General features: G+C 64.3%; 223 protein-coding genes, 3 tRNA genes and 4 pseudogenes (2 of these 230 cut by a window edge). 111 read left to right on the plus strand and 119 right to left on the minus strand.

The window, feature by feature from the left end; genetic code table 11:
* From HAP47_RS00545 to HAP47_RS00560, 4 genes are all read right to left on the minus strand, one after another.
* A protein-coding gene (locus tag HAP47_RS00545; protein WP_173639887.1) for a PQQ-dependent sugar dehydrogenase crosses the window boundary here: on the minus strand, nt 1–519 show its beginning. 759 nt of this gene lie to the left of the window's left edge; the window shows 519 of its 1,278 coding nt (coding positions 1–519); its start codon is at nt 517–519; its stop codon lies beyond the left edge, outside the window.
* Between the two features lie 269 nt (nt 520–788).
* A complete protein-coding gene (locus tag HAP47_RS00550; RefSeq protein ID WP_231168700.1) occupies nt 789–1,256 on the minus strand; it encodes a DUF2865 domain-containing protein in 468 nt (155 codons plus the stop codon).
* Nucleotides 1,257–1,286: 30 nt separating this feature from the next.
* Nucleotides 1,287–1,361, minus strand: a tRNA-Gly gene (locus HAP47_RS00555).
* 160 nt (nt 1,362–1,521) lie between these two features.
* Nucleotides 1,522–1,977, minus strand: coding sequence for an SRPBCC family protein (locus HAP47_RS00560; protein WP_173639886.1), 456 nt, complete (start codon nt 1,975–1,977; stop codon nt 1,522–1,524).
* 239 nt (nt 1,978–2,216) lie between these two features.
* Between HAP47_RS00560 and trxA (HAP47_RS00565) the strand changes: the two genes are divergently transcribed.
* A complete protein-coding gene (gene trxA, locus HAP47_RS00565) occupies nt 2,217–3,137 on the plus strand; it encodes a thioredoxin (RefSeq protein WP_173639885.1) in 921 nt (306 codons plus the stop codon).
* A gap of 30 nt (nt 3,138–3,167) precedes the next feature.
* Nucleotides 3,168–3,842 carry an LON peptidase substrate-binding domain-containing protein gene (locus HAP47_RS00570; protein ID WP_092121146.1) on the plus strand — a complete coding sequence of 225 codons (675 nt, stop codon included), beginning with the start codon at nt 3,168–3,170 and terminating at the stop codon, nt 3,840–3,842.
* 16 nt (nt 3,843–3,858) lie between these two features.
* On the opposite strand, the gene HAP47_RS00575 is transcribed toward HAP47_RS00570, so the two are convergent.
* The 4 genes from HAP47_RS00575 to HAP47_RS00590 all read right to left on the minus strand — a co-directional run bounded on the left by HAP47_RS00575 (nt 3,859) and on the right by HAP47_RS00590 (nt 5,607).
* Nucleotides 3,859–4,413, minus strand: coding sequence for a cytochrome b/b6 domain-containing protein (locus tag HAP47_RS00575; protein ID WP_173639884.1), 555 nt, complete (start codon nt 4,411–4,413; stop codon nt 3,859–3,861).
* Between the two features lie 10 nt (nt 4,414–4,423).
* Nucleotides 4,424–4,702 (minus strand): PepSY domain-containing protein, encoded by a 279-nt coding sequence (locus tag HAP47_RS00580; protein WP_173639883.1) that lies wholly within the window; start codon nt 4,700–4,702, stop codon nt 4,424–4,426.
* 192 nt (nt 4,703–4,894) lie between these two features.
* Nucleotides 4,895–5,245 carry an enoyl-CoA hydratase-related protein gene (locus HAP47_RS00585; RefSeq protein WP_231168702.1) on the minus strand — a complete coding sequence of 117 codons (351 nt, stop codon included), beginning with the start codon at nt 5,243–5,245 and terminating at the stop codon, nt 4,895–4,897.
* Nucleotides 5,246–5,256: 11 nt separating this feature from the next.
* Nucleotides 5,257–5,607 (minus strand): hypothetical protein, encoded by a 351-nt coding sequence (locus HAP47_RS00590; RefSeq protein WP_173639882.1) that lies wholly within the window; start codon nt 5,605–5,607, stop codon nt 5,257–5,259.
* Nucleotides 5,608–5,700: 93 nt separating this feature from the next.
* Here HAP47_RS00590 and HAP47_RS00595 point away from each other — a divergent pair, with 93 nt between their 5' ends.
* The 3 genes from HAP47_RS00595 to HAP47_RS00605 all read left to right on the plus strand — a co-directional run bounded on the left by HAP47_RS00595 (nt 5,701) and on the right by HAP47_RS00605 (nt 7,541).
* Nucleotides 5,701–6,237 carry a TetR/AcrR family transcriptional regulator gene (locus tag HAP47_RS00595; RefSeq protein ID WP_173639881.1) on the plus strand — a complete coding sequence of 179 codons (537 nt, stop codon included), beginning with the start codon at nt 5,701–5,703 and terminating at the stop codon, nt 6,235–6,237.
* Nucleotides 6,238–6,343: 106 nt separating this feature from the next.
* On the plus strand, nt 6,344–6,541 hold the full coding sequence (locus HAP47_RS00600; protein ID WP_018269337.1) for a Trm112 family protein: 198 nt from the start codon (nt 6,344–6,346) through the stop codon (nt 6,539–6,541).
* A gap of 85 nt (nt 6,542–6,626) precedes the next feature.
* Complete coding sequence (locus HAP47_RS00605; protein ID WP_173639880.1) at nt 6,627–7,541, plus strand: alpha/beta hydrolase family protein; 915 nt, start codon at nt 6,627–6,629, stop codon at nt 7,539–7,541.
* 68 nt (nt 7,542–7,609) lie between these two features.
* On the opposite strand, the gene HAP47_RS00610 is transcribed toward HAP47_RS00605, so the two are convergent.
* Entirely contained in the window at nt 7,610–8,830 is a 1,221-nt protein-coding gene (locus HAP47_RS00610) for a ubiquinone biosynthesis hydroxylase (protein ID WP_173639879.1), read from the minus strand.
* Between the two features lie 232 nt (nt 8,831–9,062).
* On the opposite strand from HAP47_RS00610, the gene tesB reads away from it, so the two are divergent.
* Nucleotides 9,063–9,923 carry an acyl-CoA thioesterase II gene (gene tesB / locus HAP47_RS00615; protein WP_173639878.1) on the plus strand — a complete coding sequence of 287 codons (861 nt, stop codon included), beginning with the start codon at nt 9,063–9,065 and terminating at the stop codon, nt 9,921–9,923.
* A gap of 3 nt (nt 9,924–9,926) precedes the next feature.
* On the opposite strand, the gene HAP47_RS00620 is transcribed toward tesB, so the two are convergent.
* Nucleotides 9,927–10,817 carry a DUF4339 domain-containing protein gene (locus tag HAP47_RS00620; protein WP_173639877.1) on the minus strand — a complete coding sequence of 297 codons (891 nt, stop codon included), beginning with the start codon at nt 10,815–10,817 and terminating at the stop codon, nt 9,927–9,929.
* 307 nt (nt 10,818–11,124) lie between these two features.
* Between HAP47_RS00620 and HAP47_RS00625 the strand changes: the two genes are divergently transcribed.
* The 8 genes from HAP47_RS00625 to HAP47_RS00660 all read left to right on the plus strand — a co-directional run bounded on the left by HAP47_RS00625 (nt 11,125) and on the right by HAP47_RS00660 (nt 17,145).
* Nucleotides 11,125–11,463: a P-II family nitrogen regulator gene (locus HAP47_RS00625; protein ID WP_092121117.1), complete on the plus strand. Its 339-nt coding sequence runs from the start codon at nt 11,125–11,127 to the stop codon at nt 11,461–11,463.
* Nucleotides 11,464–11,618: 155 nt separating this feature from the next.
* The gene (locus tag HAP47_RS00630; RefSeq protein WP_176396246.1) at nt 11,619–12,935 is read left to right on the plus strand and encodes an ammonium transporter; all 1,317 of its coding nucleotides are present in this window, start codon (nt 11,619–11,621) and stop codon (nt 12,933–12,935) included.
* A 141-nt stretch (nt 12,936–13,076) separates the two neighbouring features.
* On the plus strand, nt 13,077–13,391 hold the full coding sequence (locus HAP47_RS00635; RefSeq protein ID WP_092121114.1) for an ArsR/SmtB family transcription factor: 315 nt from the start codon (nt 13,077–13,079) through the stop codon (nt 13,389–13,391).
* Nucleotides 13,388–13,741: an SRPBCC family protein gene (locus HAP47_RS00640; protein WP_173639876.1), complete on the plus strand. Its 354-nt coding sequence runs from the start codon at nt 13,388–13,390 to the stop codon at nt 13,739–13,741. Before HAP47_RS00635 ends, HAP47_RS00640 begins: the two co-directional genes overlap by 4 nt.
* 55 nt (nt 13,742–13,796) lie before the next feature.
* Nucleotides 13,797–14,399 (plus strand): ATP-dependent Clp protease proteolytic subunit, encoded by a 603-nt coding sequence (locus HAP47_RS00645; RefSeq protein ID WP_173639875.1) that lies wholly within the window; start codon nt 13,797–13,799, stop codon nt 14,397–14,399.
* Nucleotides 14,400–14,715: 316 nt separating this feature from the next.
* The gene (locus HAP47_RS00650; protein WP_029080945.1) at nt 14,716–15,054 is read left to right on the plus strand and encodes a P-II family nitrogen regulator; all 339 of its coding nucleotides are present in this window, start codon (nt 14,716–14,718) and stop codon (nt 15,052–15,054) included.
* A 39-nt stretch (nt 15,055–15,093) separates the two neighbouring features.
* Nucleotides 15,094–16,542: an ammonium transporter gene (locus HAP47_RS00655; protein ID WP_173639874.1), complete on the plus strand. Its 1,449-nt coding sequence runs from the start codon at nt 15,094–15,096 to the stop codon at nt 16,540–16,542.
* Nucleotides 16,543–16,740: 198 nt separating this feature from the next.
* A complete protein-coding gene (locus HAP47_RS00660; RefSeq protein WP_173639873.1) occupies nt 16,741–17,145 on the plus strand; it encodes a GFA family protein in 405 nt (134 codons plus the stop codon).
* 197 nt (nt 17,146–17,342) lie between these two features.
* Here the strand turns inward: HAP47_RS00660 and HAP47_RS00665 are convergent, their stop codons facing one another.
* Both HAP47_RS00665 and HAP47_RS00670 read right to left on the minus strand, forming a co-directional pair.
* Nucleotides 17,343–18,116 carry a GGDEF domain-containing protein gene (locus tag HAP47_RS00665; protein WP_173639872.1) on the minus strand — a complete coding sequence of 258 codons (774 nt, stop codon included), beginning with the start codon at nt 18,114–18,116 and terminating at the stop codon, nt 17,343–17,345.
* Between the two features lie 149 nt (nt 18,117–18,265).
* Nucleotides 18,266–18,739, minus strand: coding sequence for an NUDIX hydrolase (locus tag HAP47_RS00670; RefSeq protein WP_173639871.1), 474 nt, complete (start codon nt 18,737–18,739; stop codon nt 18,266–18,268).
* Nucleotides 18,740–18,932: 193 nt separating this feature from the next.
* Between HAP47_RS00670 and HAP47_RS00675 the strand changes: the two genes are divergently transcribed.
* The 4 genes from HAP47_RS00675 (at nt 18,933) to HAP47_RS00690 (ending at nt 24,539) form a co-directional block, all read left to right on the plus strand.
* Entirely contained in the window at nt 18,933–20,159 is a 1,227-nt protein-coding gene (locus HAP47_RS00675; protein WP_173639870.1) for an aminotransferase class I/II-fold pyridoxal phosphate-dependent enzyme, read from the plus strand.
* Between the two features lie 16 nt (nt 20,160–20,175).
* Nucleotides 20,176–22,659, plus strand: a complete 2,484-nt coding sequence (locus tag HAP47_RS00680; RefSeq protein WP_173639869.1) for a DNA translocase FtsK — start codon at nt 20,176–20,178, stop codon at nt 22,657–22,659.
* A gap of 100 nt (nt 22,660–22,759) precedes the next feature.
* The gene (locus HAP47_RS00685) at nt 22,760–23,572 is read left to right on the plus strand and encodes an outer membrane lipoprotein carrier protein LolA (RefSeq protein ID WP_173639868.1); all 813 of its coding nucleotides are present in this window, start codon (nt 22,760–22,762) and stop codon (nt 23,570–23,572) included.
* A gap of 151 nt (nt 23,573–23,723) precedes the next feature.
* Nucleotides 23,724–24,539: an exodeoxyribonuclease III gene (locus HAP47_RS00690; RefSeq protein ID WP_173639867.1), complete on the plus strand. Its 816-nt coding sequence runs from the start codon at nt 23,724–23,726 to the stop codon at nt 24,537–24,539.
* A 168-nt stretch (nt 24,540–24,707) separates the two neighbouring features.
* Here the strand turns inward: HAP47_RS00690 and HAP47_RS00695 are convergent, their stop codons facing one another.
* Complete coding sequence (locus HAP47_RS00695; protein WP_173639866.1) at nt 24,708–25,148, minus strand: cyclic nucleotide-binding domain-containing protein; 441 nt, start codon at nt 25,146–25,148, stop codon at nt 24,708–24,710.
* 57 nt (nt 25,149–25,205) lie between these two features.
* Nucleotides 25,206–25,892: a response regulator transcription factor gene (locus HAP47_RS00700; protein ID WP_016841446.1), complete on the minus strand. Its 687-nt coding sequence runs from the start codon at nt 25,890–25,892 to the stop codon at nt 25,206–25,208.
* Between the two features lie 242 nt (nt 25,893–26,134).
* On the opposite strand from HAP47_RS00700, the gene HAP47_RS00705 reads away from it, so the two are divergent.
* Together HAP47_RS00705 and HAP47_RS00710 are read left to right on the plus strand one after the other, a co-directional pair.
* Complete coding sequence (locus HAP47_RS00705; protein ID WP_173639865.1) at nt 26,135–26,674, plus strand: L,D-transpeptidase family protein; 540 nt, start codon at nt 26,135–26,137, stop codon at nt 26,672–26,674.
* Between the two features lie 117 nt (nt 26,675–26,791).
* Complete coding sequence (locus tag HAP47_RS00710; RefSeq protein ID WP_173639864.1) at nt 26,792–27,577, plus strand: 2-keto-4-pentenoate hydratase; 786 nt, start codon at nt 26,792–26,794, stop codon at nt 27,575–27,577.
* Nucleotides 27,578–27,767: 190 nt separating this feature from the next.
* On the opposite strand, the gene HAP47_RS00715 is transcribed toward HAP47_RS00710, so the two are convergent.
* Together HAP47_RS00715 and HAP47_RS00720 are read right to left on the minus strand one after the other, a co-directional pair.
* Nucleotides 27,768–28,085, minus strand: coding sequence for a hypothetical protein (locus tag HAP47_RS00715; RefSeq protein ID WP_173639863.1), 318 nt, complete (start codon nt 28,083–28,085; stop codon nt 27,768–27,770).
* 36 nt (nt 28,086–28,121) lie between these two features.
* Nucleotides 28,122–28,838, minus strand: coding sequence for a YggS family pyridoxal phosphate-dependent enzyme (locus HAP47_RS00720; protein ID WP_173639862.1), 717 nt, complete (start codon nt 28,836–28,838; stop codon nt 28,122–28,124).
* Nucleotides 28,839–28,948: 110 nt separating this feature from the next.
* Here HAP47_RS00720 and HAP47_RS00725 point away from each other — a divergent pair, with 110 nt between their 5' ends.
* The 4 genes from HAP47_RS00725 (at nt 28,949) to holA (ending at nt 35,177) form a co-directional block, all read left to right on the plus strand.
* On the plus strand, nt 28,949–30,640 hold the full coding sequence (locus HAP47_RS00725; protein ID WP_173639861.1) for a diguanylate cyclase domain-containing protein: 1,692 nt from the start codon (nt 28,949–28,951) through the stop codon (nt 30,638–30,640).
* 328 nt (nt 30,641–30,968) lie between these two features.
* Nucleotides 30,969–33,593 carry a leucine--tRNA ligase gene (gene leuS, locus HAP47_RS00730; protein ID WP_173639860.1) on the plus strand — a complete coding sequence of 875 codons (2,625 nt, stop codon included), beginning with the start codon at nt 30,969–30,971 and terminating at the stop codon, nt 33,591–33,593.
* Nucleotides 33,580–34,137, plus strand: coding sequence for an LPS assembly lipoprotein LptE (lptE, locus tag HAP47_RS00735; protein WP_173639859.1), 558 nt, complete (start codon nt 33,580–33,582; stop codon nt 34,135–34,137). The genes leuS and lptE overlap by 14 nt, the downstream gene beginning before the upstream one ends.
* Nucleotides 34,138–34,145: 8 nt before the next feature.
* A complete protein-coding gene (holA, locus tag HAP47_RS00740) occupies nt 34,146–35,177 on the plus strand; it encodes a DNA polymerase III subunit delta (protein ID WP_173639858.1) in 1,032 nt (343 codons plus the stop codon).
* Nucleotides 35,178–35,298: 121 nt separating this feature from the next.
* On the opposite strand, the gene HAP47_RS00745 is transcribed toward holA, so the two are convergent.
* The 5 genes from HAP47_RS00745 to mnmE form a co-directional block, all read right to left on the minus strand.
* Complete coding sequence (locus HAP47_RS00745) at nt 35,299–36,189, minus strand: ParB/RepB/Spo0J family partition protein (protein ID WP_173639857.1); 891 nt, start codon at nt 36,187–36,189, stop codon at nt 35,299–35,301.
* A 141-nt stretch (nt 36,190–36,330) separates the two neighbouring features.
* Nucleotides 36,331–37,182, minus strand: a complete 852-nt coding sequence (locus HAP47_RS00750; protein WP_173639856.1) for a ParA family protein — start codon at nt 37,180–37,182, stop codon at nt 36,331–36,333.
* A 31-nt stretch (nt 37,183–37,213) separates the two neighbouring features.
* On the minus strand, nt 37,214–37,879 hold the full coding sequence (gene rsmG, locus HAP47_RS00755; RefSeq protein WP_173639855.1) for a 16S rRNA (guanine(527)-N(7))-methyltransferase RsmG: 666 nt from the start codon (nt 37,877–37,879) through the stop codon (nt 37,214–37,216).
* A 120-nt stretch (nt 37,880–37,999) separates the two neighbouring features.
* Nucleotides 38,000–39,883, minus strand: a complete 1,884-nt coding sequence (gene mnmG / locus HAP47_RS00760) for a tRNA uridine-5-carboxymethylaminomethyl(34) synthesis enzyme MnmG (RefSeq protein WP_173639854.1) — start codon at nt 39,881–39,883, stop codon at nt 38,000–38,002.
* A gap of 266 nt (nt 39,884–40,149) precedes the next feature.
* Nucleotides 40,150–41,475 carry a tRNA uridine-5-carboxymethylaminomethyl(34) synthesis GTPase MnmE gene (mnmE, locus tag HAP47_RS00765; RefSeq protein WP_173639853.1) on the minus strand — a complete coding sequence of 442 codons (1,326 nt, stop codon included), beginning with the start codon at nt 41,473–41,475 and terminating at the stop codon, nt 40,150–40,152.
* Here mnmE and HAP47_RS00770 point away from each other — a divergent pair.
* Nucleotides 41,411–41,560 carry a hypothetical protein gene (locus HAP47_RS00770; RefSeq protein ID WP_173637097.1) on the plus strand — a complete coding sequence of 50 codons (150 nt, stop codon included), beginning with the start codon at nt 41,411–41,413 and terminating at the stop codon, nt 41,558–41,560. The genes mnmE and HAP47_RS00770 overlap by 65 nt on opposite strands.
* A 217-nt stretch (nt 41,561–41,777) precedes the next feature.
* Here HAP47_RS00770 and rho read toward each other — a convergent pair whose 3' ends face one another.
* Both rho and hemJ read right to left on the minus strand, forming a co-directional pair.
* Entirely contained in the window at nt 41,778–43,043 is a 1,266-nt protein-coding gene (gene rho, locus HAP47_RS00775; protein ID WP_028341998.1) for a transcription termination factor Rho, read from the minus strand.
* A gap of 252 nt (nt 43,044–43,295) precedes the next feature.
* On the minus strand, nt 43,296–43,718 hold the full coding sequence (hemJ, locus tag HAP47_RS00780) for a protoporphyrinogen oxidase HemJ (RefSeq protein WP_173640726.1): 423 nt from the start codon (nt 43,716–43,718) through the stop codon (nt 43,296–43,298).
* Between the two features lie 449 nt (nt 43,719–44,167).
* On the opposite strand from hemJ, the gene HAP47_RS00785 reads away from it, so the two are divergent.
* Genes HAP47_RS00785 through dnaQ form a run of 4 tightly spaced genes read left to right on the plus strand, consistent with a single transcriptional unit; the run spans nt 44,168 to nt 47,038 of the window.
* A complete protein-coding gene (locus HAP47_RS00785; protein ID WP_173639852.1) occupies nt 44,168–45,004 on the plus strand; it encodes a pyruvate, water dikinase regulatory protein in 837 nt (278 codons plus the stop codon).
* Between the two features lie 24 nt (nt 45,005–45,028).
* Nucleotides 45,029–45,637 carry a Maf family protein gene (locus HAP47_RS00790; RefSeq protein WP_173639851.1) on the plus strand — a complete coding sequence of 203 codons (609 nt, stop codon included), beginning with the start codon at nt 45,029–45,031 and terminating at the stop codon, nt 45,635–45,637.
* 47 nt (nt 45,638–45,684) lie between these two features.
* Nucleotides 45,685–46,284 (plus strand): dephospho-CoA kinase, encoded by a 600-nt coding sequence (coaE, locus tag HAP47_RS00795; protein ID WP_173639850.1) that lies wholly within the window; start codon nt 45,685–45,687, stop codon nt 46,282–46,284.
* A 31-nt stretch (nt 46,285–46,315) separates the two neighbouring features.
* On the plus strand, nt 46,316–47,038 hold the full coding sequence (dnaQ, locus tag HAP47_RS00800; RefSeq protein ID WP_173639849.1) for a DNA polymerase III subunit epsilon: 723 nt from the start codon (nt 46,316–46,318) through the stop codon (nt 47,036–47,038).
* Nucleotides 47,039–47,140: 102 nt separating this feature from the next.
* On the opposite strand, the gene secB is transcribed toward dnaQ, so the two are convergent.
* Nucleotides 47,141–47,629, minus strand: a complete 489-nt coding sequence (secB, locus tag HAP47_RS00805; protein ID WP_092121028.1) for a protein-export chaperone SecB — start codon at nt 47,627–47,629, stop codon at nt 47,141–47,143.
* 419 nt (nt 47,630–48,048) lie between these two features.
* Here secB and HAP47_RS00810 point away from each other — a divergent pair, with 419 nt between their 5' ends.
* From HAP47_RS00810 to HAP47_RS00820, 3 genes are read left to right on the plus strand one after another with little or no spacing between them, the layout of a single operon-like run.
* The gene (locus HAP47_RS00810) at nt 48,049–48,753 is read left to right on the plus strand and encodes a Tim44/TimA family putative adaptor protein (protein ID WP_173639848.1); all 705 of its coding nucleotides are present in this window, start codon (nt 48,049–48,051) and stop codon (nt 48,751–48,753) included.
* Entirely contained in the window at nt 48,731–50,347 is a 1,617-nt protein-coding gene (locus tag HAP47_RS00815) for an MltA domain-containing protein (protein WP_231168704.1), read from the plus strand. The genes HAP47_RS00810 and HAP47_RS00815 overlap by 23 nt, the downstream gene beginning before the upstream one ends.
* A complete protein-coding gene (locus HAP47_RS00820; RefSeq protein ID WP_173639847.1) occupies nt 50,344–50,934 on the plus strand; it encodes a Smr/MutS family protein in 591 nt (196 codons plus the stop codon). Before HAP47_RS00815 ends, HAP47_RS00820 begins: the two co-directional genes overlap by 4 nt.
* A gap of 75 nt (nt 50,935–51,009) precedes the next feature.
* Here the strand turns inward: HAP47_RS00820 and HAP47_RS00825 are convergent, their stop codons facing one another.
* From HAP47_RS00825 to hslV, 4 genes are all read right to left on the minus strand, one after another.
* Entirely contained in the window at nt 51,010–52,140 is a 1,131-nt protein-coding gene (locus HAP47_RS00825; RefSeq protein ID WP_173639846.1) for a hypothetical protein, read from the minus strand.
* Between the two features lie 148 nt (nt 52,141–52,288).
* Nucleotides 52,289–53,593, minus strand: a complete 1,305-nt coding sequence (gene hslU / locus HAP47_RS00830; RefSeq protein WP_173639845.1) for an ATP-dependent protease ATPase subunit HslU — start codon at nt 53,591–53,593, stop codon at nt 52,289–52,291.
* Between the two features lie 61 nt (nt 53,594–53,654).
* Nucleotides 53,655–54,140: a GNAT family N-acetyltransferase gene (locus HAP47_RS00835; RefSeq protein WP_173639844.1), complete on the minus strand. Its 486-nt coding sequence runs from the start codon at nt 54,138–54,140 to the stop codon at nt 53,655–53,657.
* Between the two features lie 2 nt (nt 54,141–54,142).
* Entirely contained in the window at nt 54,143–54,700 is a 558-nt protein-coding gene (gene hslV / locus HAP47_RS00840; protein ID WP_173639843.1) for an ATP-dependent protease subunit HslV, read from the minus strand.
* Nucleotides 54,701–54,882: 182 nt separating this feature from the next.
* Here hslV and hisB point away from each other — a divergent pair, with 182 nt between their 5' ends.
* The 7 genes from hisB to coaA all read left to right on the plus strand — a co-directional run bounded on the left by hisB (nt 54,883) and on the right by coaA (nt 59,740).
* Complete coding sequence (gene hisB / locus HAP47_RS00845) at nt 54,883–55,476, plus strand: imidazoleglycerol-phosphate dehydratase HisB (RefSeq protein ID WP_173639842.1); 594 nt, start codon at nt 54,883–54,885, stop codon at nt 55,474–55,476.
* A gap of 86 nt (nt 55,477–55,562) precedes the next feature.
* Nucleotides 55,563–56,093, plus strand: a complete 531-nt coding sequence (locus tag HAP47_RS00850) for a DUF2628 domain-containing protein (protein WP_173639841.1) — start codon at nt 55,563–55,565, stop codon at nt 56,091–56,093.
* Nucleotides 56,090–56,740 (plus strand): imidazole glycerol phosphate synthase subunit HisH, encoded by a 651-nt coding sequence (gene hisH / locus HAP47_RS00855; RefSeq protein ID WP_050401279.1) that lies wholly within the window; start codon nt 56,090–56,092, stop codon nt 56,738–56,740. Before HAP47_RS00850 ends, hisH begins: the two co-directional genes overlap by 4 nt.
* Entirely contained in the window at nt 56,737–57,468 is a 732-nt protein-coding gene (gene hisA, locus HAP47_RS00860) for a 1-(5-phosphoribosyl)-5-[(5-phosphoribosylamino)methylideneamino]imidazole-4-carboxamide isomerase (RefSeq protein ID WP_173639840.1), read from the plus strand. The genes hisH and hisA overlap by 4 nt, the downstream gene beginning before the upstream one ends.
* A gap of 11 nt (nt 57,469–57,479) precedes the next feature.
* The gene (gene hisF, locus HAP47_RS00865) at nt 57,480–58,256 is read left to right on the plus strand and encodes an imidazole glycerol phosphate synthase subunit HisF (RefSeq protein ID WP_092121002.1); all 777 of its coding nucleotides are present in this window, start codon (nt 57,480–57,482) and stop codon (nt 58,254–58,256) included.
* A gap of 168 nt (nt 58,257–58,424) precedes the next feature.
* Nucleotides 58,425–58,748: a phosphoribosyl-ATP diphosphatase gene (locus tag HAP47_RS00870; RefSeq protein WP_173639839.1), complete on the plus strand. Its 324-nt coding sequence runs from the start codon at nt 58,425–58,427 to the stop codon at nt 58,746–58,748.
* 35 nt (nt 58,749–58,783) lie between these two features.
* A complete protein-coding gene (gene coaA, locus HAP47_RS00875; RefSeq protein WP_173640724.1) occupies nt 58,784–59,740 on the plus strand; it encodes a type I pantothenate kinase in 957 nt (318 codons plus the stop codon).
* A gap of 84 nt (nt 59,741–59,824) precedes the next feature.
* Here the strand turns inward: coaA and HAP47_RS00880 are convergent, their stop codons facing one another.
* From HAP47_RS00880 to HAP47_RS00890, 3 genes and pseudogenes are all read right to left on the minus strand, one after another.
* The gene (locus HAP47_RS00880) at nt 59,825–62,086 is read right to left on the minus strand and encodes a PAS domain-containing hybrid sensor histidine kinase/response regulator (protein WP_173639838.1); all 2,262 of its coding nucleotides are present in this window, start codon (nt 62,084–62,086) and stop codon (nt 59,825–59,827) included.
* 103 nt (nt 62,087–62,189) lie between these two features.
* A complete protein-coding gene (locus HAP47_RS00885) occupies nt 62,190–62,708 on the minus strand; it encodes a hypothetical protein (RefSeq protein WP_176396245.1) in 519 nt (172 codons plus the stop codon).
* Nucleotides 62,709–62,827: 119 nt separating this feature from the next.
* A pseudogene (locus tag HAP47_RS00890) lies at nt 62,828–63,646 on the minus strand (ATP-binding protein); the annotation flags it as partial.
* 91 nt (nt 63,647–63,737) lie between these two features.
* On the opposite strand from HAP47_RS00890, the gene HAP47_RS00895 reads away from it, so the two are divergent.
* Nucleotides 63,738–64,172 carry a hypothetical protein gene (locus HAP47_RS00895; RefSeq protein WP_173639836.1) on the plus strand — a complete coding sequence of 145 codons (435 nt, stop codon included), beginning with the start codon at nt 63,738–63,740 and terminating at the stop codon, nt 64,170–64,172.
* A gap of 102 nt (nt 64,173–64,274) precedes the next feature.
* On the plus strand, nt 64,275–64,880 hold the full coding sequence (locus tag HAP47_RS00900; protein WP_173639835.1) for a Panacea domain-containing protein: 606 nt from the start codon (nt 64,275–64,277) through the stop codon (nt 64,878–64,880).
* A 197-nt stretch (nt 64,881–65,077) separates the two neighbouring features.
* On the opposite strand, the gene HAP47_RS00905 is transcribed toward HAP47_RS00900, so the two are convergent.
* Nucleotides 65,078–66,064 carry an IS1595 family transposase gene (locus HAP47_RS00905; RefSeq protein ID WP_173639834.1) on the minus strand — a complete coding sequence of 329 codons (987 nt, stop codon included), beginning with the start codon at nt 66,062–66,064 and terminating at the stop codon, nt 65,078–65,080.
* 78 nt (nt 66,065–66,142) lie between these two features.
* Between HAP47_RS00905 and HAP47_RS00910 the strand changes: the two genes are divergently transcribed.
* Nucleotides 66,143–66,385 carry a helix-turn-helix domain-containing protein gene (locus HAP47_RS00910; RefSeq protein WP_173639833.1) on the plus strand — a complete coding sequence of 81 codons (243 nt, stop codon included), beginning with the start codon at nt 66,143–66,145 and terminating at the stop codon, nt 66,383–66,385.
* A 228-nt stretch (nt 66,386–66,613) separates the two neighbouring features.
* On the opposite strand, the gene HAP47_RS00915 is transcribed toward HAP47_RS00910, so the two are convergent.
* Complete coding sequence (locus HAP47_RS00915) at nt 66,614–67,177, minus strand: hypothetical protein (RefSeq protein WP_173639832.1); 564 nt, start codon at nt 67,175–67,177, stop codon at nt 66,614–66,616.
* 162 nt (nt 67,178–67,339) lie between these two features.
* Here HAP47_RS00915 and HAP47_RS00920 point away from each other — a divergent pair, with 162 nt between their 5' ends.
* Nucleotides 67,340–67,492 (plus strand): hypothetical protein, encoded by a 153-nt coding sequence (locus tag HAP47_RS00920; RefSeq protein ID WP_173639831.1) that lies wholly within the window; start codon nt 67,340–67,342, stop codon nt 67,490–67,492.
* Here HAP47_RS00920 and HAP47_RS00925 read toward each other — a convergent pair whose 3' ends face one another.
* From HAP47_RS00925 to rsmI, 6 genes and pseudogenes are all read right to left on the minus strand, one after another.
* On the minus strand, nt 67,493–67,777 hold the full coding sequence (locus HAP47_RS00925; protein WP_173639830.1) for a hypothetical protein: 285 nt from the start codon (nt 67,775–67,777) through the stop codon (nt 67,493–67,495).
* Nucleotides 67,778–67,804: 27 nt separating this feature from the next.
* A pseudogene (locus HAP47_RS00930) lies at nt 67,805–68,539 on the minus strand (magnesium chelatase domain-containing protein); the annotation flags it as partial.
* Between the two features lie 106 nt (nt 68,540–68,645).
* On the minus strand, nt 68,646–69,617 hold the full coding sequence (locus tag HAP47_RS00935; protein WP_173639829.1) for an MBL fold metallo-hydrolase: 972 nt from the start codon (nt 69,615–69,617) through the stop codon (nt 68,646–68,648).
* Between the two features lie 189 nt (nt 69,618–69,806).
* A complete protein-coding gene (gene gshB, locus HAP47_RS00940; protein WP_173639828.1) occupies nt 69,807–70,754 on the minus strand; it encodes a glutathione synthase in 948 nt (315 codons plus the stop codon).
* Between the two features lie 30 nt (nt 70,755–70,784).
* On the minus strand, nt 70,785–71,168 hold the full coding sequence (locus HAP47_RS00945) for a YraN family protein (protein ID WP_173639827.1): 384 nt from the start codon (nt 71,166–71,168) through the stop codon (nt 70,785–70,787).
* Nucleotides 71,155–72,108, minus strand: coding sequence for a 16S rRNA (cytidine(1402)-2'-O)-methyltransferase (rsmI, locus tag HAP47_RS00950; RefSeq protein ID WP_173639826.1), 954 nt, complete (start codon nt 72,106–72,108; stop codon nt 71,155–71,157). The genes HAP47_RS00945 and rsmI overlap by 14 nt, the downstream gene beginning before the upstream one ends.
* Before the next feature lie 315 nt (nt 72,109–72,423).
* Here rsmI and HAP47_RS00955 point away from each other — a divergent pair, with 315 nt between their 5' ends.
* Nucleotides 72,424–73,626, plus strand: a complete 1,203-nt coding sequence (locus tag HAP47_RS00955; RefSeq protein ID WP_173639825.1) for a penicillin-binding protein activator — start codon at nt 72,424–72,426, stop codon at nt 73,624–73,626.
* Nucleotides 73,627–73,932: 306 nt separating this feature from the next.
* Here HAP47_RS00955 and HAP47_RS00960 read toward each other — a convergent pair.
* The 4 genes from HAP47_RS00960 to rph all read right to left on the minus strand — a co-directional run bounded on the left by HAP47_RS00960 (nt 73,933) and on the right by rph (nt 77,476).
* A protein-coding gene (locus tag HAP47_RS00960; protein ID WP_173637148.1) for an IS630 family transposase occupies nt 73,933–74,881 on the minus strand; the annotation gives its coding sequence in 2 pieces (ribosomal slippage) (nt 73,933–74,544 and nt 74,546–74,881; 948 coding nt in all).
* Between the two features lie 90 nt (nt 74,882–74,971).
* Nucleotides 74,972–76,129, minus strand: a complete 1,158-nt coding sequence (gene hemW / locus HAP47_RS00965) for a radical SAM family heme chaperone HemW (RefSeq protein ID WP_173639824.1) — start codon at nt 76,127–76,129, stop codon at nt 74,972–74,974.
* Nucleotides 76,116–76,751 carry an RdgB/HAM1 family non-canonical purine NTP pyrophosphatase gene (gene rdgB, locus HAP47_RS00970; protein WP_173639823.1) on the minus strand — a complete coding sequence of 212 codons (636 nt, stop codon included), beginning with the start codon at nt 76,749–76,751 and terminating at the stop codon, nt 76,116–76,118. The genes hemW and rdgB overlap by 14 nt, the downstream gene beginning before the upstream one ends.
* 11 nt (nt 76,752–76,762) lie before the next feature.
* Complete coding sequence (gene rph / locus HAP47_RS00975) at nt 76,763–77,476, minus strand: ribonuclease PH (RefSeq protein ID WP_173639822.1); 714 nt, start codon at nt 77,474–77,476, stop codon at nt 76,763–76,765.
* Nucleotides 77,477–77,649: 173 nt separating this feature from the next.
* Here rph and hrcA point away from each other — a divergent pair, with 173 nt between their 5' ends.
* Nucleotides 77,650–78,738: a heat-inducible transcriptional repressor HrcA gene (gene hrcA, locus HAP47_RS00980; protein ID WP_173639821.1), complete on the plus strand. Its 1,089-nt coding sequence runs from the start codon at nt 77,650–77,652 to the stop codon at nt 78,736–78,738.
* A gap of 164 nt (nt 78,739–78,902) precedes the next feature.
* Nucleotides 78,903–79,508, plus strand: coding sequence for a nucleotide exchange factor GrpE (grpE, locus tag HAP47_RS00985; RefSeq protein WP_176396244.1), 606 nt, complete (start codon nt 78,903–78,905; stop codon nt 79,506–79,508).
* Nucleotides 79,509–79,762: 254 nt separating this feature from the next.
* On the opposite strand, the gene pncA is transcribed toward grpE, so the two are convergent.
* Both pncA and HAP47_RS00995 read right to left on the minus strand, forming a co-directional pair.
* A complete protein-coding gene (pncA, locus tag HAP47_RS00990) occupies nt 79,763–80,473 on the minus strand; it encodes a bifunctional nicotinamidase/pyrazinamidase (protein ID WP_173639820.1) in 711 nt (236 codons plus the stop codon).
* Nucleotides 80,474–80,569: 96 nt separating this feature from the next.
* On the minus strand, nt 80,570–81,505 hold the full coding sequence (locus HAP47_RS00995) for a hypothetical protein (RefSeq protein WP_173639819.1): 936 nt from the start codon (nt 81,503–81,505) through the stop codon (nt 80,570–80,572).
* Between the two features lie 574 nt (nt 81,506–82,079).
* On the opposite strand from HAP47_RS00995, the gene dnaK reads away from it, so the two are divergent.
* From dnaK to HAP47_RS01035, 8 genes are all read left to right on the plus strand, one after another.
* A complete protein-coding gene (gene dnaK / locus HAP47_RS01000) occupies nt 82,080–83,981 on the plus strand; it encodes a molecular chaperone DnaK (protein ID WP_173639818.1) in 1,902 nt (633 codons plus the stop codon).
* A gap of 170 nt (nt 83,982–84,151) precedes the next feature.
* Nucleotides 84,152–85,282: a molecular chaperone DnaJ gene (gene dnaJ / locus HAP47_RS01005; RefSeq protein WP_173639817.1), complete on the plus strand. Its 1,131-nt coding sequence runs from the start codon at nt 84,152–84,154 to the stop codon at nt 85,280–85,282.
* 100 nt (nt 85,283–85,382) lie between these two features.
* Nucleotides 85,383–85,985 (plus strand): class I SAM-dependent methyltransferase, encoded by a 603-nt coding sequence (locus HAP47_RS01010; protein ID WP_173639816.1) that lies wholly within the window; start codon nt 85,383–85,385, stop codon nt 85,983–85,985.
* 131 nt (nt 85,986–86,116) lie between these two features.
* On the plus strand, nt 86,117–86,695 hold the full coding sequence (locus HAP47_RS01015) for an NADPH-dependent FMN reductase (protein ID WP_173639815.1): 579 nt from the start codon (nt 86,117–86,119) through the stop codon (nt 86,693–86,695).
* A gap of 6 nt (nt 86,696–86,701) precedes the next feature.
* Nucleotides 86,702–87,412 carry an orotidine-5'-phosphate decarboxylase gene (gene pyrF / locus HAP47_RS01020; RefSeq protein WP_173639814.1) on the plus strand — a complete coding sequence of 237 codons (711 nt, stop codon included), beginning with the start codon at nt 86,702–86,704 and terminating at the stop codon, nt 87,410–87,412.
* Between the two features lie 23 nt (nt 87,413–87,435).
* Entirely contained in the window at nt 87,436–87,738 is a 303-nt protein-coding gene (locus HAP47_RS01025) for a DUF1330 domain-containing protein (RefSeq protein WP_173639813.1), read from the plus strand.
* 127 nt (nt 87,739–87,865) lie between these two features.
* Nucleotides 87,866–88,678, plus strand: a complete 813-nt coding sequence (gene dapB, locus HAP47_RS01030; RefSeq protein WP_173639812.1) for a 4-hydroxy-tetrahydrodipicolinate reductase — start codon at nt 87,866–87,868, stop codon at nt 88,676–88,678.
* Between the two features lie 47 nt (nt 88,679–88,725).
* Entirely contained in the window at nt 88,726–89,349 is a 624-nt protein-coding gene (locus HAP47_RS01035; protein WP_173639811.1) for a 2,3-bisphosphoglycerate-dependent phosphoglycerate mutase, read from the plus strand.
* A gap of 143 nt (nt 89,350–89,492) precedes the next feature.
* Here the strand turns inward: HAP47_RS01035 and HAP47_RS01040 are convergent, their stop codons facing one another.
* Nucleotides 89,493–90,389 (minus strand): methylated-DNA--[protein]-cysteine S-methyltransferase, encoded by an 897-nt coding sequence (locus HAP47_RS01040; RefSeq protein WP_097671370.1) that lies wholly within the window; start codon nt 90,387–90,389, stop codon nt 89,493–89,495.
* A 112-nt stretch (nt 90,390–90,501) separates the two neighbouring features.
* Nucleotides 90,502–91,062: a DUF2244 domain-containing protein gene (locus HAP47_RS01045; protein ID WP_231168705.1), complete on the minus strand. Its 561-nt coding sequence runs from the start codon at nt 91,060–91,062 to the stop codon at nt 90,502–90,504.
* Between the two features lie 22 nt (nt 91,063–91,084).
* Between HAP47_RS01045 and nth the strand changes: the two genes are divergently transcribed.
* The 9 genes from nth to HAP47_RS01090 all read left to right on the plus strand — a co-directional run bounded on the left by nth (nt 91,085) and on the right by HAP47_RS01090 (nt 100,094).
* Complete coding sequence (nth, locus tag HAP47_RS01050) at nt 91,085–91,870, plus strand: endonuclease III (protein ID WP_173639810.1); 786 nt, start codon at nt 91,085–91,087, stop codon at nt 91,868–91,870.
* A gap of 66 nt (nt 91,871–91,936) precedes the next feature.
* Entirely contained in the window at nt 91,937–93,088 is a 1,152-nt protein-coding gene (locus HAP47_RS01055) for an HlyD family secretion protein (RefSeq protein ID WP_371821725.1), read from the plus strand.
* Nucleotides 93,075–94,703, plus strand: coding sequence for an MFS transporter (locus HAP47_RS01060; RefSeq protein ID WP_173639809.1), 1,629 nt, complete (start codon nt 93,075–93,077; stop codon nt 94,701–94,703). The genes HAP47_RS01055 and HAP47_RS01060 overlap by 14 nt, the downstream gene beginning before the upstream one ends.
* A 155-nt stretch (nt 94,704–94,858) precedes the next feature.
* Nucleotides 94,859–95,911: a type III polyketide synthase gene (locus HAP47_RS01065; protein ID WP_173640720.1), complete on the plus strand. Its 1,053-nt coding sequence runs from the start codon at nt 94,859–94,861 to the stop codon at nt 95,909–95,911.
* Nucleotides 95,908–96,420, plus strand: a complete 513-nt coding sequence (locus HAP47_RS01070; RefSeq protein ID WP_173639808.1) for an isoprenylcysteine carboxyl methyltransferase family protein — start codon at nt 95,908–95,910, stop codon at nt 96,418–96,420. Before HAP47_RS01065 ends, HAP47_RS01070 begins: the two co-directional genes overlap by 4 nt.
* Nucleotides 96,417–97,985, plus strand: a complete 1,569-nt coding sequence (locus HAP47_RS01075; protein ID WP_210285282.1) for a DHA2 family efflux MFS transporter permease subunit — start codon at nt 96,417–96,419, stop codon at nt 97,983–97,985. Before HAP47_RS01070 ends, HAP47_RS01075 begins: the two co-directional genes overlap by 4 nt.
* Nucleotides 97,986–98,158: 173 nt before the next feature.
* A complete protein-coding gene (locus HAP47_RS01080; protein ID WP_173639807.1) occupies nt 98,159–98,488 on the plus strand; it encodes a PadR family transcriptional regulator in 330 nt (109 codons plus the stop codon).
* Nucleotides 98,485–98,835: a DUF1048 domain-containing protein gene (locus HAP47_RS01085; RefSeq protein ID WP_173639806.1), complete on the plus strand. Its 351-nt coding sequence runs from the start codon at nt 98,485–98,487 to the stop codon at nt 98,833–98,835. The genes HAP47_RS01080 and HAP47_RS01085 overlap by 4 nt, the downstream gene beginning before the upstream one ends.
* Before the next feature lie 35 nt (nt 98,836–98,870).
* The gene (locus tag HAP47_RS01090) at nt 98,871–100,094 is read left to right on the plus strand and encodes a serine hydrolase domain-containing protein (RefSeq protein WP_173639805.1); all 1,224 of its coding nucleotides are present in this window, start codon (nt 98,871–98,873) and stop codon (nt 100,092–100,094) included.
* 98 nt (nt 100,095–100,192) lie between these two features.
* Here the strand turns inward: HAP47_RS01090 and HAP47_RS01095 are convergent, their stop codons facing one another.
* The 3 genes from HAP47_RS01095 to HAP47_RS01105 form a co-directional block, all read right to left on the minus strand.
* Nucleotides 100,193–100,945 carry a sulfate transporter family protein gene (locus HAP47_RS01095; protein WP_173639804.1) on the minus strand — a complete coding sequence of 251 codons (753 nt, stop codon included), beginning with the start codon at nt 100,943–100,945 and terminating at the stop codon, nt 100,193–100,195.
* A 146-nt stretch (nt 100,946–101,091) separates the two neighbouring features.
* The gene (locus tag HAP47_RS01100; RefSeq protein ID WP_173639803.1) at nt 101,092–102,504 is read right to left on the minus strand and encodes an MFS transporter; all 1,413 of its coding nucleotides are present in this window, start codon (nt 102,502–102,504) and stop codon (nt 101,092–101,094) included.
* A 145-nt stretch (nt 102,505–102,649) separates the two neighbouring features.
* On the minus strand, nt 102,650–103,573 hold the full coding sequence (locus HAP47_RS01105; RefSeq protein WP_173639802.1) for a LysR family transcriptional regulator: 924 nt from the start codon (nt 103,571–103,573) through the stop codon (nt 102,650–102,652).
* Between the two features lie 121 nt (nt 103,574–103,694).
* Between HAP47_RS01105 and HAP47_RS01110 the strand changes: the two genes are divergently transcribed.
* Entirely contained in the window at nt 103,695–104,864 is a 1,170-nt protein-coding gene (locus HAP47_RS01110; protein ID WP_173639801.1) for a CaiB/BaiF CoA transferase family protein, read from the plus strand.
* A gap of 7 nt (nt 104,865–104,871) precedes the next feature.
* Entirely contained in the window at nt 104,872–105,819 is a 948-nt protein-coding gene (locus tag HAP47_RS01115; protein WP_173639800.1) for a hydroxymethylglutaryl-CoA lyase, read from the plus strand.
* 176 nt (nt 105,820–105,995) lie between these two features.
* Here HAP47_RS01115 and nikR read toward each other — a convergent pair whose 3' ends face one another.
* The gene (gene nikR, locus HAP47_RS01120; protein ID WP_173639799.1) at nt 105,996–106,439 is read right to left on the minus strand and encodes a nickel-responsive transcriptional regulator NikR; all 444 of its coding nucleotides are present in this window, start codon (nt 106,437–106,439) and stop codon (nt 105,996–105,998) included.
* A gap of 147 nt (nt 106,440–106,586) precedes the next feature.
* Between nikR and HAP47_RS01125 the strand changes: the two genes are divergently transcribed.
* Nucleotides 106,587–108,791, plus strand: a complete 2,205-nt coding sequence (locus tag HAP47_RS01125; RefSeq protein ID WP_231168706.1) for a TonB-dependent receptor — start codon at nt 106,587–106,589, stop codon at nt 108,789–108,791.
* Here the strand turns inward: HAP47_RS01125 and HAP47_RS01130 are convergent, their stop codons facing one another.
* Nucleotides 108,792–110,390, minus strand: coding sequence for a glycosyltransferase family 39 protein (locus tag HAP47_RS01130; protein WP_173640717.1), 1,599 nt, complete (start codon nt 110,388–110,390; stop codon nt 108,792–108,794).
* Nucleotides 110,391–110,577: 187 nt separating this feature from the next.
* Entirely contained in the window at nt 110,578–111,459 is an 882-nt protein-coding gene (locus HAP47_RS01135; RefSeq protein ID WP_231168707.1) for a YiiX/YebB-like N1pC/P60 family cysteine hydrolase, read from the minus strand.
* 198 nt (nt 111,460–111,657) lie between these two features.
* Here HAP47_RS01135 and HAP47_RS01140 point away from each other — a divergent pair, with 198 nt between their 5' ends.
* Entirely contained in the window at nt 111,658–113,067 is a 1,410-nt protein-coding gene (locus HAP47_RS01140; RefSeq protein WP_173639798.1) for a flavin monoamine oxidase family protein, read from the plus strand.
* A gap of 328 nt (nt 113,068–113,395) precedes the next feature.
* Here HAP47_RS01140 and HAP47_RS01145 read toward each other — a convergent pair whose 3' ends face one another.
* The 4 genes from HAP47_RS01145 to pheS form a co-directional block, all read right to left on the minus strand.
* On the minus strand, nt 113,396–114,340 hold the full coding sequence (locus HAP47_RS01145; protein WP_173639797.1) for an MBL fold metallo-hydrolase: 945 nt from the start codon (nt 114,338–114,340) through the stop codon (nt 113,396–113,398).
* A 34-nt stretch (nt 114,341–114,374) separates the two neighbouring features.
* Nucleotides 114,375–115,151 (minus strand): sulfite exporter TauE/SafE family protein, encoded by a 777-nt coding sequence (locus tag HAP47_RS01150; RefSeq protein ID WP_173639796.1) that lies wholly within the window; start codon nt 115,149–115,151, stop codon nt 114,375–114,377.
* Nucleotides 115,152–115,363: 212 nt separating this feature from the next.
* Nucleotides 115,364–117,772 carry a phenylalanine--tRNA ligase subunit beta gene (pheT, locus tag HAP47_RS01155; RefSeq protein WP_173639795.1) on the minus strand — a complete coding sequence of 803 codons (2,409 nt, stop codon included), beginning with the start codon at nt 117,770–117,772 and terminating at the stop codon, nt 115,364–115,366.
* An 81-nt stretch (nt 117,773–117,853) separates the two neighbouring features.
* Nucleotides 117,854–118,936: a phenylalanine--tRNA ligase subunit alpha gene (gene pheS / locus HAP47_RS01160; RefSeq protein ID WP_173639794.1), complete on the minus strand. Its 1,083-nt coding sequence runs from the start codon at nt 118,934–118,936 to the stop codon at nt 117,854–117,856.
* 195 nt (nt 118,937–119,131) lie between these two features.
* Between pheS and HAP47_RS01165 the strand changes: the two genes are divergently transcribed.
* Nucleotides 119,132–119,542, plus strand: coding sequence for a hypothetical protein (locus HAP47_RS01165; RefSeq protein ID WP_173639793.1), 411 nt, complete (start codon nt 119,132–119,134; stop codon nt 119,540–119,542).
* Nucleotides 119,543–119,605: 63 nt separating this feature from the next.
* Here the strand turns inward: HAP47_RS01165 and rplT are convergent, their stop codons facing one another.
* From rplT to infC, 3 genes are all read right to left on the minus strand, one after another.
* On the minus strand, nt 119,606–119,965 hold the full coding sequence (gene rplT, locus HAP47_RS01170) for a 50S ribosomal protein L20 (RefSeq protein ID WP_029081033.1): 360 nt from the start codon (nt 119,963–119,965) through the stop codon (nt 119,606–119,608).
* Between the two features lie 77 nt (nt 119,966–120,042).
* Nucleotides 120,043–120,243 (minus strand): 50S ribosomal protein L35, encoded by a 201-nt coding sequence (gene rpmI / locus HAP47_RS01175; RefSeq protein WP_008539890.1) that lies wholly within the window; start codon nt 120,241–120,243, stop codon nt 120,043–120,045.
* Between the two features lie 446 nt (nt 120,244–120,689).
* Nucleotides 120,690–121,229: a translation initiation factor IF-3 gene (infC, locus tag HAP47_RS01180; protein ID WP_092126381.1), complete on the minus strand. Its 540-nt coding sequence runs from the start codon at nt 121,227–121,229 to the stop codon at nt 120,690–120,692.
* 228 nt (nt 121,230–121,457) lie between these two features.
* Between infC and HAP47_RS01185 the strand changes: the two genes are divergently transcribed.
* Nucleotides 121,458–122,258, plus strand: coding sequence for an alpha/beta hydrolase (locus tag HAP47_RS01185; protein ID WP_173639792.1), 801 nt, complete (start codon nt 121,458–121,460; stop codon nt 122,256–122,258).
* Nucleotides 122,259–122,317: 59 nt separating this feature from the next.
* Nucleotides 122,318–122,785, plus strand: coding sequence for a nuclear transport factor 2 family protein (locus tag HAP47_RS01190; RefSeq protein ID WP_173639791.1), 468 nt, complete (start codon nt 122,318–122,320; stop codon nt 122,783–122,785).
* Between the two features lie 122 nt (nt 122,786–122,907).
* Here the strand turns inward: HAP47_RS01190 and HAP47_RS01195 are convergent, their stop codons facing one another.
* From HAP47_RS01195 to HAP47_RS01205, 3 genes are read right to left on the minus strand one after another with little or no spacing between them, the layout of a single operon-like run.
* The gene (locus HAP47_RS01195; protein ID WP_173639790.1) at nt 122,908–123,705 is read right to left on the minus strand and encodes an acyl-CoA thioesterase domain-containing protein; all 798 of its coding nucleotides are present in this window, start codon (nt 123,703–123,705) and stop codon (nt 122,908–122,910) included.
* 34 nt (nt 123,706–123,739) lie between these two features.
* Nucleotides 123,740–124,930: a tRNA epoxyqueuosine(34) reductase QueG gene (gene queG / locus HAP47_RS01200; protein ID WP_173639789.1), complete on the minus strand. Its 1,191-nt coding sequence runs from the start codon at nt 124,928–124,930 to the stop codon at nt 123,740–123,742.
* Nucleotides 124,879–125,571 (minus strand): glutathione S-transferase family protein, encoded by a 693-nt coding sequence (locus HAP47_RS01205; RefSeq protein ID WP_173639788.1) that lies wholly within the window; start codon nt 125,569–125,571, stop codon nt 124,879–124,881. Before HAP47_RS01205 ends, queG begins: the two co-directional genes overlap by 52 nt.
* Before the next feature lie 263 nt (nt 125,572–125,834).
* On the opposite strand from HAP47_RS01205, the gene HAP47_RS01210 reads away from it, so the two are divergent.
* Nucleotides 125,835–126,641, plus strand: coding sequence for an undecaprenyl-diphosphate phosphatase (locus HAP47_RS01210; RefSeq protein ID WP_173639787.1), 807 nt, complete (start codon nt 125,835–125,837; stop codon nt 126,639–126,641).
* Between the two features lie 34 nt (nt 126,642–126,675).
* Here the strand turns inward: HAP47_RS01210 and HAP47_RS01215 are convergent, their stop codons facing one another.
* Nucleotides 126,676–127,644: a complex I NDUFA9 subunit family protein gene (locus HAP47_RS01215; protein ID WP_173639786.1), complete on the minus strand. Its 969-nt coding sequence runs from the start codon at nt 127,642–127,644 to the stop codon at nt 126,676–126,678.
* Nucleotides 127,645–127,792: 148 nt separating this feature from the next.
* On the opposite strand from HAP47_RS01215, the gene HAP47_RS01220 reads away from it, so the two are divergent.
* Nucleotides 127,793–127,879 (plus strand) — tRNA-Leu (locus HAP47_RS01220).
* A 253-nt stretch (nt 127,880–128,132) separates the two neighbouring features.
* Here the strand turns inward: HAP47_RS01220 and HAP47_RS01225 are convergent.
* Entirely contained in the window at nt 128,133–129,398 is a 1,266-nt protein-coding gene (locus HAP47_RS01225; protein ID WP_173639785.1) for an MFS transporter, read from the minus strand.
* A 363-nt stretch (nt 129,399–129,761) separates the two neighbouring features.
* On the opposite strand from HAP47_RS01225, the gene HAP47_RS01230 reads away from it, so the two are divergent.
* The 7 genes from HAP47_RS01230 to ptsN all read left to right on the plus strand — a co-directional run bounded on the left by HAP47_RS01230 (nt 129,762) and on the right by ptsN (nt 136,599).
* Nucleotides 129,762–130,376: a ribonuclease H-like domain-containing protein gene (locus tag HAP47_RS01230; RefSeq protein ID WP_173639784.1), complete on the plus strand. Its 615-nt coding sequence runs from the start codon at nt 129,762–129,764 to the stop codon at nt 130,374–130,376.
* Between the two features lie 182 nt (nt 130,377–130,558).
* Nucleotides 130,559–131,296 carry an LPS export ABC transporter periplasmic protein LptC gene (lptC, locus tag HAP47_RS01235; protein WP_173639783.1) on the plus strand — a complete coding sequence of 246 codons (738 nt, stop codon included), beginning with the start codon at nt 130,559–130,561 and terminating at the stop codon, nt 131,294–131,296.
* Nucleotides 131,293–132,033 (plus strand): LptA/OstA family protein, encoded by a 741-nt coding sequence (locus HAP47_RS01240; protein ID WP_371821726.1) that lies wholly within the window; start codon nt 131,293–131,295, stop codon nt 132,031–132,033. Before lptC ends, HAP47_RS01240 begins: the two co-directional genes overlap by 4 nt.
* Nucleotides 132,034–132,391: 358 nt before the next feature.
* Nucleotides 132,392–133,375, plus strand: a complete 984-nt coding sequence (lptB, locus tag HAP47_RS01245; RefSeq protein ID WP_173639781.1) for an LPS export ABC transporter ATP-binding protein — start codon at nt 132,392–132,394, stop codon at nt 133,373–133,375.
* 90 nt (nt 133,376–133,465) lie between these two features.
* Nucleotides 133,466–135,121 carry an RNA polymerase factor sigma-54 gene (gene rpoN / locus HAP47_RS01250; RefSeq protein WP_173639780.1) on the plus strand — a complete coding sequence of 552 codons (1,656 nt, stop codon included), beginning with the start codon at nt 133,466–133,468 and terminating at the stop codon, nt 135,119–135,121.
* 185 nt (nt 135,122–135,306) lie between these two features.
* The gene (gene hpf, locus HAP47_RS01255) at nt 135,307–135,906 is read left to right on the plus strand and encodes a ribosome hibernation-promoting factor, HPF/YfiA family (protein WP_173639779.1); all 600 of its coding nucleotides are present in this window, start codon (nt 135,307–135,309) and stop codon (nt 135,904–135,906) included.
* A gap of 231 nt (nt 135,907–136,137) precedes the next feature.
* Nucleotides 136,138–136,599, plus strand: a complete 462-nt coding sequence (gene ptsN, locus HAP47_RS01260; protein ID WP_016843543.1) for a PTS IIA-like nitrogen regulatory protein PtsN — start codon at nt 136,138–136,140, stop codon at nt 136,597–136,599.
* Nucleotides 136,600–136,783: 184 nt separating this feature from the next.
* Here the strand turns inward: ptsN and HAP47_RS01265 are convergent, their stop codons facing one another.
* Nucleotides 136,784–137,422, minus strand: coding sequence for a TetR/AcrR family transcriptional regulator (locus HAP47_RS01265; protein WP_173639778.1), 639 nt, complete (start codon nt 137,420–137,422; stop codon nt 136,784–136,786).
* 423 nt (nt 137,423–137,845) lie between these two features.
* Here HAP47_RS01265 and HAP47_RS01270 point away from each other — a divergent pair, with 423 nt between their 5' ends.
* The 5 genes from HAP47_RS01270 to HAP47_RS01290 all read left to right on the plus strand — a co-directional run bounded on the left by HAP47_RS01270 (nt 137,846) and on the right by HAP47_RS01290 (nt 142,870).
* Entirely contained in the window at nt 137,846–138,649 is an 804-nt protein-coding gene (locus HAP47_RS01270; RefSeq protein WP_173639777.1) for an SDR family NAD(P)-dependent oxidoreductase, read from the plus strand.
* Between the two features lie 36 nt (nt 138,650–138,685).
* The gene (locus HAP47_RS01275; protein ID WP_173639776.1) at nt 138,686–139,816 is read left to right on the plus strand and encodes a DUF5938 domain-containing protein; all 1,131 of its coding nucleotides are present in this window, start codon (nt 138,686–138,688) and stop codon (nt 139,814–139,816) included.
* A gap of 142 nt (nt 139,817–139,958) precedes the next feature.
* Nucleotides 139,959–141,497: an AMP-binding protein gene (locus HAP47_RS01280; protein ID WP_173639775.1), complete on the plus strand. Its 1,539-nt coding sequence runs from the start codon at nt 139,959–139,961 to the stop codon at nt 141,495–141,497.
* A gap of 887 nt (nt 141,498–142,384) precedes the next feature.
* Entirely contained in the window at nt 142,385–142,627 is a 243-nt protein-coding gene (locus HAP47_RS01285; protein WP_173639774.1) for a hypothetical protein, read from the plus strand.
* Between the two features lie 42 nt (nt 142,628–142,669).
* Nucleotides 142,670–142,870 carry a hypothetical protein gene (locus HAP47_RS01290; protein WP_173639773.1) on the plus strand — a complete coding sequence of 67 codons (201 nt, stop codon included), beginning with the start codon at nt 142,670–142,672 and terminating at the stop codon, nt 142,868–142,870.
* Between the two features lie 50 nt (nt 142,871–142,920).
* On the opposite strand, the gene HAP47_RS01295 is transcribed toward HAP47_RS01290, so the two are convergent.
* A complete protein-coding gene (locus HAP47_RS01295) occupies nt 142,921–143,478 on the minus strand; it encodes a cytochrome P460 family protein (protein ID WP_173640715.1) in 558 nt (185 codons plus the stop codon).
* Nucleotides 143,479–143,740: 262 nt separating this feature from the next.
* Between HAP47_RS01295 and HAP47_RS01300 the strand changes: the two genes are divergently transcribed.
* The gene (locus HAP47_RS01300) at nt 143,741–144,088 is read left to right on the plus strand and encodes a DUF6665 family protein (protein ID WP_173639772.1); all 348 of its coding nucleotides are present in this window, start codon (nt 143,741–143,743) and stop codon (nt 144,086–144,088) included.
* 180 nt (nt 144,089–144,268) lie between these two features.
* On the opposite strand, the gene HAP47_RS01305 is transcribed toward HAP47_RS01300, so the two are convergent.
* The 9 genes from HAP47_RS01305 to HAP47_RS01345 all read right to left on the minus strand — a co-directional run bounded on the left by HAP47_RS01305 (nt 144,269) and on the right by HAP47_RS01345 (nt 151,578).
* Nucleotides 144,269–144,535: a DUF1150 family protein gene (locus HAP47_RS01305; protein ID WP_173639771.1), complete on the minus strand. Its 267-nt coding sequence runs from the start codon at nt 144,533–144,535 to the stop codon at nt 144,269–144,271.
* A 50-nt stretch (nt 144,536–144,585) separates the two neighbouring features.
* A complete protein-coding gene (locus HAP47_RS01310) occupies nt 144,586–145,011 on the minus strand; it encodes an Hsp20 family protein (protein WP_092120814.1) in 426 nt (141 codons plus the stop codon).
* A 75-nt stretch (nt 145,012–145,086) separates the two neighbouring features.
* Nucleotides 145,087–145,263, minus strand: coding sequence for a hypothetical protein (locus tag HAP47_RS01315; RefSeq protein WP_173639770.1), 177 nt, complete (start codon nt 145,261–145,263; stop codon nt 145,087–145,089).
* Between the two features lie 22 nt (nt 145,264–145,285).
* Nucleotides 145,286–146,368, minus strand: a complete 1,083-nt coding sequence (locus HAP47_RS01320; protein WP_173639769.1) for a sn-glycerol-3-phosphate import ATP-binding protein UgpC — start codon at nt 146,366–146,368, stop codon at nt 145,286–145,288.
* Complete coding sequence (gene ugpE / locus HAP47_RS01325; protein WP_092120808.1) at nt 146,368–147,216, minus strand: sn-glycerol-3-phosphate ABC transporter permease UgpE; 849 nt, start codon at nt 147,214–147,216, stop codon at nt 146,368–146,370. Before ugpE ends, HAP47_RS01320 begins: the two co-directional genes overlap by 1 nt.
* Nucleotides 147,216–148,097 (minus strand): sn-glycerol-3-phosphate ABC transporter permease UgpA, encoded by an 882-nt coding sequence (ugpA, locus tag HAP47_RS01330; RefSeq protein WP_173639768.1) that lies wholly within the window; start codon nt 148,095–148,097, stop codon nt 147,216–147,218. The genes ugpE and ugpA overlap by 1 nt, the downstream gene beginning before the upstream one ends.
* A 62-nt stretch (nt 148,098–148,159) precedes the next feature.
* A complete protein-coding gene (gene ugpB / locus HAP47_RS01335) occupies nt 148,160–149,476 on the minus strand; it encodes a sn-glycerol-3-phosphate ABC transporter substrate-binding protein UgpB (RefSeq protein WP_173639767.1) in 1,317 nt (438 codons plus the stop codon).
* 262 nt (nt 149,477–149,738) lie between these two features.
* Entirely contained in the window at nt 149,739–150,944 is a 1,206-nt protein-coding gene (locus tag HAP47_RS01340; protein ID WP_231168708.1) for a CaiB/BaiF CoA transferase family protein, read from the minus strand.
* Nucleotides 150,945–151,152: 208 nt separating this feature from the next.
* The gene (locus tag HAP47_RS01345) at nt 151,153–151,578 is read right to left on the minus strand and encodes an organic hydroperoxide resistance protein (RefSeq protein ID WP_173639766.1); all 426 of its coding nucleotides are present in this window, start codon (nt 151,576–151,578) and stop codon (nt 151,153–151,155) included.
* A 171-nt stretch (nt 151,579–151,749) separates the two neighbouring features.
* Here HAP47_RS01345 and HAP47_RS01350 point away from each other — a divergent pair, with 171 nt between their 5' ends.
* Nucleotides 151,750–152,211, plus strand: a complete 462-nt coding sequence (locus HAP47_RS01350) for a MarR family winged helix-turn-helix transcriptional regulator (protein WP_173640713.1) — start codon at nt 151,750–151,752, stop codon at nt 152,209–152,211.
* Nucleotides 152,212–152,582: 371 nt separating this feature from the next.
* On the opposite strand, the pseudogene HAP47_RS01355 reads toward HAP47_RS01350, so the two are convergent.
* The 3 genes and pseudogenes from HAP47_RS01355 to HAP47_RS01365 all read right to left on the minus strand — a co-directional run.
* Nucleotides 152,583–152,817 (minus strand): annotated as a pseudogene (locus tag HAP47_RS01355) (GIY-YIG nuclease family protein); the annotation flags it as partial.
* A gap of 158 nt (nt 152,818–152,975) precedes the next feature.
* A tRNA-Ala gene (locus tag HAP47_RS01360) sits at nt 152,976–153,051 on the minus strand.
* Nucleotides 153,052–153,146: 95 nt separating this feature from the next.
* A complete protein-coding gene (locus tag HAP47_RS01365) occupies nt 153,147–153,554 on the minus strand; it encodes a TIGR02300 family protein (RefSeq protein ID WP_173640712.1) in 408 nt (135 codons plus the stop codon).
* Nucleotides 153,555–153,700: 146 nt separating this feature from the next.
* On the opposite strand from HAP47_RS01365, the gene aroA reads away from it, so the two are divergent.
* The 14 genes from aroA (at nt 153,701) to HAP47_RS01435 (ending at nt 167,482) form a co-directional block, all read left to right on the plus strand.
* The gene (gene aroA, locus HAP47_RS01370; RefSeq protein ID WP_173639765.1) at nt 153,701–155,038 is read left to right on the plus strand and encodes a 3-phosphoshikimate 1-carboxyvinyltransferase; all 1,338 of its coding nucleotides are present in this window, start codon (nt 153,701–153,703) and stop codon (nt 155,036–155,038) included.
* Nucleotides 155,035–155,664, plus strand: coding sequence for a (d)CMP kinase (cmk, locus tag HAP47_RS01375; protein WP_173639764.1), 630 nt, complete (start codon nt 155,035–155,037; stop codon nt 155,662–155,664). Before aroA ends, cmk begins: the two co-directional genes overlap by 4 nt.
* Before the next feature lie 377 nt (nt 155,665–156,041).
* Nucleotides 156,042–157,751, plus strand: a complete 1,710-nt coding sequence (rpsA, locus tag HAP47_RS01380) for a 30S ribosomal protein S1 (RefSeq protein WP_173639763.1) — start codon at nt 156,042–156,044, stop codon at nt 157,749–157,751.
* A gap of 337 nt (nt 157,752–158,088) precedes the next feature.
* Nucleotides 158,089–159,066, plus strand: a complete 978-nt coding sequence (gene sppA / locus HAP47_RS01385; protein ID WP_173639762.1) for a signal peptide peptidase SppA — start codon at nt 158,089–158,091, stop codon at nt 159,064–159,066.
* 173 nt (nt 159,067–159,239) lie between these two features.
* Nucleotides 159,240–159,569 (plus strand): integration host factor subunit beta, encoded by a 330-nt coding sequence (locus HAP47_RS01390; protein WP_050426527.1) that lies wholly within the window; start codon nt 159,240–159,242, stop codon nt 159,567–159,569.
* Between the two features lie 83 nt (nt 159,570–159,652).
* Nucleotides 159,653–160,039 (plus strand): lipopolysaccharide assembly protein LapA domain-containing protein, encoded by a 387-nt coding sequence (locus HAP47_RS01395; protein WP_173639761.1) that lies wholly within the window; start codon nt 159,653–159,655, stop codon nt 160,037–160,039.
* Nucleotides 160,040–160,114: 75 nt separating this feature from the next.
* Nucleotides 160,115–160,774 carry a phosphoribosylanthranilate isomerase gene (locus tag HAP47_RS01400; RefSeq protein ID WP_173639760.1) on the plus strand — a complete coding sequence of 220 codons (660 nt, stop codon included), beginning with the start codon at nt 160,115–160,117 and terminating at the stop codon, nt 160,772–160,774.
* The gene (trpB, locus tag HAP47_RS01405; protein ID WP_173639759.1) at nt 160,771–161,988 is read left to right on the plus strand and encodes a tryptophan synthase subunit beta; all 1,218 of its coding nucleotides are present in this window, start codon (nt 160,771–160,773) and stop codon (nt 161,986–161,988) included. Before HAP47_RS01400 ends, trpB begins: the two co-directional genes overlap by 4 nt.
* Nucleotides 161,985–162,821, plus strand: coding sequence for a tryptophan synthase subunit alpha (trpA, locus tag HAP47_RS01410; protein ID WP_173639758.1), 837 nt, complete (start codon nt 161,985–161,987; stop codon nt 162,819–162,821). The genes trpB and trpA overlap by 4 nt, the downstream gene beginning before the upstream one ends.
* Nucleotides 162,822–162,925: 104 nt before the next feature.
* Nucleotides 162,926–163,867 (plus strand): acetyl-CoA carboxylase, carboxyltransferase subunit beta, encoded by a 942-nt coding sequence (gene accD, locus HAP47_RS01415; protein ID WP_173639757.1) that lies wholly within the window; start codon nt 162,926–162,928, stop codon nt 163,865–163,867.
* 95 nt (nt 163,868–163,962) lie between these two features.
* Nucleotides 163,963–165,207 carry a bifunctional folylpolyglutamate synthase/dihydrofolate synthase gene (locus HAP47_RS01420; RefSeq protein WP_371821846.1) on the plus strand — a complete coding sequence of 415 codons (1,245 nt, stop codon included), beginning with the start codon at nt 163,963–163,965 and terminating at the stop codon, nt 165,205–165,207.
* A gap of 76 nt (nt 165,208–165,283) precedes the next feature.
* A complete protein-coding gene (locus tag HAP47_RS01425; protein WP_173639755.1) occupies nt 165,284–166,024 on the plus strand; it encodes a metallophosphoesterase family protein in 741 nt (246 codons plus the stop codon).
* A 237-nt stretch (nt 166,025–166,261) separates the two neighbouring features.
* Nucleotides 166,262–166,999: an OB-fold nucleic acid binding domain-containing protein gene (locus HAP47_RS01430; RefSeq protein ID WP_173639754.1), complete on the plus strand. Its 738-nt coding sequence runs from the start codon at nt 166,262–166,264 to the stop codon at nt 166,997–166,999.
* A gap of 321 nt (nt 167,000–167,320) precedes the next feature.
* On the plus strand, nt 167,321–167,482 hold the full coding sequence (locus HAP47_RS01435; protein ID WP_173639753.1) for a hypothetical protein: 162 nt from the start codon (nt 167,321–167,323) through the stop codon (nt 167,480–167,482).
* On the opposite strand, the gene HAP47_RS01440 is transcribed toward HAP47_RS01435, so the two are convergent.
* From HAP47_RS01440 to HAP47_RS01525, 18 genes are all read right to left on the minus strand, one after another.
* Nucleotides 167,451–167,711, minus strand: coding sequence for a hypothetical protein (locus HAP47_RS01440; RefSeq protein WP_231168709.1), 261 nt, complete (start codon nt 167,709–167,711; stop codon nt 167,451–167,453). The genes HAP47_RS01435 and HAP47_RS01440 overlap by 32 nt on opposite strands.
* A 663-nt stretch (nt 167,712–168,374) precedes the next feature.
* Nucleotides 168,375–168,671 carry a hypothetical protein gene (locus tag HAP47_RS01445; protein WP_173639752.1) on the minus strand — a complete coding sequence of 99 codons (297 nt, stop codon included), beginning with the start codon at nt 168,669–168,671 and terminating at the stop codon, nt 168,375–168,377.
* Nucleotides 168,668–169,039, minus strand: a complete 372-nt coding sequence (locus HAP47_RS01450; RefSeq protein WP_231168710.1) for a P27 family phage terminase small subunit — start codon at nt 169,037–169,039, stop codon at nt 168,668–168,670. Before HAP47_RS01450 ends, HAP47_RS01445 begins: the two co-directional genes overlap by 4 nt.
* A gap of 264 nt (nt 169,040–169,303) precedes the next feature.
* Nucleotides 169,304–169,609 carry a hypothetical protein gene (locus tag HAP47_RS01455; RefSeq protein WP_173639751.1) on the minus strand — a complete coding sequence of 102 codons (306 nt, stop codon included), beginning with the start codon at nt 169,607–169,609 and terminating at the stop codon, nt 169,304–169,306.
* Between the two features lie 2 nt (nt 169,610–169,611).
* Nucleotides 169,612–170,565: a hypothetical protein gene (locus tag HAP47_RS01460; RefSeq protein WP_173639750.1), complete on the minus strand. Its 954-nt coding sequence runs from the start codon at nt 170,563–170,565 to the stop codon at nt 169,612–169,614.
* Nucleotides 170,562–170,702, minus strand: coding sequence for a hypothetical protein (locus HAP47_RS01465; RefSeq protein ID WP_173639749.1), 141 nt, complete (start codon nt 170,700–170,702; stop codon nt 170,562–170,564). The genes HAP47_RS01460 and HAP47_RS01465 overlap by 4 nt, the downstream gene beginning before the upstream one ends.
* A 1,391-nt stretch (nt 170,703–172,093) precedes the next feature.
* Nucleotides 172,094–172,393, minus strand: a complete 300-nt coding sequence (locus tag HAP47_RS01470) for a hypothetical protein (protein ID WP_173639748.1) — start codon at nt 172,391–172,393, stop codon at nt 172,094–172,096.
* A complete protein-coding gene (locus tag HAP47_RS01475; protein WP_173639747.1) occupies nt 172,371–174,158 on the minus strand; it encodes a DNA polymerase in 1,788 nt (595 codons plus the stop codon). Before HAP47_RS01475 ends, HAP47_RS01470 begins: the two co-directional genes overlap by 23 nt.
* Nucleotides 174,148–174,819 carry a hypothetical protein gene (locus tag HAP47_RS01480; protein ID WP_173639746.1) on the minus strand — a complete coding sequence of 224 codons (672 nt, stop codon included), beginning with the start codon at nt 174,817–174,819 and terminating at the stop codon, nt 174,148–174,150. Before HAP47_RS01480 ends, HAP47_RS01475 begins: the two co-directional genes overlap by 11 nt.
* Before the next feature lie 14 nt (nt 174,820–174,833).
* A complete protein-coding gene (locus HAP47_RS01485; protein ID WP_173639745.1) occupies nt 174,834–175,145 on the minus strand; it encodes a hypothetical protein in 312 nt (103 codons plus the stop codon).
* 86 nt (nt 175,146–175,231) lie between these two features.
* Nucleotides 175,232–175,492: a hypothetical protein gene (locus HAP47_RS01490; RefSeq protein WP_173639744.1), complete on the minus strand. Its 261-nt coding sequence runs from the start codon at nt 175,490–175,492 to the stop codon at nt 175,232–175,234.
* A gap of 732 nt (nt 175,493–176,224) precedes the next feature.
* On the minus strand, nt 176,225–176,461 hold the full coding sequence (locus HAP47_RS01495; RefSeq protein WP_173639743.1) for a hypothetical protein: 237 nt from the start codon (nt 176,459–176,461) through the stop codon (nt 176,225–176,227).
* A gap of 114 nt (nt 176,462–176,575) precedes the next feature.
* Nucleotides 176,576–176,752 carry a hypothetical protein gene (locus tag HAP47_RS01500; protein WP_173639742.1) on the minus strand — a complete coding sequence of 59 codons (177 nt, stop codon included), beginning with the start codon at nt 176,750–176,752 and terminating at the stop codon, nt 176,576–176,578.
* Nucleotides 176,753–177,101: 349 nt separating this feature from the next.
* Entirely contained in the window at nt 177,102–178,310 is a 1,209-nt protein-coding gene (locus HAP47_RS01505) for a hypothetical protein (protein ID WP_173639741.1), read from the minus strand.
* A gap of 355 nt (nt 178,311–178,665) precedes the next feature.
* On the minus strand, nt 178,666–178,986 hold the full coding sequence (trxA, locus tag HAP47_RS01510; RefSeq protein ID WP_016847387.1) for a thioredoxin: 321 nt from the start codon (nt 178,984–178,986) through the stop codon (nt 178,666–178,668).
* Nucleotides 178,987–179,100: 114 nt separating this feature from the next.
* Nucleotides 179,101–182,577, minus strand: coding sequence for a double-strand break repair helicase AddA (gene addA, locus HAP47_RS01515; RefSeq protein ID WP_173639740.1), 3,477 nt, complete (start codon nt 182,575–182,577; stop codon nt 179,101–179,103).
* Nucleotides 182,571–185,717 carry a double-strand break repair protein AddB gene (addB, locus tag HAP47_RS01520; protein WP_173639739.1) on the minus strand — a complete coding sequence of 1,049 codons (3,147 nt, stop codon included), beginning with the start codon at nt 185,715–185,717 and terminating at the stop codon, nt 182,571–182,573. Before addB ends, addA begins: the two co-directional genes overlap by 7 nt.
* Nucleotides 185,718–185,800: 83 nt before the next feature.
* Complete coding sequence (locus HAP47_RS01525; RefSeq protein ID WP_231168711.1) at nt 185,801–186,877, minus strand: LysR family transcriptional regulator; 1,077 nt, start codon at nt 186,875–186,877, stop codon at nt 185,801–185,803.
* On the opposite strand from HAP47_RS01525, the gene HAP47_RS01530 reads away from it, so the two are divergent.
* Nucleotides 186,849–187,748, plus strand: a complete 900-nt coding sequence (locus tag HAP47_RS01530; RefSeq protein WP_173639738.1) for a hypothetical protein — start codon at nt 186,849–186,851, stop codon at nt 187,746–187,748. The two genes, HAP47_RS01525 and HAP47_RS01530, sit on opposite strands and share 29 nt — an antisense overlap.
* Nucleotides 187,745–188,758 (plus strand): DUF2891 domain-containing protein, encoded by a 1,014-nt coding sequence (locus HAP47_RS01535; protein ID WP_173639737.1) that lies wholly within the window; start codon nt 187,745–187,747, stop codon nt 188,756–188,758. Before HAP47_RS01530 ends, HAP47_RS01535 begins: the two co-directional genes overlap by 4 nt.
* A gap of 12 nt (nt 188,759–188,770) precedes the next feature.
* Here HAP47_RS01535 and HAP47_RS01540 read toward each other — a convergent pair whose 3' ends face one another.
* The 9 genes from HAP47_RS01540 to ubiE all read right to left on the minus strand — a co-directional run bounded on the left by HAP47_RS01540 (nt 188,771) and on the right by ubiE (nt 199,605).
* Entirely contained in the window at nt 188,771–189,493 is a 723-nt protein-coding gene (locus HAP47_RS01540; protein WP_173640708.1) for a nucleotidyltransferase family protein, read from the minus strand.
* 116 nt (nt 189,494–189,609) lie between these two features.
* Nucleotides 189,610–189,930: a PilZ domain-containing protein gene (locus HAP47_RS01545; RefSeq protein WP_163156892.1), complete on the minus strand. Its 321-nt coding sequence runs from the start codon at nt 189,928–189,930 to the stop codon at nt 189,610–189,612.
* A gap of 87 nt (nt 189,931–190,017) precedes the next feature.
* Nucleotides 190,018–191,541, minus strand: a complete 1,524-nt coding sequence (tsaE, locus tag HAP47_RS01550; protein ID WP_173639736.1) for a tRNA (adenosine(37)-N6)-threonylcarbamoyltransferase complex ATPase subunit type 1 TsaE — start codon at nt 191,539–191,541, stop codon at nt 190,018–190,020.
* Nucleotides 191,538–194,048 carry a sensor histidine kinase gene (locus tag HAP47_RS01555; protein WP_173639735.1) on the minus strand — a complete coding sequence of 837 codons (2,511 nt, stop codon included), beginning with the start codon at nt 194,046–194,048 and terminating at the stop codon, nt 191,538–191,540. The genes tsaE and HAP47_RS01555 overlap by 4 nt, the downstream gene beginning before the upstream one ends.
* 344 nt (nt 194,049–194,392) lie before the next feature.
* Nucleotides 194,393–195,156 (minus strand): IS5 family transposase gene (locus HAP47_RS01560; protein ID WP_173637509.1). Its coding sequence is split into 2 segments (ribosomal slippage): nt 194,393–194,818 and nt 194,821–195,156, totalling 762 coding nucleotides; the frame shifts between segments, so codons are not numbered across the junction.
* Between the two features lie 171 nt (nt 195,157–195,327).
* Nucleotides 195,328–195,786: a dUTP diphosphatase gene (dut, locus tag HAP47_RS01565; protein WP_173639734.1), complete on the minus strand. Its 459-nt coding sequence runs from the start codon at nt 195,784–195,786 to the stop codon at nt 195,328–195,330.
* Complete coding sequence (coaBC, locus tag HAP47_RS01570; protein ID WP_173639733.1) at nt 195,783–197,207, minus strand: bifunctional phosphopantothenoylcysteine decarboxylase/phosphopantothenate--cysteine ligase CoaBC; 1,425 nt, start codon at nt 197,205–197,207, stop codon at nt 195,783–195,785. Before coaBC ends, dut begins: the two co-directional genes overlap by 4 nt.
* A gap of 65 nt (nt 197,208–197,272) precedes the next feature.
* Nucleotides 197,273–198,847: a 2-polyprenylphenol 6-hydroxylase gene (gene ubiB, locus HAP47_RS01575; RefSeq protein WP_173639732.1), complete on the minus strand. Its 1,575-nt coding sequence runs from the start codon at nt 198,845–198,847 to the stop codon at nt 197,273–197,275.
* Entirely contained in the window at nt 198,844–199,605 is a 762-nt protein-coding gene (gene ubiE / locus HAP47_RS01580; protein ID WP_173639731.1) for a bifunctional demethylmenaquinone methyltransferase/2-methoxy-6-polyprenyl-1,4-benzoquinol methylase UbiE, read from the minus strand. The genes ubiB and ubiE overlap by 4 nt, the downstream gene beginning before the upstream one ends.
* A 139-nt stretch (nt 199,606–199,744) precedes the next feature.
* Here ubiE and mutM point away from each other — a divergent pair, with 139 nt between their 5' ends.
* The 3 genes from mutM (at nt 199,745) to ggt (ending at nt 202,980) form a co-directional block, all read left to right on the plus strand.
* Nucleotides 199,745–200,626: a bifunctional DNA-formamidopyrimidine glycosylase/DNA-(apurinic or apyrimidinic site) lyase gene (mutM, locus tag HAP47_RS01585; protein ID WP_173639730.1), complete on the plus strand. Its 882-nt coding sequence runs from the start codon at nt 199,745–199,747 to the stop codon at nt 200,624–200,626.
* 1 nt (nt 200,627) lies between these two features.
* Entirely contained in the window at nt 200,628–201,191 is a 564-nt protein-coding gene (locus HAP47_RS01590) for a GNAT family N-acetyltransferase (protein ID WP_173639729.1), read from the plus strand.
* Between the two features lie 109 nt (nt 201,192–201,300).
* Nucleotides 201,301–202,980 (plus strand): gamma-glutamyltransferase, encoded by a 1,680-nt coding sequence (ggt, locus tag HAP47_RS01595; protein WP_173640707.1) that lies wholly within the window; start codon nt 201,301–201,303, stop codon nt 202,978–202,980.
* A 150-nt stretch (nt 202,981–203,130) separates the two neighbouring features.
* On the opposite strand, the gene HAP47_RS01600 is transcribed toward ggt, so the two are convergent.
* Nucleotides 203,131–204,504 carry a serine protease gene (locus tag HAP47_RS01600; RefSeq protein ID WP_173639728.1) on the minus strand — a complete coding sequence of 458 codons (1,374 nt, stop codon included), beginning with the start codon at nt 204,502–204,504 and terminating at the stop codon, nt 203,131–203,133.
* 110 nt (nt 204,505–204,614) lie between these two features.
* Between HAP47_RS01600 and HAP47_RS01605 the strand changes: the two genes are divergently transcribed.
* On the plus strand, nt 204,615–205,415 hold the full coding sequence (locus HAP47_RS01605; RefSeq protein WP_173639727.1) for a HesA/MoeB/ThiF family protein: 801 nt from the start codon (nt 204,615–204,617) through the stop codon (nt 205,413–205,415).
* A gap of 105 nt (nt 205,416–205,520) precedes the next feature.
* Here HAP47_RS01605 and HAP47_RS01610 read toward each other — a convergent pair.
* Nucleotides 205,521–206,518: pseudogene (locus tag HAP47_RS01610) on the minus strand (aldo/keto reductase).
* A gap of 121 nt (nt 206,519–206,639) precedes the next feature.
* Between HAP47_RS01610 and HAP47_RS01615 the strand changes: the two are divergent.
* A complete protein-coding gene (locus HAP47_RS01615; protein ID WP_173640706.1) occupies nt 206,640–207,560 on the plus strand; it encodes a LysR family transcriptional regulator in 921 nt (306 codons plus the stop codon).
* Between the two features lie 516 nt (nt 207,561–208,076).
* On the opposite strand, the gene HAP47_RS01620 is transcribed toward HAP47_RS01615, so the two are convergent.
* Nucleotides 208,077–209,081: a 2-hydroxyacid dehydrogenase gene (locus tag HAP47_RS01620; protein ID WP_173639726.1), complete on the minus strand. Its 1,005-nt coding sequence runs from the start codon at nt 209,079–209,081 to the stop codon at nt 208,077–208,079.
* 363 nt (nt 209,082–209,444) lie between these two features.
* Here HAP47_RS01620 and HAP47_RS01625 point away from each other — a divergent pair, with 363 nt between their 5' ends.
* Nucleotides 209,445–209,969, plus strand: coding sequence for an SH3 domain-containing protein (locus tag HAP47_RS01625; RefSeq protein WP_173639725.1), 525 nt, complete (start codon nt 209,445–209,447; stop codon nt 209,967–209,969).
* A 159-nt stretch (nt 209,970–210,128) separates the two neighbouring features.
* On the opposite strand, the gene irrA is transcribed toward HAP47_RS01625, so the two are convergent.
* Complete coding sequence (gene irrA / locus HAP47_RS01630; RefSeq protein ID WP_173639724.1) at nt 210,129–210,620, minus strand: iron response transcriptional regulator IrrA; 492 nt, start codon at nt 210,618–210,620, stop codon at nt 210,129–210,131.
* A 328-nt stretch (nt 210,621–210,948) separates the two neighbouring features.
* Here irrA and fabA point away from each other — a divergent pair, with 328 nt between their 5' ends.
* The 3 genes from fabA to fabV all read left to right on the plus strand — a co-directional run bounded on the left by fabA (nt 210,949) and on the right by fabV (nt 213,988).
* Complete coding sequence (gene fabA / locus HAP47_RS01635) at nt 210,949–211,470, plus strand: 3-hydroxyacyl-[acyl-carrier-protein] dehydratase FabA (RefSeq protein ID WP_076863629.1); 522 nt, start codon at nt 210,949–210,951, stop codon at nt 211,468–211,470.
* Nucleotides 211,471–211,513: 43 nt separating this feature from the next.
* Nucleotides 211,514–212,737 carry a beta-ketoacyl-ACP synthase I gene (fabB, locus tag HAP47_RS01640; RefSeq protein WP_173639723.1) on the plus strand — a complete coding sequence of 408 codons (1,224 nt, stop codon included), beginning with the start codon at nt 211,514–211,516 and terminating at the stop codon, nt 212,735–212,737.
* Nucleotides 212,738–212,815: 78 nt separating this feature from the next.
* Nucleotides 212,816–213,988: an enoyl-ACP reductase FabV gene (gene fabV, locus HAP47_RS01645; RefSeq protein WP_173639722.1), complete on the plus strand. Its 1,173-nt coding sequence runs from the start codon at nt 212,816–212,818 to the stop codon at nt 213,986–213,988.
* 222 nt (nt 213,989–214,210) lie between these two features.
* Here the strand turns inward: fabV and HAP47_RS01650 are convergent, their stop codons facing one another.
* The 9 genes from HAP47_RS01650 to nusA all read right to left on the minus strand — a co-directional run.
* A complete protein-coding gene (locus tag HAP47_RS01650) occupies nt 214,211–214,807 on the minus strand; it encodes a glutathione S-transferase family protein (protein ID WP_173639721.1) in 597 nt (198 codons plus the stop codon).
* 248 nt (nt 214,808–215,055) lie between these two features.
* Nucleotides 215,056–215,517 (minus strand): GNAT family N-acetyltransferase, encoded by a 462-nt coding sequence (locus HAP47_RS01655; protein WP_173640705.1) that lies wholly within the window; start codon nt 215,515–215,517, stop codon nt 215,056–215,058.
* A gap of 263 nt (nt 215,518–215,780) precedes the next feature.
* Nucleotides 215,781–217,943 (minus strand): polyribonucleotide nucleotidyltransferase, encoded by a 2,163-nt coding sequence (gene pnp, locus HAP47_RS01660; protein ID WP_173639720.1) that lies wholly within the window; start codon nt 217,941–217,943, stop codon nt 215,781–215,783.
* Nucleotides 217,944–218,259: 316 nt separating this feature from the next.
* Entirely contained in the window at nt 218,260–218,529 is a 270-nt protein-coding gene (gene rpsO / locus HAP47_RS01665) for a 30S ribosomal protein S15 (protein ID WP_016844725.1), read from the minus strand.
* Nucleotides 218,530–218,531: 2 nt separating this feature from the next.
* Nucleotides 218,532–219,641: a tRNA pseudouridine(55) synthase TruB gene (gene truB, locus HAP47_RS01670; RefSeq protein ID WP_173639719.1), complete on the minus strand. Its 1,110-nt coding sequence runs from the start codon at nt 219,639–219,641 to the stop codon at nt 218,532–218,534.
* A complete protein-coding gene (rbfA, locus tag HAP47_RS01675; protein WP_173639718.1) occupies nt 219,641–220,051 on the minus strand; it encodes a 30S ribosome-binding factor RbfA in 411 nt (136 codons plus the stop codon). Before rbfA ends, truB begins: the two co-directional genes overlap by 1 nt.
* Nucleotides 220,052–220,225: 174 nt before the next feature.
* Nucleotides 220,226–222,928 carry a translation initiation factor IF-2 gene (infB, locus tag HAP47_RS01680; protein ID WP_176396243.1) on the minus strand — a complete coding sequence of 901 codons (2,703 nt, stop codon included), beginning with the start codon at nt 222,926–222,928 and terminating at the stop codon, nt 220,226–220,228.
* A gap of 107 nt (nt 222,929–223,035) precedes the next feature.
* Nucleotides 223,036–223,722, minus strand: a complete 687-nt coding sequence (locus HAP47_RS01685) for an RNA-binding protein (protein ID WP_173639717.1) — start codon at nt 223,720–223,722, stop codon at nt 223,036–223,038.
* A gap of 15 nt (nt 223,723–223,737) precedes the next feature.
* Nucleotides 223,738–224,136, minus strand: partial view of a transcription termination factor NusA gene (gene nusA, locus HAP47_RS01690; RefSeq protein WP_173639716.1) — the final stretch only. It continues 1,215 nt past the right edge of the window; the window shows 399 of its 1,614 coding nt (coding positions 1,216–1,614); its start codon lies beyond the right edge, outside the window — the gene reads right to left on this strand; its stop codon occupies nt 223,738–223,740.

A 224,136-nucleotide genomic window follows, 5' to 3' on the forward strand; every position in this document is an offset into this window, starting at 1 on the left:
GGCATTGTCGTACTTGATCAGCTTGTCGACCGCGATGACATAGAGCGCGCCGTCGCGGAACGCGAGGCCGGTCGGCATGTTGAGGCCCTTCAGGATGGTCTTGACCTCCTTTTTGCCGTTGTTGTCCTTGATCGCATAGACATTGCCGAGCCCGAACGAGCCGACAAACAGCGTGCCCTTGTCGCCCCAGGCCATCTGCCGGGCCGCGAGCACGTTCGAGGCATAGACCTCGATCTTGAAGCCCGGCGGCAGCTTGATCTTCTTCATCATGGTGGCGAGTTCGGCGTCGGAAGCGCCGGTCGGCGGACCGGACGGCGGGGCAAGGCCCTTCTGCGCTTCGGTCTCGTCGCCGAGGAACCAGTCATCCGGCGGATGGGTCCAGAATTCCTTGGTGCCGGACTCGTACTTCTTCAGCGCCCGGTTCTTGTCGGTTTGTTGCTGCGCATTGGCGAAGGTTGTCCCCGCCAGCAGCGCAATCGCCGCGATCGCAAGTATGGATCGATTGAAAGCCGATTTCATCGCGTCACTCCCCTACGCAAGCCGTTGCAGCTTGCCTGTTATTGATTTTGAACGCCCTGAGAGATGATGGTGGCGGTCTGTGAGGTAGATCAGACGGCAAAATGGTAGCACATCCAACGACGCTGAAAAGCGCGTGCAGTGGTGTGCGCTGCGTCAAAACGAGTTGAGACGATATTTGAGACGAAATTTTCCTGCGCGAGCCTGCCTGATAACAAGGCATTCTGCACCGCAGTGTAATATTCGAGCGAAGCTAACGCTCGCGATCGCGTCTAGCGCAACGAGAGGTGCGGTCGCCCGAGTGTCTGCGCCTTGGCCCTCGACAGCGGCCTGAACAACAGGCTGCACTTCTGCCCACTGGTGATCACCGCGATCTTGAAGCCGTCACGGCCGCGACGACGTCGCCGGTCCGAAGCGCCGTGTCGTCCTCGATCGCAATTGGCGAACGTCCGGTGGACGCGCCCGCGCTGCACGCACGCACAGCGCGGCACAACCTCGCGCCGGAATCGGAATGCATTTGCGAGTGCCTTGTAGCTCTCGCCCGCTTCGGTTCTGGCGCTGGCGATATCGGAGCCGGAATGCAGCTTCACCTCGGCGGCGGGGCAGACCGCCTTGCAGGTCCCGCCGCACTCACGCGCGGCAGTGGGAAGAGGCGGCCATCCCGGGCCGCGGCATCTTGACCGCGAGATCACGGCGCTGCCGAACAGCAAAAAAGCCCGCACCAATGGGCGGGCCTTCATCAGACTGTCAGCTCGGTCAGCGAGATATTTTGGAGCGGGCGAAGGGGCTCGAACCCTCGACCCCGACCTTGGCAAGGTCGTGCTCTACCACTGAGCTACACCCGCATCCGAAATGGCGGCGATCGCTCGCCGGCAACGGCAGACCTATGCCAAATGCTGTCTGTGAATGCAACACAAGAGCGCGGTCCGAACTTCACGAAATCGCACGGTTTCCTTAAAAATTGACCCCGAATCGGCCGAAACCGGTCATCGCGACGATTTCTTTTTATGTTTCGGCCGGAACCGGCCTCAGGGCCATCTCATCCCGGAGCGATTCGAGCCAGGTCTCGAACCCGCCGGCGAGCGTCTGCGCCAGTTCGACGCGGCGGTCCGCGTCGCAATCGAACACTGCCCACCATTCGATAAAGGCCCGGTCGCCATCGACCACCGGGGTCACCCGGAGGGTCGCGCTGAAGTCCGTCATCGGCAGGGTCGGCGGACCGGCAAATTCATAGGTCTGGAAGCGCTCGACGTCGGACTGTGCGATCAGCCGCTGCCGGATCCGCCGTTCCCGGTACAAGACGTTGCGCACGGCGCCGATGGTGTCGCCGGACTTGCCGTCCTCGATCTCGCTGGTGCCCGCACCGTGGACCCAAACCGGGTAATTGTTGAAATCGCGGATGATTTTCCAGACCTCGCCGGCTGGCTGCTCGAACACGGTGCTGTAATAGGCCTTTGCCATGGGCGATCCCCTGTTGCCATGAAGGAGCGCCATCGTCGGCCGTTCCGGACCTCAAACCCACCCGATCTCCGATGGAACAGGCCGGGCGGCAAGCGATTGAATTTTGCCGGCCGACCGCCATTTACTGAGCATGTTCCGGGAGCATGCTCTAGGCTGACAGAACGGCTGAACGCGCCGTCCGGAGCGTGCTAGAACGCCCCCGTATTTTTCCGACCTCAGAAGACCAAGGCGAGGACAACGTGACGATAATGGAGCAGGGCGGCCCCACGCCCGAGGCAGCGCCCGATCTGATCAAGGAGACGACGACCCAGACCTTCGTCAAGGACGTCATCGAGGAATCGCGCCGCCAGCCGGTCATGATCGACTTCTGGGCGCCGTGGTGCGGTCCGTGCCGCCAGCTCACCCCAATGCTGGAAAAGGCGGTTCGCAACGCCAAGGGCCGGGTCAAGCTGGTCAAGATGAACATCGACGAGCATCCGCAGATTCCGGGCCAGATGGGCATCCAGTCGATCCCGGCCGTGATCGCCTTCGTGGGCGGCCAGCCCGCCGATGGCTTCATGGGCGCGGTGCCGGAGAGCCAGATCAACGCCTTCATCGAGAAGATCACCAAGGGTGTGCCCGCCGCCGGCGAGCCCAATCTTGCGGAGATCCTGGCCGAGGCCGACGCCGTGCTTGCCGAGGGCGATGTCGAGGGTGCGGCGCAGATCTATGCCGAGGTCCTGGCGCACGACGCCACCAACATCGCGGCGCTGGCCGGCCTCGCCAAGTGCTACGTCACGTCGGGTGCGGTCGAGCAGGCCAAGCAGACGCTCGCGATGGTGCCGGAATCCAAGCGCAATGACGCCGCGGTGAAGGCGGTGCAGGCGGCGATCGATCTTGCCGAACAGGCCCAGTCGGTCGGCCCGATCGCCGAGCTGGAACAGAAAGTCGCCGCAAACCCGCTCGACCATCAGGCCCGATTCGATCTCGCGACCGCGCTCAATGCCATGAACAAGCGCGCTGAAGCGACCGAGCAGCTGCTCGCGATCGTCAAGCGTGACCGCAAGTGGAACGACGACGGCGCGCGCAAGCAGCTGGTGCAGTTCTTCGAGGCGTGGGGCGGCACCGATGAGGCAACCGTCGAGGGGCGCAGGCGGTTGTCGACGATTCTATTCTCGTAACGCACGCCCATCACAGCACCGGGACCGCAGATGCCTATCAATGCCGAATATCGCGGACCCGGCGAGCTCCCCGAGGTGATCCCGGTGTTCCCACTGCCTGGCGCGCTGCTGTTGCCGCGCGGCCAGATGCCGCTCAACATCTTCGAGCCGCGTTATCTCGCGATGATCGACGACGCGCTGCGCGACGGTCACCGCCTGATCGGCATGATCCAGCCCGACGTGGCGCATTCGCAGAAGGAGGCGAAGCCGGCGCTGTTCCGCGTCGGCTGCGTCGGCCGCATCACCCAGCTCGCCGAATCCGGCGACGGCCGCTACATCCTCGAACTGACCGGCGTCGCGCGCTTCAAGGTTGTCGAGGAGCTGACCGTGCAAACGCCGTACCGGCAGTGCAAGGTCGACTTCTTCTCCTTCGCCGGCGACTTCACCGCGCGCAAGGGCGAGGACGCCGTCGATCGCAAGGCGCTGCTAGAGGTGCTGGCGGATTTCCTGGAAGCCAACAATCTGAAGGTCGACTGGGAAGGCATCGAATCCGCGCCGAACGAGGCGCTGGTCAATGCGCTGGCGATGATGTCGCCCTATGGTCCGGCCGAGAAGCAGGCGATGCTCGAGGCGCCCGACCTGAAGACCCGCGCAGAGATCCTGATCGCGGTCACCGAGATGGACCTCGCCAAGAAGCGCACCTCCGGCGACCCGCCGGTGCAATGAGGCGCGGCGAGACAGATTAACGATTGCGAAGCTGCTTGCGCCCGGTGAACATCGCGCGCACCAGGTTCTGACGCTGCAGCAATCCCACCACGATGACGCCGAGCACGTGCAGCCCGACCAGGATGATGACCGCATCCGAGGCATAGGCGTGGGTGTCCTCGACCCACCAGACGCCGAAGAAGGGGACGGTGACCTCCATTGCACCCGTAATCGCGGAGACCGCGAGCGTGAGCAGCAGTGCCACCAGCATCACGGTGCCCGCGGGATTGAGCCCGATATAGCGACCGGTGATGCCGCGGCGGAGATTCCAGATATAGCCCGGCGCGGCGCGCAGACGAATGCCGAGCCTGCCGAAACGCGCATAGCGCGTGCCGGCAAAGCCCCAGATCAGCCGGAACGCCAATAGCCCGATCACGGCATAACCCGCCAGCCGGTGCAGCCGGTCATAGACGTTGGGCGTCACCCAGGCGACCAGGACGAGGATGGCGAGCGCCCAGTGCCAGAACCGCAGCGGCAGGTCCCAGACCTGCACGGTGGTGGCGCTGCGGGCGCCGGGCGCCGCCTTCGTCATCGCGTCTGCTTCACTTCGCGATCGTGTGCTTCAGGCTGAGATCTTCCGGGCTGTAGAACAGCTCGTAGAGCTTGCCTTCCTTGACGCCGTACACTTCGTAGCAGGAGCCCTCGACCTTCGAGCGGCGCACCTCGTAGCCCGCCGCCTTGGCCTTGGCTTCGGCATCGCTTGCCGGCTTCCACGACGTCTTGTCGAGCTTGGTGCAAGTCTTGTAGCCATCGGCGAACGCCGCCGATCCCAAAAGCCCCAGAACGCACGCTGCAAGCGCAGCGCTGAAAATCACTCTCACGCGTATCTCCCCTCCGCTGACGATCGTGCCCACAACGCGATCGCGCTGAGCACATGCGTGAACAATGCCGAGGTGATTGCCAAGTCAAGGAAGCGCGGACGCGGCACGCTTTAGAGAAATTCTAACGGTCGCTAAAACCGCTTTGCGCTCCACGCGCAATTTGGTCTTGACCGCTTGCTGCGGCCTTACGCCTCATGCGAGTCCGCGCGCCCCGAACGCCGTCGCTTGCGACGAACCGATGGCAAGACGCGTGGCTGGCGCGAGATATCTGATGTCGGCACCGAGCATCAGCTGAAAGCCGCCGCCGAACGCTGAGCCCTCCGTCGTTGCAACCAGGCGCTCCATGTCGAGGCCGGTGCAGAAGGCCTGCCCTTCGCCCAACAACACAACGGCGCGAACCTTTGGGTTGTCTGCGAGTTGTGCGCCCGCGTCAGCGATCGCGGTGAACATCGCTGGATCGAGCGCATTGAGCTTGTCCGGACGGTTGAGCCGGACGTCAGCGACGCCGTTGGCTATGCTCAGGCCGATGCGATCGGTCGTCATGATCGCGCCCGCTAGTAGCCCGCGGCGGCGAGCGCCACGACGGCGCTCATCGCCATCCAGCCGAAATGCCGGCCGCGGGTCGCGACTGCATTGGCGAGCGCGGCGCTGCCGAACACGATGGCGAGCGTTGCCACGATCCAGTGCCGCGCGGCATCGGAGGCCATCGCCGGCGCGGCGACCAGCAGCACACCGCCGCCGACCCAGGCGACCGTGCCGGCCTGATAGACCAGGCGAAGCAAGAGACGCAGCCGCGGTGGTTCGACGGTGGCGCGTGCGAACACTTTGGTCTCGCCGAGAACGCCATGGATCAGGCTGACCAGGATGGCGATGATTCCAGCGCTTTGCAGCAGAAGATCACGCATCGCGATGCCTCCATACAGTACTGTATGGATAGGATACCGGCCGCTGGCTCCTGTCAATACACTTGTGTATGTTCGGGACGCGGACGGGGAACCATGACGGAACAACTCTCGGTCAAGGACTGGCTCGATCAGGGCCTGAAGACGCTGGCGAAGCACGGCTTCACGGCGCTCAAGGCCGAGCCGCTGGCCAAGGCCATGGGGGTCTCTCGCGGCAGCTTCTACTGGCATTTCGCCGACATCGGCGCCTACCGCACCGCGATCCTCAACCATTGGCGCGAGGTTGCCGCCGAGCAGGTGATCGCCGAGCTCGAGACCGTTGCGGAAAGCGGCGACGCGCTGGCGCTCCTGCTGCGCCGGACCTTCTCGGCGCGGCTGGCGCTGGAACGCGCGGTGCGCAGCTGGGCCACCGCCGATGCCGCGGCGCGCGCCGCCGTGCTCGAAGTCGACCAGCGCCGCATCGGCTATATCGAAACCCTGCTCCGGCATGCCGGATTCCCCGACGGCGTGGCGCGCGGCCGGGCGCAGATCTTCTATTGGGCGTTCATCGGCTACGCGCTGTCAGAGCGGACGCTGCCGAAGCCGCGTCAGCAGGCCGCAATCGACGAGCTGTTGCGGATGACCAAGCGCTGACAGCTGACACGAGAATGTGCTACACGACGGCCAGTTCACCCTAACGCGTTTTCTTCACGCGAACCGGTGCCCACTTCGCTCGAAAACGCTCCAGTCGGAGACATCCATGAATTCGACGACCGACCACCTCGAGAGCACCGCCGACCCGAAACTGCTCGAAATCCTGGTGTGCCCGATCACCAAGGGACCATTGGAGTTCGACGCCGCGCGGCAGGAGCTGATCTCGCGCTCCGCAAAGCTTGCCTATCCGATCCGCGACGGCATCCCGATCATGTTGCCGGAAGAGGCGCGCAAGATCGACTAGAGCATGATCCGGAAAAGTGTGCAGCGGTTTTCCCGCGACAAACGCAAGCGTTTGCGCTGAGATCGTGCTCCAATAAGAGGCCCATATGCGCGCCCTCGTCACATGGCTGCTGCTGCTCGTCTCGGTGGCGAGCGCGGCGGCCGACGAGAGCAGGCTGCGCATCGGCGCCATTGACGCGGTGCTGACGGTGCCGCCCGACATCGCAAAACCGCCGGTGGCGCTGCTGATCGCCGGCTCCGGCTCGACCGATCATGACGGCAACGGGCCCCAGCTCAAGCCGGCGACATTGAAGAAACTCTCCGAGCAGCTGGTCGCACGCGGTATCGCGACGCTGCGCTACGACAAGCGCGGCGCCGGCGAGTGGAAGAAGGAGTTCGGCCGTCCGGAGGACTTTCGCTTCAAGGACTATGTCGGCGATGCGGCGGCACTGATCGAGTATCTGCGCGGCAGCGGCAAGTTCGCTCATGTTGCGGTGGTCGGGCACAGCGAGGGCGGCCTGGTCGCGATCCTGGCCGCACAGCGCGTGCCGGTCGACCGGCTGGTGCTGCTGGCAACCGCGGCGCGCAAGCAGGGCGACCTGTTGAAGGTGCAGCTCGAAAAGCAGCTGCCGCCGGACAAATTCGCGCCGATCGGAAAGGCCATCGACGACATCATGGCCGGGCAGATCGTCAACCCGCCGCCGGCGGGGCTGGCGATCGCGCCTGCGATGCAGCCCGCCATCGCGTCTGCCTTTACCGAGGATCCGATCGATCCGATGAAGAAGATCACAGGGCCAACGCTCATCGTCGCGGGCGGCCGCGACCATCAGCTGGCGCGGATCGACTTCCTCGCGCTCACCACCGCCGACTTTGCGGCCAAATCACTGTGGCTGCCGGAGATGAACCACCTGCTGGTCGACGTCACCGACGCGGCGGACGACATGGCAAGCTACAACGAGCCGGAGCGGCCACTCGACCCCGACCTGATCGACGCGGTGGCTGGCTTCATCGGGCAGCACTAGGCGAATAGTGAGTGGCGAATAGCGAATAGATTTCCCCCATTCGCTACTCCCCGTTCGCCGTTCGCGACCTACAGCGCCTCGCCCTTCAGCAGCCGCGGCACTTCGCCCGACAATCCCGCCGCCTGGCGGATGAACATGCCCTTCAACGGCGGCGCGCGATCGACGAGGCCCAAGCCGATGTCGCGCACGGTGCGCAGCAGCGTCGATTCGTTGGAGAACAGGAAGTTCAGCGAGTTGGTGGCAACGCCCATCGCCATCGTATCGAAGCGCCGCCAGCGCTGATAGCGCTCCAGCACGTCGGCCTGTCCGAGGTCCATGCCGAGCCGCGCCGCATCGACGACCACCTCGGCAAGCGCCGCGACATCCTTCAGGCCCATGTTGAGCCCTTGTCCTGCGATCGGATGGATCACATGCGCGGCGTCGCCGATCAGCGCCAGCCGTTCGGCGATGAACGAGCGCGCGACGAAATAGCCGAGCGGGAACGCGCGCGGCTTGTCGAGCGCCTTGATCTCACCGAGGTGCAAACCAAAACGCTGCTCGAGCTCCGCGTGGAACTCGTCCTCGCTCAGCGCCGTGATGCGCGCGGCGTCCTTGCGTGTCTCGGTCCACACCAGCGATGAGCGATTGCCGGTCAGCGGCAGGATCGCGAACGGACCGGCGGGCAGGAAATGCTCCTCGGCGCGGCCGTGATGTTCGCGCTCATGCCCGACGGTGACCACGATGCCGGATTGGTCATAGTCCCAGCCATGGGTCGCAATCCCGGCGCGCTCGCGTAGCTTCGATCGCGCGCCGTCGGCGGCGACCAGCAGGCTCGCATCGATCTCGGTGCCGTCGGCCAGCCGCACGCTGACGCCGTCGGGCCGCGAGTCGAAACTCGACACCGCCGTGGCGCGCAACTCGACGCCCTCGGCCTCGGCGCGGGTTGCGAGCGCATCGATCAGATAGCGGTTCTCGACCATATGGGCGAACGGCTCGCCGGGCTCGACATTGCCGGCGAAGGTCAGGAACACCGGACGCGTGGCGTCCTCCAGCTTGGAATCGGTCACGACCATGTCGGTGATCGGCTGCGCCGTCGGCGCCACCTGCCCCCAGACGCCGAGGGTCTCGAACAGCCGCCGGCAGGCCGCCACGATCGCGGTCGCGCGCGGATCGCGGCTCGGGCGCTGGCTCAGCGCCGGATCGGCCACGATGACCGGAATGTCCGGCCCCAGCCCCTGGCGCAACGCCACGGCCAGCGCCAGACCCGCAAAAGCGCCCCCGCAGATGACAATACTTCGCTGTGCCGGCATGCCGTTCCTTTACGCGCCCTGCGCTCTCAGACTGTACTTGCTACCTGATAATAGCTGGGCGAAACAGGGGACAGAAACAAGAGCGGCTAATCAGCCCCGTCGTCATTCCGGGGCGCGCAACGCGCGAACCCGGAATCCATCAGGCCGCATCTTCCGTGGATGAATGGATTCCGGGCTCTCGCTTCGCGAGCCCCGGAATGACGGCATTTAACCCATTCAGGACGCACCCCTCATGTCCAAGAGCCTGATCGACCTGTTGTCCATCCTCGATCTCGAGCAGCTCGAGGTGAATTTGTTCCGCGGCAACAGCCCGAAGACCAGCTGGCAGCGCGTGTTCGGCGGCCAGGTGATCGGCCAGGCGATGGTCGCGGCCTGCCGCACCGTCGAGGGCCGGCTGCCGCATTCGATCCATTGCTATTTCATCCTGCCGGGCGATCCGCAGATCCCGATCATCTACCAGGTCGAGCGGCTGCGCGACGGCAAGAGCTACACCACCCGCCGCGTCACCGCGATCCAGCACGGCAACGCGATCTTCTCCATCATGGTCTCGTTCCACGCCGAGGAAGAGAGCAACTTCAATCATCAGGAGAAGATACCCGACGTGCCGCCGCCGGAGAAGCTGACCGCGGAGGAAGTGTCGAAGCAGCCGATGTTCAAGGAAATGCCGGTGTTCATCCGCCGCTACTATGAGAGCGACCGGCCGATCGAGCTGCGTCCGGTCGAGCTCGGTCGCTATTTCGGTCAGCAGATCGAGGATGGCCGCATCCATGTCTGGATCCGCACCGCGGCGAAATTGCCCGACGATCCGGCGCTGCATCTGTGCGCGCTCGCCTATGCGTCGGATTTCTCGCTGCTCGATGCGGTGATGGCACGTTACGGCCGCACGCTGTTCGACCGGCGCATGATGCCGGCGAGCCTCGATCACGCGATGTGGTTTCACCGCCCGTTCCGCGCCGACGAATGGCTGCTCTACGCGCAGGATTCGCCGAGCGCGCAGTCAGGCCGCGGCCTGACCCGCGGCCAGATCTTCAAGCCCGACGGCACGCTGGTGGCGTCCGTCGCGCAAGAAGGTTCGGTGCGCGAACGCAAGTAATCCTTAGCTGCCCGCGTAGGCGCCGCGCTCGGTCAGCGCGAATTGCGAGATGAACCAGTTGGCGTACCAGCGCAGCACCCACGGAATCGGGATCAGAAAAGCGCAGCCGACCGAGAACACGATGGTTCGCCACAGCACCTCGAGGCCCGAGGCGTTGAAGGTGACCTCGCGGCGCGTGCCTTCGACGTTGCGGCAGATCCAGCGCAACCACGCCGTCATCACCCAGGCCCAGCCGATGATGGTGATGGCCGCGATCACCATCAGCACGTACCAGCCGACATAGACCGCCGGGCTGCCGTTGAACGAGATCGGCAGCTCCTGGCCGCTCGAGCTGAGGCGGCTGAAGATCCAGCGAACGATCATCCAGCTCAGGAAGCCCTGCAGCAGCAGCGAGAGCAGCGTGACGATGTTGCTGTTGGCCGCTCCGGCATAGGTCAGGAGACCGAGCACGATGAAGACGTACCAGATGTCGAGCGGCTGCCCGGTGAAGCCGAGATGCGGCCGGCCCGGTACGCGGATATAGGGAATCGCGAAGCGGTACAGGCCGGTCGCGGTCCACGGCGCGGGGATGACGAAGATCTGGCCGATGAACATCAGCAAGCTGCGTCCGAACAGGCCCCAGATCGGGAAGTCGGCGGACAGCGCGCCGCCGCTATAGCTTGCCGACGCGGCCACCGGCGGCGGTCCGCCGGCCTGCGGAAACGCCGGCGGCGCGCCCGCGCTCGGAACAAGGCCTGGAATCTCCCCCGCCTTCTGCCAGCCGGCCATGCCCTCGGTCCACACCAGGGTATCGGCGCCCACCATGCCACGGGTGATCAGGTCGCGGAGCTGAGCTTCAGGCAGGGGGCCCTTTTGCTGGCCTTCAGATGCATAAAACCAGTTTCGATTCGACATTTTATTGTTCCTCGGGGCGCGGGTGCACGCGCTGTGGCGAGAATGAGCCAGCGGGAGCGCTGGCCGGGGCGGGAAAGCCATATTCTGGCCGACGGTTGTCGTCCCGTACAGTGACGGAGTTCACGCGCTGCGCACGTTTTCCCCTTCAACCTGCAACTTTTTTATGCCATTTGCCCAGAAAGCTGCCAGATTTGGCGGACGGCAAATCGTCGCTCCGGTGGCGGGACATGCAGGCTCGGAGATGGCAAGTGCCGCGCTCCGGGGATGGGCGCACACGGAAAACCTCAAGGAAATGAAGGCCTGAACCATGAAACTCGTCGTCGCGATCATCAAACCGTTCAAGCTCGATGAGGTACGCCAGGCCCTGACCGCGATCGGCGTTCACGGCATGACAGTGACCGAGGTGAAGGGCTATGGCCGCCAGAAGGGCCACACCGAGATCTATCGCGGCGCCGAATATGTCGTGAATTTCCTGCCCAAGCTCAGGATCGAGATCGCCGTCGACACCGCGCTCGCCGACAAGGCGGTCAGCGTCATCACCGAGCACGCCCGCACCGGCCAGATCGGCGACGGCAAGATCTTCGTGACGCCGATCGACCACGCGCTGCGCATCCGCACCGGCGAGACCGACAACGACGCGCTTTGAGACTTGAAGCATGAGTCCTGGAGCTTGACCCGGAAAAGTGGAAGCCGGTTTTCCGGAAAAATCATGCGCAAGAAAAGTTCGAGATCATCGCCGGCAACGACGCCGGTGCACGCCGAAATCCACACCAAGAAACCACGACACGCCGGGGAATGATGATGGGGGCACGAGCTCTTCGTGCAGCGATATCAGCTGCGCCGAACACTGCTGCAATCCTGCTCTCGTGGAGTACGCCGGCCTTCGCGCAAGACTCCAGCGCCTCCGGCATCAACGCCGCCGACACCGCCTGGATGATGATCGCCACCGCGCTGGTGCTGATGATGACGATACCGGGGCTCGCGCTGTTCTACTCCGGCATGGTGCGGAAGAAGAATGTACTGGCGACGATGGCGCAGAGCCTCACGGCCGTTGCGCTGATCTCGATCCTCTGGGTCACCTTCGGCTATTCGCTGACCTTTGTCGGCAACGGTCCATGGCTCGGCTCGCTCGACAGCTGGTTCCTCGCAGGCATCACGATGGACAGCGTCAATCCGGCGGCAAAGACCATCCCGGAAGCGCTGTTCATGCTGTACCAGATGACGTTTGCGATCATCACGGTGGCGCTGGTTGCCGGCTCGGTCGCCGACCGCATGCGGTTCTCCGCCTATGTGCTGTTCTCGATCGGCTGGTTCATCTTCGCCTATGTGCCGCTGGCGCATTGGGTGTGGGGCGGCGGCTTCCTCGCCTCGATGGGCGTGATGGACTTCGCCGGCGGCCTCGTCGTGCATCTGTCCGCCGGCATCAGCGGCCTGGTCGCGGCCAAGGTGATGGGCAACCGGCACGGCTACGGCAGCGAGAATTTGTCGCCGTTCGACCTGTCGCTCGCCGTGGTCGGCACCGGCCTGCTCTGGGTCGGCTGGTTCGGCTTCAACGGCGGCTCGGCGCTGGCGGCCAATTCGCGCGCAGTGATGGCGATCACCGCCACCCATCTTGCCGCCTGCGCCGGCGCGCTGACCTGGGGCGCGATCGAATGGGCAACGCGCCGCAAGCCGTCGGTGCTCGGCATGATCTCGGGCGCGGTCGCAGGGCTCGGCACCATCACCCCGGCATCCGGTTTCGTCGCGCCGTGGCACGGCATCATCATCGGCATCATTGCCGGCCTGGTCTGCTTCTGGGCTTGTACCTGGCTGAAGCATCGCTTCCAGTACGACGACTCGCTCGACGTGTTCGGCGTGCACGGCATCGGCGGCTTGACCGGCACGCTGCTCGCGGGCGTTTTCGCCACCGCAGCAATCGGCGGCACCTCCGGCCTGTTCGAAGGCAATCCGCAGCAGCTGCTGATCCAGCTCTACGGCGTCGTCGTTACGGCGCTCTGGTGCGGCGGCGTCACCTTCGTGCTGCTCAAGCTGGTCTCGGCCTTCGTCCCCTTGCGGGTCTCGATGCAGCAAGAGCTGGAGGGCCTCGACATATCGCAGCACGGCGAGGCGCTGCAGTAGCGGCCGAGGTCATGGGGGCGCCGCGAGGGCAAACTCGCAAAACAACCCCATGCAAAGGAACCGGGCGCCGCGATCTCACGCCGCACGGCGCGCGTAGAGTTCACGCTTGCACGACACATAAGTGTATGCTTATGTGTTGGCATGGTCGATACCGATATCTTCAAGGCGCTGGCCGATCCGACCCGCCGCAGGGTCTTCGAGAAACTGGCCGGCGGCAGCCTGAACGCCAGTGCCTTGCGCGACGGGCTTGAGATCAGCCAGCCGGCGATGTCGCAGCATCTGGCCGTGCTGCGCGCGGCTGGACTGGTGCGCGAGCAGCGGCAGGGCCGTTTCGTCAATTACGAAGTCGACCCGGACGGGATCGCCAGCATCGGGACCTGGCTCGCCCGCTACCGTGCCTATTGGCCGAAGCGCATCGAAGCGCTCTCCGACCTCTTGAAGGACATGGATCAATGAGCGACACGGTTGAGCCTGACGCCGACGCAGCCTTGGTGATCGAATACGATCTCGACGCACCGCCTGACAAAGTATGGCGCGCCGTTACCATTCCAGCCTTGCGCGAACGCTGGCTTCCGGATTGCGATCTCGCCGGCGCTGCGCCGGAATCATCGATCGCGGGCGAAGAGGTGCGTTACCGGCTCCGCGATTCCGAGCCGCCGTTTCGCGAGAGTCATGTCACCTTCCGGATCGAGCCGAATGAGGCCGGCGGCACCCGGTTTCGCATCATCCAGGAAGCCTGCGACGAGCGCGCAAACCAGCCGCAAGCGGCCAACAGCAACAGCCGCATGCTGATGCGCGCGGCCTGATCCCGCACGTTATCACCCGCTAAGTCTCAATCACCTGCAGACATGGAGGTCGCCGATGCGCGACATGATGCAACTCGTCCCGATGGTCGTCGAGCAGTCGTCCCGCGGCGAGCGGTCCTTCGATATCTATTCCAGGCTGCTGCGCGAACGCATCATTTTCCTCAACGGCGAGGTCAATGATGCGATGTCCGGACTGGTCTGCGCGCAGCTTCTGTTCCTCGAGGCTGACAACCCGAACAAGCCGATCAACCTCTACATCAATTCCTATGGCGGCGTGATCACCAGCGGGCTTGCGATGTACGACACCATGCAGTTCATCAAGGCGCCGGTGCACACGCTGTGCATGGGCACCGCGCGCTCCATGGGGTCGTTCCTGCTCATGGCCGGCGAGCCCGGTCATCGCGCCGCGCTCCCGAATGCCAGCCTCCATGTGCATCAGCCGCTGGGCGGCTTCCAGGGCCAGGCGTCCGACATCCAGATCCATGCCGCCGAGATGCAGGCGACCAAGCGGCGCATCATCCGGCTTTATGCGCAGCATTGCCGGCGCACCGAGGCGGACGTGGAACGGACCCTGGACCGCGATCACTTCATGTCGGCGGAGCAGGCGCTCGAATGGGGACTGATCGACAGGGTTTTTGCAGCGCGCGACGCCGCCTAATGGCCCGGCACTGCTTTACCCAAATACCGGCGCCTGCACCGCGACTGAGCAGAATTGTGTCCAGACCCTGGCTTGCTCATGAATTAGGCCAATCTGATTAGATTTTAGGCGCGACGGAATAGCGCAGCAGCAGCCGGCTCCCGCAATGCGGGAAAAGGTCCGGATTCATAATCCATTAGCGAACCCGAGCCGTTTGGCACGGCATTTGATTCTAAGGGTCCCGGCTGTGCCCGCGTAGTGGATGTCTTCCGCGTGGTGAACCTCAGTCGAAACTCCCGGTGTTCGTTCGCACCGGGCCCAAGCGGGGATAGGACTCATGAAAATTGTTATGGCGATCATTAAGCCATTCAAGCTGGAAGAGGTCCGTGACGCCCTGACCGCCATTGGCGTTCACGGTCTCACGGTGACGGAAGTCAAGGGGTACGGCCGCCAGAAGGGCCATACGGAAATCTATCGCGGCGCCGAATATGCGGTGAGCTTCCTGCCCAAGATCAAGATCGAGGTCGCAGTCGCCTCCGATCAGGTCGACAAGACCATCGACGCCATCACCTCCGCCGCCAAGACCGGACAGATTGGCGACGGCAAGATCTTCGTCATCAGCCTCGAGCACGCCGTGCGCATCCGCACCGGCGAGGCCGATGCCGCGGCCCTCTGATTTCGCGCTCAACCTTTAAGACCTCAGGAGTGAAATAACATGACGTTCAAGCGTCCCTATGGCGCGGGATTGGCGGCCCTCGCAGTCGGCCTCTTTGCCGCAACCGCCGCCTACGCCGAGCCAACCGTCAACAAGGGCGACAACGCCTGGATGCTGACATCGACGGTGCTGGTGCTGTTGATGACCATCCCGGGCCTCGCGCTGTTCTATGGCGGTCTCGTCCGCTCCAAGAACATGCTCTCGGTGCTGGCACAGGTGTTCTACACCGTCTGCATCGTCACCGTGCTCTGGGCCCTCTACGGCTACAGCCTCGCCTTCACCGGCGGCTCCGACTTCATCGGCGGCTTCTCCAAGGCCTTCCTGATGGGCGTCACGCCGGACTCCAAGGCTGCGACCTTCTCGGTCGACGCCAACATCTCGGAGCTCGTCTATATGTGCTTCCAGATGACCTTCGCGGCGATCACGCCAGCCCTCATCGTCGGCGCCTTTGCCGAGCGCATGAAGTTCGCGGCGATCGCGCTGTTCATCCCGATCTGGGTCACCGTGATCTACTTCCCGATCGCGCACATGGTCTGGTACTGGCCGGGCCCGGACGCGATCCAGGATGCCGCCAAGGCGCTCGCCGCTGCGGCTGACGGTGCAGCAAAGACCGCGGCGCAGGCCAAGCTCGACGAGATCAACGCCGATGCCGGCTGGATCTTCAAGAAGGGTGCGATCGACTTCGCCGGCGGCACCGTCGTGCACATCAACGCGGGCATCGCCGGCCTCGTCGGCGCGCTCCTGATCGGCAAGCGCACCGGCTACGGCAAGGAGCTGATGGCTCCGCACTCGCTGACCATGACCATGATCGGCGCCTCGCTGCTCTGGGTCGGCTGGTTCGGCTTCAACGCTGGTTCGAACCTCGAAGCCAATGGCGGCGCTGCGCTCGCCATGACCAACTCCTTCGTGGCCACGGCCGCGGCGGCGCTGGCCTGGATGTTCGCGGAATGGATCATCAAGGGCCATCCCTCGCTGCTCGGCGCGCTCTCGGGCGCGGTCGCGGGCCTCGTCGCGGTGACGCCTGCGGCCGGTTACGCCGGTCCGATGGGTGCCATCGTGCTCGGCCTCGTGGTTGGCGTGGTCTGCCTGTTCTTCTGCACGGTCGTGAAGAACGCGCTCGGCTATGACGACTCGCTCGATGTGTTCGGCGTCCACTGCGTCGGCGGCATCATCGGTGCGCTCGGCACCGGCATCCTGGTCAACCCGGCGCTCGGCGGTGCCGGCATCATCGACTACACCGCGATCCCGCCGAAGGTTGCCGATTACGACTTCGTGGCGCAGATGACCTCGCAGGTCTGGGGCGTCTGCACCACGCTGGTGTGGTCGGGCATCGGCTCTGCGATCCTCTACAAGATCGTGGACGTGATCGTCGGCCTGCGTGCCAACGTCGAGACCGAGCGTGAAGGCCTCGACATCACCGAGCACACGGAGCGCGCCTACAACATGTGAGTTCTCCCGGGGCGCGACCTCCCCAAGCGGTCGTTCCCAGAACTACGGTCCGGGCACATACCCGGCAATGTCCGGACCGTTGAGGGGCTCCAGCGCAAGTTGGAGCCCCTTTCTTTTTCCTGCAGCTCGAGAAAATATTGCCGGAATTGCCTGCTATCGTGGAATAACAGGCGACAGACAAGAAAACGGGAGGACGTCATGAAGGTGCAGGGCAGGTGCTATTGCGGCAGCGTGCGCTATGAGGCCGAAGGCGAACCAATGATGGCGGCGCAATGCCTGTGCCGCGAATGCCAGTACATCACGGGCGGCGGACCGAACATGTTCATGGCGATGCCGACCACCGGCTTCAAATACACCGCCAGCCAACCCAAGCAGTTCACCCGGAAGGACCTCGAACGCGCCGTGACGCGCGAATTCTGCCCGGAATGCGGCACCCATCTGGTGACCAAGGTGCCGGGCCTGCCCGCCACGATCCTGAAGGTCGGCACGTTCGACGACCCCAGCGTGTTCACCCCGCAGATGACGATCTACACCTGCGACAAACAGACCTTCCACCATGTCCCCGACGGCAAGCCGTCGTTCGAGAAGCTGCCGGCGCGGTAGACTTCATACCGTGCGGCTCAAACCTCCCCTTGAAAAGGGGAGGTCGCTTTGCTCGTCAGAGCAAAGCGGGTAGGGATCTGCTCGCTCCGCACGCACCGTTGCCTGCGGTTGACCCCCATCCCGAACTTCCCCCTTTCAGCGGGAAGGAGAGGATAAAGACCGCAGTTCGCCGGCGCGCCGCGCATACGCCGACAAGCTCACGCCGCGTCGCGCGCGTGCTCGACGCGGTCGCGGCCATGGCGCTTGGCGGCGTAGAGCGCCTGGTCGGCGGTTCGCATCAAATTGCCGAGATCGAAGCCGGAGTCCTTCAAGGTGAAACCGATGCTGATCGTCACCGGCAGCTGGGTCGCGCCGTCGAGGATCGTGCGCGCCGCGCAATCGCGGCGGATTTCCTCGGCGCCGTGCGCCGTCTGCTCGTGGCTCAGGCCGGTCACCACAACTGCGAATTCCTCGCCGCCGTAGCGGGCGACCAGCGCGCCGTGCCGGATCTCGAACTGGCGCAACACGTCGGCGATCTCGACCAGCACTCTGTCGCCGATCTCATGTCCGTAGCGGTCGTTGATCGACTTGAAATGATCGATGTCGCACATCAGGACCGCCACCGACGCGCCGTCCGCCTGCGCCTGGTCGAGCGCGGCGGCGGCCTCAGTGTCGAAGCCACGGCGGTTCAACAGACCGGTCAGCTGGTCGGTCTGCGAGATCTGGGCGAGCTCGCGGCGGGTATGCGCGAGCTCCAGCATCAACAGGCCCGCGCGATAGGACATCGCGCCGCTGAGCGCGATTGAGATAAGGACGCCTGCGGTGAGCCCGAACAACTGCATCTGACCGACCGTGATCGGCGCGGCCAGATCGCGGCCGAACACCAGCATGCCGATGGTGAAGGACATCACCGCGGTCATGCCGGCGGCAATCACCATCACCTTGCCGGTGCGGCGCAGAACATCGCCGTGTGTCTCGATCCTGATGGCCATGTCCGTCTGCAAATCCTCGCAATGCACGGGATCATTCGGTCGTGCTGTGTTGCGAATTGCTGAAGGGATTCGTGTTGCGGGACACTGGCGTTAATGGCGGGTAAAGCGGATCACTCGAATGCCTGACAGCGTGCGTGCGCCAGGCCCTTTCAGTCGATCAGGACTTCCTCGTCCGGCAGTTCGCTCGGCGCGCCGTCGCGCAGATAGCTCTCAAGGATGCCTGCCAGCGACAGCGGCGTGAGGCGCTCCTCCGCGCGGGATAGATCGGCGATCGGCCACCAGCGGAAGCAATCGAGCACCTTCGCCTCGGCCTTGTCGGCCATCACCGGCGCGAAGCGATCCGTGTGGACGATCCGGTATTCTTCCTTCTGGGAGATCCGCCGGCCGCCCCAGTTGAAGATGTGATGACGCCGCCAGACGGCGGGACCGGGCTCGAAATCGACCAACCCCAATTCCTCGGCCAATTCCCGCTTCAGCGTCGCTTCCGGCGTCTCGCCGTCCTCGACACCGCCGCCGGGCGCGATCCAGAAACAGTCGCCGCCGTGTAGCGGGCGAATCCGCATCAGCAGGACGTCGCGTTCCCTCGTGATGATGAGCGCCCTGACGGCGCGGCGATGGATCATGTCTCGGTGCAATTTTGCTGCGGTCTTTCAGTGCGGTCTTCTCAGGGGAGCGCTGATATCACGCGCCGGCCGATCATGCCGCGCCGCCGATGGTTAATCGCGTCTTAACCTCGCCCTATCTATGGTGATTTGATCGGTTTACGGTCGGCTCCCCCTCACCTCCGACCGCAGTGAAAGTGCTGGCATTTCAACCATGGCAATGACCGCCTCATCCGGCTTGGCGCAGGGCGCCGGCGATGTCGCATCCGCCGGCCAGGCCGAGCGTTCCCCGTTCTTGCGTACAACCGAGCTGCTGGCGCCCTATCAGCCAGCCAAGCCCTTGATTACGCTGTCGTTAGGCGAACCGCAGCACCCGGTGCCCGATTTCGTCGGGCCGGTGCTGGCAAAGCACACCGCCGAGTTTGGCCGTTACCCGATAGCCAAGGGCATCGAGCCGTTTCGCCGCGCGGTCGCGACCTGGCTATCGAGCCGGTTCCAATTGCCGCGGCCGGTCGATCCGGAGAGCGAGGTGATGGTGTTGAACGGCAGCCGCGAGGGGCTGTTCTTTGCCGCCATCACTGCATCGCGCTATGTCGCCGCGCGCAAGGGCCGGCCGGCGATCCTGATGCCGAATCCGTTCTATCCGGCCTACGGCGCCGGTGCCCGCGCGGCCGGCTGCGAGCAGATCTATCTGCCGACCACGCTCGCCAACGGCTTTCTGCCCGATCTCGATGCGATCGACGAGGCGACGCTGGCGCGCACCGTGGCGTTCTTCATCGCCTCGCCCGCCAATCCGCAAGGCTCGGTCGCCTCGCGCGCTTATTTTGCGCGGCTGAAAGAGCTCGCCGATCGCTTCGGCTTCATCATCCTGAGCGACGAGTGCTATTCGGAGATCTACACCCGCGAGGCGCCGGGCAGCATTCTCGAATGCGCCGGTCCCGACTTCAGCAATGTCGTCGCGTTCCAGTCGCTGTCGAAGCGCTCCAACCTGCCGGGCATGCGGGTCGGCTTCGCCGCGGGCGACAGAAAATTCCTCGCTGCATTCCACGAGCTGCGCAATGTCGCCGCACCGCAGGTGCCGGTGCCGCTGCAGCATGTCGCGGTCGCCGCCTATAGCGACGAGGCGCACGTCGAGGAAAATCGCAGGCTCTATCGCATCAAGTTCGATTTCGCCGACCAGATCCTCGGCAACCGCTACGGCTACAAGCGTCCCGCCGGCGGCTTCTGCGTCTGGCTCGACGTCTCCGACCGCGGCGGCGACGAGGCCGCGGCGGTCAGGCTCTATCGCGACGCCGGCGTTCGCGTGATTCCCGGCAGCTATTTGGCGCGCGAGCAGAACGACGGTTCCAATCCGGGCGCGGGCTATATCCGTCTTGCTCTGGTCTCCGACAGTGAATCGACGGCCGAGGCGATGCATCGCCTGGTCGAAACCCTGGGTTAATCGCGAAGCGCGAAGATTGAGTATGCCAGCGATCGAACGTGTCATCCCCCTGGTCGGCCACCTGCCGCTCTCGTTGCGCGAGGCGCTGGCGCGGCGGCTGCGCGAACTCACCGGGCTCGGCCTGATCGCGCTGTCGGGTGCCGTCACTGCCGCACTGATGACCTGGTCGGTGCAGGATCCGTCGCTGAGCCACGCCACCTCGCGCGCGATCCGCAACGTGCTCGGCTATCCCGGCGCAATCGGCGCCGACCTGCTGATGCAGATTCTCGGGCTCGGCGCCATCATGCTGCTGCTGCCGGTCGCGGTCTGGGGCTGGCGGATGCTGACGCATCGTCCGTTCGACCGCGAGGCGCTGCGGCTCGGCTGCTGGATCCTGTGCACGGTGATCGCAGCGGGCTTCGCCAGCTGCTGGCCGCACAATACGTCATGGCCGCTGCCGACCGGGCTCGGCGGCGTGGTCGGCGACGCGCTGCTGCGCACGCCGGCCGTCGTGTTCGGGCCGCCCGGCTTCATCTATCGCGTCGTGCTTGGCCTGATCCTGTTTGTCGCGATGGCCGCGAGCTTCCTGTTCGCCTGCGGTTGGGGCGCCAGGGAGCAGGACGAGGAGCTGACGCCGATCTCTGACGACGACGAGCCGTTCGTCGAGGACGAAGACAACGACCGCAGCTCGGTCTCGCTGGGCTGGCTGTTCCACGCGCTGATGAGCGCGAAAGCGCGGCTCGGCTGGCTGTTCTCGACCGCCTACAAATCGCTGGTGTCGAGCGGATCGCAAGGCCGCAGCGCTGCGTTCGAGCGTCAGGAACCCAATATCGGCGGCGGCCGATCGGCGCCATCGATCGCGCCCGCGGCTGACGACCATGATGAGGACGAAGACGAGGCCGAGGCTTTCGACGACGAGGAAGCAGAGGATGACGAGGAGGAAGCTCCCGTCGCCCGCGCCCCGCGCAAGAAGGCCGAGCCGAAGCCGAAGAAGAAGAACTCCGACAAGTTCGAGCTGCCGTCGGTCTCGGTGCTCAGCGCGCCGAAGGCGAGCGATCGCCAGCCGCTGAGCAAGGCCGAGCTCGAAGCCAATTCGCGCGCGCTCGAAGGCGTGCTGCAGGATTTCGGCGTGCGTGGCGAGATCGTCAAGGCCAACCCGGGCCCGGTGGTCACGCTGTACGAGCTGGAGCCCGCGCCCGGCATCAAATCGTCGCGCGTGATCGGATTGTCCGACGACATCGCGCGTTCGATGAGCGCGCTGTCGGCCCGCGTCGCCGTGGTCGCCGGCCGCAATGCGATCGGCATCGAACTGCCGAACGCGCATCGCGAAAAGGTCTACCTGCGCGAGCTGCTGGTCGCGAAGGAAAGCGTCGATTCGGTTGCGAAGCTGCCGCTGTGCCTCGGCAAGACGATCGGCGGCGATCCTGTGATCATCGACCTCGCGCGCACGCCGCACATGCTGATCGCCGGCACCACCGGCTCCGGCAAATCGGTCGCGATCAACACCATGATCCTGAGCCTGGTCTACCGGTTGCGTCCGGATCAGTGCCGCCTGATCATGGTCGACCCGAAGATGCTCGAGCTCTCCGTCTATGACGGCATCCCGCATCTCTTGACGCCCGTCGTCACCGATCCGAAGAAGGCGGTGGTCGCGCTGAAATGGGCGGTGCGCGAGATGGAAGAACGCTACAAGCGGATGGCCAAGCTCGGCGTGCGCAACATCGACGGCTACAATGCGCGCCTCGTCGAAGCCAAGGCCAAGGGCGAAGAGCTGACGCGCACCGTGCACACCGGTTTCGACAAGGAGAGCGGCAAGGCGATCTACGAGGAAGAGAAGCTCGACCTCGAGCCGCTGCCCTACATCGTCATCATCGTCGACGAAATGGCCGACCTGATGATGGTCGCCGGCAAGGACATCGAAGGCGCGGTGCAGCGCCTCGCGCAGATGGCGCGCGCCGCCGGCCTGCACGTGATCCTCGCCACGCAGCGTCCGTCGGTCGACGTCATCACCGGCACGATCAAGGCGAACTTCCCGACCCGCATCGCCTTCCAGGTGACGTCGAAGATCGACAGCCGCACCATCCTCGGCGAGATGGGCGCCGAGCAGCTGCTCGGCCAGGGCGACATGCTCTACATGGCTGGCGGCGGCCGCATCAGCCGCGTGCACGGCCCGTTCGCATCGGACGAGGAAGTCGAGAAGGTGGTGCGCCACCTGAAGACGCAAGGCCAGCCGGAATATCTCGAAGCCGTCACCGCGGAGGAGCCGACCGACGAGGACGGCGCCGTGTTCGATGCCACCGGCATGGGTGGCGACGGCGGCGGCGATCTGTTCACGCAGGCGGTTGCGATCGTCAAGCGCGACCGCAAGGCGTCGACCTCCTACATCCAGCGCCGGCTGCAGATCGGCTACAACCGCGCCGCCTCGCTGATGGAGCGGATGGAACTTGAGGGCATCGTCGGCCCGGCGAATCACGCCGGAAAGCGTGAAATCCTGGTCGGGGAGGAAGAAGGCCAGTTCTGATCGGGGACGATCATCACGGAAAAACCATATCTCCCTCGGAAGAGGCGGGATAAAATCCGGCGAAGCGGGACGAGCGTCGAACAGAGACCTGACATATCTGATGGCAAAACATCTCATTGACCGCGGCACGCGCACTGCGCTGGCTCTTCTCGTCACCGCCGCGATCGCCGGCGGCGCGACTGCGCAGAATGCGCCGGCGACGCCGAAGCCCGCGCCCAAGTCTGCGCCGAAGGCCAGGGACGCCGGCGCGCAGAGCAATGCGGACAAGGGCCCGGCCACCACGGGCGCCACCCAGGCACCGCCGGACCCGGTGATTCCCGATCCGCGCCGCAACGTGCCCGCCAACATCTTCCAGACCTTCGACGCCAACCAGAAGGCGCAGGCCGCCAAGGTCTCGGCCTATCTGTCGTCGCTGCAGACGCTGGTCGGGAACTTCGTCCAGGTCGGTCCCGACGGCACCAAGACCAAGGGCGATTTCTACATCCAGAAGCCCGGCAAGCTGCGCTTCGAATACGACAACCCGAGCACCATCGAGGTGATCGCCGACGGCTCGTCGGTCGCGGTGCGCGACCGCAGGCTCGCCACCCAGGACATCTATCCGCTGTCGCAGACCCCGCTGCGCTATCTGCTGTCGGACCGCATCGACCTGATGAAGGACACCAACGTCGTCAGCGTCACCGCCGACGACGTTTTCGTCAGCATCACGATCGAGGAGAAGCAGGCGCTGGTCGGCACCAGCCGCTTCCTGCTGATGATCGGCGCCAAGGACGGCAAGCTCAAGCAGTGGACCGTCACCGATCCGCAGGGCTACGACACGACAGTTGCGGTCTACAATCTCGACGCGACGCAGAAGCCCGATCCGGGGCTGTTCAAGATCGACTTCACGACGTATCCGGGTTCATCGCCGGGCTAGCCATCTTGCGTAGGGTAGAGCGCAGCGAAACCCATCACCTTCGTGCCGCGAATTGAGATGATGGGTTTCGCTGCGCTCTACCCATCCTACGGCGCTTGGTTGTGGACAAAGCACCGACGCGCGCCGAGAACCGTGCTAAGACGCACCTCTCATGCGGTTCTCCGTCACCACCTGGAACATCAATTCGGTGCGCCTGCGCATCGACATCGTCGCCAAATTCCTGAAGAGCGCGCGGCCGGACGTGCTGTGCCTGCAGGAGACCAAATGCATCGACGATGCGTTTCCGCTGAAGCGCTTCAAGCGGCTCGGCTATGAGCACGTCGCGCTGAACGGGCAGAAGGGCTATCACGGCGTCGCCATCGTCTCGCGCCTGCCGTTCGAGACGACCGACATCCGGACGTTCTGCGACAAGATCGACTCGCGGCACATCTCGGTGTCCTTTGGCGAGAAGGCGCAGCTCTCAAAGCCGCTGGTGCTGCATAATTTCTACGTGCCGGCCGGCGGCGACATTCCCGATCCCGCGCTCAATCCGAAGTTCGAGCACAAGCTGCAATTCCTCGACGAGATGAAGGCGTGCGAGCCGCTGCATCCGCGCGGCGACGACCACCACATCCTGGTCGGCGACCTCAACGTCGCACCGCATGAGAACGACGTGTGGTCGCACAAGCAGCTGTTGAAGGTGGTCTCGCATACGCCTGTTGAAACGGAGAAGCTGCTCGCGGCGCAGGCCCATGGCGAATGGTTCGACATCGCGCGCGAGCGGATCCCGATGTCGGAAAAGGCCTACACCTGGTGGAGCTATCGCGCCGCGGACTGGACCGTCGGCGATCGCGGCCGCAGGCTCGACCACATCTGGGTCTCGCGTGCGCTGAAGGATCAGGTCAGCGACTTCAAGATCACCCGCGACGCCCGCGGCTGGGAGCGGCCGTCGGATCATGTGCCTGTCACGGCGGTGATGGAGGTTTAGTCTCGCCGTCGTCCCTGCCTGGTGCGCAATTGCGCACGGGGAGCAGCGACCCATAGCCACAGGGCTCCGAAATCGGCAAAGCCATCGACCCTTGTTCCCAAAGATGGGCCGCGGCGCATGGGTCCCGGATCGCGTTCGCGATGCTCGCTTGTCCGGGACGACGAGGAATTACGTACTCAACTTCCCGCCCGCGATCAAAATATCGCTCGCGAGCTGGCTGGTGCGCAGCGCGAGTTCGTCGCGTAGCCGGCGGGCCGCGGCCGGATCGCTTTCCAGCACACGCTGGAACAGGCTACGCGCGACGCGGATCACCGAGCCGCGCTCCAGCGCGGTCGCGGTCGCGGGCCGTTTCATCGCGACGATCAATGCCAGCTCGCCGATCAGCGCGCCGGGACCGGCGATGATCTCGGCGTCGCCTTCCTCGACACGGAACGTGCCGCGCTGCACGACATAGCCGGCATCGGCCGTGTCGCCGGTCTTGAACAGCACTTCGCCTGCGTTGAAATCGCGTTGCTCGGAGCCGATCGCCAGCATGCGCAAGGAGCTATCGCCCAACAGACGCATCGTCGGGACCTGCTCAAGCAGGGCTACGTCATCATCGATCGACATTCAGGGCCGGTAACCGCGGTGCGCCTCGATTTCACGAATCGTTGAGCGCGAAGCGTATCACGGCACCAGCTTGTAGCCACCGGCTTCCGTCACCAGGATTTCCGGATTGGCTGCGTCCTTCTCGATCTTCTGGCGGAGGCGGTAGATGTGGGTTTCCAGCGTGTGGGTGGTGACGCCGGAATTGTAGCCCCAGACTTCCTGGAGCAGGGTCTCGCGCGACACCGGCATCTGGCCGGCACGGTAGAGGAAGCGCAGGATCGCGGTTTCCTTCTCGGTCAGCCGCACCTTGCGGGCATTGGCGCCGGTGAGCATCTTTGAGCCGGGCCGGAACGAGTAGGGGCCGACCGAGAACACCGCGTCCTCGCTGGCCTCGTGCTGGCGCAGCTGCGCCCGAATCCGGGCCAGCAGCACCGCGAAACGGAACGGCTTGGCCACATAGTCGTTGGCGCCGCTTTCCAGGCCAAGGATGGTGTCGGAATCGGTGTCGTGGCCGGTCAGCATGATGATCGGAGCCTTGAAGCCGCCCTTGCGCAGGCTGCGCACCACTTCACGGCCGTCGGTGTCGGGCAGGCCGACATCCATCAGGACCAGATCGGGAGAATTGGCTTTGGCGGCAGTGGCGCCCTTGGCGCCGGTGTCGACTGCGGAGGCTTCGAATTCCTCGTGCAGGGACAGCTGCTCGACCAGCGTATCGCGCAGATCGGTATCGTCATCCACGATCAAGATCTTGCGGGCATTGGCCATAGGTACAATCCTTCGGGGGCGGGGCGGCCAGAAGCGAGGGGCGCTTATGGCCGTAGCATCGGCTAGATACGTGCTCAGGTAGGCCGTCGTTACCGATTCACAAGCCAATACAGTCTACCTCAAATCCGGCTGGGCAGGACGTGAATGTCCTGTAACGCCGGGAGATAGAATGACCGAACCGTCCAAGGCAAGTTCAGTTTTGAACGATTCTTAAGGGAACACCAGCTATTTCAATCACTTATATGACAGCGAAACGTGATCGCCCGCTCTCCGCCATCGAGGTCCGAAGCGCCGCCGGCGACCCGCGCCGGGGCTGGCTGACGGCCGATGGCTGGACCGTTCCCGTGGCACTCGGACGCGGCGGAATCCTCGCCAACAAGCGCGAGGGCGACGGCGGCACGCCGCGCGGCATCTTCCATCCGCGGCAACTCTGGTGGCGCGCCGACCGGCACCGGCGCCCCGTGACCTTCCTGCCGGCGCGGCCGATCCGCCGCGAGGACGCCTGGTGCGAGGACCCCGCCGATCGCCATTACAACCAGCCTGTCAGGCTCGACCGCGAGCAGGGCGGCGACCGCCTGACGCGCGAGGACCACCTCTACGACTTCATTGTCGAGATCGACCACAACGCCGCGCCGCGCATCGCCGGCCGCGGCAGCGCCGTGTTCCTGCATCTGGCGCGACCGAATTTCGCCCCGACCGCGGGCTGCGTCTCGATGACGAAGGCGTCGATGCTGCGGCTGCTGCGGCGGATGTCGCCGCAGACCAGAATCATCATCGGGTAAAATTCTCGAATAGCTGAGCATCGGTTTTCCCACGCGACAAGCGCGACGCGTTTGTGCTGAGATTGCTCGCCGCAGAAAAACATTCCCAAGAATGATTAACGGGGGAAGCGAAAAACCATGCTCGACAACAACCAGATCGCCGCCGCTGCAAAAGTCCTGCACGATCACTGGCACGCCGGAACGAAACTCGGCGCGCTCGAAGGCGCCATGCGGCCGCGCGACCGCGTCGAGGGTTACGCGGTGCAGGCTCAGCTGGAAAAGACGTCGCGCGAAAAACTGTTCGGCTGGAAGATCGCCGCGACCAGCGAGGCCGGCCAGAAGCATATCAATGTCGCAGGGCCGCTTGCCGGGCGCATCCTCGCCGAAACATTGATCGCTGATGGCGGCACCGCATCGATGAAGGGCAACGAGATGCGCGTCGGCGAGCCGGAATATGCCTTCCGCATGGCGCGCGATCTCGCGCCGCGCACCACACCGTACAGTGTAAGGGAAGTACTCGACGCGGTCGGCACGCTGCATCCTGCGATCGAGATTCCGGATTCGCGCTTCGCCGATTTCGCGTCGGCCGGCGAGGCGCAGCTGATCGCCGACAATGCCTGCGCGCATCTGTTCGTGCTCGGACCTGCAACGTCGGCCGACTGGCGCGCGATCGATCTGATCGAACAACGCCCGACCATCACGCTGCGCGGCGAACGCTACATCGGCCACGGCAAGAATGTGCTCGGCGATCCCTGTGTGGCACTCGCCTGGTGCGCCAACGAGCTGCGCGCGCTTGGCCTGACGTTGCGGGCAGGAGAGGTCGTCACCACAGGCACCTGCCATCCGCCGCTGCCGATTCAGGCCGGCGATGTATTCGCAGCGGACTTCGGCGCGATCGGAAAAGTATCGGTGAAGTTCGCGTAGGCGGCGCGCGCTCACCGAACACACAGCCGTCGTCCCTGCGACAGCAGGGACCCATAACCACCGAAGTCAGTTGTTGTGCGCGGATCGAACCGCGTGCCCTTTGCGATGGCCGCGGCGTATGGGTCCCTGCTGTCGCGGGAACGACGCCTCATTTGTGGCAGCTGTCGGCGTTAGAAAGGTACGTGGGCTCTCAGTGGTCGCTCGCGCCTGCGTGCTCGCCAACATGGCCGTCGCCACTGTGGTGAGCAGCACCGCCTCCAGCGTCCGCATCGGAACCAAAGAAGCCCCAGCGATGCGCGTCGATCATCATCGAGGTGTAGAGCGCCCTGACGGCGTTGTATTCGGGATCGGTCGGCTCGAGCTCGTCGAGCTTCCTCCTCAGATAGGCGATGTCCCTCAGTCTCGCCTGCTTGTTGACGAGCCAATAGAGGCCAATGCCAAACACAAGCAGGCTGGCGACGCCGAGCGCGACGATCCAGACGGATGCGAAATTGGCGACGACGTTCATCGTTGCTATCTTATCACGGCCAACGCCGGGCCGGTACTACGCGTGCGCCACCGTCCGTGTCCCGAAGATCGCCGAGCCCACCCGCACATGGGTCGCGCCCATCTGGATCGCTACCGCGAAATCCGCGCTCATGCCCATCGACAGATTCTTCAGCCCATTGCGCGCGGCGATCTTGGCGCAGAGTGCGAAATGCGGCGCCGGGGCCTGGTCGACCGGCGGAATGCACATCAATCCTGAAATCTTCAGACCATATTTGTCGCGGCATGCCGCGATGAAGGTATCCGCGTCCTGCGGCGCGACGCCGGCCTTCTGCGGCTCCTCGCCGGTATTGATCTGGACGAACAGCTCCGGATGCTTCACTTGATTTTTGATTTCCTTGGCTAACGCTTCGCAAATGCTGGCGCGGTCGACCGAATGGATCGCATCGAACAGCGCGACCGCTTCCTTGGCCTTGTTCGACTGCAACGGCCCGATCAGATGCAGCTGCAGTCCCGGATGAGCCTGGATCAATTCCGGCCACTTGCCCTTGGCCTCCTGCACGCGGTTTTCGCCAAATACGCGCTGTCCGGCGCCGATAATCGGCAAAATTGCGTCGGCCGCGAATGTCTTCGACACCGCGATCAAGGTCACCGAGGCGCGGTCGCGCCGCGCTTCCTTGCAGGCATGCGCGATCTCCTGCTCCACGGCGGCGAGGCCAAAGGAAGGGTCATGTGGTGAATCAGCCGATAACGGCGCGGTCGGGCTTTGTGTCATGCTTGTGCCGTTCTCTGACAGGCGCGGGGGGGTTGGCTCGAATTTTACCAAATTCGGGAAAGGCTTTTTGAAGCCCTTCACTCTACCCTGCGCCCGGGCAAGGGAACAGAATGTCGGGCGTCACTTTCAACCGCAACCGGGTCAGACTCAAGAAGGTTCTGGGAATTCGTGCCCGGCTCGCCTTGCTTGCGGTGATGCTGGTCGCGCCCTTGATGCTCGATCGCGTCCGCACGCTGGAGAATTTCCGCTCAACGCAGATCGCGCAGGCCGCGGCAGGCTATGCCAGCCTCACCGCGCACGCCGCCGAGACCCAGCGCGAAGTGGTCTCCTCGGTCGAGACCATGCTGAAATCGGCCGCCTATATCCGCGCCTCCGGCGGCATCGGGCAGAGCTGCGAAGTATTGCGCGCCAGTCTGCCGACGATCCTGCCTTGGATCCGCAGCATCATGTTCGTCTCCAGGGACGGGCTGGTACAGTGTTCGACGCTCAACAGCCAGGTCGGACTCAATCTCGGCGACCGCGAATATTTCAAGAAGGCGCAGGACAACCGCGGCTTCGTGTTCAGCGACTATCTGCGCGGCAGGACCAATGGCCGCCCGATGATGATGGCCGCCTATCCGGTGGCCGCGATCAATCCGGAGCTCGACTCCATCGTCGTCGCCGGCATCAATATCGACTGGCTGTCGCAGATCATGGCCAATCTCGGCGGCCAGCCCGGCATGTCGGCCGTGCTGGTCGACTCGACCGGCGTCGTGGTCGCAGCCCCCGCGGATCATGCGAGCCTGATCGGCCGCTCGCTCGACACCATCCCCTTGATGTCGGCGATCGCCGAGAAGGCGCTGAGCTACGACGAACCGTCAGGCTCGGTGTCGTTCACGGCGTCCGACGGCGCGCAGCGCACGGTGAGCTTCGCCCGCATCGCCGGAACGCAATCGCGGCTGATCGTGAGCATGGATGAGGCCAAGGTGACGGCGGCGATCAGCCGCGAGATCCGCACCGCCTATCTGCAGCTCGGCTTCGTCTGTCTCTTCGTTTTGTTGGGTGCCCTCGTCGGCGCGGAGCGGCTGGTCATCCATCCGATCGAGCTGATGACCAGCATGGCGCGACGCTTCGGCGAGGGCGACTGGTCGGCGCGCGTCGCCAAGCACAGACTGCCGTCGGAATTCGTGCCGCTGGCGCGCGCCTTCAACGCGATGGCGGCACAGCTCAGCCAGCGCGAGCGAGAGCTCGTCGCGTCCAACGACCGTCTCACAGTGATGGCCTCGATCGATGCGCTGTCCGGCCTTGCCAACCGCCGCGGCTTCCAGAGCCGGCTCGATTTCGAGTGGATGCGGGCGCAGCAGTATGAATACGAGCTGTCGCTGATGATGATCGATGTCGATCACTTCAAGCTCTACAACGACACCTACGGCCATCCCGAAGGCGACGTCTGCCTGACCCGGATCGGCGAGACGCTGGCCGGGATCGCCGCCGACACGATGGGCTTCGCCGGCCGCTATGGCGGCGAGGAGTTCTGCCTGCTGCTGCCCAACACCGATGCCGCGCATGCGCTCGCGATCGGCGAGACCGTGCGCACCGCAGTGCTCGGCCTCGCCGTGCCGCACGCGCCCTCGAGCCATTGCGTCGTCACCGTCAGCGTCGGCGTCGCAACGACAAAGCCGAACGAGACCCAGCGCCCCGGCGACCTGATCGAAGCCGCCGACGCCGCCCTCTACGCGGCGAAGCGCCGCGGCAGGAATGCCGTGATCGAGCACGGCTTCTTGCAGACGCTGGATGAAGCGGGGATGGCGCTGGCGAGCTGAGCGGCGTCGCGAGAATACGGAACCATGACACCGGCGACGCCACACACTGTCGTCTTGGCTAAGGCCAGGACCCATTTCCCCCGCTGGTCATGATTGCACGAAGCTGCGGCCGCGGTCCGTTATCCCAACAGGGCTGGCTTTCGCCAGGACGACGGGGGAGGCTCGAGGCGGCCGACGCCCCCTGCGACGGCGCAGGGCGGCTGCGCGACGGGATGGGGCGTTTGGCGACCCCAAGCCGTTGACCCCATGGGCGATTTTATGGCCTAGTCCGCCGTCCCCGGATGGGACCCGAAAATCACCCAAAGCCACCCAGAATCCCTGCGATTTCATGACCGCCGAACGCTACAACGCCCGTGAATCCGAACCCCGCTGGCAAGCCACCTGGGACGAAAAGGCGATCTTCGCCTCCAAGAACGACGATCCGCGGCCGAAATACTACGTGCTCGAGATGTTCCCCTACCCGTCGGGGCGCATCCATATCGGCCATGTCCGCAACTACACGCTCGGCGACGTGCTGGCCCGCTTCATGCGCGCCAAGGGCTTCAACGTGCTGCATCCGATGGGCTGGGACGCGTTCGGCCTCCCCGCCGAAAACGCCGCGATCGAGCGCAAGGTGGCGCCGAAGGCCTGGACCTACGACAACATCGCCGCGATGAAGAAGCAGCTCAAGTCGATCGGGCTGTCGCTCGACTGGAGCCGGGAGTTCGCGACCTGCGATCCCAGCTACTACAAGCATCAGCAGAAGATGTTTCTGGACATGCTGCGCGCCGGCCTCGCCGAGCGCGAGAAGCGCAAGCTGAACTGGGATCCGGTCGACATGACCGTGCTCGCCAACGAGCAGGTGATCGACGGCCGCGGCTGGCGTTCCGGCGCTGTTGTCGAGCAGCGCGAGATGAGCCAGTGGGTCTTCAAGATCACGAAGTACGCGCAGGAGCTGCTGGAGGCGCTGGACGGTCTGGACCGCTGGCCCGACAAGGTGCGGCTGATGCAGCGCAACTGGATCGGCCGCTCCGAGGGCCTGTTGATCCGCTTCGCGCTGGATCCGGCGACGACGCCGGCCGGCGAGAACGAGCTGAAGATCTTCACCACGCGGCCGGACACGCTGTTCGGCGCAAAATTCATGGCGATCTCGGCGGATCATCCGCTGGCGCAGGCGGCCGCGGCAAAGAATCCGAAGCTTGCCGAGTTCATCGCCGACATCAAGAAGATCGGCACCGCGCAGTCGATCATCGACACCGCCGAGAAGCAGGGCTTCGACACCGGCATCAAGGCAGTGCATCCGTTCGATCCGGCCTGGAAGCTGCCGGTCTATGTCGCGAACTTCGTGCTGATGGAATACGGCACCGGCGCGATCTTCGGCTGCCCGGCGCACGACCAGCGCGACCTCGACTTCGTCAACAAATACGGCCTCGGCAACGTGCCGGTGGTCTGTCCCGAGGGCCAGGACCCCAAGACGTTTTTTATCACCGATGTCGCCTATGACGGCGACGGCCGCATGATCAATTCGCGCTTCCTCGACGGCATGACGATCGATGAGGCCAAGGAAGAGGTTGCCAAGCGACTGGAGAGCGAGCTGCGCGGCAATGCGCCGGTCGGCGAGCGGCAGGTGAATTTCCGGCTGCGCGACTGGGGCATTTCGCGCCAGCGCTATTGGGGTTGCCCGATCCCGGTGATCCACTGTCCCAAGTGCGACGTGGTGCCGGTGCCCGACGACCAGCTGCCGGTGACGCTGCCTGAGGATGTCAGCTTCGACAGACCGGGCAACGCGCTCGACCATCACCCGACCTGGAAGCACGTCAGCTGCCCGAAGTGCGGCGGCAAGGCGGTGCGCGAGACCGACACGATGGACACCTTCGTGGACTCGTCGTGGTACTTCGCGCGCTTCACCGATCCCTGGAACGAGACCGCGCCGACCACGCCCGCGGTCGCCAACCGGATGATGCCGGTCGACCAGTATATCGGCGGCGTCGAGCACGCGATCCTGCATCTGCTCTACAGCCGCTTCTTCACCCGCGCGATGAAGGCCACCGGCCACATCGACATGAGTGAGCCGTTCGCCGGCATGTTCACCCAGGGCATGGTGGTGCACGAGACCTATCAGAAGGCCGACGGCAGCTGGGTCACGCCGGCCGAGGTGAAGATCGAGGTCGGCGGCAACGGCCGCCGCGCGGTGCTGATGGCGACCGGCGAGGACATCGCAATCGGCCCGATCGAGAAGATGTCGAAGTCGAAGAAGAACACCGTCGACCCCGACGACATCATCGCAAGCTACGGCGCCGACGTGGCGCGCTGGTTCATGCTGTCCGACTCGCCGCCGGATCGCGACGTGATCTGGAGCGACGAACGCGTACAGGGCGCCTCGCGTTTCGTGCAGCGGCTGTGGCGGCTGGTGAACGAATCGGCCGAGATCGCCAAGGCGGCCCCGGCGGGCCGGCCAGGCACCTTCGGGCCCGAGGCGCTGGCGTTGCGCAAGGCCGCCCACGGCGCGCTCGACAAGGTGTCGTCCGGGATCGAGCGGCTGCATTTCAACGTCTGCCTCGCCCATATCCGCGAATTCGCCAATGCCCTGTCCGAGGTGCTGGCGAAAGGCGACAAGCCGGCGCCGGATGTGGCCTGGGCGGTCAAGGAAGCCGCGACTATCCTGGTCCAGTTGTTCTCGCCGATGATGCCGCATCTGGCCGAGGAGTGCTGGGTGGTTCTGGGCCAGTCCGGGCTGGTTTCCGAGGCCGATTGGCCGCAAATCGAACGCGATTTGCTGGTCGAAGACAGCGTGACCCTGGTCGTCCAGGTCAACGGTAAAAAACGAGGTGATGTTACCGTGCCACGGGCGGCGCAAAATGCGGATATAGAGGCTGCCGTTTTGGCGCTCGATGCGGTAAAAGCTGCACTGGGCGGCAAACCCGTCCGCAAGGTGATCGTGGTGCCCATGAGGATCGTCAATGTTGTCGGCTAGGATCAGGATCGCCGCCCGGCTCGTGGCCGTGGCAGCCTTGGCCGCGCTGACGGCCGGTTGCTTCCAGCCGATGTATGCCGAGCGCACGCTCGACGGTCAGTCGTCCGCCTTGCGCGAAAAGCTGTTGGGCGTCGAGGTTCCGCCGGTCGACAAGGCGAACGCGTCCCGCGAGGCCCGGGTCGGCGTCGAGGTCCGCAACGCGCTGGCCTTCAAGCTCTACGGCACCGCTACGGGCGCGCCGCCGACGCACCGGCTGGTGCTGCGCTTCACCACCAGCCGCTCCTCGCTGATGATCGATCCGACCACCGCGCTGCCGACCAGCGAGAACTACGGCATCGACGCCCAGTTCAACCTGGTCGAGATCGCCTCGAACAAGTCGGTCATGACCGGCACCACGTTCTCGCGCGTGTCCTATGACATGCCGGGCTCCTACCAGCGCTTCGCCCGTACCCGCGCCCTTCGCGACGCCGAGGACCGCGCCGCGCAGGAGATCGCCGACAACATCCAGACCCGCCTCGCCTCGTTCTTCTCAGCCGGGACCTGATCGCCGCATTGGTCGCGCTTCGCGGAAAAGAGATCGACAGCTTCCTCGCCCGGCCTGACGCGGGCCGTCCGATCATCCTGCTTTACGGGCCGGATCTCGGCCTGGTGCGCGAGCGCGCCGACGCGCTGATGGCCTCCGCCGTCGACGATCCCAACGATCCGTTCTCGCTGGTGCGGCTCGATGGCGACGAGCTCGCCGCTGAGCCGTCGCGGCTGGTCGATGAAGCCATGACGGTGCCGTTGTTCGGCGGCCGCCGCGCCATCCGCGTCCGCGCCGGCTCGCGCAATTTCTCGAGCGGCGTCGAGACGCTGACCGAGACCACCGCCCTCAAGGATTGCCGCATCGTGATCGAGGCCGGCGAGCTCAGGCCGGAATCGCCGCTGCGCAAGATTTGCGAACGCGCCAAGAATGCGGTCGCCATCGGCTGCTATCCCGACACCGAACGCGACCTGACCAAGCTGATCGAGGATGAGCTGCGCGTGTCCAACCTGCGGCTTGCGCAGGACGCTCGTGCGGTGCTGATGTCGCTGCTCGGCGGCGACCGCATGGCCTCGCGCAACGAGCTGCGCAAGCTCACGCTGTTCGCGCATGGCAAGGAAGAGATCACGCTCGACGACGTGATGACCGTGGTCTCCGACGCCTCCGAGCTGAAGCTCGATCCGATCGTCGACGGCGCGTTCGCCGGCAACGCCGCGCTGGTGGAAAGCGAGTTCACCAAGGCAATGGTCGCCGGCACCTATCCCGGCGTGATCATCTCGGCCGCGCAGCGCCAGGCGGCGTGGCTGCATAAATCGGCGCTCGCGATCGCGGACGGCACGCCGGCGTCAACCGTGCTCGAAGGCGGATTCCCGCGGCTGCATTTCTCACGCAAACCGGCGGTCGAGATCGCGCTGCGCAATTTAACGCCGCCGCGGCTGGTGAACGTGATCGACCAGCTCGCGACCGCGGCGCTCGACATGCGCAAGCAGGCCGCGCTCGCCGCCGTCATCGCGCAGCGCGCGCTGCTGTCGATCGCGGCGAATGCGAAGCGGCGGGGGTAGACGAAACTTTGAAACAACCGTCATTGCGAGCGAAGCGAAGCAATCCATCGCTCCGCACGCGCGCAAGAATGAATGCTTCGTCGCTGTCGCTCCTCGCAATGACGGAGGCAGACCCGCGGGGTTAGCCGCCCTCCAGCCGCCGCACCACCTCGTCGAGCTGCTCGAGGTTGCGGTAGCTGATCTGGACGGTGCCGCCGGGATCGCGATGGCTCACGGTGACGGCAAGGCCGAGCGCATCGCTTACGCGCTTCTCCAGCGCCAGCGTGTCGGCGTCCTTGTCGACCTTGGCCGCGGCGCTGCTGCGCGGCTTCTGCGGCTTGCGTTCCGGCACGCCCTCCTCGTGCGCCAGCGCCTCGGCCTGGCGGACGTTGAGGCCCTCGGCGACGATGCGCTTCGCGGCGGTGAGCGGATCGGGCACGCCGATCAGCGCGCGGGCGTGGCCGGCGGAGAGATCGCCCTTCGAGATCAGCGCCTGCACCTCGGCGGGAAGCTTGGTCAGCCGCATCATGTTGGCGACATGGCTGCGGCTCTTGCCGACGATCTTGGCGATGTCTTCCTGGCTGCGTTTGAACTCGTCGGCGAGCGCGTGATAGCCCAGCGCTTCTTCCATCGCGTTGAGGTCTTCGCGCTGGACGTTCTCGATGATCATGATCTCAAGCGCGTCTGCATCGCTGACCTCGACTGGCACGATCGGCACTTCGTGCAGGCCGGCGAGTTGCGAGGCGCGCCAGCGGCGTTCGCCGGCGATGATCTCGTAGCGGTCCTGCACGCCCTTGATCGCGCGCACCACGATCGGCTGGATCACGCCGCGCGCCTTGATCGAATCGGCGAGCTCGCCGAGCTCGGTGTCGGCGAAGCTGCGCCGCGGATTGCGCGGGTTGGCCTTGAGGAATTCGATCGGTACCTTGCGCTGCGTGCGCGGCCGCTCGACATGCGCGGCCGCCTCGCCGCCGACATCTCCGATCAGGCTTGCCAGCCCGCGCCCCAGTCGCGAACGCGCTTCATCGGCCATTGTTGCGAGCTCCTTTGGATTCACACGCAGTACTCCAGACTTGAATTTCAGAATCGTCGAACGGGCCGCGCGCAGCGAAACCCGTCGCTCTCGTTGCGTGCCAGGATGGGGTTCGCTTCACTGCGCCCATCATCGGCATCGTCAGTGCGTGCGCAGCTCGCGCTCGCGCTGGATCACTTCGGTGGCGAGCTTGAGATACGCATCGCTGCCGGCGCATTTGAGGTCGTAGACCAGCACCGGCTTGCCGTAGGACGGCGCTTCCGAGATGCGCACGTTGCGGGGGATCATGGTGTCGTAGACCTTGTTGCCCATGAACTGGCGCACGTCGGCAACCACCTGGTTGGAGAGGTTGTTGCGCGAGTCGAACATGGTCAGCACGATGCCGTGGATCGACAGGGTCGGATTGAGCGTCGAGCGCACCTGCTCCACGGTCTGCAGCAATTGCGACAGACCTTCGAGCGCGAAGAACTCGCACTGCAGCGGCACCAGGATCGCGTCCGATGCCGCCATCGCATTGACGGTAAGCAGGTTGAGCGAGGGCGGGCAGTCGATCAGCACGTACGTGTAATCGGAGTCGGGCGAGACGTTGTTGTTCAGCCCGGCGATCGCATCGCGCAGCCGGAACGCACGGCCCGGCGTGGTGCCGAGCTCGAGTTCGAGGCCGGAGAGATCCATGGTGGACGCGGCGATGTGGAGCCGCGGCACCGCGGTCGCCACCACGGCATCGCGCAGCGGCGCTTCGCCGATCAGCACGTCGTAGGTCGAGCAGCTGCGGTTACGGCGATCGATGCCGAGACCGGTCGAGGCGTTGCCCTGCGGATCGAGATCGACGATCAGGACACGCTCGCCAATCGCAGCGAGTGCGGTGCCGAGATTGATCGCTGTGGTGGTCTTGCCGACGCCGCCCTTCTGATTGGCGAGCGACAGGATACGCGGATGGCCAGGCGGCTGGGACGCCTTATCCTCTTGATAAACCTCGTCCATCACAGTCATACCAAAATACCATTTGTTCTTGCGGAGTCCCCTAGCGCCGCTCGATTGACCCGAGTTCGACGATCCAGCCCTGTCCGCCGGTCCGGCTGGAGTGTAGCTTTGGCTCAATATTCCAATATTTAGTGGCCTCGGTCAATTCGGCCTCTACATCTTGACCCTTCAAAAACAGCGCTTTGGCGTCCTTTTTGACCCACGGCTCCGCAAAGCCGATGAGTTGATGTAACGGAGCCAGCGCCCGCGCGGTGACGCAATCGATCGGACCTGCGATTCTATCCACAGTATCCCCGATATCAGCCAGATGCACCGTTCCCGGTGACGCCGTGACCCGTATCGCCTCGCGCAGGAATGCAGCCTTCTTGGCGATTCGCTCAACCAGATGGATCCGTGCGCCAGGTGTCTCGGCCAACGCACACGCGAGCACGACACCGGGAAAGCCGCCGCCGCTGCCGAGATCGACCCAGGATTTTGCCGAGGGTGCGAGGCTCAGAAGCTGCAGCGAATCGGAGACATGTCGCGTCCAGAGATTCGCCAGCGTGGAGGGCGCGACGAGATTGGTCTTGGCCTGCCACTCCAGAAGGAGGGCGACGTAGCGGTCGAGCCGCGCCTCTGTTTCACGTGAAACAGGCGTGAGCGCGAGTGCCGCGGCCTTGTCCTTGGCGGAGACGCTGAGTTCGGCGGATTGCGGGGCTGGAGCCATTCTTGGTGCAGGCCGTTTGTCTGACGTGGTGAAAGCCGGTGGCGAGGCCGGCGAGCGGCACGTCGGCCGATTCGCCTTCACAAAAGATAGGCGCTCACCCCTCGTGTTTCACGTGAAACGTCAGGCGGTGGCCTTGGCCGATTTCCGTCGTGCCTCGCGCCGCAGATAGGCCGCCAGGATACCCAGCGCTGCCGGCGTCATGCCGTCGATCCGGCCCGCCTGCCCGACCGTCCGCGGCTGCGCCTTCTGCAGCTTGGCGCGCGCTTCGTTCGAGAGACCCGGCACGTCGGCATAGTCGACATCGGTCAGGACCAAGCCCTCGTCACGCCGAAAGGCGTCAACATCGGCGGTCTGGCGCTTCAGATACACATCGTATTTGGCATCGATCTCGAGATGCACCGCGATCGCAGGGTCAATGGCCGACAGCTCCGGCCAGATCGCCTGAACTGCGGGCCACTCGATCTCCGGATAGGCCAGCAGCTCGAAGGCGGACCGACGATGACCGTCGCGATTGAGCGCCAGCCCATGCTTGGCGGCCTCATTCGGCGTGATCGCAAGCGACTTCGCCAAGGTCTTGGCCGCGTCCAGCGCCGCCATCTTGACCCGGTGACGCTCTGCGCGCGCCGTCCCGACGCATCCGAGCGCAATACCCTTGTCGGTCAGCCGCTGGTCGGCATTGTCGGCCCGCAGCGTCAGCCGGTATTCGGCACGCGAGGTGAACATCCGATAGGGCTCCGTGATCCCGCGGGTCACGAGGTCATCGATCATCACCCCGAGATAGCCGTCTGCGCGGTCGAACACGATCGGATCGGTCCCGCTGGCCGCCAGCGCCGCATTGAGCCCGGCAACGATGCCCTGCCCCGCCGCTTCTTCATATCCCGTGGTGCCATTGATCTGGCCGGCCAGGAAAAGCCCGCGCAGGCGCTTGGTCTGCAAGGTCGGATCGAGCTCGCGGGGATCCACGTGGTCGTATTCGATGGCATAGCCCGGACGGACCATCTTCACCTGCTCGAGGCCGGGGATGCTGGCGAGGATCGCGAGCTGAACCTCTTCTGGCAGCGAAGTCGAGATGCCGTTGGGATAGACCGTGCTGTCGTCGAGCCCTTCCGGCTCCAGGAAGATCTGATGGCCGTCACGATCGCCAAAACGGACGATCTTGTCCTCGATCGAGGGGCAATAGCGGGGCCCGGAGCTCTTGATCTGGCCGGAATACATCGGCGACCGATGTACATTGGCCCGGATCACCTCATGGGTCGCCGGCGTGGTGCGGGTGATGCCGCACTGGATCTGTGGGGTCGTAATCCGGTCCGTCATGACCGAGAACGGCTCCGGAGGCTCGTCTCCGGGCTGCATTTCGACCGCGGACCAGTCGATCGTAGTGCCGTCGAGACGCGGAGGTGTCCCGGTCTTGAGTCTGCCGAGCACGAAACCTGCCCGTTCGAACGAGGCAGACAGACCCATCGCCGGCGCCTCGCCAACCCGGCCAGCCGGCCAATTCTTCTCGCCGAGATGAATCAGACCACGCAAGAAGGTGCCGGTCGTGATGACAACCGCCCCCGCTGAAAGCTGACGGCCATCACCCAGGCGAATGCCGGTCACGCGCTTGTCAACGACAATCAGCTCATCCGCCTCGCCTTCGATGACGGTCAGGTTCGCAGTCTCAACGATCGCCGCCTGCATCGCGGCGGCATAGAGCTTACGGTCGGCCTGAGCCCGGGGCCCGCGCACCGCCGGACCCTTCCGGCGATTGAGCATACGGAACTGGATGCCGCCGGCGTCGGCGACCCGGCCCATCAAACCGTCCAGCGCGTCGACTTCGCGGACCAGATGGCCCTTGCCGAGGCCCCCGATGGCGGGATTGCAGGACATCGCGCCGATGGTCGCGAAACGATGAGTCACCAGGGCTGTCTTCGCACCCATCCGGGCAGCCGCACTGGCGGCCTCGCAGCCGGCATGGCCGCCGCCGATGACGATGAGGTCAAATCTGTCTGCCCTGGAAGTCATGGCGGACTTCTATCGTGGAGTGATGAAAGCCGGAAGAACGAATTTGGGTCGCGGGTCCGAGAACCGATCCTCCGTTGAGATATGGATTGATTCCGCCATCGCCTAGCCTTCGGCGGACAAGCCGACTCGCTCGCAATAACGGGTGGAACCGTTTCACGTGAAACAAGTCCGGTCATGCCACGACATTTGTTTCACGTGAAACGGGAGGAAGGAAGTGTCCTTAACCAGATCTAAACCATGTTTCACGTGAAACAGACGGGCGCCCGCTACTTCCCGACGCAGAACTCGCGGAAGATGACGTCCAGGATGTCCTCGACATCCACCCGACCGAGCAGACGACCGAGCGAATAAGCCGCCCTGCGAAGCTCCTCGGCGGCGAGTTCCTCGCCCTGCCCGACCACATCGATGCTGCGCCGAAGAGATTCGACGGTCTCCTCAAGCATTCCGCGCTGCCGCGTTCGGCTGATCAGACCGCCTTCACTGGTTCCGAAATAGTCGTGAGCGAAGCCGACCAATGCGGCGATCAGCTCCGACACGCCGTCGCCGCGGGCAGCCGAGATCCGGAACTCCGGGTAACTGCCGCCCTCACCCGACGAGGGCCTGACGAGGTCGATCTTGTTTCGCACAAGCCAGGTCGGGGTCGAGCCACCATGTCCTGCCTCCGCGCCGCGGCTGTCGGCCAGCCAGAGCACGAGATCGGCTTCCGCGGCGCGGGCCCGGGCGCGGCGGACACCCTCCTGCTCCACCGGGTCGTCGGTCTCGCGGATCCCGGCGGTGTCGATGACCGTGACGGGATAGCCGTCGAGATCGAGCTGCACTTCGATCACGTCGCGGGTCGTGCCGGCATGCGGCGAGACGATAGCGACCTCGCGCTTGGCCAGCTGATTGATCAGGGTCGATTTGCCGACATTCGGCGGACCTGCGATCGCGACCACCAGGCCGTCGCGCAGCCGCTCGCTTTGCCCCTGCCCGGCAAGGACTTGCTTGATCTCATCATGCAGCGCCCGGATATTCTCGATCGCCGGCGCGATCAGCTCCGCCGGGACATCGCCTTCATCGGAGAAATCGATGCCGGCTTCGATCAGCGCCGACGCCGCGATGATCCGCTCGCGCCAGTCGCGCGCGCGATCGCCGAGCAACCCTTTCAGCTGGCGCAGCGCCTGGCGCCGTTGGCGATCGGTATCGGCATGGATCAGATCGTCGAGGCCTTCGGCCTCGGTCAGGTCGAGCTTGCCGTTCTCGAACGCCCGCCGGGTAAACTCGCCGGGCTCGGCCGGCCGCACATTCTCGAACGCCGCGATGGCATCGAACAGCGTCGCCAACACCGCGCGTCCGCCGTGGACATGAAATTCGGCCACGTCCTCGCCGGTCGCACTGGCCGGTCCCGGGAACCACAACGCGACTGCATCATCGATCGGCTGATGATTCGAATCACGGAGCAACGCGCGGGTCGCCATTCGCGGCACCGGCGTCTTGCCCGCCAGTCCTGCAATGACCGACTCTGCCATTGGGCCAGACAGCCTGACAATGGCGATCGCGCTCGGCGGTCGCCCGGAGGACAATGCGAAGATGGTCTGGTCGCGCGGATGCATCGCCTATTTCTTCCAGCAAATCGGCAAAGGCAATGCCGCTTCCATTTCGCGCGCCATGCTGCAAGTATACTGCACTGCAGCATAGCCCATCTCGTTGCGACAAGCGCGCAACAATTTTTGCTGCACTACCGCTGACCAGACCATCGTCTATACGGCGGAAATATAAATTATATCAGATATTTATCTGAATATTCGGTGAGCCCAACCAGCCCAAACCATGCTCCGCCCTGCTGCAGCAAATCCGCAGCATGAAAAAGGCGCCCCGTTTGTGCGGAGCGCCCTATTCGGTTTGGCCATGGGCCTCAGGTGTTCATGGAATCGAAGAATTCCGAGTTGCTCTTCGTATTCCGGAGCTTGTCGAGCAGGAAGTCTATCGCGTCCATGGTGCCCATCGGATTGAGGATGCGGCGCAGGACGTACATCTTCTTCAGCACCTGCGGATCGGTGATGAGCTCCTCCTTGCGGGTGCCGGAGCGGGCAATATCGATCGCCGGGAAGGTCCGCTTGTCCGAGACCTTGCGGTCGAGGATCAGTTCGGAGTTACCCGTGCCCTTGAACTCTTCGAAGATGACTTCGTCCATACGGCTGCCGGTATCGACCAGCGCGGTCGCGATGATGGTCAGCGAACCGCCCTCCTCGATGTTGCGCGCGGCACCGAAGAAGCGCTTCGGGCGCTGCAGGGCGTTGGCGTCGACACCGCCGGTCAGCACCTTGCCGGATGACGGCACCACGGTATTGTAGGCGCGGCCCAGACGAGTGATCGAGTCGAGCAGGATCACGACATCGCGGCCGTGTTCGACGAGACGCTTGGCCTTCTCGATCACCATCTCGGCGACCTGGACGTGACGCACGGCGGGTTCGTCGAAGGTCGAAGACACCACCTCGCCCTTCACCGAGCGCTGCATGTCCGTGACTTCTTCCGGACGCTCATCGATCAGAAGCACGATCAGATAGCAGTCGGGATGATTGGCGGTGATGGAGTGCGCGATGTTCTGCATCAGCACCGTCTTGCCGGTGCGCGGCGGCGCCACGATCAGCGCGCGCTGGCCCTTGCCGATCGGCGCGACGATGTCGATCACGCGGGCTGAGAGATCCTTCTTGGTGGAATCCTCAAGCTCCATGCGGAAACGCTGATTGGGAAACAGCGGCGTGAGGTTGTCGAAATTGACCTTGTGCTTGGCCTTCTCGGGATCCTCGAAATTGAGCGTATTGACCTTCAGCAGCGCGAAGTAGCGTTCGCCTTCCTTCGGGCTGCGGATGTGCCCTTCGATGGTATCGCCGGTGCGCAGGCCGAAGCGGCGGATTTGCGAGGGCGAGACGTAGATGTCGTCGGGACCAGGCAGGTAGTTCGCGTCGGGCGAACGAAGGAAGCCGAATCCGTCGGACAACACCTCCACGACGCCCTCGCCAACAATGTCGGTCTCGGCGGCGGCGAGGTTTTTGAGAATGGCGAACATCAGCTCCTGCTTGCGCATGGTGCTGGCATTCTCGACCCCATTCTCTTCCGCAAACGAGACGAGCTCGGCCGGCGTTTTCGATTTGAGGTCCTGGAGTTTGATTTCCCGCATTGGGGTCGTCCTGTGAGGAATTAAGTAGGGAAGGGGTGCGAGGTGGCTTTGGAAAAAGCGGACGCCAAAGGAAGGTCCGCAGGTCTCAGCCAGGAAAGTGCCGTTTGGGCTTTCAAACCTGATGCGGCGCCGGTCCGAAAAGAACCGGAACGCGACCACATCCGCCTGCGTGGGGTGGGATCAGACCTATATAGAAAATCGATTCGTTCTTCGCAAGAAGGACTGAAGCATGCGTCCGGAGCATCGCGCTGTCTAGAACGGCTTCACGACCACCATGATCACGATCAGGATCATCAGAAGGGTCGGCACCTCGTTGATAATGCGATAGAATTTCGGGGTTCGCTGATTCCGGTCGGCGGCGAAATCCTTCACGCAGCGGGACAAAAAGCCGTGGATACCCGACATGATGAGGACCAGCGTAAATTTGACGTGAAACCAGCCCGATAGGTACCAGTGTCCGGCCCAGACCAGATAAAGCCCGGCGAGCCAGGTCACGATCATCGCGGGGTTGATGATCGCCTTCAAAAGCCGCCGCTCCATGACCTTGAAGGTCTCGGACTGCTTCGAGCCTGTCTCGGCCTCGCAATGATAGACGAACAGCCGCGGCAGATAGAGCATGCCCGCCATCCAGGAGATCACGGCAACGATGTGCAGGGCCTTGATCCAGTCATACAACATCGCGGCGATGCCTTTCAGGGAACAGCTCGGGTGGTCTCAGCGTTGCGAGCCAAGCTCTGCTTGCGAGGGACCGATACATATCCGCTCACACGGCTCTCCTAAACTTAATTAAGTTTAGAATCTAAGGTTTGAGTCTAAGTGACGGTGAATTGGACTCATGCAAAACAATCCAGCCGTTCTTGCGGGCTTGTTCACATTCCTCAACATTTCGGCCGGCGGGACCGGACATCCGGAATCTGTCGCTCGACTCAATCGGTTGCGTACCTCGGTGGCCAGCTTATGAAGAGACAAATCCACACCGGTTCACTATCATCTGTCCGATGACGTCGACTTATCCTTTTCGGCAGTGCTGTGAAGAAGGGGACGAGATATACAGGGACCTGGCGGCGGACCCGGATTGTTCTCCTCGACCTCCACAGGGATTCACAGGATAGACAGGGGCCCCGGTGCCGACGACCTCCAACTATTTCCACCTGCATCTGGTGTCTGATTCGACCGGCGAGACGCTGATCACCGTGGCGCGCGCGGTCGCCGCGCAGTACGCCAACGTGACCGCGGTCGAGCATGTCTATCCTTTGGTGCGCAGCCAGAAGCAGCTCGATCGCGTGCTCGACGAGATCGAGGAATCGCCGGGCATTGTCCTGTTCACGCTGCTTGAGAAGGATCTGGTCGGCCGGCTCGAGGGCAAGTGCAAGCAGATCAACGTGCCGAGCCTGTCGATCATCGGGCCGGTGATGCAGTTGTTCGAGGCGTATCTGGGTGCCGCGACGACCGGACGCGTCGGTGCGCAGCATGTGCTGAACGCGGAATATTTCAGCCGAATCGACGCGCTGAATTACACGATGATCCATGACGACGGTCAGCATGTCGAAGGCCTCGAGGAGGCCGACGTCGTCCTGGTCGGCGTGTCCCGCACATCGAAAACCCCGACCTCGATCTATCTCGCCAACCGCGGCATCCGCACCGCGAATGTGCCGCTGGTGCCGGGCATCCCGCTGCCGCACCAGCTCGAGACCCTGAAGAAGCCGTTGGTGGTCAGCCTGCATGCGACGCCGGAGCGCTTGATCCAGGTCCGGCAGAACCGCCTGCTCACGATGGGCGACCGCGACAACGACACCTATATCGACAAGCAGGCGGTGGCCGACGAAGTCGCATTTGCGCGGCGCCTGAGCGCGAAATTCAACTGGGCATTGCTCGACGTGACGCGTCGCTCGATCGAGGAGACGGCGGCTGCGATCATGAAGCTCTATAACGACCGCCAGCGCGCGCGGCCGTCGGAGTAACCGCCAAATCATGAGCATCTGGCCATGAGCATCTGGCGCGGCCCGCAGAAGCTGATCCTCGCGTCGCAAAGCCGTGCGCGACGGATGTTGCTCGAGAACGCCGGCCTCGAGTTCGAGGTGCTGCCGGCCGATATCGATGAACGCGCGGTGCAGAAGAAGTCCGGCCTTTCGGCGCCGGTCGAGATCGCCTCGCTCTTGGCGCGCGAGAAGGCGCTGTTCGTATCGAGGCAGAAGCCGGGTCAATATGTCGTCGGCGCCGACCAGACCCTGGCGCTGGGGCAGCGGATGTTCAGCAAGACTGCCGGCCGTGCCCCGGCTGCCGAGCAGCTCGGCCTGCTCGCCGGACAGATGCACGCACTGCACTCAGCCGTCTCGGTCGCGCGCGATGGGAAAGTCCTGTTCGATGATGTGAGCGTGGCCCGGATGACGATGCGGCGGCTTGCTGCCGACGAGATCGAAGCCTATCTCGACCAGGCCGGGGAGGCGGTGACGACCAGCGTCGGCGCCTACCAGCTCGAGGGCCTCGGCGTGCATCTGTTCGAGCGGATCGAAGGCGACCATTTCACCATCCTCGGCCTGCCGCTATTGTCGCTGCTCGCATTCCTGCGCCGCGAAAAGCTGCTTGCGGTGTGAGGTGCGGAGGCATGGCGACGGAGAGATGCTGAACCGATGTTGATGCAATGCTGATTCTTGGACTGACCGGCTCGATCGGGATGGGAAAATCCACCACGGCCAAACTCTTCATGGAGGCTGGCGTGCCGGTGTACGACGCCGATGCGGCCGTGCATCAGCTCTACGAAGGCGAAGCCGCACCTGCGATCGAGGCAGCCTTTCCCGGCACCACTGAGAACGGCAAGGTCGACCGCGCAAAACTCTCGGCACGCGTGGTGCACGACCCTGCGGCGATGCGGCAGCTCGAGCAGATCGTGCATCCGATGCTTGGCGCCTCGCGCCAGAAGTTCTTTGCCGATGCGGAAGCCGCCCGCGCGCCGATCGTCGTCGTCGACGTGCCGCTGCTGTATGAGACCGGCGGCGAGAAACGCGTCGATGCTGTCGTCGTCGTCACCACCACGCCGGAACTGCAGCGCGAGCGCGTGCTGGCGCGGGGCACCATGGATGCCGCCAAGCTCGACGCCATCATCGCCAAGCAGATGCCAGATGCTGAGAAGCGCAAGCGCGCGGATTTCATCGTGGATACCTCGCACGGACTTGATCCGGTGCGGGCGCGCATCCGCGACATTCTGGCCGAGGTTGTTAAGATGCCGGAGCGGCGAACCTGATTCGCCGCCCTTTTCCGGATTCCCTCAGGTCATGCGCGAAATCGTTCTCGATACCGAAACCACTGGCCTCGATCCGCTGCGCGGCGACCGGCTGGTCGAGATCGGCTGCGTCGAGATCTTCAACCGCATGCCGACGGGGCAGACCTACCACGTCTACATCAATCCCGAACGCGACATGCCGGCGGAAGCGTTTGCCGTGCATGGGCTGTCGACCGAATTCCTGGCCTCCAAGCCGCTGTTCAACGAGGTGGTCGACGAGTTCCTGGCCTTCATCGGCGATACGCCGCTGGTGATCCACAACGCGTCATTCGACGTCAGCTTCATCAACACCGAGCTCGACCGCATCAAGCGGAAGGCCATTCCGAAAGACCGGCTGGTCGATACGCTGCTATTGGCGCGACGCAAGCATCCCGGTGTGTCGAACCGGCTCGACGATCTCTGCTCGCGCTATCAGATCGACAACTCCCGCCGCACCAAGCACGGCGCCTTGCTCGACGCCGAGCTGCTGGCCGAGGTCTATATCGACCTGATCGGAGCGCGGCAGTCGCAGCTCATCCTGGCGTCGGAAAATTCGAATGCGCGCAGCGGAAGCTATGGCGATACGCCGCGGCGACAGCGCGAGACGGCGCTGGTTGCGCGGGTCAGCGACGCGGATCGCGAGGCCCACCGGGCGTTCGTCGCGACGCTCGGCGACAAGCCGATCTGGAACGATTACTTGCCGCCGCCAGCGCCCGCTGCAGCACCGGCGGCTTGATCTTTCGGTTCCGTCATGCCCGCACAAAGGCTTCGCCTTTGTCGCTGGAGACGCCCGCAAGAGCGGGCCGCTCAGGATGAGGGGTAATTCAGTTCAGCCAGCTTAGCTCGGCTTGACGCCGGAGGCGGCCTGGGCGGCGGCCTGCCGCTCCATGTTCTGGCGGTAGAGGCCGACGAAATCGACGGGGTCGAGCAGCAGGGGCGGGAAGCCGCCGTCGCGGACCGAGGTCGCGACGATCTCGCGCGCGAACGGGAACAGCAGCCGCGGGCACTCGATCATGACCAGCGGGTGCAAATTCTCCTTCGGCACGTTCACGATCCGGAAGACGCCGGCATAGGCGAGGTCGAAGCTGAACATCACCTTGCCGGCCGACTCGGCCTTGCCCTCGATCGAGAGGATCACCTCATACTCGTTCTCCGACAGGTTGTTGGCGGAGACGTTGATCTGGATGTTGATCGCCGGCTGCTGTTGCTGCTGGCCGAGCGAGGTCGGCGCATTCGGGTTCTCGAACGACAGGTCCTTGGTGTACTGCGCCAGGACGTTGAGCTGGGGAGCGGGCTGTTCGACGGGGGCGCCGTTGCCATTGGTCATGAAAATGTCTCCTGAAGCGGCGCTCGGGACTGGATGTCCGACGGCACGCGTTGAGGTTTGGGAATGCCGATGCCGGCGAGTGGCTATCATAGGCCCGGCTCGGTCCACAAGGACGACGAGCGCGTGCGGGCCGGCAGCGCTGCGGCCAAATCGCCGGCATCGGGATGGTGAACGCAACTCCGCCCAATCCCTTAACGGCTTCCTAAATTATTGAAGATACGCGATTTCCGGGAAGGAACGGGTTTCCCCCCGGGGTCAAAACGCGCTACACTTGCCCGTGCCAAAAAGCGCCATTGGCCGGGCATAGTTTCGTGCCTACATGCTGCGGACTCAATCGGTGATGTAATCTCTGCCGTTCCCGACCGGGAACGCTTTGATGCCCGGCCCGTTGCCGGCAGAGACCAGAAAGCGAATTCGACGTGGATATCTACACCATCATCTTCCTGGCGCTGGCCGTATTTATCTTCCTGCGCCTGCGCAGCGTTCTCGGCCAGCGCACGGGAAGCGAGCGGCCGCCGTATGATCGTGCAGCACCCAACGTCCTGCAGCGCGGCCAGGATAACAACGTCGTGCCGATCCCGGGATCGGTGATCGATCAGCCGGCCCCGGCCGCGCCCGCCGAACCGGTCGAGCCCACGGAACGCTGGAAGGGTATCGCCGAGCCCGGCACGCCGCTGGCGCAGGGTCTCGACGCGGTCGTCGCCCAGGATTCCTCGTTCGATCCTCGGCATTTCCTCTCGGGCGCCCGCTCGGCCTATGAAATGATCGTGCTGGCCTTCGCCAATGGCGATCGCCGCGCGCTGCGCGACCTGCTGTCGGTCGAGGTTTATGAAAGCTTCGAGGCCGCGATCAAGGATCGCGAGAAGCACGAGCAGAAGACCGAGACGCGGTTCGTGTCGATCGACAAGGCCGAGATCGTCAGCGCGGAGACGCGCGATCGCTCGACCCAGCTGACCGTCCGCTTTGTGTCGCAGATGATCTCGGTCACGCGCGACAAGGCGGGAACGATTGTCGACGGCAGCCCGGACAAGGTCGCTGACATCACCGACATCTGGACATTCGCCCGCGACTCGACTTCCCGCGATCCGAATTGGAAGCTGGTTGGCACTGGAAGCGCTCACTAAACATCTCAGCTACGGGCGCCTCGCGATCGCGTGCTGCGCGCTCGCGGTTGTGTGCTCCACCGCGGCGATCGCCGCGCGCTACAGGTCGAGCCGGCACGCTGCGCCGCGACACGAGCATAGCCACCCGATCCCCTATCCCAATCTGGAATTGCCGCTGCAGGTCAGCGGCAGCCAGTACGAGCCGCTCGCCTGGGCCAATGTCTCCGGCTGGAGCGACGACGATCATCTCGCGGCCTACAAGGCGTTTCGCACCAGCTGCAAGCCGATCGCGGCCCAGCAGGGCGCGCCCTCGGATTCGAAGGCCCTCGGCAGCTCGCTGCGCGATCCCTGCGGGATCGCCAAGGGACTCGATCTCGCCAGCGGCGCGAAAGCGAAGGAATTCTTCGAGCAGAATTTTGTCCCGCTGCGCATTTCGCGGCTCGGCGAGGATGCCGGCTTCGTCACCGGCTATTACGAGCCGGTGCTCGATGGTTCGCGGACCCAGACCGACGTCTACAATGTTCCGGTCTATCGCCGGCCGTCCAACCTGTTCGTGCGCGGCAAGACGCAGGCTTCTGTCGGCTTGCCCAACGGCGGTCCGGTGTATCGCAAGATCGGCCGGCGCAAGCTCGTGCCCTATTACGACCGCGGCCAGATCGAGGACGGCGCGATCGCCGGCCGTGGGCTCGAGATCGCCTGGCTGAAGAGCCAGACCGATCTCTTGTTCGCGCAGATCCAGGGCTCGGCGCGGATCAAGTTCGAGGACGGCACCACCCTGCGCATCAATTACGACGCGCATAATGGCTATCCCTATACGCCGGTCGGACGCGTCCTGATCGACCGCGGCATCATCCCGAAGGACCAGATGTCGATGCAGAAGATCAGGGAGTGGATGGAGCAGAATCCCGACGGCGCCAAGGAGTTGCGGCGGCAGAACCGCGCCTACGTGTTCTTCCGCGAGGTGCCGCTGTCCGACAAGGACGAGGCGGTCGGCGCGCAGGGCGTGCCGCTGACGCCCGGCCGCTCGATCGCCGTCGACAAGGCGCTGCATGTCTACGGCACGCCGTTCTTCATTGCCGGCGAGCTGCCGATCGAATCCGAGCAATCCAAGACGCCGTTCCACCGGCTGATGATCGCGCAGGATACTGGATCGGCGATCGTCGGCCCGGCGCGCGCCGATCTCTATTTCGGCGCCGGTGCGGACGCCGGAAAGGTCTCGGGCCGGCTGCGGCACAATATGCAGTTCGTGATGCTGGTGCCGAAGGGGCTCGATCCCGTCGCGCGCGGCCACAAGCTGCCGATCCCTGACGAGCGGCCATCGGCCAGGATCGCAAAACTGTTTCCACAGACCGATCCGCAGAAGGACAAGCCGGCGGCGAACGCTGCGGATGTACCGACTGCGACCGTCGCCAAGGCTGGGAGCAAGGACGCGGCCAATGGCGCCGCCAAGGGCCCGGCCGCGAAGGATGTCGCGCCCGCAGCACCGGCTGCAATAACCTCTGTTGCGCAGTCGGCGCCTGTGGCAGAACCGGTGCCGTTGCCGGTCGCCCGGCCCGACGTTCCGCAACCGGAGAAGCGGCGCACTCGGCGCTATCGCCATCACCGCGATCAATGAAACGACCCGTGCCGATCCCCGATCTGTCCGCTCCGTCGCGGCGCAAACGCGCGCTGAGCGAGGAAGAGCGTGCGCTCTGGGAAAGCGTGGCCAAGCAGGTCAAGCCGCTGCGCAAGCGGCCGGCCGCACCGAAAGCCCACGCCGCAGCCTCTGACCCGGCCACGCATCACGCCGCGGCCAAGCCCATCCCGGTCAAGCCGGTGGCGTCGGTCAAGGCGGCGCCGGCGCCGCGTCCGCAGGTGCCGCCGCTGGCGCCGATCGGCCGCCGCGAACGTGCAAAGCTGTCGCGCGGCCGGCAGGAGATCGATGCGCGGCTTGATCTGCACGGTATGACGCAGATCCGCGCACATCGCGTGCTGTTCACCTTCCTGCAACGCGCGCACAGCGAAGGGCTCACCTTCGTGCTCGTCATCACCGGCAAGGGCAAGGTCGGCGGGGCGGATTCCGAACGCGGCGTGCTGCGCCGACAGGTGCCGGAATGGCTCAGCCTGCCGGAATTCCGTTCGCTGGTGGTCGGCTTCGAGGAAGCGCATATCGGCCATGGCGGCGAGGGCGCGCTCTATGTGCGCGTCCGGCGCGCGCGCTGAGTATGATCCGCAAAAGTGTGAAGCGGTTTTACCGCGACAAACGCGACGCGTTTGCGCTGAGATCATGCTCAAAAGCTAAAAGGGTCTGACGATCCCGACGCGAGGGATCAGCGTAACGATCCAGCCGAAGGTCGTCGTCTTGCGATCGTCTGACGGGATCGGTGGCACGTCCTTCGACGCCGGCAGCATCCTGGTGGCGTGCAGCATCAGGAACATGCAGACCGCCCAGTTCGAGATCCAGCGCGAATAATCGAACACGGTCACGAACATCACGAAATAGCCGGCGCTGATCATGATGAGTGCGGCGAACACGATCTGCCGATGCAGTTCATTCGCAAGCGCGCCGATCAGCCGCGCGAAATAGCGCCACAGCGGCGTGTGCAGCCAGATCAGCAGCGCAAACACCGGGACGCCCAGGATGTTCGAGGGCATCCGCGCCCAGGTGTCGGCGAACTCCTTCGACAGCGGCTGGTACCAGATGTAGCCGAACTGAAGCAGGTCGGTCCGCGACGGATCGGCCATCCGGCTCTGCAGGTGACGGATGAATTCGTCATAGGGGACCTCGACCGTGCCCGCGAACTGCGCGACCAGGAACAGGATGCCGACCGCCGCGAGCGCTATAAAGCCGATGGCGATGTCCCGCGGCGTCACGCGTTGCATCAGATAGAAGCGCAGTACCACGATCGCCGCGATGGTCGGAACATACATCAGGACGAAGATGTGATGGATCAGGATCAGCAGGATCGAGAACAGCGCCGCGATCAGCACATAGAGGACCGAGCGCGCCGGGATCAGCAGCAGCACGATCGTCAGCGCACAGCCATAGATGTCGAAATGGCCGAGCGTGTGCATGAAATTCTTCAGGAAGAATGGCGATCCCGCGATGAAGACGAACTGCGGCCAATGCGCGTCGTCGAAGCCGAATGTCCGCTGGAACAGTTTGACGAACAGGGCGAGCGTCACCAGCCAGATCGCGCCGGCCAGCGCGAACACCAGCCACACCGGCACCTTGTCGGTGAACAGCGACACGATCGCGCCGATCAGCGCGCGCTTGGTGAAGCCGTAGTGATAGTCGACCAGCAGGTGGATGTACGGGACAAAGGGCGGCAGCGCGATCTTGTGCAGGAATAACCCGACCAGCACCGCCGCATTGACGGCCAGCATCAAGCGCCAGGGGTTTTGCCACCATCCTACGTTCAAACTCATTGTCGTCCCGGCCAAGCGAAGCGCGAGCCGGGACCCATAACCACAGGGCCGCGTTTGACGAGGACTGGTGCTGCGGCTTGCTTCAACGACGGGTGCCGGTGGTTATGGGTCCCTGCTTTCGCAGGGACGACGATCTTAGCTGGGCTGCCTACAAAATAAACCGGCTCAGATCGGCGTTCTTGGCGAGGTCGCCGACATGCTTGGTCACGTAATCGGCGTCGACCTGGATGGTCTCGCCGTGGCGATCGGGCGCGGTGAAGGAGATCTCGTCCAGCACCCGCTCCATCACGGTCTGCAACCGCCGCGCACCGATATTCTCGACCGTGGAATTGACCGCAACGGCAACGTCGGCCAGCGCGTCGATGGCGCCGTCGGTGATGTCCAGCGTGACGCCCTCGGTCTTCAGCAGCGCGACATATTGCTTGATCAGCGATGCTTCGGGCTCAGTCAGGATCCGGCGCATGTCGTCGCGGGACAGCGCCTGCAGCTCGACCCGGATCGGCAGGCGACCCTGCAACTCCGGCAAGAGGTCCGACGGCTTGGCGATATGGAAGGCGCCCGAGGCGATGAACAGGATGTGGTCGGTCTTGACCGCGCCGTGCTTGGTCGAGACCGTGGTGCCCTCGATCAGCGGCAGCAGATCGCGCTGCACGCCTTCGCGCGAGACGTCGCCGCCCTGGCGGTTCTCGCGCACGCAGATCTTGTCGATCTCGTCGAGGAAGACGATGCCGTTGTTCTCGACGGCGCTGATCGCCTCCTGCACCAGCTGGTCGGTGTCGAGCAGCTTGTCGGATTCCTCGTTGACGAGGATCTCGTGCGAGCCTTCCACCGTCAGGCGGCGGGTCTTGCTGCGTCCGCCCATCTTGCCGAAGATGTCGCCGAGCGAGATCGCGCCCATCTGGGCGCCGGGCATGCCCGGGATTTCGAACATCGGCATGCCGCTGCCCCCCGACTGCGTCTCGATCTCGATTTCCTTGTCGTTGAGCTCGCCGGCGCGCAGCTTCTTGCGGAACGACTCCCGCGTCGCCGGGCTCGCTCCGGGGCCGACCAGCGCATCCAGCACGCGCTCCTCGGCGGCGAGCTGGGCACGGGCCTGGACGTCCTTGCGCTTGCGCTCGCGGGTCTGCGAAATCGCCACCTCGACGAGGTCGCGGACGATCTGCTCGACGTCGCGGCCGACATAGCCGACCTCGGTGAACTTGGTGGCTTCGACCTTGAGGAACGGTGCGCCTGCAAGCTTGGCCAGCCGCCGCGCGATCTCGGTCTTGCCGACGCCGGTCGGCCCGATCATCAGGATGTTCTTGGGCAGAACCTCCTCGCGCAGGGAACCGGCAAGCTGCAGCCGCCGCCAGCGGTTGCGCAGCGCGATCGAGACCGCGCGCTTGGCATCGGCCTGGCCGACGATGAAACGGTCAAGTTCAGAAACGATTTCGCGGGGGGAGAAGTCGGTCATTGGCTCTAGCTAGGTTGAAAGAATGGTCTCGGCAAGCGCCGTTCCGCGCCCGCGCTTTGGGTCATTTGTCGCGGATCATCAGCAGCGCTGGCCCATCAGGCGTATCGACCATTCCGGCCTCCCGAAAGCCCGCTTTCGCATAGGCGCGCACGGCACGCGCATTGGCCGGGTTGGGATCGGTGACGATGCGTGGCGCGCCTTGCGCCAGCCGGTCGTCGACAAAGGCGCGGATCAGCGCCGAGCCGTGGCCGCCCGCCACCATGTCGGACGCGCCGATGAAGAGATCGATGCCGCGAGTGCCTTCCGGTTGCTTGCCGAAGCCGGAATTCCACGCCGTCAGGTCGTAGCACTGGATGTAGCCGAAATCGTTGCCCTTGGCGGCAACGATGAACTGGTCCATCGCCGGCTCGTCGAGGTCGCCGCTCACGAGCGCATATTGCTCGGCCGGCTCGCCCCACCATTGGCGGACATGCGGCAGCGCCAGCCACCGCTTGATCTGCGGCAGGTCGGCCGTGGTCATCGGGCGGAAATGATAGGGGCCGGCCATGCTCAGCCGCCGATCGTCTCGATCGTCACGTTCCGGTTGGTGTAGACGCAGATATCGGCGGCGATATCCAGCGCGCGGCGCACGATGGCCTCGGCGTCCTTGTCGGTATCGACCAGCGCGCGGGCCGCGGCGAGGGCGTAATTGCCGCCGGAGCCGATCGCCATGACGCCGGATTCGGGCTCCAGTACGTCGCCAGTACCGGTCAGCACCAGGGAGACGTCCTTGTCGGCCACGATCATCATGGCCTCCAGCCGGCGCAGATAACGGTCGGTCCGCCAATCCTTGGCGAGCTCGACGGCCGCCCGGGTCAGCTGCCCCGGATATTGCTCCAGCTTGCTCTCCAGCCGCTCGAACAGGGTGAAGGCGTCGGCGGTGGCGCCGGCAAAGCCGCCGATCACGTCGCCTTTGCCGATCCGCCGGACCTTCTTGGCGTTGGCCTTGATCACGGTCTGGCCGATCGAGACCTGCCCGTCGCCGCCGATCACCACCTTGCCGCCCTTGCGGACCGTACAGATCGTGGTGCCATGCCAGACCGGCAGCTCATTTTGGGATGCTTGCATAGGTTACCTCTCTTCCGGGCAGATTTAGGCGGTCGGGCAGGGGGTTACAATCGGGCGATTTAGCAAGGAATTCCGGTCACCATGGCCCGAAGTTAGGGCGTGTCGGGGTCATCCCGCAGTAGCGAAGGTGACATCAGCCTGTTAAAAGACCGGCGTTTTCGGCACGGGAAAGCTCAATCTTCATGCGCACGGCAACCATCAAGCGCAAGACCAAGGAGACCGACATCGAGGTGACGGTCAACCTCGACGGAGCAGGCGTATCCACGGTTTCGACCGGGATCGGCTTCTTCGACCATATGCTCGACCTCCTGGCCCGGCATTCGCGCATCGACATCACGGTGAAGGCGGATGGCGACCTCCATGTCGATTACCACCACACCACCGAAGACGTCGGAATCGCGCTCGGGCAGGCCGTGAAGCAGGCGCTCGGCAACATGGCCGGCATCACCCGCTACGCCTCGATCCACATGCCGATGGACGAGACGCTGTCGCGGGTCGTGATCGACATTTCCGGCCGCCCGGTGCTGGTGTTCAAGGTCGAGTTCCCGCGCGACAAGATCGGCGAGTTCGACACCGAACTGGTGCGCGAATGGTTCAACGCCTTCGCGATGAACGCCGGCGTGACTCTGCACGTCGAGACCCTATATGGCGAAAACAGCCATCATATCTCCGAATCCTGTTTCAAGGGTTTGGCGAGGGCACTCCGGAGCGCGGTTGCGATCGATCCGCGTGCCCAGGGCGAAGTGCCCTCGACAAAGGGTCAGCTCGGCGGCTGACCCCGGGAGCATGATCCGGACACGGTGGCACCGGTTGTTCCGGAGATCATGCGGTAAGTAAAAGTCCATCCTCGGCGGAGCGTTCGATGCCGGTCTATACAGTGCATGCCCCCGTGGCCAACGGCGCCGATCTCGCGGCGGCCGACAAGTTCGTCTTCGTGCGCGACGGCTTCCATTTCTGGGCCGCAGTCGCCGGCGTGATCTGGCTGGCCTGGAACAGGCTCTGGCTGGCGCTGATCGGCTGGCTAGTGCTGACCTTCGCGATCGATTTCGCGCTGGCCAAGCTCGGGATCGGCCGCGGCGCGATCTTGCTCGTCGACCTGGTGTTGATGGTGCTGATCGGGCTGGAGGCCGCGACGTTGCAACGCTGGACGCTGTCTCGGCGCAAGTGGCGCCAGCTCGACATCGTCGTGGCCGACAACATAGACGCGGCCGAGCGCCGCTTCTTCGAGCGCTGGACCGCGCGGCATCGCGGCGTCTCAAACGACCAGCGGTCTGTCGATCGCGGCGGACCGCCTCCGACCCGGGACGTTCCCGGTCAATCATTCTCAAAACCCCCGCCGATGCCGCAGGGCGGCATCATCGGATTGTTTCCAGAGCCAGGAGGATCGCGATGACCGTTGCAATCATCGATTACGGCTCCGGCAATCTGCATTCGGCGGCGAAGGCCTTTGAGCGCGCCGCGCGCAGCATGGAGGATCCGCAAGCCATCAAGGTGACGCGCGATCCCGATGCGGTGTATCGCGCCGATCGGATCGTGCTGCCCGGTGTCGGCGCGTTCGCCGATTGCCGCCGCGGCGTCGACGCAGTCGACGGCATGCTGGAAGCACTCACCGAGGCGGTGCGGGTCAAGGCGCGGCCGTTCTTCGGCATCTGCGTCGGCATGCAGCTGATGGCGACGCGCGGCAAGGAACACGTCATCACCGAGGGCTTCAACTGGATCGGCGGCGATGTCGTGAAGATCGAGCCGCGCGACGAGAGCCTGAAGGTCCCGCACATGGGCTGGAATACACTCGACATGGTGCGCGAGCACCCGGTGCTGGAGCGACTGCCGCTCGGACCGAAGGGGCGTCACGCCTATTTCGTGCACTCCTATCACCTCAACGCCGCCAACGAGGCGGACGTGCTGGCGCGCGCCGACTATGGCGGGCCGGTGACCGCGATCGTCGGCAAGGACACCGCGGTCGGTACCCAGTTTCACCCCGAGAAGAGCCAGCGCTTCGGCCTCGCTCTGATCTCCAATTTCTTGAAGTGGAAGCCGTGATTCTCTTTCCAGCGGTTGATCTGAAGAACGGCCAGTGCGTGCGCCTGGAGCAGGGCGACATGGCGCGCGCCACCGTGTTCAATCTCGATCCGGCGGCGCAGGCGGCGAGCTTCGCCGCGCAGGGCTTCGAATATCTCCATGTCGTCGATCTCGACGGTGCCTTCGCCGGCAAGCCGATGAACGCCCATGCGGTGGAGGCGATGCTGAAGGCCGTCACCATGCCGGTGCAACTCGGCGGCGGCATCCGCGACCTCAAGACCATCGAGGCCTGGCTCGACAAGGGCATTACGCGCGTCATCATCGGCACCGCGGCGGTGCGCGATCCGGAGCTGGTGAAGGGCGCGGCAAGGAAATTCCCCGGCCGCGTCGCGGTGGGCCTCGATGCGCGCGACGGCAAGGTCGCGGTCGAGGGCTGGGCCGAAACCTCGCATGTGACGGCGCTCGAGATCGCGCAACGCTTCGAGGACGCCGGCGTCGCCGCGATCATCTTTACCGACATCGCCCGCGACGGCCTGCTCAAGGGCCTCAATCTCGACGCCACGATCGCCCTCGCCGACCGTATCTCTATTCCGGTGATCGCCTCCGGCGGCTTTGCCTCGATCGACGACGTCAAGGCGCTGCTGGAGCCCCGTGCCAAAAAGCTCGCCGGCGCCATCGTCGGCCGCGCGCTCTACGACGGGCGGCTTGATCCGGCCGCCGCGCTCAAGCTGATCCGCAGCGCGGCTTAGGAGACAGAGACATGTTCAAGGTTCGCGTGATCCCCTGTCTCGACGTCAAGGACGGGCGCGTGGTCAAGGGCGTCAATTTCGTCGATTTGCGCGACGCCGGCGACCCGGTCGAGGCCGCGATCGCCTATGACGCCGCCGGCGCCGACGAACTCACCTTCCTCGACATCACCGCGACCCATGAGAACCGCGGCATCATGCTGGACGTGGTGCGGCGGACGGCGGAGGCATGCTTCATGCCGCTGACCGTGGGCGGCGGCGTCCGCACGGTCGACGACATCAAGACCCTGCTGCGGTCCGGCGCCGACAAGGTCTCGATCAATTCAGCGGCCGTCAGCCGCCGCGAATTCGTCAAGGAGGCGGCCGAGAAGTACGGCGAGCAATGCATCGTGGTCGCGATCGACGCCAAGCGGGTCAAGCGCGCCGGCGGTTCCGAGCGCTGGGAGATATTTACCCATGGTGGGCGTAATGCCACCGGTATCGATGCCATCGAATATGCCCAGGAGGTCGTCGCGCTCGGCGCCGGCGAAATCCTGCTGACCTCGATGGACCGGGACGGCACGAGGCAGGGTTTTGACTTGCCGCTGACCCGGGCGATCGCGGACAGTGTCCCCGTACCGGTTATCGCGTCCGGTGGCGTCGGCAATCTCGATCATCTGGTCGATGGCGTCCGCGAGGGTCATGCCACCGGCGTGCTGGCCGCGTCGATCTTCCACTTCGGGGAATTTACCATCCGCCAGGCCAAGGATCACATGGTGCGCGCCGGCCTGCCGATGCGCCTCGATCCCTAGCGTGCATGGTCCGGACCGGTACGGCCGCGTTAGCGCAAAGTGGAGACCGGTCTTCCGAAAAGACCACGCTCAAACAGCGTGGTTGGGGACTCCTTGTCACAAAAATGCTAAGCCCCCACCTAGGGATGGCACCAGAGCGGTCCCGGTGCGCATGCTTGAGTTGAGTTGATGTCGCGTTTCACTGTCCACGATCTGGCCGCCACCATCGACGCCCGCGCTGCAACGGGCGGCGAGGCGTCCTATACCCGCAAGCTGCTCGACAAGGGCGCGGAGCATTGCGCCAAGAAATTGGGCGAGGAGGCGATCGAGACCGTGATCGCCGCGGTCGAGAATGACCGCGATCATCTCATCGCTGAGAGTGCCGATCTCGTATTTCACCTGCTGGTTCTGTTGAAATCGCGCGGCGTGAAACTGGAGGATGTCGAGGCCGCGCTGGAGAAGCGCACCTCGATGTCGGGACTGGAAGAGAAGGCGTCGCGCAAGCGCGACTAGCGCACATGATCGAGCGCATTGAGAGGGGCGGCCTCATGGACATCCGGGCACCAGATCAGCAGTACAACCCCTATCGCACCTTCACGCGCCAGCAATGGTCGCATCTGCGCGACGATACGCCAATGACACTCGAGCCGGGCGAGTTCGACCGCCTGCGTTCGATGCACGACCGCCTCGATTTGCAGGAGGTCGAGGACATCTATCTGCCGTTGTCGCGACTGCTCTCCATTTATGTCGATGCGACCCAGCGGCTGTATTATTCGCAGCGCCAGTTCCTCAACATCCGCGACCGCAAGATGCCCTATATCGTCGGCGTCGCAGGCTCCGTCGCGGTCGGCAAGTCGACCACGGCCCGCGTGCTGCAGGCGCTGTTGGCGCGCTGGTCGCCGCGTCCGAAGGTCGACCTGATCACGACCGACGGTTTTCTGTTTCCGAATGCCGTGCTCGAGCGGCAGGGCATCATGCAGAAGAAGGGCTTTCCGGAAAGCTACGATCTGCCAACGCTGCTGGCGTTCCTCAGCGACATCAAGGCCGGCCGGCGCCGCGTGCGCGCGCCGGTCTATTCGCATCTGACCTATGACATCGTGCCAAACAAATGGGTCGAGATCGACCAGCCCGATATCCTGATCGTCGAGGGCGTCAACGTGCTGCAGACCGGGCGGCTGCCCCGCGACGGCAAGGCGGTGCCGTTCGTTTCCGACTTCTTCGATTTCTCGGTCTATATCGACGCCGACGAGTCCGCGCTGCGGCAGTGGTACATCAAGCGCTTCCTGGCGCTGCGCGACACCGCGTTCACCGATCCAAGGTCCTACTTCCACCGCTATGCGCTGCTGTCGGACGAGGAAGCGACCGCAACCGCGATCGCGATCTGGGAGCGCACCAACCTCGCCAATCTCGAGGACAACATCCTGCCGACGCGGCCGCGCGCGACGCTGATCCTGAAGAAGGGCGCCGATCATGTGGTGCAGTCGGTCGCGCTCCGCCGGCTGTAGTCTTCACCGCATCTCAGCGAACGAGCGACATCACAGCTGTCGTCCCCGCGAACACGGGGACGACACTGGAGAGGTTTTGGCCGCCTACGCCGCGATATGCCGCGCGGCGGCAAGGGTCGCCAGCGCTTCTTCGAGCTTCTCGCGGTCGAGCGGCTTGATCAGAAAACCATCCATGCCGGCTTCGAAGCAGGCGTAGCGATCCTCCACCAGCGTGTTGGCTGTCAGCGCCAGGATCGGCGTCCGGCGTCCGGACTGGCCGGCCAGCCCGCCGGACTCGTGGGCGCGGATCTGCTTCGTGGTCTCGATGCCGTTGAGGCGCGGCATCTGGATGTCCATCAGCACGAGATCGTAAGGCGTGCCGGCCGACGTCGCCGAGAGCCAGGATTCCATGGCCTGCTCGCCATTGGTGGTGATGACGACGGTGTGGCCGAGCCGGGCGAGCAGCGAGCGCATCAGGAGCGCGTTGATCTCATTGTCTTCCGCAACCAGGATCGAGAGCCCCGGTGGCGCGGCCGCCGGCGCAGTGGGCGCGGACGTCTCGATCGCAAGGCTTGGCATCACAAAGCTTGGAGCGGCGATTTCGGGTGACGCGGTCAGGCGTGCGGCGAGCGACGACGCACGCAGCGGCTTGACCAGATAGCCCGTGAACACGGCTGCATCGGAGGCCGAAAGGTCGTGCCGCGTCGCCGGCGTGACCATCACGATGCGATGGGTCGCGTGGATGCGAGCAGCGTTGGCGAACGCCTCGATCGCCTCCGTGCCGAGCGTGTGATCGATCAGGACCGTGTGCCAGCTCCGCTCCGGCAGCAATGCCTCGGCAACATTGGCATCCGACACGATGCAGGTCTGCGCGCCCCAGCGCTGCAATCGCCGCGAGATCAGCGAAGCCTCGATGCTGTGCGGTGCGACCAGCATGATGGAATGGCCGGCGAGGTCGGGCGCCGTGAAGCCATTGGTCTCGCCGGTGTCGACGGCGGCCAGCGGGATCGAGACCTCGAAAGTCGAGCCCGCGCCCGGCGTGCTTGCAAGCGAGATCCGGCCGCCCATCCGCTTGACGATGCGGTCGCTGATCGAGAGGCCGAGGCCAGTGCCGCCATAGCTGCGCGCGATGCGGTCGTCGGCCTGCTCGAACTCCCGGAAGATGCGCTGCTGCGCCTCCGGTGCGATGCCGATGCCGGTGTCGCGAACCAGGAAGCTGATCTCGTTCGGCCAGATGCCGGGCTCGACGATCAGCGCCACGCCGCCGGTCGCGGTGAACTTGATGGCGTTGCCGGCGAGATTGAGCAGCACCTGACGCAGCCGCGCGGCGTCGCCGGTCACCTGCATCGGCAGCCGCTCGTCGACATAGGCGGCGATCTCGATGCCCTTGGCCTGCGCGCGCGGCGCCAGCAGCTCGGTGATATCCTCGATCAGGCCGGACAGCGCGAAGGCGCGGTGTTCCAGATCGATCTTGCCGGCCTCGATCTTGGAATAGTCGAGCAGCTCCTCGATCAGCGCGAGCAGCGCGTCGCCGGAGGTCTTGACCGCCTTGACGTAGGTCGTCTGCTCCGGCGTCAGCTGGGTGTCCATCAGCAGTCCGCTCATGCCGATGATCCCGTTCAGCGGGGTGCGGATCTCGTGGCTTGCCATCGCAAGGAAGCGCGATTTGGCGCGGTTGGCGGCGTCGGCCTGATCGCGGGCTTCGGCCAGCGCGTGCTCGCTTTCGGTGCGATCGGTGACGTCGCGGCCGACGCTCTGCATCTCGGCCGGCGCGCCGGCATCGTTGCGCACGAGGCCCTCGCGCCAGGCGATCCAGCGCGGCCCGAGCGGTCCCTCGATCTTCTGGTCGTAGACCCGTGTGCCGTTGGATTCGAGCGCGGTATCGCCCTGTTCGAGCACCTTGAGGGTAGCGGTGCTGCCGATCAATTCGCTGCGGGGGATCTGTGCCAGCTCGCAATAGGCGTCGTTGGCATAGGTGATGAGGCCGTCGAGGTCGCGCAGCACGATCAAATCGTCCTGCGCCTCGAACAGGGTGGAGGCGCGCTGTTCGGCCTCCTGCAGTTCCCAGTTGCGGTCGGCCATCGCCTCATTGTGCATGGCGATGGTGCGCAACCTTCTGCGCATCAGCCGCAAGCGGATGCCGAGCGTCACGATCCAGAGACAGGCGAGCGCGAACAGGAAGCTGACGCCGATCGCGAATGTATTGGGATCGTAGCCGCTGTGTTGCGAGAGGGCGCCGGAAATGAACCCGAAGGCACCGCCGAATGCGACGGAGAAGATCGTGAAGGAACGGACGATCGTCGCGACCCAGGAATGGCGCCGCAGGAAGCGGCGAAGGCGCAACTTGATCCGGAAGAAACGCCCCATCAATGGTGGTCCTGAGAGTGCCCGATCTGGCGATGACGATGCGTCGGCCACCTTGAAAAGTGCTTGAGGTTGGTGGCCGTTTCGCGCCGCCCTCGGAACAGGGTTAGCGGGAGGTTAACTCCGCCATTGTCTGGTCGCGGAAGCGCGCGTGCGACGCGAGCGATGCCGCCTCGAGGCGGCGGTGTCCGCCGCGCACGCTGACGATCAGGGCCGCGGCATCGCGCACTGAGAACGTCTTCGACTGCACGTAGACGCGATAATCGAACGGACCGTCATGGGAAAGATAGATGATCGGGCCGGTTGCGGTCGGCGCGCTGGAAATCCCGATCAGCTGCGGCACCGAATTGCTTTCGCAGGCGCCGGACTCGGCATCGTCGATGTCGTCGATCACCGTGAAGTCGGCGGCCTCGGCGCTGTCGGCGATCCGGACCCGGACGGTGGCAAGGCTGGGGTCCTCGGTGAAGCTGACGTGAAGCTGCGCCTGCCAGGGGACTGATGCGATCTGCATCGTGGCATTGCCCACCTCGATGCAGGGCCGGGGACCCGGCAGGAACTCAGCGCGGGCGAATACCGCGGCCACGGCAAGGGGGACCACCGAGGCCAAAACCTTCATACGCAACATGACACAACTCGCTCGACCCAAGCTTGCCGCGGATCGCGGTGCTTATGGTTTGCGGAGCGTAAATGAGAGTGGTTACTGTCGCGTTGACGCGGCGGGCACCGGGCGGAAAACGGGGGAGATCATGCCGCGCGGCGCAAATCGTCGGCCAATGCACGATAGGACAGCGCTTCGGCGAGATGCAACCGGCCGATCGTCTCGGCGCCGTCGAGGTCGGCGAGCGTGCGCGCCACTCGCAGCACGCGGTGATAACCGCGCGCGGTGAGGTGCATGTTCTCGGCCGCCTCGCGGAGCAGCTTCTGGCCATGCGCGTCGGGCTGCGCGATGGTCTCGAGCAGCGCGCTCGGCGCTTCCGCATTGGTGCGGACATGCGGCATGCCGGCCGCCGCGTAGCGCGCGAGCTGGATGTCGCGCGCGGCCGCGACGCGTGCGGCGACCTCGGCCGAACCCTCCGCAGGCGGCGGCAGGATCAGATCGGCTGCGGTGACGGCCGGCACCTCGATCCGCAGGTCGATGCGATCCATCAGCGGCCCGGAGATCCGCATCTGGTAGTCGGCGGTGCAGCGGTCGAGCCGGCCGCGCTTGCAGGAATAGCCGGGCTCATAGGCGTGGCCGCAGCGGCACGGGTTCATCGCCGCGACCAGCATGAAGCGCGCCGGATAGGTGACGCGATGGTTGGCCCGGCTCACCGAAACCTCGCCGTTCTCCAGCGGCTGGCGAAGCGAATCCAGCACGCGCGGATCGAACTCCGGCAATTCATCGAGGAACAGCACGCCCTGATGCGCGAGCGAGATCTCGCCCGGCTTGGCGCGCATGCCGCCGCCGGTCAGCGCCGCCATGCTGGCGGAATGGTGCGGGCTGCGGAACGGGCGCCGCGCGGTCAACGCGCCGTCGCGGATCTCGCCGGCGACGGACGCGATCATCGAGACTTCGAGCAATTCCGGCATTAGGTAGCAAACTCACCTTGCCACGGCTGGCGGCAATGCTGCCCGCCTAGTTACCATTCGTGCAGGCACCTGCACGGAGATGGCTATGAGCGAGTTGGTTTTGGGCGGGCTGGTAAGGCGTAGGGCGCAGCTAGCTGGCGATATCGAAAACACCCATGAAGCCCTGCGAAAGATGGTCTTGGACTTGGAGAGCCTAGACGCGACCATCCTACAGTTTGATCCGGACTACCGGGTTGAGACCATCAGGGCCAAGGCCTTCCGGCCGCCGAAGGATTGGAGCAATCGTGGCCAGATGTCCCGGATTATCCTGAGCGTTCTCAGGCAGGCCGCAGAACCGCTTACGACGCGGGATATCGCCCTACAGCTACTTGTCGAGCGGGCCTTGGATAAGAGCGATCAGCGGCTCTTGCGGCTCATGACAAAGCGCGTTGGGGTTGCGCTTCGCGGGCAGCGGGAGAACGGCCTTGTCCGGTGCGATCAGGGGCCGGGGCAGTATATGCTTTGGGAGATATCCCGCTAACCTGTTGCTCGGATTCCTGATTCTTCATTAAAAATCAAATAGTTGACCAATAAGAACATTTCGTGTACTGTCGCGTTATTGGCTTTTCGAGATGGCGCACACATGCAGTTCAACCGGGCAAAGTTTAAGGATGTAATCCTCTACACTTGCCATAAGAGCGAGCGGTCTAAACTCGGGGCGGTGAAGCTAAACAAGGTTCTCTATTTTTTAGATATGATTCGCTACGCGTGGACAGGTGGTCCCGTTACGGGGGCGACCTATAAGAAGCGCAAGCATGGACCAACTACTGATTCGCTACTGCCCGTACTGCGGGAACTAACGGCAGAGCGAAAGCTTGAAATCCATGATGTAAACTTTTTCGGCTTCACAAAAAAAGAATACGTACCTTTAGTAGCGCCGGATATTTCGCGCCTGTCGAAAGAAGAGATAGTTCTCTTGGACGAGGTGATTGACTTTGTCTGCTCCGATAACACCGCAAAAACTATCAGCGAGTACAGTCATCAAGCTCCTTGGGAAATGGTAGAGTTTGGCGATGAAATTCCCTATCATTCAGCGTTCCTGTTGTATCCGTCAGAAGTTTCGTTAGAAGCCCTCGAATGGGCTGAAGCCGAGGCGAAAACCGTTGCTGATCAGTCCGCGCAATCCAACCAAGTGGTTCTCACGGACGGCTCCGTTTTTCGAAGCCGCCTACTTGAAGCGCGCCAGTAACTTCCCGCGTTTGAATGACCTCCTTCTCGCAATGATGGACGAGCTAGAGTTCAATCCTTACAAAGCGGGCGTGCAGCATCCTAAGCTTCAGAATATGTGGGTGTATGAGACACCAAGGATGCACGGCATCCCGACGGTTATGGTTCTGTACGAAATCGTTGCCTTTGATAGGAGCGTCACGCTCTGGAGCCTTGCTGTTATTTAGTTCGTTGCCAATAACCCTTCCAATTTCGCGATACCGGATGCTGTAGAGCTGCGTCGGCGGCCATCAAATACTGCTCGCCATTGCTAATGCGGCGATTGTTCTCGCGCCAAGCCATCTCGCTAGCATAAGCTGATAGATACGGACCGGCGACATGGTGATGAATGCCGATCTCAGCGCGACGCAAGCGCGAGAAAAACGACTCAGCTTGATTGGTGCAGGCCTCGCCGTCCGAATAGGCTTCACTGTGATTGATCCGCTTCGTCAGGAAGCGCGCATGTAGCGCGTCCCAATGCGCGGCCTCGTCAGCGTAGACGGTGCTACCGGGCGAAACGGTGCGGGCAATCGTAACAACCGAAGCATCTTCCGACTTGAACACGAAGGGCAGCGTGCGGCCGCCGCGCTCGCGCATGATCACAACCACGCGGCGCTTACCGGTCTGGTTTTCAGCAAGGCGACGGTCCTTGCGATCTGTGCGACGATTGGCCGGGCGAACGTGGCCGCCAAAGTACGCGCCGTCCACTTCGACCTCGCCTGAAACGGTCGCGCCGTTGGCTTCCGACGCGAGGGCTTCGCGGATTTTGTGCGCCATCACGAAAGCCGTCTTGTACTGGCAATCCAGGTCGCGGCTCAGTTGGAGCGCGCTATGGCCCTTCGCGCCGTTGACGAAGATCGCAATTGCTAAAAGGTAGTCGCGGATCGGCAGCTTACGGCTGGCGAAGATCGTCCCGGACGTGACGCTGAATTGGTGGTCGCAGCCCTTGCACTTGAACAGCTTGCGGGTCTGGTAGGTGTAGACCGCGACGCAGCCGCACTTGGGGCAGAACGGCTCGCCATTAGTGGCGGCCCAGCGGATCAGCTTGAAGGTCTGGTAGGCTTCCTCGTCCGACAAACGGGCGACCTTCGCTAAACTTAGCGACCTCGCCCTTGCCGTGAGAAGGAAGTGTTGCGACATGAGACCAACGGTTTCCGTTGACCTCATTGATAAGTGATGAAAGTGATGGCGTCAACGAAAATCTATGACCTTGACGGTATTCCGCTAGATCACTAGTTTGCGAGGATGTCGCCGGAACAGTGTCGAGCCGCCCGAGCATGGCTAAATTGGCCTCAAGACGCGCTTGCAAAAGCCGCGAGCGTGGGCGTTTCGACCGTTCGTGACTTTGAGGCGGGACGCCGAGAGCCGACACGAAACAATCTAACGGCAATGAGAGCTGCTTTGGAAAAGGGCGGAATCTCATTTTCGGACGATGATAAAGCTAGTGGAATCAGCGTTCCTAAGAACCGTAAGGACAGTTTGTCCTAGACGGATTCGGCGGAGTCGATTAGGATAAAAGAAGAACGGGCCGCCCCCGTGTCAAATCGAAGGCGACCCGTTCCGACCCCTTTACGGGGTCTTCCGACCCTACCTGTTGACGCAGGTAGAGGAGGCGGTGGAGGTGGAGGGACTTGCACCCTCGGGCGCGCCAGGTGGACAACCGACAGCCCGCACTATGCCACCCCCGATCTAGGGCCGGGGCCAAAAGCTCCGGCCTTATTCTTTTTGATCCTCCGACAGGTCAGAACTCAGAAACTCCGCTAATTCTGGATCGGCCTTCTCAATCAGCCCCAAGGTCGGGAACACTACCTTGATCTTGTAGAGTGAGCCCTCCTTATCGAGACGGCCATCTTTCCACATGCGCCAAGCCGTCGGGCCAACATCCTCGGATTTCACGGATGGCCACCACCTACGCGCGATCGCTATTTGCATCTCTTTGGGCTCAAGCCCTTCCTTACCTTGAGCCTTGGCCTCCTTAAGAAGCGACAAAATCATGTTGGGCGTGGTCGGGGTGCCCTCCGGCTTTCCGGAGGAGAAATCCGAGGCTGGACGAGCGACAGGTTCGCTGGGGACTGCGCCGAACCGAAGTAGCACCTTCTCCGCCGACTCAAGCTCGCCATCCTCTGATTCAAGGGCTTGCAGCCGCGTCCTCAGCTCTTTCGCTTCCTCGGCAATTTCCCTGCGTCGGGCCCTGAGAAGGGTAAATGAATCCGTGGTCATGATGACCAGCTTATAGGCCTCGGAACTTGGCTCAGTCAAGTCTAGCATGATATTTATCATTGTCACGTTCCTGTTTTCACCCAAAATCATGCCTGTGGATAAGTCGTGAGTCTTGTTGACGGGAACCTTGTCCCTGCCCGCAATGCGAGTCTTCCTGGGCGAATGATTCGCCTAGGTTGTGGACCTGACATCTCGTCAGGCCGTCCCGCGAAAGGAAAAGAGATGGCGAAGAAAGAGCGCATTATTCCGCCCAAGAGCAGCACTGGCTCAAAGGCAAGCGGTGGCCTTAAGAAAGGCAGTCCGGTAGCTGCCCGCGTCATGGCTGATTTGTCGGTTGCCGCTCGTCAGGGTGCGAAACGTCCGAAGGGTAAATGATCACCTGAGCCGCCTTTCTGAAAGGATTGCGGACTTGGGAATCATCATGCCGCCGAAGGTGTGCCGATTATCGGGATGCTCGACATCCGCGATGGTCGGCACAACTATTTTGGCCTTGGCATTCTCTGAGACCAGAAAGCCGACGCTGATGCAGCGGTGCAGGTACGGATCGGGGATATCGCCGTAGTCCATCCAGCCGCCCGACAAACGGCTAGCGTCCACCCATTCAATCAATACCAGCGGATGACCAGCGCCAACCGCCGCCTTTCGGCGCGATTTGCTCATGTTTTGCCTTTGGTGAGTTTGCTACCTAATGCCGAGCAATTCGGACGGCGACAGCGGCGGCAGGATCGAAGGCAGCCGCGCCGCCAGCATTGATTTGCCGGCGCCGGGCGAGCCCATCATGAGCAAATGATGTCCGCCGGCGGCCGCGATCTCGAGCGCGCGTTTCGCGCTCTCCTGGCCCTTGATGTCGCGCAGGTCCAGCAGCGTTTCCTCGCGTTCATGTACCTTCGGCTGCGGCCGCGACAGCACCTGCGTGCCCTTGAAGTGATTGGCGATCTGGATCAGCGAGTGAGCCGCGATGATCTGGATGTCCGGGCTCGCCCAGGCGGCTTCCGAGCCGCAGGCGGCCGGACAGATCAATCCCTCGTCGCGCGAATTGGCGCCGATCGCCGCAGGCAGCACGCCCGCAACGGCTGCGATCGAGCCGTCGAGCCCGAGCTCGCCGAGCACGGTGAAGCCGCCGAGCGCATCCGGCGGGATCGCCCCGATCGCCGCCATCAGGCCGAGCGCAATCGGCAGGTCGTAATGGCTGCCCTCCTTGGGCAGGTCGGCCGGCGCGAGGTTGACGGTGATGCGGCGGGCGGGAAGCGCGAGGCCGGAGGCGATCAGCGCCGAGCGCACCCGTTCGCGCGCCTCCGACACCGCCTTGTCGGGCAGGCCGACGATCGCGAACGCCGGCAACCCCGGCGCGACCTGGACCTGTACGTCGACCGCGCGGGCCTCGATCCCCTCGAATGCGACGGTGGAAACCCGCTGGACCATGCTGCCCCTATCTTCCGCAATCGAAGGTAGCGGAACGGGCTGCCTAACGCAAGAACATTAAGGGAACATCCGGGGGCGACGCGCGCCGCCCCCGGATGCGCCGCCGTCAGAGCGTCATTTGCATCGGTTCCGGATAGTAGTGGAAGCCCTCGCCGGCCTTGGCTACATGGCCGTAGCCCGGCCAGGCGAAGTGATAGGACATCACCGGCGTCTTGTTCGCGGCCAGCATCTCCAGCAGCTTGACCCGCGAGCCCGCTGCCTGCTTCGGATCGGTGTCGTAGGAGAACTCCATCCGCGGCCGCTCCAAGAGCAGCACCGCGTGATGCGAGAGGTCGCCGAGGAAGGCAAAGGACTTGCCGCCCGAACTCACCATGAAGATGGTGTGGCCCACGGTGTGGCCGGGCGCCGCGATCGCCTGCACGCCGGGCAGGAATTCCTGGCCGTCCTTGAAGAACACGATGCGGTCGCGCACCGGCAGCAGGTTCTTTCGGGCGTGCACCACAAAGTCCTTCAACGGACTGCCCATCTTGCCTTCGTCGGTCCAGAAATCGAGATCGCTTTGCGCGATGTAGTACTGCGCATTCGGGAACAGCGGCTTATTGTCGGCATCGACAATGCCGCCGATATGATCGATGTGCGCGTGCGACAGCACGACGGCGTCGATGTCCTCCGGCTTGATGCCGGCTTCCTGCATGCTCTTCTGCTGCCGGCCAGTGGTCGGACCGAAGGCCTTCGAGGTGCCCATGCCGGTATCGAACAGGATCAGTCTGTCGCCCATGTTGACGATCGGCGAGTTCTGCTCGAGCACGACATTGTCGGGCGAGAGGAAATTGTCGGAGAGCATCTTCTTCACTTCTTCCTTCGGCACGCCGGTGAAGGTGCCGGAGGGATCGCCGAGCGGAAGCGGGCCGTCGGAGACGACGGTCACTTCGGCATCGCCGAGAACGAAGCGGTGCCAATAGGGTGTCTGCGTGCCGAGCTTCGGCGCGCGTGCCTGCGCGGTGCCGCCGAGCAGTGTGCTGGCGCCGAGACCGGCACCGAGCGCGAGCAAGGATCGTCGTGAGACATTGAGCGTCATAACGTCTTCCTCCACAATTTTTATGAGATTTTCGCGTTGTCGCCCGCGTTGGCCCGCCGCTTGACCTGACGCAGGCAAGAGGATGCTGCCTTCGCCCGCGCAAGCTGGCAAGAAGAATAAGGCGAACGGGTGCGCGGTCGAACTCTGGCGAGAGCTCAACCTGCATGTGCAGCGCACAAGCGAGGAGGATTATTTCGCGGCGCGCTTCTTCTCGATGGTATCCCAGATCATCGCTGCGACATCCGGGCCGTTGAGCCGCTGAATGGCGCGGATTCCGGTCGGCGAGGTCACGTTGATCTCGGTCAGGTTGCCGTCGATCACGTCGATGCCGACGAACAGCAGGCCGCGTTCGCGCAGCGCAGGTCCGAGCGTGGCGCAGATTTCGCGCTCGCGATCGGAGAGCTCGGTCGCCTTGGCCGCACCGCCGCGCACCATGTTGGAGCGCAGATCGTCGGGCGCCGGCACGCGGTTGACGGCGCCGGCGAATTCGCCGTCGACCAGGATGATGCGTTTGTCGCCATGCTTCACCTCGGGGAGGAAGCGCTGGATCACCCAAGGCTCCCTGAAGGTGACCGAGAACATGTCGAACAGCGAGCCGAAGTTCATGTCCTGCGGCATCACGCGGAAGACCGCAGCCCCGCCATGGCCGTGCAGCGGTTTCATGACGACGGCGCCGTGCTGGTCGCGGAAGGCGTTGATCTCGTCGAGGTCGCGCGAGATCAGGGTCGGCGGCATCAGCTGCTGGAAATTCATCACGAACAGCTTTTCGGGCGCGTCGCGCACGCTGGCCGGATTGTTGACGACCAGGGTCTTCGGATGGATGCGCTCCAAAAAGTGCGTCGAGGTGATGTAGGCGAGATCGAACGGCGGGTCCTGCCGCAGCAGCACGACGTCGAAGCCGTTGAGCGGCTCCCGCTTCGGCTCGCCCAATGTGAAGTGATCGCCGACCTCGTCGCGCACGGTGAGAGGCTGCACCGGCGCCACCAGCTCCTCGCCGCGCAGCGACAGCTTGTCGGGCGTGTAATAGGAAATGCCGTGGCCGCGCTTCTGCGCCTCGAGCAGCAGCGCAAAGGTCGAATCGCCGCGGACGTTGATGCGCGCGATGGGATCCATCTGGACGGCGACGTTCAATTTCATAGGCGTATCCCGCGAGGTCTGAGGGTAACTTTAAGAGCTTGCGTCGAATGCCGCTAACAGATGGCGCGGCAGGCTCTTCGGCGCAATCAGCACGGCGTCGAATCTGAGATCAAATTCGGCATGTTCGGGATGCGCCATCAGCCAGGCCTGGGCGGCGTTGACGATGCGCTGCTGCTGGCGCGGCGTCACCGCATAGGCGGCCTCATCGAGGCTGGCACGGGCCTTGACCTCGACGAAGGCGAGCAGATTGCGCCGCCGCGCGACGAGGTCGATCTCGCCATAGGGGGTGCGGAAGCGCCTCGCCAGGATGCGATAGCCCTTGGCGATCAGAAGGGCCGCGGCGCGGCTCTCGGCCGAGATGCCGGTGCGGAACGCGGCGACTCGTTCGGGCGAGGCGCTGTCAGTCTTCGCCATCGCCGTCCCCGATGGTCTTCGCGAGCTCGAGGGCGCGCGCGTAGACTTCGCGGCGCGGCCGGCCCGACAGCTCGACCGCATGGGCCACTGCATCCTTGACGCTGCCGCGGCCAAGCTGCGCGCGCAGAAGATCGTCGAGCGCATCCTGGCCCATCATCCCGGCATCATCGGCCGGCGGTCCAATCACGAGCACGAACTCGCCGCGCGTCTCCAGCGCCTCCGCGTCTGCCGCAAGCTCGGCGACCGGCGCGCGCTTGACCTCCTCGTGCAGTTTGGTCAGCTCGCGACAGATCGCCGCATCGCGACCAGCCATGATGGCGGCGAGATCGCGCAGCGTGTCCTGCACGCGATTGCCCGATTCGAACATCACGAGCGTCGCATCGATCCGGGCGAGCTCGGTAAGCCGCGCGCGGCGCGCGTGCTCCTTCGCCGGCAAGAATCCCTCGAAGAAGAACCGGTCGGTCGGCAGCGCCGCAACCGACAGCGCGCTCAGCACCGACGATGGCCCCGGCACCGCGATGACGGCATGCCCGGCGGCGCAGACGTCGCGCACCAGCTTGAAGCCTGGATCGGAGATCAGCGGCGTGCCGGCGTCGGACACCAGTGCGATCGAGGCGCCCTGCGCCAGCCGTTCGAGGATCTTTGGCCGCGCCTGCGCCGCGTTGTGCTCGTGGTAGAGCGCCAGCTCGGCGGTGATCGCATAACGCTCGGTCAGCCGGCGCGTAATCCTGGTGTCCTCGCAGGCGATGACGTCGACGCCCGCCAGCGTCTCCAGCGCGCGCAGGGTGACGTCGGCGAGATTGCCGATCGGGGTCGCCACCAGATGGAGCCCGGGCGCGGCCTTTGGCGCCGCCAGCTGCTGGCCGCCGATCGAAAAGGTCCTGGCCGCAGTGCCTGTCGTGGCATCGGAATGGTGGAGGGAACTGGCTTTTGCGCGCATAATGGCAATCTAGAGCGTTTTCGAGCGAAGTGGATACCGGTTCGCGTGAAGAAAACGCGTCAAAACAAGAAACTAGAGCCTCGTTCCGATTCAATCGGAACGGGATAGGCTCTAGAGGGATGGCAGCACTTGCGCCACATCCGGAAACCGCGATGACGGTAGGCGGTTGCTGAGGGAAACGGGAGCCGCGGCAACGGCGCCGCGAGGCCATAATCCTTTTGTTTTAGTTAACTATTCGCCGACAATATGCCTGAATCCACCCGCCTCATCAGAGCTGGATGGAGTCCTGGCCGATCGGCCAAGAGAAGAGAGACGATGGAAGGCCCGCATCACCGCACGTCCCCGCCTGATGGCACGACCCGGCGAACCGCGCTTGGTCTGATTGCGGGCGCGCCGTTGCTCGCGGCCTGTTCAGGCGTGCAGCAGAGCTTGAGCCAATTCTCCAGCGGTAACCAGGACCTGCCCGCCGGTCAGCAGCAGCAGCCGCAGGCGGTTGGCACCGGGCAGGTCAAGATCGGGCTGATCCTGCCGCTGTCGGCCTCCGGCAATGCCGGGCTGGCCTCGCAATCGATGCGGAACGCCGCCGAAATGGCGCTCGCGGAATTTCAGAACCCGAACATCCAGCTCCTGATCAAGGACGATGGCGGCAGCCCGCAGGGCGCGGCGCAGGGCACCCAGCAGGCGCTGTCCGAAGGCGCCGAGATCATTCTGGGACCGCTGTTCGCAGGCTCCGTGCCGGCCACCGCGCAACTGACGCGGCCGCGCGGAACCTCGGTGATCGCATTCTCCACCGATTCCAGCGTCGCCGGGCACGGCGTCTATCTGCTGAGTTTCCTGCCGGAGTCCGACATCAATCGGATCGTCGACTACTCCGCCGGGATCGGAAAGCGCTCGTTCGCCGCGATGGTACCGGACAACGCCTATGGCAACGTGGTCGAGGCCGCATTCAAGCAGGCGGTCGGCCGCAAGAACGGCCGCGTGATCGCCTTCGAGAAGTATGGCGCCGACCGCGCGACGCCGGCGCGGACCGTCGCCCAGGCACTCGGCCAGGCCGACGCGCTGCTGATCGCCGACGACGGCGATTCGGTGGTCGCGACCGCCGACGCACTCACCACAGCGGGCGCCAATCTGCGCAACATCCAACTGCTCGGCACCGGGCTGTGGGACAATCCGCGGGTGTTCGCGAGCCCCGTCTTGCAGGGCGGCCTCTACGCCGCGCCCGATCCGTCCGGTTTCCGCAGCTTCGCCGGCCGTTATCGCGCCAAATACGGCGGCGAGCCGGTGCGCACAGCAACGCTTGCCTATGACGCCGTGGCGCTGATGGCGGCGCTGGCGCGCACCCAGGGCGCGCAGCGCTTTGCGCCGGAGACGCTGACAAATCCATCCGGCTTTGCCGGCATCGACGGTCTGTTTCGTTTCCGCTCCGACGGCACCAATGAACGCGGCCTTGCCGTCATGAAGGTGGCGTCCGGCGGCGGCACGCCGGTCGCCGGCTCGCCGAAGAGCTTTGGCGCTTAATTTTTCGTCAGGCGGTCAAGCTGCCTTGTCGAGCGCCGGAACCCGCCAGCTACTTTGCATGGGGTTGTTTTCGATATTTTGGCAGCGTGCACGCTAAAGCGCGATGAGATTAGGTTGAATCGTCATCGCGCATTAGCTCCTTGTTTGAGCATGATCTTTCCGGAAAACCGCTTCGCACTTTTCCGGATCATGCTTTGGAGCGTTTTCGAGCGAAGTGGATACCGGTTCGCGTGAAGAAAATGCGTCAAAACAAGAATCTAGAGCCCCGTTCCGATTCAATCCGAACGGGATAGGCTCTAGAGCGTTTCACATTTTGACTGAAGCATAACCGGCGTTTGCGAAGTAGTTTGCGCATTCGCGAGGCTGGATGTCCTGAACGAGGTGACCGATGTGGCGCCAAGTGTCTTCGACGGTGCGCCTCTGAGCCTGCCGCATCCAGTGTTTGATCTTGGAGAAGGCCTGTTCGATCGGGTTGAGGTCGGGCGAGTATGGCGGCAGGTACCAGAGCCTGGCGCCAGCAGCCTGGATCATTTGCCTGACAGCTTTCGACTTGTGGCTTCCGAGGTTGTCGAGAATGACGATGTCGCCTTCGCGCAGGGTTGGCAGGAGAAGGTGCTTCACATAAGCGCAGAAGCATTCGCCGTTGATCGGGCCGTCGAAGACGCAGGGTGCCGTGAGTTGGTCATGGCGGAGCGCGCCGAGGAATGTGAGGGTACGCCAGTGACCGTGCGGGGCGAAGCCGCGCAGGCGTGCGCCCTTGGGGCCCCAGCCCCGCAAAGGGGCCATGTTGGTCTTGATCCAAGTCTCATCGATGAAGACGAGCCGGCCCGGATCAAGTCCGGCCTGCCAGGATCGCCAACGCTGGCGCCTACGAGAGACGTCGGCGCGCGCTTGTTCGAGGGCGAACAGTGTTTTTTTTGAACCGCAGCCCTTCCCGGCGCAGGAACAGCCAGACCGCGTTGTGTGAGACCTTGACCCCACGAGCTGCCAGTTCCGCCTTCAGACCATGCAGCGTCAGGTGCGGCGTCTGAATGATCCGCTCGACAATGAAGGCACGATGCGGATCAAGCAAGGGCTTGCGGTGACCGCCCATCTTGCCGGGCGCAACCGAGCCGGTCGCCCGCTGCCGCTGTGACCACTTCACAACCGACGAGACCGCAACACCAAACCGTTCCGCCACAGATCGGCAGCTCTCGCCCGCCAAAACCGACGCCACCACACGCTCGCGAAGATCCAGGGAAAGAGGTCGGGTCATGCGATGCTGGCCTCCAATCCAGTCAGCATCTTGAATCACAAACCGCCAAAAACCGGAATCCCCTCCGATTCAGTTAAGCAATGAAATGCTCTAGGCCGCGAGATCCGCGACGACAGCGTCTAGCACCGGAAATCCCGACTTCGTCACGCGCAGCCGTCCGTCGGCATCGACGGCGATCGCGCCTTCCTCGCGCAGCATCGCGATCCGGTGCGGATCGAGCTTTCGGCCGGAGAGCTTCGCATAGCGCTTGGGATCGATGCCCTCGGCGAGCCGCAGCCCCATCAAGAGGAATTCGTCGGCTCGTTCTTCGCTGTTGAGACTGTCGTCGGTGACGACGCCATGACCGCGCTCCTCGACGTTCAACAGCCAGGCCTCGGGGCGCCGCTCGGTCGCGGTCGCGTGCCTGACGCCGTCGATGTCGAGCCTTCCATGCGCGCCGGGGCCGATGCCGGCATATTGCTCGCCGCGCCAGTAGACGAGGTTGTGCTTGCACTCGGCGCCGGCGCGGGCGTGGTTGGAAATCTCGTAGGCCGGCAGTCCCTCGCGGGCGCAGACCTCCTGCGTCACGTCGTAGAGCGCGCGCGCGGTCGCTTCATCCGGGGTCTGCAACTTGCCGGCGGCGTGCAGCCCGAAGAACGGCGTGCCTTCCTCGATCGTGAGCTGATAGAGCGACAGATGCTCGGCCGCTTCCGAGATCGCCTGCTTCAATTCATCGGCCCACATCTGCGGCGTCTGGTCGGGCCGCGCATAGATCAGATCGAACGAGTAACGGTCGAACGCGGAGCGCGCGATCGCGACCGCGTCGAGCGCTTCGCGCGCGGTATGCAGGCGGCCCAATGCCTTCAGCGAAGCATCGTCCAGTGCCTGTACGCCGAGCGAGACACGATTGACGCCGGCCGCGCGATAGCCGCGAAAGCGCGTAGCCTCGACGCTGGTCGGATTGGCCTCGAGCGTCACCTCGACGTCGCGCGCCACCGACCAGTGCTTGCCGATCGCATCGAGCACGGCGCCGACGGTTTGCGGCTGCATCAGCGAGGGCGTGCCGCCGCCGAGGAAGATCGACGACACTTCGCGGCCCGGCACCCGCGCGGCGGTGGTCTCGATCTCGCGGGCGAACGCGCGCACGAAGCGCGCCTCGTCGACCGGCGCGTGCCGGACGTGGCTGTTGAAATCGCAATACGGGCATTTCGACAGGCAGAACGGCCAGTGCACGTAGACGCCGAAAGCTTCTCGTTCAGCGTGGCTCAAGGCAGATCTCCGCGAGCTTCACGAACGCGCGGGCGCGATGCGACAGGCCGAGTCCGAGCGGCGGCAGGCCGTGCTTCTCGATGCTGCTCATCTCGCCAAAGGTCCGCGTATAACCGTCGGGCAGGAAAGCCGGATCATAGCCGAATCCGGCGGTGCCGCGCGGCGGCCAGACCAGGGTTCCATCGGCGCGGGCCTCGACCTCTTCGAGGTGATCGTCGGGCCAGGCCACGCACAGCGCGGAGACGAAGTGCGCACTTCGGCGGTCCGGCGCGATGGCGCCGCGCTCCTGCAGCAGGCGCTCGATCCGCGTCATCGCCGCCATGAAGTCCTTGCCCTCGCCGGCCCAGCGCGCCGAGTAGATCCCGGGTGCGCCGTCGAGCGCGTCGACCACGAGGCCGGAATCGTCGGCGAAAGCCGGCAATCCCGTCGCCTTCGCCGCGGCGACGGCCTTGATCGCCGCATTGGCGCGAAAGCTGTCGCCGGTCTCCTCCGGCTCGGCGAGCCCGAGCTCGCCGGCCGACACCGCCTCCACACCGTGAGGCGCCAGCAGTTCCCGCATCTCGGCAAGCTTGCCGGGATTATGGGTGGCGATGACGAGCCTTCCGCTGATTCGGCGATGCATGGCCAATCTGACTACGCCACCGCGATCTTTTGCAAGTCGACCAGACGCGCGACACCTTTGCGCGCCAGTGCCATCAGCGCCAGGAATTCACCTTCCGAGAACGGTGTCTTCTCGGCGGTGCCCTGCACCTCGATGATGCGGCCGTCGCCGGTCATGACGAAATTGGCGTCGGTGTCGGCCTCGGAGTCCTCGGCATAGTCGAGATCGAGCACCGGCGTGCCCTGGTAGATGCCGCAGGAGATAGCCGCCACGCTGTCGCGCAACACGTTGGTCTTCAGCATGTTGCGGGTCTTCATCCAATTGATGCAGTCGGCCAGCGCCACCCAGGCACCGGTGATCGAGGCGGTGCGGGTGCCGCCATCGGCCTGGATGACGTCGCAATCGACAGTGATCTGGCGCTCGCCGAGCGCCTCCAGATCGACGGCCGCGCGCAGCGAGCGGCCGATCAGGCGCTGGATCTCGACCGTCCGGCCGCCTTGCTTGCCGGCGGAGGCCTCGCGGCGGGTGCGTTCCAGGGTAGCGCGCGGCAGCATGCCGTATTCGGCGGTGACCCAGCCACGGCCCTGGCCCTTCAGCCACGGCGGCAACCGCTCTTCCAGCGTGGCGGTCACCAGCACATGGGTGTCGCCGAACCTCACCATGCAGGAACCCTCGGCATATTTGACGACGCCGCGTTCCAGCGACACGGGACGCAGTTCATCGGGCGCACGGCGGCTTGGCCGCATTGGAAATCCTCCAGAATTCCGAGAAATTGGGTTGGGCGTGCTTGTAGGAGGGGGAAGGGGCAGCGGCAAGGGTTTTCAGCCCCGGTAACGTCCCGGTATCAAGGGGGTGAATGCATGCTTGTCACCGGCCTCCCGGATCGACAAATTAGGCAGCAATTATGAGGGACTGGAGTGTGACTCACCACGATCCGATAGGCCTGATCGCGCCGCATGCCGGGCTTGCCCAGCTCAACGAGCGTTCGCGCGACATTTTTCGTCAAATCGTCGAAAGCTATCTCGCGACCGGCGAGCCGGTCGGTTCGCGCAATATCTCGCGCCTGATCGCATTACCGCTGTCGCCGGCCTCGGTCCGCAACGTGATGTCGGATCTCGAGCAGCTCGGCCTGATCTATGCGCCGCACACCTCGGCGGGCCGGCTGCCGACCGAACTCGGGCTGCGTTTCTTCGTCGACGCCCTGATGCAGGTCGGCGACCTGACTGAGGCTGAGCGGCAATCGATCCAGACCCAGCTCGCCGCGGTCGGCCGTGCGCAATCGGTCGAGGCGGCGCTTGGCGAAGCGCTGACGCGGCTGTCGGGACTGACCCGCGCGGCGGCGGTGGTGCTGACACAGAAGTCGAACGCACGGCTGAAGCACATCGAATTCGTGCGGCTGGAGCCGGAGAAGGCGCTGGTCGTGCTGGTCGGCGAGGACGGCCAGGTCGAAAACCGGGTGCTGGCGTTGCCGCCGGGCGTTCCCTCCTCGGCCCTGATCGAAGCGACCAATTTCCTCAATGCGCGGATTCGTGGCCGGACGCTGGCCGAAGCGCGGCTCGAACTCGAGACGGCGTTGACACAAAACCGCGCCGAACTCGATCAGCTCACGCAAAAGGTCGTTGCGGCCGGCATCGCAAGCTGGTCCGGCGGCGAGAGCGAGGACCGCCAACTGATCGTGCGCGGTCACGCCAATCTGCTCGAGGATCTGCATGCGCTGGACGATCTCGAGCGGATCAAGTCGCTGTTCGACGATCTCGAGACTAAGCGCGGCGTGATCGATCTGCTCGGCCGCGCCGAACGCGGCGAGGGGGTACGGATCTTCATCGGCTCGGAGAACAAGCTGTTCTCGTTGTCGGGTTCCTCCACCATCATCGCGCCCTACGGTGACGCCCAGGGCCGGATCGTTGGCGTCCTCGGCGTGATCGGACCGACGCGGCTGAACTATGCGCGGGTGATCCCGACCGTCGATTATGCCGCGCGGATCGTCAGCAAGATGCTGGGTGGCTGAGCGGACTGGATTGCGCCTTCATTTGACGGGTTTTCTTCATCCGAACTGGAGATCCCTGTGACCGAGACCGGCATGTTGCGCTTGATTTTCGCCGCTCAAAGCACGATATCCCCGGCAGCAATCCCCAAGATTTGAACCGACGCGAGTTTTCGAGAAGGCAAGCCATGACCGATCCGAACCGGGCCAATGACAACACCGAGAATTCGGCGCCGACGGGTGAGCCCGTGGTCTCGAAGCCCTACATCATGCCTGACGATCCCGAGGTGGGATCGGTCGAGGCGCTGGCCAAGGAACTCGCCGAGGCGAAGGACCGCACGCTGCGCACGCTGGCCGAGATGGAGAACCTCCGTCAGCGCACCCGCCGCGAGGTTGCCGACGCCAAGACTTATGGCATCACCGGCTTCGCCCGCGACGTGCTCGATATCGCCGACAATCTGCAGCGCGCGATCGATGCCGTGCCGGCCGAAACCAAGGAATCCGCCGATCCCGGCCTGAAAGCGCTGATCGAAGGCGTCGAGCTGACCGAGCGTTCGCTGCTCAGCGCGCTGGAGAAGAACGGCGTCAAGAAGTTCGATCCGATCGGCGAGAAGTTCGATCCGAACTTCCAGCAGGCGATGTTCGAGGTGCCGGACACCTCGGTGCCGTCGGGCACGGTGGTGCAGGTCGTGCAGGCCGGCTACATGATCGGCGACCGCATCCTGCGTCCGGCGCTGGTCGGCGTCTCCAAGGGCGGCGCCAAGGCGGCCCCGAGCGCCGACATCACGGTCTGATCGGTCCGACGCCGGCTCTGAAGCCGTGAGCTTGCTGCTGTCGTGTCACGGCAGCGGCTTCTCATGAGCCTTCGGCCAATAGGTGCCGAAGCTCCAGAGTCTGCTGCGCGAACCGGCCGGCCGGCCGTGGTCTTGCGATGGCCGGTCATCGCAGCAATCAGCCCCGCCGTGCGCAGCGACGGTGCGCGCTGGACGAATTCAAACGCGACGGGCCGCGCAACTCGGCCGTGCGGATCTCGCGCGAGGCGAGCGGCCTATCCGATATCCGACGACTGGATGCGCTTGACGCCGGCCTTGTCCATGTCGGTCCAGGCCTTGGCCAGCGATCCCTGGGTGTCGATGCCGCGGCAGGCGTCCTCCACGACATAGGTCTCGAAGCCGGCCTTGCGCGCATCGAGCGCGGTCCATGCCACGCAGAAATCGGTGGCTAGCCCGGCCACGAAAACCCGCTCGACATTGCGCGCCTTCAGATAGGCGGCAAGCCCGGTGGTGGTCTTGCCGTCGGCTTCGGTGAAGGCGGAGTAGCTGTCGACGTCCTTGTGAAAACCCTTGCGGATGATCAGCTCGGCCTGCGGGATCGCGATATCCTTCGACAACGAGGCGCCGTCGGTGCCCTGCACGCAGTGGTCGGGCCACAGCACCTGCTTGCCGTAGGCGAGGTCGATGGTCTCGAACGGCTTCTTGCCGACATGGACCGAGGCAAAGGAGATGTGTCCGGGCGTGTGCCAGTCCTGCGTCATCACCACATTGGCAAAGCTCTTGGCGATCTTGTTGATCACCGGCACCACCTGCTCGCCGTCCTTCACCGCGAGGCTGCCGCCGGGCAGGAAGCAGTTCTGGACGTCGATCACGAGTAGCGCGGAGCCATCGTCGGGCCTGATCGCAGCCGCCCAGAGGCTCCTGGGAACCAGGGCCGCAAGCGCCAACGTGCCGAGGCCTGCAACTATCTGTCGTCGATCCAACATCGCGCCCCTCCTCGCTTTGATACCGCGCGAGGAGGCTAGTTCCGTTCGGCGAACGGCGAAAGTGGGATTTTTCCAACCGGCCCTACGAAGGGCCGATCAGCCGCGCGGCTGGATGCCGTCGCGGACCGCGCGAAAGCGTGGGAAGGCGGTCTCCCAATAGGTGCGCGGCGAGCTGCCGATGACCCGCAGCGATGTCTGCGCGCCGAACCGCAGCCACTGCACGATGGTCACCGGGGTGCTGTCCTTACCGCTGACGGCGTCGATCCGTGTCTCGAAGCCGGGCTGGCCGTCGATCCGGATTGGTTCGGACATGGTGATCCGCCCGTCGCGCACGCCGGGGATCGTGGTGGCGATCTGCTGGGCAAAGCGGCCGCGATCATCGGGCGTGGCCGGCGCCGAAGCGATGACGCCGAGCAGCATGAAAGGCTTGGTCTCAAGGCCCTTGTCGTCGCCGTCGGCCATCAGCAGCGCCGCACCCGGCGCGAGCATGCGGATATTCTTGAAACCGCTGAGCTCGGTAACCTTGAACGGCATCATGGCGAGCTGCTCGTCGACCGGCACCTCCTTGCGGATTTCGGCGGAGGCGAACATCTGCCGGACGGCGTCGTCGGTGTAGATCTTGCTCGCGTTCTCCGGCACCTGCACCGCGACATAGCCGGAGAAGGTCGGCCCCGGCAGGATCATGGAATAGCGCCGCACATTGCTGGCGCCGTCGCGGGCGCTCTCCACGGTGTAGTAGGCGAGGCCGGCCGGCGTCTCGAGGCTCTCGGGCTTGATGTTTCCGGTACCGGCCGGGTTGGCCTTGAAGGCAGTCACGACCTCGTTGTAGGCGTCTGCGGGCAGGTCGGCGATCAGGACCTTGACGCCCTGGTCCTCGGTCTCGAAGCCGATGAAGGATTTGGCGCGGACGAGGCCCACCAGCGGTTTCATCCCGACATGCGCGCCCGGCGGAAACACCACGTCGGCGGCAAAGCCACGACAGGTGGCAGCAATCAGCAAGGCAACCGCAACGAGAACTCGAAAAGGCGTCATGGGGGATCTACCGGTTTTGCTTGGTGCCCGCGCAACGGGGGCCGGTGCAGGGCTGGATGGCCTCTTCAGTCGGACCGCTTTTAGCGGTTTTGATGGCCCTGCAACAGGCCGCCAAATCTCCGCTCCAGGCCGGCCGGTTCGATTCCATGGGCTTTTCGCCTTGATTGGCGGCACTTTCCAGTTTTCCGAGGTTTCCAGGAACGACCACCTGCGGCCGCCAGCGGCCAAACAGCGCGCCCTCGACCCGTGCGCCGCTCTCGCATACGACGTTTGTGAGCGTTCACTCAACAGCGCTGACGTCGCGCCGCGAATGTCGCGGTCGACAGCGGGCGGCATTATTGCCGATTTGTTAACTTGGCCTGGGCTTGAACCGGTGCCGCGGCCGGGCTGACACATTCTTTCAAACGTCAGTCTTTTCAGGCCTCAACGTTGCGTCCAGTCCTTGCGGGCAGAACCCTCTCTCCTATATCAGGCTCACCGTCGCAATATCGCGAGTATGTGAACGTCTGGGGGTTCGGTACGGAGCGCCGTCAGGGCCCAACCAACCTGCCGTAGCAAAGAGGATATGAAAACCATGGGTAAGGTCATTGGGATCGACCTCGGCACCACGAATTCGTGCGTCGCCGTGATGGATGGCAAGAACGCCAAGGTGATCGAGAATGCCGAGGGCATGCGAACGACGCCGTCGATCGTTGCTTTCACCGACGATGGCGAGCGCCTTGTCGGACAGCCGGCGAAGCGCCAGGCGGTGACCAATCCCGAGCGTACGTTCTTTGCGGTGAAGCGCCTCATTGGCCGCCGCTATGACGACCCGATGGTCGAGAAGGACAAGAAGCTCGTTCCCTACAAGATCGTCAAAGCATCGAACGGCGATGCCTGGGTCGAAGCCGACGGCAAGACCTATTCGCCCTCGCAGGTCTCGGCCTTCATCCTGCAGAAGATGAAGGAGACCGCTGAGGCGCATCTCGGCCAGAAGGTCGATCAGGCCGTCATCACGGTTCCTGCCTATTTCAACGACGCGCAGCGTCAGGCCACCAAGGATGCCGGCAAGATCGCCGGCCTCGAAGTGCTGCGCATCATCAACGAGCCGACGGCTGCCGCGCTCGCCTACGGTCTCGACAAGACGAAGGCCGGCACGATCGCCGTGTACGACCTCGGCGGCGGCACCTTCGACGTCTCGATCCTTGAGATCGGCGACGGCGTGTTCGAGGTGAAGTCGACCAACGGCGACACCTTCCTCGGTGGTGAAGACTTCGACATGCGCCTGGTCGGCTATCTCGCCGACGAGTTCCAGAAGGAGCAGGGCATCAACCTGCGCAACGACAAGCTCGCTTTGCAGCGCCTCAAGGAAGCCGCCGAGAAGGCCAAGATCGAGCTGTCGTCGACCACGCAGACCGAAATCAATCTGCCGTTCATCACGGCTGACCAGACCGGTCCGAAGCATCTGACGATGAAGCTGACCCGCGCCAAGTTCGAGGCTCTGGTGGCCGACCTCGTCGAGAAGACCATCGAGCCCTGCCGCAAGGCGCTGAAGGATGCCGGCCTGACCGCCGGCGAGATCGGCGAAGTGGTGCTGGTCGGCGGCATGACCCGCATGCCGAAGATCCAGGAAGTGGTGAAGCAGTTCTTCGGCAAGGAGCCGCACAAGGGCGTCAATCCCGACGAGGTCGTCGCGATCGGCGCTGCGATCCAGGCCGGCGTGCTGCAGGGCGACGTCAAGGACGTGCTGCTGCTCGACGTGACCCCGCTGTCGCTGGGCATCGAGACGCTGGGCGGCGTGTTCACCCGCATCATCGACCGCAACACCACGATCCCGACCAAGAAGAGCCAGGTGTTCTCGACGGCCGAGGACAATCAGGGCGCGGTCACGATCCGCGTCTTCCAGGGCGAGCGTGAAATGGCGGCCGACAACAAGATGCTCGGCCAGTTCGATCTGATGGGTATTCCGCCGGCTCCGCGCGGCATGCCGCAGATCGAGGTGACCTTCGACATCGACGCCAACGGCATCGTCAACGTCTCGGCCAAGGACAAGGCGACCGGCAAGGAGCAGCAGATCCGGATCCAGGCATCCGGCGGTCTGTCCGAGGCCGACATCGACAAGATGGTCAAGGACGCCGAGGCCAATGCGACCGAGGACAAGAAGCGCCGCGAAGCGGTCGACGCCAAGAACCATGCCGATGGCCTGGTTCATTCGACCGAGAAGGCTTTGGCCGAGCACGGTTCGAAGATCCCGGAGACGGACCGTCGCGCAATCGAAGATGCCGTCAGCGACCTCAAGGAAGCGCTGAAGGGCGACGACGCCGACGCGATCAAGGCCAAGACCAACACGCTGGCGCAGGCTTCGATGAAGCTCGGCGAGGCCATGTACAAGCAGCAGGCCGAGGCCGATGCCGCCAAGGACGCTGCAAAGGATGACGTTGTCGACGCGGAGTTCACCGAGGTCGACGACGACAAGAACAACAAGAAGTCTGCCTAAGCGGGCTTGCGATCATGACCCTCACACCAAAGAGCACGCGACGCGTCTCGGAGGAGTGGGGGTCATTTTTCTTTAAGGCGATCGCTGCATCTTCCAGACAGGCGCAATCCTTGACGCAATCCTTTGCGCAATCCTTGGCGATCGCGACGAACTTCGGACGGAATTGAAGGATGTCGACCAAGCGCTGCTATTACGAGACTCTCGAGGTCGAGCGGAACGCGGACGAGACCAAGCTGAAATCGGCTTTCCGCAAGCTCGCGATGAAGTGGCATCCGGACAAGAATCCGGGCGACGCCACCAGCGAGGTCCGGTTCAAGGAAATCAACGAAGCCTATGAGGTGCTGAAGGACGGCGACAAGCGTGCCGCCTATGACCGCTTCGGCCACGCCGCCTTCGAGCAGGGCATGGGCGGCGGCGGTCCCGGCTTCGGCGCCGGCTTCGCCTCCTCCTTCTCCGACATCTTTGAGGATCTGTTCGGCATGGCCGGGCAGCGCCGCGGCGGCGGCGGCCGCGAACGCGGTGCCGACCTGCGCTACAACATGGAGATCACGCTCGAGGAGGCCTTCCAGGGCAAGACCGCGCAGATCGAGATCCCGGTTTCGGTGACCTGCGAAACCTGCTCCGGCACCGGCGCCAAGGCCGGCACCAAGCCGAAGACCTGCTCGCATTGTGGTGGCGCCGGCCGGATCCGGCAGGCCCAGGGCTTCTTCACGCTGGAGCGGACCTGCCCCGGCTGTCAGGGTCGCGGCCAGATGATCGAGGACGCCTGCGCCTCCTGCGCCGGCTCCGGCCGGGTGACGCGCGAGCGCACGCTGTCGGTCAACATTCCTCCGGGTGTCGAGGACGGTACCCGCATTCGTCTCGCCGGCGAAGGCGAGGCCGGTGTCCGCGGCGGGCCGCCCGGCGACCTCTACATCTTCCTGTCGCTGACCACACACCAGTTCTTCCAGCGCGACGGCGCCGACCTGCACTGCCGCGTGCCGATCTCGATGGTGACCGCAGCCCTCGGCGGCGAGTTCGAGGTGCCGACTATCGACAAGGGCCAGACCAAGGTGAAGGTGCCGGCCGGGACCCAGTCCAGCCGCCGATTCCGCATCGCATCAAAGGGTATGCCGGTGCTCCGCTCGCGCCAGACCGGCGACATGTATGTCCAGGTTGTGGTTGAAACGCCGCAGAATTTGACCAAGAAGCAGCAAGAATTGCTGATGGAGTTCGAAAAACTCTCGTCCGGCGCAACGCAACCGGAGGCAGCGGGTTTCTTCTCTAAGGTCAAGGACTTCTTCGGAAGCCGCTCCGTCTAGCCGCAGTCGTTATGCTTGACCGTAACGACTTCGATCTATACGTGTTTATGACTGTTTTCTGACAACCGCTCGATTGTGCGCGGTCCCGCCTGGTAGCGACATGCCTCTGCAATCGTCCGTGCGTGCGTCGAAGAAACCCCTCCGTCTTGACGACGAGGTTCGTTTTCTCCGTTCATGGATCGAGAAGCCGCTGCATATGGGCGCGGTGATGCCGTCCGGGCGGTTGCTCGCACGTACCATGGCGCAATATGTCGATCGCGAAGCCGAAGGACCGGTTGTCGAACTCGGACCCGGCACCGGTGCGATCACCAATGCGCTGATCGAGCACGGCGTCGATCAAAAGCGTCTCGTCCTGGTTGAATACAATCCCGGCTTCTGTGCGTTGCTGCGCGAACGCTATCCGCAGGCCAAGGTGGTCCAGGGCGACGCCTACAGGCTTCGCGATACGCTGTGGGACGTCCTGAAGTCTCCGGCGTCGGCCGTGGTCTCCGGCCTGCCGCTGGTCACCAAGCCGATGCTGACCCGCCTGAAGCTGGTCCGCGACGCCTTCCTGGCACTCGCGCCCGGCGCGCCGTTCGTCCAGTTCACCTATTCGGTGGCGCCTCCAATTCCAAAGTCATTGCCCGGCGTGTCCACAGAAGCGTCCGAGCGGATCTGGATGAACCTTCCGCCCGCGCGGGTCTGGGTGTATCGCAAGGGCTGACGCGTATTCCGCAAAAGTGGGTACCGGTTTTGCGCATGGAATACGCGCAGAACATTGGCTAAGAGCATTTTCAGAGAAAATGGTCGCCCTGCGTTGTCGCGTCGGGCGCGTGCCCTAACTGCGATTTCGAAATGTCCGCGCTGAAAATCCTCGTGATCCCCGGATCGCTTCGATCAGGCTCGCTCAACGCGAAGCTGGCCGCCGTGCTGGCGCAGGAGCTCGCGCAGTCAGGGGCCGACGTCACCCGTATCTCGCTCGGTGATTTTCCGCTGCCGATCTATGACGGCGATTTGCAGGCCAAATCGGGCGTGCCGCAGCACGCCGTCAATCTGAAGCGGATGATCGGCGCCCATCATGGCGTGCTGATCGTGACGCCGGAATACAATTCCTCGGTGCCGGCTCTGGTGAAGAACACGATCGACTGGGTGAGCCGCGTGCAGGACCCGCACGAGACTCGCGGGCAAGTGTTCCACGGTCGTGCCTTCGCGATCGCGGCGGCATCCGGCAACCGGCTCGGCGGCACGCGTGCGCTGGCGGCGCTACGCCTGATCCTGACGGCGTGCTACGCCGCCGTGATCCCGAACCAGCTCGCGCTGTCATTCGCCGAGCAGGCCTATGACGACATGGATCGTCTGAAGCATCAGGCCGACATCGACGCGATGCGGGCGCTGGTGCGGCAGCTGATCGACCATTCCCAACGCATGATGTGAGGTGACATGCAGCCAGCCAAGATCGCTCCAAGAGACCGGTTGATTGTGGCGCTCGACTTGCCGTCGGTCGCCAGCGCCGAGGCGATGATCGACAGGCTCGGCGACAGCGTCACCTTCTACAAGATCGGCTATCAGCTCGGTTACGCCGGCGGCCTCGAGCTGGCGAAGCAGCTTGCAGGCAGCGGCAAGAAGGTCTTCCTCGATCTCAAGCTGCACGACATCGGCAACACGGTGGCGCGCGGGGTCGAAAGCGTCGCCGCTCTCGGCGCGACCTTTCTCACCGTGCATGCCTACCCGCAGACCATGAAGGCGGCGGTCGAGGCGCGTGCCGGATCCGGCCTGAAGATTCTCGCGGTGACGGTGCTGACCTCCTACGATGACGCCGACCTGCACGCGGCGGGCTATCGCCTCAACGTCTCCGATCTCGTCGAGGCGCGCGCCAGGCAGGCGCAGGCGCTCGGTGTCGACGGCCTCGTCAGCTCGCCCGAGGAAGCCGCCGCCTTGCGCAAGATCGTCGGCGATCGGATGAATCTGGTGACGCCGGGCATCCGCCCCGCAGGTTCGGCGACCGGCGACCAGAAGCGCATCATGACGCCGGCCCGCGCCATTGCCGCTGGCGCCGACTATCTGGTGGTCGGACGTCCGGTGATGGAAGCCGCCGATCCGAAGGCCGCGGCCGAAGCCATTCATGCCGAGATCGCCCAGGCGCTCGCCTGAGCCAACAACGAGGGAGAAGAGAGATGGCGAAGGGATACTGGATCGGACGCGTCGACGTTCACAATGACGACGGCTACAAGCCCTACGCGGTTGCCAACCTCGCGATCTTCAAGAAGTTCGGCGGCCGCTACGTGGTGCGCGGCGGCAAGTTCAACGGCGTCGAGGGCCAGAGCCGCTCGCGCAACGTCGTGATCGAATTCCCTGACTACGAGACCGCGATGGCCTGCTACAACTCGCCGGAATACCAAGCCAACATCAAGGTCCGGCAGCCGCATTCGATTGCCGAGCTGATCATCATCGAGGGCTATGACGGCCCGCAGCCCTGATCGCGCTGGCGCCGGGTTCAGCTGCCCGTAACATGCTGCGATCACCCTCGCTTGGGTCGGATCCGGTGCCGGAAAACCGGTTTCCACTTTGCCGGATCATGCTTTATACGGCGGTGAGAGGTGAGCCATGGCTGACATGCGTCTGATTGTTGCGGGAGCCGGCGGCCGGATGGGCCGCACGCTGACGCGGGTGATTTCCGAAACCCCGGGGGCGGTGCTGGTCGGCGCACTGGAAGCGCCGGGCTCGGAACTGCTCGGCAAGGATGCCGGCGTGCTCGCCGGCCTTCCCGCCAACGACGTCAGGCTGTCGGCCGATCTGTGGTCGATGTCGGCGGCGGCCGACGGCATCCTGGATTTCACGGTGCCGGCCGCGACCATCGCCAATGTCGCGATCGCGGCCGAGCGCGGCCTTGTTCACGTCATCGGCACCACCGGCCTGTCGCAATCCGACGATGCGGTGATCCGCAGCGTCACCAATCGCGCCATCGTAGTGAAGTCGGGCAATATGAGCCTCGGCGTCAATCTGCTCGCCGCGCTGGTCAAGCGCGTCGCGCAATCACTCGACGAGAGCTTCGATATCGAAATTCTCGAGATGCACCACAAGTCCAAGATCGATGCGCCGTCGGGCACCGCCTTGATGCTCGGCGAAGCCGCTGCTGCGGGACGCAAGATCGCGCTGGAGCAGCATTCGGCGCGCGGCCGCGACGGCCTGACCGGCGCACGGCGCGCCGGCGATATCGGCTTTGCCTCGCTGCGCGGCGGCACCGCGGCCGGCGATCACAGCGTGATCTTTGCCGGCCCCTCGGAGCGCATCACGCTTTCGCATCATGCCGAGGACCGCGCGCTGTTCGCGCAGGGTGCGTTGAAGGCGGCGCTGTGGGCACACGGCAAGAAGCCCGGCATGTATTCGATGACCGACGTTCTCGGGTTGAACGACTGAGCTCGGGCGACGAAATCAAATCCAGCCAAGCGAAAACGGAATCTGAAATGAGTGATCGTCTTCTTGTGCTCGTTCGTCATGGTCAGAGCGAATGGAATCTGAAGAACCTGTTCACCGGGTGGAAGGACCCCGATCTCACCGAGCAGGGCATCGCCGAAGCCAAGGACGCCGGCCGCAAGCTGAAGGCGCAGGGCCTGTCGTTCGACGTCGCCTTCACGTCCGATCTGACGCGAGCGCAGCACACGCTGAAGCTGATGCTGGCCGAGATCGGCCAGACCGGATTGCCGACCACGAAGAATCTGGCGCTCAATGAGCGCGACTACGGCGATCTCTCGGGCCTCAACAAGGACGATGCCCGCAAGAAGTGGGGCGAGGACCAGGTCCTGGTCTGGCGCCGCTCCTACGACGTGCCGCCGCCCGGCGGCGAAAGCCTGAAGGATACGCTGGCGCGCACGCTGCCCTATTACGTGCAGGAGATTCTGCCCGGCGTACTGCGCGGTCAGCGCACGCTGGTCGCCGCCCACGGCAATTCGCTGCGCGCGCTGATCATGGTGCTGGAGAAGCTTTCGCCGGAACAGATCCTCAAGCGCGAACTCGCGACCGGTGCGCCGGTAGTCTATCGGCTCAACGCCGACTCCACCGTTGCCTCCAAGGTCGATCTCGCGGGGTAGGCGAGGCGATCGGCCTGTTCGACCCGTCATCCTGAGGAGCGCGTAGCGCGTCTCGAAGGATGCACGGCCCCGCTGTGGCCGTCGACCCTTCGAGGCTCGCTTGCGCGAGCACCTCAGGGTGACGGTGCAGCGGCGCGTTCGCCTTAGTGCAATCCCACCTGGCCGGCTTCCCAGCCCAGCATCGCCTGCTTGCGGGTGATGCCCCAGTGATAGCCGGTCAGCGCGCCGCTCTTGCCGAGTGCGCGATGGCAGGGCACCACGAACGACACCGGATTGCGGCCGACCGCGGCGCCAACGGCGCGCGAGGCCTTCGGGCTGTTGATCTTGCTGGCGATGTCGGAATAGCTCACCGCGCGGCCCATCGGGACCTTGAGCAGGGTTTCCCACACCCGCACCTCGAAGTCGGTGCCGATCAAGACGACGCGCAGCGGCTGGTCCGCTCGCCACAACCGTGTATCGAACACGCGCTGGGCGAGTGCGGTGGTGCCGTCGGTGTCTTCGACAAAGGTCGCGTTCGGCCAGCGCCGCTTCATGTCGGCGAACGCGGTCTGCTCGTCGCCGGGGTCGGCGAAGGCAAGCCCCGCGAGCCCGCGGTCCGTTGCGATCACGATCGCAGTGCCGAACGGCGAGGGGTGGAAGCCGAAGCGCAGCGTCATGCCGCCGCCGCCGGTCTTCCATTCGCCAGGCGACATCGCCTCATGCGTGACGAACAGATCGTGCAGCCGTCCCGGTCCCGAGAGACCTGAGTCGAGTGCGGCGTCGAGCACGCTGGCGGAATCGCGCAGCAGGTTCTTGGCGTGGTCCAGGGTCAACGCCTGCATGAAGGCCTTCGGCGTCAACCCGGCCCAGCGGCGGAACAGATGGTGCAGTTCATCCGGCGTGACGGCGGCGGCATCGGCCATCGCTTCGATGGTCGGCTGCGTCCTCCAGTGCTCCGAGATGAACGCGATGGCGCGCCGTACCGAGTCGTAGTCGCGCAGGGCGGCGCTCTGAAGGCCCGGCTTGGCTAGGCGCTGGTCGTGTATGGCGAGTGTCATCATGGTGTCTGATTTAGGAGCCATGGCGCGTCCAAACCACCCGATTTCCGACAAGCTTGATGCGGAAAAGTGGGGACCGGTTTTCCGACAAGATCATGCTCAAAAACAAACTCGATCAAGCGATGGGATTGTAAGTCGGGCCGCGTTTCGCGGTGTTCAGGGCCGCAGTCAAGGCCTTGGAAAAACTTGCCTTTTCGTCCGGACTCAAGAAGCTGCCGACGCTGACCCGGCGGCCGCGCGACACGAGATAAAGCCGCTCGATGCCGAATTCCTCATGCGAGATCTGCTCGAACCGCACCCAGAGCGGGTTGAGCACCCATTCCGCCACATGGCCGCGGTGACTGATCCGGCGCACCCGCAGTTCCGACGGCGTGACGGTGATCTCTTCGCTCGCCTTGGCGGTGCGGAAATTGACCTTGAACGCCCAGTAGATCACTAGCACGTCGAGGCCGAAGAAGCCGAAGATCGGCCAGGCGCCGAGCCACCAGAACACTGCGCCGGCGATGAAGCTGACCACGGTGACGAACGACATCAGCACGATGAAGCCGGTGCGGTTCAGCGAGCGGTGCGGCGTCAGCAGCGCCGAGAACAGTTTTGGCTCCGCCTCGGGCGCATCGGCGTCGAGGTCATCGGCCCTGGGGTCTTCGCCCGGATCAAAGTCGTTGCCTGCGGTCATAACGTGTCAGTATATCCCGTTCATGGCCAAAATCATCCGCTCTCAACGCGCCGGCACCTCAAGCGTTCGGTCCGCGCCGAAGAAGAAAGCCGCGAAAGCGGCAAAGCCGCTGCCCAAAGGCGCGGCAAAGAAGCCGGCGACCAAGGCCGTCAAGAAGGTTGCAAAGCCAAAACCATGGACGGCGGCGGAGGTCTACGAGGCCTTCGACCGGTTCCGCAAAGCCAATCCCGAGCCGAAGGGCGAGCTCGAGCATCTCAACCCCTACACGCTGCTGGTTGCGGTGGTGTTGTCGGCACAGGCAACCGATGCCGGCGTCAACAAGGCGACGCGGGCGCTGTTTGCGGTCGCCGACACGCCGGAGAAGATGCTCGAGCTCGGCGAAGAAAAAGTGCGCGACTACATCAAGACCATCGGGCTCTATCGCAACAAGGCCAGGAACGTCGTCGCGCTCTCCGAGAAGCTGATCGCCGAATTCGGCGGCGAAGTACCGCGCACCCGCGCCGAAATCGAATCATTGCCCGGCGCCGGCCGCAAGACCGCGAATGTCGTGCTCAACATGGCGTTCGGCGAACACACCATGGCGGTCGACACCCATGTGTTTCGGGTCGGCAACCGCAGCGGTCTCGCGCCCGGCAAGACGCCGCTCGAGGTCGAGCTGGGATTGGAAAAGGTGATCCCGGCGGAGTTCATGCTGCACGCCCATCACTGGCTGATCCTGCATGGCCGCTATACCTGCCTCGCGCGCGGTCCGCGTTGCGGCGTATGTCTGATCAATGATCTTTGCCGTTGGCCGGAGAAGACCGTCTGAGCCATGATCGTCATGTGCTAAGTGACGCGCCCGGCGTTCGGCACGTGTGATTGAGGGGAGTGTGGTGTGGCAGAGCAGGTTCAAGACGGTCCGTCACAAGTCGGCCCGACCGCGCCCGCACCAGTGGCAACACCAGCCAAGCCGCAGCCTGCGGGGAACGGCTTCGGAAGCCGTTTCGCCATCCCGCTGTTTGCGGTGCTGGCTGCGCTTGTGTTCGTCGCGGTGGCGACCACGCATTGGGACGCCTGGGTCGGTAGTGCCACGATCCAGACCACCAATGATGCCTATGTGCGCGCCGAGTTGACCCAGCTCAGCAGCCGCGTGTCTGGCGAAGTGCTGACGGTCGCCGTCTCCGATTTCCAGCGCGTCAAGGCCGGCGATCTCCTGGTGCAGATCGATCCTGCCGATTACCAGGCGCAGGTCGCGCAGGCCGAGGCGGGTGTGGTCGGTGCGCAGGCCGCGCTCGATAACCTCAACAACCAGGTCGAGCTGCAATATGCGACCATCGCGCAGGCCGAGGCCTCGCGGCTATCAGCGGAGGCGCAGCAGACCCTGGCGCGCCAGGAGGAAGAGCGTCAGCAGTCGCTGTCGCAAACCGACGCCGGCACGCGGCAGCGGCTCGAGCAGGCCACCGCGGCCAGTGCCAAGGCGGAAGCCGATGTGCGCGCCAGCCGCGCGGTGATCGCCGCGCAACGCCATCAGCTCGAGGTCCTGCAAGGTACCAAGAAGCAGCGTGCCGCCGACCTCGACGCCGCCAAGGCGCTGCTGGCATCGGCCAAGCTCAAGCTTGGATACACCAGGATCGCCGCGCCGTTCGACGGCGTCACCGGCGAGCGTCAGGTGCAGCCGGGCGACTACGTCAATATCGGCGCCAATCTGATCAATGTCGTGCCGCTGCCGAACGTCTATGTGATCGCCAACTACAAGGAAACCCAGCTGACCAACGTCAAGCCAGGTCAGCCGGTCGAGGTCACCGTCGATACATTCCCCGGCCAGACGCTGCGCGGCGTCGTGGAGCGCATCGCGCCGGCGAGCGGCTCGCAATTCGCGCTGCTGCCGCCCGACAACGCCACCGGCAATTTCACCAAGGTGGTGCAGCGCATCCCGGTGCGTATCCAGTTCGGCAAGGGCCAGCCGTTGCTCGAGCGCCTGCTGCCGGGCATGTCGGTCGTCACGCGGATCAACACCGGCGAGGCGGTCGCCAATGGCGGAAAGTGACGAGCGCGAGCGCGGCCCAGTCTCGCGCGGCGACGTCGCGCGCTATCCGCTGTTTGCCGTCGTCGCCGTGCTGCTCGGCGCGTTCCTGGCGAATTTCGACAGCCGCCTGACCTCGGTCGGCCTGCCCGACCTGCGCGGCGCGTTCTCGCTCACCTTCGATGAGGGCGCCTGGCTCTCGACCGCTGCGATCGGTTCGCAGATCTTCATCGCGCCCGCGGTGGCCTGGCTCGCCACCGCGTTCGGCCTGCGGCGCGTGCTCGGCATTCCGAGCCTGGTCTATGCCCTGGTCTCGCTGACCATCCCGTTCGTGCACGACTACACGACGCTGATCGCGCTCAGCATCGCCCACGGCATGCTGCTCGGCACCTTCGTGCCGGCGACGCTGATGATCATCCTGCGCAACCTGCCGATCCGCTGGTGGGTGCCGGCGATCGCGATGTACTCAATCCGCGTCGGCTTCGCGCTGGATTCGTCGAGTTCGCTGGTCGGATTCTATGTCGAGCACCTCGGCTGGCAGTGGCTGTATTGGCAGGGCGTGGTGATCGCGCCGCTGATGGGGCTGATGGTGTATCTCGGCACCCCGAACGAGCCGGTCAATCGCGACCTGCTGCATCATGCCGATTGGGGCGGCATGCTGCTGCTCGGCGCCGGCCTGGGGATGGTCTATGCCGGGCTCGATCAGGGCAACCGGCTGGACTGGCTGTCCTCGGGCACCGTGATGGCGCTCCTGATCGGGGGCGGGCTCCTGGTCATCGCCTTCATGATCAACGAGACGGTCGCGCGCCGGCCCTGGGCGCATTTCAACGTGCTGTTCTCGCGCAATATCGGGCTCTCGCTGATCGTCATCCTGCTGTACACGCTGACCAGCCTGTCGAATTCGTCGCTGGTGCCGAATTTCCTCGGCACCGTCGGCGCGCTGCGGCCGGAGCAGTCGGGCGTGCTGCTGTTCACCTACGGCGCGCTGCCGATGTTCGTGCTGGTGCCGATCTCGATTGTCCTGTTGCGTCATCTCGATCCGCGCATCGTCGTGGTGCTCGGGTTCTCGGCATTCGCGGCGGCCAATCTCTGGGGCACGCAGCTGAGCCATGTCTGGGCACGCGAGGACTTCGTCGGCATCGTCCTGCTCACGTCGGTCGGGCAGGCGTTCACGCTGCTGCCGATCATCATCATGGCGCTGTCCAATTCCGATCCGTCGCGGGCGACCGCGTTCGCGGCCTATATCCAGATCATGCGGCTCGGCGGCGCCGAGATCGGCATCGCCCTGATGGGGACCTGGCTGCGCGTCCGCGAGCAGATCCATTCGAATTATCTCGGCCAGCACGTCCAGAGCGGCGACGTCGACGTCGTGAACCTGCTGAAGCGGTTGGCCGGTGAATTCTCCGGCTACGGCATCGGGGCGGCCACGGGACGTGCCATCGGCACGCTCGCGGCGCTGGTGCAGCGCGAGGCCAACACGCTCGCCTACATTGACGGCTTCTGGCTGTGCTTCTGGATCGCGATCCTGGCGCTGTTCCTGGTCGCGCTGATCACGCGTGCGCCGCAGGGTCCGCTGTCGCCGGTGCCGCTTGGCTTCGTGAAGAACGTGCTGCGCAAGCCAGACACCGCCGCGTCCTGATTTGCGAACGGCGCGGCGCGGATATCGCCGGCGGCTTGCCGTTGCCGGGGTCAATTTATAGTGAATGCGGCGCCCCAGCTATCTCGTAGGCGTCTGAAATATTTTGCACGTCGCGTGGTTCCACATGCGGGGGAACTGGAGCCACGATGATCGAGATCAATCAGACGGCCGCGCTTGTTTCCATGGCGACGGCGGTTCCACCGCATCTATTCCATCAGGGACAAGTCCTGCAGGCCGCGCGCGACCTTCTCGCCGACCGCTATCCGGAGTTCGAGACGCTCTCCAGTCTGTTCGCTAACACCGGCATCCAGCATCGCTACGGCGTGAAGCCGATCGAATGGTATCTGGAACGGCGCGGCTGGCCGGAGCGGACGCAGGCGTTCCTGGAAGGCGCGGAGGTGCTGTTCGTCGATGTCGCCCGCAAGGCGTTGACCCGTGCCGACCTGACCGGGAGCGAGATCGATATCGTGGTCACGGTGTGCTCGACGGGCATCGCCACGCCGACGTTGGAGGCGCGCGTCGCCGGCAAGCTCGGCCTGCGGACCGATGTGTCGCGCGTGCCGGTGTTCGGCCTCGGGTGCGCGGGCGGCGTGTCGGGCCTGTCGATCGCGTCGCGGCTGGCGCAGGCGCAGCCAGGCGCGAATGTGCTGCTGGTTGCGCTCGAGCTCTGCACGCTCGCGGTCCGCCACGATGAGCTCACCAAGGCGAATATCGTCGCGGCCAGCCTGTTCGGCGATGGCGCCGCAGCGATCGTGCTGCGCGCCGGCGACGGCGGTGCGACGCGGATCGAGGCGGCCGGCGAAAAGTTGTGGCCGGATACGCTCGGCATCATGGGATGGACGGTCGATCCGGAAGGATTCGGCGTCGTCTTCCAGCGCACCATTCCGGATTTCGTCCGCGACCATGTCGGACCGGCCGCTGCCGAGATCCTGGCTCGGATGGAGCTGACGGCCGATGACATCGATCGCTTCCTCTGCCACCCCGGCGGCTCCAAGGTCATCGCCGCGCTGGAGCGGGCGCTCGCGCTCGATCAGGGCACGCTCGATCACGAACGCGACGTCATCGCGGCTTGCGGCAACATGTCGGCCCCGACGGTTCTCTTCGTCCTCGAACGCGCCCGCGCCAAGGGCTTGCCGCCGCGTTCGCTGCTCACGGCGCTCGGGCCCGGCTTCACGCTCAGCTGCGTAGCGCTCAGGCACGCGGCATGAGCTTCGCTTCGGTCATCGTTGCACTGGTCACATTGCAGCGTCTCGGCGAGCTCGTGCTGGCGCGGCGCAACACGGAGCGGCTGCTGGCGCGCGGCGCGATCGAAGTCGGCGCCGGGCATTACCCGCTCATTGTGCTGGTTCACGCCGGCTGGCTCACCGCGCTGTGGATCTGGGGCCGCAACCAGGATGTCAACCGGGTCGCGCTCGCGGCCATTCTGCTGCTGCAAGGCTTGCGGCTATGGATCCTCGCTGCGCTCGGACCGCGATGGACCACGCGGATCATCGTCTTGCCGGGCGCGCCACTGGTCGCATCCGGGCCGTACCGATATTTTCCACATCCAAACTATGCCGTCGTCGTCGGTGAGATCGCGCTGCTTCCGCTCGCGCTGCATCTGCCGGTGCTGGCGCTGATTTTCACCTTGCTCAATATCGCGGTGCTCGCGATCCGAATTCGCGCCGAGAGCCGTGCTCTCTCGGTTGCGGACTGGCCGCGCGTCAGCACGCCATGAGGGACCGGGCGGAGCATCGCACCGATAGCCCATCGGCTGCGACCTGGGCAGGCTTCCTCCTGATGTGCTTCGGCATGTTCATGGCGATCCTCGACATCCAGGTCGTCGCGACGTCATTGCCGACGATCCAGCGCGCGCTTGCGATCTCGCCTTCCGCGATGAGCTGGATCCAGACCGCCTATCTGGTCGCCGAGGTGATCGCGATCCCGCTGACCGGATTGTTCACCCATGCGCTGTCGCTCCGATGGCTGTTCGCGATCGCCGTGAGCCTGTTCACCATCGCCTCGGTCGGCTGCGCCTTCAGTGGCGGCTTTGCCGTGCTGCTGGTCTTTCGCGTGCTACAGGGATTTTCCGGCGGTGTCCTGATCCCTGCGGTGTTCTCCGCCGTGTTCATGTTGTTTCCCGCGCGACTCCATCCCGTGGCGACCACGATCGGCGGCGTCGTCGCGGTGCTCGCACCGACGGTTGGACCTGTCGTCGGAGGCTGGATCACGCAGACCTGGTCGTGGCCGTGGTTGTTCCTGATCAACCTGGTTCCGGGAGCGATCGCGGCGACGGTCACGCCGTTGCTGCTTCCGAAGGAGGGCGTGAACCTCCGCGCGTTCGCGAGATTGGACGCATGGTCGCTGGTCCTGCTCGCGGCGGCGCTCGCAAGCTTGATGATTGGTTTGAAGGAAGCGCCGCAGCGCGGCTGGGTCTCGATGCCTTGCCTGAGCCTGCTGATCGGAAGCATAGCCGGGATCACGCTGCTGATCCGGCGCACGCTCCGGGCGGCGTATCCGATCGCGCGATTGACCCTGTTCAGGCGGCGTTCGTTCGCGATCGGTTGCGCCCTGAGCTTCTGCCTCGGCATCGGACTCTATGGATCGACCTATCTGATGCCGGTATTCCTCGGCTTCGTCCGCCGCCATGATGCCTTCGAGATCGGCACCATCATGCTGGTTACGGGGGTTGCGCAGCTGATCGCCGCGCCGCTGGCGGCAATCCTCGAAAGCCGCGTCGGCGCGCTTTTGTTGACTGCTACAGGCTTCGCCTTGTTCGCGCTCGGTCTCGGCTTGAGCGCTTTTCAGCCGCGCACCGCGGATTTCGGCGAGATGTTCTGGCCGCAGATCGTGCGCGGCGTCGCGATCATGTTCTGCCTGCTGCCGCCGACACGCATTGCGCTGGGCACCCTGCCCGAGGCGGAGGTTGCCGACGCCAGCGGATTGTTCAACCTGATGCGCAATCTGGGAGGCGCGATCGGGATCGCCTTGATCGATACCATCCTCTATGGGCGGAGCCCGATCCATGGCGAGGCGTTTCGTGCGCGCCTGCTCGCAGGAGATATCACCGCTGCACAGGCGATCGGGCTCGATCCGAAGCTGCTGATCGACCGTCCGCCGGGTCCGCCGGACGAAGCGACGGTGGCGTTTATCCGGCCGCTGGTCGAGCGGGCATCGCTGGCGCTTACCGTCAACGAGGCATGGGCGATGCTCGCCTGCGTGGCGATCGTCGGGCTTCTGCTGGTGTTATTCGCGCGCGATCGGATGCCCTCTCCACCGTCGGTGCCTTCAGAGCCGGTCTAGCTGCGGCCGTGCTGCTTGACGCGCTTTTCTCATCGGAGGCGATGGCCGAAATCGCCACCCGCTTCCCTCCGAACAGCCCCCCCCTCCCGCCGCCTCGGAGAGCTTGACGGCCACTAGTAAGTGATGCTACGTACCAGTAGTCATTAACGCTAAGTAGAATCAGGAGATGCTCCGTGAGCAAGCAGATGACGGAGATGCTCAAGGGCACGCTGGAGGGCATCGTCCTCGCAATCCTCTCCGTGCAGCCCGCTTACGGTTACGAGATCACGGCGCGCTTGCGGGAGCAGGGCTTCTCCGACATCGCCGAAGGCACCGTCTACGCATTGCTCGTCAGGAACGAGCAAAAGGGCTTCGTCGCCGTTGAGAAGGTCCCGTCCGAGAAGGGACCACCGCGCAAGGTGTATTCGCTCAACGCTCAGGGACGCGAATATCTCGCGGAGTTTTGGAGGACATGGAGCTTCCTCGCGGAACGTCTCGAACAGCTCCGGGAAAGAAAGGCATGAACATGTTCATCGCACGGATGATCGATGAGAAGAAGCGCTACTGGCAGTACAAGGCGCGCACGGAGCAGCTTCCCGCAAACTATCACACCGCGATCGATGCGCTGGAGCGGTACCTCATGTACTTCGGGCCGGGGAAGGGCGACGAGTTGCTGGCGATGCTGGAGGATCTTGCCGATCTCTTCGACGAGAGCGCAGCGAGCGGAACTCCCATCCGCGCGATCGTCGGAGAAGACCCAGTGGAGTTCGCCGAGGCGTTTCGTCGGAACTATCCGGTGGGCCAGTGGATCATCCGGGAGCGCGAACGGCTGACCCAAGCCATCGATCGCGTCGCGGGCAACCAGCCGTAACGAAACAGAGAGCGGCCGACGGGAGGCACGAAGCAATGAGTGACGTCAATGGTGTGGTCGAGCACGGCTGGGAGCGGGTGGCGGACACCTTCCGCGCCAACTTCAAAGAAGGCAAGGACCTGGGCGCGGCATGCTGCGTCTACGTCGATGGGCGTGCTGTGGTCGATCTGTGGGGCGGTCTGGCCGACCGCGACGGGAATCGCCCATGGGCAAAGGACACGGTCGCGCTCGTCGCGTCGACTACGAAGGGTGCGACCGCAATGTGCGCCCACCTGCTTGTCCAGCGTGGACAGCTCGATCTCGATGCTCCCGTTGCCAGATATTGGCCGGAGTTCGGCGCGGCGGGGAAGGAGAAGATGCCGGTCAGGTATTTGCTCTCTCACCAAGCCGGTCTGCCGTATGTCGACACACCGCTGACATTCGAGGAGGCGTGCGCCTGGAATCCGCTTGTTCGCGCGCTGGAAGTGCAGAAGCCGCTCTGGACGCCCGGGACGGAGCACCTCTACCACGCCATGACGTTCGGCTTCCTCGTCGGAGAGGTCGTCAGGCGTATCACGGGCAAATCCCTAGGCACATTCTTCGCCGAGGAAATCGCCCGCCCTCTCGAGCTCTCCGCATGGATCGGTCTACCCGAAGAGATCGAACCGCGGGTTGCCCGGCTCGAGGTGGCTCCCTTCCCATACGACTCCCCCGAAGACCTAGTGACTGACTTCGCCAGGCTCATGAGGTTGGACCCCGCCGTGGCGGGGACCTTGGTGAAGGATGTTTACGGACCGGGTTCGGCCTTCATGAAGGCTGGGGCAGTCGGCGGCGTCACCCAGGAGAACATGCACTCGCGGACTTATCGGGCGGCGGAGTTTCCCGCCGCGAACATGTTCGCCAACGCCCACTCCATCGCCCGCATGTACGCTGCAACGGTGAGCGACGTCGACGGCTTCCGTCTCCTCCAGCCTGATACGGTGGCGGCGATGACGGTGGTTCAGACCGGGCGCACCCGCATGCACGGCGTCCCACCGGAGTTGCTGCCCCACACGAAGAACCTGTTCAACATGTCGCTGGGCTTTTGGCGGGCTACCCCGCCTATCAGTCCGCTGCTCGGCCCAGCATCATTCGGCCATCCGGGCAGCGGAGGGTCGCTGGGGGCTGCGGACCCCGAATCCCGGGTCGGCTTCGGCTACGTTACCAATCTCTGGGCGGCCACCTTGATCGATCCGCGTGCCATCGAGCTGGCGTCCGCGATCAGAAAGTGCCTCGGCTAAAGCGCGATGAGATTGGGTTGAATCATCATCGTGTCTTGGCTCGTTGTTTGAGCAATGATCTTTCGGAAAACCGCTTCCACGCTTTTCCGGATCAAGCTCTAGATCGTCGGCACGTTGCTTCGCCGCGCCGGCTCGATCAATTCGCGCCGCGGGCCTGACAGCCGCTTGTACATGTGCACCATGAAGGCCATGCCGAACAACGGCGTCGCCAAATTGACGATCGGGATCGACACGAAGGCGGCGATGAACAGGCCGGCGGTAAACACGGTTGCCGCATTCTCCTTGCGCATCGCCTTGGCGTCATCTGGCGAGCGGAAGCGCATCGCGGCGAGCTCGAAATATTCGCGGCCGAGCAGCCAGGCGGTCGCGATGAAGAAGATGATGAAGCCCGCGCCCGCGAATAGCACGAACGGCAGCGCGACCAGGTAGACCAGGACCGTCAGCAGCGCCGTCTTGACGCCCTCGATGGTCGCGAGCGTCACCGGCAACGCCGTGCCGGGATGGTCGGCCGGATAGTGCTCGCGCTCGACATGGTCGGCGACGTCGTCGACAAACAGGCTCGCCACCAGCGAGGTGATCGCGGGCATCAGGAAGATGCCGCCGAGCACGACGCCGAGGCCCGCCGAGATCGAGATGATCCAGGACAGCACGTGCAGGGTGGAATGGAAGTTGGGGCCGAGCATGCCTTCGGCCCAGACCTCGCCGGCGTCAGCAAACCAACCCAGCAGCCGCTGCAATCCGATCGCGAGCACGGTGATCAGCACCAGCGCAAGTCCGATCGAGCGCCACAGAATCGTGCGCATCGGCGGCGACAGGATTTGCGAAAGCGCCTTGACGGCGGCGTCGAACATGACCGGGTTACCTCTGCAAAATGACGAGCGAGAGGTAGCCACCCAATATGGCTTCGGCAAGTGCTGCTTGTGTCGCGGTCACAGCCATTTCGAGCGAAGCCTGCGCCGCACTCGATGGTGGACGCCGGTTCGCGTCAAGAAACGCTTTAGGCGTCGAGCGGCTTGCCGCGAACGTTGGGCCCCCAGACACCGATCGTAATAATTACGATCACCATCGCCGCGGTGATCAGGCCGAACACCCCGCCGACGCCGGCCTCCTTCAACATGAACGCCACGATGAAGCCGGAGAAGGTCGCGCTGAGCCGGCTCATCGAATAGACGAGGCCCGCCGCGCGCGCCCGGATCGCGGTCGGGAACACCTCGGTCTGGTAGGCGTGATAGGCGTAGGACAGGGTCATGTTGGCGCCGGTCACCAGCACGCCGCTGGCGATCAGCAGAACCGGCTCGGTGAGCTGAGCGAAGGCGAGGCCGAACACCGAGATCGCGGCGGCCGCGCCGCAAATGATCCATTTTCGCTCGAAGCGGTCGGCGAAGGTTGCGGCCAGCAGCGGCGCGAGCGGATAGGCGAAGGCGATGATGAAGGAATATTGCAGGCTCTTGGTGACATTGATGCCCTTCTGGACCAGCAGCGCCGGAACCCAGTTGGAGAAGCCGTAGACGCCGAATGCCTGGCACAGATTGAAGATCATGAAGAGCACGACGAGCGAGGCGTAGGGCGGCCGGAACAAATCGGCATAGCCGGTCTCGACCGGCGCACGTGCCGGCGCCATCGCGGCTTTAACGGCGGGGCGCGGCGCGGCCGCGGGCGCTGAAGCCTCGAGTGTCCGCATGATTGTCTCGGCTTCGGCAACGCGGCCATGGCGGGCCAGCCAGAGCGGGCTTTCCGGCACGTAGAGCCGCAGCACCCAGATGATCATGCTGGCGGCGGCACCGATCAGCACCACCCAGCGCCAGCCATCGATGCCATAAGGCGAGAGCGGCACCAGCCACCACGACAGCGCGGCGACGATCGGCACCGCCGAGAGCATCACCGCCTGGTTGATCGCAAAGGCCCGGCCGCGCATCCAGCTCGGCACCAGCTCGGTGATGTAGGCGTCGATGGTGATGACCTCGATGCCGATCCCGATTCCGGCGATGAAGCGCCACAGCAGCACGCCGCCGGGCGTGGTCTGGCACGCCATGATCACCGACGCCGCGCTGTAGAACAGCAGCGAATAAGTGAAGACGGCCTTGCGCCCGTAGCGATCGGCGAGGAAGCCGAGGCAGAAGGTGCCGATGAACAGGCCGGCGAAGGTCGCCGCGACGAAGGCGCCGATCCCGGAGAAGCCGAAGAAGGCCTGCGTCGTCGTGGTCATCAGGCCGCTGCGGGCGAGGCCCGGCGCGATATAGCCGGTGAAGAACAGATCGTAGATTTCGAAGCAGCCGCCGAGCGAGAGCAGGATCACCAGCCGCCAGACGTAGCCGGAGGTGGGCAGCGCCTCGAGCCGCCGCGAGATCTCGTCCGGCCCGCTTGTCGTGTTGGCAAGATTGGCAACCGAGCCGAGTTCGACGGCGCTCATGATGGTCCTCCCCGAATGGTTCAACGGCCGCCTTTCTTGCGAAGGCGTGCGGGTTGCGCATGTTTGGCAGCCGGGTGCCAGAAATCCAGACGAACATATCGAAGGGATCGTTCGATATTTTCGATAGCGCCGTTTCTGAAGCGCTTTAGATCAGCAGCGTTGCTTCCCACGCGCCGCGCCCGACCTGTTCTGCGATCAGGGAGCGGATCAGCCGGCACATCTCCTCCATGACATAGGTCATCGGCCGGTTCCGCAAGCGGCAGAGATAGAGCGTGCGGCTCAGCCTGGGTTCGATCACCTCGCGTGCGACCAGCAAGCGCGCTTTCAATGGCTCGCTGACGAAATGCGTCGTCGCGATCGTGCGGCCGAGGCCCGCGGTCAAGGCACCGATCATGCCGCTGGTTGAATTGAGGTGCAGGATTGCATTGGCCTCCAGCCGCTTCAGCGGCACGGGGTCGTCCAGCAGTGCGCGGGCCGACAGCCCGTGCCGCAGCAGGATCAGCGGCAGCTGGGCCACCTGCTCGAACGTGATCGGTCCCTTCTTGCCGATCAGCTTTTCGGTACCGGCGCAGAACATCTGCTCCTCCAGCACCGGCTCGGCGATCAGGTCTTTTTCCGATGGCGGATTGTAGACCAGCGCGAGGTCGACCTCGGAGCTCATCAGATGCAGCAGCGTCGCGCCGGAGAGACTCTCGGTCAGCGACAGCTTCAGGTTGGGATATTTCGCCAGCACGGTCCGCATCAGCGGCACGCCGATCGCCTTCATGCCGGAATTGGCCATGCCGATCGAGATCTCGCCGGCAATCGCGCTGCCGCCTTCCTTGATCTCGCGCTCGGCCGCCGCCATCGCGCGCAGGATGATGCGGGCATGCTCGTAGAGCCGCTCGCCCGCCGCGGTCGGTTCCATGCCGCGCGGCTTGCGCTCGAAGAGCGGCGTGGCGAATTCCGCCTCGAGATTGGCGATGTGGTGGCTGAGCGCGGATTGCGCGACGTTGGCCTGATCCGCCGCCCGCGACAGGTTGCGTTGCTCGTAAACCGCGATGAAATAGCGAAGCTGGCGCGAATCCATTGGGGTTCTGCGTTCTAGAACGACGAATGCACTATTCGACAGATTATATTTTTCAGATAGCGTGCGGAAGCCTAACCTGGGCCAATCGTTCAAAACGAGCGCAACGAGCACGGAGAAACCGATGACCGGGAGCGGACTGCCGCTGGAAGGCGTGAGGGTCGTCGAGATGACCCACATGGTGATGGGGCCGACCTGCGGAATGATCCTGGCGCAACTCGGCGCCGAGGTGATCAAGGTTGAACCGCCCGCCGGCGACAAGACCCGCTCGCTCGGCGGCATGGGCGTCTCGTTCTTCCCGCTGTTCAATCGCGGCAAGCGCAGCGTCGTGCTCGATTTCGCCAAGCCCGAGGACCGCGACACGATGCACCGGCTGCTCGCCGGCGCCGACGTGTTCCTGGAGAATTTTCGTGATGGCCAGCTCGACAAGCAGGGTCTTGGCGCCGAGCAGCTGCGCGCGAAATATCCGCACCTGATCATCGCCGGCCACAAGGGCTTTCTCTCCGGGCCCTACGACCATCGCCCGGCGCTCGACGAGGTCGTGCAGATGATGTCAGGGCTCGCGGCGATGACCGGCACGCGCGACAAGCCGCAGCGCGTCGGCTCTTCCGCCAACGACATCATGGGCGGCATGTTCGGCGTGATCTCGATCCTCGCCGCGCTCTATCAGAAGCGTGGCGGCAACCGGAATGGCGCCGACATCCGCATCGGCCTGTTCGAGAACTGCCTGTTCCTGGTCGCCCAGCACATGGTCGAGTACGAGATGACCGGGCGCAAGCCGCGCTCGATGCCGGAACGCGAGCATGCCTGGCCGATCTACGACATCTTCGATGCCGCCGGCGGCGACCGCATCTTCATCGGGGTCGTCACCGAGGGCCATTGGCAGAGCTTCTGCCGCGAGTTCGGGCTGCAGGAGTTCGCCGACGATCCGACGCTGCGCTCTACGACGGACCGCATCATGGCACGTGACCGGATCATTCCGCGCGTCGCCGAGGTGATCAAAGGCTGGAATGTGGGCGACCTCTCGGCAAGGCTCGACGCGCTCAACATCTGCTTCTCGCCGATCAACCGGCCGGAGGATTTGCTGCAGGATCCGCATGTGCTGCGGCCGGGTGGGCTCGTCAACAATGTCAATGCCGACGGCAAGCCGTTCCGCGTTCCGGCGCTGCCGGTCGAATGGAACGGCAGCCATATCGGCGAAGGCCTGAAAGTGCCGGTGCTGGGCGCGGATACCGAGGCGGTCCGCGCCGAGCTCGCACAACAGAAGATTTCATCAACCGGAAACGCTGCGTGAGGCTGACATGACCCGCGTCCACGACATCTATCCCAACGACAAGGTAACCCTGCGTGAAGTCGGCCTGCGCGATGGCCTGCAGCTCGTGAAGACATTCCCGTCGACCGCGGCGAAGCAGCGCTGGGTGCGCGACGAATATGCCGCCGGCGTCAGGCATTTCGAGGTCGGCTCGTTCCTGCCGGCCAAGACCTTTCCGCAATTCGTCGATGTCCGCGATGTCATCGCAACCATCGCTGCGCTGCCCGGCGCGCATGGTGTCGCGCTGGCGCTGAACGAGCGCGGCGTCAACGAAGCGTTGGCCTCCGGTGTCGCCGAGATCGCCTCGGTGGTGTCGGCGACCGAGGAGCACAGCCAGGCCAATGCCAACCGCTCGCGCGAGTCGGCGGTCGAGAACATCAAGCGCCTCTGTGAATTGCGCGACGCCAGCGTACACAAGTCGCTGGTCAATGCCGCGATCTCGATGGGGCTGGGCTGCTCGATCGTGGGTGCGGTCGATCCGAAGGAGGTGCTGCGCCTCACCGAGAAGCTCTATGAGGTCGGCGTCGACATGGTCGCGATCGCCGATACCGTCGGCTATGCCGGGCCGAAGCAGGTCGGCGAGCTGACGCGCGGCGCGGTGAAGATCGCAGGCTCCAAGCCGGTCTGCGTCCATCTGCACGACACCCGCGGCATGGGTATCGCGAACGCTTCCGCCGCGCTCGATGAAGGCGCCCGCGTGCTCGACGGCTCGCTCGGTGGCCTCGGCGGCTGCCCGTTCGCGCCGGGCGCCACCGGCAATGTCGTGTTCGAGGATCTCGTCTTCCTCTGCGAGAGCAAGGGATTTCCGACCGGCATCGATCTCGACCGCCTCATCGAAGTGCGCGCGATCCTGAAATCCGAGATGCCGAACGAGCAGCTCTATGGCGGCCTCGCCCGCGCCGGCCTGCCGCGCGGCGCCAAGGCGAAGGCGGCGTAGCTCTCTCCCTCGCCTCGCTCTTGCGCGGTCGAGACGAGCGAGCTCGCTTTTAGAGGGTTGGGGTGAGGGGCTCTCTCCGCCAGCAAACTGCCAGGAAAGTCCTGTACCCCCTCACCCGGATTGCATCTGGCGATGCAATCGGACCTCTCCCCGCAAGCGGGGCGAGGTAAGCACCCTCAATCATGCCTGTGCCCGTGCCCCCGCTTGCGCGGCTTCTTGTCCGGGGCCGTCGGGATCATCACGACGCGGCCGTAACGCACTCCGCGCTCCGCGATGATGTGATCGGCGAGATGGCGGACTTCGCCGCTGGCGCCCTTCAGCGCCGTCACTTCCATGCAGCTGTCGTCGTCGAGATGGACGTGCAGCGTCGCCAGCGACAGGTCGTGATGGCCGTGAAAATTCTGCACCAGCCGCTTCGACAGGTCGCGCGCGGCGTGATCGTAGACATAGACCAGCGCCGCGACGCATTGCCCTGACGGCGCGTCTTCCGCGCTCTGCTGCAGACCGGCGCGCGCGAGGTCGCGGATGATCTCGGAGCGGTTCTGATAGCCGCGCGCCTCGGCGGCGGCGTCGATCTCCGCGAGCAGATCATCCTCGATGGTGATGGTGATGCGTTGCATGGACTATCCGTGTTGGCTGGTCGCCGCGGCGGTATGACATTATTCTTGAAACGTCATACCGTGCTTGCTAGCGTCGCTGTGCCGGGATTGGTTTAAGCTGGTGCGGTCGTCGCGTGACTGTAGCAGGATCATGCGGGGGCATGGGCGTTGCGTCGTACTGTATGGCGGATATTTCCCGCCGCCGCATCCATTGCAGCATTCGCGCCTGTCGCCGAAGCGCAGACGCTTTCGCCCGCGCCCGGGCAATTGCCGCCGGTGACGGTGACCTCGCCCGATCAGGCGCCGCCCAAGCGGACCAGGCCATCACAACGTCCACACCATGTTGCGGCCCGCGGCCGCAAGCCGGCCGCACCGCAAGCGAGCCCGCCTGTGCCAGCGACCACCGGCATCACCGGCCGCTCTGCAACCGCGTCTGCCTCCAACCTGCAACCGACCGCCGCCAGCGAGCGGCAGATCAGCGGCGACGAGGTGAATGCACGGCCGGTCTCGCGCGTCGGCGAAGTTCTCGAGGCGGTGCCGGGCCTGATCGTCACCCAGCATTCCGGCGAAGGCAAAGCCAACCAGTATTTTCTGCGCGGCTTCAATCTGGACCACGGCACCGATCTCGCCATCACCGTCGACGGCATGCCGGTCAACATGCCGACCCATGGTCACGGCCAGGGCTATGCCGACATCAATTTCCTGATCCCGGAGTTGATCCAGTCGATGGATGTCCGCAAGGGTCCGTACTACGCCGACAAGGGTGACTTCGCCTCCGCCGGCGCCGTCGACATCAACTATCTCGACCGGCTTTCGAAGAATATCGTGGAGCTCACCGCCGGCAGTTTCGGCTATCAGCGCGCGATGGCCGCGGGTTCGACGCGCGTGGGTGATGGAACGTTGCTCGCAGCCTTCGAGGCCAACAAATACAACGGCCCGTGGGACGTGCCCGACGATATCCGCAAGCTCAACGGCGTGCTGCGCTACAGCCAGGGCACCGCGACCGACGGCTTCTCGCTGACTGCGATGGCCTATTCCAACAGCTGGAATTCAACCGATCAGGTGGCGCAGCGCGCGATCGATCAGGGCCTGATCGGCCGCTACGGCTCGCTCGATCCGACCGACGGCGGCACCTCCAGCCGCTTCAGCCTGTCGGGCAATTGGGCGCAGTCCAGCGAGTACGGGCAGACCAGGCTCAATGCCTATGTGATCCGCTCGTCGTTGCAGCTCTACAACGACTTCACCTATTTTCTCGACGACCCCGTCAATGGCGACCAGTTCAGCCAAACCGACAAGCGCACCGTCTATGGCTTCGATGCCAGCCACGCCGCCGATGTCCGCATTGCCGGCATCGACATCCAGACGCGGGTCGGCGTGCAGACCCGTTACGACGACATCAATGTCGGCCTGTTCAAGACCGCGCAGCGCGAGATCCTGTCCACGGTGCGTAACGACCAGGTGCAGGAGGGCAGTGTCGCGCTGTGGGCCGATACCACCGCGCGCTGGACCGACTGGCTGCGCACCACCGTCGGCATCCGAGAGGACTATTTCGCCGGCCACGTGCTGAGCGACACGCCGCAGAATTCCGGTAACGCGCAGGCCGCGATGACGAGCCCGAAGGTCGGCATCGTGCTCGGCCCCTGGTCCAAGACCGAGTTCTATGGCAATGCCGGCTTCGGCCTGCATTCCAACGATATCCGTGGCGCGACCATCACGGTCGATCCCAACGACAAGGTGACGCCGCTGGAACGCGTCCCGCTCTTGGTGCGCTCGATGGGCGCCGAGCTCGGCATCCGCACCAAGGCGATCGACGGCCTCACCTCTTCGCTCGCGGTGTTCGTGCTCGACTTCGATTCCGAACTGCTGTTCGTCGGCGATGCCGGCACCACGGAGCCCAGCCGGCCGAGCCGGCGCGTCGGTGTCGAGTGGACCAACCAGTACAAATTGCTGCCGTGGATGAGCCTCGATTTCGACCTCGCCTATACTCGCGGGCGCTTCACCGACTATGATCCGGTCGGCAATTTCATCCCCGGCGCGCCGGCCTGGGTCGCCAGCGGCGGCGTCACCTTCGGCCGCGACACCGGCTGGTTCGGCAGCCTGCGCGCCCGCTATTTCGGCCTGCGCCCGCTGATCGAGGACGACAGCGTCCGTTCGCTGTCATCGTTCATCGTCAACGCCCGCGCCGGCTACAAATTCGACAACGGGATGCGGCTGCAACTCGACGTCCTCAATCTCTTCAACGCGCAAACCAACCAGATCGAATACTACTATCTGTCGCGGCTGCCGGGCGAACCGATCGACGGCGTCGCCGATCGTCATGTGCATCCCGCCGAGCCGCTTGCCGTGCGCCTGACGCTGGCAGCGACGTTCTGATCAGTCGCGCGTGCGGCCGCTTGAGCTGAAATCGTCGACACTGCGCTGCACAGGGGGTGTTTCGCGATAGGGCGGTACGATCAGCATCACGACCCGCCGTGTCCGGCCGGGCCTGCCCAGCAGCGTCGCCTGGGCATCAAATTCGGAGCGAAAGACGTCGGCCGCGCGCAACGTCGTGCGCTCTATCCAGCTCAGGCAATCCGTCTGGTCGGCGAAGCACAATGCGGCCCAGCCGCGATCGAGCGTGGTCTTGCGCGGCAAGCCCCAGGTGTACTGATAGGCGAACGGCCGGGCATAGCGCGGATGGTCCGGACTGTAGAAGGCGGCAGCGAAAGCGAGCGCGTCGTCGCCGCTGACGGCGGCGAGCGGTGTCCCGGCCGCGTCGCGCCATCGCGCGGTGAGTTCCGCCGCGACGGCGTGATAGAAGTCGCGGCCTTCTTCATAGCCGTAAGCGTTGCGATAGAGGGCATGGATCGGAGCGCCGACGGTGACGGCGAGAATGGCGATCCCGGCCACCATGACGGCCAGGTTGACCGCGTAGAAGCGCTCGATCGGATAGCTCGTTGCGCAGACGATCAGAACCACGAACAGGAAGAGACCCTGCACCGCCCAGAGCGACGGCAGGTCGGTGCCGATCGCGAGCGAGACGGTCACCGGAAACAGGATGGTCCCGATTGCGACCAGCAGCAGCAGACGGAGTCCGGGATTCATCGCGCGGAAGTCGGCCGGCAGCCGCACCAGCCGCGGGCCGGCAATGAACACCCAGGTCACCGCCGCGATCGCGAGCGCCGCGATCAGGCCCGTGATGAAGTAGGTGACTTCCCACAGCACGGCGACGTGATCGGCGCCGGCATGCGCGAGCGCATAGTCGAACGGCGTTGCCCCTGTGGTGGCGAGCCAGTGCAGATGCGGGCCAAGCACGAGCATGCCGGCCAACGCCGAGATCCAGGGCGAGGCCGACAGCAGATACCGGCGGCGATCCCGATGCAGCACGGCTGCGAAGACGAAGCTCGCGACCAGGAAGATCGAATAATATTTGCCGAGCATCGCGAGTGCGCACGCCGCACCCGCTGCGATCGCCCAGCCAAGCTGCCTGGGCGCCTCGAACGCACGCAGGAAGCAGTAGGTTGCCAGCGGCCAGGCTGCCAGCAGCACCGTGTTCGCATTGAAGCGCTGGGCGTGGAATTGATAGACCGGCAGCAGCATCAACAGCAGCAGCACGATCGCCCGCTTCTCGCCACGGACAAAGCGGCGGGCAATCAGGTCGACCGCCCACAGCGCTACCGCTGCGTTGACCATTGCCATCAGTTGCAGCGACCAGTCGGTCAGGGGGAAGATCGCCGTCCATCCCCGCGTGATCCAGCCCATCAACGGCGGATGCTTGGGGTACCCCCATGCGAGGTGCCGGCCGAGCGTCCAGGTCTCGAGCACATCGGGGTGCAGGCCGGCGCCGAGATAGGCGATGACGAGATACGCAGTCCAGATCGCGACGAATAGGGCGAGCAGCAGCGGGATCGACCAGCCGGTCTCGATTCTCTCCAGCCATTTGATGAACGGACGACGCCAGCGCGCCAGATCCTTGTCCGACGCCGCGGCCATGGCCGAGAAACTGATCAACGAAAACACCGTAAAACAACCGAATGAAAATCAGCCGAAGCGCGCGCACCCTAGTGATGCGTCTGCGAGAATTCAACGACGAAGCCGGACAATGAGACGAATTCCAGGTCAGATCGACGAAGCTGTTCGCATCACGCGCCGGCCTCGCGGGCGCGGCGCCGGCGCCTTGTCACACCGGCGCGGTCTCTGCCACGGTCACTTTCGCAGCCGGAAGCGCCGCCTCTTCGTCAATCGCTTCAGGAGCAAGCGGCGGCGACTTGTACTCTGGAAACACACTGAATTCGCCCGCTACCTCCTGGAGCGGCTTCTGCTTGTCGGCCCAGTGCAGGGCCGTGTAGTCGAAACCGTGCACGATGGTGGGTTTGACGATTTCGAAATAGGGCGAGATGTCGAAGTCGCGCGGCATGTAGAGCGAGGAATCGCGGATGTGCAGGATCTCGCGGCGCGCCTTGCGGCTGGCAGCACGCGTGATCTTGGGCAGGATCGGATAGCGCACAGCGTCGAATGCCTGCGCGATCAGCGCCGAGCAGATGATCTTGGTCGGGTCGCCGGAGCCGAACGCGATCATGCGGCGCCGCCAGCGCTGCGGGATCGGCAGCGGAAACAGATAGCGCGCGAGATCGACGATGTTCTTGGTGTCGTAGCCGAAGCCGATGCGGTTGATGGCGTAGCGGCACACCGTGGTGCGGTCCTCGAAGGACAGCCCGACCGGCCGGCAGAGACGGGTGTGATAGGACAGGTATTTCGACAGCGGCGCCGAGGTCACGCCTTCTCCGATATTGGCCTCGATCAGCACATGCTGTTCGCCGTCAGCCTCGAACGCGCCGTCGATCGGTCCAACGAAAAGCGCGGCATGCGACCAGGTCGATTGCGTGAGGTATTTGATGATGCCGGAGATCCGGCTGTTGCCCTCGACCAGCAGCACATCGCCGGGCTGCATGATGCCCCGCAGATGGTCCGGGTCGCTCGGCGTGAACGGCTCGTAACCGGGGACTTCCTTCTGCAGGTACCCCGCGATCCATTTACCGACGGTATCGAGCATTACGCCCATGGATTCCCCCCAGCGGTTCTACGACCGCTTCTGTTCACTTAATCATGGTCGCAAGCCGTTGCAATTTAGTTCATGCCATCGGCGGATCAATCATGATTGATTTACCATGATGGTTGCTGCGGTCGGTGAGATGCGGCACAGTTCGCGAAGCGTTCCCATTCTCCGCAAGTCCCCGGAAACCATGCCAGAAGCTATGTCATGACAGTGACCCGCCGCGATTTCCTGTCGGCGTCCGCAACTCTCGCGCTGGCGCCCGTGCTGGGCGGCCGGGTTGTCGCTGCGCCGCTGCCGCGCGAGGCCGACATCGTGGTGATCGGCGCGGGGGCCGCGGGCATTGCCGCGGCGCGACGGATCGCCGCCGCGAACCGCAAGGTGGTCGTGGTGGAGGCGTCCAGCCAGGTCGGCGGGCGCTGCCAGACCGATGCATCGACCTTCGAGGTGCCGTTCGACCGCGGTGCGCGCTGGATGCACAATCCCGAAACCAATCCGATGATCCGGCTGGCGCGCTCCGCGGGCCTCGACATCGTCACCGCGCCCGCAGGCCAGAAGATTCGCATCGGCCGGCGCTACGCCCGCCCCGGCGAGACCGAGGAGTTTCTGGCGGCGCTGGTGCGCGCCAATCGCGCCATCGACGACGCCTCGCGCAAGGCCGATATCGCCTGCGCCGCGGCAATGCCGAAGGATCTCGGCGATTGGGCCGGCACCGCGGAATTCCTGCTCGGCGCCAATTTCAGCGCCAAGGATCTGAAGGACCTCTCTGCCGTCGACAAGGTGCGCGCGCAGGATCGCAACACCGCGATCGCCTGCCGGCAGGGGCTCGGCGCGCTGATCGCGAAACTCGGCGACGGGCTTCCGCTGGCGCTGTCGACGCCGGCGCAGCGCATCCTGTGGAGCAATCGCGACGTGGTGGTCGAGACGCCTTCCGGAAGGATCACCGCGCGCGCCGCCATCGTCACAGTGTCGAGCAACGTGCTCGCGAGCGGCAATATCAAGTTTGCGCCCGAGATCCCGAAGCGCACGCTCGACGCCGCCGCCAAGCTCGGTCTCGGCAGCTACGATCGCATCGCGTTGCAGATCCCCGGCAATCCGCTCGGGCTGTCGCGCGACGACGTCATCATCGAGCAGAGCAATTCGACCAGGACGGCGCTGCTCTACGGCAATATCGCGGGCTCCTCGCTGTGCACGATCGACGTCGCAGGCTCGTTCGGCCGCGACCTGTCCGCGCAGGGCGAGAAGGCGATGTCCGCGTTCGCGGTGGAATGGCTGACCAAGCTCTATGGCAGCGAGGTCGGCGCCGCCGTGAAGAAGACAAGCGCAACGCGCTGGAATGCACAGCCCTTCATTCTCGGTGCGATGTCGGCGGCTGCACCCGGCGCGCAATTTTCCCGCAGGATCCTGTCCGAGCCGATCGGCGCGATGTATCTCGCGGGCGAGGCCACGCACGAGACGCTGTGGGGCACGGTCGACGGCGCCTGGGAAAGCGGCGAGCGCGCCGCGGACGCCGCGCTGCGCAGGATCGGCGGGGTGAAGGATGCGACGCCAGAGCCCGCAGCGCCCGCTGCAAAACACAAGCGCCGCGCGCATCGCTCTGCCGGGCCGATGAATTGAGTGTGGGGTGAGATCAGGCAGCTTGGTGGAGTGCGGGTAGAACGCTGCCGCATGACAGATGTCGTCCCTGCGAACGCAGGGACCCATACTCCGCGGCCGTTGTTGCGTGAACGCAACTCGTCGCTCGAGCGTCGCGTAACCATCACCATTCGTGGTTATGGGTCCCTGCGTTCGCAGGGACGACGGCGAGTCTGTGGCACCATCTGGGTCGTACATCCCGTCGCCGTCGGTCAACTCAGTGATCCGCAGTAGCCGCTCTCTCCTCCCGTCATTCCGGGGTTCTCGCTTCGCGAGCCCCGGAATGACGAGTGCAGAGCGTTTCGCCGGCTCACACCGGCAGCTTCAGCTCCATCAGATCCTTGGCCACCACGATCCGGCCCTTGAAATTCGTCTTCACGTCCCTGGTCCAGTCGTCGTCGGTGACATCAGGGTCGTCGCCGGGGACGAAATGGCTCAGTACCAGGGTCTTCACGCCGGCGGCGGCTGCGATGCGGCCGACGTCTTCAGTCGAGGTGTGGCTGTCGAGCAGATGCTTCTTCAGCGTCGCGCCGTTTTTGGTCTTTGCCACCAGGCGATCGACCGCGGGAATGTACAGGCATTCGTGCACCAGCACGTCGGCACCCTTAGCGAACTCGGCAAGCTTCGGATTGTAGGCGGTGTCGCTGGAGAACACGATCGTGCCGTCCGGCGTCTCGAACTTGTAGGCGAAGTTGTCGACGATGGGCGGATGCGGCGTGCGGAACGCCGTGACGGTGACATCAGGCGTCTTCAGCACCACGTCGTCGTCGGTGATGTCCTTCGCGATCAGCAGGTTGCGCGGATCGGGCCGGCCTTCGTCCGCGATCCGGGTCTCGACGTCGAACTTGTTCAGCTCCCAATATTCCTTGGTCATCGCCTCGATGCCCTTGGGACCGAACGAATGGATCGGCGTCGAGAGGCCGGCCGCCCAGGCGTTGTAGAACAGATTGCCGTATTCCAGATTGTGATCGGAATGGTGGTGGCTGATGAAGATGTACTTCACGGAGGGGATCGGCACGCCGGCGTTGACCAGCTGCCGGCTGACGCCCATGCCGCAATCGATCACGAACGGCGTGTCGTTGACGACGACGAGATTGGCCGGATTGGAAGCGCCGATGCCGACCCGTGGTCCGCCCTTGGTGCCGAGGAACACGATGCGCGTGCGCGGCTTTGCACCTTGCGCGTGCGCCGCAGGCGCCGCGAGCATGGCAGCGCTGCCGAGCGCCATTTTCAGCGCATTGCGGCGATCGATCATCGGATCCTCCCTGAATTCCTTCTAGATAACGACCTTAGCCGCCGCGCAAAATGCCATCAAGCGCCGGCAGGCCGACGATGACGGCCGCCGCGATCAGCCCGTAGCAGATCGCGCGAAACACCTGCTCGCTGGCCTTGCCGAACAGCGAAGCGCCGAACCAGACGCCGATGCCGTAGATCGGGCCGACGATCAGCGAGAACTTGACCGATTCGATCGTGATCAATCCGGTGAACCAGTAGCTGACCAGCGAGAAGAAATCCGAGGCCCCGAAAAACAGCACGATGTTGGCGCGTGAGATGACCGACGAGATCGGGCGTCCGAGCCAGTAGGCGACGATCGGCGGCCCGCCGGTCTGCGCAAGGCCGCTGCAGAAGCCGGAGAGGCCGCCGACGCCGATCGAGAGCGCGGCGTGATCCTTGCCGTGATAGCGCCAGCCCGACAACAGCAGCGCGAGCAGCGCCGCGACGAAGCAGGAGATGATCCAGCGCGTCGTCACCGGCTCGAGCACCGTCAGGAAATAGGTGCCGACGGGAACGCCGACCAGCGCGCCGGCGACCATGACCGCGGTCGCCTTGCGGTCGGCATGGGTCCAGGCGTTCGGCAGCAGCGGCGCCGCCGCAACGAAGTCGATGATCAGCAGCAGCGCCGCCACCAGCCGCGGCGCCGCGACGCTGCTCGCGAGCGGCATGAAGATCAGCGCCGAGCCGAAGCCGGAAAAGCCGCGCGCCGTGCCCGACACGAAGGCAATCGCGCAGATCGCAAGCGCGATGTTCGTGCTGATGTCGGACGGGATGAGGGAGAGGGAGGTCATGCGGGGCTGGGAGTGAGGTTCGATCTGCTGTTCGGTGCGCGCGCTCGCACTACGGTTCTAACGCAACTGCACCTCTGTCAGACCGTCATCCTGAGGTGCGAGCGGAGCGAGCCTCGAAGGATGAACGGCCGCAGTCCGGCCGTCGCCCCTTCGAGACGGCCGGACTGCGGCCTCCTCAGGGTGACGGTGTCAATACGGCGCGCGCAGCCCGATCACGCCCGCAGCGTTCCGCCGGTCTTCTTCGTCACTTCGGCGACGACCTTGGCGGCGACGGCGTCGATCTCCTGGTCGGTCATCGTCTTCTCACGCGGCTGGATCGTCACCGCGATTGCGATCGACTTCTTGTCGGGATCGATGCCCTTGCCTTCATAGACGTCGAACACGGTGACGCCGGTGATCAGCTTCTTGTCGACATTCTGCGCCGCGCGGACAATGTCGCCCGCCTTGACGCTGCGATCGACGATGAAGGCGAAGTCGCGTGACACCGGCTGGAACGCCGAGAGCTCCAGCACCGGCTTGGCGCGCGTCGCCCTCTGCTTGCCTTGCGGGACGCGATCGAGGATCACCTCGAACACGATCATCGGGCCGTCGGCGCCGAGCGCCTCGGCGGCACGCGGATGCAATTCGCCGAAGGTGCCCAGCACGTTCTGCGGGCCGATCTGGATGGTGCCGGAGCGCCCCGGATGCAGCCAGGCGGGACCGCCCGGGACGATCTGCAGCGCCTGCATCGGCGCGCCGGCGGCCGCCAGCACCGCGAAGGCATCGGCCTTGGCATCCATCGCGTCCGCCGTGGCCGAGCCGGTCCAATGCCGCCCGATGCCCTTCGACGAGGCGTAGCCATGGCGGACGCCGGAGGCAGTCACGAGCTGGTCCTCGGGTCGGTCGCCGCGGAACACCTGGCCGACCTCGAACAGCGCGACATCGGGATAGCCGCGGTTGATGTTGGCCTGAGCCGCCGCGACGAGGCCGGGCAGCAGGCTCGGCCGCATGTCGGAGAGATCGGCCGCGATCGGATTGGCGAGCACGAGCTCGCTCTGGCCGCCGCCGAACAGCTTGGCCGCGTCATTGGTGATGAACGACCAGGTCACGGCCTCCACCATGCCGCGGGTGCCGAGCGCGCGCTTGGCGCGGCGGGTGCGCTGCTGCATCGGCGTCAGCACCGGCTTGCGCGGCTCCTCGCCACGATCGAACGGCGTCATCGGCACCTTGTCGACGCCGACGATGCGCACGATCTCCTCGACGATGTCGGCCTTGCCTTGCACATCGGTGCGCCAGGACGGGATCGCGATCTTCACCACAGGGCCGTTGCCGGCCAGCATGAAGCCGAGCCGGGTCAGGATCAGCTTCACCTCGACCAGCGGCACCTCGATGCCGGCGAGACGCTTGACCTCGCTGAGCGGGAAGTCGATGACGCGATCCTCGCCGAACTGCTTGCCGACCACGACGTTCTCGGACGGCGTTCCGCCGCACAGCTCAAGCACCAGCTTGGTCGCGAGCTCGAGCCCGGGCACCATGAAGGCCGGATCGACGCCGCGCTCGAAGCGGTAGCGCGCATCCGAATTGATGCCGAGCTTGCGGCCGGTCTGCGCGATGTTGATCTCGTTCCACAGCGCCGATTCGATCAGCACGTCTGACGTGTTGTCGTCGCAGCCCGAGGCCTCGCCGCCCATGATGCCGGCCAGCGACTCGACGCCGTGCTCGTCCGCGATCACGCAGACATTGCTATCGAGCGTGTAGGTGCGGCCGTCGAGCGCGAGCAAGGTCTCGCCGTCCTTGGCGCGGCGAACGGTGAGGTTTCCCTTCACCTTGCTGGCGTCGAACACGTGCAGCGGACGCGCGCGGTCGTAGGTCATGAAGTTGGTGATGTCGACCAGCGCGTTGATCGGGCGCAGGCCGATCGAGGTCAGCCGCTGCTGCAGCCATTCCGGCGACGGACCGTTCTTCACGCCGCGCACCAGTCGCAGCGCGAAGCCCGGACACAGCGCGGCGTCTTCCACCTTCACCTGAACCGGGCAGGGGAATTGGCCCTTGATCGGCCTGATGCCAAGATCTTTGAACTTGCCCATGTCGGCGGCGGACAGATCGCGCGCGATGCCGTGCACGCCGGTGCAGTCCTGCCGGTTCGGCGTCAAATTGATCTCGATGACGGGATCGCCGAGCCCGGCCCAGTCGGCATAGCCCTTGCCGAGCGGCGCGTCGGCCGGCAGCTCCATGATGCCGTCGTGGTCTTCCGAGATCTGCAATTCGGCGGCCGAGCACAGCATGCCGCGGCTCTCGACGCCGCGAATGGTGCCGACGCCGAGCGTGATGTCCTTGCCCGGGATGTAGGTGCCGGGCGGAGAGAACACGCTGATCAGCCCCGCACGCGCATTCGGCGCGCCGCACACCACCTGCACCGGCGCACCGCCGTCGCCGGTGTCGACCATGCAGACACGCAGCCGGTCGGCATTCGGATGCTGCTCGGCCGAGATCACGCGCGCGATGGTGAACGGCGCGAGCGCCTTCGCCTTGTCCTCGATGTTCTCGACCTCGAGCCCGATCATGGTGAGCTTGTCGGCCAGCTTGTCGAGCGGCTCGTCGGTCTCGAGATGTTCCTTCAGCCAGGAGAGGGTGAACTTCACGGCTGCATGCCTCGGTTCTTGTTGGTGTTGACTAGATTATCTTGGCCGCTCTTTTCGCAATGTCGCGCTCACGCGCAGACGTTACGTGCTGAGCCCTCCCGCGATCGTCGGGATATCGAGCGGCTTGAAGCCGTAGTGGTTGAGCCAGCGGATGTCGTTCTCGAACAGCTGCCTGAGGTCGGCGATGCCGTATTTCAGCATCGCGATGCGGTCGATGCCCATGCCCCAGGCAAAACCCTGGTAGACGTCGGGATCGATGCCGCAGGCGCGCAGCACGTTCGGATGCACCATGCCGCAGCCGAGAATCTCCATCCAGTCCTCGCCCTCGCCGAAGCGGATCTCGCCCTTGTCGCGGCGACACTGGATGTCGACCTCGAGCGACGGCTCGGTGAACGGGAAGAACGACGGCCGGAACCGCATGTTGATGTGGTCGACCTCGAAGAACGCCTTGCAGAACTCGTGCAGGATCCATTTGAGGTGGCCGAGATGCGAGCCCTTGTCGATCACGAGGCCTTCGACCTGGTGGAATTGCGGCGTGTGGGTCGCATCGGAGTCGATGCGATAGGTGCGGCCCGGACAGATCACGCGGATCGGCGGCTTCTGGGTCAGCATCGTGCGCACCTGCACCGGCGAGGTGTGGGTGCGCAGCAGCATGCGCGAGCCGTCCTCCTTCGGGTTGAAGAAGAAGGTGTCGTGCATCTCGCGGGCGGGATGGCCTTCCGGGAAGTTCAGCTTGGTGAAATTGTAGTCGTCGGTCTCGATGTCGGGACCCTCGGCGACCGCAAAGCCCATGTCGGCGAAGATCATGGTGAGCTCGTCCCACACCTGGCTCAGCGGGTGGATGCGGCCGGTTTCCGCCGGCGCCTCGCGCAGCGGCAGCGTGACGTCGATGGTCTCGGCGGCGAGGCGCGCATCGAGCGCGGCCGCTTTCAGCACGTCGCGCTTGGCCGCGAGCGCCTGCGTCACCGCATCCTTGGCGAGATTGATCCTGGCGCCCTCGGTCTTGCGTTCCTCCGGCGACATTTTTCCAAGGGTCGCAAGCAGCGCCGAGATCGAGCCCTTCTTGCCGAGCGCCGAGACGCGCACCGCCTCGAGGGCGGCCTCGTCAGTGGCCGAGGCGATCTGGTCGAGGATGGATGTTTCGAGCGTTGCGAGGTCGGGCACGGTCAATTCCTGCGCTGAGCATGATTCGGCGGGAAGAACCGGCTTCCGAACCATGCGCCAAAATTCGGCTGGGTTGTCGCCGCCCGAAGGCCGTAACGTCAAGCAAAAAGCCGGTCATTTCGGGCTTGTGGCCGGCAGCATTGAACCCCGCGCGGAGGCCGGGCTACCCAAGGGGAGCTCAAGGAGACCCACGCGATGTTGCTGCGATCTTGCCTGGCCGTGCCGGCGGTCCTGTTCATGCTTGCCACGGCGCATGCCGCGACCGAGGAATGTCCCGCCAAATCGACCCAGATGGACGACATCATCGCGGTGCTCGAGAAGGCGCCGAGCTGCAACCGCGCGATGAAGATCTTCGAGGCGTGCGAATACGGCGCCAGCGGAGACGTCCAGTTCGGCGCCGTGGTCGAGAAGAAATGCGAGGCGGACTTCCTGTCCGGCCTCAACGGCGCGCCGAAGCGGGCGTACCAGCACGAGATGCAGGTCTGCGACCGCAAGTACCGGAATCAATCCGGCACCATGTACATCTCGTTTACGGCGTTCTGCCGGGCGCAGGTCGCCCAGCGCTATTCGCAGAAGGCGCTGAAAGCGGGCGCCAGAGTCCGCTAGGCCTCTTATTTGAGCATGATCTGATCGGAAAACCGGTAGCCACTTTTCCGGATCATGCTCAGATCAGGCGGCCAGCGCGGCCTTGGCCTTCTCGGCGATCGCCTGGAACGCAACCGGCTCGTGGATCGCAAGATCCGACAGCACCTTGCGGTCGACGACGACGCCCGACTTGGAGAGGCCGTTGATAAACACGCTGTAGGTCATGCCGAACGGACGGACCGCAGCGTTGATGCGCTGGATCCAGAGCGCGCGGAAGGTGCGCTTCTTGCGCTTGCGGTCGCGGAAGGCGTACTGGCCGGCCTTTTCGACGGCCTGCTTGGCGGTCCGGATGGTGTTCTTGCGGCGGCCGTAATAGCCCTTGGCGGCCTTGAAGACTTTCTTGTGCTTGGCGTGAGAGGTCACACCGCGTTTGACGCGAGACATGACGGAAATCCTTGAGATCTAGAAGAAGTGACGGGGCGCCGCGCGAGGCGCGGCCGGGTTCAAGCAGATGAGCGCGATCAGGCGTTCGGCAAGAAGTACTTCTTGACGTTGTCGCCGTCGGTCTTGAACAGCACGCGGGTGCCGCGGAGCTGACGGATCTGCTTCTTCGTCCGCTTGATCATGCCGTGGCGCTTGCCGCGCTGGGCGTGCATGACTTTGCCAGTGGCAGTCACCTTGAAGCGCTTTTTAGCGCCCGACTTGGTCTTCAACTTGGGCATTTAGCTCTCCTGTCGCCCAACACGAATATCGCCCAAAGAGGCGTTCGGCCGGCTAAAATGCTCGTTAGAGCGTTGAAAGTGCTATGGTTTTTTCCGAATTGAAAGAACCTGCACTGAACGTCGCCACGGCAGCCCTTGATCAGCCGGGCGGCGAAGGCCCGGCTTATGACAGAGGATCGGCGGTTTTGCAACGTTTGAGGCGGGAAATCGGGGTCCGGGGAACCAGCCTCTCCTTCCCCCTGAAAGGGGGAAGGAGAGGCTGGGGGTCAGCCGCAGACGCCGCTGCAAGTGGAGAAAGTAGATCCCCACCCGCTTTGCTCTGGCGAGCAAAGCGACCTACCCTTTTCAAGGGGAGGTTGGCCATCCGGGCTACAGGGCTCACATACGAAACGGCCCGCCAGAGTTCCGACGGGCTGTTCCCATTTCAACAAAGCGACAAACTCGAATTAGCGCGGCGCCAGCACCATCACGACCTGGCGGCCTTCGAACCTCGCGTCCTGCTCGACCTTGGCGAACTCGGCAACGTCGGCCTTCACCTTGTCCAGCAGCTTGGTGCCGATCTCCTGGTGCGCCATCTCACGACCGCGGTAGCGCAAGGTGATCTTGACCTTGTCGCCTTCCTCGAAGAAGCGCTGCATCGCGCGCATCTTCACATCATAGTCGTGATCGTCGATCATCGGGCGGAGCTTGATCTCCTTGATCTCGACGACCTTCTGCTTCTTGCGAGCTTCGGCGGCCTTCTTCTGCGCGGAATATTTGTACTTGCCGTAGTCCATGATCTTGCAGACCGGAGGACTGACGTTCGGCGAAATCTCGACGAGATCCATGCCGGCTTCCATGGCCATCTTGATGGCCACCATGGTTTCGACGGTGCCCTGGTTGACACCATCCGAATCGATCAACTGGATCTGCGCATTGCGAATCTCATCATTGGTGCGCGGCCCGTCTTTTGCGACTGTGGGCGGGGCTCTATTGGGACGGCGAATGGGTAACTCTCCGAAGTTGTGAAAGGGAAGGCGGTTATTTTGAAGCAAGACGCTGCTACGGGCAAGCGAACTCGCTCTTTTACGCGGCAAAACCGTCAATTGCGAGGCATTTTGGCCACGCTGGGCACATATAGCGGGCGCGCCTGCTCTGCAAGGCGGGCCTGATGCCGTTGACCGCCGCCGCGCGACGCTTGAAAAGCGGATCTCTGACACGCGAGTGACCAAACCATGAGCCAAACCGCCGCATCCGAGCAGGAACCCGCCTTCATCGAGGTCGGCGAGGGCAGTTCGGCGCGCCGGATCGCGGTGCGCGCCCGGGCTGGCAGCAATCCCGGCCTGTTCTGGCTCGGCGGCTTCAAGTCCGACATGAGCGGCACCAAGGCGATCGCGCTCGATGCGTGGGCCGGCGAGCATGGCCGCAGCTGCGTCAGGTTCGACTATTCCGGCCACGGCGAGTCCGGCGGCGACTTCGCCGAGGGCACGATCGGCCGCTGGCTCGAGGAGAGCGTCGCTGTCTTCTCGCAGTTCTGCCGCGGGCCGCAGGTCGTGATCGGCTCGTCGATGGGCGGCTGGATGGCGCTGCTGCTGGCGCGCGAAATCGCCAGACGTGGCAATGACGGCGGCGGCAAAGCCGAACTCGCCGGACTCGTGCTGATCGCACCGGCGCCCGACTTCACCGAAGAGCTGATGTGGAAGGGCTTCTCGCCCGAGATCCGCGCCGAGATCGAGACCAACGGCGTCTGGCTCAGGCCATCCGAATATGGCGACGGCTCTGCCTATCCGATCACCCGCAATCTGATCGAGGAGGGCCGCAACCACTTGCTGCTCGGCAGCAAGATCGACGTCGGCTGCCCGGTGCGCATCCTGCAGGGCGCGCAGGATCCCGACGTGCCGTGGAAGCATGCGTTCGCGCTGGTGCATCGGCTGCCGGCCGAGGACGTGGTGCTGACCATGATCCAGGACGGCGACCACCGGCTGTCGCGTCCGCAGGACATCGCGCGGATCATCGCCGCGGTGGCGGAGATCTGAGCACGCCGCCGCCCTTGCGAGCCTCGAAGCATGGGCCACACACCGGGGAGAAACGCCAAATGGACACGACGACGATGCTGCGCGCGTTCTGCGACGCGGTCGAACAGCGCGACGGCAAGGCCTTCGCAAACCTCTTCACCGAGGATGGCGTCTACCACGATGTGTTCTACGGCGCGTTCGAGGGCCGCGCCAAAATCGCCGAGATGATCGACGACTGGTTCTACCGGACCGCGGCCGATTTCCGCTGGGTCATGCATGATCCGGTCAGCGACGGCACGACGCTCTATGCGCGCTACACGTTCAGCTACCGCTCGACTTTGCCGGAAGCCAAGGGCGCGCGTGCGATGTTCGAGGGCGTCGCGATCATGCGGCTACGCGTCGGCAAGATCACGGAGTACCACGAGGTCGCCAACACCGCGCCGGCATTCGTCGATCTGAACTTCGCGCCGGAGCGGATCGCCAAGATCGTCCGCAAGCAGGGCACAGCGCTCAGGGCGCGGCCGGAGATGCAGCGGCATTTGGCGTGAATCATTCTCCGCCGTCATTCCGGGGCGCGCGCGTTAGCGCGAGCCCGGAATCCATCAGGCCGCATGCGCTGACGGAGAAACGGATTCCGGGCTCATCGCTGCGCGATGCCCCGGAATGACGGTCACGGCGGCGGTGGGTTGCTCATCGGCTTGCGCTGGGCGAGCGCCGCCACGGTGGACGTGCCGATCGGGCCCTTCTCGTCATAGAGCCAGCATTCGCCGATCGCGACGCCGTCGGTGGCGTGATGGTTGACGACCTCGAAGCCGATCCAGTTGCTCACCGGCAAACGGTGCAGATAGATCGTGACGTCGCTGTTGATGTAGCCGAGGCCCTGGTCGCCGGCATTGGCGAAGGGGCTGGCGAAATCCGCGCCGGTCGCGACATGGACGAACGGCGTCATCTTCACGCCTGCGACGAGCTCGCGGACTTCGCTCATCCAGAGCCTTCGCTCGCCGAGCGAGCCCATGTGGCCGATGATCGGCCGCGTCTCCCACTTGCCGTTCATGCCGAGCCTCGGATCGGCCGGCTTCGGGATCTCCTGCGGCGCCGGCACCTTCCAGTTCGGGGGCGACCACACATTGCCGGGCGCATTTTCCGTCCTGCGCAACAATTGGCAGGAGGCGCGCGCCATGCTGGTGCCGCCGGAGACGAACTCGGCCTCGATCACCTTGATGCGGAGCCCATCGCGCAAGAGCTTCGTCGTCACCTCGACCGGCGTCGTGATGTTGGGCAGCCGGAACATGTCGACCGTGAGCCGTGCCGGGACGAAATCGTCGGAGCCGTGGCGCTCCTCGATAACGAAGCCGAGCAGGCCGATCACGACGCGGCCGTGCATCGATTCCGGGCTCCACGGTCCGTTCGCAACTGACGTCGGCATGAAGCCGTCGCCATGCCTGGTGAAGAAGGGCGGGTTTGTCATGGTTGTCGACCATGACGGGAACGGCGCGATGAAATCAAGAGGCGGCTGCCGCGCGCCACTCCTGCTGCACGGTGATATCAGGCTCGTCACCGGCCCGTGACGCCAGCGCCGCGAACGCGTCGCGCGGCATCAGTTGTGACAACGCCCACACCGCCGCGCCGCGCACCAGCGGGCTCGCATCGTCGAGCAGCCGTCGCGCCTCGCCGGCGAGACCTGCATCGCCGGAGTTGCCGATCGCGATCAGCACATTGCGGATGAAGCGATCGCGGCCGATGCGCTTGACCGGCGATTTCGTGAACAGCGCGCGAAACGCGGCATCGTCGAGCCGCGCAAGATCGGCGAGCGTGGGCGCCCGCAACGTATCGCGGGCGGCGAGCTTCTGCTCGCGTCCCGCCATCGCGAACTTGTTCCACGGACACACCGCGAGGCAATCGTCGCAGCCATAGATGCGGTTGCCGATGGCCTTGCGGAATTCGTGCGGGATCGGGCCCTTGTTCTCGATCGTCAGATACGAGATGCAGCGCCGCGCATCGAGCTTGTAGGGTGCGGGAAACGCCGCGGTCGGGCAGATGTCCTGGCAGGCGCGGCAGCTGCCGCAATGATCGGCTTCGCCCTCATCACGCGGCAGTTCGGTCGCGGAATAGATCGCGCCGAGAAACAGCCACGAGCCGAACTTGCGCGACACCAGATTGGTGTGCTTGCCCTGCCAGCCGATGCCCGCGGCCTGCGCCAGCGGCTTCTCCATCACAGCGGCGGTGTCGACGAACACCTTCACCTCGTCGCCGGTCATGGCGGCGAGCCAGCGCGCCAGAATCTTCAGCCGCTTCTTGAGCACGTCGTGATAGTCGTCGCCCTGCGCATAGACCGAGATCGCGCCCTGCGATCGGCGCGCGAGAATGTTGAGCGGATTGTCGTCGGGCCCGTAATTGACGCCGAGCATGATGATCGAGCGCACGCCACCCCATAGCACGCGTGGATCCGTGCGCCGCTCCGGATTGGCCGCGAGCCAGTCCATCTCGCCATGGCCGCCGGAGCCGAGGAATTCCAAGAAATATCTTCCGGCCTCGCGCGTCGCATCAGGCGTCGTGAAGCCGATGGCATCGAATCCGAGCGCGCGCGCCTCGCGCCCAAGCGCTTCCTTGAGATCGGACGGAGAGAGCCTGACCGCCCGGTTCAGAAGTCGAGGTCCACATAGGTGCGCGATGCCGGCACCCCCGCCAGCCATTCGCTGAGCAGCGGGCGGAACGACGGGCGGGATTTCACCCGCGCGTACCACGACTTTGCCGCGTCGTCCTCGCTCCATGGCACGTCGCCCAGATAGTCGATCGCCGAGAGGTGCGCCGCGGCGGCGAGATCCGCGTAGGTGAGGCGGTCGCCGGCGAGATAGTTCCGCGTCTTCGCCAGCCAGCCGATATAGTTCAGATGATAGCGCACATTGACCTTGGCGGCGCGCATGATGTCGGGCGCCGGCGGGCCGCCGCCATTGTCCTCGCTCATGAAGCGCTTGTAAATCCGCTCGGTCACCAGCGGGTTGGAGGCTTCTTCGAAGAATTTCTCGTTGAACCACGCCATCAGCCGGCGCACCTCGACGCGCTCGGCCGTCGAGGTCGGCAACAGCCGCCGTTCGCCGGCATCGAGGCCATGCGTCTCGTCGACATATTCGGCGATCACAGGCGCCCCCGGGATCGGCGGAAAACCCTCGGCGATCAGCACCGGCGTGTTGGCCGCCGGATTGAGCGCGAGGTACGCCTCGCGCCGCTCCCAGACCCGTTCCTCCACCAGGCGCAGATCGAGGCCATACTCGCCGAGCACGAGGCGAATGAAGCGCGAATGCGGACAGAACGGATGGTGATACAGCGTATACATGAAGCCCTTGGTAGTGTCGTGGCGCTTAAGAAACCATCAACCTGTGTGACCTGAACCTGTGAATTGGCCAGACCAGTTCCGCTCGTCTCTATGTCGCGTCGGCACGCAAACCGGTAGCCACCCCCGCAGATGGTGCGGGTCACAAAAACGCTATAGCCCAGCAAATCGGCCGGGTAACCCATTGTTTGACGATTCTTTGCGATTGCGGCCTATGTGCGAATAAGCGAGAAGAATTCGGTTTTCCACACAGGGCAGATCAGATCATGATGACGGATATGCTGCGGGCGGTGATTCTCGGCATCGTCGAGGGCGTCACGGAGTTCCTGCCGGTTTCTTCGACAGGCCACCTGCTGCTCGCGGAACGCTTCTTCAATCTCGGCGAAGGCAATTTCTGGAAGAGTTTCACGATCCTGATTCAGCTCGGTGCGATCCTTGCGATCCTCGTGCTCTACTTCACCAGATTGTGGCGCGTCGCGCTCGGCATGTTCTCCAATCCCGACGACCGCCGCTTCGTCATCGGCGTGCTGGTGGCGTTCCTGCCCGCCGTCGTGATCGGCCTGATCGCCGGCAAATACATCAAGGAATTCCTGTTCAATCCGTGGGTGGTCTGCTTCACGCTGATCGTCGGCGGCGCCGTCCTGCTCTGGGTCGATCAGCTCGATCTCAAAGTGTACGAGGACGACGCGACCCGGTTCCCGCTGTTGATGTATTTCTGGATCGGCGTCGCGCAGTGCCTGGCGATGATCCCCGGCGTGTCGCGCTCCGGCGCCAGCATCGTGGCTGCGATGCTGCTCGGCGCCGACAAGCGCTCGGCGGCGGAGTTCTCGTTCTTCCTCGCGATCCCGACCATGATCGGCGCGTTCGCCTATGATTTCTACAAGAACCGCGCCGACTTCTCGTCGGACAATCTCAGCGTCATCGCGGTCGGCTTCGTGGTCTCCTTCATCGTTGCAATGGTCGTGGTGAAGACGTTCCTCAACTACGTCACCCGCCACGGCTTCACGTTCTTCGCCTGGTGGCGCGTGATCGTCGGCACGCTCGGCCTGATCGCGTTGGCGATGGGAAGGTAAGGCCTAGCTCGCCGGGACGAAGGGCGGAGAGTGCTTACGCGCTCTTCTTCTGGAACTGCCCCGTCGCGCGGAAGCGCCAGAGATATTGCGGGGCGATCGCTTCCATCGAATCGGGCGTGATGCCGAGGCCCGCGAAGGTGAGACCGGCGGCCTTGGCGGCGTCGGACACCACATTGTCCGTGCGCAGCATCGCGACCTGGTCCGGGGTCAGCGTGAACGGCCCCGGCGCGAACTGCAGGACAAACGACTGCAGCTTGGCGAGGCCGAACGGCAGCGGCGCCAGCATGCGGTCGCGCTGGGTGATCTGAAGGATGATCTGCATCACCTCGCGCATAGTCAGCACTTCCGGGCCGCCGAGCTCGTAGGTCGCGCCTGGCTTCGCCTTGCCGTCGACGGCATCGGCCACGGCGTCCGCGACGTCGGCGACATAGGCCGGCTGCAGCCTGTTGACGCCACCGCCGACCAGCGGCAGCACCGGCGACATCCGCGCCAGCGCCGCGAAGCGGTTGGTGAACTGATCCTCGGGCCCGAACAGCAGCGACGGCCGCATGATGGTGGCTTGCGGCAGGGCGGCCTGCACCGCCTGCTCGCCTTCCGCCTTGGCGCGGTAATAACCCGACAGCGAATCCTTATCGGCGCCGATCGCCGAGACATGGACCATCCGGGCGCCGGCTGTGGCCGCCGCCTTGGCGATGGTCTCGGCGCCCTTCACCTGCACGGCGTCGAAGCTCTGCCCGCCGCCCTCGGCCAGGATGCCGACCAGGTTGATGGCGATATGCGAATCACGCATCGCCGCCTCGACCGAGGCCGGGTAGCGCACATTGGCCTGGACCGCATGAATCTGGCCGACGCGGCCGAGCGGCTGCAGATGGCCGGCCAGTTCAGGCCGCCGCACCGCGACTCGCACGCGATAATCGCGCTTGCAGAGCGCCCGGACCACGTTCCGTCCCAGAAAACCCGATCCGCCGAAGACCGTGACGAGCGTTTCCAGGTTCGATGCCATGAGGTCCATTCCTGCCGGATTCGAGAGCGATTGGGCGCATTTAGAGCCTCTCGCGATACGCCATCAGCCCAATCCTGTACAGGCTATTTGAATTTCCGATCGCGAATTTGACAAGCGCGTAACCGATCCTTACTAAGCCGCTCCACATGCCCAGGTGGCGGAATTGGTAGACGCGCTGGCTTCAGGTGCCAGTGGCTTAACGGCCGTGAAGGTTCGAGTCCTTTCCTGGGCACCACCCCTTTTTAAGCGATTGAAATCGCTAACGTTCGTGGGGCGGGTTAGGCGAAGCCGTAACCCGCCACCGACAAGGGCGTTTGGGATTCAAGCAGCACTGATCTTAGAAGTAGGCGGATCGTTGCGTCGCGGCCTAACGAGATCAATCCAGTATCGGCAAGACCAATCGGACGAGACGGCCAGCCCGCGCCACCAATTGGTCGGCGCTGGCCGATTCAAGCTCGCCGCCATACCTCCGGATCCGCGACCGCCCGTCACACCACCCGCCGCCCTGCGCGCTTTGCGATCGGCCGCTGCACAAAATACATTGCGATCAGCGAGATCATCGAGCTCGCCACAACGACGTATCCTATCCGGTCGAAATGCAGCAGCGAGCCGTCCGCATTCTCGGCGACGATCGCGGCTGCAGCCACCGAGCCGAGCCCGCCCGACAATTGCTGCACCGACGCGCTGATCGCGCTGAACGATCCGCGCTGGCTCGCATCCGGGATCGCCGACATCAGCGCCTGCGACGGGATCATGCGCGAGAAGATGCCGACAAACATCAGTACATTGACGATGATCGCGGTCAGCAGCGAGACGTGGCCGAGATGGGTGTAGATCAGCACCATGATGGCCGACACCACGCAGCCGAAGACGAAGGTCGGATATTTGCCGAACGCATCGCTGGCGCGGCCGACCAGCGGTCCCATCAGGATGCTGAACAGGCCGGAGACCAGATAGATCGTCGGCAGATGGACGATGTCGATGCCGAGATTGTGCACGGTGAAGGCGCTGCCGAACGGCATCAGCATGAAGCCGCCGGTCGCCAGCAGCGTCGTCACCAGGAAGGCCAGCGTGTAGCGCGGCTGCGCGACGGTTGAGATCAAATGCTGGAACGGGTTGCGGTCGTGCTGCAGCTTGAGATGCCCGTCGACCGGCTCCATCACCAGCGCGATGGTGGCGATCGCCGCGATCGACAGGCCGACGATGGCCACGAAGCAGATGTGCCAATTCCAGTGATTGGCGAGGAAAAGCCCGGCGGGCACGCCGAGCACCTGGCTCGCGGCGAACGCGGTCTGGATGAAGCCCATCACCCTGCCGCGCAGATGCAGCGGAAACAGGTCGGTGACGATGGCGAGCACGACGGAGCCGATCACGCCGCCGAACAGGCCGGTGACTATGCGGCCGAGCAGCAGGACATGGAAATTCTGCGCCAGTGCGCACAGCACGGTGCCGAACGTGAAGCCGACATAGAAGAACAGCAACAGCCGCTTGCGGTCGAAGCGATCGGCAAAGCCGGCAGCGAGGATGCCGGAAATGCCCGCCGCGAACGCATAGGCCGAGACCGCGACGCCGAACTGGCCGGCCGTGATGTTGAGCGACGGCATCAGGATGGCGCCGAGCGGCGACATGATGATGAAGTCGAGGATCAGGGTGAACTGCGTGAACGCAAGCAGCGCGATCAGGAACGATTGATAGCGTGAAAAGCCGCGTTCCTGCGGCTCGTCGATCGGCGCGGCGATGGTCTGTTCCGACATGAGGTTCATTCGTGATGATGAGTTGAGCTGCGAGCGGCTGGGCACAGATAGGGGCCCCGTTCGCGGATTTCATCGGCGCCGAAATGCAAAAAAATGCGCGGAAGCGTGATCGAGGGCCGCGAAATTTCCCATGCTTCCATATGGGAATTGTGCCGCCTCCGATCATCCCACCTCTGATCGTTTGAATTGCAGCGTGATCCAAATGCAACAGCAGTCGCGCGATTGGGTCGCCGTGTCGGGATATGGCAAAGCTGGGCGGAAACCCCTGGCTGAGGGACCCGAGACCTCCTATCCGCTCGCATCCCGGGCGTTTGAGCGCTAGTGTCGCCCGTCGAATCGATCCAAGACCCGAGGCCGTTTTTCATGACCATCCGCCTGCATCGCGGCGACCTGCCTGATCTGTCCCGCTACACCGATTCCGTGGCAATCGACACCGAGACCATGGGACTGCATCCGCACCGTGACCGGCTTTGCGTGGTGCAGATGTCGAACGGCGACGGTACCGCCGACGTGATCCAGATTCCGAAGGGGCACACCGATGCGCCGAACCTGAAGGCGCTGCTCGCGAATCCTGCGATCACCAAGATCTTCCATTTCGCGCGGTTCGACGTCGCGGTGCTCTACAACACGTTCGGCGTGATGCCGGCGCCGGTCTATTGCACCAAGATCGCCTCGCGCCTGTCGCGCACCTATACCGACCGGCATGGCCTGAAGGATCTGGTGCGCGAGGTGCTGAACGTCGAATTGTCGAAGCAGCAGCAGTCGAGCGATTGGGGTGCGCAAAGCCTGAGCGAGGCCCAGCTCGCCTATGCCGCGTCCGACGTGCTGCATTTGCATGCGTTGCGCGACAAGCTCAATGTCATGCTGGCGCGCGAGGGACGCACGGATCTCGCGAAGGCGTGCTTTGATTTCCTTCCCGCCCGCGCCAGGCTCGATCTCGACGGCTGGGAGGCCGAGGACATCTTCGCCCATTCGTGATTTCGCCCGTTCATGATGGGCGCCGAATTCGTCGCAGCCGGGCCGGTTCCGCCCCGTTTCGGCCAAACTGTTCACGCGTGGTCCGCCTTGAAGTCGGCTTGGGGGGCGCGACGCGAGGTCCGGGCTGCATATTGGGGCGGCTCCGGCTAGAATAGGGGCAATTCCGCGCCTCTGGAGCTCAGGTGAATTCGGTTCAGAATCCAGCCCAGAATCCAGCCTATGTCACGGGCCTCGAGGCGCGCTTTGCCGCCGCCGCGCGGCACAGCCGCATGGTGCGAATCCTGCGCATCGCGGTGCCTGCGGTGGTCGGGCTGTCGATGGCCTCGATCATCTTCGTCTCGGTCTACAATCCATGGCGCGAGATGATCCCCAAGCTACCGGTTGAGATGGACAACCTCGTGGTGTCCGGCACCAAGATCACGATGGAATCGCCGCATATCGCCGGCTTCTCGACCGACGGCCGGCCCTATGAGATGTGGGCCAAGGCCGCGATCCAGGACGTCACCGATCCCGATCATGTCGAGCTGAAGACGATCCGCGCCAAGGTGGCTCAGCAGGATCGGTCGACGGTGACGATGGATGCACGCACCGGCTTCTTCGACAACAAGAAGCAGCTGCTCGACCTGCGCCAGGACATCTTCCTGCAGTCGTCCACCGGCTATGAGGCCAAGCTGACGCAGGCCTTTGTCGACATCAACAAGGGCAACATGTCGTCGGACGAGCATGTCGACGTCAAGCTGCTCGAAGGCACGCTGACCGCCGACCGCCTCAGGATCTACAACAGCGGCGAGCTCGTGCGGTTCGAAGGCAATGTCGTGATGAACCTGGACAAGCTCGGCGACAACAATCCGAGCCCGCCCGCCGAGCCCGCGCCACCTCCGCCGCCACCGAAGCCGCGCAAATCCGCCAACCCGAAATGAATTTGATGATGAGACGTTTTCCGCACGGCATCGCAATTGCGGCCTTTCTGCTCACGCTGTTCGCAGCCGGCGCTGCGTCCGCGCAGGGCTCGATGAGCGGCGTTCCCAATGCCATGCAGGGCTTTTCGCAGAACCGCGACCAGCCGATCCAGATCGAGGCCGCCTCGCTCGAAATGCGCGACAAGAAGAAGGAGGCGACCTTCGCCGGCAATGTGAAGGTCGTGCAGGGCGACACCACCATGACCTCGAAGGTGCTGGTCGTGTTCTACGAGGATAAGTCGACCCAGACGCCGGCGCCTGCCGCCGGCGGCACCAAGGCCGGGGCGGCCAAGGGCGCTGCGCCGATACAATCGGCAACGCCCGGCCCCGGCGGCGCGTCCTCGATCAAGCGCCTGGAGGCGAAGGGCAATGTCGTCGTCACCCAGAAGGATCAGGTCGTCACCGGCGAGACCGCGATCTTCGACACCAAGACAAACCTGATCACCATGCTCGGCGGTGGCGGCGGCCAGGTGGTGCTGACCCAGTGCCAGAACGTGCTGCGCGGCGACCGTCTGCTGGTTGACATGACCACCGGCGTCTCGCGGGTGGAATCCGACAGCGGCAAGGTGCAGGGCCTGTTCATCCAGTCGCAGGGCGGACAGAACGGCAAGGGCGGCTGCGGCACGCCGGCTGCCCCCGGCGCGGCCCCTGCAGCCCCGTCGCCGCTCCAACTGCTTCCGGGTAGCAAGTCGAAATAGGCTTCACAAAGCAAGCTGCACGTAAGGTGAAGTAGAATCAATAAGTTAGATAATATTTTGCGACCGCGAGGTTGAAGCGCGCGGGGCGAGACTGTATCTACTTCAGCGGCCCGGCCGGACGATGTGCCTTTGAGGGGGAGTTATGTTGGCCGGGACAGGGGCATTCATTCATTCAAGGCGCGGGTGATCGCGCCTTGCAGTGTTGTTTGAGCATGATCTCCGCGCAGACGCGTCCGCTTTTGTCGCGAAGGAAGGCCGGTATCCAGTTTTCCGGCGCATGCTGGCGCCTTGGCGCGCGAATCGATTGGTGCGCAGGCAAGGTCGCGGGATCACCGTGAAAGGCTGAAGCGAAGCGGGGATGGTGGATTTTCTCGGCATGTTCCGGCGGCGCCCTGCGAAACGCAGTTCCGGATTTGCGCGCGCGCATGACGACATCACGGCGCTCGGCGACCAGTTCGGCGAGATGCTGACGTCACCGGTGCGCGACGCGCCACCGATGGCGCGCGCCGCCCCGGTTCCCGCCGTCGAGCTGCCGCGATCCCAACCCGCGGCAGCGCCGGCCCCAGCGCGGGCGAGGCCCGCCAGGAACGCCGCTTCTGCGCCGCAGCTCATCAAGCGGCCGGGCTATCTGGCTGTGCATAGCGTGGAAAAGAGTTTTGGCAGCCGCCAGGTCGTGCGCGGCGTCAGCATTTATGTGCGCCGCGGCGAGGCGGTCGGCCTGCTCGGGCCGAACGGTGCCGGCAAGACCACGGTGTTCTACATGATCACCGGCCTGATCAAGGCCGATCGCGGCGCGATCGAGCTCGATGGCCACGACGTCACCAAGCTGCCGATGTATCAGCGCGCGCGGCTCGGCATCGGCTATCTGCCGCAGGAAGCCTCGATCTTCCGCGGCCTGTCGGTCGAGCAGAACATCCGCGCCGTGCTCGAGGTCGTCGAGCCTTCGAAGAAGAAGCGCGAGCACGAGCTGGATTCGCTGCTCGACGAGTTCAACATCACGCGGCTGCGCAAGAGTCCATCGATCGCGCTGTCCGGCGGCGAGCGCCGCCGCGTCGAAATTGCGCGCGCGCTGGCGACGCGTCCGAATTACATGCTGCTCGACGAGCCGTTCGCCGGCATCGACCCGATCGCGGTCGGCGACATCCAGGACCTCGTGCGCCATCTCACCAACCGCGGCATCGGCGTGCTCATCACCGACCACAACGTCCGCGAGACGCTCGGCCTGACCGACCGCGCCTATATCGTCTATGCAGGTGAGATCTTGACGGAGGGAAGCCCGGAGGAGATCGTTAACGATCCGGATGTACGCCGGCTTTACCTTGGCGAGGAATTCCGCCTGTAGCCCAAAAATTGCATCCGTCAAGCCGTGTACATCCTACGCGGACTAAGCTAAGCAAGAATCGAGCCAACTTTCAGGATCGTTCTTGCCTCCATGGCGCTGACGCAAAGACTAGAGTTCCGCCAGTCGCAGTCGCTGGTGATGACGCCGCAGCTGATGCAGGCGATCAAGCTGCTGCAACTGTCGAACCTGGATCTGTCGGCCTTTGTCGAGGAAGAGCTGGAGCGCAACCCGTTGCTCGAGCGGGCCGCCGACGGGCCGGAACCGCCGGTGGCGGGCGAGCCGGCGATGGAGCGGCCAGACTACGGCGACTCAGACGGTTCCTCCAGCTACGGGGACGACGGCGAGGCGTCCGACATGACCGCAGGCTCGGGCGGCGAGGCCGCCTTTGAGCCCGGCCAGGAGGAATGGCTGAACCGCGACCTCGGCACTCGCGCCGAGATCGAGCAGACGCTTGATACCGGGCTCGACAACGTGTTCTCCGAGGAGCCGGCCGAAGCCGCCGCGCGCGCCGCGCAGGACGCGCCCCCGTCGGTCTATACCGAATGGGGTGGTGGCGCCTCCAGCGACGACGAATACAATCTCGAGGCCTTCGTGGCCGCCGAGCTGACGCTCGCCGACCATCTCGCCGAACAGCTCGCGGTGGCGTTCTCGGCGCCGGCGCAGCGCATGATCGGGCAGTATCTGATCGACCTGGTCGACGACGCCGGCTACCTGCCGGCTGATCTCGGTCAGGCCGCCGAGCGCCTCGGTGCGTCGCAGCAAGCGGTCGACGAGGTCGTCGCGGTGCTGCAGAAGTTCGATCCGCCGGGCGTGTGCGCGCGAAACCTGAGCGAGTGCCTGGCGATCCAGCTGCGCGAGCTCGATCGCTACGATCCGGCGATGCAGGCGCTGGTCGAGCATCTCGATCTGCTCGCCAAGCGCGACATCGCGGCCTTGCGAAAGCTGTGCGGCGTCGACGACGAAGACATCACCGACATGATCGCCGAGATCCGCCGGCTCGATCCGAAGCCGGGGCTGAAGTTCGGCACCGCGCGGACGCAGACCATGGTGCCCGACGTCTATGTGCGTCCGGGCCCCGACGGCGGCTGGCATGTCGAGCTCAACAGCGACACTCTGCCGCGCGTCCTCGTCAACCAGACCTACTACTCTGAGCTGTCGAAGACGATCCGCAAGGACGGTGACAAGTCGTACTTCACCGACTGCCTGCAGAACGCGACCTGGCTGGTCCGCGCGCTCGATCAGCGCGCCCGCACCATCCTGAAGGTCGCAACCGAAATCGTCCGCCAGCAGGACGGATTCTTCACCTATGGCGTCGCGCACTTAAGGCCGCTTAATCTGAAGGCGGTGGCGGATGCGATCCAGATGCATGAATCGACGGTGTCGCGCGTCACCGCCAACAAATACATGGCGACCAATCGCGGCAGTTTTGAATTGAAGTATTTTTTCACCGCATCGATCGCCTCCGCCGACGGCGGCGAGGCCCATTCGGCCGAAGCGGTGCGTCACCACATCAAGCAATTGATCGACGGCGAGGCGGCGTCGGCGATCCTGTCCGACGACACGATCGTGGAACGTTTGCGCGCTTCGGGCATTGATATTGCCCGTCGGACCGTCGCGAAGTACCGCGAGGCGATGCGGATACCATCCTCGGTGCAGCGCCGCCGTGACAAACAGAGCATGCTTGGTAATGCCCTTTCAGCTCCTGCCTCCTCGCCCGACCGCTCGCGCGATACAGCCCCCGTTTAGGTTACTTCTAGAGCATGACCCCGTCCGAGTACGGACAGGATCATGCGCTCGTTGCGTTCGCCTCAAATCGCGATAGTCTCAATCTTTCCTGGCGAAGCGTCGTCCAGCAAGGGAGGTGACCGGAAGCCCAGCAAACATCATGCTCGTGCAAGAGTGATCGAGGCATCCAGCAATTGAGGCATCAAATGACCCTTCGAATCTCGGGAAAGAGCATCAGCCTCGGCGAGGCGCTTCGCGCGCGCGTCAGCGAGCGCACCGACGAGGTCCTGCGAAAGTATTTTGATGGCAACTACTCCGGTCACATCACGCTGAGCAAGGATGGCTTCGGCTTCCGAACCGACTGCTCGCTTCATCTGGATTCCGGCATCACGCTGGAAGCCGAATCCAATGCCGCCGACGCCTATGCCAGCGCGGACGCCGCGCTCCTGATGATCGAGAAGCGCCTGCGTCGCTACAAGAGCCGGCTCAAGGACCGCTCGGCCCGCAAGACCTACACTGCGAACGCTGCGTTTGCCGAATTGAACGGCGTCGGGCTCGACGCGCCGAGCTACGTCATCGAGGCGCCCGAGAACGAGGACGAGGTCACCGAATACAGCCCGGTGATCATTGCCGAGGCAACCACCGCGCTGAAGCGGCTGTCGGTCAGCGAAGCCGTCATGGAGCTCGATCTGTCCGGCGCCTCCTGCCTGGTATTCCAGCATGGCGGCAGTGGCCGGTTGAACATCATATACCGCCGTACGGACGGCAATGTCGGCTGGGTCGATCCGCCGGCGGTGAGCCCCTGAGGATAGTTGGCCCATGGCATTGACGTCCGAAGCCAGCCCTGCTTATGGTCCGCCGCCTCCAGCAATAAGGGGGCGGAACAGGGTTCGCAGGTGTTGGCACCGCCGATACGTTGGAGTAGAAGCCCTGCCAGCTGGACCCGGGCTAAGCCCGCATCCCACCTCAACTTCTTGACGCCGCCGCTGTAAAGCCTATTTCGCAACCTGACGGTTCATTCACCTCGGAACGTCCCAATGCCGATTACCGATTTGGTCGCACCCGAGGCGATACTCCCGGCTTTGAAAGTCATCAGCAAGAAGCAGGCGCTGCAGGAACTCGCCGCGCGCGCTTCGGCTTTGACCGGGCAGAACGAACGCGCGATCTTCGAGGTGCTGCTGCAGCGCGAGAAGCTCGGCACCACGGCGGTCGGCTATGGCGTCGCCATTCCGCACGGCAAGCTTCCCAAGCTGGAGAAGCTGTTCGGCTTCTTCGCCCGCCTCGAGCGCCCGATCGATTTCGAGGCGATGGACGGCCAGCCGGTCGATCTGATCTTCCTGCTGCTCGCGCCGGAAGGCGCCGGCGCCGATCACCTCAAGGCGCTGGCGCGCATCGCCCGCCTGCTGCGCGACCAGGACGTCGCCAAGAAGCTGCGTGCCTCGCGCGACGCGCAGGCGATCTACTCGGTGCTCGCGCTGCCCCCGGCGAGCGCGGCCTAATCATCCGCATTCGCGAATTCGTTCGCGCAACTGTCATCAAGACATAGTTCGTTCGTCACGCGATGGCGCGCGACACCGCGCGATCATTTCGATCGCCGTAGCCCGATGAAGCGAAGCGCAATCCGGGGAAAATCTCGCAAGCCGCGCAGATCCCGAATTTCGTTGCGCTTCGTTCGCAACTCTATCAGCAGATCGTCGGCAGCAGGCGGCGGACTTCGTCGAGCAGATCGGGGATCGCCTTCTCGTCGCTGGCGAGGTGCCTGAGCAGCGCGCTCTGGAACAGGCCGTCGAACAGCGCGTAGAGCGCGGCCGGAGACGATGCCGGCTTCCTGTTGCCCAACTCGGCGTAGCGCGCGGCGATCCGCCAGATCATCGCTTCCAGGCTCTTGTCGATCTCGAGCACATCCTTGCGAAACGCGGGCTCGAACATCGCCTGCGAGCGCAGATCGTACCAGAGCCGATGCATGCGCGCTTCGTTCTCAAGCGTTGCCGCAAGCTTGGCGAGGAAACCTTCGGTCAATTCGTCGCGGCTTCGTGCCGTCGTCACCACCTCGTCATAGCGCGTCACGCATTTCGCCTTGTAGTGACGGACGCAGCAGCAGATCAGATCGAGCTTGTCGCTAAAGTAGTAGTGAAACACGCCGTGGGTGAATGCGGAGTTCTGCGCGATCTCGCGCAGGCTGGTGCGCGCGAAGCCGAGTTCGCCGAGCGTTTCCAGCGCGGCTTCCGCAAGCTCGATGCGGCGTGCGTTGAACTTCTCGTCGCGCAGCGTCTCGGCCGCCACCGCCACACGTTGGGCCGCTCCTGTCGCTTGCCGCGCCATCCCGTGCTTTCCTCCTTCTTCCCTCTGAAGTGCGACGACCCGCCGTCGCACTTCAGCTCGACGTTTGCGCATGGTCCTCTCGGAAAGCCGCTTCGCATTTTTCCGGATCATGCTTGAGCGACTATACCGCGACGACCGCGGCGCGCTCCATCTCTTCACAATCATCCTCTTGGACACTTGTCAAATTCAGGCTTGACAAGTGTCAAGTTCCTGGACGAGGGTTGGCGAAATAATTTGGACAACCGTCAAGACGGCTGACCTAACAACATCAGGAGGAAATGCATCGCCGGGCGCGCCAACGCTGCGCCCCGCCGACGCCTGCCGCCATCAACACCAATGCGCTGAGACTATGCCGTCCGCCGGCCCGTGCTGCCGACGGCCGCGGCACCGATCAAAATCATCAAGCAAAGGGAGGACTACGTCATGAGTGCGAAGAGCCTTGAAGGCCGGAAAGCCCTGGTCACCGGCGGCGCCCGGGGGATTGGCGCTGCAATCGCGCAGGCGCTGGCACGGTCCGGCGCCGCGGTCATGATCGGCGACATCCTCGACGATGCCGGCAAGGCCAGCGCCGCCGAGATCGCCAAGGCCGGTGTCAAAACCGGCTTCGTCAAGCTCGATGTTACCGACGACACGCAATGGGAACGGGCCGTCGCCGCGACGGTCGAAACGCTGGGCGGCTACGACATCCTGATCAACAATGCCGGCATCGAGATCACCTCGCTGGTCGCCGAGATCAAGGCCGAGGACGCGCGCCGGATGTGCGACGTCAACATCGTCGGCACCGTGCTCGGCATGAAGCACGCCTTCCGCGCGATGCGGCCGGGCGGAGCCGCGGGCAAGGGCGGCGCCGTCGTCAACATCGCCTCGGTCGCGGCGACGATCGCCTTTCCGAGCATCGCCGTCTACTCCGGCACCAAATCCGCAGTCGATCGCATGACGCGGGTCGGTGCGATGGAAGCCGGCAAGCTCGGCTACGGGGTGCGGGTGAACTGCATCTATCCCGGCCTGATCCCGACCGACATGGGTCTGCAGCTCGCCAATGACATCGTGAAGATCGGTCTCGCGCCCGACGTCAACGCCGCCGTCGGCTCGGTGGTGGAGCAGACGCCGCTCGGCAAGCTCGCCGAGGTCTCCGACATCGCCGACGCCGCGGTGTTCCTGTGCTCGAACGAGGCCCGCTTCATCACCGGCATCGGCCTGCCGGTCGATGGCGGCATGGGCATGTAGCAACAAAGCCGACAACAAGCATTTCGGAGGATCGCAATGAGCGAGAAGAAGCCCGTCATCGTCTATGGCGCTTCCGGCTACACCGGCCGGCTGGTCTGCGAATATCTGCGCGAGTACAACATCCCCTTCATCGCCGCCGGTCGCAGCGGTGAGAAGCTCAACGCGGCGATGAAGTCGAACGTGGCCGGCATCGAGACCGCCGACCACGAGGTGGTTTCAGTGCCGCACACCGCGGCCGCACTGACCGAACTGTTCAAGGGCGCCTCGGTGGTGCTCAACACCGTGGGCCCGTTCGCCAGGTTCGGCGGCGAGGTGGTGCAGGCCTGCCTGGCTGCCAAGTGCCACTACACCGACACCACCGGCGAGCAGGACTGGCTGATCACGCTCGAGCAGGAATTTGGCACGAAGTTCGCCAATGCCGGCCTGCTGCTCGCGCCGGGCATCGCGCAGATGTACACCACCGGCGAGATTGCCGCGCAGCTGTGCCTGGAGACGCCCGGCCTCGACACGCTTGATATCGCCGTGTTCTGGGGCGGCAGCCCGACCATCGCCTCGACGCAGACCATCCTGGTCAACGCCGCGATGGCCAAAGCCTACTACCTGGAGCAGAACAAGTACGTCGAGCATCAGCCCGATGCCGGTCTCTACAACCTCGCCATCCCTGGCCAGCACGAGCTGGCGCTGGCGCTGCCGTGGGGCGGCACCTCGCACCCGGTGTGGTTCAAGCGCGATCCGCGCGTGGCCAACGTGAAGGTGCTGGGCGGCGTGTTCAACCGCGCGTTGATGCTGGGCGTGCCGCAGATCGTCGCCGCCGCGCTGGAGGCAACCAAGGACATGAACCCCGACGCCCGCTACGCCGCGCTGGCGCAGACCGCTGCCGGCGTGATGAACACGATGCCGCCGCGCGAGAACCCGCGCGTCAACAAATCGATGGACTCGGTGTACGCCTCCGGCCCGCTGGGGCGCGCGCACTGCGTCATCTACGGCAACAGCAACTACAAGCAGACCGGCATGCTGCAGGCCTTTGCCGCGGCGTACCTGCTGCAGCAGCCGCCCAAGCGCGTGGGCTTCGCCTCCGGCTGCCAGGCGTTCGGCCATCACGAACTGCTTGGGCAATTGCGCAGCTTTGGCCTGGTCGGCAAGCCGGTCCTGACCGTGCACGATTGAGCTTGAGCCCCGCTTGGCTCGGGGCTCAACACTCCCTTCCCTGAAGCGTTTTCGTCAAGCGGACCGGTAGCCGATCTGCTCGAAACGCCGCTTCCGCGGGTGACGCAGTAGCGCGTCACCCGCCTCTTGCGCGAGACCTGCCATGCGCTTCATCGATTATCTCGACAAGGGTGCCTCGCTCGGCGCCGACGCGCCGTGCCTCACCATGGACGGGCGGGACCTCAGCTATGGCGAGGTGCAGCGGCTGAGCTACCGGATCGCCCGCGGGCTCGAGCGATCGGGCATCGCGCCCGGCGAGAAGGTCGCGATCCTGTCCGGCAACGATCCGCTCGCGTTCGCCTGCGTGTTCGGCATCTCGCGCGCCGCCGCGGTGTGGTGCCCGATCAACCCGCGCAACGAGGCCACCGAGAACAAGTTCATCCTCGATCAGTTCGATTGCAGCCTGCTGCTGTTTCATTCGAGCTTCGCGCCGATGGTCGAGGCCGTCAGGCAGGATCTGCCCAAGCTGCGCGCGCTGGTCTGCCTCGATACCGAACTGCCGTTTGCGCCGTCTTTCGACCGCTGGCTCAGCGGTCTTGCCGATGATGTCTATCAGCGCGACACGATCGACGATCTCGCGATGATCCCGGGCACCGGCGGCACCACCGGCAAGCCGAAGGGCGTGATGCTCTCAGGCCGCAACATCGAGGCGATGACGGCGCTGACACTGATGGGTTACCCGTTCAAGGGCCGCCCGATCTATCTGGCGCTGGCGCCGCTGACGCATGCCGCCGGCGTGCTTTGTTTTCCGATCATGACGCTCGGCGGCCGCGTCGTGATCATGCACCACCCTGACATCGGCGAGTTCCTAGCGCTGATCGAACGCTATCGCGTCACGCATACGTTCCTGCCGCCGACCGTGATCTACATGCTGCTCGATCATCCCGGGCTCGATGCAGCCGATCTCACCTCGCTGCAATGCTTCTGGTACGGCGCGGCACCGATTTCGGCGACGCGGCTCGCGGAAGCGTTGAAACGGATCGGACCGATGGCGCAGCTGTTCGGTCAGACCGAGGCGCCGATGATGATCTCGATGATGGCGCCCGCCGATCACTACAATGCAGACGGCACGATCGCGATGGAGCGCCTTGCCTCCGCCGGGCGGATCGGACCGCTGGTGCAGGCCGGCATCATGGATGGCGACGGCAAGCTGTTGCCCGCGGGATCGCGCGGCGAGATCGTGGTGCGCGGTTCGCTTGTCATGGAAGGCTACTACAAGAACCCGGAGGCCACGCGTGAGGCCTCGGCGCATGGCTGGCACCACACCGGCGATATCGGCTACATCGACGGCGACGGCTACCTCTACATCGTCGACCGCGCCAAGGACATGATCATCACCGGCGGCTTCAATGTTTACTCGATCGAGGTCGAGAACGCGCTGCGCGCCCACGAGGCGGTGCAGGATTGTGCCGTCATTGGGCTGCCCGACGACAAATGGGGCGAGCGCATCGTCGCCGTGGTGCAGCCGCGCGCCGGCCAAACCGTCGATGCGACGGCGTTGGCCGCGTTCGTCAAGCAGCAGGTCGGCAGCATCAAGACGCCGAAGCAGATCGAGGTCTGGGACGATCTGCCGCGTTCCAAGGTCGGCAAGGTGCTGAAGCCCGACATCCGCGCGCGCCTGACCGAGCGTTCAGGCGGCTAAAGCGCGATGAGATCAGGTTGAATCGTCATCGCGCTTTAGCTCCTTGTTTGAGCATGATCTTTTCGGAAAACCGCTTCGCACTTTTCCGGATCATGCTTGAGGGCGCGCATCCGGACTCCATGGACCCGGGTTGATGTCGCGCGTCGTTATAACGCTCGCTATTCGGTGAGTGCCAGCGTAGGATCGCGTCATCACCGCCCTTCCCACGGCGTCCATCGGTGACTGAGGGCAACGAAGCGCTCCCGCCGGAAGTGGAGGAGCGTGCGTGTCTCGATTTCGCATGGCCGATTGGATCGTGCCGCCGGTGATCGTCCCGTTGTTTCTTTTGCTCCTGGTGGCTGCTGCGGCCCTCCTGCATGGATAGGACGACGCAGCTCCAATCCCTGGTCCGCGGGAACCATCAATTCAGCCGCGTCAGCCTTGGTCGCCCCACGGGAGGTATCTCCATGAGAACGCTTGTTCTCGCCCTGGCACTTGGCGCCTTTACCCATGCCGCTCTCGCCGCAGAGCCGACCTGCCGCGCGATCGAAAACACGGGGGCGCGCCTCAGCTGTTACGACGCGGCATTTCCTCCGAAACCGAAGGAGCCACCGGCGGTCGATGACCCCGCGCCGCGAGCTGAATACAAGGATCCGTTGATGACGGAGGACGCTCGAATCGCGGCCAAGCTGAAGAATATCTGTCGCGGCTGCTGAGATCTGCGACAAGGCGCGCACGGGAGCGGGAGACAGTGAGGGCGATCGATCGTTTCGCCATATGCCCTGTCCGACACGCTTCCAGCTTCGCCGCGATCAAGATTTCCGCGCCCGTTGCGACGATAAACGCTGCGTGCGGCGTTCGCCGCCGCTGGCGTCAACCGCGTCTCTTGGCAGCACAAAGGAGCCTTCATGGCCCGCGAAACGACCTACGTCGTGCAGGCATTCAACGCCGGCAAGGGTGGGCATCTGAAGCCCGACTCTCCAATCGTCTGCAAGACGGCAAATGGCGCGCTGCGAACGGCGGAGCGCCTGGCGTTGAGCAAGCTCGCCGTCGTTGCATTCTCGTCCACCGGCGATGCCGAAATGGGCGACTATGATGATGAGCCGATGGTCTTCTTCCGCAAGGGTGAGCTTCCGGCAGACTTTGGCTGAGTCCTTGGTTGCGAATGAGAACGTGGATGCCGGAGGGTCCAGATGAGCGAGCGACTTGAAACGCTGAAAAAGGCCCGTGAGCGCATGATCGAGGACAGGGACGCGCATGCGAAAGTGCTGGCCGCTCCGTTCGATCGCGACAAGGCGGAGCGGGCCCGCAGCAAGTTCGTCGAGGTGCAGGCCTTGGTCGAAGCCCTGGACCGCGCCATCAGCGCGGAGGACTCCGCTTCAGCAAGGGACTGAAACCGGATGCCGCGCATAGCTGACGGAGCGCCAGCTCGCGCGATCGGCGTTCACCTCTTGCCGTATTCGGTGAAAACGTAATCGCGATTTTGCACCACGGTGTGGCAGGCATAGCCGCACTTCGCGTCGTTCTCCTGTGGCGGATTGTCCGCCGTAGTGGCTGGCCTGAACACATTCGACGCCGCGTCATATTCGAACGCGGCGTACCCCCATCCGCCGCTGTCTGCGAACCTCTTGCTGTCCTTCACCATGAAATCGACGTCGTGCTGCGTACCCGGCACCGTCGGTTGACCGGGATACGCCTCCTGCTTCTTCGGGATCCAGTGAATCTTCGCCATCCTGGCGCCGTCCGGGAACGGCTTGCCATTGCCGGGCACGCCCTCGCGGTAGGCGCCGATCATCGCCGGATTGCCCAGGATCACGGCAATGACGCCTTCGTTCTCGCTGATCGCGATCACGGGCCAGTCCTCGTATCCCCTGAACTCGGAGAATGCGAGCCCACCGGAAACTTGAAGACTGTATTTGTCCTGCGCAGAAATCGCGACACCGGTCGCGAGGACGGAAATCGACACCGAAGCAACGAGATTGATCAGCGAGCTCTTCCGTATGGTCGTATCTCCCTCAATCGATTTGGCGGCGGATAATCTCTTGCTGGAAATTCCTCTTATCGCGTTGCCTTCTCCGAGGCTCAGGACTACGCGAACCGTTGGTCACGGGAACGAATTACAGCATGGAATGGCGCGGAGCGAAACGGGGCCGCCGCCATGTTCCGCGGCCCGAAGCTACGGCGTGAGCGCCTATTGACAACCGTCCCATCGCGCCAGAAGACTCAGGGCGCATCGTCGTGCATGCGACCCTAGGGGATAACCGATGTCCCTCGACTTTCGCTTCCATCGCAATCCCATCGACGTTCTCGCTTACGAGCTCGCCGAGGAGAAAGCTTCGGCACTCGGACGGATGGGCCGCGCGCTGGAACGGGCTCTCGCCAAGCTGCGCGAGTTCGATGTTGCCCATCCGCGCGGTGAAGCACCGGCATCCGCTCAACAGGCACGGCGCATTCTGGTGCGGGAAGCCGGCCATGCGCTCTGGATGTTCGTGGTGCAGCGGGAAGCCTGCGGCATGCGCGACAGCCGCGCGATCATGCGCACCTACAATGTGCCCAGCGAAGTGCAGCACTGCATGGGGCCAATGCTCGCCACATCGACCGCATCGCCATAAAAATGCGCGGGCCGCCTCGATCGTTGTCGAGACCTGCCCGCGCATTGAACTCGCGGATGCTGAATTCAGCCGTGCGCTAGAGCTTCGGTTCTGATTGAATCAGAGCCGAAGCTCTGGATTCTTGTTTTGACGCGTTTTCTTCACGCGAACAGGTCTCCACTTCGCTCGAAAACGCGCTAGCTAGTGCACGCTGACGGCCTGCAGCTCGTTGCTCCAGGCGTTCGCAATCGCGGCTTCGCGGCTGTCGGTCAGCATGATCGGCGTGCCGTCGGCGGCATGCAGTGCGAACAGCTTGATGCCCGGCGCGATTTTCGGCGCCTGCGGAAAGAGATCCGGCACGTCCTCGGAACGGACCTGCTTCACATAGGCGATATGGCCCTCGCCCAGATGGGCCAGCGCTTCCGGCGTGACGCTCTCGGATTGGAAGATGATATTCGCTTCACTCATGGTCTCGACTCCTCAGTCAGATAAGCGGTCGAGTCCGCTCGTTGTTTCTATTATTCGTGTTCATTGATAGCGATTGTCTTAACGACCCGTTCAGGTTCTGGCCTGGCCAGGTCGATCGACAACAACCCGTTCTTCAGATCCGCGCCCAGCACCTGCATCCCCTCCGCCAGCACGAAGGTGCGCTGGAAGTGGCGCGCGGCGATGCCGCGATGGATGTATTGCCGAGCCTTGTCGTCCTGCTGACGGCCGCGGATGACGAGCTGATTTTCCTCAATAGTTACATCGAGTTGGTCGCGGGTGAAGCCCGCCACCGCCAACGTGATGCGCAACCGCTCGGGCTGCCCGTTGGTACGATCGCACCGCTCGATATTGTACGGAGGATAGCCGTCAGCGCCCTTCACGACGCGGTCGAGCGCACGCTCGATCTCGTCGAATCCCAGAAGGAACGGACTGGACAACGATGGAACACGAGACATTACAAAGTCCTCTCGAAGCGACTTTGAGGGGCCCTTGCGGCACCCCATGCAACCGGCGGGCCGCTTGCCCGTCGGTCACCAGCCAATATGGGAGTGATCTGGATAGCGTTCAAGCGCCTCTGAAACCAGCGTAAATGCCGCCTGGAGCATATCGGTTCTGATCAAATCAGGACCGATATGCTCCACTTTTTGTCTCAGGCGCGTTTTCTTCACGCGAACCGGTGTCCACTTCGCTCGAAAACGCGCCAGCATGGCCCCAATCGTTCCCGATCGGTTACGGACCGACGCGCTTGCGGCCGTCAGCGGTAAAGAGATGCAGTTTGTCGCGCGGCGCGACCACCCGGATCTGCTCACCGATCGCAGGCCCAGCGGCGCCGGGAATCCGGACGATCACTTCGCCGGGCGGCAGCTCGCCCGGATTGGCGGCGATGGCCCGTTCCTCGCGCTGGCGGCTGCCATAGACGAAGGTCTCGGCGCCGACATGCTCGATCGCCTCGACCGTCAGGCCGAGCGCGACGCCGTCGGATGCGGTCTCGCCCGTGATCACGAAATCCTCCGGCCGGATGCCGACGATGCCGGCACCATCGGCGCCCGCGATCTGGGAGGTCAGCTCGTCCGAGCGCAGCGGCATCAGGTTCATCGGCGGAGCGCCGATGAAGGAGGCGACGAAGGTGGTTGCCGGCTTCTGATAGATTTCCAGGGGATTGCCGATCTGCTCGACCTGGCCGCCATTCATGACCACGAGGATGTCGGCGAGCGTCATCGCCTCGAGCTGGTCGTGGGTGACGTAGATCGAGGTGGTGTTGAGCCGGCGCTGCAGCTTGCGGATCTCGACCCGCATCGCGATGCGCAGCTTGGCGTCGAGGTTCGACAGCGGCTCGTCGAACAGGAAGACTTTCGGCTGGCGCACGATGGCGCGGCCCATCGCGACGCGCTGGCGCTGGCCGCCGGAGAGCTGCCGCGGCTTGCGCTCCAGCATCGGCGAGAGCTCGAGGACGCGCGCGGCTTCCTCGACGCGGGTCTTGACCTCGGCTTCGGCCATGCCGCGGTTGCGCAGGCCGTAGGCCATGTTGTTGTAGACGCTCATATGCGGGTAGAGCGCGTAGTTCTGGAACACCATCGCGATGTCGCGATCGGCGGGCTCGATCTGGTTGACGACGCGGCCGCCGATGTCGATCTCGCCGCCGGTGATGGTCTCGAGCCCGGCGACCATGCGGAGCAGCGTGGACTTGCCGCAGCCGCTTGGCCCGACCAGCACGCAGAACTGGCCGTCGCCGACGTCGACATCGACGCCCTTGATGGCCTCGAAGCCGCCGGGATAGGTCTTGCGGACGCTGCGCAGCGTGACGTTAGCCATTACTTTTCCGTCTCCACCAATCCGCGCACGAACAGTTTCTGCATCACGACGACGACGAACACCGGCGGCAGCATCGCGAGCAGCGCGGTCGCCATCACGACGGGCCATTCGGTCAGCGCATCCGTCGTAGTGATCATCTTGCGAATACCGACCTGGATGGTCTGCATGTCGTCGCGCGTGGTGATCAAAAGCGGCCAGAGATATTGATTCCAGCCGAGGATGAACAGGATCACGAACAGCGCGGCCATGTTGGTGCGCGAGAGCGGCAGCAGCGTATCCCAGAAGAAGCGGAACGGGCCCGCGCCGTCGATGCGCGAGGCCTCCAGCAACTCATCCGGCACGGTCATGAAGAACTGCCGGAACAGCAATGTCGCGGTGGCCGAGGCGATCAGCGGCAGCGACAGGCCGGCATAGCTGTCGAGCAGATGCAGATCGGCGACGATCTTGTAGGTCGGATAGATGCGCACCTCGACCGGCAGCATCAAGGTGATGAAGATGATCCAGAAGATCGCCATCCGGAACGGAAATCGGAAATAGACGATCGCGTAGGCCGAGATGATCGAGATCGCGATTTTGCCGACCGCGATCAGGAGCGCCATGATCAGCGAGTTCAGCATCATGTTGAGCACCGGCTCGCGGGTCGAGCCGCTCGTGCCGACAAACAGCGTCTGATAGTAGGTCTCGAGGAAATGGCCGCCGGGCAACAGCGACATCTGGCCATTGGCGATGACGGCGTTGTCCTGGGTCGAGGCGACGATCGCCAGATAGACCGGGAAGGCGACGATCGCGATCCCGATCCACAGGATGGCGTGAGCCAGATAGCGCTGGAAGCCTTCCTCCTCGACCATCAGTAGGTCACCTTGCGTTCGACGAAGCGGAACTGGATTCCCGTCAGCACGACGACGATGACCATCAGGATGACCGACTGTGCCGCGGAGGAGCCGAGATTGCCGCCAAGCAGGCCATCCGTATAGACCTTGTAGACCAGCGTTTCGGTCGCCTTGCCGGGGCCGCCGCGGGTCATCGTGTCGATGATGCCGAAGGTGTCGAAGAAGGCGTAGACGATGTTGATCACCAAGAGGAAGAAGATGGTCGGCGAAAGCAGCGGGAAGATCACGGTCCAGAACCGCCGCATCGGGCGGGCGCCGTCGATCGCGGCGGCCTCGATCACGCTCTTCGGGATGCTCTGCAGCCCGGCAAGGAAGAACAGGAAGTTGTAGGAGATCTGCTTCCAGGCCGCGGCGAGGATGATCAGGGCCGCGGCCTGGTCGCCGTCGAGCAGCGGATTCCAGTCAACGCCCATCGCGCGCAGATAGCGCGACAGCACGCCGAGCGAGGGATGCAGCATGAACACCCAGAGCACGCCGACCACCGGCGGAGCGACGGCATACGGCCAGATCAGCAGGGTGCGGTAGAGCGTCGAGCCGCGCAGCGGCTTGTCGGCCATGACCGCGAGCAGCAGCGCGAACGACAGCGACGACACCGCGATCGCGAACGAGAACGCGAAGGTTCGGACGATCGCCGCGAAATAGGCCGGGTCCTTGAATAATTCGAGATAGTTCTCGAACCACACGAAGGTGGTCGAAAGGCCGAAGGCGTCCTGCAGCAGGAAGGATTGGATCACCGCCTGCGCGGCCGGCCAGTAGAAGAAGATCAGGACGATAGCGAGTTGCGGGGCAACCAGCGCGTAAGGCAACAGCTTTGACTGGAAAATCGCTTGTTTTTGCATGATCTCGGCAAAATGGCAGGCCGCGTTTGCGGCCTGCCGGTTGATGGCCTCAAGACATCATGTCAGTGGACAGCGGTCTTTTCAAACTGCCGCAGCATCTGGTTGCCGCGCTCGACGGCCGAGTCCAGCGCCTGCTTGGCGGTCTTCTTGCCTGCCAGCGCCTGCTCGATCTCCTCCGACCACATGTCGCGCAGCTGCACCATGTTGCCGAGGCGCAGACCGCGGGAGTTCTCGGTCGGCTCCTTGTTGGTGAGCTCGAGCAGCGGGGTCTCCAGATAGGGCTGGTCCTTGTAGAAGCCCTCTTCCTTGGCCTTGGCGTAGGCTGCCTTGGTGATCGGCAGATAGCCCGAGGCCTTGTGGATCCAGACCTGGCGGTCGGTGTCCGAGAGGAAGGTCAGGAACTTGGCCACGCCCTTGTATTCCACGGCCGACTTGCCGCCCATCACCCAGAGCGAGGCGCCGCCGATGATCGAGTTCTGCGGCGCGCCCTTGACGTCGGGATAATACGGCATCGGCGCGGCGGTGAAGTTGAACTTGGCCTGCGCCTTGACGTTGCCGAAGAAGGCCGACGAGGTCAGGTAGATCGGGCATTCGCCCGCGGTGAAGCGGCCTTCGCCGGTGTTGGTGCGGCCGGCGTAGTCGTAGGTCTTGTCCTTCTGCAACTCGACCAGGTTCTCGAGATGCTTGACCTGCAGCGGGCCGTTGAATTCGAGCACGGTGTCGAAGCCGTCGAGGCCGTTGGCCTTGCTGGCGAGCGGCACGTTGTGCCAGGCCGAGAGTTGCTCGAGATTGACCCAGGTGACCCACGAGCCGGAGAAGCCGCAGGTGGTGTAGCCGGCCGCCTTCAGTTTCTTGGCGTCCTCGAACACTTGCGGCCAGGTTTTCGGGATCTCCGCGATGTTGGCCTTCTTCAGCGCGTCGAGATTGACCCACATCACGGTCGACGACGAGTTGAAGGGGAACGACAGCATCTCGCCCTTCGAGGTCGAGTAGTAGCCGGTGATCGCAGGCAGATAGACACTCGGATCGAACTTCTCGCCGGCGTCGGCCATCAGCTTGTAGACCGGTTTGACGGCGCCGGTCGCGGCCATCATCGTCGCGGTGCCGACCTCGAACACCTGCATGATGTGCGGCGCGTTGCCGGCGCGGAATGCGGCGATGCCGGCGTTCATGGTGTCGGCGTAGCCGCCCTTGTAGGTCGGGATCACCTTGTAGTCGGACTGCGAGGCATTGAAGTCGTTGGCCAGCTTGACGATGACGTCGTTGTTGGCGCCGGTCATCGCGTGCCACCACTGAATCTCAGTCACTGCAAACGCAGGTGACGCGAATACAAGCGTGGCAGCGGCTGCCGCAGCAGCGCCGAGTCGTCTGAAAATCATCAAAAGCCCCTCCGGTTGGAACACCATCTTTCGTTGCGCGCGTTATCAGCGCCGAATGACGTTCAAATGACCGTATAAACGAAAGCCATGGTACGGGGGAAGCCGAAGCGAAGGGAAGCGCTAAAAAAGGCGGAGAACGCAGCCGCGTGCGTGCGGTGCAACGCCGGACGCGACGTTGCACCGCAGGGGGCGATGTGTTGGCTTGATGCGAACGGTGCCCATCCCGCATCACGTGCGGGACGGGCTTTGCTCGAATACGCCGCTAGCGCTTGCGCTGGGGACCGCAGACCACGCCCTTGTCGACCAGGCCGTTGATCTCGCCCTTGGAGTAGCCGAACTCACCGAGCACTTCCGCAGCGTGCTGGCTGAACTTCGGCGGCGTGCGGCGCAGGCTCGGCTTGGTGCGTTCGAGGCGGATCGGCGAAGCGACGCCCTTGTACCAATCCTTCTCAATGACGTCGCCGCGATGGATCGTGTGCGGGTTGGTCAGCGCCTGGTCGATCTTCTGCACCGGGCCGGCCGGCAAGCCGGCGGCGAGCAGCCGGTTGCACAGCGGCTCGGCTTCGTGCTGGCTGAACACCGCGGCAAGCTCGGCCCGCAGCGCATCGCGGTTGGCGATACGGTCCTTGTTGCGGGCAAAGCGCGGGTCGGTGCCGAGCTCGGGCTTGCCGATCTCCTTGGCGAGCTTGCGGAAGGTGCCGTCATTGCCGACGCCGATGAAGATGTTGTCGGTCTTGGTCGGGAAGATCGCGTACGGCACGAGGTTGGGATGCTCGTTGCCGGTGAGCGACGGCGGCTTGCCATGCATGAAATAGTTCGCGGTGTGCGGATGCATGATCGCAAGCCCGGTCTCGTACAGCGTGGTCTCGATGAACTGGCCGAGCCCCGAGCGCTGCCGCTCCGACAGCGCCATCAGGATGCCGATCGCCGCATAGAGGCCGGTCGTGATGTCGACCAGCGGCACGCCGATACGCATCGGGCCGCTCTCCGGCGAGCCGGTCGCCGCGATCATGCCGGTCATCGCCTGGATGATCGCGTCATAGCCGGGATTGCCGCCGCGCGGGCCGTCGGCGCCGAAGCCGGAGATCCGGCAATGCACGAGGCGCGGAAACCTCGCGCGCAGCACGTCATTGCCGATGCCCCATTTGTCGAGCGTGCCGGGCTTGAAATTCTCGATCAGCACGTCGGCCGTCTCGAGCATCTTCATCAGCACCGCGCGTCCGCCCTCGGAAGCGAGGTCGAGGCCGATCGAGCGCTTGTTGCGGTTGATGCCGACGAAATAGGCCGCGTCTTCCTCATGGAAGGGAGGGCCCCAGTCGCGCACCTCGTCGCCCGCGGGCGGCTCGACCTTGATCACGTCGGCGCCGTGGTCGGCAAGGATCTGTGTGCAATACGGGCCGCCGAGCACGCGCGTCAGATCGATCACGCGCAGTCCGGTCATCGCGCCCGTAGCCGCTGGGGTATTCATGGAAACAACCTTCGCTCAGTTGGGATCAGAAAACGAGGGTCCCAGAGCTAACGGTCTTCAGGCGAGGCAGCAATGCTCTGATCGGCGCAGGCCCATGCAGCAGGCGGCGCGTGCGTTCGCCAAGCGAACTGGCATCTGCAATGCAATGATCTGCTGAAGCGCAATAGTCCGCCACGCGGCACGTGGCGGACTATTGGCAGTCGGCGAGCTAGACGACGCTCAGCTTGACGTCGACATTGCCGCGGGTCGCGTTGGAATAGGGGCACACCTGGTGGGCCTTCTCGACCAGCGCTTCGGCGTCGGTGCGGGAAAGGCCGGGCAGCGAGACGGCGAGATCGACCGCGAGGCCGAAGCCGCCTTCCGAGCGCGGGCCGATGCCGACCGTCGAGGTGACGGAGGCGTCGGCAGGAACCTTGGGGCCGCCCTGCGAGGCCACGAACTTCATCGCGCCGATGAAGCAGGCGGCATAGCCGGCTGCGAACAGCTGCTCCGGATTGTTGCCGGCGCCACCGCCGCCACCGAGTTCCTTCGGGGTTGTGAGCTTGACGTCGAGCGCGCCGTCGAGCGTTGCCGCATGGCCGTCGCGGCCGCCGGTTGCCTTGGCGCTGGTCTTGTAGAGCACGTTCACAGACATCGTGGTCTCCCTTGGGTTTGGACTTCAGTTTGAATTCGGCGCGGCATGTATTGCATCCAATTAGATTGTGCGCAATATAAATTATGCGGCCTCACATTTAATTGTTCGCAATTGAATCCGCGGTCCTGTGAGCCCAAAATGACCGGGAACGAGATGGATTCGATGGGAATCATGGTCAGGAAACAGACGGCGGTGGATCAGGCGCTGCGGCTCGATAACCAGATCTGCTTTGCGGTCTATTCGACCGCGCACGCCTTCAACCGCGTCTACAAGCCGCTGCTCGACCGGCTCGGGCTGACCTATCCGCAGTATCTCGTGATGCTGGCGCTGTGGGAGCGCGACGACGTGCCGGTAAAGGACCTTGGCGAGCGGTTGTTCCTGGATTCCGGAACGCTGACACCCCTGCTGAAACGGCTCGAAGCGGCGGAACTGATCAGGCGGACCCGCAGCACCGAAGACGAGCGGGTCGTGCTGATCGCGTTGACGCCGCAGGGCCACGCGCTGCGCGAAAAGGCCAAGGCCGTTCCGCAGTCGATCCTTGCGGCCTCGGACTGCACGGTTGGCGAGTTGCTGGCGATGAAGGATGAGATCGTCGCGCTGCGCGACCGGCTGAATGCGGTGCTGGGGGAGTAGGGGGCGTGGAACGAGGTGCGCCTGTTATGGCAGCACCGGCACTCGACAAGCCGCGCACTGGAAATCGCTGCCGCGCTCGTCGTGAAGAATCTCAAAGCCCTCCGGGACCCTATCGATCCGGTTCTTGAAGGGGGTGGTTTCCGAGAGCCGGGCATAGCCCGTGCGTTGGCACCTGGGGCACCGCAAGAATTCCGTCCAGGTGGAATTGCGCATGGCTTGGCATCCGTTGGCACTGAATAGGGTAGCAACCAATGCACCGTCGAGCTTTGTTCTGGATCAAAGATGCGGGGCGGATCCCGTGGATCGGCGAACTGTTCGCACGAGGGATGAGATCGTCGTGCTGCGCGATGGCTGGGAAGGGTGGGTGGTCGGAGGCGCTTCTTGGCGAAAGCGCGGCCGGATGCGGACTTCAGATATTTTTTCAAAGGCGATGGCCTGCTTCTCGTCGCTGAACGCGACGTACGTCATCAGCCGCCAAGGTCCATATTTGGATGTATGGGGTACCTCGCCGGCATTGTGCTTAGCCAGTCGAGCTCGCAGATCATCTGTGAGGCCGACATAGAAGTGCAGGCAATCGAAGCTTTCGAGAATATAGACGTATTTCATCTGACCCCCACGCGCTTGATGGGGTCGATGCTAACGCATTTGAATTTCGGTGAGAGCCCGGCTTCGCCCTTCGGGCTACGCCGCGGCAGCCTTCGCTCGCATCGCTACGATGGACCTTCCGGGCTTGCCGAGCCGTAGCTCGCGAAGCGAGCGAAGGCTGGTGGAGCCAGGCGGGATCGAACCGCCGACCTCTTGCATGCCATGCAAGCGCTCTCCCAGCTGAGCTATGGCCCCTTATCCAGTTGGGATGATCCTGGGGGATCGATCCCGGCCCGCGCGGCCTGGATGACTCGCGCGGCAGCACCGTTGATCATAGATCGGCGCCGATCTCAAGTCTCTTCGTCACCGCCAACGTCACCAATAATATCGGTCACGTCCTCATCGCCCTCTTCCTCGTCGGCGATGAAGGTCGAATCGTCGTCGTCATCGTCGTCGATGGTCTCATCGACCTCGATATCGTCCTCGGATTCGGGAACCACGGCCTTGACCTTGCCGGTGTTCTCCTCGGCATCGGCCTCCTCGAGCGAGACCAACTCTTCGGTCTCGGCCGCCTCGGGCATCTCGGCGGCGGTCGCGGGCGAACTGACGGTGGCGCCACGACCCCGCGGCGGGGTGACAGGCGCGATCGGCACGACCTCACCGGTGTAGGGCGAAATCACCGGATTCTTGTTTAGGTCGTAGAACTTCTTGCCCGTGGTCGGGCAAATGCGCTTGGTTCCGAGCTCGGACTTAGCCAACGTGGTCATCCCAGAATTTTGCTGAAAAACGGTGCTTCACTTGGCTAGTTGAGGAGCCGCTGTCAATAGCGGTTTGCGCGCAAGTGACGGGCGCGTGACGCGGTGTTGCCTATGTGATACCTGCCGCGGCGCGAGAGGACACAATCTTGGCTCATTCCGACACCCCGACCCCGCTGGAATCGCGCGTTTGCGGCCCCCTGGCTGGCAAGGTCCGCGTTCCCGGTGACAAATCGATTTCCCACCGTGCCCTGATCCTCGGGGCGCTTTCGGTCGGCGAAACCCGCATTTCCGGCCTTCTGGAGGGCGAGGACGTCCTCAATACCGCCAAATCCATGCGCGCGCTGGGCGCCAAGGTGGAGCGGACGGCGCCCTTTACATGGTCGGTCGCGGGCGTCGGCGTCGGCGGCTTCGCCCAGCCCGCGGCCCCGCTCGATTTCGGCAATTCCGGCACCGGTTGCCGGCTGGTGATGGGCGCGGTGGCCGGCTGCCCGATCGCGGCCATTTTCGACGGCGACGCCTCGCTGCGTTCGCGGCCGATGCGCCGGATTCTCGACCCTCTGGAGCTGATGGGCGCCCGGACCAGCGACATCCGGGAGGGCGGCCGGCTGCCGCTCACCCTGCACGGCGCCCGATATCCGGTACCGATCGTCTACAAGACCCCGGTCGCCTCGGCCCAGATCAAGTCGGCGGTGCTGCTGGGGGGCCTGTCCGCGCCCGGCATCACCACGGTCATCGAGCAGGAGGCGAGCCGCGACCACACCGAGCTGATGCTGAAGCATTTCGGCGCCGAGATCTCCACGGAGAAGGAAGGCAGCCACGGCCGCAGGATCTCGCTGAACGGCGAGCCCGAGCTGCATGGCGCGCAGGTCGTGGTGCCCGCCGATCCGTCCTCGGCGTCGTTCCCGATCGTCGCGGCGCTGATCGTCGAAGGGTCCGACGTCGTGTTCTCCGACGTGATGACCAATCCGCTGCGCACCGGCCTGTTCACCACATTGCGCGAAATGGGCGCCTCGATCGAGGAGAGCGATGTGCGCGGCGATGCCGGCGAGCCGATGGCGCAATTGCGCGTGCGCGCCTCGAAGCTGAAGGGCGTCGAGGTGCCGCCGGAGCGCGCGCCGTCGATGATCGACGAATATCTGGTGCTGGCGGTTGCGGCTGCGTTTGCCGAGGGCACCACGATCATGCGCGGCCTGCAGGAGCTGCGCGTCAAGGAGTCCGATCGTCTCGAAGCCACTGCCGACATGCTGCGCGTCAACGGCGTCAAGGTTGAGGTTTCCGGCGATGATCTGATCGTCGAGGGCCGCGGCCACGTTCCAGGCGGCGGCCTTGTCGCCACCCATATGGATCATCGCATCGCGATGTCGGCGCTGGTGATGGGCTGTGCTTCGGATCGGCCGGTGAAGATCGACGACACCGCCTTCATCGCCACCAGTTTCCCGGATTTCATTCCGATGATGCGCGCGCTCGGAGCTGACTTCGCATGATCATTGCCATCGACGGACCCGCCGCCTCCGGCAAGGGCACGCTCGGCAAGCGGCTCGCCCACCACTACGGCTACCGCCATCTCGACACCGGCGTGATCTACCGCGCCGTGGCCTATGCGATGATGGCGCAGGGCGCCGATCTCAACGATGAGGCGCTGGCGGTGGCCGTCGCGCTCGAGCTCGATCCCGAGAAATTCGGCAATCCGATCCTGAAGACCCAGAAGGTCGGCGAGGGCGCATCTGTCGTCTCGGCCTTTCCCAAGGTCCGCGAGGCGCTGGTCAACTTCCAGCGCCAGTTCGCCGCCGATCCGCCCGGTGCGGTGCTGGATGGACGCGATATCGGCACCGTGATCTGCCCGGACGCCGACGTGAAGATATTCGTGGTCGCCGATCCCCGCGTGCGGGCACGTCGGCGCACCCTGGAGGCCCGCGCCCGCGGCGAGGACGCCGACGAGGAGGCCGTGCTGGCCGACATCCTCAAGCGTGACGAGCGGGACAAGAACCGGGCGGTCGCGCCGTTGCGGCCGGCGGCGGATGCTCACACGCTGGACAATTCCAATCTCGACATCGAGGCCGGCGTCCGCGCCGCCATCGCCATCGTCGAGGCGGCGCGCGCCAAGCGCTAGAATCGCTGGCGTCGGAGGGCCCTTTCGGCCCGAAAACCCAGCAAAATGGGGCATTTCCTGCTTGCCGAAAACGGCTTGCAGGGCTATATCAGCGCCGTTCGGAGCGCCATCGACTACGTCGAGGCCGTGTCTGAGCGGGCCGGCGCCGGGTTTGAGCCCTCGCCGCATCTGGAGGAACGCCCGCTCCCAGGTCTTGAAGTCGATATTTCGTTTCAGGCTCCGGATCATTCAAACGTACCGAACGTGCAGTTTTACTGCCGGCCCGCTGTTGCACCTCCTGCAATGAGCGGTCGTCAGGGTTTGCGGAACCCTGACACTTCACGCGCGGTGCGCCCATCAACCCGAACGGCCGGCAAGATCCCGCATTTGGAGAACAAATGGCTTCGAATACTGTGTCTTCCTATTCCCCGACCCGCGACGACTTCGCGGCGATGCTTGATGAATCCTTTGCCGGCGGCAATCTGCAGGAAAGCTCGGTCATCAAGGGCAAGGTGGTTGCAATTGAGAAGGACATGGCCGTCATCGACGTCGGCCTGAAGACCGAAGGCCGCGTTGCGCTGCGCGAATTCGCCGGCCCCGGCCGTGAAAGCGATCTGAAGGTCGGCGATGAAGTCGAGGTGTTCCTCGACCGGATCGAGAATGCGCTGGGCGAAGCCGTGCTGTCGCGCGACAAGGCGCGCCGCGAGGAAAGCTGGGGCAAGCTCGAGAAGGCGTTCCAGAACAACGAAAAGGTCAACGGCGTCATCTTCAACCAGGTCAAGGGCGGCTTCACGGTCGACCTCGACGGTGCGGTGGCCTTCCTGCCGCGCTCGCAGGTCGACATTCGTCCGATCCGCGACGTCGCGCCGCTGATGAACAACTCGCAGCCGTTCCAGATCCTCAAGATGGACCGCCGCCGCGGCAACATCGTGGTGTCGCGCCGCACGGTTCTCGAAGAGACCCGCGCCGAGCAGCGCCAGGAGCTGGTGCAGAACCTCGAAGAGGGTCAGGTGATCGACGGCGTGGTCAAGAACATCACCGATTACGGTGCGTTCGTTGATCTCGGCGGCATCGACGGCCTGCTCCACGTGACCGATATCGCCTGGCGCCGCGTCAACCACCCGACCGAGGTGCTGACCATCGGCCAGACGGTGAAGGTCAAGATCATCAAGATCAACCACGAGACGCACCGCATCTCGCTGGGCATGAAGCAGCTCTTGGATGATCCGTGGCAGGGCATCGAAGCCAAGTACCCGCTGGGTGCCCGCTTCACCGGCCGCGTCACCAACATCACCGACTACGGCGCGTTCGTCGAGCTCGAGCCGGGCATCGAAGGCCTGATCCACGTCTCCGAGATGTCGTGGACCAAGAAGAACATGCACCCCGGCAAGATCGTTTCGACCTCGCAGGAAGTCGAAGTGCAGGTGCTCGAAGTGGATTCGGTCAAGCGCCGCATCTCGCTCGGTCTCAAGCAGACCATGCGCAATCCCTGGGAAGTCTTCGTCGAGAAGTTCCCGGTCGGTTCGGTGGTCGAGGGCGAGGTCAAGAACAAGACCGAGTTCGGTCTGTTCCTCGGTCTCGAGGGCGACGTCGACGGCATGGTCCACCTCTCCGACCTCGACTGGAAGCTTCCGGGCGAGCAGGTCATCGACAACTTCAAGAAGGGCGACATGGTCAAGGCCGTGGTGCTCGATGTCGATGTCGAGAAGGAGCGCATCTCGCTCGGCGTCAAGCAGCTCGAAGGCGACCCCTTCGCCGAGCCGGGCGACGTCAAGAAGGGCGCGGTCGTGACCTGCGAAGTGCTCGAAGTGAAGGAGAGTGGCATCGAGGTCCGGATTTCGGGCACCGAGTTCACCACCTTCATCAAGCGGTCCGAGCTGGCCCGCGATCGCAACGACCAGCGCGCCGAACGCTTTGCCGTCGGCGAGAAGGTCGATGCCCGCGTCATCCAGTTCGACAAGAAGGCTCGCAAGGTGCAGGTCTCGATCAAGGCGCTGGAAGTTGCCGAAGAGAAGGAAGCCATCGCGCAGTACGGCTCCTCCGATTCGGGGGCGACGCTTGGCGACATCCTCGGCACCGCGCTGAAGAACCGCGGCACCGACAAGTAAGCATTCGCTGGAGTTCAGGCGAACATTGGGGCCCCGGCGCAAGCCGGGGCCTTTTTGTTATCCTGTAGCCGGATGGAGCAGAGCGAAACTGTCTTCTCCTTCCCCCTGAAAGGGGGGAGGTCGGGATGGGGGTCAGCCGCGGGCGACGCTGCAAGCTGACAGAGCAGATCCCCACCCGCTTTGCTCTTGCGAGCAAAACGACCTCCCCCTTTCAAGGGGAGGCTGGAGCCTTGTTTTCTTCATATTGCGTCGCAATTGATGTATTTGGCTAAGCTGATAGTGACGCTGCGACGGCAAAACGCGCGGATTGCGCGCTGACTACTTCTGGAGAGATCGGATGTCGCTGGATTCAGACGTGATCGTCGACCGCCGCCGTATCAGGCGCAAGCTGACGTTCTGGCGCGTCGCCGCTGCGGTCATTGCAATCGCGGCTATCGTCGGCGTGGGGGTGATCGCCGCCGGCGGACGCGGTGCCTTCTCGACGTCGAACGCGATCGCGCGGATCAATATCGACGGACTGATCCGCAGCGACCAGGAGCGCGTCGAGGCGCTGGAGCGGCTCGGCAAGTCGAGCTACGCGGCCGTTGTCGTGCACATCAATTCGCCCGGCGGCACCACCGCGGGCTCCGAGCAGCTTTACGACTCGCTCGTGCAGTTGAAGGCGAAGAAGCCGCTTGTCGTCCTGGTCGAGGGATTGGCGGCCTCGGGCGGCTACATCACCGCGATCGCCTCCGACCACATCGTCGCCCAGCAGACTTCGCTGGTCGGTTCGATCGGCGTGCTGTTCCAGTTCCCCAACGTTTCCGAATTGCTCAAGACCGTCGGCGTGAAGATGGAGGAAATCAAATCCTCGCCGCTGAAGGCGGCGCCGAACGGCTTCGAGCCGACCAGCCCGGAGGCTCGCGCTGCGATCGACGGCCTGGTCAAGGATTCCTATGCATGGTTCCGTGGATTGGTGAAGGAGCGGCGCGGCATGGACGACGCCCTGCTGGAGAAAGTCGCGGATGGCCGCGTCTTCACTGGCCGGCAGGCAGTCGATCTCAAGCTGATCGATCAGCTCGGGGATGAGAAGACCGCGATCGCCTGGCTGGTTGCGGAGAAGAAGGTCAAAAGCGACCTGCCGGTGCGCAATTACAAGCTCAATCCGCGATTCAGCGACCTGACCTTCCTGCGCACCGCAGCGTCGATGACGTTCGATGCGTTCGGCCTTGGCGGCATCGCGCGGCGGATCGAGCAGGGCGGCGTGGCCCAGGTGGTCGACCGGTTCGGGCTCGACGGCATGCTGGCGCTGTGGACTCCCGGAGGAGCCGACTAGTCGAGCGCGAAAGGCGTACTGATCAGGGTATTCCCGCTCTGCGGGAATCGCTGCATGCCCAATTGGGCTATTTGTCACGCGATTTCACGGCGTTCTAAATTGATTTAGCGTCTTGACAGTGCACGGCATTTTCACGGAAATGGGTTTCCGCAAGAGCCCGGATCCCATTTTCGATGATCAAATCCGAACTTGTTCAGCGTATCGCCGAGCACAACCCGCACCTCTATCAGCGGGACGTCGAGAACATTGTGAATGCGATTCTCGATGAAATCGTCGCGGCGCTGGCGCGTGGCGACCGCGTCGAGCTGCGCGGTTTTGGCGCTTTCTCGGTGAAGCATCGCCCGGCCCGTGCCGGCCGCAATCCGCGTACCGGCGAGCATGTGCCGGTCGACCAGAAGAGCGTGCCGTTCTTCAAGACCGGCAAGGAAATGCGCGAGCGCCTCAATCGCGACGAGGCTGAGGCGGGAGCCTCCAAGATCGACGCGCCCAAGGCTGATGCTTAAGGCTGACGCCTAGCGCGACGTCCGGCGTTGCCGTTGCTGCGGGCGATGGGCCCGCACTTTCTCCATCGCTGCGAGAGATGGTCATGCGAAAGTTCTTCACGGCCGTGGTCGTCGTTCCGCTCGGGCTGATCTTCATCATCTTTGCAGTCGCCAACCGTCACTGGGTGACGGTGTCGTTCGATCCCTTCAACTCTGTGACGCCGACGGTTGCAGTCACACTGCCGCTGTTCGTCGTCATCATCGCGTCCGCAATCCTTGGCGTGATCGCCGGTGGCATTGGAACCTGGTTCAAGCAAGGGCGCTGGCGCCGCGCCGCCCGGCTGCACGAGGCCGACGCCCGCCACGTCCGCGCCGAACTCGCCGACCTCAGGGCCACCGCCTCCCGGGACGACGCGCAGCGTCGTTCGGCCCCGGCCCAGCTGGGCTTTTACGGGCCCAATGGGCGAGACAAGCAGGGCGCGACGTTGTAGAACCCGCCCATCGGACCCGGGGCAGCCCCTGTTCCGGCCGCCCGAAAACCCGTTTTTGAGACCCGTTTGGAGACCATGCCCCTGCTCGTCAAAATCTGCGGCCTGTCCACGCGCGAGACGCTCGACGCCGCGCTTGAGGGCGGCGCGGACATGGTGGGGTTCGTGTTCTTCTCCCCGTCGCCGCGCCATATCAGCCTCGAGACCGCGCGCGAGCTCGGCAGCCGCGCCAAGGGCCGCGCCGTCAAGGTCGCGCTGACGGTCGATGCCGACGACGCGACCCTCGAAAACATCGTCGAGACGCTGCGGCCGGATATCCTGCAATTGCATGGCAAGGAAACGACCGCGCGGCTGCGCGACATCAAGCAGAAGTTCGGCCTGCCGCTGATGAAGGCGCTGCCGGTGGAGACCGCGGCCGACCTCGCCCCGCTGCCGGGCTATGCCGGCGTCGCCGACCGCATCCTGTTCGATGCTCGCCCGCCGAAGGATGCCACCCGGCCGGGCGGTCTCGGCGCGCCGTTCGATTGGCGCCTGCTGGAAAATCTCGATCTCGCGCTGCCCTACATGGTCTCCGGCGGGCTCAACGCCGAGAACGTCGTTGAAGCTGTCCGCGTCACCCGCGCCGGCGGGGTCGACGTATCGTCGGGCGTGGAGCGCACGCCGGGCGTCAAGGATCCCGAGCTGATCCGCGCCTTCATCCGCGCCGCACGCGCAACCCAAGAACTGATGGTTCGATGAATCCAAACCTGCCCAATTCCTTCCGCAGCGGTCCCGACGAGCGCGGGCATTTCGGCATTTTCGGCGGACGCTTCGTCGCGGAAACGCTGATGCCGCTGATCCTCGATCTCGAAAAGGCCTATGCCGACGCCAAGGCCGATCCGGCGTTCCAGGCCGAGATGAATGGCTATCTGAAGGACTATGTCGGCCGGCCCTCGCCGCTCTATTTCGCCGAACGGCTGACCGAGCATCTCGGCGGCGCGAAGATCTATCTGAAGCGCGAGGAGCTCAATCACACCGGCTCGCACAAGGTCAACAATGTGCTCGGCCAGATCATGGTCGCGCGCCGGATGGGCAAGAAGCGCATCATCGCCGAGACCGGCGCCGGCCAGCACGGCGTGGCGACGGCGACGCTCTGTGCGCGCTTCGGGCTCGAATGCGTGGTCTATATGGGCGCGGTCGACGTCGAGCGGCAGCAGCCCAACGTGATCCGCATGGAGATGCTGGGCGCCAAGGTCGTCCCGGTGCAGTCGGGCGCGCGCACGCTGAAGGACGCGATGAACGACGCGCTGCGCGACTGGGTCACCAACGTGCATAACACCTTCTATTGCATCGGCACGGTGGCGGGGCCGCATCCCTATCCGATGATGGTGCGCGATTTCCAGTCGATCATCGGCCACGAGACGCGCACGCAGATGCAGGAGGCCGAGGGCCGGCTGCCGGACTCGCTGATCGCCTGCATCGGCGGCGGCTCCAATGCGATGGGCCTGTTCCATCCGTTCCTCGACGATCCCTCGGTCGGGATCTTCGGCGTCGAGGCGGCCGGTCACGGACTTACGCAGCTGCATGCCGCTTCGCTCGCCGGCGGCCGCCCCGGCGTGCTGCACGGCAACCGTACCTATCTGTTGATGGACGCCGACGGCCAGATCGAGGAAGCGCATTCGATCTCGGCCGGCCTCGACTATCCCGGCATCGGCCCCGAGCACGCCTGGCTGCATGACACCGGCCGCGTGAAATATCTCTCGGCGACCGACGAGGAAGCGTTGGCCGCATTCCAGCTGCTGTCGCGGTTAGAGGGCATCATCCCCGCGCTGGAATCCGCGCACGCGATCGCAAAACTGTCCGAACTCGCGCCGCAGCGGCCGAAGGATCATCTGATGGTGGTCAACCTCTCGGGCCGCGGCGACAAGGACGTGCCGCAGGTCGGCGACATCTTGAAGGCGAGGCAGAAGTGACCACCCGTATCGACGCACGTTTCGCCGAGCTGAAGCAGCAGGGCCGCTCCGCTTTCGTCACCTTCGTGATGGCCGGCGACCCCGACGCAAAAACCTCGCTCGACATCCTCAAGGCGCTGCCGAAGGCCGGCGCCGACGTCATCGAGATCGGCATGCCCTTCACCGATCCGATGGCCGATGGCCCGTCGATCCAGGCCGCCGGTCTGCGCGCGCTCAAGGGCGGCATGACGCTGCGCAAGACGCTCGCGATGGTCCGCGACTTCCGCAAGGACGACAACACGACGCCGATCGTGCTGATGGGCTACTACAATCCGATTTACATCTACGGCGTCGAGAGCTTCCTGGCCGATGCCAAGACCGCCGGCGTCGATGGGTTGATCATCGTCGACCTGCCGCCCGAGGAAGATACCGAGCTCTGCATCCCCGCGTTGAAGGCCGGGCTGAACTTCATTCGCCTCGCGACGCCGACCACCGACGACAAGCGCCTGCCGGCGGTGCTCGCGAACACCTCGGGCTTTGTCTATTACGTCTCGATCACCGGCATCACCGGCGCTGCGACGGCCGATTCGAACGCGGTTGCGGAAGCCGTCGCCCGGATCAAGCGGCACACCAAGCTGCCGGTCTGCGTCGGCTTCGGCATCCGCACCCCGGAAACGGCGCGCGCGATCGCCGAGAACGCCAACGGCGCCGTGGTCGGCACTGCGATCGTCGACGTGGTGCGCGCCAATCTTGATGCCGAGGGCCGCGCGACGCCGAAGACCGTGAGCGCGGTGGCGGACCTGGTGTCCGCGCTGGCGCAGGGGGTCCGGGGCGCCAAGCAGGCCGCTGAATAAGCCACATTTTGCGGCAACAAGGCCGCCAACGGCGGCTTGCCGGGTTCGCCCGGCCCGCCATATATCCAGCTGGTGCGGGACCGACCCGCATTTCGGAGCGAACCATGAACTGGCTCACCAACGTCGTCCGGCCGAAGATCCGCAACATCCTGCGGCGCGAGACGCCGGAAAACCTCTGGATCAAGTGCCCGGATTCCGGGCAGCTCGTGTTCTACAAGGACGTCGAGGCCAACCAGTTCGTGATCCCCGGCTCGAACTACCACATGCGCATGGGCGCGGTGGCGCGGCTGAAGTCGATCTTCGACAACGAGACCTGGTTCGACGTCGCGCTGCCTGAGGTAACGGCTGATCCGCTGAAATTCCGCGACGAGCGTAAATATGTCGACAAGATCAGGGATGCGCGGACCAAGACCGGCCTGAACGACGCGGTCAAGGTCGGCTACGGCAAGCTCGAAGGCACCGGCGTCGTCGTCGCGGTGCAGGATTTCGATTTCATGGGCGGCTCGCTCGGCATGGCCGCCGGTGAAGCAATCGTGCGCGGGCTCGAGCTCGCGGTCGAGAAGAAGTCGCCCTTCATTGTGTTCGCCGCATCCGGTGGCGCGCGAATGCAGGAAGGCATCCTGTCGCTGATGCAGATGCCGCGTACCACGGTCGGCGTGCAGATGCTGCGCGAGGCGAAGCAGCCCTATATCGTCGTGCTGACCAATCCGACCACCGGCGGCGTGACAGCCTCCTATGCGATGCTCGGCGACGTCCAGATTGCCGAACCCGGTGCGCTGATCGGCTTTGCCGGCGCGCGCGTGATCGAGCAGACCATCCGCGAAAAGCTGCCGGAAGGTTTTCAGCGCGCCGAATATCTGCGCGAGCACGGCATGGTCGACATGGTCGTGCACCGCCACGAGATCAAGGCCACGCTGGCGCGGTTGTGCCGCTTGCTCACCAGGGCGCCGGCGCTTGAAACCGCATCCAAGCCCACGGTCGCCGTCACCGAGCCGGCCCAGATCGTCACGGCACCGGAGACGGTGCCGGCCGCGCCGCACGCGTGACCGCGAGCGCCGCCCCATCGCAACCCTCGTTCGAGGCGTTGATCGCGCGAATATCGGCGCTGCATCCGAAGCGCATCGATCTCAGCCTCGATCGCATGCGCGGCCTGATGGAGCGGCTCGATCATCCCGAGCGCAAGCTGCCGCCGGTGATCCATGTCGCCGGCACCAACGGCAAGGGCTCGACGATCGCCTATCTGCGCGCGATTCTCGAAGCCGCCGGCCTGCGCGTGCATGTCTTCACCTCGCCCTATCTGGTGCGGCTCAACGAATGCTACCGGCTGGGTGCCACGGGCGGCGGCAAGCTCGTCGCTGACGACGAGCTGCGCGCGACGCTCGAGCATTGCGAGCGCGTCAACGCCGGCCATCCCATCACCATCTTCGAGATGGAGACCGCGGCGGCGTTCTGCCTGTTCGCAAAGCATCCGGCCGATGTCGCGCTGCTCGAGGTCGGCCTCGGCGGCCGGCTGGATTCCACGAACGTGGTCGAGACGCCGCTGGCCTCGGTGATCGCGCCGGTCAGCATGGATCACATGGAATTCCTCGGCGATAAGCTGACTTTGATCGCCGGCGAGAAGGCCGCGATCATCAAGCGCAAGGTGCCGGTGATCTCTGCCGAGCAGGCGGCGGACGCGATGGCCGTGATCGAGGCGGAGGCGAACCGAATGCGCGCGCCGCTGCATGCGGCCGGCCAGCAATGGCATGTCGGCGTCGAGCGCGGCCGGCTGGTCTATCAGGACGAGCGCGGACTGATGGATCTCGCCGCGCCAAAGCTGTTCGGCCGGCACCAGTTCGACAATGCTGGGCTTGCGATTGCGACTTTGCGCGCGATCGACACGTTCAAGCTCAACATCGCGGCCTATGAAGCCGGCATCGTCAACGCGGAATGGCCGGCGCGGATGCAGCGGCTGGTCTCAGGCAGCCTGGTCTGCCAGGGGCCGCAGGGCTCCGAGGTCTGGCTCGATGGCGGGCACAATGCCGAGGGCGGCCGCGTCGCGGCGGCGGCGCTCGGCGATCTCGAGGAGCGCGTGTCGCGGCCGCTGGTCGTGATCACAGGCATGATGGCCAACAAGGATGCCAATGCCTTCCTCGCCAATTTCGCCGGGCTGACGCGCCACATCATCGCGGTCCCGGTCCCCGGCCGCGACAACGGCATGGCGCCGGACAAACTCGCCGACGCCGCGCGTGCGCTCGGCATGCGAGTCGAGATCGCATCGGGCGTCGACGCCGCGTTGCAACGGCTTGCCACGCTCGCCTACGAAGTGCCGCCGCGCATCCTGATCACCGGCTCGCTGTACCTCGCCGGCCCGGTGCTTGCGGCCAACGGCACGCCTCCTGCATGATGTCGGTGTCGTAGCCCGGATTGCGCTTCGCTCCATCCGGGCTACGGGACGTCGCGCTTGAGGACAGGACAACACCATGCGTTTTGCTGCGATCGCCGACATCCACGGCAACCATCTCGCACTTGAAGCAGTGCTGTCGGATATCCGGGCGCAGGGAATTTCCGACATCGTCGACCTCGGCGACATGGTGAGCGGGCCGCTCGACGCCCGGCCGACCATCGACATGCTGATGCAGCTCGATGCGGTCCATCTGCTCGGCAATCACGACCGCTATCTGATCGACCGCCCGCACGAGAAAATGGGTTCCTGGGAGCGGCTGACCTACACCCAGCTCGAGCCGCGGCATCTCGACTGGCTGCGCACGCTGCCGACGAACTCCGTCTATCGCGACGAGGTTTTCCTCTGTCACGCCACGCCGCAGGACGATGAGACCTACTGGCTCGAGACGGTGTTGCCGGGCGGCGATGTCTGCATGTCTCCGCTGGAATCGATCGAGACGCGGGCGGCCGGCCTGACGCAATCGCTGATTCTGTGCGCGCACACACATACCGCGCGCGCCGTGCGGCTTCGCGATGGGCGGCTGATCGTCAATCCCGGCAGCGTCGGCTCGCCTGGCTATCGCGCCGGCAAGCCGCATCCGCATGTCGTAGAGGCCGGTTCGCCTGATGCGCGCTACGCGATTCTTGAACGGGTCGGTGACGGCTGGGACGTCACCTTCCGTCACATCCCCTACGATCACGCGGCGATGGCAGCGCTGGCGCGGGAGCACGGTCAGGCCGAACTCGCTTCGGCGCTGGGGACCGGATGGATCCGCTGATCCGTAGCCCCGCCTTCTCCTTCCCCCTGAAAGGGAAAATGAGGCTTAATGTAACCCATTGAAATAGCGTTGGAAACAGAAATTGGTGTCCGGTTAATGTCCCTTTTGCGAGGTTTCCGGTCGCCGCCCGACTGGGCTTCCGGCCAAGGCCGTCGCGTGTAACGCATGATTGACGCCAACGATAGACAATGCGCGTACTTGCGCTTGCTGAGCGAGCAGCGGATTGGCTGATGGGTAATGGCTACTGCCGACCAGATACCGAGTGAACTCACGCTAGAGATAGGTGCCGATCTATCTCCCGAGCGCTTCATGACGGCCGCCCGTGCGTTCTTCGGATACATACAGGAATTGAGTGCGAGCTTTGCTCCAGAGGGCGAGCCCGCGCGGTGGGTCGTGCGCGTGCGCGAGGGCAGCACATTGCTAGGCGTTGACCCACTGCCGGCCACGCCTATCGAAGTGGTGAACGCTGTTTACGCGCGTGCCGAGAGCGGCGTTAGGCGCATCGCCGAAGGTGACATCGAGGACGCTGGCCTACCCGAAGCAGCAGTGAAGCACTTGCGGACTTTGGCGGAAATATCCGAAGGCACTCGGGGCCACGTGATACCGGTCCGTCTTTGGGTCCACAAAAAGCCGGTCGAATTGGACCAGCGAATCGCGAGTATCATCCGGGAAGATTCTAGAGCGGACTACAACGACTACGGGACAATCGAAGGCCGCCTAGAAACGATAACCGAGGGCACCAGCGGCTCTCTGCAATTTCAAATCCGCGATGCCATGCTGAAGCAAAAGGTTCGCTGCTTTTTCCCTGAGAATCTTCTTACCGAAGTCTTCGACAAATTTCGGAAGCGCGTTGAGGTATCCGGGGTGATTCACTATCGAAAGAACGGAATGCCGATCAGCATCGAGGCGGCAAGCGTAACTATTCGGTCGTTCAGACCTGCTGTCCGACAGGCTGGAGATGGACCGTCCAGCTAATCCCCGGTCCTATCAGGACAGGAAGGACATCCTCGAAAGAAAGTGCCTTGTTCAAGGCGCTTCGAGCTATTGATCATTCCCTCAGCCCGCCAACGCCGCGAAGACGTTCAACCACGCCCCGCCAAATATAGGATTTAGCATTTCATTGAGGGTCGGCATCTGCCCCCCTGGCGGACATTCACGGAGACATCGTCGACGTCTACTCTTCGCACGGCTGTCTAGCGGTGCCTCACCCCGACGAAAGTCTACTCCCGGAGGGAACTTGCATCGGTCATGATCGGACTACGATTAGTCCGGAGTTGCACGAGCGAAGCAAGGCAAATGGCTGACTGGATCGCAAGGGCAAATATCGAGCACTTTAAGAAGCTGCTTGAGTCGGAAACGGACGCGGACAAACGCCATGTCATTGAGCGCGAGTTAGCCGAGGAAGAACAGAGGCTGGCAACTCTTCTCAAGAAGAAGAATGAGACAAAAGAGGGCTGACCTGATCGCGCCAATCGCGCCAGTGGGTTGGGTACACGTAGACAGGCTCGTTCGTCAGGGACTTGATCCAACCGCGCAGAACGCGTCGGCATGGAAAGGCAAGCGCATGCGTGCCTTCGTCATCAAGGACGGCAAGTTCAAGGTCCCGATCAAATGGTGCCGTTGATATCGTTTGCCATCCCATCGCAAAATGATCAAATACATCCGCAGTAGCGGTATTGATCTTCATCAATTTTCTCCGTCCACGATGCGCTCGGTCGCTTTTCGAGGTGCCCGGTGAAAGGGCATAAAGCGCTTCGCGCAATATCCGCTATGTTTATGAGCCGCTCGGGTTAGCGGCCATTTCTCCTTACTATTTCGCGCGCCCGGGTAGCGCAAACTTGTCGTCCGCCGCTGCCCGACCTCTGGATACCGCCATGGAGATGATCCTCCTCGGCCGGCGAACGATGACGACTCCGGAATCGGTGGTGCTTCTTCGCTCCAAGCGTGCTGCTTTCCACGCCCACACTTGCTGCTTAAGGTTTGAAGCCCAAGCCTCGTCCCCAGCGTGGTGAACGGGGGGCGGGATAATTTCCTGCATGATCGTCACCGGGAGCGGCCGCCAGTAATCTGAGCCGCGACCGGCCTCGCATTTTTGAAGAGGTCCCAAACGTGAGCGCCGAAGAGGCCAATGCTCACCAAGTAAAGCGAGATCACGATCATAACCCAGCCCTCCGTTTCGTTGCTACCGCTTCGTCAAGTAGCGCAGAGAGCCGCGTCTTTGAAAATTCGGTAGTTTGCTTAAGTAGTTCTCCGGAAGGAGGCGGCCTCGCGGGTGCGAAAGCAACGCCGATTGAAAATCCTGTCCACTCAACCGGCTTTACTCGATTTAGAAACTCAACCTAAAACGGATTCACTCCGCAATCGCGTTGTCGAGCGCGACGCGAACCTCGTAGGCACTCCACCAGCTCGCAATCCGGCGCTCGTCTTTCTTCATCCAGTGCGGAGGCGTGGTGCAGCCGAACGTGTCGGCGACAGCTTCATCCCACGCCTTGCGGCTCAGCAACACGTGCAGCTCTTGGCCAATGTCGAGATAGTGCCGACGCTGGCCACCATCTTCCTCCCACACGTCGGCCCCAGGCTTGCCGTGCATCGCGACCAGCTCACGGTACAGCTCTATGGCGTGTGCAGTGACGCGGGCATTGGTCATCGATGCAACATCCCTGTGCCGGACGGCGGCTCGACGTGCAGATTCAACTCGCGGACACAGCGCACGTGCGCGGTGCGGGAATCGCGCTCGATGGCGACCTCCGGCCGCGATCTGATCATGCCCTTGTCGTCTTCGAACGTCAGGCCGTGCTCAGCGAGCGCTTTGCGGGCTTCTTCCTTGCGGTCCCATGCCTCGGCGGCGGCCTGCAAGGTTTGGAGCTGATGCTGCTGGAGGTCGTACTCGCTGAGCACGGCAGCCCACCACGCCTGCGACGCTTCACTGAGGTGGCCGGGCGGTTCAGTGGGATCGGGTGCCGGTGACGAGGCATGATTGTACGCTTTGGCGCGGCGGATCGGCAGCGTCAGCAATTGCTCGACTACGGATTTAGGGCCTCGGCGTCCCAATGCGTGCTCGCTTTCCTTTTCACATTACTTGGTGTCTATGACGCCAAGTTGCGATCCTCGCGCGCGGGGCCAACCAAAACCGCGAAACTAATGCTCGGACCATGACCGATCGGGTCGCTTGGGACGTCCCCAAAAGCGACTCCCCCCGCCCGGCACTACAATCATCTGAACTAAAAAAGCGAAGCTTGCTTCGCCCCGACAGCAACGCGGATACCAGTGCATGCCGCCCTATTTCCGCAACGAATGTTCGAACAGCGCTTGATCGGATTCAGGCAAATAGGTTGTCGCCGACAACGCCGACGATGCCGCGTGAACAAATGCGCGCACCCTCCTCGCGTCGTCTTCGGATAAATTGCGAGCCAGACGGACCACTTGAGCGAGATGGTCGACGATGCGATCCACATCATTGCCCGCAACGAACTCGACGACATTACCTCCATTAAATCCGTTGTCAGAATTAGTTTTGTTGGCCGCTTGGCTAGCGGGCACCACCCAAATGCCGTCAACTGCGATTGCAACGATGTTGCTGTTCATCGTCATATCTTCTTCCCTCGCCAAGTTGGTCCAGGCAGAATCTGCCCACGCCAACTATTGATGGTCGAGTTGACTATCTGGCAGGGTGGGTCGGGATGCCGCAGCGCCATGTTCGTGAAATTTGCGATGATTTCATCACTGTACGCCCGCGCCTGACCTGACGCCGTCTGAGCTTCCTCCATCGCGATCCGCACGGCGACTCTTTCGAGCATCGCTATCGCTCGCGCTTTTGATGCCGCCGCTCGCTTTGTGGCAGATTGACTGCTATGCGGCAACCGGCACGATGCCGCCATGGCCTCACGACCTTCCGCTTCTATTATTTCGATCGCCCGGATCAAGGACTGGCGCGATCTATCACCCGTTGTCTTCGCCAACAGCAATTTGGCCTTGGCCACCGTGCGACGCGCACGACGTATTCTTTCGCCAACGCTTTCAGGCATCGGCCGGAACACTTTTTTGATCGTCTCCGTGCTGATGCCCATTTGCTTAGCTTGAACCAACGCGCTCGGCAGCGCTGGAATTCCACACAGCGACGCCTCCTTGAGCACCTGCTCAAGATAGTGCGTACCGCGCCCAGTCAATCGGGGCCGGCTTTGTTTTGGAATAAAGCCAACGGATACGCCTTTGATGATACCGGCCTTCGTGAGATCGCTAATTTCGTCGGCGAACTTCGATGCGCCGCGCGGTGCAAAAACGAGCGTTCCGCGCAGCGCGCGGTTTCGCACGCTGACATTTTTCCAGGTACCAATCGGCGGCATGCTGTTATTGTGCGCGAATAACGCCGCCGGGTTCGTTCGAAACGATTCCAGATGCCAACCGTACTCAGGATCGTCAGGATCGCCGACGATATCGCCGTAGCTGTCCTCATCCCATGGGCTGCTCAGCAAGAAGTCGAGATCGTCTCCGCTCAAAGATTCGACCTGCGATGCCACCTTTTTGTAGACTGAGTCCGTCATGCCGACACCTCCGCGCTCGCGCCGATTCCGCGCTCGGCTTGATCCGCGATATTTCGCAAATGATCGGCGACGCGATAGCGCTGCGTCGGTTGGAACGTGCGGGTCATCAGACCGACGAGATCGATCAGGTCGAGCACGGCATCGACTCCGTTCCTGTCGTTGACCAGAGACCGCGCCAGAAGGATGCACTTCGCTGAGTGCTGTTTCTGTTTCATGGCCGAGAGCTTAGCCGATCTTTACGGCTCGACTTGCAACGCGTCGCAGAAAATATCAGGCACCCAAACGCTCTCTGAGAATCCGTGCTGCCAGATCGGCGACCGCTTCGCGCCACTCCCTTTCTGAGCATCCAGCCGGCCTGAACTCTTTGTCCGCAGTCAGAAGTGTCGCTTCCGCGTCCGATAGGGCCAACGGATAAATCCGAATCGGGCTCGACGTTCGCCCGATTCTCGCGCCCTGCCTCTCGTGATAGCGGCGCGACCGTAGGGCGCCCGAGGTCGAAGACCTCTTACACCGACGAGCGGGCTTTCTGTGGCGGTAAAGCATCTGCAATCATAGCACTTACGTCACCGGCGTGTGGTCCCGATCGAGATTGTGGGTTGCGGTGCCGACGATACCGGCTTGTCCGTCACGTTGTGACATTTGGGTGTGGCCACCAAAAAAGCCGGGCTTTTGAAACCCAGCTTTACTCCTCCTCCTCCGGCCATTGCGTCACCCACCAGTCTAAGATCGCCGTCGCCTCGGCCGCGACCTTGTCAGGGTCTAAGGTCTCCTCAACCGTGAGCCTCCCGCTTCGCTTCAAGGCCGCACACAGAACGCGGCGTGTACCGGCTCGGCTATCACCTGCGCCCGCCTCCATGGCCTCGCGCGCCCGGTGCTCGCGCTGGCGCCGGGCAGCTTCTGCCTTGAGATCACGGCGGGCGCACAATGCCGGGCGGCCGATGGCAGCGGCGCCGGTTGTGAGGGGATGGGCGCCAACGTCCTGGGCCAGGATGCGAAGCACCGGGCGACCGAGCGTTGGCCGTTGGGTCGCGATGGGGTGTGCTCGGAGGTAGGGGCTCCTCTTGCCCGCCTTCGGGTCAATCTGCGTGCACCCACTCGCCGCGCCGCTGGGGCCGTCCTTTGAAGCCTTCCAATGCGCGTTGCGGCTGCTAGTGCGCATGAACGGCTTCTGCGCTGATGATGCGACCGCCCATTGCTTCATTTCCCTTTCGAGATCGGGATGCGCTTCCGCTTGGCTCTCTCTCGCTCAATCGGGATCACGTTTGGACTCCTGAACCACCGGACACCCGACGGTGACATGCAACCGGTCGCAGCGATTCGATCTTCCTCACACAAAATCAAACTCTGCCAGGAGTCGTCATCAGGTTCATCAGTCGGGATCGGGATTCGGTCTACGCTCATGGTCTCCTCATCGGTCGGTCGCTGATTCATTGAAAAGGGCAGAAAGGAAGGCAAGAAAGAAAACAAAGAAAGTAAGTAAACAAGTATAGAAGGAGAACGGTGGTGCGATATCCGCTCAGGTCCGGTCTCATAGGAACTTCAGCGTGACGGTCGGCGACTTGCCGGGTTCCCGTACAACCTCAATCAACCCGGCAGCTTCCAACTCCCGTACAGCGCGTGCCTTGACGAACCGGCTGACACCTCGAAGTTGGAGCCGCCTATTAGGCAAGCGAAAGGTCCGGCTGTGCGATGTCCAGGACAGGTGCAGCAGCCAGACACACACCATTGCCTTGCCGGTGCGTGTTGCCTCGGTGGCCTGTTCGATCCACCAGAGCGGCACCTGAACGAACGTATCCCTTTTGGATTTACGCAGAGGCTGCATCTTCATCGCGCGTCTCCTGCTGTTGTCGATATTGCGCCAGCAATTCGATCACGTCACTCCAGATTTTCACGCCACGGCTGTCACTGTAGCTGTCGGGATATTTGATAATCTCCTTGGACGTCCTCAGCTCACGACCGTTTCCGAGAACGATGCGCGATGCCCGACGCATGATCTCGCGCATCAGCATCACGTCAGCGTCGATCCGATCAATCGGGCTTTCGATCAGTACCGCATCATGCACCGAGCCGCATAGCTTGATGCCACGACGATGTGCCCAGACGCAGCTGACTCTCAGGATGTCGGCGCCTGAACTTTGAGTCGGCCAGTTGCCGATTGAACGTGCGTTGAATTCGGTGATGCCAGTCTGACACGTCCAGCCTAGCGCCGTGCGCATGCTGCCAGTGTCGAGTGCGTGTGCAATCCAATCCTCGACCCAATGCCAGTAGGCTGCGAACAGGCCTCGGTGTTGGTTCAACATCTCACTGGCGACGAGCGTGGAAATCCCGAGCCGCTGTGCCAGCGTGACGTGCTGCATCGAATATTGTGCGCCCAGACATCCGACCTTGTAGCGCTGATGAATGTGGTCATGGGTGTGCTTGGTCGCGGTCGGTGGGGCTTCATCGAATCGCTTGGCAAACTCGATGTAGGGTTGGCCTGTTGCGTACAAGTCGAGCATCGGCCGGCAGTCGGACAACGCAGCGGCAACTTGAAACTCCATCGCCGACCAGTCGAGATACGCCACCGCCATGCCGGGTGCAGGTTTTATCAACGTGCGCAACCACACCGCAGGACTGAATATCCACTGTGAGGCTTTCGGTTGTGATCGTCCGGTCTTCGATGCAAACGGCCACAATGTCGTTCTGTTGCGATGGTCGTCACCTACCGCCAACTTGACGCGGCGCATTTTGCTGTGTGTGTGTCTCAGCTGCCGAAGCGATTCAAGTTCGGGGTATGCGCTCGCCATCGAGTCGAATGTCTTGGCGCGCAGGTCGAGTTTGTCGGTGCCAATATGCCGGGGCCATTCGATGCCGACGCGGCCTAGGTATTGCTCGAACAGCGCGACGTTGAAATGCCATGCGCCATCGAGCCCGATGGTGTAGACGCCGTACTGCTGATTGAGCTTCGGCACCAGCGCGTCTCTGATGTGCGACCAAGTCTGTTTGTCCTGCAGCTGCGAGAATATCTCGGCGTTGATCGGGACGCCGCGATGCTCCATTACAGCTGATACTGCGGCAAACTCACCCCAATGCAGCACGGTACCAAGAGCAAAGTGCGGCAGCAGCTCCTCTAACAGGCGCGGCAATTGCTCGATGTCGCCGCTGCAGTATCGCAGAATCTTCTCTTTTTCCTCCGCGCTGTATGGTCGTCCCTGCAATATCCGATTGCGCATAGCGTCCTTGTACTTCTGACCGATCGTTTTGAATCCGAAGTGGCCCAATGCGCCGAGCAAGCTTTTGCCTTCGGTTGGCACCGCTCGGCCGTTGATGTAGCTGCGAAACATTGGCGATATGTCGATGACGTTGCGCGGCAACGGCCAACCTAGTGCAAGATGACAAGCGCATTCGGCAGTCGCTGCAAAACAGATCAGCACGGCATTGTCGCCGATTGAGTATGGTGGTTCGGCTCCTAGTTGATCCTCCCATAATTGGACGGTCCGCCCGCTGCGCAGCTCCGATGCGCAGCAGCAGATCACATCCGGGCGGGCGCCCGGTCTTGCGATGAACTCAAAATCGCAAAACCAGACTTCCTTGAATGGTAGATCACCGATCACGTGCGGCCCATTTCTTGAACAGCTGGTGCTCGGTTGAATCGATCAGCCGGCCCTTGTCGCGAAACGCGAGTCGGAAAATCTTCGCGGGGCGCAGCTCCGGCCAGATCGGGTCAGCGAAGCGTCCCTCAGGCGCGTTGTAGACTCGATAACATTTATTTTCCTGGTCGGTGTAGAGGCGCACCCAGCGGTCGACTCCATCGAGCATGCCAATCTCCTTGGTCCGCACGTATTCATTGTCGACCGAGGAATTGACCGGGATGATGTGATAGGCACCGCGCGGTGATGTCGTCAGATACAGCGTATGTTGAGACGCGGTGATGCCGATGCTGGCGAGTGACACGATCATCGCGTCATCCACACAGAAGAACTGCTTCTCCATGCCGACCTCAATGTCGACCAGCATCGCGGCCGGTCGAAATGTCGGATGCGTTCGGAAGAACTCGTTCTTGGTCGGCATCTTGCTGACGTGAATCGCCGCGATGCCAACTGCGCTGGAGCCTTTGACGCCAGGTAGATCGCGCCGGAGCTTGGCAAACTCGGCCTCGTCCGCGTCGAGCATTTCCTCGGTCACCTCGGTTGCACCATCGCGCAGATGCGGATGCTGATCGACAGTGGCGCGCTCGACGAGGGTATCTTCGTTGTCGGTTTTCAGTCTCGTCATCGTGCTGTTCTCCTTCAATCGCCGTTCGCTGCACCGATGCTGACCGTCATGTCATCATCGTATTTGCCACTCATGATGTCGGCATATTCATCGAGACTTTGGGAGCGAGCTGCCAATTTTTCGGCAGCTAACTTCATTGCCGCGCTCCACTCAGTTTGACTCAATGCTGTCCAACCAATCGCGTCGAGAACGTCCTGCCATTCGTTGCGGCTTGGAGTCTCCATGTTTTCCCAGTCGACCTGCATCAGCCGTTCAACGGCGAGTCTCACTCTCTCTGTGATCATCTTGGTGTTCTCCTCAGTGCTCACACACAACAGCATCAGCATCAGGTGCCATCGCATCAGCGCGAGCGAGCAGAGTTTCACTCTCTAACGCAAATCTGCTCCTGCTTCTGCGATGTGATTTGCTCGCTTCACTGCATCGTTTGCTTTTGCATGGTGGTGGTCTCGATGGATTCGGAATCGGACTGAGCAGCAACGAGCGCCGCTGCCTCCTCCGCCTCCGCGATGCGCAGTGCCTCACCCACGACATCGTTCGCATCCAACATCAGCCGCTCAATGCGTTCGATATACAGAGATGACGCTCTGCCCATGTTGATGGTGATCTCAAGCTGATGAAGGTCAGCAATGAGTCCTGAGAAGTTCGCGGTTACGTTGGCTGTCTTCACGAACATGGTTCTCTCCTAGCTGCCGTTGTGAATTCAATCGCGCTGCGGCGTTGCCGTCGCAGCTCTCGGAGCTGTTTGCGAAGTTCATTGGATCGCGGCTGACAGCCGCAGCTGTCGACGCTTCCGTCGATCAGGGCGCTCGCTGCGACGTGCACTAGCCGACCACAGATGCAGCGCGCCGCGATGTCGTAGCGGTGCCCGTAAGCAACCGTGAGATGGCCGAAGCGTCGGCCGGCGATCGAGGTGTCGACGGTCATCGGCGCCACCTCCGGGTCGGTAGGACATAGCCCCGGACACCGCCTGAGGAGACGACCGGCCGGATCGGCGGTCGGCCAAGCTCGGCGTCCAGGACGACGGCCCGGAGGCGGTGTCGTTGACTGGTTCCGGCTCTCCGAAACCTGTGCGATCCGCCACTGACGAGGTTCAATGGGACGGCGGTGGACCCCCGTGTCAGATGGCAGTTTTGCCTCGTTGAAATCGTTGGACTTTCTTTTGGTAATTCGGACGCTGGTGCGTTTAAATTTCCCGCCCGGTAGGGTGATAGCGGCCGAGCCCCCGAACGACTCAGCGGGCTTCCCTGTGGCTCACCATGGAACCGGCCTTGCCGGTTGGTGCCGCGTGGTTTAAACATAGAACTCCTCCTTGCTGGGAGTTGAAAGAGACACTCAAAGGTCCGCCTTGCCGGGCAGACTTCAGGCTTCGGAAAAGGGATGGCTCGCGCTGTCCTTTTTCCCGTTTTCAGGTGGTCTCTAGTTTGGCGTTCGCTGCGAGCCATTCGACCTCGGCATCATCGGTGATGATGATCCGATCAAAGAGCTGCACTTCATGCGGCCCTCGGCCTTCATCCCGCAGCTTCTTCAAGAGCCCGAGCGAAATCCCGTGTCGCGCGCAGAACTCTGTCCGCGACCAAGACTTTCGCTCGATGCCTGCGGCCAGCATCGCCGCGTTATTCTCGGATTTGTTCTGGGTCGACATTGCTGCATCTCCTCCGCTGTGATCGCGGGAGAGATCATCTACTTGTGCTGGGAAAATGCATGTGCGCAAATGCGCGCGCAAGAATGCGCATCGTGCGCATCGGAGAAGTCGCTTTTAATTTTTGCGCCGGCCGGTGGCCCGATTGATCGTGTCGCGCTTCGGCGACTTTCCCCAGCCGTATCTTTCATAGACCTTCGCGACTTCATTCTCGACAACCTTATCCGGCGTGCCTGCCGGCGGAATTCCGTTCGTCGCCGAGAAGGCTTCGCGGAGTGCCAGTGTCAGGCGCAATGATGGAGGTGTCGTCGGTGATGGTGGTGTCGTCGTCGGTGTTGCCGGTGATGTCGCCGCTAGTCGAGTTGCCGCTGGTGGTGGCGCCGGCTGCCATGTCGATGGGGCGAACGGCTTATTTCCTGATAGCCAATTCCAACGGTCCAACTCATAAGCGACCCTCAGCGCGTCACTAACCATCTGCTCAACGCGTGAGAGCTTATTGGCGGGTGCAGTGCGAGGCCGTGGCTTCAACTTGCGGGTTGTCGTCCGCTTGCTATGCTTGCGCGGTAACTTGGCCATGGCGTGACTCCATGGATCAGGTCAGATCGGGCCGCGATGCTTCCAACCATCGCGGCCCAGGTCGCAACTATCGCACCATCGGGATTACGTTGTCCACGCCGTGCACGGCCGCTGAATCATCCAGCAGTCCGCTGCGCAAGTCCTCAGAGGCGACGTTCAAGTAGCGGCCGTAAGTTCGTTCGATTTCCTTCGTAGAGGTGTCGTGCGCGAACGCAATCGAGCGCAGCGGCTTGCCGTTTCGAATTTGTCGGATGATGCTGGCGTGCCGCGCCACGTAAGGCGTCAGCGTCGGATCGAGGCCGAGCCGTTGCAGCACGGCGCGAAAGCGGGCAGACAAATCCCAAATGCGATCAAACAGCAATCGATTTGGTCCTCGCGCAATGGCACGGGCTCGCAGCATCCGGGCCAGCTTCAACGAGACCGCCAATCTGCGCTGTTCGGGCTCGCGGTCCCGGCCTTTGAGGCTGCACCACATCATGACGGACGGCTTGCTCGCGTCATCACCATCATCCAGCAGGTCGCGCGGTCGCAATTTCTCCACTTGGCTTTGACGTGCACCGGTCCCAACCAGCACTTCAACGAGCGCACCGAAGTCGGGATCGTCGCGGTAGCACTCGTGCACGATGTTGAGGAGAGTGGCATCCGATAAATGATAATGATCGCGCGGTGGGAGGCTGCTGCCCTTTGGCTTCACCAACTTCAGGCCATGCTTCCATGCAGCAGCGTTGGTGATGCGGGCGTCACGTTTGCTTGCCAGCGTCAACATGGCCTTGGTGCTTCGGACAATGCGACTTGCTGTCGACGGCTTTTTGCCTGCGGCGAGCATTGCCCGGTACCAATCGCGCAGCTCTGCCTCAGCCAGCAGCATCACAGGCTTTGCCAACAGCGCGGCATCACAGTGATTGCGAACCATGACCGCGTTGTGCTTGGCGCCACCACGAACTGCTAGATCAGTCTCGTAGGCGTTGATCGCTTGGCTGACCGTCACCGGCTTGTCGGTGCCGCCTTCGGTACCACGGGCCAGCTTCAGTGCCTGTTGCACCGCCTGAAGGTAATCCATCACGGAGCTGCCATTGGCCTGCTCATGATCGTCAGCGAGTGCGAACCGCTTCAACCAGCGGTCGGTCTGAACTGACCAAGAGCCAGCGCCGGCACAGCGCCGGTAGCAAACGGCGACGGAGGGCGCGACCTTCTGCTTGTAGACCTTCTTGCGGATCGGCAATCGGAGGCGGTTGGTGCGGTTTCGCAATTTGTCGGCGTAGATCACGCGAGCCATGTGGTCTCTCCCGTCGCTGGTGTCCCCGATAGCGTCCCCAAAGTGTAGGCATCACCACATATCTCTAGATGGGGCTCTATGGGGACATTATTAGCGAACTCAATCGGTTATGAAGTCCACCTGATATGGGATGCGGCCGTGTGGGGCACAACATTTCCCTGAAAGGGGGAAGGTCGGGATGGGGGTCCAGCCGCAGGCTCAGCTGTTCGTGGAGAGATCAGATCCCCACCCGCTTTGCTCTGCGAGCAAAGCGACCTCCCCTTTTCAAGGGGAGGTCGGAGCATGTAGCTCCGCACAAAAGGAAACGGCCGGCTTCTCGCCGGCCGTTTGCACAAATCAGCTAATTCGAAACAGATCAGACCGCAGCGGTGATCCACTGCTGCAGCTTGGCCTTCGGCGCGGCGCCGACCTGACGGGACGCCATCTCGCCGCCCTTGAAGATCATCAGGGTCGGGATCGACATCACGCCATACTTCGACGCGGTCTTCGGGCTCTCGTCGACGTTGAGCTTCACGATCTTGACCTTGTCGCCCATTGCGCCGGAAATTTCATCGAGAGCGGGCGCGATCATGCGGCAGGGTCCGCACCACTCGGCCCAGAAGTCGACGACCACCGGCCCGGTCGCCTTGAGCACTTCGGCTTCGAAATCGGCGTCAGAAACCTTGCCAACGGCCATGAGAGTACCTCGTTCGGTTGAGACAAAAGGGCGGCTGAGAATCGCGCCCGGGAGCATGGGGCAAACCTATGAATGCCCCCTTGCCGGGTCAAGCTCGCTCACGCCGACATGAACTTATGCCAGCCCGGCGTCCAGCGCGGGGGCAGAAATCTCCATGATTTCAGGCGTTTCAGTCCAAAGCAGTGCTGCCCGGACGGGCAGCTGGGGATAAAGCTTCGCCAGCACGGCCCGGTACAGCGCGAGCTGCCGGACATAGCCCCGTGGCGCCTCGGCAGCGGTCTTGGGCGGGGCGTAGTTGGTCTTGAAATCGACGATCAGGACGTCGGTTGGCGTCACCACCAGCCGGTCGATCTGGCCCGAGACCAGCGCCTTCGGCTGGCCCGGCCGCTCCAGCCGCCCGACGATCGAGACCTCCGCACGGCTGCCGGGCGCGAACACCGCGGCGAAACGCGGATCGGCGATCAAGTCCAGCACCTGGTCTGCGAGCGCGGCTTGCTCCTGCTCGCTCCAGCCGTCGGCGTTGCGCGCGAGGTAGCCAAGCGCCGCGGCGCGCCGCCGCTCGGCGGCAATTTCGGGCAGCGATTGCAGCAGGCGATGCACCAGCGTGCCGCGCTGCAGGGCGCGGGCGCGCAGCAACACCGATTCGCCGGTTCGTATCGGATGGCTGTCGCCATCGGCCGGATCGGACGGGCGCAGCACGCCCGCGGCGGAGGCTTCAGGTGCAGCCGCGGTCCGCAGCCAGGACGGCAGCGCGATCGGCGCTACGGCCGTTGACGCAGCCGCGCCGGTGAGATCGGCGACGTCATCCGGCCGCGAATAGCGCATCACCTTGCCGGCCGGCGTCTCCAGCTCTTCGAGCTTGAGTCCGGAATTGGCGAGCCCCTTGGTGATCAGGTCGTACCAGGAGGATTTCCGCACCGTGTTCATGTTGCCGGGCATGCAGCCGCCCACGATCAGCCGGTCGGCGGCGCGGGTCATCGCGACATAGAGCAGGCGGCGATATTCGTCCTCGGTGTCGCCGAGCATCGCCTTGCGGGCATCGGCGACATTAGGGGGATCCTCGGCCTTCTTGCCGGCCCATACCACGACGCCGGGCGCGTTCGGCGCGGCATTGCCCTGCGGCAGATGGATCAGCCGCAGCCGCTGCGTGTCGGACGGCGAGGTCGTGGTGTCGACCAGGAACACCACCGATGCCTCGAGGCCCTTGGCGCCGTGCACGGTCATGACGCGAACCTCGTCGCGCGAAATCTCCATGTCGCGCTTCACCTCGGTATCGGCGGCGCGCAGCCAGGCGATGAAGCCCTGCAGCGAGGCCGGCGCCTTGCGCTCATAGCTCAGTGCGAGCTCGAGGAATTCGTCGAGCGCGTCGTTGGCCTCGTGGCCGAGACGGCGCAGAATGCGCGCCCGCCCGCCGTCGCCGCCGAGCAGCCAGGCGTAGAACGCGAACGGTGTCTCCTGGGTGAAGCGGCGCTCGCATTGTTCGAGGCGGCGCAGCGCGGCCGAGAACCGCTCATCGGTCGGCGCCTGTGCGGCCAGCGCCTCGCGCAGCGAGCCGCGGCGCTGGTACGCCAGCTTGAACAGATCGTCGTCGGTGAGGCCGAACAGCGGGCTCTTCAGCGCCACCGCGAGCGCGAGGTCGTCCTGCGGCAGCAGCAGCGCGTCGGCGAGGTTCATCAGGTCGATGATCGCGATGTGCTCGGTCAGCTTCAGCCGGTCGGCGCCGGCGACCGGAATGCCCGCGTGCTTCAGCGCCTGGATCACCGCGTCGAAGGCGTTGCCGCGCCGCCTCACAAGGATCAGCATGTCGCCGTAACGCAATGGCCGCCGCCCGCCTTCGCTGCCGGTCATGGTGCCGCTGCTGACGAGGCGCTTGATCTCGGCCTGGATGCGCCGCGCGAGTTTTACCTCGGGGCTGGTCACCGCGACGCCGTCGAACGGCGCGCGCCAGCCCTCGATGTCCTGGCGGTCGTCGGCGACGGCGAGATCCCAGAGCTCGATCAGGCTGGGGCCGGCATCGGCCATCGCATTGTGGATCGGGTAGCCGTTCTCGACCGCATGAATGCTGCGGAAGATCTCCTGCTCGCGGAACACATGGTCGACCGAATGCAGGATCACCGGTCCCGAGCGGAACGAATAGGTGAACGACACCGGATCGAATTTCAGCCCGGCTTCCTCGAAGCGTCGCTTCAGCTCGCGCCGCCGTAGGTCGAATTCGCGCGGTGCTGCGCCCTGGAACGAGAAGATCGACTGCTTCTCGTCGCCGACCGCGAACACCGTGCGCACCAGGCCGTCGCGCGCGCCGGCGCCGGAGGTGAATTCCGAGATGATGTGCGCGACGATGTCCCATTGCCGCGGGCTGGTATCCTGCGCCTCGTCGATCAGCACGTGATCGACGCCGCGATCGAGCTTGTAATGCACCCAGCCCGAGGAGACGCGGTCGAGCATCGCCAGCGTCTTGTCGATCAAATCGTCGTAATCGAGCAGGCCGCGCTCCAGCTTCTCGCGCCGGTAGTGTGCGGCCGCCGCGGTCGCGATATGGATCAGCGCCTCGGTGCGATCGCGCGCGACCACGGCGCGGCGTCGCTCGATCAGGGGACCAAGCCGGTCGACCTCCGCCTCGAACCGGTGGCCTGCGACGGCATTCTTCTTGATGAAGCTGTTGGTGACGACAGACGCACGCGGCGCGCGGTCATCGGTCAGGAAGACGCCGAGATATTCATCGACCTGGGCTGCGCCGGTGAAGGTCAGCGCCGCCCGCAGCCGTTCGGCCTGCTTCTGATCCGCCTTGCTGCTGGTGTCGAGCAGCGTCGCCATCTCCTTCCAGTTCGACCGCGGCAGGTTCGGCCCGTCGACGATCTCGCGCTCGACATCCTCGATGCGGATATCGGCGGAGACGCCGAGCGCGGCCGACATCTGCGCGGCGGCGGCCGCGGCGTTGCCGGCGGCATCGGTCCAGGCCATGAAATGGTCGCGGCTGAGGCAGGCCTCGCGGACCACCTCCTTGAAAGTGACGTCGGCAGCATTCGCCATCGCCGTCCGCAGCGCGCGGCCGATGGGACTGTCGGGAATCCGCGACGCCTCGAGGAACACGGCGAGGTTGGCGCGCTCCATCATCTCGTTCTGGTCGCGGTCGTCCAGCACAGCGCAGCGCGCCGGCACGTTGGCCTCGAACGGGAACTGCTGCAGCAGGCGGGTGCACAGCGCGTGGATGGTCTGCACCTTCAGCCCGCCGGGCGTCTCCAGCGCGCAGGCAAACAGCTTGCGCGCCTCGCGCCGCAGCGTGGCGCTGGGATGCGTGATGCCGGCCTCGCGGATCGCGGTATCGAGCGCTGTGTCGTCGAGCGTCACCCAGTGGCCGAGCGTCGTGAACACGCGTTCGGCCATGTTGGCCGCGGCGGCCTTGGTGAAGGTGATGCAGAGGATCTTCTCCGGCGGCACGCCCGACAGCAGCAGGCGGATCACGCGCTGAACCAGCACGTGGGTCTTGCCCGAGCCGGCATTGGCCGACACGAAGGTCGACGCCTTCGGATCGGACGCGCGGGCCTGCGCGTCGCGCACCGCCGGCGGGATGGGTCTGATAGCCTTCACCATTCCTCGATCCCCAGGCCGCCGGCCGCCGACCATTCCTTGATGCGCGCAAGATCGTCATAGGCGCCGTAACGGTTCGCCCACATCGAGAGGTTCAGCGAGGTGTACGCCTGCTGCTCGTGGTCGAATGCGCGGATCAAGGCTTCCAGCTTGCGCCGCGCCCCGTCGGCGGCTTCATCGGGCGGCTGCGGCGTGTCGTTGGTCTTGATCTTCAGCTCCAGCGAACGCTGCTCGCCCGGCGGGTTGTTGCCGCTCAGCCTGACATAGACGAGGTCGCCGACCGAGGAGCCCGCCGGGATGCCGGCAAAGCCGCCCTCGCGCAGGATCGCGGCTTCCAGCGTGAGCTGCGGCGACAGGCCCATGCGCACCTGCTTGCCGGTCGGCGGCTGGCCGGTCTTGTAATCGAGGATCGCAAAGCTGCCGTCAGCATGCCGTTCGATGCGGTCGGCGCGCGCCGAGAGCACGAACGTCCTTGTATCGTCGAGGGGGATGCCGATCTCGCCGCGGATCTCGGCCTTGATCGCGTCGATACTGCCGCGCCGGGCCTGTTCCCATTCGGCAAACCACGCCGCGATACGCTGGAAGCGCGGCCACCACAGCGCGCGCGCTTCGGGCCGCTCCATCAGTGGCGCAAAATGCTTGGCCCCGATGTCGCGCAGCGCGCTCTTGATGTCGTCAGGCAGCGCGTCGGCATAAACCTGTGTGAACTCGCCGAGCGATTCGTGGATTGCGGAGCCGCGATCGGCCGCCGACAACGGCATGTCGACGGGATCGAGCGGATCGAGCTTCAGGATGTAGCGCGCGTAGATCGTGTAGGGATCGCGCAGCCAGTCCTCGATCGCGGTGACCGACATTTTCAGCGGCCGCGCCTCGCGCGGCGGCCGCGGCTCCGGTTGCGGGATCGGCTCGACTTTGTCGGGCCGGTCGAGCTCGGCGGCATATTGCACGTAAGCTTCGCCGGCCGATGTCGCCGCCTTCCAGCGCGCCTCGCCCGCAACCGCTTCGAGCCGGTGCAGGAAACGCGAGGCGACCGCCGGTGCGCCGCCGACCTTAGCGGCGTGGGTGAGGATCACCTCGTCATGGCCGAGCAGCTGCGCGAAGTCGTGCGCGGAGAGGCCGATGCGCCGTTCGGGGAGATCGAGCCCGAGCTCATGCCGCATCGGCCGGCTCAGCCACGGATCGATCCGCGGCGCCGGCGGCCAGACGCCCTCGACCAGACCGCCGAGGATGACGCGATCCGACTCGGTCAGGCGCGCCTCGAGCTGGCCGAAGATGTTGAGCTGCGCGCGCGCCGATTCCGGCCGTCGCACCATGCGGTCGGCGAACGCAGTCTGGAACACCTCGGGATAATCTGACAGCGGCGTCATCAGCCCGCTCGGCTGCTGCTTGGCGAGCAGCTCGTCGAAGGCGGACGCCAGAGAAGCCCCTGCGCGCTCCTCGAACACGATTGCGACACCGTTCTGGTCGGCCGACAGCGCGATCAGCGCCTCGCGATGGCGCGCCGCCAGTTCGGCGAAGTCATAGGGCCTTGACGACGCCATGCCTTCCAGCGGCGCCAGCGCCGCCTGCAATCTGGCGATCAGGTCCTGGACCTGGTTGAGCTCATTTTCGCGCAGCCGGGCGCGCGGCTCCATGGCGTGCAGCGACGAGGTCTCGCCGCCATGCAGCTTGACGAGCTCGGCGCGGAAACGGGCGAAGTCGCGCGCGAGGCCGCCAGTTCCCGCTTGCGGCCGTGTGCCGCGGAGCAGCGCGATCTCCAGCACCTCGATCGCGCGCTTCAGCGCGCCATGCGCACCGCCGAGCCGGAACAGCGGATGCTTGAGCAGCGCGAGCAATGTCGGCGGCTCCAGCCCCTTGGCCGCGGCCTCCGCGGTGAGGCGGGCGAACACGCCGGGCGGCGTTTCCATCAGCGCGTCGCCGCCGGAATCGTCGAACTCGAGCTTCCAGCGCGTCAGCGAGGCCATCACGCGGCGCGCCAGCGCGCGATCCGGCGTCACCAGCGAGGCCGATTTGCCGAGATGCCGCGCCTCGCGCATCGCGACCGCGATCGCCAGCGCCTCCATTTCCGGATTGGGCGCCTCGACCACCGTGAGATTGGTCATCCCGGCGGAAATCCGCGCCACGATCTCGGGCCGTTCCAGCCGGTCGTGCCACTGCGCGGTCGCAGTCGAGGGCCGCATCGTCTCCGACACCAGCACCTCGCGGCCGAGCGGCGCAGGCTCGGCGAGGCTCTCGACGTCGCGGCGCTTGATGCCGAAGCGGTCGAGCAAAGCGTGCATCGCGAATTGCGGATGGTTCGACGAAGGCGGCGTGGTGAACCTGCCGTCGTCGCCGCGCTCGCCGCCGATCGTGTCCCAGGAATCTTCGTCGAGATCCGTGTCGAGCCCGGGCAGCACCACGGCGCCGTTCGGAAGCTTCGCCACTACGTGCAGGAATTTTGCGGTGGCCGGCATCGAGCCGGTCGAACCGGCCGCGATCACCGGGCCGGCGTGATGCGCGGTCAGCCGCGCCGCTTCCGCCTCGATCAGGAGATCGCGGCGCGCCGCGGGCTCGATCCGGCCGATCTCCTTGAGGTAGTTCGGCCAGGCGTCGCGCGCGATGCGCAGGAAGTCGAGCGAGTGCTGCCAGTATTTGTCGAGCTGGTCCGGAACCAGGCGGTCGAGCGCGCGCCAGTCGACGCCGCGCGTCACCATGTCGTCCATCAGCCGCGCCAGGTCGCCGGCGAGCTGCAGCGTCGAGGCCGGGCCGCCGACCACGAGCGGCGCCGACACCGGCGTCTTCGCCCAGGCCGCGACCAGATGTGCCAGCGTCAGCCGGCGCTCGAGCTCGCCGAGTCTCGGCGGGATCTCCAGCGGCGCAGCGCCACCGACATCGTCGCCCTGGTCGGCGAAGGCGAGCTCGTCCTCATCGATCTCGCCGAGCGCGACGATGCGCGGCAGCACCGCGGCGTCGGAATCGAGCACATCGAGGAAGATCTCGCGCGCCAGCCGTCCGGCGCGGCGGGTCGGCAGATAGAGCGTGGCGCCGGCGAGCTTTGCGGGATCGCTCTGCGCCTCGAACCCCGCGACCAGCCGGCCATCGACCAGCGCCGAAATGACGGTGCGCAGGAACGGCGCAGAGACGGGAACGCTGAAAACGCGCATGGGCTGCCTGGTTCGAATCAGGCGCCAATATAGGGAGCGGCGGCCGTCGTTAGCCACCCCTGCGGGTCAGCCATCACCGCTGATTATCGCAGCCGGCCGGCGCAACGATCGACGGCATCCAGGAACCAGCGCAGCGCCGGATCTTCAGCCGCGCGGCTTGTATGGATCAGGTCGATCGCGAAGGCTGGAATGTCGATCGGCGGCATCACGACGGCAATTTCGGCCACATGCGTGAAGCGGCGGGCGACGCGCTCGGCCATCGTGGCGATGAGATCGGTGCCGGCTACGGCGAAGGGAACGGCCACCACATGCGCCAGCGTCACGGCCACCCGTCGCTTCAGCCGATGGCGCGCCAGCAGCGCGTCGATGACGCTCGGCAGCCCGTCGCCGCCGGCCGCGGAGAACAGCGCGTGCGGCAGGGTCGCATAATCCTCCAGGCTGAGAACCTCCGATCGGCGCGCTCGAGCGCCGTCGCGGATGCAGACGAAACGTTCCTCGAACAGCCGGTGCCGGACGCAGCGTGGCGAGTCCGGCAGATGGCCGCCGATCAGCGCGTCGAGTTCGGCGCGCTCGAGCTTGGCCAGGGCCGCCGTCGCGTCAGTCAGCGGGCGCACGGCAAGGTCGATGCCCGGCGCTTCCATGCGCAACAGGCGGCTCAGTTCCGGGACCAGAACGAGGTCGCCGTAGTCGGTCGCAGCGATGGTGAAGCGCCTTCTCGCGGTGGCCGGATCGAAGCCCGGATCGGGCGCCAGCGCGCCCCTGATTTGCCGCAACGCCTCTCCGATCGGGCCGGCCAGAGCGAGCGCCCTTTCGGTCGGCTGCATGCCCGCGCCGGCGCGCAGGAACAGCTCGTCCGCAAACAGCGCGCGCAGCCTGCGCAACGCGCTGCTCATCGACGGCTGGGCGAGGCCAACGCGCTCGGCCGCGCGGGTGACGTGGCGCTCCTGCATCAGCGCCTCGAAGGCGACCAGCAGGTTGAGATCGACGGCGGCTAAATTCATCGCAGCAATAATGCATATAAGAACAATCGATTTCAACAATGATCTCAACAAGCCTACGATCGCGATGGACACGACGACGAGGCCTAAAGGTTTGAGACGTTCAGGCTTGGGACGATCATTCGCGAAGCTGATGCCGCGCGGGCCGACCTTGCTGGTCATCGGCGTGCTGGCCGGGCTGGCTTTCCCGGCCCTCGCGGACAGCGTGCGCCCGCTGATGGCGGCGGCGATCTTCGTCCTGGTTCTCGGGACCTTTCTCCAGGTCGACGGCGCGGCGTTCCGGCGCGCGCTGGGGCGTCCGCTGGTGTCGCTGCTGTTGCCGGCGCTGGCGATGCTGGCCTGTCCGCTTGCGGTCGGTTTCGCGGCGCGCGGCGCCGGATTTCGGCCGGAGCTGATCGTTGCGCTGGTACTCTCGGTGTGCGCGCCGCCATCGACCGGCACGGCGGCGGTCGCACGCATGCTCGGCTTCGACGCGACCATTCCGCTCGCCGTGACGCTGCTGTCGATGGCGCTGGCCCCGATCACGGTCCCGCTGATCGCGGCCGGATTTGCCGATCTTGCGCTCGATCCGCTGGCGCTCGCCGCGCGGCTGGCGCTGCTGGTCGTCGGCGCCGGCGCGCTGGCGTTGCTGCTACGCCGTCAGGCCGCTGCACAATTGGAGCGGCATTCGCGCACCATCGACGCCCTTGTGCTCGCCTCATTGTTGCTGTTCGCGATCGCCACCATGGCCGGGGTGCGTGCGCAGATCGCAGCGCAGCCGGCCACCGCGCTGAATTTGGTGGGCCTTGCCTTCGCCTGCAATCTCGCGCTGCAAGCGCTTGGCGCGCTGCTCACGCCGGGTCCGCTGGCCGAGCGATTGACCACGGGCCTCATTCTGAGCAACCGCAACGTCGGACTGGTCTGGTCGGCGATGGGTGGGGCGGTGTCGCCGATGACGGCGCTGTTCTTCGCCGCCACGCAGTTTCCGATCTATATGATGCCGCGCCTGATCGAGATGCTTGTTCGCGCGCGAAAGGAGAAAGCCTCATCATGAGCGAGACGATCCTGACCGAAGACCTCGCCGTCCGTTTCGCCCGCATCGCGCTCGGCCATGTCGGCCGCGAATATCCGAACAAGCCGGATCATGTGCTGGCCGGGCCGCAGGACGCACGCACGCCGCGCGAGCTGCACCCGGTGTTCTTCGGCAGCTACGACTGGCACTCCTGCGTCCATAGCTACTGGATGCTTGCCCGGCTGCTGCGGCGCTATCCGGCGTCCGAAGCGGCGGACGATATCCGCACACTGTTCGACGCGCAGTTCGTCACGGAGAAGATCGCGGCCGAATGCGCCTATCTCGCCGCCCCGACGGCGCGCGGTTTCAAGCGGCCTTACGGCTGGGGTTGGCTGTTGAAGCTTGCGGCAGAACTCGCGGGTCTCGACGAGACGCGGTGGCGCGAGCAAATCGCGCCGCTTGCCGCAATCTTCGCACAGCGTTTTCGCGATTTCCTGCCGCTCGCCACCTATCCGGTGCGGGTCGGCACGCATTTCAACACCGCGTTCGGGCTGCGCATGGCCGCCGACTACGCCGCGGCGACGCAGGACGATGCGCTCAGTGCGCTGCTGCGCGAGACCGCGCTGCGCTGGTACGGCGCCGATCAGGATTGTCCCGCCTGGGGCGAGCCGAGCGGCGATGATTTCCAGTCGTCCGCGTTGATCGAAGCGGAGTGCATGCGCCGGCTGCTGGCACCGGACGACTTCCTGCCCTGGTTCGACCGCTTCCTGCCGCGGCTGGCGCAACGCGCGCCCGCAACTCTGTTCCGGCCTGCCACGGTCACCGATCGGTCGGATGGCAAGCTTGTGCATCTCGATGGACTCAACCTCAGCCGGGCATGGTGCTGGCCCGCGCTGGCCGCCGCGTTGCGGGAGGGCGATCCGCGACGCCCGATCCTGCTGGATGCTGCGCGAGGCCATCTCGACGCCGGCCTGCCGCATATCGCCAGCGACTATATGGGCGAACACTGGCTCGCGAGTTTTGCAGTGCTCGCGATCGACCGCGATGATTGATGGAAGCGTCGCTTACGCGACGCTTTCGAGGAAAGCTTCTTCCGCGGCCAGGACCGCGTCGGGGGTCCCGACATGCATCCAGACGCCGTCGAGGCGCAGGCCGAACAGCCGCTCCTGCTCGTTGGCGCGGTCGAACATCCTGGTCAGCGAGAATTCGCCGGCGGGGGCGTCGGCGAACAGCGCGGGCGACATGATCGCGGCGCCCGCATAGACGAACGGCACCACCTGGTTCTCGCGCCGCTTGCGCAGCGCGCCGTCCGGCAACATCGAATAGTCGCCGCGGCCGCTATAGCCGATGCTCGAGGCGGTCGGCGCCATCAGCAGCAGAATGTCCATCCGCGCGGGATCGAAGATCTCGGCCAGTCGCGCCAGATTGGAGCGCACGCCGTCGATCCACATCGTGTCGGCATTGAGATGGAAGAACGGCGCATCGCCGAGCAGCGGCAACGCCTTCACCACCGCGCCGCCGGTGCCGAGCACCTGGTCGCGCTCGTCGGAGATGATCACGTGCGGGCGGCTGCGGGTCTTGACGTGCTCGATGATCTGGTCGGGCAGGTAGTGCACGTTCACGACCGCTTCGCTGACGCCGGCGCCGGCGAGCTTGTCGAGCACATGGTCGAGCAGCGGCTGGCCGGCGACGCTCACCAGCGGCTTCGGCATCGTGTTGGTCAGGGGGCGCATGCGCACGCCGAGGCCCGCAGCGAGCACCATGGCCTTGTGGGGAGTGACGGGCATTTTCCTGATATTCTCGGTCATCTTCTCTCGGCGCCGATCATATCACGGCGATTCGGCAAGCGCATCGATCAGACGCCATAGTCACGGGACATGACGGCCGTAAGACGGCAACGGGCCTAGACGTCGGCAGCTTGCGCGCCGCGTTTGGCAGTTTTCTTCTTCTTGTCGCCTTGTTTGAGGAAGTTGACGCCGATCTGGTCGCCATTGACCCATGCCAGCTCGCAGCGGCGATAAGCCAATCCTGTGGACGACAGCAGCAGAAAAAACTCCTTCAGGTTCAGGCCCTCGACCGAGCCGTCGACGGAGAGCTTGGCGCCCGTCTCCGACACGTCTTCCATAGTGCAGTCGCGCCGCCAGGTGCCGTCAATGCCCATCATGTGCGCGGCTATGCCGCGCTCGAACGTGACACGATCGCCCTTGCGTCGTTCCGTCCCCATCGTGTGGTCCTGCTCCCGATCCGGCCGCGCCTTGGATGAAATGCGGCCCCCGCAACTTTAGGAGACCCAAGGCTAACAACCCGTAAACTACGGTACTGGGGGAGGGACGTTGGCTGTGTACCAGATGCGAAAGGTGGCCAATGCCGGATGAGCCAGCGACCGTTCGAGATAGGTCCAGATCCGCGGCTGGTGCTTCAGATATTGCGGCTTGCCGTCGCGGCGGTTGAGCCGCGCAAAGGTGCCGAGCAGGCGGGTGTTCCGCTGCGCCGACATGATCGCATAGAGCTCGGCGAACCCTGCGGGATCGAAGCTCTCGTCGGTCGCGCGCCGCGCCTTGATGTAGCGGGTCAAGAGCGACAGCTCGAGCTGCTCCGGCACGTCGATCCGCGCATCCTGCAGCAGCGACACCACGTCATAGGCCGCGGGGCCGAGCAGCGCGTCCTGGAAGTCGATGATGCCGACGCGCAGGATGCCGGTGCGCTCGGCAAGCCAGATGATGTTGGGCGAATGGAAGTCGCGGATCACCCAGGTCTGCGGCGCCGCGGCGGGCTTCTGCAGAAGGCCGCGCCACATTCCGAGGAATTCGCTGCGGAGCTCCTCGTCCGGCTGCACGCCGCGGTCGGGCAGGTACCATTCCAGCATCAGCCCGATCTCGATCAGCCAGGCGTCGATATCGAACACGGGGATGTCGTAACTCTCGTCTGATGTCACCGGCAGCCGCTCCGGCAGCACCTCGCGATGCAACGCCGCCAGCATGTCCACGGCGGCCTCGTAACGCTCGGCGATCGGCTGCGGCGGATCGCCCTCGATCACGCCTTCGGCGCCGAGATCCTCGGTGATCAGGAAACCTGATTCGAGATCGATGTGGCGGATCGCGGGTGCGGAGAAGCCATGCTTGCGCAGGCCGTTTCCGATGGCGACGAACGGCCTGACGTCTTCGGCGAGATGCACCGCTGCGCTGTAGGACCGGCCGTTGTAGATCGCCGGGCCGTCGGGGCGGCGCGGCGAGTTCATCAGGATGACGCTGCCGTCGTCGTTGCGCAGCCGCGCATAGGAGCGGGTCGAGGCATCGCCCGGCATGCGCTCGCGCCGGGCGTTGAGGAAGCCGCCGCGCTCGAGGAATTGGCGCAGCTCGTTGAGCCGCGCAACCTTCGCCGCGCCTTTGCCATAGCCGGTGATCTCGGCCGCGCGTGCGGCCGATCCGAGCGCCGGGCGATGGCTGAACGCGATGTCGATGCGATCAGCGGGCATGGCGTCCGGCGCGCGTTCCGGCCATTCGATCAGCGCCACGATGTCGTCGGGCAACGGCGACAGCCCGATCTCCTCGAGTTCGCTGGCATCGTTGATGCGGTAGAGGTCGGCATGAACCAGGGGAAACGACGGCAGCTCGTAGCTCTGCGCCAGCGTGAAGGTCGGGCTCGGCACTTCCAGCGTATCGTCGGCGGCGAGGTAGCGGATCAGCGCGCGTGCGGCCGCGGTCTTGCCGGCGCCGAGGTCGCCCGACAGCGTGATGACGTCGCCGGCGCCGATCAAGAGCGCGAGGTCGGCCATCAGCTCGGCCGTCGCGGTTTCGTTCGCGAGCGCCACCGAGAATGTCGAGGTCGCCGTCATTCCGCGGCGTTGCGGTGTGCGGTCTGGTCGATCGGGAAGTCGCAGGTCACGGTCGTGCCGCGGCCTACGGTCGAATCGACGCGCACCCGTCCGCCATGCAGTTCGACAAAGGAGCGGACCAGCGACAGGCCGAGCCCCGCGCCGCGGTGCCGCGAGCCGTGCGAATGGCTCTCGAACCAGTCGAACACCTTGTCGCGCATCTCGGCCGGAATGCCGGGACCGGCGTCGGTCACCGAAAACACCACGCTGTGCTGGGTGCGGTGCGCGCTGATCGTGACGGTGGCGTCATGCGGCGAGAAGCCGACCGCATTGGCGAGCAGATTGTAGAGCACCTGCACCACGCGCCGCTCGTCGCCGACGAAGGCGCCGATGTTGGCCTCGATATCGACGTTGAGCGTGATGCGGTCGGTCGCGAGACGGTCCTGGATGCCTTCGGCAGCGGCCTCGATCGCCTGGCCGATATTGACCGGGCCGAGCTCAAGCTTCATGGCACCGGCGTCGATGGTGGCGAGATCGAGGATGTTGTTGGTCAGCGCCAGCAGCGCGTTGGTCGATTTGGTGACGTAGTCGAGATATTCGGCCTGTTTCGGCGTCAGCGGCCCGGTCGAGGGATCGCTGAGGAAATGCGCGAAGCCGATGATGGTGGTGAGCGGCGCGCGCAGCTCGTAGGAGACGTGGTGGACGAAATCCACCTTCATCTGGTCGGCAGCTTCCAGCGCCTCGTTGCGCTCGCGCAGCGCCCGCTCGACATTCTCGGTGTCGGTGATGTCCTGGAAGGCCAGCAAGGTCTTGCCGTCGGGCAGCGGGATGGTCATGCAATTCAGCACGCTGCCGTCCCTACGCTCGAGCTTCAGCGCGACCTGGGCGCGGTTCTCGATCGCGGTGATCTGCTCGCGCAGCGTCCGCCAGGTCGGCGCGTCGTCGAACAGCGGCCGGCACAGCGCTTCCACCGCCTCGATGTGCGGTTCGCCCTGCAGCGCATCGGCCGGCAGCTTCCACATCTTGGCGAAGGGCGGGTTGAACAGTTCCGCGCGGCCGTTGCTGCCGAACACCGCGACCGCCTCGCCGAGATTGTCGAGGGTCTCGCGCTGCACCCTCGTCAGGCGGTCGTAGCGGCGTGCGAGATCGAGGCTCTCGGTGACGTTGTCGAACAGATAGGTGACGCCGCCCTCGAGATTGGGCGTGGTGACGACGCTGATGGCGCGGCCGTCGGGCAGGAACCAGGTGTAGGTCTCGGATTCGACCGCGCGATAGGCCTCGTGCAGCTTGGCCTTCCAGGCGCGGAAATCCGGCTGCTCGGGCAGCTTGCGGTTGGCGCGCAGCCGGTCCAGCACACTGGAATCGTCGGGATTGCTGTCGAGGAAGGCCTGGTCGAGGCCCCACAGCCGCCGATAGGACTCGTTGTAGAAGGTGAGCCGCCGGTCGGCATCGAACACCGCGACGCCCGAGGACAGCTGATCGAGGGTGCGCCGGTGCGCTTCGACCATCCGCGCGATCGCCGCGCGCAGCGCTGCGGCTTCGCTGGCGTCGATCGCGATACCGGCGCTGCCGCCGGAGAGCTTGAGCGCCTGCACGTCGTAGATACGCCGCTCGCCGCTGACGACGATCGGCAGCCGTGCGGCATAATTGGCATTGTCGTTCAGCGCGCGGGTCAGTTCGGTGCGCTGGTCGCTTTCGAGCAGTTCGAGGTTGCGCTGGAGTGCGTCCGACACGCTCTTGCCCTCGGTGGCGCGGACATAGGCAGCGTTGGCGTAGCGCAGATTGCCCTCGAGGCTCTTGGCCCAGATCGGCCACGGCGCGGCGGCGGCGAAATCGCGCAGCAGCTCGGTCTCCTCCTGCAGCGTCTTGTAGCGCAGGTTGGATTCGGCAAGTTCGCGGCGCAGGCCGCCGAGCTCGCGGATCCGCACGATGGCCTGTCCGCCGATCGCGCGGCCCATCGCCTCGATGGCGCGGCCGGCCGAGGTCGAGAGGTTGAGCAGGAACGCTTCGCCCTTCTCGCGCAGCGCGTCGACAGCGTGGTCCATCTGCAGCGCCGGCTCGGGCGGCAGCCAGGTTCCGAAGGCGAGGATGCGTTGCGGCGCGCTTTCCTGCGACATCACCAGCGAGACGTCGCCCGAGATCTGCGGCCGGTTGTCGCCCGCGGCCCAGGAGATCAGGACCTGCGGTTCGACGAACAGCAGCGCCCGCAGCCGGTCCGATTGCGCCTGCAGGTCCGTGATCTCGGACTGCAGCTGTTCCTCGTTCCGGGTGGCGCGCAGGCGGGTGCGCATCAAAAGGATCGCGGCGACGGCGGAGAAACCGACCAGCGCGAACGACGTCGCGAGAACCGCGATCTCCTGATGATTGAAGCCGAAATGATTCGACATCGCCTGGGCGACCAGGCTTTCAGCGGCAAAGGATGCGCGGGCCGGCAGCAATGCGGTGATGGCGAGCCCAAGCATGCCGTCGCGCGCCAGTGAGGTGCATGACAGCAGGGTTCGACGCATTGCCGCGACTACGCCCGACATATGTTGCCCCAGAACGCACAAACCTTAAGGCATGATCCGGAAAACAGGAGACCGGTATTCCCCCACGGCAAACGTATGACGTTTGTCCGGGGATCATGCCCAAGCAGGACCCAACAACCCGACGAAGACCCCCCGTCGCGCTCGAATCAATCCAGAATAGTCCCAACCGGACTCGGCGAGTAAGAGTCCAGACCGTGAACGCAGAATCCGCTGTGAAAAAATGCGGCGGGTGATGTGGATTTTATACGAATTGGCTCCGTATTCGTGCGGAGAACACGCCCGAAGCGTGATCTCTCGCAGACGTCCGCACACTTCTCTGGTGGCGTTCTAGGTCGTGTGGACACTTACCGCATCCAAAGGACGATGGCTGCGAGAGTGACGACGGCGCGATAATTTCGGGCGGTCTTTTCGAAGCGGGTTGCGACGCGGCGGAACTGCTTGAGCTTTGAGAAGCAGCATTCGACGAGGTGACGCTGGGCATAGAGGTGCTTGTCCAGCGGGTATTTGAGTGCGCGTGACGGGTTGTTGGGGATGACGGCGAGCGCGCCCTTGGCGGCGATGGCTTGGCGCAAATGATCGGCGTCATAGGCCGTATCGGCCATGACGACCTCGGCAGGTAGTCCCTCGATCAATGCGGCAGCTTGCGGTGCATCGCCCTGCTGGCCTGCGGTCAGCGCGAACCGTACGGGACATCCCAAGCCACGAACGGCCATATGTATCTTGGTGCTCAGCCCCCCGCGCGAGCGGCCGATCGCCTGATCTTCAGACCCCCTTTTTTGGCGCCGGCGGCGTGCTGATGCGCCCGGACGATGGTGGAATCGACGATCAGATATTCGAAGTCCGGATCATCGGACATCGCCTCGAAGATCCGCCACCAGACGCCCTTGATGCTCCATCGACTGAAGCGCCGGAACACGCTGTTCCAATCCCCGAACGCCTCCGGGAGATCACGCCAGGGAGAGCCCGTGCGAACAATCCAAAGTACACCTTCCACGAACATCCGATTGTCGCGCCCAGTGGAGCCCTTCTGGTCGGGGCGACCTATGATCAGCGGCGCCATCCGCTCCCAAGCCGCGTCGCTCAATACCAAACGGTCCATCACACCCAAGACTGCCTCCCCAAAAGCAGTCTTGAATCTGATTTGCGCCTAAAAGGGAATCCTTAGAGTCCACACCACCTAGAGCTTCGGTTCTGATTGAATCAGAACCGAAGCTCTAGATTCTTGTTTTTGACGCGTTTTTCTTCACGCGAACCGGTGCCCACTTCGCTCGAAAACGCTCTAGCGTCCGGTCGAGCCGAAGCCGCCGCTGCCGCGATCGGTCGACGACAGCACGTCGACCGGAACCAGCTCGGCCCGGGTGACCGGCGCGATCACCATTTGCGCGATGCGCTCGCCGCGCCGGATCGAGAACACTTCCTGGCCGTGATTGATCAGGAGCACATTGATCTCGCCGCGATAGTCGGCGTCGATCGTGCCGGGCGAGTTCAGCACCGTGACGCCGTATTTGGCGGCGAGGCCGGAACGCGGCCGTACCTGCGCCTCGTAGCCCGGCGGCAGTGCGATCGTCAGCCCGGTCGGAACCATCTCGTAGCGGCCCGGCAGCAGCAGCAGCGGCGCCGACCGCGGCACCGCGGCCAGCAGGTCGAGCCCGGCGGCGTCGGCGGTCTGGTAGATCGGCAGCAGAAGATCTGCGCCATGCGGCAATTGGTGGACTTCGACCTTGATGGTGGCGCTCACGATGCGGTTCCTACGGCTCTTGCGATCCGCGATACCAGCGCGGTCGCGACTTCTTCCTTGGTCATGACCGGCCAGGAGTCGACGGTGACGTCCTTGCCCTCGCGCGAGAGCAGGTGAACGGTGTTGCGATCGCCGCCCATCACGCCGGTTGCCGGCGAGACGTCGTTGGCGACGATCCAGTCGCAGCCCTTGCGCGCGAACTTCGCCTTGGCGTTCTCGATCAGATGCTCGGTCTCGGCGGCAAACCCGATCACCAGCGGCGGCCGCTTCTCCTTCAGCTTGGAGATTGTCGCGAGGATGTCCGGGTTCTCGACGAGCTGCAGCGGCGGCATCCCGGCCGGAGTCTTTTTCAGTTTCTGGCTGCCTTCGGTGGCGACCCGCCAGTCGGCCACCGCGGCGGCAAAGATCGCGACGTCGACCGGCAGTGCGGCCTCGACCCGGTGCAGCATGTCGCGCGCGGACTCCACGCGCATGACGGAGATGCCCTGGGGGTCGCCGAGCTCGACCGGGCCGGTCACCAGCACGACCTCGGCGCCGGCGGCGCGCGCGGCGGCGGCAATGGCAAAGCCCTGCTTGCCGGATGAACGGTTGGCGATGTAGCGGACCGGATCGATCGCCTCATGGGTCGGGCCGGCGGTGATCAGCACGCGCTTGCCGGCCAGCGGGCGGGGCTGCGGCGGCCGCAGCATGCGGTCGGCGGCCGCGGCGATCTCGGTCGGCTCGGCCATCCGCCCGACGCCGGCCTCGCCGGCTTCCGCCATTTCTCCAGCATTGGGGCCGACGGTGTGGACGCCGTCGCGGCGCAGCTGCAGCACGTTGCGGCGGGTGGCCGGATTGTTCCACATCAGCGGGTTCATCGCCGGCGCCAGCAGGATCGGCCGGTTGGCCGCAAGCAGCGTGGCGGTGGCCAGATCGTCGGCATGGCCCTGCGCCATCTTGGCCATCAGGTCGGCGGTCGCCGGCGCCACCACGATCAGATCGCAGTCCCGCGCCAGGCGGATATGGCCGGCGTCGAACTCGCTTTCGGCATCGAACAGGTCGGTGTAGACGCGCTCATGCGACAGCGCGCTGGCCGCCAGCGGTGTCACGAACTGCTGGGCAGCCTTGGTCAGCACGCAGCGGACCTGGATGTGCCGCTCCTTCAGCCGCCGGATCAAATCCAGCGCCTTGTAGGCCGCGATCCCGCCACCGATGATCAGGGTCACCCTGGGCTCGCCGGTCGCGCTGGTGACCCGTGGAGCAGGGGCTGGAGCCGTCGGGGAACCCGCGCGGGGCGTCTCTGCGGGCTCCCTACCGCCCTCTGCGAGGTCCCGGAGGATCACCCGGATCTCCTCCTCGACCGATCGTCCGTTCTTGGCGGAGCGAAGCCGCAGATAGGCCTTCAGCGTGTCGTCGAGTTTGCGGATGGTCAGGCTGGCCATGGCGTGCCCCCAGCATCATGCTCAAATAATGATAGCGATGCTATCATATGGTGCATGCATTGCAATCAGTGCGCTCGAATGGCGAAAAAGATTGCGATCAGGGCGGCGGCAATGACCCAGAGGCCGACGGTCTGCACCCGCGCCTTGCGGGCCTCGGCGCGGGCCATTTCGTCGATCGAATCGGACGACAGCATGTGGCCTTCCCGCGTCATGGTCTCGAGCTGCTCGAGCACCGTCACGGCGCGGCTGGCAATCGACGGCAGGTTGGCGACGATGCGGCCGAGCTCGCCCGCGCCCGACAGCGCGCCCTGGATGCGTCCCGCCGGGCCGAGATTGTGCGTGATCCATTCGCGCACCACCGGATCGGCGATCTTCCAGATGTCGAGCTTGGGGTCGAAGCCGCGCGCCACGCCCTCGACCACCACCATGGTCTTCTGCAGCAGGATCAGCTCGGGCCGCGTCTGCATGTCGAACAGCCCGGTGACCTCGAGCAGAAGCGTCAAGAGCTTCGCCATCGAGATTTCCTCGGCGGTGCGGTTGTGGATCGGCTCGCCGATGGCGCGGATCGCTTGCGCGAAATTCTCCACCGAATGGTGGCTCGGCACATAGCCGGCCTCGAAATGCACCTCCGCGACGCGGCGATAGTCGCGGGTGATGAAGCCGAGCAGGATCTCGGCAAGGAAGCGCCGCTCTTTCAGCCCAAGCCGCCCCATGATGCCGAAATCGACCGCGACCAGCCGGCCGGCCTCGTCGAGGAACAGATTGCCCGGATGCATGTCGGCATGGAAGAAGCCGTCGCGCAGCGCGTGGCGCAGGAAGCTTTGGATCACCTTGCGGCCGAGATCGGGCAGGTCGACCTGGGCCTGCGCCAGCCGGGCGTGATCGTTCAGCGCGATGCCGTCGATCCATTCCATCGTCAGCACGCTGTGCGCGGTGCGATCCCAATCCACCGCGGGCACGCGGAAATCCGGATCGTCGCGGATGTTCTCGGCCATCTCGGACAGCGCGGCCGCCTCGAGCCGCAGGTCCATCTCCATCGCGACCGAGCGCGACATCGTGTTGATGACCTCGATCAGCCGCAAGCGACGCGCCTCGGCGGAATGCGCTTCGGCCTTGTGCGCGACAAAGAAGAAGTCGCCGAGGTCGCGGCGGAAGCGCGCCGCGACGTTGGGCCGGAGCACCTTGACCGCAACCTGATGCCGAACGCCGTCGCGCTCGACCTCGGCGCGATGCACCTGCGCGATCGAGGCGGCGGCAACCGCCGGACCCAGATGCACAAAGGCCTCCGACAGCGGCCGCTCCAGCGATTGCGTGAGGACGGCTTCGGCCTCTTCCTGCGCGAATGGCGGAAGCCGATCCTGCAGGGCTTCGAGATCGCGCGCCATCGCCACGCCGACCACGTCGGGCCGGGTGGCGAGGAATTGCCCGAGCTTGAGATAGGCGGGCCCGAGCCGGGTCAGAGCGCGCGACAGCCGCGGACCGGACTTGGCCGAGCGGCGCTCGATCAGCCGCGCCAGCTTCAACGCAAGCTGCCCGGGCGGCGGCACCAGCGAGGGATCGACGACGCCGAACACGCCCTCGCGCGCAAACACGAAACCGGCGCGGGCAAGGCGCGCGATGTGGGTCAGTGCAGAGATCACAAACGCCAGCCCGAATGCAGCGCCACGATGCCGCCGGAGAGGCTCTGCCACTTCACGCGCGCAAAGCCGGCGGCGCCGATCATTTCGGCAAACGCGCTCGGCCGCGGGAATTTGCGGATCGACTCGACGAGATATTGATAGGACTCGGCATCACCGGTGACGGCGCGGCCGAGCGGCGGGATCACCTTGAAGGAGAACAGGTCGTAGATCCGGTCGAGGCCGGGCACGTCGACGGTGGAGAATTCCAGGCACAGGAAGCGGCTGCCGGGCTTGAGCACCCGGTAGGCTTCGCGCAGCGCGAGGTCGATCTGCGGCACGTTGCGGATGCCGAACGCGATGGTGTAGGCGTCGAACGCGCGGTCGGCGAAACCCAATGCCTCGGCATTGCCTTCGACGAACGACACGCGGTCATCGAGATGCTGCTTGGCGGCGCGCTCGCGGCCGACGGCGAGCATGTCGGCATTGATGTCGCAGACCGTGGCATGGAAGCCGGCGCCCGCGGTCTTGGCCGCCCGGAACGCGATGTCGCCGGTGCCGCCGGCGACGTCGAGCAGCGCGAACGGCCGGTCGCCCTTCGGCGGGTCGAGCGTCGTGATCATGACGTCCTTCCAGGCCCGGTGCAGGCCTGCCGACATCAGATCGTTCATCAGGTCGTAGCGCGACGCCACGCTGTGAAACACCTCGTTCACCAGTGTCTGCTTCTCGCCCAGGGGCACGTCCCTGAAGCCGAAATGCGTGGTTTGGTCCGGCCGATCCATCAACTCATACTCTTACCTTTTTGGTCGCGTTTTCTTCACGCGAACCGGTGCCCACTTCGCTCGAAAACGCTCCAGCCGGACCATAGCGCGGCGGCCGCAATGGCGCTATCACGTCACTTCCAAAAGGTGAATGCCTGCCATGCCGGAACTACCCGAAGTCGAGACCGTCCGCCGCGGCCTGCAACCGGCCATGGAGGGGTCCAAAATCCTCAAGGCCGAGGCCCGCCGCAAGGATTTGCGGTTTCCGTTTCAAAAAGACTTTGTCGCCCGGCTCGAGGGTCAGACCATCACCGGGCTCGGCCGCCGTGCCAAATATCTGATGGCGGACCTGAACTCCGGCGACGTGCTGCTGATGCATCTGGGCATGTCGGGCTCGTTCCGCGTGCTCAAGCAGGAGGGCGCGGCGGCGCCGGGGCAATTCCACCATCCGCGCAGCGAGGATCGCGCGCACGATCACGTCGTGTTCCACATGTCCTCGGGGGCGGCGGTGGTCTTCAACGATCCGCGGCGTTTCGGCTACATGAAGATCATCGCCCGCAACGCGATCGAGGACGAGCCGCTGCTGAAGGGGCTCGGACCCGAGCCGCTCGGAAACGAATTCGACGCAGCGATGCTGGCGCGCTCCTGCCACAACAAGAAGACCAGCCTGAAGGCCGCGCTGCTCGATCAGCGCGTGGTGGCGGGACTTGGCAACATCTATGTCTGCGAGGCGCTGTTTCGTTCGCATCTGTCGCCGCGGCGATTGGCCGCGACGCTTGCAACCAAGAAGGCCGAGCCGACCGACCACGCCAAACGGTTGGTCGATGCGATCCATTCGGTGCTCAACCAGGCGATCAAGGCCGGCGGCTCCTCGATCAGCGATCATCGGCTGACCAATGGCGATCTCGGCTACTTCCAGCATTCGTTCCAGGTCTACGACCGCGAAGGCGAGAAATGCCGCACATCGGGCTGCGAGGGCATCGTCAGGCGCTTCACCCAGAACGGTCGTTCGACGTTCTGGTGCCCGAAGTGCCAGAAATAACATGTTCGAGACGCCACGCATCGAGACGCGACGCCTGATCCTGCGGCCGCTGGCGCTGTCGGATGCCGCCGCTATCCAGCGTCACTTCAACAATTGGAACGTGATCAAGACTCTCGCCACCGTGGTGCCATGGCCCTATCCCGACGACGGCGCGGAAAGCTTCATCAAGCGCGAGCTGGACAAGATCGCGGCCGGCGAGGAAAGCTATCAATGGGTGCTGGTGTTGCGATCCAGTGATGGCGAGGCGATCGGCAACATCAATTTCCGGCCGCGCGCCGACGGCCGCAAGGGCAATCGTGGGTTCTGGCTGGCCGAGCCTTACTGGAAGCAGGGCCTCATGACCGAGGCGATCGCCGCGGTGAATGATTTCGCCTTCCTGACGCTCGGCCTCGATCACTTCCACGTCTGCAACGCGCAGTCCAACGTCGCCTCGCGCCGGGTCAAGCAGAAGACCGGAGCCGAATTTGTCGGCTTCGTCGAACTTCCGCACCACAATGGCGAATCCAGAGCGGAGAAGTGGAAGGTCACGCGCGAAACCTGGCTGCGCGATCGCTCGACGAGGTGACCCTCAATGGCGAATGCCGCCGTGAGAAAAGTCGTGGCGCCTTGACCGCGGATGCGAGGCCGCAGAACATGGCGTCCATCGCTCCATCAACAATGAGAACACAATGGCGATGAATGGTAACTGGCGCGATCGCGCCGCGACAAGCTTTCAGTGCGAGAAGCAACCGGCCACCAGCAGCCGCGGCATGGTGGTGAGCAATCATCCGCTGGCGTCGAGCGCGGGCGCCGAGATGCTCGCGGCCGGCGGCAATGCGATCGATGCAGCGATCGCGACCCTGTTCACGCTGACCGTGGTCGAGCCGATGATGGTCGGCATCATCGGCGGCGGCATGGCGCATATCCGCCTCGCCGACGGCAGCCATCGCTTCATCGACGGCCAGAGCACAGTGCCGAAGGCGGTGTGGCCGGACACCTACACCTCGAAACCCGGTTCGGCGCGTGACGTGTTCGACACCGTCGGCAACGAGAATCTGAACGGGCCGAAGGCGGTCGCCGTGCCGGGCTCCTTGAAGGCCTGGTGCGAAACGCTGCGCCGCTTCGGCACCATGAGCCTGGCCGACGTGATGCAGCCCGCGATCAAGCATGCCGCGCGCGGCTATGCGGCGACGCCGTACTTGCACGAATGCATCACCGATGGTGCCGAGGAGATGCTGAAGGACAAGCCGATCTCGGCGATCTATCTGCCCGACGGCACGCCGCTGAAGCCGGGCGAGCGCGTGGTGCAGGCTGAGTATGCCGAGACGCTGAAATACATCGCCGACCATGGCGACAACGCGCTTTACCAGGGGCCGCTTGGCGACATCCTGGTCGACTACATGAAGAGGAACGGCGGCTTCATCGCGCAAGAGGATCTCGCGACCTACAAGACCGTCGAGCGGCAGCCGATCCGCTGCGACTACCGCGGCTGGGAAATCCTCGGGCCCCCGCCGCCCGCGGCGTCAGGCGTGCACGTCACGCAGATGCTCAACATCCTCGAAGGCTATGACATCGCGCGTCTCGGCTTCGGCACGACCGATACGATTCACTATCTTGCCGAGGTGCTGAAGATCGCCTTCGCCGATCGCGAAGCCGCGAGCGGCGATCCCGCCTATGTCAACGTCCCGGTGGAGCGGCTGACCTCGAAGGCCTATGCCGAGGAGCGCCGCCGCGCCATCGATCCCGACCGCGCGCAGGCCTGGAGCGCCGGCGTCACCCAGCTCGAAAGTGCCCACACCACGCACATGACGGCTGCGGATGCGATGGGCAACGTGGTCGCGACCACCCAGACCATCAACAATCTGTTCGGGGCCAAGATCCTGATCCCGGGCCTCGGCACCGTGCCGAACAATTACATGAACCTGTTCGATCCGCGGCCGGGGCACGCACTGTCGCTGGCCGCGGGCAAGCGCGTCACCACCTCGATGTCGCCGATGATGGCGCTGCGCGACGGCAGGCTGGTTTACGCGCTCGGCCTGCCCGGCGGAAAGCGCATCTTCCCGAGCGCGATGCAGGCGCTGATCAACCTCATCGATCACGGCATGGACCTGCAGGAAGCGGTCGAGGCGCCACGGGTCTGGACCGAGGGCAATGCGCTGGAGGTCGAGCAGGCGATACCGGAGAGCATCCGCGCCGGGCTGTCGGCGAAAGGCCACAAGGTGCAGGTCGTGCCGACGGTCGCCGGCGGCATGAACGCGATCCAGTTCCACGCTGACGGCACCATGTCGGGCGCGGCCTGCTGGCGCGCCGACGGCACCCCGGTCGGCATCGCCGGCGGTCTGGCCCGCGCCGGGGTGCGGTTTGCGTTGAGGTGACGCCGACCGCGCTGTTTGACAGGTTGAACCGAGGACCATCCTCAACGTCGTCCTGGCTTTCGCCAGGACGACGTGTGGGAAGAGCCGTGGCTGAATCACACGAGTCTCTGGAATATCCGATCGCCCGCATGCGCAGGCGATGACGGCATCCTATTTCCTGACGCAGATCACGCGGACCACGGCGGCCTTGACGTCCGCCGATTCGCCCGACGCGTTGACGCCGTGCGCCTTCAGGAAGTTGCGCACCGTATCGGCGGGCACCAGCGCGGCTTGCGCCGGCGGTACCGCATTGGCCGGGCCTGCAACGATGACAGGCTTCAGCACCGCGATGCCGGCAAACTTGCCGCTGCCGTCGAGTGCTGCCGCTCCGGAGAACCCGATCGCCGGCGGCGGCGACAGCGCCTGATCGCCGCCGCCGAGTTGAGCCACCGACGCCTTGACGCTGCTCGCGGCTGCTCCGCCGCCCTGGTTCTGCGGATCGGCGATGCCGGTGATGTCGAGCGCGGTCTGCGTCGCCTGGCCTGCGATGTTGAGCGGCTTCAGCCCGCGCGCGCCATAGATGCGCAGCAAGGTGAGATCGTGCTCCTTGTCCACCGCGACCCGATCGGCACTGCCGTAGCCCGGGATCGTCAGTGCGATGCAGTCGTCAGTCGCGATGCGATCGGTGATAATTGCGCCATCGTCGCTGACCACGACGCCGGTGGCATATTCGACGGTCTTGCGCGGCGGCGGGCCGGCCTGCACGCCGGACGGAAATGCGTTGAACGCGCTCGACATCGCGATCACCACCGGCTCGACGGTGGTCTGCATCGCCTGGTCATAGAGAATAGTCAGGATGCGGACCTCGTCACCCTTCAAGGTGCCGCGCAGATAGAACTTCTTCAGCCCCTGCATGCCCGACAGCACGAAGAAATCCGGCTTCACCACAGTGTAGTCGATGGTGCGGCCGGCCGGCTCCTTCTTCTCCTGCTCGGCAAGCTTGGCGGTGGTCGGGCTCGCTTCCTTGCGCCGGGTCAGCAGCACCTGGACGGTGCCGGTCGGCGAGGTCCATTTGGCGCCGGAGGCGTCGCTGGTGAGCTGCGGCACCAGTTTGGTGGGAATGCCGAGCCGCGCCCCGGTGGCAGGCTCGGTGACGACCCTCCAGCCGACACTCTCCTGCTTCCGCCGCGCGGTGTCGGCGAGCACGCCGCGCTCCTGCGGATTCAGCACGCCGGTCGGCTTGCCGCCGCGGTTCTTCTGGAATTCCTTGATCGCATTGACCATGCGCTCGCTGACGTCGCCGGTGATTGCGCCATTATATTCGCCGACCCAGGCGAGGTCGGATTGCAGCGCCAGCCGCTCGGCCTGCGCCATCGCGTTGGCGGTATCTTCCGGCTTCTGCAGCGCGGGGCGAACCGGCACCGTCGTCACGGTCTTCGGCTTGGCCCCGGCCGTCGTCGGTGGCGTCAACTGGGCGTGCGCGGCGCCGATACCTGCGACCATCACGGCCGCGACCATCAATGTTGCCGAAAGCACCGATCTCATGACAAATCCGGGGGAAATGACTGATACCATTGACGTCCACGCAATTAAGCACATCTGCTTGGTCGGCAACAACCGCGCTCCGGTTCAGGGATAGCGCGCAGGACATCAAGATGCTGAGTGCCGACGAACTTGAACGCTATGCCCGCCACATCGTGCTGCGCGAGGTGGGCGGCCCCGGCCAGAACGCGCTGAAAAAGGCGTCGGTGCTGGTAATCGGCGCCGGTGGCCTCGGCGCGCCGGTGCTGATGTATCTGGCTGCCGCAGGTGTCGGCCGCCTCGGCGTGATCGATGACGACATCGTCTCGCTCTCCAATTTGCAGCGCCAGATCATCCATACGACGTCCGACATCGGCAGGCGCAAGGTCGACAGCGCGGCGGCGCAGATCCACGCACTCAATCCGCACGTGACGTTCGAGGCGCATCCGACGCGGCTCACCGCCGACAACGCAATGGACCTGATCGCGCGTTACGATCTCGTGCTCGACGGCTCCGATAATTTCGAGACCCGCTATCTCGTCGCCGATGCCTGCTTCCTCGCGAAGCGGCCGCTGATCACGGCGGCGCTGGGGCAGTTCGACGGTTCGCTGACCACGATCCGCGCGCATGAGAAGAATGCGGAAGGCGTGCTCAACCCGACCTACCGCTGCCTGTTCCCGGAGGCGCCCCCGCCGGGGACGGTGCCGGCCTGCGCCGAGGCCGGCGTGATGGGCGCGCTCGCAGGCGTCCTGGGGTCGATGATGGCGCTGGAGGCGATCCGCGAGATCGTCGGCTTCGGTGAGGGCCTGGTCGGCCGCCTCCTGATGGTGGATGCGCGCGCAATGCGGTTCGAAACCCTGCGCTACGCGCGCGATCCGCAGAACCCGCTCAACGGTGATGCACCCGGCATCACCGATCTGAGCGGGCATCGGTAGTTCGTCACAGCATGATCCGGAAAAGTGCGAAGCGGTTTTCCGAAAAGATCATGCCCAAACAACAAGCTAAAGCACGGTGACGATTCAACCCAATCTCATCGCGCTTTAGGACGCGGCCACGGGCTTCTCGCTGTCCATGTGTCGGAGGTGCTCCTCCGGATAGCGTCCGCCGGCGGCCGCGCCGGGCGGAAATGCTTCGGCGAGCGCGGCGAGATGCGCCGCGGTCAGCTTCACATCGAGCGCGCCGAGGGCCTCCGTCAGCCGCTCGCGCCGACCAGCGGCACGATATCCTTGCCTTGCGCCGCGACCCAGGCAATCGCGACCTGCGCCGGAGAGGCACCTATCTCGCCGGCGATGCCGCGCAGCCGATCGGCGAGCGCAAGGTTGGTGTCGATGTTGCCGGCTTGGAAGCGCGGGCTCAGCAGGCGGAAGTCCTTCGCGCCGGCGTGGTCCTTCGACCAGTGCCCGCTGATCAGCCCGCGCGCCAGCACGCCATAGGCTGATATGCCGATGCCGAGCTCGCGGCAGGTCTTCAGGATGTCGGTCTCGATGCCGCGCGAGATCAGCGAATACTCGATCTGCAAATCGGCGATCGGATGCACCTTGTGGGCGCGGCGGATGGTGTCGGAACCGACCTCCGACAGGCCGATATGCCTGATCCAGCCCGCCTTGATCATGTCGGCCATCGCGCCGACCGTGTCCTCGATCGGCACATTGGGATCGAGCCGCGCCGGGCGATAGATATCGATGTGATCGACGCCGAGCCGCTGCAGCGAATAGGCGACGAAATTCTTCACGGCAACGGGACGGCTGTCATAGCCGAGGAAGCCGTAGTTGCGATCGCGCAGCGCGCCGAACTTGACGCTGATCTGCAGGTTGTCGCGGTTGCGGCTCTTCAGGGCCTCGCCGATCAGCATCTCGTTGTGGCCCATGCCGTAGAAGTCGCCGGTGTCGAGCAGCGTGATGCCGGCATCGAGCGCGGCATGGATGGTGGCGATGCTCTCGCTGCGGTCGGTGGGACCGTAGAAGTCGGACATGCCCATGCAGCCGAGGCCGATCAGCGAGACCGTCGGGCCGGTGGAACCGAGTTTGCGTGTGTCCATGATGGTGTTCCCAAAGCGTTGGAGCGGATGATCCGCCGCCAAATGACGCGGCTGATATGGGCCGGTTCGGTTCTTGGGATAAGCTGGACAATCCCGAATGGGTTGTTCACTATATCGAACAATGCAGGATTTCGACCTTCGCGACCTCGATGCCTTCGTGGCGGTGGCGCGCACGCGCAACTTTCGGCGGGCGGCGCTGGAGAGCCGCGTCTCGGTCTCAAGCCTCAGCCAGCGCCTGCGCGACATGGAGGAGCGGCTCGGCGTCCGCCTGATGAACCGCACCACCCGCAGCGTTGCGCTGACCGAAGCCGGCGAGCTGCTGCTCGCCCGTGTCTCGCCGGCAATGGTCAATGTCGCCGATGCGATCAACGAGGTGCGCGGCCTGCGCGCCGAGCTATCGGGGCGGCTTCGCATCAACGCGCCGCCGCCCGCGGTCGATCTCGTGCTGGCGCCGATGGTCGCGCCGTTCCTCGCCAGATATCCGCAGGTCGATCTCGATATCGTCGCCGAAAGTGCGTTCGTGGATATCGTCGCGCAAGGCTTCGACGCCGGCGTGCGCTATGGCGAGCATCTGGCGCAGGACATGGTGGCGGTCCCGCTCGGCGCGCCGCAGCGTTACGCAGTGGTGGCGTCGAGCGATCATGTCGCGAAGCATGGCCGGCCGATGCATCCGAAGGACCTGCTGAAGCACGCCTGCATCCGCACCCGCTTCGGCAGCGGTGCGATCTTCGATTGGGAGTTCGAGAAGAACGGTCGCGTCGTGAAGGTTTCGCCACCAGCCAGGCTGATCGCGACCTATCTCGGCCTCGCGCTGCGCGCGGTCCATGACGGTGTCGGCTACTGGGCGACGTTCGAGGGTTATGTGCGCTACGGTGTGAAGTCCGGCGCGCTGGTCAGCGTGCTCGACGACTGGTGTCCGCCGTTTGACGGGCCGTTCCTGTACTACCCGAGCTGCCGCCAGCCGCCGCCGGCACTCGCCGCGTTCGTGTCGTTCCTCGCCGACTGGCGCAAGCAGGCGCGGCGGAAGACGAAGCCAAGCTAGAGCGTTTTCGAGCGAAGTGGACACCGGTTCGCGTGAAGAAAACGCGTCAAAACAAGGATCTGGAGCTTCGGTTCTGATTCAATCAGAACCGAAGCTCCAGACCCATATCGTCCCGGCCTTGAGCCGGGACCCATAACCACAGCTCTCACAACGATGAAGGCTGGAGCTCCAGCTCAGTCCAACCATTAATTTCGATGGTTATGGGTCCCTGCGTTCGCAGGGACGACACCGAATGCGTGATTGCAGCATGCGCCTGGTCGGCCGCACCGGTTACTTTGCATGGGGTTGTTTTCGATATTTTGGCAGCCCGCCCCTCATCCGGGGCTACAGATTCTGTCTTCCCCTTCCCCCTGAAAGGGGAAGGTTGGGATGGGGGTCCAGCCGCACGCACCGTCGCTCGTGGAGAGAGCAGATCCCCACCCGCCTTGCTCGCGCGAGCAAAGCAACCTCCCCTTTTCAAGGGAAGGTTGGAGCTGGGTGGCTTGGATGGGGCGCGGCGTGATCCCGGCTACGAAATCACAGCATGCTCGGCAGCACGCGATCCGGCGGCTTGTGGGCGTCGAGGAAAGTTCGGATGTTGATGATCACCTTCTCGCCCATCTCGACACGGCCTTCGATGGTGGCCGAGCCCATGTGGGGCAGCAGCGTCACCTTGCCGGCCCTGGCAAGCCGCACCAGCTTCGGGCTTACCGCCGGCTCGTGCTCGTAGACGTCGAGACCCGCGCCGCCGACATCGCCGGCTTCGATCAGCTTGATCAGCGTGTCCTCGTCGATCACCTCGCCGCGCGCGGTGTTGACGATATAGGCCTCTTTCCGGATCAGCTTGAGCCGCCGCGCCGAGAGCAGATGATAGGTCGCCGGCGTGTGCGGGCAGTTCACCGAGATGATGTCCATCCGCGCCAGCATCTGGTCGAGGCTTTCCCAATAGGTCGCCCCCAACTCATCGGCGATGACGGGCGCGACCGGCCGGCGGTTGTGATAGTGGATCTGCAGGCCGAAGGCGCGGGCACGGCGCGCCACGGCCTGGCCGATGCGGCCCATGCCGATGATGCCGAGCCGCTTGCCGCCGATGCGGTGGCCCAGCATCCAGGTCGGCGACCAGCCGGCCCAGTGCTGCTTGCCTTCGGTCAGGATCGAGGCGCCCTCGATCATGCGCCGCGGCACGGCAAGGATCAGCGCCATGGTCATGTCGGCGGTGTCCTCGGTCAGCACCTTCGGCGTATTGGTCACCGTGATCCCGCGAGCATGCGCGGCGGCGACGTCGATATTGTCGACGCCGTTGCCGAAATTGGCGATTATCTTCAGCTTGCAGTCGGGCTGATTGATCACGTCCTCGCGGATCATGTCGGTCACGGTCGGCACCAGCACGTCGGCGGTCCTCGCCGCCTCCGCGATCTGCTCCGGCGTCATCGGCGCGTCGTCGAGATTCAGTCTGGCATCGAACAGCTCGCGCATCCGGGTCTCGATCGAGTCCGGCAGCTTGCGGGTGACGACGACGAGAGGCTTTTTCTTCACCGACATGTCCTGCTTTCATGAGGCGCGCGGCTCGTCAAAAACCGAGCCGTTGAGGCCTCATTAACCCGGTTGTTCGACACTGCTGATAGCCGCGCTGTCCCGGCGTTTCCTTCGCGTTTCCTAGGGTTCCCCGATGCTTGCCCCGGCTGTCGCCAAGGGGAGACAACGGGAAATTCGGGTGTTCTGGCTCTCAGGCGTTCCGTCCTCTCTAGCAGAAGGCCGGGCCAAGACAAGAACCCCTCGGATCGATGCGGGCAGGGACCGAATGGCGCCGGCGCGGGGCCTTACGGGCACGGGTTTGAATTTGGGTTTGGATTTGGGTTGCAGCTCGCCGAATGCGGGTTGGGCATCTCGGCAGGAGACGAGTTGATGGTCTGGCGTTTGGGTTCATTGGTGGCTCTGGTCGGGAGCATGCTGAGCGCGTCGGTCATCCCCGGACATTCCGCCAAGGATTTGAGCCCCACTACCAGCGGCTTGCCGATTCCGCGCTATGTCAGCCTGAAATCCGATCATGTGAACGTCCGGGCCGGCCCGACCAAGGACAATGACGTCGCCTGGGTCTACACGCGGTCGGGGCTGCCGGTCGAAATCACCGCCGAGTTCGAGAATTGGCGCCGGGTGCGCGATTCCGAAGGCGCCGAAGGCTGGGTCTATCACTCCTTGCTGTCCGGCCGCCGCACTGCGGTCGTCACGATGAAGAACAAGGACGATTTGGCCTCGCTCTATGATCGTCCCGACGCCACCAGCGCCATCGCGGCGCGCCTGCAGGCCGGCGTCGTCGCGCAGGTCAAGAAATGCGCCAATAACTGGTGCCGGGTCACCGGCAACGGGTTCGACGGCTGGATCGAGCAGCAACGCCTGTGGGGCGTCTACGCCGACGAGAAGGTGGACTGACGCGCAGCGTCATTCCGGGGCGATGCGCAGCATCGAACCCGGAATCTCGAGATTCCGGGTCCGGTGCTAGCGCACCATCCCGAAATGACCATGCCTGCAGAAACGACAATGGCCGGGACGAGCCCGGCCATCACAACTCAAATCGACGTCAAGGCCTGATCAGCGCTTCTTGCGCAGCCGCACGACCATGTCGACGCGGGAGATCTCGTAACCTTCCGGCACGTCGGGCATCTTCGACAGCACGAGGTTCGGGTCGGGAATGTCGACCAGCTCGTGATTGTGCTCGAGATAGAAGTGGTGATGCGTCGACACGTTGGTATCGAAATAGGTCTTGGTGCCGTCGACGCTGACTTGGCGCAGCAGGCCGGCATCCGTCAGCTGGTTGAGCGTGTTGTAGACGGTCGCCAGCGACACCGGAACCTTGGCCAGCGTGGCTTCCTCGTACAGCATCTCAGCGGTCAGGTGGCGGGCACCCTTGCCAAACAGCAGCCAACCCAGCGCCATGCGCTGACGGGTCGGCCGGAGGCCGGCAGACTGCAGCATCTCGTTGACGTCATGCCACGGACAACCGGTCAGGGCCGGGTGGTGCCCAGCGCCCCGGGCGGCCGGGTGCACGGCGTCATCGTTCACAGCCGGTACTTCGTCGTTCATATCCACTCTATGCACCCAACTCATGCAATATTCCTCATAAATATAAAAAGGATGCCCATCAGATGCAAGTTTTTCGCAACTAGAACGAATCCAAGCTGCGGTAGAAACCTAAGGAGAAACGGTAATTTATCATCGGAATGCCGCTTTGCCGCCCGATTGGCCCTATGTTAGAGAGCGCGCGGACCACATATGCGCTTTCGGCAGAGATAACAGGTCGGTAGCGTACCCAGGTAGCGCCAAGATGCGGGACGGGATATTCCGGTTCCCGTGGGTAGATTAAGGTCCGACCAAGCAAAGCGCTTCATCGGGACATCAGAGGTGGAAGAGGATGCTGGATCGGCGCGGCGGTTACGAATACGAGGATTTGCTGGCTTGCGGGCGGGGCGAGCTGTTTGGTCCCGGCAACGCCCAGTTGCCGCTGCCACCGATGCTGATGTTCGATCGCATCAGCGAGATCTCGGAGAATGGCGGCGAGTACGGCAAGGGGCTGGTGCGCGCCGAACTCGAAGTGAAGCCTGATCTCTGGTTCTTCGGCTGCCATTTCAAGAACGATCCGGTGATGCCGGGCTGTCTCGGCCTCGATGCCATGTGGCAAATGGTCGGCTTTTACCTTGGCTGGATCGGTGGCGAAGGTCGTGGCCGCGCGCTCGGCCTCGGCGAGCTGAAGTTCTCCGGACAGGTGCTGCCGCACGCGCGCAAGGTTGTGTACAACATCGACATCAAGCGCGTGATGCGGTCAAAGCTCGTGCTTGGAATTGCCGACGGGTGGCTTTCCATGGACGACGAGATTATTTATCGCGCCAAGGACTTGAAGGTCGGATTGTTCAAGCAGGGCACGGCGCCATCTTGAGCAGGATCATCATGCGGCAACATAGAGGCAGGGCGAGGCGAACATGAGGCGGGTTGTCATCACGGGGATGGGGATTGTCTCGTCCATCGGTAACAACACCCAGGAAGTGCTTGCGAGCCTCTACGAGGCAAAGTCGGGCATTTCGCGTGCGGAGAAGGCTGCCGAGCTCGGCTTCCGTTCGCAGGTGCACGGTGCGCCGACGCTCAATCCCGCCGAGGTGATCGATCGCCGCGCGATGCGATTCCTTGCCGAAGGTGCTGCGTGGAATCACGTCGCCATGGAGCAGGCGATCCGCGACTCCGGCCTCGAGGAAAATGAAGTCTCGAATATTCGCACCGGCATCATCATGGGATCCGGCGGGCCGTCGACGCGCACGCTGGTGGAGGCCGCCGACATCGCGCGCGCCAAGGGCCCGAAGCGCGTTGGTCCGTTCGCTGTGCCGAAGGGGATGTCCTCGACCGCATCGGCGACGCTCGCGACCTGGTTCAAGATCAAGGGCGTGAACTACTCGATCTCCTCGGCTTGCGCGACGTCGAACCATTGCATCGGCAATGCCTACGAGACGATCCAGATCGGCAAGCAGGACATCATCTTCGCCGGCGGCTGCGAGGAACTCGACTGGACGCTGTCGGTGCTGTTCGACGCCATGGGCGCCATGTCGTCGAAGTACAACGACACGCCGGCAACTGCCTCGCGTCCCTACGACATCAGCCGCGACGGTTTCGTGATCGCCGGTGGCGCAGGTGTCGTGGTGCTCGAAGAGCTCGAGCATGCCAGGGCGCGCGGCGCGCGGATCTACGGTGAGGTCGTCGGCTACGGCGCGACCTCGGACGGGTACGACATGGTGGCGCCGTCGGGCGAGGGCGCCGAGCGCTGCATGCGCATGGCGATGTCGACGGTGGACACGCCGGTCGATTACATCAATCCGCACGCCACCTCGACGCCGGCCGGCGATCCGCCGGAGATCGAGGCGATCCGCAAGGTGTTCGGCACAGGCGACAAGTGCCCGCCGATCTCGGCGACGAAGGCGCTGACCGGCCACTCGCTCGGCGCCACCGGCGTGCAGGAAGCGATCTACTCGCTGCTGATGCTGAACAACGGCTTCATCTGCGAGAGCGCGCATATCACCGAGCTCGATCCGGTCTTCGCCGACATGCCGATCGTGCGCAAGCGCATCGACAACGCCAAGCTCAATACCGTGCTGTCGAACTCGTTCGGCTTCGGCGGCACCAACGCTACGCTGGTATTCAGGCGGCTTGATGCCTGATTTCGTCTCTCCTCGCTTGCTGAGGGAGGTCCGCAGGCAGCGAATGGGGATATTGCAACGTTCCGGAATGGGGTGGGAATGATTATTGAACCGCGCGTGCGAGGCTTCATCTGCACGACGGCACATCCCGTCGGCTGCGCCACGAATGTCCGCGAACAGATCGCCTACGTTCTCAAGCAGGGCCCGGTCGCGGACTGTCCGAAACGCGTTGCTGTGCTGGGCTGCTCGACGGGCTACGGCCTCGCGAGCCGCATCGTCGCGACCTTCGCCGGCGGCGCTGATACGATCGGCGTATCGCTGGAGCGCGAACCGTCGGAAAAGAGGAGCGCCAGCGCCGGCTGGTACAACAACCGCGCCTTCGAAATCGAGGCTCAGAAGATCGGACGCTCGCCGCTCACGCTTGAGGGCGACGCCTTCTCCGACGAGATGAAGAAGGATTTCATCGCGCGCGTGCGCGAAAAATTCGGACAGCTCGATATGCTGGTCTACAGCATGGCGGCGCCGGTCCGCACCGACCCCGACACCGGCAAGACCTATCGCTCGGTCATCAAGCCGCTGGGCGCGCCGGTCGAGATCAAGACGCTCGACACCGAGACCGGCGAGGTGTTCCAGACCACCCTTGAGCCTGCGAACGAGGATCAGACTGCGGCCACGGTCGCGGTGATGGGCGGCGATGACTGGAAGCGCTGGATCGACCAGCTCGCCGATGCCGGCGTGCTGGCATCAGGCTTCCGGACCCTCAACTACACCTATATCGGCAGCGAACTGACCTGGCCGATCTACTGGAACGGCACGCTCGGCCGCGCCAAGGTCGATCTCGACAACAAGGCGGAAGCGATCCGGGTCCGGCTCGGTCCGGACGCCGCCCGCGTCGTCGCGCTGAAGGCCGTGGTCACCCAGGCGAGCTCGGCGATTCCGGTGGTGCCGCTCTATGGCACGGTGCTGTTCAAGGTGATGAAGCAGCTCGGGCTCCATGAGGGCTGCATCGAGCAGATCGACCGCCTGTTCCGCACCCGCCTCGGCAAGGGCGTCGAGCTCGACGATGCGCAGCGCATCCGGGTCGACGACTGGGAGCTTTCGCCCGAAGTGCAGACGGAAGTCTCCCGGCGCTGGCCGCTGCTCACCACCGAGACGCTCGGCGAACTGGCGGACCTCGGCGAATACAAGAGCCAGTTCCTCCGCCTGTTCGGCTTCGGCATCGACGGCGTCGACTACACGCAGGACGTCGATCCGCGCGTCGTCCCGGGCTAGGGCCTTTTGGGAATCCACTGCTTCGTCGGCTATTCCCCTTGCCCCGAAAGGGGGAAGGTCGGGATTGGGGGCCAGCCACAGGCGACGCTTTACGCGGAGAGAGCAGATCCCCACCCGCTTTGCTCTGGCGAGCAAAGCGACCTCCCCTTTTCAAGGGGAGGTTGGAGCAGCGCAACTCCATCATTCGATGATCTCGTTCATCCGCGCTACGTGATGACATCCTCACCCCGCCGCAATCTTCTCTGCGCGCTGGAACGCGGGCCGCGCCACGCAGCGGTCGATATAGGCCTCGAATGACGGCCGCGGCGGCACCATCTTGAACACGCGCACCGCAAAGTTCAGTCCCGCGCCGATCGCGATGTCGGCAGCGGAGAACTGATCGCCGAGGATCCATGGCCCCTTCCGCAACTCGGCATCGAGCACGTCGAAAACCTGCGCCGCGCTGCCCCATGCCGCAGTGCTGGTCGGCACCTCGAGCTTGGTGAAGAGCTGGATCAGCGCCGGCTCGATGCAACTCGGCGAGAAGAACAGCCATTGCAGATAGCGTGCGCGCTTCGGATCGTTCGTGGCCGGCGCGAGCTTCGTCTCCGGATAGCGGTCGGCGATATAGGCGCAGATCGCGGCAGCCTCGGCGAGCTGGGCATCGCCGTCGGTCAACGCCGGCACCTTGCCCATCGGGTTGATCTTGAGGAACTCCGGCGACTTCTGCGCGCCGGTGCTGATATTGGTCAGCACCCGTTCGTAAGCCAGGCCGGATTCTTCCAACAGCCAGATGGCGGAGAATGAGCGCGAGCGCGGCGACCAGTACAGCTTGATCATGGTGCGGTCCCTTCTTTGGCATGGACGAACAGCGCGCGTTACATCGCGCGTCCGCCACCAATTGGCAACGCACGACGGATGGGCAATCGCGCGACCTCAGGTCGAGATGTTGGTCAATCCGGTTGATTGCGACAGAGTAGCCTCCTAGAGCTTCGGTTCTGATTGAATTAGAACCGAAGCTCTAGCTAGATTCTTATTTTGACGCGTTTTCTTCACGCGAACCGGCGTCCACTTCGCTCGAAAGCGCTCTAAGCGACTTTCGCTCTCTTCCACCGGTAGTGCTTCATCATGAAGCCCGTGACCGGATTGATCGCTTCTTTCTCGAACACAAATCCTTCGCGCTCGTACCAGCGCCAGGCTTTCTCGTTCTCGCTGACGCATTTCAGCCAGATCTCGTCGGGCATTTGCTGGCGCGTGAAGGCGAGCAGCTCGCGTCCCAGGCTGCGGCCCTGATAGGCGGATGCGACCATCAGCTGGTCGAGCAGCAAGGTTGGCCGATGCAGCGCCAGCATGGCAGCGATGGCGCCGCGATCGTCGGCGACAAACAGGCTCCAGCCGCCAGCGACCTCGCGTGGCAGACGAGCGCGCAAATCGCTCAGCAGACGCTCGCTTGCTTGCGAGAGCCCGGTCGAAACCCAGCTGTCCATCCAGGCGCGCGCGATCTCGTCATACTCGTCGGGGCGGCCCGGGCGGATGGTCGGCAGCGTCATCATCGATTGCTCTGGCCGCGGATGTCGAGACAAGAAAGCCCGCGAGCATCTCGCGGAGCTCCCAAATCTAGCGCAGCCGTTCGCCGCCAGCGAGTCTGACCAGCTCATACCCCGAGCGTGCCGGCCTTCGCTGCCGCATGGCGCTTGGCCACGGTCCTTCCAGAATCCCGCATTGTCCCGGGAGGGCGCCGGGCGCTCAGGCATAGCACCAAACAAAAAGGGCGGCCTTTCGGCCGCCCTTGGTCGTTTCATTTCAAACAGGCTTACTCGCCGGCAGCTTCGCGCGGCGCCGCAGCCGGCGCGTCGGTCTTCTGCTTGGCCTCGAGGTCCTCGCCGGTCTCCTGGTCGACCGCCTTCATCGACAGGCGGGTCTTGCCGCGATCGTCGAAGCCGAGCAGCTTGACCTTGACCTTGTCGCCTTCCTTGACGACGTCGGAGGTCTTCTGCACGCGGCTGGCCGCGAGCTGGCTGATGTGGACGAGGCCGTCCTTGGCGCCGAAGAAGTTCACGAACGCGCCGAACTCCATCACCTTGACGACGGTGCCCTCGTAGATCTGGCCGATCTCCGGATCGGAGGCGATCGACTTGATCCATTTGATCGCAGCCTTCATCGCCTCGCCGTCGTTGGAGGCGACCTTCACGGTGCCGTCGTCCTCGATGTTGACCTTGGCGCCGGTCTTCTCGACGATCTCGCGGATCACCTTGCCGCCGGTGCCGATCACTTCGCGGATCTTGTCGGTGGCGATCTTGAAGGTCTCGATGCGCGGTGCATATTCGCCGAGCTCGGCGCGCGCGGCGGTCAGGGCCTTGGACATTTCACCCAGGATGTGGATGCGTCCTTCCTTGGCCTGGCCGAGCGCCACCTTCATGATCTCCTCGGTGATGCCCTCGATCTTGATGTCCATCTGGAGCGAGGTTATGCCCTGGTCGGTGCCGGCGACCTTGAAGTCCATGTCGCCGAGATGGTCCTCGTCGCCGAGGATGTCCGACAGCACCGCGAAGCGCTGACCTTCGAGGATCAGTCCCATGGCGATACCGGCGGTCGGCCGCTTCAGCGGCACGCCGGCGTCCATCAGCGACAGCGAGGCGCCGCAGACCGAAGCCATCGAGGACGAGCCGTTCGACTCGGTGATCTCGGAGACCACGCGGATCGTGTACGGGAACTCGTGATGTGGCGGCAGCACCGGATGGATCGCGCGCCAGGCGAGCTTGCCGTGGCCGATCTCGCGGCGCTTGGTGCCGCCGAGGCGACCGGTTTCACCGACCGAGTAGGGCGGGAAGTTGTAGTGCAGCAGGAACGTTTCCTTGTACGTCCCCGACAGCGCGTCGATGTACTGCTCGTCCTCGCCGGTGCCGAGCGTGGTCACCACAATCGCCTGGGTCTCACCGCGGGTGAACAGCGCCGAGCCGTGGGCGCGCGGCAGCACGCCGGCCTCGGCGATGATGTTGCGCACGGTCTTGGCGTCACGGCCGTCGATGCGCTTGCCGGTGTCGAGGATGTTCCAGCGGACGATCTTGGCTTCCAGTTCCTTGAACACGCCGGCGACGCGGAGCTTGTCGTATTTCGGCTCCTGGCCTTCCGGGAAGAAGTGCGCCAGCACCCTTTCCTTGACGGCGCCGACCGCGGCATAGCGTTCCTGCTTGACCGGGATCGCGTAGGCCTTGCGGAGATCCTGCTCGGCGATGCCGAGCATCTCCTTCTCGATCTCCGAATTGTCGATCGTGGTGACTTCGCGCGGCTCCTTGGCGGCCTTCTCGGCGAGCTCGATGATCGCGTTGATGACCGGCTGGAAGTGGCGGTGGCCGAACATGACCGCGCCGAGCATCACGTCTTCGTTGAGCTCCTTGGCTTCCGATTCGACCATCAGCACGGCGTCGGCGGTGCCGGCGACGACGAGGTCGAGTTGGGTCTCGGTCATCTCGTCGAGCGTCGGGTTGAGCACGTATTCGTCATTGGCGAAGCCGACGCGCGCGGCGCCGATCGGGCCCTTGAACGGCGCGCCCGACAGCGTCAGGGCTGCGGAGGCGGCGACCAGCGACACGATGTCCGGATCGTTCTCCATGTCGTGCGACAGGACGGTGACGATCACCTGGGTCTCGTTGCGCCAGCCGTCGACGAACAGCGGACGGATCGGGCGGTCGATCAGGCGGGAGACCAGCGTCTCCTTTTCGGTCGGACGGCCCTCACGCTTGAAATAGCCGCCGGGAATGCGGCCCGCGGCGTAGGTCTTCTCCTGGTAGTCGACGGTGAGCGGCAGGAAGTCGACGCCTTCGCGCGGCGTCTTCGCCGCGACGACGGTGGCAAGCACCACGGTCTCGCCGTAGGTGGCCATCACGGCGCCGTCGGCCTGGCGGGCGATCTTGCCGGTTTCAAGTTTGAGGGGACGTCCACCCCAGTCGATCTCGACGGAATGCGAATTGAACATTTGGGTTTTCTTTCATGGTTTCACGAAAGCACGGCGCCCTGAAAGACAAAGACCATGCCAAGACGGCGAGACACTGATGCGCTGCTGCGGTCAGCATCCGGCGATCCTGCCATGGTCCCTGGATTTCGGATGGCGTCCATCCTTTCGGTCGTCTGGGCATCTTGCCCGGTCCAGCGGCCGGATTGCTGCTGGACGCTAGTGTGCATGGCGCGATGGCCATGCTGTTGCGCATGATCATCTTTCGACAATTCGAAAGCCCGAGTTCACGGACGACCATACGAAAACGCGCGCGAACCTCGCGCGCGTGCTTCTCAAATCAACGACGGATGTTGTGCTTTTCGAGCAGCGCCTTGTAGCGCGCCTCGTCCTTGCGCTTGATGTAGTCAAGCAGGGAGCGACGCGTCGACACGAGCTTCAGGAGGCCGCGGCGTGAATGGTTGTCTTTCACATGGCTCTTGAAGTGCTCGGTGAGGTTATTGATGCGTTCCGACAGGATCGCGACCTGAACCTCGGGCGAGCCGGTGTCGCCGGCTTTGTTGGCATTCGTCTTGATGACTTCCGCTTTGCGTTCGGCGGTAATCGACATCGTCAGTTACTTTCGTTGTTGCGAGCCGGACCGGCAGTCAGTCCGTTCAGGTTGAACACGCGCTTGGGGATGAGTTCGCCATTGCCAATTTCGGCAAGCGCGAGAAGCCGGCCTGCCACCGTGACATAGACTGTGCCGCTGGTATTGGGCGCATCCCGTCCGCGCAACAAAACGGCCTGGCCCCGATGGAGCCTTGCCGCATCAGCCCGTGTGACGGCCAGTGCCGGGATGTCGTCCAGCGCGGTCTCAACGGGCAAAAGCGCGTCGGCGAGGCTGCCCTCGCCAGACGCGGCTCTATTGCATAAAGCCTCCAACTGTTCCAGCGGAATCATGTCCCGCTCGGTAAACGGACCGACCAGGGTCCGCCGCAGGGCGCAGATATGGCCGAAACAGCCCAGAATCCGGCCCATATCGCGGGCCAGGGCCCGGACATAGGTTCCCTTGCCGCACTCCGCCTCGAACACGGATTGTCCGTTATCTCCGTGTTCTACAAGGGTTAATTCGTGAATCTCGACCGGGCGGGGCTTCAGTTCCACGGTCTCGCCATCGCGTGCCAGATCATAGGCTCGCTCGCCCTGCACCTTGATGGCCGAATATTGCGGCGGGATCTGCTCGATCACCCCGATGAAGCGCGGCAGCAATTGGCGGATCGAATCGGCGGTCGGCCGGCTCTCGCTGGTCCTGACCGGCCGTCCCTCGGTGTCGTCGGTGTCGCGTTCCTCGCCCCAGCAGACCGTGAAGCGGTAGCGCTTGCGGCCATCCATCACGAACGGCACCGTCTTCGTGGCCTCGCCCAGCGCGATCGGCAGGCCGCCGGAGGCGAGCGGATCGAGCGTGCCGGCATGGCCGGCGCGCTTGGCCTGGAACAGGCGCTTGAGCACGGCGACGGCCTGCGTCGAGGTCATCCCGATCGGCTTGTCGAGCACCACCCAGCCATGGACGTCGCGCTTGTCGCGGCGCGGCTGCTGGTTCTGCTTGCCCTGCTTCTGGCGCGGGTCGTTGTTGGTGCGGCGCGCATCGTCGGTGCGCGGCCCGGCAAAAGCATCCCGCTCAGCGTCGCGCGCGTCGGCATCCTTCGCGTCGATCACGCTGTTGGTCGTCATCACAGTCATCACTCGTCGTCCGAATCGGGTGCAAGGTCTCGCTGCACCGCAGGTGTCCGCAGTAGTTTCTCGATGCGCTCCGCCTCGTCGAATCGTTCATCGACGCGGAAGCGAATGTCGGGTGCAAATTTCAGGTTGACGCGATGCGCGATCTCGCCGCGAAGGAACTTCTTGTTGCGCTCGAGCGCGGCGATCACCGCGTCGGTGTCGCGTCCGCCGAGCGGCATCACGTAGACCGTGGCGAGCTTCAGGTCCGGCGACATACGCACCTCGGGAACGGTGATGATGTGGCCTTCCAGATCGGGATCGTGGACCTCACCCTGCGACAGAATCTCGGCAACTGCATGGCGAACCGTTTCGCCGACGCGTAGCTGACGTTGCGATCCGCCGGGGCTGGAACTCTTCTTTTGACGGGACATGACCTTCTTCCAAAACCGTCGCGCCCGCCGGCCTTGGCCGCGGGCATCAATGTCTAGCTTTGCTTTCAATCGGACGATGCGCTGGTGGCCGGACTAAAGTCCGGCCACGTCGTCGCATTTTCAGTTAAATGGACCCAGACGCTTAGTAAGACCTGCGCTTCGTAAGATTTGGACTTACAGAGAGCGCTGGATCGTCTCGATGCGGTAACATTCGATCACGTCGCCGACACGCATGTCGCCGTAGTTCTCGAATGCCATGCCACACTCCTGGCCGGCGACCACTTCCTTCACTTCATCCTTGAAGCGCTTCAGCGTCGACAGCTTGCCTTCGTGCACCACGACGTTGTCGCGGATCAGGCGAACATTGGCGCCGCGTTCCACGGTGCCGTCGGTGACGCGGCAACCCGCGACCTTGCCGACCTTGGAAATGTTGAACACTTCCAGGATCTGCGCGTTGCCCAGCATGGTTTCGCGCAGCGTGGGTGCGAGCAGGCCGGACATCGCCTTTTTGATGTCATCCACGAGGTCGTAGATGATGTTGTAGTAGCGGATCTCGATGCCGTTGCGCTTGGCTGCGGCCGCCGCTTCCTTGTTGGCGCGGACCGAGAAGCCGATGATCGCGGCGTTGAAGCCTTCCGCCAGCGTGACGTCCGACTCCGAGATGCCGCCGACGCCGGCATGCAGGATGCGGGCGGCGACTTCGTCGGTGCCGAGTTTCTCGAGCGAGCCCAGGATCGCTTCCAGCGAGCCCTGCACGTCGGCCTTGACGATCAGCGGGAACTCCTTGCGGCCCGCGGTCTTGAGCTGCGACATCATCTGCTCGAGCGAGCCGCGCATGCCGGAGATCGAGGCAGCCGCGTTCTCGCGCTTCTGGTGCGCGCGGTAGCTCGTGACTTGGCGGGCGCGGGCTTCGTTCTCTACGACAGCGAGACGGTCGCCGGCTTCCGGCGGACCGTTGAAGCCGAGCACCTCGACCGGCACGGACGGGCCGGCCTCGTCGAGATTCTCGCCCTGGTCGGAGATCAACGCGCGGACGCGGCCCATCTCGGCGCCGGCCACGATGATGTCGCCGATCCGCAGCGTGCCGCGCTGCACCAGCACGGTCGCGACCGGACCGCGGCCGCGATCGAGCTTGGCTTCGATCACGGTGCCTTCCGCCGGACGCTGCGAATTGGTCTTCAGGTCGAGGATTTCGGCCTGCAGCGCGATCATCTCGAGCAGCCGGTCCAGATTGGTCTTGTTCTTGGCCGAGACCTCGACGTCGACGACGTCGCCGCCGAGCGATTCGACCTGCACCTCGTACTGCAGCAATTCGGTGCGCACGCGCTCCGGCCGCGCATCGGGCTTGTCGATCTTGTTGATCGCCACGATCATCGGCACCTTGGCCGCCTTGGCGTGGTTGATCGCTTCGATCGTCTGCGGCATCACGCCGTCATCGGCCGCGACCACCAGCACGACGATGTCGGTGACCTTGGCGCCACGGGCGCGCATCGCGGTGAACGCGGCGTGGCCGGGCGTATCGATGAAGGTGATCTTCTTGCCGCTTTCCGGCGAAGTCACCTGATAGGCACCGATGTGCTGGGTGATACCGCCGGCTTCGCCCGACACCACGTTGGCGTGCCGCAGCGCGTCGAGCAGCGAGGTCTTGCCGTGGTCGACGTGGCCCATGACGGTGACCACTGGCGAACGCGGCTCGGTGTCGGTGGAATCGTCGACAACGTCGAACAGGCCTTCCTCAACGTCGGACGCGGCGACGCGCTTGACGCTGTGGCCGAGTTCTTCGGCGATCAGTTGCGCGGTGTCGGCATCGATCACGTCGGTGATCTTGTGCATCGCGCCCTGCTTCATCAGCATGCGAATGACATCGACCGCGCGCTCCGACATGCGGTTCGCGAGTTCCTGGATCGTGATCGCTTCCGGAATGACCACTTCGCGGATCAGCTTTTCCTTCTGCTCGTTCGCGGCGTGACCCTTCAGGCGCTGGGTACGGCGGCGGAACGAGGCGATCGAGCGCTCGCGCACGTCGTCGGCGTTGAGCGCCGTGACGACGGTGAGGCGTCCGCGCTGCTTCTGCGGGCCGGGCTTCTGGGTGGTCTTCGGGGCCGCGACGGGACGCACGGCGCCGCCGGGACGGCGCACCAGGCGCGGACCCTCGTCTTCGTCCGCCGCCTCTGCGGCAACCCCCGGGGGCCTCGGCGCGATGACCGGCGTGCGCGCAGGCGTCGTGGTCGTGGTGCGGGCTGCTGGCGCCCGGGCTGCCGGAGCAGACGCGGGTGCGGCTGTGGCTGGCCTAGCCGGTGCAGCGGCGGGCGCCGCGCCGGGCTTGGCTTCGCCCTCGCCGAAGCGGCGCTTGGCCTCGACCTCGGCCTTGCGCTTGGCCTCTTCCTCGTGGCGGTGGCGTTCCTCTTCCGCCTTGCGGCGGGCCTCGGCGGCCTCGCGCTCGACCTTCTCCGCAGCCTCGCGGACGGCGCGGCGCTTGGCTTCCTCTTCGGCCTGGCGGCGCTCCTCGATGTCGCGCTGACGGGCGTCGGCAAGCGCGCTGGCGCGCGCGGAACGCTCGTCTTCAGTCAGGGTCGGCAGCACCACGCCGGAGCGGGTGTTGCGCTGTTGCTGGCCCGAGGACGGGCCTCCGGGGCGGCCTTGCTGCGGCCTCGGGGCGGGTGCCACCGGCTTTGCAACCACGGGTTCCGGCGCATGCGCCTCGCCGGGGCCCTCGCCACCGAGGCGACGCTTGCCGCGTTTCTCGACCACGACCTGCTTGGTCCGGCCGTGGCTGAAGCTCTGGCGCACGGTGCCCGTCTCGACGCGCGGCTTCAGCGACAACGTCTTGCTCGGGACACTCAGAGTCTTGTCGCCAGGGGTCTTGGTATCAACCATTCAGCAGTCCTAATCTCGTTTCGCTGTGCGTATGCCGCACAAATCCTTCAACTGTCGTCGTTTGCTGAGCATGATCCGGTCGGAAAGACGGCATCCGCCTTCCTGGATCAGGCTCTGGAATTTCTGGCCGCTTCGGCGGTCTTGTCGTCGTCGGCCATCCGGTATCGGACCAGCAACTGGCAGCGCGACAGGAACGTCTTGCTCGCCGGGCCCGCGAGCAGCGCAGCATGTATCACATTTGACCGCCCAAGTGCCAAATCCAATTCTTCCGACGTCAAAACATTGACGGCGGCAATTACCGGCGATTCACCACGTTTTTCGCCCCTTTGCCTGACGATCGCGTCCAATTTGCGGATTCCGTCCGCCGCGCCGTCCGAAGCGTGGATCAGGGCTGCAGTTTCGTCCCGGTTGAGTGCGTCCTCGACCTTGCCGAAGCCCGCGACGACCTGACCGGCCTTGGCGGCCATCGCCAGGGCCTCGGTGACGCTGCGGACCAGGAGGGCGTCGGTGTCGGCGGGAAGGGTCGGCGCGACGCGGACATCGCGCTTGAATCCCTTGCTAAATTGGTGACGACGGACCGCTTCCGCAACGCTGCGCCGCGATGCGGAAACCCACATTCCGCGGCCCGGCAGCTTGCGCTTGAGATCCGGGATCACCTCGCCCGTGGGCGCGATGACGAACCGGATCAGTTCGTCGATCGGACGCACCTCCCGGCTGACCGCGCACATCCGCGTGGTCGCGGACTTCTGCGTCCGCGGCCCATCGTCGAGATCGGGGTCAGCCTGAGCGAGCATCCGTGGTGCATCTCCTTACGACGCCGCTTCTGCTTCGGCGGCCTCGGCCTCCTCAGCAGGCTTGGCAAGGTCGGCCTCGGTGATCCAGCCGGCCTTCAGACGGGCCTGCATGATCATGGCCTCGGCCTCGTCGCGCGAGACCTCGATGCCATCGAGGAACCCGGCATGCTTGGTCGGCTCGCCGCCTTCCTTGCGCTCGGTCCAGCCGACCAGGTCGTCGGTGGCGCAGCCGGCCAGATCCTCGACGGTCTTTACGTCGTTCTCGCCGAGCTTCACCAGCATCTTGCCGGTGACGCCGGGCACGTCCTTCATGGCGTCCTCGACGCCGAGTTCCTTGCGCTTGGCCTCGAGTTCAGCCTCAAGCTGCTCCAGATATTCGCGGGCGCGGGTCTGCAGCTCGGTGGCGGTCTCCTC

The sequence above is a fragment of the Bradyrhizobium sp. 41S5 genome (genome assembly GCF_011516665.3).
Taxonomy (GTDB): domain Bacteria; phylum Pseudomonadota; class Alphaproteobacteria; order Rhizobiales; family Xanthobacteraceae; genus Bradyrhizobium; species Bradyrhizobium quebecense.

Coding starts and splice junctions, on each gene's coding strand:
- HAP47_RS00550 (WP_231168700.1), bottom strand. CDS start 1,256: ATGAAGGCCCGCCCATTGGTGCGGGCTTTTTTGCTGTTCGGCAGCGCC.
- HAP47_RS00560 (WP_173639886.1), bottom strand. CDS start 1,977: ATGGCAAAGGCCTATTACAGCACCGTGTTCGAGCAGCCAGCCGGCGAG.
- HAP47_RS00570 (WP_092121146.1), top strand. CDS start 3,168: ATGCCTATCAATGCCGAATATCGCGGACCCGGCGAGCTCCCCGAGGTG.
- HAP47_RS00575 (WP_173639884.1), bottom strand. CDS start 4,413: ATGACGAAGGCGGCGCCCGGCGCCCGCAGCGCCACCACCGTGCAGGTC.
- HAP47_RS00585 (WP_231168702.1), bottom strand. CDS start 5,245: ATGACGACCGATCGCATCGGCCTGAGCATAGCCAACGGCGTCGCTGAC.
- HAP47_RS00590 (WP_173639882.1), bottom strand. CDS start 5,607: ATGCGTGATCTTCTGCTGCAAAGCGCTGGAATCATCGCCATCCTGGTC.
- HAP47_RS00595 (WP_173639881.1), top strand. CDS start 5,701: ATGACGGAACAACTCTCGGTCAAGGACTGGCTCGATCAGGGCCTGAAG.
- HAP47_RS00600 (WP_018269337.1), top strand. CDS start 6,344: ATGAATTCGACGACCGACCACCTCGAGAGCACCGCCGACCCGAAACTG.
- HAP47_RS00605 (WP_173639880.1), top strand. CDS start 6,627: ATGCGCGCCCTCGTCACATGGCTGCTGCTGCTCGTCTCGGTGGCGAGC.
- HAP47_RS00610 (WP_173639879.1), bottom strand. CDS start 8,830: ATGCCGGCACAGCGAAGTATTGTCATCTGCGGGGGCGCTTTTGCGGGT.
- tesB (WP_173639878.1), top strand. CDS start 9,063: ATGTCCAAGAGCCTGATCGACCTGTTGTCCATCCTCGATCTCGAGCAG.
- HAP47_RS00620 (WP_173639877.1), bottom strand. CDS start 10,817: ATGTCGAATCGAAACTGGTTTTATGCATCTGAAGGCCAGCAAAAGGGC.
- HAP47_RS00625 (WP_092121117.1), top strand. CDS start 11,125: ATGAAACTCGTCGTCGCGATCATCAAACCGTTCAAGCTCGATGAGGTA.
- HAP47_RS00630 (WP_176396246.1), top strand. CDS start 11,619: ATGGGGGCACGAGCTCTTCGTGCAGCGATATCAGCTGCGCCGAACACT.
- HAP47_RS00635 (WP_092121114.1), top strand. CDS start 13,077: ATGGTCGATACCGATATCTTCAAGGCGCTGGCCGATCCGACCCGCCGC.
- HAP47_RS00640 (WP_173639876.1), top strand. CDS start 13,388: ATGAGCGACACGGTTGAGCCTGACGCCGACGCAGCCTTGGTGATCGAA.
- HAP47_RS00645 (WP_173639875.1), top strand. CDS start 13,797: ATGCGCGACATGATGCAACTCGTCCCGATGGTCGTCGAGCAGTCGTCC.
- HAP47_RS00650 (WP_029080945.1), top strand. CDS start 14,716: ATGAAAATTGTTATGGCGATCATTAAGCCATTCAAGCTGGAAGAGGTC.
- HAP47_RS00655 (WP_173639874.1), top strand. CDS start 15,094: ATGACGTTCAAGCGTCCCTATGGCGCGGGATTGGCGGCCCTCGCAGTC.
- HAP47_RS00660 (WP_173639873.1), top strand. CDS start 16,741: ATGAAGGTGCAGGGCAGGTGCTATTGCGGCAGCGTGCGCTATGAGGCC.
- HAP47_RS00665 (WP_173639872.1), bottom strand. CDS start 18,116: ATGGCCATCAGGATCGAGACACACGGCGATGTTCTGCGCCGCACCGGC.
- HAP47_RS00670 (WP_173639871.1), bottom strand. CDS start 18,739: ATGATCCATCGCCGCGCCGTCAGGGCGCTCATCATCACGAGGGAACGC.
- HAP47_RS00675 (WP_173639870.1), top strand. CDS start 18,933: ATGGCAATGACCGCCTCATCCGGCTTGGCGCAGGGCGCCGGCGATGTC.
- HAP47_RS00685 (WP_173639868.1), top strand. CDS start 22,760: ATGGCAAAACATCTCATTGACCGCGGCACGCGCACTGCGCTGGCTCTT.
- HAP47_RS00690 (WP_173639867.1), top strand. CDS start 23,724: ATGCGGTTCTCCGTCACCACCTGGAACATCAATTCGGTGCGCCTGCGC.
- HAP47_RS00695 (WP_173639866.1), bottom strand. CDS start 25,148: ATGTCGATCGATGATGACGTAGCCCTGCTTGAGCAGGTCCCGACGATG.
- HAP47_RS00700 (WP_016841446.1), bottom strand. CDS start 25,892: ATGGCCAATGCCCGCAAGATCTTGATCGTGGATGACGATACCGATCTG.
- HAP47_RS00705 (WP_173639865.1), top strand. CDS start 26,135: ATGACAGCGAAACGTGATCGCCCGCTCTCCGCCATCGAGGTCCGAAGC.
- HAP47_RS00710 (WP_173639864.1), top strand. CDS start 26,792: ATGCTCGACAACAACCAGATCGCCGCCGCTGCAAAAGTCCTGCACGAT.
- HAP47_RS00715 (WP_173639863.1), bottom strand. CDS start 28,085: ATGAACGTCGTCGCCAATTTCGCATCCGTCTGGATCGTCGCGCTCGGC.
- HAP47_RS00720 (WP_173639862.1), bottom strand. CDS start 28,838: ATGACACAAAGCCCGACCGCGCCGTTATCGGCTGATTCACCACATGAC.
- HAP47_RS00725 (WP_173639861.1), top strand. CDS start 28,949: ATGTCGGGCGTCACTTTCAACCGCAACCGGGTCAGACTCAAGAAGGTT.
- leuS (WP_173639860.1), top strand. CDS start 30,969: ATGACCGCCGAACGCTACAACGCCCGTGAATCCGAACCCCGCTGGCAA.
- lptE (WP_173639859.1), top strand. CDS start 33,580: ATGTTGTCGGCTAGGATCAGGATCGCCGCCCGGCTCGTGGCCGTGGCA.
- HAP47_RS00745 (WP_173639857.1), bottom strand. CDS start 36,189: ATGGCCGATGAAGCGCGTTCGCGACTGGGGCGCGGGCTGGCAAGCCTG.
- HAP47_RS00750 (WP_173639856.1), bottom strand. CDS start 37,182: ATGACTGTGATGGACGAGGTTTATCAAGAGGATAAGGCGTCCCAGCCG.
- rsmG (WP_173639855.1), bottom strand. CDS start 37,879: ATGGCTCCAGCCCCGCAATCCGCCGAACTCAGCGTCTCCGCCAAGGAC.
- mnmG (WP_173639854.1), bottom strand. CDS start 39,883: ATGACTTCCAGGGCAGACAGATTTGACCTCATCGTCATCGGCGGCGGC.
- HAP47_RS00770 (WP_173637097.1), top strand. CDS start 41,411: ATGGCGATCGCGCTCGGCGGTCGCCCGGAGGACAATGCGAAGATGGTC.
- mnmE (WP_173639853.1), bottom strand. CDS start 41,475: ATGCATCCGCGCGACCAGACCATCTTCGCATTGTCCTCCGGGCGACCG.
- rho (WP_028341998.1), bottom strand. CDS start 43,043: ATGCGGGAAATCAAACTCCAGGACCTCAAATCGAAAACGCCGGCCGAG.
- HAP47_RS00790 (WP_173639851.1), top strand. CDS start 45,029: ATGAGCATCTGGCGCGGCCCGCAGAAGCTGATCCTCGCGTCGCAAAGC.
- coaE (WP_173639850.1), top strand. CDS start 45,685: ATGCTGATTCTTGGACTGACCGGCTCGATCGGGATGGGAAAATCCACC.
- dnaQ (WP_173639849.1), top strand. CDS start 46,316: ATGCGCGAAATCGTTCTCGATACCGAAACCACTGGCCTCGATCCGCTG.
- secB (WP_092121028.1), bottom strand. CDS start 47,629: ATGACCAATGGCAACGGCGCCCCCGTCGAACAGCCCGCTCCCCAGCTC.
- HAP47_RS00820 (WP_173639847.1), top strand. CDS start 50,344: ATGAAACGACCCGTGCCGATCCCCGATCTGTCCGCTCCGTCGCGGCGC.
- HAP47_RS00825 (WP_173639846.1), bottom strand. CDS start 52,140: ATGAGTTTGAACGTAGGATGGTGGCAAAACCCCTGGCGCTTGATGCTG.
- hslU (WP_173639845.1), bottom strand. CDS start 53,593: ATGACCGACTTCTCCCCCCGCGAAATCGTTTCTGAACTTGACCGTTTC.
- HAP47_RS00835 (WP_173639844.1), bottom strand. CDS start 54,140: ATGGCCGGCCCCTATCATTTCCGCCCGATGACCACGGCCGACCTGCCG.
- hslV (WP_173639843.1), bottom strand. CDS start 54,700: ATGCAAGCATCCCAAAATGAGCTGCCGGTCTGGCATGGCACCACGATC.
- hisB (WP_173639842.1), top strand. CDS start 54,883: ATGCGCACGGCAACCATCAAGCGCAAGACCAAGGAGACCGACATCGAG.
- HAP47_RS00850 (WP_173639841.1), top strand. CDS start 55,563: ATGCCGGTCTATACAGTGCATGCCCCCGTGGCCAACGGCGCCGATCTC.
- hisH (WP_050401279.1), top strand. CDS start 56,090: ATGACCGTTGCAATCATCGATTACGGCTCCGGCAATCTGCATTCGGCG.
- hisF (WP_092121002.1), top strand. CDS start 57,480: ATGTTCAAGGTTCGCGTGATCCCCTGTCTCGACGTCAAGGACGGGCGC.
- HAP47_RS00870 (WP_173639839.1), top strand. CDS start 58,425: ATGTCGCGTTTCACTGTCCACGATCTGGCCGCCACCATCGACGCCCGC.
- coaA (WP_173640724.1), top strand. CDS start 58,784: ATGGACATCCGGGCACCAGATCAGCAGTACAACCCCTATCGCACCTTC.
- HAP47_RS00880 (WP_173639838.1), bottom strand. CDS start 62,086: ATGGGGCGTTTCTTCCGGATCAAGTTGCGCCTTCGCCGCTTCCTGCGG.
- HAP47_RS00885 (WP_176396245.1), bottom strand. CDS start 62,708: ATGTTGCGTATGAAGGTTTTGGCCTCGGTGGTCCCCCTTGCCGTGGCC.
- HAP47_RS00895 (WP_173639836.1), top strand. CDS start 63,738: ATGAGCGAGTTGGTTTTGGGCGGGCTGGTAAGGCGTAGGGCGCAGCTA.
- HAP47_RS00900 (WP_173639835.1), top strand. CDS start 64,275: ATGCAGTTCAACCGGGCAAAGTTTAAGGATGTAATCCTCTACACTTGC.
- HAP47_RS00905 (WP_173639834.1), bottom strand. CDS start 66,064: ATGAGGTCAACGGAAACCGTTGGTCTCATGTCGCAACACTTCCTTCTC.
- HAP47_RS00910 (WP_173639833.1), top strand. CDS start 66,143: ATGTCGCCGGAACAGTGTCGAGCCGCCCGAGCATGGCTAAATTGGCCT.
- HAP47_RS00915 (WP_173639832.1), bottom strand. CDS start 67,177: ATGATAAATATCATGCTAGACTTGACTGAGCCAAGTTCCGAGGCCTAT.
- HAP47_RS00920 (WP_173639831.1), top strand. CDS start 67,340: ATGGCGAAGAAAGAGCGCATTATTCCGCCCAAGAGCAGCACTGGCTCA.
- HAP47_RS00925 (WP_173639830.1), bottom strand. CDS start 67,777: ATGAGCAAATCGCGCCGAAAGGCGGCGGTTGGCGCTGGTCATCCGCTG.
- HAP47_RS00935 (WP_173639829.1), bottom strand. CDS start 69,617: ATGACGCTCAATGTCTCACGACGATCCTTGCTCGCGCTCGGTGCCGGT.
- gshB (WP_173639828.1), bottom strand. CDS start 70,754: ATGAAATTGAACGTCGCCGTCCAGATGGATCCCATCGCGCGCATCAAC.
- HAP47_RS00945 (WP_173639827.1), bottom strand. CDS start 71,168: ATGGCGAAGACTGACAGCGCCTCGCCCGAACGAGTCGCCGCGTTCCGC.
- rsmI (WP_173639826.1), bottom strand. CDS start 72,108: ATGCGCGCAAAAGCCAGTTCCCTCCACCATTCCGATGCCACGACAGGC.
- HAP47_RS00955 (WP_173639825.1), top strand. CDS start 72,424: ATGGAAGGCCCGCATCACCGCACGTCCCCGCCTGATGGCACGACCCGG.
- rdgB (WP_173639823.1), bottom strand. CDS start 76,751: ATGCATCGCCGAATCAGCGGAAGGCTCGTCATCGCCACCCATAATCCC.
- rph (WP_173639822.1), bottom strand. CDS start 77,476: ATGCGGCCAAGCCGCCGTGCGCCCGATGAACTGCGTCCCGTGTCGCTG.
- grpE (WP_176396244.1), top strand. CDS start 78,903: ATGACCGATCCGAACCGGGCCAATGACAACACCGAGAATTCGGCGCCG.
- pncA (WP_173639820.1), bottom strand. CDS start 80,473: ATGTTGGATCGACGACAGATAGTTGCAGGCCTCGGCACGTTGGCGCTT.
- HAP47_RS00995 (WP_173639819.1), bottom strand. CDS start 81,505: ATGACGCCTTTTCGAGTTCTCGTTGCGGTTGCCTTGCTGATTGCTGCC.
- dnaK (WP_173639818.1), top strand. CDS start 82,080: ATGGGTAAGGTCATTGGGATCGACCTCGGCACCACGAATTCGTGCGTC.
- dnaJ (WP_173639817.1), top strand. CDS start 84,152: ATGTCGACCAAGCGCTGCTATTACGAGACTCTCGAGGTCGAGCGGAAC.
- HAP47_RS01010 (WP_173639816.1), top strand. CDS start 85,383: ATGCCTCTGCAATCGTCCGTGCGTGCGTCGAAGAAACCCCTCCGTCTT.
- HAP47_RS01015 (WP_173639815.1), top strand. CDS start 86,117: ATGTCCGCGCTGAAAATCCTCGTGATCCCCGGATCGCTTCGATCAGGC.
- pyrF (WP_173639814.1), top strand. CDS start 86,702: ATGCAGCCAGCCAAGATCGCTCCAAGAGACCGGTTGATTGTGGCGCTC.
- HAP47_RS01025 (WP_173639813.1), top strand. CDS start 87,436: ATGGCGAAGGGATACTGGATCGGACGCGTCGACGTTCACAATGACGAC.
- dapB (WP_173639812.1), top strand. CDS start 87,866: ATGGCTGACATGCGTCTGATTGTTGCGGGAGCCGGCGGCCGGATGGGC.
- HAP47_RS01035 (WP_173639811.1), top strand. CDS start 88,726: ATGAGTGATCGTCTTCTTGTGCTCGTTCGTCATGGTCAGAGCGAATGG.
- HAP47_RS01040 (WP_097671370.1), bottom strand. CDS start 90,389: ATGATGACACTCGCCATACACGACCAGCGCCTAGCCAAGCCGGGCCTT.
- HAP47_RS01045 (WP_231168705.1), bottom strand. CDS start 91,062: ATGACCGCAGGCAACGACTTTGATCCGGGCGAAGACCCCAGGGCCGAT.
- nth (WP_173639810.1), top strand. CDS start 91,085: ATGGCCAAAATCATCCGCTCTCAACGCGCCGGCACCTCAAGCGTTCGG.
- HAP47_RS01060 (WP_173639809.1), top strand. CDS start 93,075: ATGGCGGAAAGTGACGAGCGCGAGCGCGGCCCAGTCTCGCGCGGCGAC.
- HAP47_RS01070 (WP_173639808.1), top strand. CDS start 95,908: ATGAGCTTCGCTTCGGTCATCGTTGCACTGGTCACATTGCAGCGTCTC.
- HAP47_RS01075 (WP_210285282.1), top strand. CDS start 96,417: ATGAGGGACCGGGCGGAGCATCGCACCGATAGCCCATCGGCTGCGACC.
- HAP47_RS01085 (WP_173639806.1), top strand. CDS start 98,485: ATGAACATGTTCATCGCACGGATGATCGATGAGAAGAAGCGCTACTGG.
- HAP47_RS01090 (WP_173639805.1), top strand. CDS start 98,871: ATGAGTGACGTCAATGGTGTGGTCGAGCACGGCTGGGAGCGGGTGGCG.
- HAP47_RS01095 (WP_173639804.1), bottom strand. CDS start 100,945: ATGTTCGACGCCGCCGTCAAGGCGCTTTCGCAAATCCTGTCGCCGCCG.
- HAP47_RS01100 (WP_173639803.1), bottom strand. CDS start 102,504: ATGAGCGCCGTCGAACTCGGCTCGGTTGCCAATCTTGCCAACACGACA.
- HAP47_RS01105 (WP_173639802.1), bottom strand. CDS start 103,573: ATGGATTCGCGCCAGCTTCGCTATTTCATCGCGGTTTACGAGCAACGC.
- HAP47_RS01110 (WP_173639801.1), top strand. CDS start 103,695: ATGACCGGGAGCGGACTGCCGCTGGAAGGCGTGAGGGTCGTCGAGATG.
- HAP47_RS01115 (WP_173639800.1), top strand. CDS start 104,872: ATGACCCGCGTCCACGACATCTATCCCAACGACAAGGTAACCCTGCGT.
- nikR (WP_173639799.1), bottom strand. CDS start 106,439: ATGCAACGCATCACCATCACCATCGAGGATGATCTGCTCGCGGAGATC.
- HAP47_RS01130 (WP_173640717.1), bottom strand. CDS start 110,390: ATGGCCGCGGCGTCGGACAAGGATCTGGCGCGCTGGCGTCGTCCGTTC.
- HAP47_RS01135 (WP_231168707.1), bottom strand. CDS start 111,459: ATGGGCGTAATGCTCGATACCGTCGGTAAATGGATCGCGGGGTACCTG.
- HAP47_RS01140 (WP_173639798.1), top strand. CDS start 111,658: ATGACAGTGACCCGCCGCGATTTCCTGTCGGCGTCCGCAACTCTCGCG.
- HAP47_RS01145 (WP_173639797.1), bottom strand. CDS start 114,340: ATGATCGATCGCCGCAATGCGCTGAAAATGGCGCTCGGCAGCGCTGCC.
- HAP47_RS01150 (WP_173639796.1), bottom strand. CDS start 115,151: ATGACCTCCCTCTCCCTCATCCCGTCCGACATCAGCACGAACATCGCG.
- HAP47_RS01165 (WP_173639793.1), top strand. CDS start 119,132: ATGTTGCTGCGATCTTGCCTGGCCGTGCCGGCGGTCCTGTTCATGCTT.
- rplT (WP_029081033.1), bottom strand. CDS start 119,965: ATGTCTCGCGTCAAACGCGGTGTGACCTCTCACGCCAAGCACAAGAAA.
- rpmI (WP_008539890.1), bottom strand. CDS start 120,243: ATGCCCAAGTTGAAGACCAAGTCGGGCGCTAAAAAGCGCTTCAAGGTG.
- HAP47_RS01185 (WP_173639792.1), top strand. CDS start 121,458: ATGAGCCAAACCGCCGCATCCGAGCAGGAACCCGCCTTCATCGAGGTC.
- HAP47_RS01190 (WP_173639791.1), top strand. CDS start 122,318: ATGGACACGACGACGATGCTGCGCGCGTTCTGCGACGCGGTCGAACAG.
- HAP47_RS01195 (WP_173639790.1), bottom strand. CDS start 123,705: ATGACAAACCCGCCCTTCTTCACCAGGCATGGCGACGGCTTCATGCCG.
- queG (WP_173639789.1), bottom strand. CDS start 124,930: ATGGCTGGCGGGGGTGCCGGCATCGCGCACCTATGTGGACCTCGACTT.
- HAP47_RS01205 (WP_173639788.1), bottom strand. CDS start 125,571: ATGTATACGCTGTATCACCATCCGTTCTGTCCGCATTCGCGCTTCATT.
- HAP47_RS01210 (WP_173639787.1), top strand. CDS start 125,835: ATGATGACGGATATGCTGCGGGCGGTGATTCTCGGCATCGTCGAGGGC.
- HAP47_RS01215 (WP_173639786.1), bottom strand. CDS start 127,644: ATGGCATCGAACCTGGAAACGCTCGTCACGGTCTTCGGCGGATCGGGT.
- HAP47_RS01225 (WP_173639785.1), bottom strand. CDS start 129,398: ATGTCGGAACAGACCATCGCCGCGCCGATCGACGAGCCGCAGGAACGC.
- HAP47_RS01230 (WP_173639784.1), top strand. CDS start 129,762: ATGACCATCCGCCTGCATCGCGGCGACCTGCCTGATCTGTCCCGCTAC.
- HAP47_RS01240 (WP_371821726.1), top strand. CDS start 131,293: ATGAATTTGATGATGAGACGTTTTCCGCACGGCATCGCAATTGCGGCC.
- lptB (WP_173639781.1), top strand. CDS start 132,392: ATGGTGGATTTTCTCGGCATGTTCCGGCGGCGCCCTGCGAAACGCAGT.
- rpoN (WP_173639780.1), top strand. CDS start 133,466: ATGGCGCTGACGCAAAGACTAGAGTTCCGCCAGTCGCAGTCGCTGGTG.
- hpf (WP_173639779.1), top strand. CDS start 135,307: ATGACCCTTCGAATCTCGGGAAAGAGCATCAGCCTCGGCGAGGCGCTT.
- ptsN (WP_016843543.1), top strand. CDS start 136,138: ATGCCGATTACCGATTTGGTCGCACCCGAGGCGATACTCCCGGCTTTG.
- HAP47_RS01265 (WP_173639778.1), bottom strand. CDS start 137,422: ATGGCGCGGCAAGCGACAGGAGCGGCCCAACGTGTGGCGGTGGCGGCC.
- HAP47_RS01270 (WP_173639777.1), top strand. CDS start 137,846: ATGAGTGCGAAGAGCCTTGAAGGCCGGAAAGCCCTGGTCACCGGCGGC.
- HAP47_RS01275 (WP_173639776.1), top strand. CDS start 138,686: ATGAGCGAGAAGAAGCCCGTCATCGTCTATGGCGCTTCCGGCTACACC.
- HAP47_RS01280 (WP_173639775.1), top strand. CDS start 139,959: ATGCGCTTCATCGATTATCTCGACAAGGGTGCCTCGCTCGGCGCCGAC.
- HAP47_RS01285 (WP_173639774.1), top strand. CDS start 142,385: ATGGCCCGCGAAACGACCTACGTCGTGCAGGCATTCAACGCCGGCAAG.
- HAP47_RS01290 (WP_173639773.1), top strand. CDS start 142,670: ATGAGCGAGCGACTTGAAACGCTGAAAAAGGCCCGTGAGCGCATGATC.
- HAP47_RS01300 (WP_173639772.1), top strand. CDS start 143,741: ATGTCCCTCGACTTTCGCTTCCATCGCAATCCCATCGACGTTCTCGCT.
- HAP47_RS01305 (WP_173639771.1), bottom strand. CDS start 144,535: ATGAGTGAAGCGAATATCATCTTCCAATCCGAGAGCGTCACGCCGGAA.
- HAP47_RS01310 (WP_092120814.1), bottom strand. CDS start 145,011: ATGTCTCGTGTTCCATCGTTGTCCAGTCCGTTCCTTCTGGGATTCGAC.
- HAP47_RS01315 (WP_173639770.1), bottom strand. CDS start 145,263: ATGCTGGCGCGTTTTCGAGCGAAGTGGACACCGGTTCGCGTGAAGAAA.
- HAP47_RS01320 (WP_173639769.1), bottom strand. CDS start 146,368: ATGGCTAACGTCACGCTGCGCAGCGTCCGCAAGACCTATCCCGGCGGC.
- ugpE (WP_092120808.1), bottom strand. CDS start 147,216: ATGGTCGAGGAGGAAGGCTTCCAGCGCTATCTGGCTCACGCCATCCTG.
- ugpA (WP_173639768.1), bottom strand. CDS start 148,097: ATGCAAAAACAAGCGATTTTCCAGTCAAAGCTGTTGCCTTACGCGCTG.
- ugpB (WP_173639767.1), bottom strand. CDS start 149,476: ATGATTTTCAGACGACTCGGCGCTGCTGCGGCAGCCGCTGCCACGCTT.
- HAP47_RS01340 (WP_231168708.1), bottom strand. CDS start 150,944: ATGAATACCCCAGCGGCTACGGGCGCGATGACCGGACTGCGCGTGATC.
- HAP47_RS01345 (WP_173639766.1), bottom strand. CDS start 151,578: ATGTCTGTGAACGTGCTCTACAAGACCAGCGCCAAGGCAACCGGCGGC.
- HAP47_RS01350 (WP_173640713.1), top strand. CDS start 151,750: ATGGTCAGGAAACAGACGGCGGTGGATCAGGCGCTGCGGCTCGATAAC.
- cmk (WP_173639764.1), top strand. CDS start 155,035: ATGATCATTGCCATCGACGGACCCGCCGCCTCCGGCAAGGGCACGCTC.
- rpsA (WP_173639763.1), top strand. CDS start 156,042: ATGGCTTCGAATACTGTGTCTTCCTATTCCCCGACCCGCGACGACTTC.
- sppA (WP_173639762.1), top strand. CDS start 158,089: ATGTCGCTGGATTCAGACGTGATCGTCGACCGCCGCCGTATCAGGCGC.
- HAP47_RS01390 (WP_050426527.1), top strand. CDS start 159,240: ATGATCAAATCCGAACTTGTTCAGCGTATCGCCGAGCACAACCCGCAC.
- HAP47_RS01395 (WP_173639761.1), top strand. CDS start 159,653: ATGCGAAAGTTCTTCACGGCCGTGGTCGTCGTTCCGCTCGGGCTGATC.
- HAP47_RS01400 (WP_173639760.1), top strand. CDS start 160,115: ATGCCCCTGCTCGTCAAAATCTGCGGCCTGTCCACGCGCGAGACGCTC.
- trpB (WP_173639759.1), top strand. CDS start 160,771: ATGAATCCAAACCTGCCCAATTCCTTCCGCAGCGGTCCCGACGAGCGC.
- accD (WP_173639757.1), top strand. CDS start 162,926: ATGAACTGGCTCACCAACGTCGTCCGGCCGAAGATCCGCAACATCCTG.
- HAP47_RS01420 (WP_371821846.1), top strand. CDS start 163,963: ATGCGCGGCCTGATGGAGCGGCTCGATCATCCCGAGCGCAAGCTGCCG.
- HAP47_RS01425 (WP_173639755.1), top strand. CDS start 165,284: ATGCGTTTTGCTGCGATCGCCGACATCCACGGCAACCATCTCGCACTT.
- HAP47_RS01430 (WP_173639754.1), top strand. CDS start 166,262: ATGGCTACTGCCGACCAGATACCGAGTGAACTCACGCTAGAGATAGGT.
- HAP47_RS01435 (WP_173639753.1), top strand. CDS start 167,321: ATGGCTGACTGGATCGCAAGGGCAAATATCGAGCACTTTAAGAAGCTG.
- HAP47_RS01440 (WP_231168709.1), bottom strand. CDS start 167,711: ATGAAGATCAATACCGCTACTGCGGATGTATTTGATCATTTTGCGATG.
- HAP47_RS01445 (WP_173639752.1), bottom strand. CDS start 168,671: ATGACCAATGCCCGCGTCACTGCACACGCCATAGAGCTGTACCGTGAG.
- HAP47_RS01455 (WP_173639751.1), bottom strand. CDS start 169,609: ATGAACAGCAACATCGTTGCAATCGCAGTTGACGGCATTTGGGTGGTG.
- HAP47_RS01460 (WP_173639750.1), bottom strand. CDS start 170,565: ATGACGGACTCAGTCTACAAAAAGGTGGCATCGCAGGTCGAATCTTTG.
- HAP47_RS01470 (WP_173639748.1), bottom strand. CDS start 172,393: ATGAAGATGCAGCCTCTGCGTAAATCCAAAAGGGATACGTTCGTTCAG.
- HAP47_RS01480 (WP_173639746.1), bottom strand. CDS start 174,819: ATGACGAGACTGAAAACCGACAACGAAGATACCCTCGTCGAGCGCGCC.
- HAP47_RS01485 (WP_173639745.1), bottom strand. CDS start 175,145: ATGCTGATGCTGTTGTGTGTGAGCACTGAGGAGAACACCAAGATGATC.
- HAP47_RS01490 (WP_173639744.1), bottom strand. CDS start 175,492: ATGTTCGTGAAGACAGCCAACGTAACCGCGAACTTCTCAGGACTCATT.
- HAP47_RS01495 (WP_173639743.1), bottom strand. CDS start 176,461: ATGTCGACCCAGAACAAATCCGAGAATAACGCGGCGATGCTGGCCGCA.
- HAP47_RS01505 (WP_173639741.1), bottom strand. CDS start 178,310: ATGGCTCGCGTGATCTACGCCGACAAATTGCGAAACCGCACCAACCGC.
- trxA (WP_016847387.1), bottom strand. CDS start 178,986: ATGGCCGTTGGCAAGGTTTCTGACGCCGATTTCGAAGCCGAAGTGCTC.
- addA (WP_173639740.1), bottom strand. CDS start 182,577: ATGGTGAAGGCTATCAGACCCATCCCGCCGGCGGTGCGCGACGCGCAG.
- addB (WP_173639739.1), bottom strand. CDS start 185,717: ATGCGCGTTTTCAGCGTTCCCGTCTCTGCGCCGTTCCTGCGCACCGTC.
- HAP47_RS01530 (WP_173639738.1), top strand. CDS start 186,849: ATGCCGCGCGGGCCGACCTTGCTGGTCATCGGCGTGCTGGCCGGGCTG.
- HAP47_RS01525 (WP_231168711.1), bottom strand. CDS start 186,877: ATGACCAGCAAGGTCGGCCCGCGCGGCATCAGCTTCGCGAATGATCGT.
- HAP47_RS01535 (WP_173639737.1), top strand. CDS start 187,745: ATGAGCGAGACGATCCTGACCGAAGACCTCGCCGTCCGTTTCGCCCGC.
- HAP47_RS01540 (WP_173640708.1), bottom strand. CDS start 189,493: ATGCCCGTCACTCCCCACAAGGCCATGGTGCTCGCTGCGGGCCTCGGC.
- HAP47_RS01545 (WP_163156892.1), bottom strand. CDS start 189,930: ATGGGGACGGAACGACGCAAGGGCGATCGTGTCACGTTCGAGCGCGGC.
- tsaE (WP_173639736.1), bottom strand. CDS start 191,541: ATGACGGCGACCTCGACATTCTCGGTGGCGCTCGCGAACGAAACCGCG.
- HAP47_RS01555 (WP_173639735.1), bottom strand. CDS start 194,048: ATGTCGGGCGTAGTCGCGGCAATGCGTCGAACCCTGCTGTCATGCACC.
- coaBC (WP_173639733.1), bottom strand. CDS start 197,207: ATGGCCAGCCTGACCATCCGCAAACTCGACGACACGCTGAAGGCCTAT.
- ubiE (WP_173639731.1), bottom strand. CDS start 199,605: ATGGATCGGCCGGACCAAACCACGCATTTCGGCTTCAGGGACGTGCCC.
- mutM (WP_173639730.1), top strand. CDS start 199,745: ATGCCGGAACTACCCGAAGTCGAGACCGTCCGCCGCGGCCTGCAACCG.
- HAP47_RS01590 (WP_173639729.1), top strand. CDS start 200,628: ATGTTCGAGACGCCACGCATCGAGACGCGACGCCTGATCCTGCGGCCG.
- ggt (WP_173640707.1), top strand. CDS start 201,301: ATGAATGGTAACTGGCGCGATCGCGCCGCGACAAGCTTTCAGTGCGAG.
- HAP47_RS01600 (WP_173639728.1), bottom strand. CDS start 204,504: ATGAGATCGGTGCTTTCGGCAACATTGATGGTCGCGGCCGTGATGGTC.
- HAP47_RS01605 (WP_173639727.1), top strand. CDS start 204,615: ATGCTGAGTGCCGACGAACTTGAACGCTATGCCCGCCACATCGTGCTG.
- HAP47_RS01615 (WP_173640706.1), top strand. CDS start 206,640: ATGCAGGATTTCGACCTTCGCGACCTCGATGCCTTCGTGGCGGTGGCG.
- HAP47_RS01620 (WP_173639726.1), bottom strand. CDS start 209,081: ATGTCGGTGAAGAAAAAGCCTCTCGTCGTCGTCACCCGCAAGCTGCCG.
- HAP47_RS01625 (WP_173639725.1), top strand. CDS start 209,445: ATGGTCTGGCGTTTGGGTTCATTGGTGGCTCTGGTCGGGAGCATGCTG.
- irrA (WP_173639724.1), bottom strand. CDS start 210,620: ATGAACGACGAAGTACCGGCTGTGAACGATGACGCCGTGCACCCGGCC.
- fabA (WP_076863629.1), top strand. CDS start 210,949: ATGCTGGATCGGCGCGGCGGTTACGAATACGAGGATTTGCTGGCTTGC.
- fabB (WP_173639723.1), top strand. CDS start 211,514: ATGAGGCGGGTTGTCATCACGGGGATGGGGATTGTCTCGTCCATCGGT.
- fabV (WP_173639722.1), top strand. CDS start 212,816: ATGATTATTGAACCGCGCGTGCGAGGCTTCATCTGCACGACGGCACAT.
- HAP47_RS01650 (WP_173639721.1), bottom strand. CDS start 214,807: ATGATCAAGCTGTACTGGTCGCCGCGCTCGCGCTCATTCTCCGCCATC.
- HAP47_RS01655 (WP_173640705.1), bottom strand. CDS start 215,517: ATGACGCTGCCGACCATCCGCCCGGGCCGCCCCGACGAGTATGACGAG.
- pnp (WP_173639720.1), bottom strand. CDS start 217,943: ATGTTCAATTCGCATTCCGTCGAGATCGACTGGGGTGGACGTCCCCTC.
- rpsO (WP_016844725.1), bottom strand. CDS start 218,529: ATGTCGATTACCGCCGAACGCAAAGCGGAAGTCATCAAGACGAATGCC.
- truB (WP_173639719.1), bottom strand. CDS start 219,641: ATGACTGTGATGACGACCAACAGCGTGATCGACGCGAAGGATGCCGAC.
- rbfA (WP_173639718.1), bottom strand. CDS start 220,051: ATGTCCCGTCAAAAGAAGAGTTCCAGCCCCGGCGGATCGCAACGTCAG.
- infB (WP_176396243.1), bottom strand. CDS start 222,928: ATGGTTGATACCAAGACCCCTGGCGACAAGACTCTGAGTGTCCCGAGC.
- HAP47_RS01685 (WP_173639717.1), bottom strand. CDS start 223,722: ATGCTCGCTCAGGCTGACCCCGATCTCGACGATGGGCCGCGGACGCAG.